The organism is Pseudomonas sp. B21-031, from assembly GCF_024748985.1.
In the GTDB taxonomy this organism is placed as follows: Bacteria; Pseudomonadota; Gammaproteobacteria; order Pseudomonadales; family Pseudomonadaceae; genus Aquipseudomonas; species Aquipseudomonas kermanshahensis.
In genome coordinates, this window is sequence record NZ_CP087181.1 from 5661545 (window position 1) to 5888069 (window position 226525).

At 63.2% G+C, this 226525-nt stretch carries 200 protein-coding genes, 1 other RNA gene and 4 pseudogenes (2 of these 205 cut by a window edge); 88 read left to right on the forward strand and 117 right to left on the reverse strand.

The genetic code is table 11. From position 1 onward, the window contains the following. Both ftsE and ftsY read right to left on the reverse strand, forming a co-directional pair. Positions 1 to 574: the 5' portion of a cell division ATP-binding protein FtsE gene (ftsE, locus tag LOY53_RS25235; protein WP_027592328.1), read on the reverse strand. Its footprint begins 98 nt before the window's first position; the window shows 574 of its 672 coding nt (coding positions 1-574); the start codon lies at positions 572 to 574; the stop codon falls past the left edge of the window. Next, the gene (gene ftsY / locus LOY53_RS25240; protein ID WP_252826136.1) at positions 571 to 2154 is read right to left on the reverse strand and encodes a signal recognition particle-docking protein FtsY; all 1584 of its coding nucleotides are present in this window, start codon (positions 2152 to 2154) and stop codon (positions 571 to 573) included. The genes ftsE and ftsY overlap by 4 nt, the downstream gene beginning before the upstream one ends. A gap of 231 nt (positions 2155 to 2385) precedes the next feature. Here ftsY and LOY53_RS25245 point away from each other — a divergent pair, with 231 nt between their 5' ends. The 6 genes from LOY53_RS25245 (at position 2386) to LOY53_RS25270 (ending at position 9646) form a co-directional block, all read left to right on the forward strand. Continuing rightward, positions 2386 to 3741, forward strand: coding sequence for a pitrilysin family protein (locus tag LOY53_RS25245; protein WP_027592326.1), 1356 nt, complete (start codon positions 2386 to 2388; stop codon positions 3739 to 3741). Further along, on the forward strand, positions 3734 to 5224 hold the full coding sequence (locus LOY53_RS25250; protein ID WP_099455626.1) for a pitrilysin family protein: 1491 nt from the start codon (positions 3734 to 3736) through the stop codon (positions 5222 to 5224). Before LOY53_RS25245 ends, LOY53_RS25250 begins: the two co-directional genes overlap by 8 nt. Beyond that, positions 5224 to 5826: a 16S rRNA (guanine(966)-N(2))-methyltransferase RsmD gene (gene rsmD, locus LOY53_RS25255; protein ID WP_027592324.1), complete on the forward strand. Its 603-nt coding sequence runs from the start codon at positions 5224 to 5226 to the stop codon at positions 5824 to 5826. The genes LOY53_RS25250 and rsmD overlap by 1 nt, the downstream gene beginning before the upstream one ends. 120 nt (positions 5827 to 5946) lie before the next feature. Then, on the forward strand, positions 5947 to 7239 hold the full coding sequence (locus LOY53_RS25260; protein ID WP_258703409.1) for a pitrilysin family protein: 1293 nt from the start codon (positions 5947 to 5949) through the stop codon (positions 7237 to 7239). After that, positions 7232 to 8593 carry a pitrilysin family protein gene (locus LOY53_RS25265; protein ID WP_258703410.1) on the forward strand — a complete coding sequence of 454 codons (1362 nt, stop codon included), beginning with the start codon at positions 7232 to 7234 and terminating at the stop codon, positions 8591 to 8593. The genes LOY53_RS25260 and LOY53_RS25265 overlap by 8 nt, the downstream gene beginning before the upstream one ends. A gap of 60 nt (positions 8594 to 8653) precedes the next feature. Next, complete coding sequence (locus LOY53_RS25270) at positions 8654 to 9646, forward strand: hydrolase (protein ID WP_258703411.1); 993 nt, start codon at positions 8654 to 8656, stop codon at positions 9644 to 9646. Between the two features lie 12 nt (positions 9647 to 9658). Here the strand turns inward: LOY53_RS25270 and LOY53_RS25275 are convergent, their stop codons facing one another. Both LOY53_RS25275 and LOY53_RS25280 read right to left on the reverse strand, forming a co-directional pair. After that, positions 9659 to 10513: a sulfurtransferase gene (locus LOY53_RS25275; RefSeq protein ID WP_258703412.1), complete on the reverse strand. Its 855-nt coding sequence runs from the start codon at positions 10511 to 10513 to the stop codon at positions 9659 to 9661. A gap of 35 nt (positions 10514 to 10548) precedes the next feature. After that, positions 10549 to 11214 (reverse strand): TetR/AcrR family transcriptional regulator, encoded by a 666-nt coding sequence (locus LOY53_RS25280; RefSeq protein WP_027592319.1) that lies wholly within the window; start codon positions 11212 to 11214, stop codon positions 10549 to 10551. A 150-nt stretch (positions 11215 to 11364) separates the two neighbouring features. Between LOY53_RS25280 and LOY53_RS25285 the strand changes: the two genes are divergently transcribed. The 5 genes from LOY53_RS25285 (at position 11365) to LOY53_RS25305 (ending at position 15861) form a co-directional block, all read left to right on the forward strand. Continuing rightward, positions 11365 to 12795, forward strand: coding sequence for a coniferyl aldehyde dehydrogenase (locus LOY53_RS25285; protein ID WP_252826145.1), 1431 nt, complete (start codon positions 11365 to 11367; stop codon positions 12793 to 12795). A gap of 10 nt (positions 12796 to 12805) precedes the next feature. After that, complete coding sequence (locus LOY53_RS25290) at positions 12806 to 13291, forward strand: twin-arginine translocation pathway signal protein (protein WP_252826147.1); 486 nt, start codon at positions 12806 to 12808, stop codon at positions 13289 to 13291. 20 nt (positions 13292 to 13311) lie between these two features. Then, positions 13312 to 14910 (forward strand): GMC family oxidoreductase, encoded by a 1599-nt coding sequence (locus LOY53_RS25295; RefSeq protein WP_252826148.1) that lies wholly within the window; start codon positions 13312 to 13314, stop codon positions 14908 to 14910. Between the two features lie 111 nt (positions 14911 to 15021). Further along, positions 15022 to 15501, forward strand: a complete 480-nt coding sequence (gene coaD / locus LOY53_RS25300; RefSeq protein WP_016489662.1) for a pantetheine-phosphate adenylyltransferase — start codon at positions 15022 to 15024, stop codon at positions 15499 to 15501. A 108-nt stretch (positions 15502 to 15609) separates the two neighbouring features. After that, entirely contained in the window at positions 15610 to 15861 is a 252-nt protein-coding gene (locus tag LOY53_RS25305) for a YfhL family 4Fe-4S dicluster ferredoxin (protein WP_027592315.1), read from the forward strand. A 153-nt stretch (positions 15862 to 16014) separates the two neighbouring features. On the opposite strand, the gene mutM is transcribed toward LOY53_RS25305, so the two are convergent. Beyond that, positions 16015 to 16827: a bifunctional DNA-formamidopyrimidine glycosylase/DNA-(apurinic or apyrimidinic site) lyase gene (mutM, locus tag LOY53_RS25310; protein WP_027592314.1), complete on the reverse strand. Its 813-nt coding sequence runs from the start codon at positions 16825 to 16827 to the stop codon at positions 16015 to 16017. Between the two features lie 3 nt (positions 16828 to 16830). Then, complete coding sequence (locus LOY53_RS25315) at positions 16831 to 17649, reverse strand: HDOD domain-containing protein (protein ID WP_172960437.1); 819 nt, start codon at positions 17647 to 17649, stop codon at positions 16831 to 16833. 191 nt (positions 17650 to 17840) lie between these two features. Here LOY53_RS25315 and LOY53_RS25320 point away from each other — a divergent pair, with 191 nt between their 5' ends. Further along, positions 17841 to 19037 carry a class I SAM-dependent rRNA methyltransferase gene (locus LOY53_RS25320; RefSeq protein ID WP_258703413.1) on the forward strand — a complete coding sequence of 399 codons (1197 nt, stop codon included), beginning with the start codon at positions 17841 to 17843 and terminating at the stop codon, positions 19035 to 19037. Between the two features lie 121 nt (positions 19038 to 19158). Here the strand turns inward: LOY53_RS25320 and mgtE are convergent, their stop codons facing one another. Continuing rightward, entirely contained in the window at positions 19159 to 20214 is a 1056-nt protein-coding gene (gene mgtE / locus LOY53_RS25325) for a magnesium transporter (RefSeq protein ID WP_258703414.1), read from the reverse strand. A 478-nt stretch (positions 20215 to 20692) separates the two neighbouring features. Here mgtE and ilvD point away from each other — a divergent pair, with 478 nt between their 5' ends. Next, entirely contained in the window at positions 20693 to 22534 is a 1842-nt protein-coding gene (gene ilvD / locus LOY53_RS25330; protein ID WP_099455635.1) for a dihydroxy-acid dehydratase, read from the forward strand. Positions 22535 to 22677: 143 nt separating this feature from the next. Here the strand turns inward: ilvD and LOY53_RS25335 are convergent, their stop codons facing one another. Beyond that, complete coding sequence (locus tag LOY53_RS25335) at positions 22678 to 23535, reverse strand: LysR family transcriptional regulator (RefSeq protein WP_252826152.1); 858 nt, start codon at positions 23533 to 23535, stop codon at positions 22678 to 22680. A 135-nt stretch (positions 23536 to 23670) separates the two neighbouring features. Between LOY53_RS25335 and LOY53_RS25340 the strand changes: the two genes are divergently transcribed. After that, positions 23671 to 24339, forward strand: coding sequence for an FMN-dependent NADH-azoreductase (locus tag LOY53_RS25340; RefSeq protein ID WP_252826153.1), 669 nt, complete (start codon positions 23671 to 23673; stop codon positions 24337 to 24339). An 11-nt stretch (positions 24340 to 24350) separates the two neighbouring features. On the opposite strand, the gene LOY53_RS25345 is transcribed toward LOY53_RS25340, so the two are convergent. Then, positions 24351 to 25406: a haloacid dehalogenase-like hydrolase gene (locus LOY53_RS25345; protein ID WP_252826155.1), complete on the reverse strand. Its 1056-nt coding sequence runs from the start codon at positions 25404 to 25406 to the stop codon at positions 24351 to 24353. Positions 25407 to 25647: 241 nt separating this feature from the next. Between LOY53_RS25345 and LOY53_RS25350 the strand changes: the two genes are divergently transcribed. Next, positions 25648 to 27039 (forward strand): L-cystine transporter, encoded by a 1392-nt coding sequence (locus LOY53_RS25350; protein WP_252826157.1) that lies wholly within the window; start codon positions 25648 to 25650, stop codon positions 27037 to 27039. Positions 27040 to 27129: 90 nt separating this feature from the next. Here LOY53_RS25350 and LOY53_RS25355 read toward each other — a convergent pair whose 3' ends face one another. After that, positions 27130 to 27648 (reverse strand): dihydrofolate reductase, encoded by a 519-nt coding sequence (locus LOY53_RS25355; protein WP_027592306.1) that lies wholly within the window; start codon positions 27646 to 27648, stop codon positions 27130 to 27132. A 54-nt stretch (positions 27649 to 27702) separates the two neighbouring features. Here LOY53_RS25355 and LOY53_RS25360 point away from each other — a divergent pair, with 54 nt between their 5' ends. Both LOY53_RS25360 and LOY53_RS25365 read left to right on the forward strand, forming a co-directional pair. Further along, entirely contained in the window at positions 27703 to 29094 is a 1392-nt protein-coding gene (locus LOY53_RS25360; RefSeq protein WP_099455640.1) for a DUF2868 domain-containing protein, read from the forward strand. Beyond that, the gene (locus LOY53_RS25365; protein ID WP_186682847.1) at positions 29087 to 30451 is read left to right on the forward strand and encodes a GTPase/DUF3482 domain-containing protein; all 1365 of its coding nucleotides are present in this window, start codon (positions 29087 to 29089) and stop codon (positions 30449 to 30451) included. Before LOY53_RS25360 ends, LOY53_RS25365 begins: the two co-directional genes overlap by 8 nt. A gap of 278 nt (positions 30452 to 30729) precedes the next feature. On the opposite strand, the gene LOY53_RS25370 is transcribed toward LOY53_RS25365, so the two are convergent. The 5 genes from LOY53_RS25370 to LOY53_RS25390 form a co-directional block, all read right to left on the reverse strand. Then, positions 30730 to 31755 (reverse strand): putative 2-aminoethylphosphonate ABC transporter substrate-binding protein, encoded by a 1026-nt coding sequence (locus LOY53_RS25370; protein WP_258703415.1) that lies wholly within the window; start codon positions 31753 to 31755, stop codon positions 30730 to 30732. A gap of 18 nt (positions 31756 to 31773) precedes the next feature. Next, positions 31774 to 33498 (reverse strand): putative 2-aminoethylphosphonate ABC transporter permease subunit, encoded by a 1725-nt coding sequence (locus LOY53_RS25375; protein WP_258703416.1) that lies wholly within the window; start codon positions 33496 to 33498, stop codon positions 31774 to 31776. Between the two features lies 1 nt (position 33499). Next, positions 33500 to 34558 carry a putative 2-aminoethylphosphonate ABC transporter ATP-binding protein gene (locus LOY53_RS25380; protein WP_258703417.1) on the reverse strand — a complete coding sequence of 353 codons (1059 nt, stop codon included), beginning with the start codon at positions 34556 to 34558 and terminating at the stop codon, positions 33500 to 33502. A 231-nt stretch (positions 34559 to 34789) separates the two neighbouring features. After that, complete coding sequence (locus LOY53_RS25385) at positions 34790 to 35659, reverse strand: LysR family transcriptional regulator (RefSeq protein ID WP_027592300.1); 870 nt, start codon at positions 35657 to 35659, stop codon at positions 34790 to 34792. 9 nt (positions 35660 to 35668) lie between these two features. Then, entirely contained in the window at positions 35669 to 37882 is a 2214-nt protein-coding gene (locus LOY53_RS25390) for a heavy metal translocating P-type ATPase (protein WP_258703418.1), read from the reverse strand. A gap of 83 nt (positions 37883 to 37965) precedes the next feature. Here LOY53_RS25390 and cadR point away from each other — a divergent pair, with 83 nt between their 5' ends. Beyond that, positions 37966 to 38409 carry a cadmium resistance transcriptional regulator CadR gene (cadR, locus tag LOY53_RS25395; protein ID WP_252826162.1) on the forward strand — a complete coding sequence of 148 codons (444 nt, stop codon included), beginning with the start codon at positions 37966 to 37968 and terminating at the stop codon, positions 38407 to 38409. Between the two features lie 198 nt (positions 38410 to 38607). Here the strand turns inward: cadR and LOY53_RS25400 are convergent, their stop codons facing one another. Genes LOY53_RS25400 through LOY53_RS25410 form a run of 3 tightly spaced genes read right to left on the reverse strand, consistent with a single transcriptional unit; the run spans position 38608 to position 41250 of the window. Then, positions 38608 to 39579, reverse strand: coding sequence for a thymidylate synthase (locus LOY53_RS25400; protein WP_099455647.1), 972 nt, complete (start codon positions 39577 to 39579; stop codon positions 38608 to 38610). Between the two features lie 49 nt (positions 39580 to 39628). Then, positions 39629 to 40438, reverse strand: coding sequence for a prolipoprotein diacylglyceryl transferase (gene lgt / locus LOY53_RS25405; protein WP_258703419.1), 810 nt, complete (start codon positions 40436 to 40438; stop codon positions 39629 to 39631). A 29-nt stretch (positions 40439 to 40467) separates the two neighbouring features. Then, complete coding sequence (locus LOY53_RS25410; protein ID WP_252826163.1) at positions 40468 to 41250, reverse strand: sulfite exporter TauE/SafE family protein; 783 nt, start codon at positions 41248 to 41250, stop codon at positions 40468 to 40470. A gap of 130 nt (positions 41251 to 41380) precedes the next feature. Here LOY53_RS25410 and LOY53_RS25415 point away from each other — a divergent pair, with 130 nt between their 5' ends. After that, complete coding sequence (locus LOY53_RS25415) at positions 41381 to 42127, forward strand: NRDE family protein (RefSeq protein ID WP_252826164.1); 747 nt, start codon at positions 41381 to 41383, stop codon at positions 42125 to 42127. Between the two features lie 107 nt (positions 42128 to 42234). Here the strand turns inward: LOY53_RS25415 and ptsP are convergent, their stop codons facing one another. Together ptsP and LOY53_RS25425 are read right to left on the reverse strand one after the other, a co-directional pair. Further along, complete coding sequence (gene ptsP / locus LOY53_RS25420) at positions 42235 to 44514, reverse strand: phosphoenolpyruvate--protein phosphotransferase (RefSeq protein WP_099455649.1); 2280 nt, start codon at positions 44512 to 44514, stop codon at positions 42235 to 42237. A gap of 22 nt (positions 44515 to 44536) precedes the next feature. After that, the gene (locus LOY53_RS25425) at positions 44537 to 45016 is read right to left on the reverse strand and encodes an RNA pyrophosphohydrolase (protein WP_003249017.1); all 480 of its coding nucleotides are present in this window, start codon (positions 45014 to 45016) and stop codon (positions 44537 to 44539) included. Between the two features lie 141 nt (positions 45017 to 45157). Here LOY53_RS25425 and LOY53_RS25430 point away from each other — a divergent pair, with 141 nt between their 5' ends. Then, positions 45158 to 45814 carry an HAD family phosphatase gene (locus LOY53_RS25430; protein WP_252826165.1) on the forward strand — a complete coding sequence of 219 codons (657 nt, stop codon included), beginning with the start codon at positions 45158 to 45160 and terminating at the stop codon, positions 45812 to 45814. A gap of 87 nt (positions 45815 to 45901) precedes the next feature. Here the strand turns inward: LOY53_RS25430 and LOY53_RS25435 are convergent, their stop codons facing one another. Then, the gene (locus LOY53_RS25435) at positions 45902 to 46327 is read right to left on the reverse strand and encodes a DUF2269 family protein (protein ID WP_186704150.1); all 426 of its coding nucleotides are present in this window, start codon (positions 46325 to 46327) and stop codon (positions 45902 to 45904) included. A gap of 38 nt (positions 46328 to 46365) precedes the next feature. Beyond that, positions 46366 to 47880 carry a threonine ammonia-lyase, biosynthetic gene (gene ilvA / locus LOY53_RS25440; protein ID WP_258703420.1) on the reverse strand — a complete coding sequence of 505 codons (1515 nt, stop codon included), beginning with the start codon at positions 47878 to 47880 and terminating at the stop codon, positions 46366 to 46368. Between the two features lie 149 nt (positions 47881 to 48029). Between ilvA and rpiA the strand changes: the two genes are divergently transcribed. Continuing rightward, a complete protein-coding gene (gene rpiA, locus LOY53_RS25445) occupies positions 48030 to 48704 on the forward strand; it encodes a ribose-5-phosphate isomerase RpiA (RefSeq protein WP_027592289.1) in 675 nt (224 codons plus the stop codon). A gap of 155 nt (positions 48705 to 48859) precedes the next feature. Here the strand turns inward: rpiA and LOY53_RS25450 are convergent, their stop codons facing one another. The 4 genes from LOY53_RS25450 to LOY53_RS25465 all read right to left on the reverse strand — a co-directional run bounded on the left by LOY53_RS25450 (position 48860) and on the right by LOY53_RS25465 (position 53023). Then, complete coding sequence (locus LOY53_RS25450) at positions 48860 to 49762, reverse strand: SdiA-regulated domain-containing protein (protein ID WP_252826166.1); 903 nt, start codon at positions 49760 to 49762, stop codon at positions 48860 to 48862. 92 nt (positions 49763 to 49854) lie between these two features. Then, positions 49855 to 50775 carry an SdiA-regulated domain-containing protein gene (locus LOY53_RS25455; protein WP_252826167.1) on the reverse strand — a complete coding sequence of 307 codons (921 nt, stop codon included), beginning with the start codon at positions 50773 to 50775 and terminating at the stop codon, positions 49855 to 49857. Positions 50776 to 50934: 159 nt separating this feature from the next. Next, on the reverse strand, positions 50935 to 51600 hold the full coding sequence (locus LOY53_RS25460; RefSeq protein ID WP_099430720.1) for a fumarylacetoacetate hydrolase family protein: 666 nt from the start codon (positions 51598 to 51600) through the stop codon (positions 50935 to 50937). A 25-nt stretch (positions 51601 to 51625) separates the two neighbouring features. After that, a complete protein-coding gene (locus LOY53_RS25465; RefSeq protein WP_258703421.1) occupies positions 51626 to 53023 on the reverse strand; it encodes an FAD-binding oxidoreductase in 1398 nt (465 codons plus the stop codon). Positions 53024 to 53194: 171 nt separating this feature from the next. Here LOY53_RS25465 and serA point away from each other — a divergent pair, with 171 nt between their 5' ends. Further along, complete coding sequence (gene serA, locus LOY53_RS25470) at positions 53195 to 54424, forward strand: phosphoglycerate dehydrogenase (RefSeq protein WP_027592284.1); 1230 nt, start codon at positions 53195 to 53197, stop codon at positions 54422 to 54424. Positions 54425 to 54480: 56 nt separating this feature from the next. On the opposite strand, the gene LOY53_RS25475 is transcribed toward serA, so the two are convergent. Next, positions 54481 to 54957 carry a DUF4399 domain-containing protein gene (locus LOY53_RS25475; RefSeq protein WP_099455655.1) on the reverse strand — a complete coding sequence of 159 codons (477 nt, stop codon included), beginning with the start codon at positions 54955 to 54957 and terminating at the stop codon, positions 54481 to 54483. Between the two features lie 199 nt (positions 54958 to 55156). Here LOY53_RS25475 and LOY53_RS25480 point away from each other — a divergent pair, with 199 nt between their 5' ends. Then, positions 55157 to 55633: a transporter substrate-binding domain-containing protein gene (locus tag LOY53_RS25480; protein ID WP_252826169.1), complete on the forward strand. Its 477-nt coding sequence runs from the start codon at positions 55157 to 55159 to the stop codon at positions 55631 to 55633. A 99-nt stretch (positions 55634 to 55732) separates the two neighbouring features. Here LOY53_RS25480 and LOY53_RS25485 read toward each other — a convergent pair whose 3' ends face one another. Then, positions 55733 to 56230 carry a DUF523 domain-containing protein gene (locus LOY53_RS25485; protein WP_258703422.1) on the reverse strand — a complete coding sequence of 166 codons (498 nt, stop codon included), beginning with the start codon at positions 56228 to 56230 and terminating at the stop codon, positions 55733 to 55735. Beyond that, positions 56217 to 56849 carry a 2OG-Fe(II) oxygenase gene (locus tag LOY53_RS25490; RefSeq protein ID WP_099455916.1) on the reverse strand — a complete coding sequence of 211 codons (633 nt, stop codon included), beginning with the start codon at positions 56847 to 56849 and terminating at the stop codon, positions 56217 to 56219. Before LOY53_RS25490 ends, LOY53_RS25485 begins: the two co-directional genes overlap by 14 nt. Before the next feature lie 113 nt (positions 56850 to 56962). On the opposite strand from LOY53_RS25490, the gene LOY53_RS25495 reads away from it, so the two are divergent. After that, the gene (locus tag LOY53_RS25495) at positions 56963 to 57715 is read left to right on the forward strand and encodes a DUF2059 domain-containing protein (RefSeq protein ID WP_252826172.1); all 753 of its coding nucleotides are present in this window, start codon (positions 56963 to 56965) and stop codon (positions 57713 to 57715) included. Here the strand turns inward: LOY53_RS25495 and LOY53_RS25500 are convergent, their stop codons facing one another. Further along, positions 57716 to 58642 carry an alpha/beta hydrolase gene (locus LOY53_RS25500; RefSeq protein WP_252826174.1) on the reverse strand — a complete coding sequence of 309 codons (927 nt, stop codon included), beginning with the start codon at positions 58640 to 58642 and terminating at the stop codon, positions 57716 to 57718. Positions 58643 to 58876: 234 nt separating this feature from the next. Between LOY53_RS25500 and LOY53_RS25505 the strand changes: the two genes are divergently transcribed. Beyond that, complete coding sequence (locus tag LOY53_RS25505) at positions 58877 to 59446, forward strand: DUF6436 domain-containing protein (protein ID WP_258703423.1); 570 nt, start codon at positions 58877 to 58879, stop codon at positions 59444 to 59446. On the opposite strand, the gene LOY53_RS25510 is transcribed toward LOY53_RS25505, so the two are convergent. Continuing rightward, positions 59425 to 59991 (reverse strand): sugar O-acetyltransferase, encoded by a 567-nt coding sequence (locus tag LOY53_RS25510; protein ID WP_258703424.1) that lies wholly within the window; start codon positions 59989 to 59991, stop codon positions 59425 to 59427. The two genes, LOY53_RS25505 and LOY53_RS25510, sit on opposite strands and share 22 nt — an antisense overlap. 86 nt (positions 59992 to 60077) lie before the next feature. Between LOY53_RS25510 and LOY53_RS25515 the strand changes: the two genes are divergently transcribed. Further along, positions 60078 to 62441: a penicillin acylase family protein gene (locus tag LOY53_RS25515; protein ID WP_258703425.1), complete on the forward strand. Its 2364-nt coding sequence runs from the start codon at positions 60078 to 60080 to the stop codon at positions 62439 to 62441. 259 nt (positions 62442 to 62700) lie between these two features. Here LOY53_RS25515 and LOY53_RS25520 read toward each other — a convergent pair whose 3' ends face one another. The 14 genes from LOY53_RS25520 to LOY53_RS25585 all read right to left on the reverse strand — a co-directional run bounded on the left by LOY53_RS25520 (position 62701) and on the right by LOY53_RS25585 (position 77616). Continuing rightward, positions 62701 to 63486 carry a MetQ/NlpA family ABC transporter substrate-binding protein gene (locus LOY53_RS25520; protein WP_099430729.1) on the reverse strand — a complete coding sequence of 262 codons (786 nt, stop codon included), beginning with the start codon at positions 63484 to 63486 and terminating at the stop codon, positions 62701 to 62703. 176 nt (positions 63487 to 63662) lie between these two features. Then, entirely contained in the window at positions 63663 to 64493 is an 831-nt protein-coding gene (locus tag LOY53_RS25525) for a sigma 54-interacting transcriptional regulator (RefSeq protein ID WP_085272209.1), read from the reverse strand. A gap of 62 nt (positions 64494 to 64555) precedes the next feature. Beyond that, positions 64556 to 65137 carry an alpha/beta hydrolase gene (locus LOY53_RS25530; protein WP_258703426.1) on the reverse strand — a complete coding sequence of 194 codons (582 nt, stop codon included), beginning with the start codon at positions 65135 to 65137 and terminating at the stop codon, positions 64556 to 64558. 547 nt (positions 65138 to 65684) lie between these two features. Continuing rightward, on the reverse strand, positions 65685 to 66086 hold the full coding sequence (locus tag LOY53_RS25535; protein WP_027592267.1) for a biopolymer transporter ExbD: 402 nt from the start codon (positions 66084 to 66086) through the stop codon (positions 65685 to 65687). A gap of 1 nt (position 66087) precedes the next feature. Next, positions 66088 to 66810: a MotA/TolQ/ExbB proton channel family protein gene (locus tag LOY53_RS25540; RefSeq protein ID WP_099430730.1), complete on the reverse strand. Its 723-nt coding sequence runs from the start codon at positions 66808 to 66810 to the stop codon at positions 66088 to 66090. 40 nt (positions 66811 to 66850) lie between these two features. Continuing rightward, positions 66851 to 67651: an energy transducer TonB gene (locus LOY53_RS25545; protein WP_099430731.1), complete on the reverse strand. Its 801-nt coding sequence runs from the start codon at positions 67649 to 67651 to the stop codon at positions 66851 to 66853. A 370-nt stretch (positions 67652 to 68021) separates the two neighbouring features. Further along, entirely contained in the window at positions 68022 to 69011 is a 990-nt protein-coding gene (locus LOY53_RS25550) for a sulfate/molybdate ABC transporter ATP-binding protein (RefSeq protein WP_027592264.1), read from the reverse strand. A 3-nt stretch (positions 69012 to 69014) separates the two neighbouring features. Beyond that, positions 69015 to 69887, reverse strand: coding sequence for a sulfate ABC transporter permease subunit CysW (gene cysW, locus LOY53_RS25555; RefSeq protein ID WP_027592263.1), 873 nt, complete (start codon positions 69885 to 69887; stop codon positions 69015 to 69017). A 12-nt stretch (positions 69888 to 69899) separates the two neighbouring features. Further along, positions 69900 to 70718 carry a sulfate ABC transporter permease subunit CysT gene (gene cysT, locus LOY53_RS25560; protein WP_012274724.1) on the reverse strand — a complete coding sequence of 273 codons (819 nt, stop codon included), beginning with the start codon at positions 70716 to 70718 and terminating at the stop codon, positions 69900 to 69902. A gap of 198 nt (positions 70719 to 70916) precedes the next feature. Next, a complete protein-coding gene (locus tag LOY53_RS25565; RefSeq protein ID WP_033702118.1) occupies positions 70917 to 71924 on the reverse strand; it encodes a sulfate ABC transporter substrate-binding protein in 1008 nt (335 codons plus the stop codon). Positions 71925 to 71972: 48 nt separating this feature from the next. Continuing rightward, positions 71973 to 72155, reverse strand: a complete 183-nt coding sequence (gene oscA, locus LOY53_RS25570; RefSeq protein ID WP_003258557.1) for a sulfur starvation response protein OscA — start codon at positions 72153 to 72155, stop codon at positions 71973 to 71975. Between the two features lie 258 nt (positions 72156 to 72413). Further along, positions 72414 to 75467 carry an efflux RND transporter permease subunit gene (locus LOY53_RS25575; protein ID WP_252826182.1) on the reverse strand — a complete coding sequence of 1018 codons (3054 nt, stop codon included), beginning with the start codon at positions 75465 to 75467 and terminating at the stop codon, positions 72414 to 72416. Further along, entirely contained in the window at positions 75464 to 76531 is a 1068-nt protein-coding gene (locus tag LOY53_RS25580) for an efflux RND transporter periplasmic adaptor subunit (protein ID WP_085272205.1), read from the reverse strand. Before LOY53_RS25580 ends, LOY53_RS25575 begins: the two co-directional genes overlap by 4 nt. Beyond that, a complete protein-coding gene (locus LOY53_RS25585) occupies positions 76528 to 77616 on the reverse strand; it encodes an efflux RND transporter periplasmic adaptor subunit (RefSeq protein WP_027592259.1) in 1089 nt (362 codons plus the stop codon). Before LOY53_RS25585 ends, LOY53_RS25580 begins: the two co-directional genes overlap by 4 nt. A 312-nt stretch (positions 77617 to 77928) precedes the next feature. Here LOY53_RS25585 and LOY53_RS25590 point away from each other — a divergent pair, with 312 nt between their 5' ends. Then, positions 77929 to 78384, forward strand: a complete 456-nt coding sequence (locus LOY53_RS25590; RefSeq protein WP_258703427.1) for an REP-associated tyrosine transposase — start codon at positions 77929 to 77931, stop codon at positions 78382 to 78384. 103 nt (positions 78385 to 78487) lie between these two features. Here LOY53_RS25590 and LOY53_RS25595 read toward each other — a convergent pair whose 3' ends face one another. The 7 genes from LOY53_RS25595 to LOY53_RS25625 all read right to left on the reverse strand — a co-directional run bounded on the left by LOY53_RS25595 (position 78488) and on the right by LOY53_RS25625 (position 86798). Next, positions 78488 to 79381 (reverse strand): ABC transporter permease subunit, encoded by an 894-nt coding sequence (locus LOY53_RS25595; protein ID WP_252826183.1) that lies wholly within the window; start codon positions 79379 to 79381, stop codon positions 78488 to 78490. Then, positions 79378 to 80298, reverse strand: coding sequence for an ABC transporter permease subunit (locus tag LOY53_RS25600; protein ID WP_027592257.1), 921 nt, complete (start codon positions 80296 to 80298; stop codon positions 79378 to 79380). Before LOY53_RS25600 ends, LOY53_RS25595 begins: the two co-directional genes overlap by 4 nt. Continuing rightward, a complete protein-coding gene (potA, locus tag LOY53_RS25605; RefSeq protein ID WP_027592256.1) occupies positions 80295 to 81437 on the reverse strand; it encodes a polyamine ABC transporter ATP-binding protein in 1143 nt (380 codons plus the stop codon). Before potA ends, LOY53_RS25600 begins: the two co-directional genes overlap by 4 nt. A gap of 71 nt (positions 81438 to 81508) precedes the next feature. Beyond that, a complete protein-coding gene (locus LOY53_RS25610) occupies positions 81509 to 82603 on the reverse strand; it encodes a polyamine ABC transporter substrate-binding protein (RefSeq protein WP_099455669.1) in 1095 nt (364 codons plus the stop codon). A gap of 159 nt (positions 82604 to 82762) precedes the next feature. Continuing rightward, complete coding sequence (locus tag LOY53_RS25615) at positions 82763 to 83860, reverse strand: polyamine ABC transporter substrate-binding protein (RefSeq protein WP_258703428.1); 1098 nt, start codon at positions 83858 to 83860, stop codon at positions 82763 to 82765. Positions 83861 to 84029: 169 nt separating this feature from the next. Further along, entirely contained in the window at positions 84030 to 85391 is a 1362-nt protein-coding gene (locus tag LOY53_RS25620) for an aspartate aminotransferase family protein (RefSeq protein ID WP_258703429.1), read from the reverse strand. 48 nt (positions 85392 to 85439) lie between these two features. Beyond that, positions 85440 to 86798, reverse strand: coding sequence for a glutamine synthetase family protein (locus LOY53_RS25625; RefSeq protein ID WP_027592252.1), 1359 nt, complete (start codon positions 86796 to 86798; stop codon positions 85440 to 85442). A 574-nt stretch (positions 86799 to 87372) separates the two neighbouring features. Here LOY53_RS25625 and LOY53_RS25630 point away from each other — a divergent pair. After that, positions 87373 to 88749, forward strand: coding sequence for a glutamine synthetase family protein (locus tag LOY53_RS25630; RefSeq protein ID WP_027592251.1), 1377 nt, complete (start codon positions 87373 to 87375; stop codon positions 88747 to 88749). A 151-nt stretch (positions 88750 to 88900) separates the two neighbouring features. Here LOY53_RS25630 and argA read toward each other — a convergent pair whose 3' ends face one another. Both argA and argE read right to left on the reverse strand, forming a co-directional pair. Beyond that, positions 88901 to 90199 carry an amino-acid N-acetyltransferase gene (gene argA / locus LOY53_RS25635; RefSeq protein WP_085272200.1) on the reverse strand — a complete coding sequence of 433 codons (1299 nt, stop codon included), beginning with the start codon at positions 90197 to 90199 and terminating at the stop codon, positions 88901 to 88903. A gap of 124 nt (positions 90200 to 90323) precedes the next feature. Continuing rightward, a complete protein-coding gene (gene argE, locus LOY53_RS25640) occupies positions 90324 to 91466 on the reverse strand; it encodes an acetylornithine deacetylase (protein ID WP_238210240.1) in 1143 nt (380 codons plus the stop codon). 114 nt (positions 91467 to 91580) lie between these two features. Between argE and LOY53_RS25645 the strand changes: the two genes are divergently transcribed. After that, positions 91581 to 92957 carry an inorganic triphosphatase gene (locus LOY53_RS25645; RefSeq protein WP_027592248.1) on the forward strand — a complete coding sequence of 459 codons (1377 nt, stop codon included), beginning with the start codon at positions 91581 to 91583 and terminating at the stop codon, positions 92955 to 92957. A gap of 117 nt (positions 92958 to 93074) precedes the next feature. Here the strand turns inward: LOY53_RS25645 and LOY53_RS25650 are convergent, their stop codons facing one another. Further along, entirely contained in the window at positions 93075 to 93545 is a 471-nt protein-coding gene (locus LOY53_RS25650) for an Lrp/AsnC family transcriptional regulator (protein ID WP_252826186.1), read from the reverse strand. 126 nt (positions 93546 to 93671) lie between these two features. Here LOY53_RS25650 and LOY53_RS25655 point away from each other — a divergent pair, with 126 nt between their 5' ends. From LOY53_RS25655 to LOY53_RS25665, 3 genes are all read left to right on the forward strand, one after another. After that, positions 93672 to 93977 carry a hypothetical protein gene (locus LOY53_RS25655; protein WP_027592246.1) on the forward strand — a complete coding sequence of 102 codons (306 nt, stop codon included), beginning with the start codon at positions 93672 to 93674 and terminating at the stop codon, positions 93975 to 93977. 91 nt (positions 93978 to 94068) lie between these two features. Further along, positions 94069 to 95754, forward strand: a complete 1686-nt coding sequence (locus LOY53_RS25660; protein ID WP_258703430.1) for a GspE/PulE family protein — start codon at positions 94069 to 94071, stop codon at positions 95752 to 95754. 89 nt (positions 95755 to 95843) lie between these two features. Continuing rightward, positions 95844 to 96158, forward strand: a complete 315-nt coding sequence (locus LOY53_RS25665) for a DUF2388 domain-containing protein (RefSeq protein ID WP_027592244.1) — start codon at positions 95844 to 95846, stop codon at positions 96156 to 96158. 28 nt (positions 96159 to 96186) lie between these two features. Here the strand turns inward: LOY53_RS25665 and gcvP are convergent, their stop codons facing one another. From gcvP to LOY53_RS25715, 10 genes are all read right to left on the reverse strand, one after another. Further along, positions 96187 to 99060, reverse strand: coding sequence for an aminomethyl-transferring glycine dehydrogenase (gcvP, locus tag LOY53_RS25670; RefSeq protein ID WP_258703431.1), 2874 nt, complete (start codon positions 99058 to 99060; stop codon positions 96187 to 96189). Positions 99061 to 99243: 183 nt separating this feature from the next. Next, a complete protein-coding gene (gene gcvH, locus LOY53_RS25675; RefSeq protein WP_027592242.1) occupies positions 99244 to 99627 on the reverse strand; it encodes a glycine cleavage system protein GcvH in 384 nt (127 codons plus the stop codon). Between the two features lie 51 nt (positions 99628 to 99678). Next, a complete protein-coding gene (gene gcvT, locus LOY53_RS25680) occupies positions 99679 to 100761 on the reverse strand; it encodes a glycine cleavage system aminomethyltransferase GcvT (protein ID WP_099455675.1) in 1083 nt (360 codons plus the stop codon). 129 nt (positions 100762 to 100890) lie between these two features. Further along, positions 100891 to 102507, reverse strand: coding sequence for an iron ABC transporter permease (locus LOY53_RS25685; RefSeq protein ID WP_258703432.1), 1617 nt, complete (start codon positions 102505 to 102507; stop codon positions 100891 to 100893). A 146-nt stretch (positions 102508 to 102653) separates the two neighbouring features. Next, positions 102654 to 103655: an extracellular solute-binding protein gene (locus LOY53_RS25690; RefSeq protein ID WP_099455677.1), complete on the reverse strand. Its 1002-nt coding sequence runs from the start codon at positions 103653 to 103655 to the stop codon at positions 102654 to 102656. A gap of 204 nt (positions 103656 to 103859) precedes the next feature. Then, positions 103860 to 105077 (reverse strand): 2-octaprenyl-3-methyl-6-methoxy-1,4-benzoquinol hydroxylase, encoded by a 1218-nt coding sequence (locus LOY53_RS25695; RefSeq protein ID WP_258704186.1) that lies wholly within the window; start codon positions 105075 to 105077, stop codon positions 103860 to 103862. A 9-nt stretch (positions 105078 to 105086) separates the two neighbouring features. Continuing rightward, positions 105087 to 105569: a DUF4442 domain-containing protein gene (locus LOY53_RS25700; protein ID WP_027592237.1), complete on the reverse strand. Its 483-nt coding sequence runs from the start codon at positions 105567 to 105569 to the stop codon at positions 105087 to 105089. Further along, positions 105566 to 106765, reverse strand: a complete 1200-nt coding sequence (gene ubiH, locus LOY53_RS25705; protein WP_258703433.1) for a 2-octaprenyl-6-methoxyphenyl hydroxylase — start codon at positions 106763 to 106765, stop codon at positions 105566 to 105568. Before ubiH ends, LOY53_RS25700 begins: the two co-directional genes overlap by 4 nt. After that, positions 106762 to 108096, reverse strand: a complete 1335-nt coding sequence (gene pepP, locus LOY53_RS25710; RefSeq protein ID WP_252826192.1) for a Xaa-Pro aminopeptidase — start codon at positions 108094 to 108096, stop codon at positions 106762 to 106764. The genes ubiH and pepP overlap by 4 nt, the downstream gene beginning before the upstream one ends. A gap of 21 nt (positions 108097 to 108117) precedes the next feature. Next, a complete protein-coding gene (locus LOY53_RS25715; protein WP_099430753.1) occupies positions 108118 to 108672 on the reverse strand; it encodes a YecA family protein in 555 nt (184 codons plus the stop codon). A 181-nt stretch (positions 108673 to 108853) separates the two neighbouring features. Between LOY53_RS25715 and LOY53_RS25720 the strand changes: the two genes are divergently transcribed. From LOY53_RS25720 to LOY53_RS25735, 4 genes are all read left to right on the forward strand, one after another. Then, positions 108854 to 109036: a TIGR02449 family protein gene (locus LOY53_RS25720; protein WP_033693939.1), complete on the forward strand. Its 183-nt coding sequence runs from the start codon at positions 108854 to 108856 to the stop codon at positions 109034 to 109036. Further along, positions 109033 to 109353 carry a cell division protein ZapA gene (locus tag LOY53_RS25725; protein ID WP_027592233.1) on the forward strand — a complete coding sequence of 107 codons (321 nt, stop codon included), beginning with the start codon at positions 109033 to 109035 and terminating at the stop codon, positions 109351 to 109353. The genes LOY53_RS25720 and LOY53_RS25725 overlap by 4 nt, the downstream gene beginning before the upstream one ends. 17 nt (positions 109354 to 109370) lie before the next feature. Beyond that, positions 109371 to 109550, forward strand: a non-coding RNA gene (ssrS, locus tag LOY53_RS25730) — 6S RNA. Positions 109551 to 109617: 67 nt separating this feature from the next. Continuing rightward, the gene (locus LOY53_RS25735; RefSeq protein WP_027592232.1) at positions 109618 to 110226 is read left to right on the forward strand and encodes a 5-formyltetrahydrofolate cyclo-ligase; all 609 of its coding nucleotides are present in this window, start codon (positions 109618 to 109620) and stop codon (positions 110224 to 110226) included. Positions 110227 to 110245: 19 nt separating this feature from the next. On the opposite strand, the gene LOY53_RS25740 is transcribed toward LOY53_RS25735, so the two are convergent. After that, positions 110246 to 110398, reverse strand: coding sequence for a hypothetical protein (locus LOY53_RS25740; protein WP_172960392.1), 153 nt, complete (start codon positions 110396 to 110398; stop codon positions 110246 to 110248). 178 nt (positions 110399 to 110576) lie between these two features. Between LOY53_RS25740 and LOY53_RS25745 the strand changes: the two genes are divergently transcribed. From LOY53_RS25745 to LOY53_RS25760, 4 genes and pseudogenes are all read left to right on the forward strand, one after another. Next, positions 110577 to 111026, forward strand: a complete 450-nt coding sequence (locus LOY53_RS25745) for an EVE domain-containing protein (RefSeq protein ID WP_099430754.1) — start codon at positions 110577 to 110579, stop codon at positions 111024 to 111026. Positions 111027 to 111120: 94 nt separating this feature from the next. Beyond that, entirely contained in the window at positions 111121 to 112080 is a 960-nt protein-coding gene (locus LOY53_RS25750) for an HlyD family secretion protein (RefSeq protein ID WP_252826193.1), read from the forward strand. Beyond that, a pseudogene (gene rbbA / locus LOY53_RS25755) lies at positions 112077 to 114796 on the forward strand (ribosome-associated ATPase/putative transporter RbbA). The gene LOY53_RS25750 and the pseudogene rbbA overlap by 4 nt, the downstream one beginning before the upstream one ends. Before the next feature lies 1 nt (position 114797). Further along, the gene (locus LOY53_RS25760; protein WP_027592228.1) at positions 114798 to 115910 is read left to right on the forward strand and encodes an ABC transporter permease; all 1113 of its coding nucleotides are present in this window, start codon (positions 114798 to 114800) and stop codon (positions 115908 to 115910) included. Here LOY53_RS25760 and LOY53_RS25765 read toward each other — a convergent pair whose 3' ends face one another. Further along, the gene (locus LOY53_RS25765; RefSeq protein ID WP_027592226.1) at positions 115911 to 116315 is read right to left on the reverse strand and encodes a flagellar basal body-associated protein FliL; all 405 of its coding nucleotides are present in this window, start codon (positions 116313 to 116315) and stop codon (positions 115911 to 115913) included. It abuts the gene before it with no gap. Positions 116316 to 116472: 157 nt separating this feature from the next. On the opposite strand from LOY53_RS25765, the gene LOY53_RS25770 reads away from it, so the two are divergent. Continuing rightward, entirely contained in the window at positions 116473 to 117450 is a 978-nt protein-coding gene (locus LOY53_RS25770; RefSeq protein ID WP_258703434.1) for an NADPH:quinone oxidoreductase family protein, read from the forward strand. Between the two features lie 141 nt (positions 117451 to 117591). On the opposite strand, the gene LOY53_RS25775 is transcribed toward LOY53_RS25770, so the two are convergent. The 6 genes from LOY53_RS25775 to trxA form a co-directional block, all read right to left on the reverse strand. Further along, complete coding sequence (locus tag LOY53_RS25775) at positions 117592 to 118242, reverse strand: gamma-glutamylcyclotransferase (RefSeq protein WP_252826196.1); 651 nt, start codon at positions 118240 to 118242, stop codon at positions 117592 to 117594. A gap of 246 nt (positions 118243 to 118488) precedes the next feature. After that, entirely contained in the window at positions 118489 to 119457 is a 969-nt protein-coding gene (locus LOY53_RS25780) for a CDP-6-deoxy-delta-3,4-glucoseen reductase (protein WP_027592223.1), read from the reverse strand. Continuing rightward, complete coding sequence (gene ubiD / locus LOY53_RS25785; protein ID WP_033702193.1) at positions 119457 to 120923, reverse strand: 4-hydroxy-3-polyprenylbenzoate decarboxylase; 1467 nt, start codon at positions 120921 to 120923, stop codon at positions 119457 to 119459. Before ubiD ends, LOY53_RS25780 begins: the two co-directional genes overlap by 1 nt. 155 nt (positions 120924 to 121078) lie before the next feature. Further along, positions 121079 to 122436, reverse strand: a protein-coding gene (locus LOY53_RS25790; RefSeq protein WP_408981312.1) for an IS3 family transposase whose coding sequence is annotated in 2 segments (ribosomal slippage) — positions 121079 to 121960 and positions 121963 to 122436 — 1356 coding nt in all. Because the reading frame shifts where the segments join, the coding sequence is not laid out codon by codon here. 261 nt (positions 122437 to 122697) lie between these two features. Next, positions 122698 to 123957: a transcription termination factor Rho gene (gene rho / locus LOY53_RS25795; protein ID WP_003253661.1), complete on the reverse strand. Its 1260-nt coding sequence runs from the start codon at positions 123955 to 123957 to the stop codon at positions 122698 to 122700. 228 nt (positions 123958 to 124185) lie between these two features. Beyond that, complete coding sequence (gene trxA, locus LOY53_RS25800) at positions 124186 to 124515, reverse strand: thioredoxin TrxA (protein WP_009684153.1); 330 nt, start codon at positions 124513 to 124515, stop codon at positions 124186 to 124188. A gap of 244 nt (positions 124516 to 124759) precedes the next feature. On the opposite strand from trxA, the gene ppx reads away from it, so the two are divergent. Next, complete coding sequence (gene ppx, locus LOY53_RS25805) at positions 124760 to 126262, forward strand: exopolyphosphatase (RefSeq protein WP_099455689.1); 1503 nt, start codon at positions 124760 to 124762, stop codon at positions 126260 to 126262. Here ppx and ppk1 read toward each other — a convergent pair. Further along, positions 126249 to 128486 (reverse strand): polyphosphate kinase 1, encoded by a 2238-nt coding sequence (ppk1, locus tag LOY53_RS25810; protein ID WP_252826199.1) that lies wholly within the window; start codon positions 128484 to 128486, stop codon positions 126249 to 126251. The two genes, ppx and ppk1, sit on opposite strands and share 14 nt — an antisense overlap. 216 nt (positions 128487 to 128702) lie before the next feature. Here ppk1 and LOY53_RS25815 point away from each other — a divergent pair, with 216 nt between their 5' ends. Continuing rightward, positions 128703 to 129347 (forward strand): DedA family protein, encoded by a 645-nt coding sequence (locus tag LOY53_RS25815; RefSeq protein ID WP_177323866.1) that lies wholly within the window; start codon positions 128703 to 128705, stop codon positions 129345 to 129347. Between the two features lie 501 nt (positions 129348 to 129848). Here the strand turns inward: LOY53_RS25815 and LOY53_RS25820 are convergent. Continuing rightward, positions 129849 to 130475 (reverse strand): annotated as a pseudogene (locus tag LOY53_RS25820) (sterol desaturase family protein); the annotation flags it as partial. A gap of 112 nt (positions 130476 to 130587) precedes the next feature. Between LOY53_RS25820 and elbB the strand changes: the two are divergent. Beyond that, positions 130588 to 131256, forward strand: coding sequence for an isoprenoid biosynthesis glyoxalase ElbB (elbB, locus tag LOY53_RS25825; RefSeq protein WP_027592215.1), 669 nt, complete (start codon positions 130588 to 130590; stop codon positions 131254 to 131256). Positions 131257 to 131382: 126 nt separating this feature from the next. On the opposite strand, the gene LOY53_RS25830 is transcribed toward elbB, so the two are convergent. After that, positions 131383 to 131838 carry a YaiI/YqxD family protein gene (locus LOY53_RS25830; protein ID WP_027592214.1) on the reverse strand — a complete coding sequence of 152 codons (456 nt, stop codon included), beginning with the start codon at positions 131836 to 131838 and terminating at the stop codon, positions 131383 to 131385. 199 nt (positions 131839 to 132037) lie between these two features. On the opposite strand from LOY53_RS25830, the gene LOY53_RS25835 reads away from it, so the two are divergent. Then, positions 132038 to 134896, forward strand: coding sequence for a class I adenylate cyclase (locus LOY53_RS25835; RefSeq protein ID WP_252826201.1), 2859 nt, complete (start codon positions 132038 to 132040; stop codon positions 134894 to 134896). A gap of 69 nt (positions 134897 to 134965) precedes the next feature. Here LOY53_RS25835 and rnk read toward each other — a convergent pair whose 3' ends face one another. From rnk to cyaY, 3 genes are all read right to left on the reverse strand, one after another. Continuing rightward, the gene (gene rnk / locus LOY53_RS25840) at positions 134966 to 135376 is read right to left on the reverse strand and encodes a nucleoside diphosphate kinase regulator (protein ID WP_027592212.1); all 411 of its coding nucleotides are present in this window, start codon (positions 135374 to 135376) and stop codon (positions 134966 to 134968) included. 132 nt (positions 135377 to 135508) lie between these two features. Further along, positions 135509 to 135721 carry a DUF1289 domain-containing protein gene (locus LOY53_RS25845; protein WP_252826203.1) on the reverse strand — a complete coding sequence of 71 codons (213 nt, stop codon included), beginning with the start codon at positions 135719 to 135721 and terminating at the stop codon, positions 135509 to 135511. 1 nt (position 135722) lies between these two features. Next, the gene (gene cyaY / locus LOY53_RS25850; protein WP_252826205.1) at positions 135723 to 136055 is read right to left on the reverse strand and encodes an iron donor protein CyaY; all 333 of its coding nucleotides are present in this window, start codon (positions 136053 to 136055) and stop codon (positions 135723 to 135725) included. Positions 136056 to 136245: 190 nt separating this feature from the next. Between cyaY and lptM the strand changes: the two genes are divergently transcribed. Genes lptM through LOY53_RS25880 form a run of 6 tightly spaced genes read left to right on the forward strand, consistent with a single transcriptional unit; the run spans position 136246 to position 140856 of the window. After that, positions 136246 to 136449, forward strand: a complete 204-nt coding sequence (lptM, locus tag LOY53_RS25855) for an LPS translocon maturation chaperone LptM (protein ID WP_033693895.1) — start codon at positions 136246 to 136248, stop codon at positions 136447 to 136449. A 9-nt stretch (positions 136450 to 136458) separates the two neighbouring features. Then, the gene (gene lysA, locus LOY53_RS25860) at positions 136459 to 137706 is read left to right on the forward strand and encodes a diaminopimelate decarboxylase (protein WP_252826207.1); all 1248 of its coding nucleotides are present in this window, start codon (positions 136459 to 136461) and stop codon (positions 137704 to 137706) included. A 4-nt stretch (positions 137707 to 137710) separates the two neighbouring features. Beyond that, the gene (gene dapF / locus LOY53_RS25865; protein ID WP_027592208.1) at positions 137711 to 138541 is read left to right on the forward strand and encodes a diaminopimelate epimerase; all 831 of its coding nucleotides are present in this window, start codon (positions 137711 to 137713) and stop codon (positions 138539 to 138541) included. A 13-nt stretch (positions 138542 to 138554) separates the two neighbouring features. Further along, positions 138555 to 139265, forward strand: coding sequence for a DUF484 family protein (locus LOY53_RS25870; RefSeq protein WP_252826209.1), 711 nt, complete (start codon positions 138555 to 138557; stop codon positions 139263 to 139265). Continuing rightward, entirely contained in the window at positions 139265 to 140164 is a 900-nt protein-coding gene (gene xerC, locus LOY53_RS25875; protein ID WP_027592206.1) for a tyrosine recombinase XerC, read from the forward strand. Before LOY53_RS25870 ends, xerC begins: the two co-directional genes overlap by 1 nt. Beyond that, complete coding sequence (locus LOY53_RS25880) at positions 140161 to 140856, forward strand: HAD family hydrolase (RefSeq protein ID WP_085272188.1); 696 nt, start codon at positions 140161 to 140163, stop codon at positions 140854 to 140856. The genes xerC and LOY53_RS25880 overlap by 4 nt, the downstream gene beginning before the upstream one ends. Before the next feature lie 166 nt (positions 140857 to 141022). Here the strand turns inward: LOY53_RS25880 and sutA are convergent, their stop codons facing one another. The 3 genes from sutA to glnK form a co-directional block, all read right to left on the reverse strand. Continuing rightward, on the reverse strand, positions 141023 to 141349 hold the full coding sequence (sutA, locus tag LOY53_RS25885; protein WP_027592204.1) for a transcriptional regulator SutA: 327 nt from the start codon (positions 141347 to 141349) through the stop codon (positions 141023 to 141025). Between the two features lie 431 nt (positions 141350 to 141780). Then, positions 141781 to 143112 (reverse strand): ammonium transporter, encoded by a 1332-nt coding sequence (locus LOY53_RS25890; RefSeq protein WP_027592203.1) that lies wholly within the window; start codon positions 143110 to 143112, stop codon positions 141781 to 141783. A 47-nt stretch (positions 143113 to 143159) separates the two neighbouring features. After that, positions 143160 to 143498 (reverse strand): P-II family nitrogen regulator, encoded by a 339-nt coding sequence (gene glnK / locus LOY53_RS25895; RefSeq protein ID WP_002555808.1) that lies wholly within the window; start codon positions 143496 to 143498, stop codon positions 143160 to 143162. A gap of 385 nt (positions 143499 to 143883) precedes the next feature. Here glnK and LOY53_RS25900 point away from each other — a divergent pair, with 385 nt between their 5' ends. Further along, complete coding sequence (locus tag LOY53_RS25900; protein ID WP_027592202.1) at positions 143884 to 144144, forward strand: accessory factor UbiK family protein; 261 nt, start codon at positions 143884 to 143886, stop codon at positions 144142 to 144144. Positions 144145 to 144147: 3 nt separating this feature from the next. Here the strand turns inward: LOY53_RS25900 and LOY53_RS25905 are convergent, their stop codons facing one another. Continuing rightward, positions 144148 to 146175 carry a DUF4034 domain-containing protein gene (locus LOY53_RS25905; RefSeq protein WP_258703435.1) on the reverse strand — a complete coding sequence of 676 codons (2028 nt, stop codon included), beginning with the start codon at positions 146173 to 146175 and terminating at the stop codon, positions 144148 to 144150. A 256-nt stretch (positions 146176 to 146431) separates the two neighbouring features. Between LOY53_RS25905 and LOY53_RS25910 the strand changes: the two genes are divergently transcribed. Further along, positions 146432 to 147919, forward strand: a complete 1488-nt coding sequence (locus tag LOY53_RS25910) for a YifB family Mg chelatase-like AAA ATPase (RefSeq protein ID WP_027592198.1) — start codon at positions 146432 to 146434, stop codon at positions 147917 to 147919. 36 nt (positions 147920 to 147955) lie between these two features. Here LOY53_RS25910 and LOY53_RS25915 read toward each other — a convergent pair whose 3' ends face one another. From LOY53_RS25915 to LOY53_RS25925, 3 genes are all read right to left on the reverse strand, one after another. After that, complete coding sequence (locus LOY53_RS25915) at positions 147956 to 148384, reverse strand: DoxX family protein (protein WP_258703436.1); 429 nt, start codon at positions 148382 to 148384, stop codon at positions 147956 to 147958. 78 nt (positions 148385 to 148462) lie between these two features. Next, positions 148463 to 148825, reverse strand: coding sequence for a response regulator transcription factor (locus LOY53_RS25920; RefSeq protein WP_258704187.1), 363 nt, complete (start codon positions 148823 to 148825; stop codon positions 148463 to 148465). Positions 148826 to 148854: 29 nt separating this feature from the next. After that, positions 148855 to 149847 carry a response regulator gene (locus tag LOY53_RS25925; RefSeq protein WP_258703437.1) on the reverse strand — a complete coding sequence of 331 codons (993 nt, stop codon included), beginning with the start codon at positions 149845 to 149847 and terminating at the stop codon, positions 148855 to 148857. Positions 149848 to 150092: 245 nt separating this feature from the next. Here LOY53_RS25925 and LOY53_RS25930 point away from each other — a divergent pair, with 245 nt between their 5' ends. Continuing rightward, a complete protein-coding gene (locus LOY53_RS25930; protein WP_258703438.1) occupies positions 150093 to 155195 on the forward strand; it encodes an ATP-binding sensor histidine kinase in 5103 nt (1700 codons plus the stop codon). Positions 155196 to 155355: 160 nt separating this feature from the next. Here the strand turns inward: LOY53_RS25930 and LOY53_RS25935 are convergent, their stop codons facing one another. Together LOY53_RS25935 and LOY53_RS25940 are read right to left on the reverse strand one after the other, a co-directional pair. Then, positions 155356 to 157143, reverse strand: a complete 1788-nt coding sequence (locus LOY53_RS25935; RefSeq protein WP_258703439.1) for a monovalent cation:proton antiporter-2 (CPA2) family protein — start codon at positions 157141 to 157143, stop codon at positions 155356 to 155358. A gap of 145 nt (positions 157144 to 157288) precedes the next feature. Then, positions 157289 to 158263 (reverse strand): GlxA family transcriptional regulator, encoded by a 975-nt coding sequence (locus tag LOY53_RS25940; RefSeq protein WP_252826215.1) that lies wholly within the window; start codon positions 158261 to 158263, stop codon positions 157289 to 157291. 179 nt (positions 158264 to 158442) lie between these two features. On the opposite strand from LOY53_RS25940, the gene LOY53_RS25945 reads away from it, so the two are divergent. Together LOY53_RS25945 and ycaC (LOY53_RS25950) are read left to right on the forward strand one after the other, a co-directional pair. Continuing rightward, positions 158443 to 158823, forward strand: coding sequence for an AraC family transcriptional regulator (locus tag LOY53_RS25945; RefSeq protein ID WP_050580711.1), 381 nt, complete (start codon positions 158443 to 158445; stop codon positions 158821 to 158823). An 82-nt stretch (positions 158824 to 158905) separates the two neighbouring features. Then, complete coding sequence (gene ycaC / locus LOY53_RS25950) at positions 158906 to 159532, forward strand: isochorismate family cysteine hydrolase YcaC (protein WP_004375560.1); 627 nt, start codon at positions 158906 to 158908, stop codon at positions 159530 to 159532. A gap of 76 nt (positions 159533 to 159608) precedes the next feature. Here the strand turns inward: ycaC (LOY53_RS25950) and ycaC (LOY53_RS25955) are convergent, their stop codons facing one another. Further along, positions 159609 to 160238 (reverse strand): isochorismate family cysteine hydrolase YcaC, encoded by a 630-nt coding sequence (ycaC, locus tag LOY53_RS25955; RefSeq protein ID WP_099430781.1) that lies wholly within the window; start codon positions 160236 to 160238, stop codon positions 159609 to 159611. 135 nt (positions 160239 to 160373) lie between these two features. Between ycaC (LOY53_RS25955) and LOY53_RS25960 the strand changes: the two genes are divergently transcribed. The 3 genes from LOY53_RS25960 to LOY53_RS25970 all read left to right on the forward strand — a co-directional run bounded on the left by LOY53_RS25960 (position 160374) and on the right by LOY53_RS25970 (position 164310). Continuing rightward, positions 160374 to 161285 carry a LysR substrate-binding domain-containing protein gene (locus LOY53_RS25960; RefSeq protein ID WP_027592190.1) on the forward strand — a complete coding sequence of 304 codons (912 nt, stop codon included), beginning with the start codon at positions 160374 to 160376 and terminating at the stop codon, positions 161283 to 161285. A 162-nt stretch (positions 161286 to 161447) separates the two neighbouring features. After that, positions 161448 to 162710 carry an OprD family porin gene (locus tag LOY53_RS25965; RefSeq protein WP_252826217.1) on the forward strand — a complete coding sequence of 421 codons (1263 nt, stop codon included), beginning with the start codon at positions 161448 to 161450 and terminating at the stop codon, positions 162708 to 162710. A gap of 1 nt (position 162711) precedes the next feature. Beyond that, on the forward strand, positions 162712 to 164310 hold the full coding sequence (locus tag LOY53_RS25970; RefSeq protein WP_252826218.1) for an MFS transporter: 1599 nt from the start codon (positions 162712 to 162714) through the stop codon (positions 164308 to 164310). A 51-nt stretch (positions 164311 to 164361) separates the two neighbouring features. Here the strand turns inward: LOY53_RS25970 and LOY53_RS25975 are convergent, their stop codons facing one another. The 4 genes from LOY53_RS25975 to ycaC (LOY53_RS25990) all read right to left on the reverse strand — a co-directional run bounded on the left by LOY53_RS25975 (position 164362) and on the right by ycaC (LOY53_RS25990) (position 168780). Further along, the gene (locus tag LOY53_RS25975; RefSeq protein ID WP_027592188.1) at positions 164362 to 166203 is read right to left on the reverse strand and encodes an amidohydrolase; all 1842 of its coding nucleotides are present in this window, start codon (positions 166201 to 166203) and stop codon (positions 164362 to 164364) included. 405 nt (positions 166204 to 166608) lie between these two features. Continuing rightward, on the reverse strand, positions 166609 to 167427 hold the full coding sequence (locus LOY53_RS25980; RefSeq protein WP_252826219.1) for an alpha/beta fold hydrolase: 819 nt from the start codon (positions 167425 to 167427) through the stop codon (positions 166609 to 166611). 39 nt (positions 167428 to 167466) lie between these two features. Continuing rightward, positions 167467 to 168033 carry an antibiotic biosynthesis monooxygenase gene (locus LOY53_RS25985; RefSeq protein WP_027592186.1) on the reverse strand — a complete coding sequence of 189 codons (567 nt, stop codon included), beginning with the start codon at positions 168031 to 168033 and terminating at the stop codon, positions 167467 to 167469. Between the two features lie 117 nt (positions 168034 to 168150). Continuing rightward, positions 168151 to 168780: an isochorismate family cysteine hydrolase YcaC gene (gene ycaC, locus LOY53_RS25990; protein WP_027592185.1), complete on the reverse strand. Its 630-nt coding sequence runs from the start codon at positions 168778 to 168780 to the stop codon at positions 168151 to 168153. Between the two features lie 746 nt (positions 168781 to 169526). Here ycaC (LOY53_RS25990) and LOY53_RS25995 point away from each other — a divergent pair. After that, positions 169527 to 170954, forward strand: a complete 1428-nt coding sequence (locus LOY53_RS25995) for a mechanosensitive ion channel family protein (RefSeq protein WP_099430783.1) — start codon at positions 169527 to 169529, stop codon at positions 170952 to 170954. A 117-nt stretch (positions 170955 to 171071) separates the two neighbouring features. Here LOY53_RS25995 and LOY53_RS26000 read toward each other — a convergent pair whose 3' ends face one another. Both LOY53_RS26000 and LOY53_RS26005 read right to left on the reverse strand, forming a co-directional pair. Beyond that, positions 171072 to 172358, reverse strand: coding sequence for an FAD-binding oxidoreductase (locus LOY53_RS26000; protein WP_027592183.1), 1287 nt, complete (start codon positions 172356 to 172358; stop codon positions 171072 to 171074). Between the two features lie 181 nt (positions 172359 to 172539). Beyond that, positions 172540 to 174030, reverse strand: coding sequence for an aldehyde dehydrogenase family protein (locus LOY53_RS26005; RefSeq protein WP_012274799.1), 1491 nt, complete (start codon positions 174028 to 174030; stop codon positions 172540 to 172542). 135 nt (positions 174031 to 174165) lie between these two features. Between LOY53_RS26005 and LOY53_RS26010 the strand changes: the two genes are divergently transcribed. Further along, a complete protein-coding gene (locus LOY53_RS26010) occupies positions 174166 to 175050 on the forward strand; it encodes a LysR family transcriptional regulator (RefSeq protein ID WP_252826223.1) in 885 nt (294 codons plus the stop codon). 144 nt (positions 175051 to 175194) lie between these two features. Then, positions 175195 to 176589 carry a VOC family protein gene (locus LOY53_RS26015; RefSeq protein ID WP_252826225.1) on the forward strand — a complete coding sequence of 465 codons (1395 nt, stop codon included), beginning with the start codon at positions 175195 to 175197 and terminating at the stop codon, positions 176587 to 176589. 3 nt (positions 176590 to 176592) lie between these two features. On the opposite strand, the gene LOY53_RS26020 is transcribed toward LOY53_RS26015, so the two are convergent. Further along, the gene (locus tag LOY53_RS26020) at positions 176593 to 177546 is read right to left on the reverse strand and encodes a LysR substrate-binding domain-containing protein (RefSeq protein WP_027592180.1); all 954 of its coding nucleotides are present in this window, start codon (positions 177544 to 177546) and stop codon (positions 176593 to 176595) included. Positions 177547 to 177700: 154 nt separating this feature from the next. Here LOY53_RS26020 and LOY53_RS26025 point away from each other — a divergent pair, with 154 nt between their 5' ends. Beyond that, the gene (locus LOY53_RS26025; protein ID WP_252826226.1) at positions 177701 to 179089 is read left to right on the forward strand and encodes a NorM family multidrug efflux MATE transporter; all 1389 of its coding nucleotides are present in this window, start codon (positions 177701 to 177703) and stop codon (positions 179087 to 179089) included. A gap of 31 nt (positions 179090 to 179120) precedes the next feature. On the opposite strand, the gene LOY53_RS26030 is transcribed toward LOY53_RS26025, so the two are convergent. Further along, positions 179121 to 180785 (reverse strand): bifunctional diguanylate cyclase/phosphodiesterase, encoded by a 1665-nt coding sequence (locus tag LOY53_RS26030; protein WP_252826228.1) that lies wholly within the window; start codon positions 180783 to 180785, stop codon positions 179121 to 179123. Between the two features lie 286 nt (positions 180786 to 181071). Here LOY53_RS26030 and rep point away from each other — a divergent pair, with 286 nt between their 5' ends. Together rep and LOY53_RS26040 are read left to right on the forward strand one after the other, a co-directional pair. Next, positions 181072 to 183081, forward strand: a complete 2010-nt coding sequence (gene rep / locus LOY53_RS26035; RefSeq protein WP_252826230.1) for a DNA helicase Rep — start codon at positions 181072 to 181074, stop codon at positions 183079 to 183081. Positions 183082 to 183146: 65 nt separating this feature from the next. Next, positions 183147 to 183719 (forward strand): xanthine phosphoribosyltransferase, encoded by a 573-nt coding sequence (locus tag LOY53_RS26040; RefSeq protein WP_003253535.1) that lies wholly within the window; start codon positions 183147 to 183149, stop codon positions 183717 to 183719. 122 nt (positions 183720 to 183841) lie between these two features. Here LOY53_RS26040 and LOY53_RS26045 read toward each other — a convergent pair whose 3' ends face one another. The 6 genes and pseudogenes from LOY53_RS26045 to dadA form a co-directional block, all read right to left on the reverse strand. Beyond that, entirely contained in the window at positions 183842 to 185698 is a 1857-nt protein-coding gene (locus tag LOY53_RS26045) for an acetyl-CoA hydrolase/transferase C-terminal domain-containing protein (RefSeq protein ID WP_252826232.1), read from the reverse strand. A 694-nt stretch (positions 185699 to 186392) separates the two neighbouring features. Continuing rightward, positions 186393 to 186652 (reverse strand): annotated as a pseudogene (locus tag LOY53_RS26050) (RHS repeat-associated core domain-containing protein); the annotation flags it as partial. A 385-nt stretch (positions 186653 to 187037) separates the two neighbouring features. Further along, positions 187038 to 187442, reverse strand: coding sequence for a cytochrome c5 family protein (locus LOY53_RS26055; protein WP_033693936.1), 405 nt, complete (start codon positions 187440 to 187442; stop codon positions 187038 to 187040). A 154-nt stretch (positions 187443 to 187596) separates the two neighbouring features. After that, positions 187597 to 188145, reverse strand: coding sequence for a cupin domain-containing protein (locus LOY53_RS26060; protein WP_252826234.1), 549 nt, complete (start codon positions 188143 to 188145; stop codon positions 187597 to 187599). Between the two features lie 123 nt (positions 188146 to 188268). After that, the gene (alr, locus tag LOY53_RS26065) at positions 188269 to 189342 is read right to left on the reverse strand and encodes an alanine racemase (protein WP_252826235.1); all 1074 of its coding nucleotides are present in this window, start codon (positions 189340 to 189342) and stop codon (positions 188269 to 188271) included. Positions 189343 to 189491: 149 nt separating this feature from the next. Then, positions 189492 to 190793 carry a D-amino acid dehydrogenase gene (gene dadA, locus LOY53_RS26070; protein ID WP_027592172.1) on the reverse strand — a complete coding sequence of 434 codons (1302 nt, stop codon included), beginning with the start codon at positions 190791 to 190793 and terminating at the stop codon, positions 189492 to 189494. Positions 190794 to 190948: 155 nt separating this feature from the next. On the opposite strand from dadA, the gene dadR reads away from it, so the two are divergent. Continuing rightward, positions 190949 to 191437 carry a transcriptional regulator DadR gene (gene dadR, locus LOY53_RS26075; RefSeq protein WP_003258963.1) on the forward strand — a complete coding sequence of 163 codons (489 nt, stop codon included), beginning with the start codon at positions 190949 to 190951 and terminating at the stop codon, positions 191435 to 191437. A gap of 2 nt (positions 191438 to 191439) precedes the next feature. Here the strand turns inward: dadR and LOY53_RS26080 are convergent, their stop codons facing one another. Next, positions 191440 to 191793 carry a YkgJ family cysteine cluster protein gene (locus tag LOY53_RS26080; protein WP_252826237.1) on the reverse strand — a complete coding sequence of 118 codons (354 nt, stop codon included), beginning with the start codon at positions 191791 to 191793 and terminating at the stop codon, positions 191440 to 191442. A gap of 195 nt (positions 191794 to 191988) precedes the next feature. Between LOY53_RS26080 and LOY53_RS26085 the strand changes: the two genes are divergently transcribed. Next, complete coding sequence (locus LOY53_RS26085; protein WP_258703440.1) at positions 191989 to 193281, forward strand: FAD-binding oxidoreductase; 1293 nt, start codon at positions 191989 to 191991, stop codon at positions 193279 to 193281. Between the two features lie 28 nt (positions 193282 to 193309). Here LOY53_RS26085 and LOY53_RS26090 read toward each other — a convergent pair whose 3' ends face one another. Beyond that, positions 193310 to 193540: a DUF1127 domain-containing protein gene (locus LOY53_RS26090; protein WP_099455714.1), complete on the reverse strand. Its 231-nt coding sequence runs from the start codon at positions 193538 to 193540 to the stop codon at positions 193310 to 193312. Positions 193541 to 193718: 178 nt separating this feature from the next. Between LOY53_RS26090 and LOY53_RS26095 the strand changes: the two genes are divergently transcribed. Continuing rightward, complete coding sequence (locus tag LOY53_RS26095; RefSeq protein WP_258704188.1) at positions 193719 to 195149, forward strand: PLP-dependent aminotransferase family protein; 1431 nt, start codon at positions 193719 to 193721, stop codon at positions 195147 to 195149. 60 nt (positions 195150 to 195209) lie between these two features. Continuing rightward, positions 195210 to 196763: a phospholipase D family protein gene (locus tag LOY53_RS26100; protein WP_099430797.1), complete on the forward strand. Its 1554-nt coding sequence runs from the start codon at positions 195210 to 195212 to the stop codon at positions 196761 to 196763. Between the two features lie 36 nt (positions 196764 to 196799). Here the strand turns inward: LOY53_RS26100 and LOY53_RS26105 are convergent, their stop codons facing one another. Next, positions 196800 to 197939: an MFS transporter gene (locus LOY53_RS26105; protein WP_252826241.1), complete on the reverse strand. Its 1140-nt coding sequence runs from the start codon at positions 197937 to 197939 to the stop codon at positions 196800 to 196802. Positions 197940 to 198078: 139 nt separating this feature from the next. Further along, on the reverse strand, positions 198079 to 199572 hold the full coding sequence (locus LOY53_RS26110) for an aldehyde dehydrogenase (RefSeq protein ID WP_027592165.1): 1494 nt from the start codon (positions 199570 to 199572) through the stop codon (positions 198079 to 198081). A gap of 196 nt (positions 199573 to 199768) precedes the next feature. Here LOY53_RS26110 and LOY53_RS26115 point away from each other — a divergent pair, with 196 nt between their 5' ends. Further along, positions 199769 to 200128, forward strand: coding sequence for a cupin domain-containing protein (locus LOY53_RS26115; protein ID WP_252826243.1), 360 nt, complete (start codon positions 199769 to 199771; stop codon positions 200126 to 200128). Positions 200129 to 200196: 68 nt separating this feature from the next. On the opposite strand, the gene rpmG is transcribed toward LOY53_RS26115, so the two are convergent. Both rpmG and rpmB read right to left on the reverse strand, forming a co-directional pair. Continuing rightward, positions 200197 to 200352, reverse strand: a complete 156-nt coding sequence (rpmG, locus tag LOY53_RS26120; RefSeq protein ID WP_003253507.1) for a 50S ribosomal protein L33 — start codon at positions 200350 to 200352, stop codon at positions 200197 to 200199. 11 nt (positions 200353 to 200363) lie between these two features. Next, positions 200364 to 200600 carry a 50S ribosomal protein L28 gene (gene rpmB, locus LOY53_RS26125; protein ID WP_003253504.1) on the reverse strand — a complete coding sequence of 79 codons (237 nt, stop codon included), beginning with the start codon at positions 200598 to 200600 and terminating at the stop codon, positions 200364 to 200366. A gap of 360 nt (positions 200601 to 200960) precedes the next feature. Here rpmB and LOY53_RS26130 point away from each other — a divergent pair, with 360 nt between their 5' ends. Next, positions 200961 to 202550 carry an ABC transporter substrate-binding protein gene (locus tag LOY53_RS26130; RefSeq protein ID WP_252826244.1) on the forward strand — a complete coding sequence of 530 codons (1590 nt, stop codon included), beginning with the start codon at positions 200961 to 200963 and terminating at the stop codon, positions 202548 to 202550. A 66-nt stretch (positions 202551 to 202616) separates the two neighbouring features. Here the strand turns inward: LOY53_RS26130 and radC are convergent, their stop codons facing one another. Further along, a complete protein-coding gene (gene radC / locus LOY53_RS26135) occupies positions 202617 to 203297 on the reverse strand; it encodes a RadC family protein (RefSeq protein WP_186681492.1) in 681 nt (226 codons plus the stop codon). A gap of 127 nt (positions 203298 to 203424) precedes the next feature. Here radC and coaBC point away from each other — a divergent pair, with 127 nt between their 5' ends. The 4 genes and pseudogenes from coaBC to argB all read left to right on the forward strand — a co-directional run bounded on the left by coaBC (position 203425) and on the right by argB (position 207542). After that, positions 203425 to 204636 carry a bifunctional phosphopantothenoylcysteine decarboxylase/phosphopantothenate--cysteine ligase CoaBC gene (gene coaBC, locus LOY53_RS26140; RefSeq protein ID WP_252826245.1) on the forward strand — a complete coding sequence of 404 codons (1212 nt, stop codon included), beginning with the start codon at positions 203425 to 203427 and terminating at the stop codon, positions 204634 to 204636. Positions 204637 to 204641: 5 nt separating this feature from the next. Next, complete coding sequence (dut, locus tag LOY53_RS26145; RefSeq protein WP_027592160.1) at positions 204642 to 205097, forward strand: dUTP diphosphatase; 456 nt, start codon at positions 204642 to 204644, stop codon at positions 205095 to 205097. Positions 205098 to 205232: 135 nt separating this feature from the next. After that, positions 205233 to 206606, forward strand: a pseudogene (locus LOY53_RS26150) (phosphomannomutase/phosphoglucomutase); the annotation flags it as partial. A 30-nt stretch (positions 206607 to 206636) separates the two neighbouring features. After that, the gene (gene argB, locus LOY53_RS26155; protein WP_027592158.1) at positions 206637 to 207542 is read left to right on the forward strand and encodes an acetylglutamate kinase; all 906 of its coding nucleotides are present in this window, start codon (positions 206637 to 206639) and stop codon (positions 207540 to 207542) included. A 117-nt stretch (positions 207543 to 207659) separates the two neighbouring features. Here argB and pyrE read toward each other — a convergent pair whose 3' ends face one another. Continuing rightward, the gene (gene pyrE / locus LOY53_RS26160) at positions 207660 to 208301 is read right to left on the reverse strand and encodes an orotate phosphoribosyltransferase (RefSeq protein WP_008091580.1); all 642 of its coding nucleotides are present in this window, start codon (positions 208299 to 208301) and stop codon (positions 207660 to 207662) included. An 80-nt stretch (positions 208302 to 208381) separates the two neighbouring features. Between pyrE and LOY53_RS26165 the strand changes: the two genes are divergently transcribed. Continuing rightward, positions 208382 to 209161, forward strand: coding sequence for an exodeoxyribonuclease III (locus LOY53_RS26165; RefSeq protein WP_003253401.1), 780 nt, complete (start codon positions 208382 to 208384; stop codon positions 209159 to 209161). A 139-nt stretch (positions 209162 to 209300) separates the two neighbouring features. On the opposite strand, the gene rph is transcribed toward LOY53_RS26165, so the two are convergent. Next, on the reverse strand, positions 209301 to 210023 hold the full coding sequence (gene rph / locus LOY53_RS26170) for a ribonuclease PH (protein WP_027592157.1): 723 nt from the start codon (positions 210021 to 210023) through the stop codon (positions 209301 to 209303). Positions 210024 to 210248: 225 nt separating this feature from the next. On the opposite strand from rph, the gene LOY53_RS26175 reads away from it, so the two are divergent. Beyond that, positions 210249 to 211112 carry a YicC/YloC family endoribonuclease gene (locus LOY53_RS26175; protein ID WP_258703441.1) on the forward strand — a complete coding sequence of 288 codons (864 nt, stop codon included), beginning with the start codon at positions 210249 to 210251 and terminating at the stop codon, positions 211110 to 211112. 13 nt (positions 211113 to 211125) lie between these two features. Continuing rightward, positions 211126 to 211746, forward strand: coding sequence for a guanylate kinase (gmk, locus tag LOY53_RS26180; RefSeq protein WP_099455722.1), 621 nt, complete (start codon positions 211126 to 211128; stop codon positions 211744 to 211746). A gap of 114 nt (positions 211747 to 211860) precedes the next feature. Here gmk and LOY53_RS26185 read toward each other — a convergent pair whose 3' ends face one another. From LOY53_RS26185 to LOY53_RS26195, 3 genes are all read right to left on the reverse strand, one after another. Continuing rightward, positions 211861 to 213402, reverse strand: coding sequence for an APC family permease (locus LOY53_RS26185; RefSeq protein ID WP_252826246.1), 1542 nt, complete (start codon positions 213400 to 213402; stop codon positions 211861 to 211863). Positions 213403 to 213515: 113 nt separating this feature from the next. Beyond that, a complete protein-coding gene (locus tag LOY53_RS26190) occupies positions 213516 to 214289 on the reverse strand; it encodes a gamma-glutamyl-gamma-aminobutyrate hydrolase family protein (RefSeq protein WP_099430802.1) in 774 nt (257 codons plus the stop codon). Positions 214290 to 214293: 4 nt separating this feature from the next. Next, positions 214294 to 215637, reverse strand: a complete 1344-nt coding sequence (locus tag LOY53_RS26195; RefSeq protein WP_371097094.1) for a glutamine synthetase family protein — start codon at positions 215635 to 215637, stop codon at positions 214294 to 214296. A 244-nt stretch (positions 215638 to 215881) separates the two neighbouring features. On the opposite strand from LOY53_RS26195, the gene LOY53_RS26200 reads away from it, so the two are divergent. The 5 genes from LOY53_RS26200 to LOY53_RS26220 all read left to right on the forward strand — a co-directional run bounded on the left by LOY53_RS26200 (position 215882) and on the right by LOY53_RS26220 (position 220550). Next, positions 215882 to 216754, forward strand: coding sequence for a LysR family transcriptional regulator (locus LOY53_RS26200; protein WP_027592151.1), 873 nt, complete (start codon positions 215882 to 215884; stop codon positions 216752 to 216754). A 179-nt stretch (positions 216755 to 216933) separates the two neighbouring features. Further along, a complete protein-coding gene (gene rpoZ / locus LOY53_RS26205; RefSeq protein WP_012312123.1) occupies positions 216934 to 217197 on the forward strand; it encodes a DNA-directed RNA polymerase subunit omega in 264 nt (87 codons plus the stop codon). Between the two features lie 59 nt (positions 217198 to 217256). Further along, complete coding sequence (gene spoT / locus LOY53_RS26210; RefSeq protein WP_027592150.1) at positions 217257 to 219365, forward strand: bifunctional GTP diphosphokinase/guanosine-3',5'-bis pyrophosphate 3'-pyrophosphohydrolase; 2109 nt, start codon at positions 217257 to 217259, stop codon at positions 219363 to 219365. A gap of 23 nt (positions 219366 to 219388) precedes the next feature. After that, positions 219389 to 219769: a RidA family protein gene (locus LOY53_RS26215; protein ID WP_258703442.1), complete on the forward strand. Its 381-nt coding sequence runs from the start codon at positions 219389 to 219391 to the stop codon at positions 219767 to 219769. A 55-nt stretch (positions 219770 to 219824) separates the two neighbouring features. Then, complete coding sequence (locus tag LOY53_RS26220; protein WP_252826247.1) at positions 219825 to 220550, forward strand: hypothetical protein; 726 nt, start codon at positions 219825 to 219827, stop codon at positions 220548 to 220550. A gap of 91 nt (positions 220551 to 220641) precedes the next feature. On the opposite strand, the gene LOY53_RS26225 is transcribed toward LOY53_RS26220, so the two are convergent. After that, positions 220642 to 221999, reverse strand: a protein-coding gene (locus LOY53_RS26225) for an IS3 family transposase (RefSeq protein WP_408981312.1) whose coding sequence is annotated in 2 segments (ribosomal slippage) — positions 220642 to 221523 and positions 221526 to 221999 — 1356 coding nt in all. Because the reading frame shifts where the segments join, the coding sequence is not laid out codon by codon here. A gap of 119 nt (positions 222000 to 222118) precedes the next feature. Then, entirely contained in the window at positions 222119 to 222976 is an 858-nt protein-coding gene (locus LOY53_RS26230) for an SDR family oxidoreductase (protein ID WP_252826248.1), read from the reverse strand. Between the two features lie 192 nt (positions 222977 to 223168). On the opposite strand from LOY53_RS26230, the gene exbB reads away from it, so the two are divergent. The 5 genes from exbB to recG all read left to right on the forward strand — a co-directional run. Beyond that, positions 223169 to 224140: a tonB-system energizer ExbB gene (exbB, locus tag LOY53_RS26235; protein WP_027592146.1), complete on the forward strand. Its 972-nt coding sequence runs from the start codon at positions 223169 to 223171 to the stop codon at positions 224138 to 224140. A gap of 3 nt (positions 224141 to 224143) precedes the next feature. Further along, on the forward strand, positions 224144 to 224572 hold the full coding sequence (gene exbD, locus LOY53_RS26240; protein WP_027592145.1) for a TonB system transport protein ExbD: 429 nt from the start codon (positions 224144 to 224146) through the stop codon (positions 224570 to 224572). After that, on the forward strand, positions 224569 to 225300 hold the full coding sequence (locus LOY53_RS26245) for an energy transducer TonB (protein ID WP_027592144.1): 732 nt from the start codon (positions 224569 to 224571) through the stop codon (positions 225298 to 225300). The genes exbD and LOY53_RS26245 overlap by 4 nt, the downstream gene beginning before the upstream one ends. A gap of 94 nt (positions 225301 to 225394) precedes the next feature. After that, positions 225395 to 226321 carry a hydrogen peroxide-inducible genes activator gene (locus LOY53_RS26250; protein ID WP_252826249.1) on the forward strand — a complete coding sequence of 309 codons (927 nt, stop codon included), beginning with the start codon at positions 225395 to 225397 and terminating at the stop codon, positions 226319 to 226321. Between the two features lie 3 nt (positions 226322 to 226324). Then, positions 226325 to 226525, forward strand: the start of a protein-coding gene (gene recG / locus LOY53_RS26255) for an ATP-dependent DNA helicase RecG (RefSeq protein WP_027592142.1). 1878 nt of this gene lie beyond the right edge of the window; the window shows 201 of its 2079 coding nt (coding positions 1-201); the start codon lies at positions 226325 to 226327; the stop codon falls past the right edge of the window.

Genomic DNA, 226525 nt, shown 5'->3' on the forward strand with positions numbered 1-226525 from the left:
TCAATACCGTGGTGCCCAGGCGGTTGATGTCTTCGAACACGCCCATGATCTCTGCGGCCAGGCGCGGGTCAAGGTTGCCGGTGGGTTCGTCGGCCAGCAACAGGGCCGGCTGATGGACGATGGCACGTGCGATACCGACCCGTTGTTGCTGCCCTGTGGACAAGTCGGCCGGGAACAGTTCGCCCTTGTCGGCCAGCGAAACACGCTCCAGCGCCGAGTCGACGCGTTTGGTGATCTCGGCCTTGGACAGACCGAGGATCTGCAGCGGCAAGGCGATGTTGTTGAACACCGTGCGATCGAACAGCAACTGGTGGTTCTGGAACACCACACCGATCTGCCGGCGCAGGAACGGGATCTGCGCATTGCTGATCTGGCCCAGGTCCTGCCCTGCCAGCAGCAGCTTGCCGCTGGTCGGGCGCTCCATGGCCAGCAGCAGGCGCAGCAAGGTGCTCTTACCGGCACCCGAGTGCCCGGTGACGAACAGGAATTCGCCCCGGCGCGCCCGGAAACTCAGCTCATGCAAGCCTACATGGCCATTGGGATAGCGCTTGGCAACCTGTTCGAATCGGATCATGGATGCTCTCGCTCGGCGAACAGCGCTTTGACGAACGGCTCAGCTTCGAAGGTGCGCAGGTCGTCGATACCTTCACCCACACCGATGAAACGGATCGGAATGCTGAACTGCTTGGCCAGGGCGAAGATAACGCCGCCTTTGGCGGTGCCGTCCAGCTTGGTCAGGGCCAGGCCGGTCAGCTCGACGCTCTGGTTGAAGTACTTGGCCTGGCTGATGGCGTTCTGGCCGGTGCCGGCGTCGAGTACCAGCAGCACCTCATGAGGCGCTTCGGCGTCGAGTTTGCCGATCACTCGGCGCACCTTCTTCAGCTCTTCCATCAGGTTGTCTTTGGTGTGCAGACGGCCGGCGGTATCAGCGATCAGTACATCGACGCCACGGGCCTTGGCGGCCTGCACGGCGTCGAAGATCACCGAGGCCGAGTCGGCACCGGTGTGCTGGGCGATTACCGGGATCTGGTTGCGCTCACCCCAAACCTGCAACTGCTCGACCGCTGCGGCGCGGAAGGTGTCGCCCGCGGCCAGCATGACCTTCTTGCCTTCCAGCTGCAGCTTCTTGGCCAGCTTGCCAATGGTGGTGGTCTTGCCGGCGCCGTTCACGCCGACCACCAGGATCACGTAGGGCTTGTTCTGCGCCTGGATCTTCAGCGGCTGCTCGACCGGACGCAGCAGCGCGGCCAACTCTTCCTGCAGCGACTTGTACAGCGCATCGGCATCGGCCAGCTGCTTGCGGGCGACCTTCTGGGTCAGGTTCTGGACGATGGCCGAAGTCGCTTCAACGCCAACGTCGGCGGTCAGCAGGCGGGTCTCGATCTCGTCGAGTAAGTCGTCATCGATGACTTTTTTGCCCAGGAACAGGCTGGCCATGCCTTCGCCGATACTGGCGCTGGTCTTGGACAGGCCCTGCTTGAGGCGGGCGAAGAAGCCGGGTTTGGACTGTTCAGTGGCGACCGGCGCGGCAACGGGCTCGGGTTCGACCGGGGCCGGAGCTGGAGCTGCTGGAGCTTCTGGAGCTGGAGCTGGAGCCGCGACCGGGGCGGGCTCGGCAACCACCGGCGCTGGCTGGGGTGCGGCTGCCACCGGCGCGGCGGGCTCGACCGCTGGTCGCTCAGGAATTGCAGGCGGGGCCGTGGGCTCAAGGTCCGGCACCAGGGCCACAGGCTCTTCGGCAACGGGCAATACCAGATTGCTGACAGGCGGCTCAACGGCACGAATTACCGGGGCTTCGGGGGCAGTCACCACCGGTGCTGGGCGCTCGACCTGCGGTGCGCTGGCTTGCGCGTTCGCGGGCATGCTCGCCGCCACAGGGGGCTGGGCAGGCTGAGAAGGCTCAGGATCAGCCAGGGCCGGCACTGGTTGAGGCGGCTCGGGCGCAACAGGGGCTTGTGCGGCCACCGGCTCGGCCGGTGCCACAGCAGGCTGCTCGACGGCAGGCTGCGCCGCTACCGGCGCTTCAGCCTGTGGCTCGGGCGTTTGCGGCTGTTCGGCGACAGGTTGCTGCGGCTTCTTGCGAAACCAGCTGAACAGGCCTTTCTTTTCGCCAGACTCGGCCGGCGCTTTTTTGTCGTCGTTGGAACCAAACATGGAGGACGGCTATCTCAGGGTAGCGATGCGCCAGCAATGACGCATCGGGAATTCTCTATACGCAGAACAGACTATCTTGAAGCCGGCTGGTTCATGCGCAACGTTTTGTCTTAGTGTCCTGTGGGCCAGAACGGCGACAGGCATGGTCGCCAGGCAACCGGATCAGTATCCTAGCACCTCCTGGCCCGCCGACGCTAAACCCTGCGGGCCGCCGAACAGGTTAAACACCGTATGAATGCTCTAGCCCGCCGCGCCGCTGGCCTGTTGCTCGGCACGCTCTGCCTGCCGCTCGCGGCCTTCGCCGCCGATGTGCAACCGACCCACGAATTCATCCTCGACAACGGCCTCAAAGTGGTCGTGCGCGAAGATCACCGCGCGCCGGTGGTGGTCTCGCAGATCTGGTACAAGGTGGGCTCCAGCTACGAGACCCCAGGCCAGACCGGCCTGTCCCACGCGCTTGAACACATGATGTTCAAGGGTAGCGCCAAAGTCGGCCCCGGCGAGGCCTCGCGCATCCTGCGCGACCTGGGTGCGGAAGAGAACGCCTTCACCAGCGACGACTACACGGCCTATTACCAGGTGCTGGCCCGCGACCGCCTGCCGGTGGCCCTTGAGCTGGAGGCCGATCGCCTGGCCAGCCTGCGCCTGCCCGCCGACGAGTTCAGCCGCGAAATAGAGGTGATCAAAGAGGAGCGCCGCCTGCGCACCGACGACCAGCCCAATGCCAAGGCGTTCGAGCTGTTCCGCGCGATGGCCTACCCGGCCAGTGGCTACCACACCCCGACCATTGGCTGGATGGCCGACCTCGATCGCATGAAGGTCGAAGAGCTGCGCCATTGGTACGAATCCTGGTATGCGCCCAACAATGCCACCCTGGTGGTGGTCGGCGATGTCACCGTCGATGAGGTCAAGGGCCTGGCGCAAAAGTACTTCGCCGGCATTCCCAAGCGTGCAGTGCCGCCTGCCAAGCTGCCGCTTGAGCTGGCCGAACCCGGCCAACGCCAGCTGACCTTACACGTGCGCACCCAGTTGCCGAGCCTGATCTACGGCTTCAACGTACCCGGCCTGCCGACCGCCAAGGACCCGCGCACGGTGCATGCCCTGCGCCTGATCTCGGCCCTGCTCGATGGCGGCTACAGCGCACGGATGCCAGCCCGCCTGGAGCGCGGCCAGGAACTGGTGGCCGGTGCGTCGTCCAGCTACAACGCCTTCACCCGGGGCGATAGCCTGTTCCTGATCTCGGCCACGCCGAACGTGCAGAAGCAAAAAACCATGGACGACGTGGAGAAGGGCATCTGGCAATTGCTGGAAGAACTCAAGACCACGCCACCCAGCGCCGAAGAACTCGAACGCGTGCGCGCCCAGGTGATCGCCGGCTTGGTCTACGACCGCGACTCCATCAGCAGCCAGGCCACCACCATCGGCCAGCTGGAGACCGTGGGCCTGTCTTGGAAGCTGATCGACAGCGAGCTGGACGAGCTCAAGCGCGTGACCCCGCAAGACATCCAGAACGCTGCGCGCACCTATTTCACCCGCGAACGCCTGAGCGTTGCCCATGTATTGCCCGAGGAGTCCGCTCATGAGTGATCGCAGCGCACCACGCCGCACCCTGCTGGCCACGGGCATCCGCGCCCTGGCACTGGCGGCGGTATTGACGGCCCCGGCCCTGGCCGACAACGCGGCCAAGGCTGACAGCACCGCGGCCCGCCCGGCCAATACCCTGCAGTCGCTGGCCGAGCTGGACGGCAAGGCCCCCAGCCGACGTCAACTGAACATCCAGCACTGGAACACCGCCGAAGGCGCCCGGGTACTGTTCGTCGAAGCCCGCGAACTGCCGATGTTCGACCTGCGCGTCACCTTCGCCGCCGGTAGCAGCCAGGACGGCGGCACGCCAGGCCTGGCCGCCTTGACCAACGCCATGCTCAACGAGGGCGTGGCCGGCAAGGACGTGACCGCCATTGCCGAAGGCTTCGAGGGCCTGGGCGCAGACTTCGGCAACGGCTCGTACCGCGACATGGCCGTGGCATCGCTGCGCAGCCTGAGCACCAAGGACAAGCGCGAACCGGCGCTCAAACTGTTCGCTGAAGTGGCAGGCAAGCCAACCTTCCCTGAAGACGCCCTCAAGCGCATCAAGAACCAGATGCTGGCCGGCTTCGAATACGACAAGCAGAACCCCGGCAAGCTCGCGGGCAAGGCCCTGTTCGGCAAGCTGTACGGCGACCACCCGTACGCCCACCCGAGCGACGGTAGCGCCGAGAGCATCAACGGCATCACCCTGGCCCAGTTGCGCGCCTTCCACGCCAAGGCCTACTCGGCCGGCAACGCCGTCATCGCCCTGGTCGGCGACCTCAGCCGCGCCGAAGCCGAAGCCATCGCCGCCCAGGTATCCGCCGGCCTGCCGAAAGGCCCGGCGCTGGCCGCACCGGCACAACCCACCGACCCCAAGGCGGGCCTGACCCACATCGACTTCCCGTCCAAGCAGACCCACCTGATGCTGGCCGAGCTGGGTATCGACCGCCAGGACCCGGACTGGCCGGCCCTGTCGCTGGGCAACCAGATCCTCGGCGGTGGCGCGTTCGGCACCCGCCTGATGAGCGAAGTGCGTGAAAAACGCGGGCTCACCTACGGGGTCTACTCGGTGTTCAGCCCGATGCAGGTACGTGGCCCGTTCATGATCAACCTGCAAACCCGCGCCGAACTCAGCGAAGGCACACTCAAGCTGGTCCAGGACATCCTGGCCGACTACCTCAAGAGCGGCCCGACCCAGCAAGAGCTGGACGATGCCAAGCGCGAGCTGGCCGGCAGCTTCCCGCTGTCCAATGCCAGCAACGCCAGTATCGTCGGCCAACTGGGGGCCATTGGCTTCTACAACCTGCCGCTGACCTGGCTGGAGGACTTCATGCAGCAGTCCCAGGCGCTCACCGTAGAGCAGGTCAAGGCCGCCATGAACAAACACCTGTCAGCCGATAAACTGGTGATCGTCACCGCGGGCCCCAAGGTGCCGCAAAAACCGCTGCCAGCCCCCACTGACAAGCCTTCCGAGCAACCGCTCGGCGTACCGGAGCACTAATGCCAAGATCCACCCCTCCCGCCCGCCCTCAACCGGGCCACAGCAAGGGCCAGGGCCACCTGCGCATCATCGCCGGCGAGTGGCGCAGCCGCCGCCTGGCGGTGCCTGAAGGCGACGGCCTGCGGCCAACGCCTGATCGCGTGCGCGAAACCGTGTTCAACTGGCTCGCGCCCTACATCGAAGGCGCCCGCGTACTGGACGCCTTCACCGGCAGCGGCGCGCTGGTGCTGGAAGCCTTGTCGCGCGGCGCCGAAGACGCCGTGGCACTGGACAGCAACCCCGCCGCCATCAGCAACCTCAAGGACAACCTCGAGCTGCTGCGCTGCCCACGCGGGCAAATTCTGCAAACCGACGCGCTGCGCTACCTGCAGAACCCGGCCAAGCAGCAGTTCGACGTGGTGTTCCTCGACCCACCGTTCCACCAGGACCTGCTGGCCAACACCTGCAACCTGCTGGAACAGAACCAGTGGCTGCGGGAACAGGCATGGATCTACACCGAGAGCGAGACCGCACCCTCGGCCTTGCAACTGCCGGGCAACTGGCGCCTGCACCGGGAGAAAAAGACCGGTCAGGTGCATTACGCGCTCTGGCAGCGTGGCTGATCACCTGCCATCAGGCCGGCGTACATTGTCAGCGTAAAGCGTTGGCATATTTAGCTACCGCACAGCAACCGGCCCCCTGGCTGAAGCTGCTCCTTCGTTTCTTGCTGGAGCACTTCAACCATGACCGAACCGCCAAAGCCGACACCGTCGGTACAGTCCTTTGCCCTCGCCAATGGCCTGCGCGTCTACCTGCGCGAAGACCGTCGCGCCCCGCTCGTCAGCGTGCAGCTGTGGTACCACGTAGGCTCCATCGACGAGCCTGACGGCCACAGCGGCCTGTCCCATGCCCTGGAGCATCTGCTGTTCGAGGGCAGCAGCAAGCTGGCCAGCGGGCAATACTCGACGCTGATGACCCGCCTCGGCGGAGACCCGAATGCGTTCACGCTGGAAGACGCCACTGTGTTTCCACTGACCTTGCCCGTCAGCCGGCTGGAGATTGCACTGGAAGCCATGGCCGACACCATGGCCACTGCCACGCTCAGCGATGCGCCCTTTGCCCGCGAACTGGCAGTGGTGATGGCTGAGCGGCGCGTCGATATCGACAACAACCCCTTGGCCCTCGCGATGGAGCAGCACCAGTTGCTGGCCCACGGCAACAGCCGCTATGCAACGCCGGTGATCGGCCACCCCGCCGACCTCCGCGGCATGACGCCCGCGGCGGCGCGTACCTGGTACCAGACCTGGTATCACCCAAACAACGCGACCTTGTCAGTCGTCGGCGATATCGGGCTACAGCCACTGCAGGCACTGGTAGCGCGGCACTTTGCCGTGATCCCCGCCCATCGCCTGCCACCCCGTCAAACGCCCGTCGAGGATGCCGAACTGACGCGCCGCTCTCAAACAGTGCACCTGCAAGGCCTGAGGCCTGGCGTGATCCTCAGTTTCAACCTGCCCAGCCAACGCACCGCCACGTCCAACGCGCAAGCTCATGCATTGCGGCTGCTGCCCGATCTCCTCAGCGAAGGCCACGCCGCCGCGCTCCGCCGCCTGCTGGTGATAGACGAACAGGTGCTGCAAGGCCTGAAGGCCACTTACGAACCGTATCGGCGCGGCGACAGCCTGCTGACGTTCTACGCCTTCTGTAGCGCGCACGTCACGCCCGAGGCTGCGGCCGACAGACTGTTGGCTGAAATCGAACGCTTTCGTCAGCAGCCGCCCAGCACCGAGACGCTGCAACGCGCCAAGGCACGCCTCCTCGCCAGGCAACTGTTTGCCCGGGACGCCATCGCTGAGCAAGCACATGCCATCGGCAGGCAGGCGGCCTGCGGGTTGGACCCCATAACGCTGGATGATGAACGAGCCACCCTCGAAGCCGTGACGGCCGAACAGGTGCACCAGGCCGCCGTCGCCTACCTGACAGCGCCTCGCACAGCGATCACCTACATGCACGACAAGGAGCGCGCCCATGAATGACAGGATATCGCCCCCTCTGACGGCACATGGCATCTACGGCGGCCTACTCTCCGCCCAAGGGCTGGACCTGCAACAGCGCGAGGCCATCCGCACCGAGGTACACACCTGGAGAACCGACGCGGGAACAGGCGTCACGTTCGTCGAAGCCCGCGGCTTGCCTATCGTCGATGTGGTGCTGCGCTTTAACGCCGGCACTGCCTCGGTTGACCCACCCAGCCTGGCGGCCCTGACGCTGTACATGCTCGACGAGGGCAGCCTGCGCTTCAATGCCGCCGAGCATGCGCAACGTATCGAGCGGCTCGGTGCGGTGGTTGAAAAGCAGATACGCCATGATTACGCGACCCTGAGCCTGCGCAGTGTCAGTACCAAAGCACTGCTCGACCCTGCCATCGAGCTGTTCACCAGCTTGGCCACACAACCGGCCTTCCCCGCGCCAGCCCTGGAGAAGGTCAAACGCCAGCTGGTGCTGCATGACGCAGCCCGCGCCAGGCAGCCGGTGCACAGAGCGCGCAGCGAAGCTTATCGCCACCTCTTCAGCGGCCACCCCTACGGCCAGCCACAAGGCAGCACTGCGCAAGCGCTCGACGCAGTCACGCCCGCTGATCTGAGAGCGTTTCACCGACGCGCCTACTCCGCCACCAACCTGGAGATGGTCGTCGTCGGGGATCTGTCACGCATCGAGGCGCAGGCCATGGCACAGCGTATCAGCCAGGCACTGCCCCAAGGTTGGGCTGCCGCTGAGCTGCCAGCTGCGCCACAAACGTCGGGCACCTCAATCAACATCGAGCAGGCCGGGGCAGGCAACGCGGTTCTTTTTGCGCTGCCAATCGACGTACCGGCCAACGACCCTGAGTACCTTGCCCTGAAGTTGGCCTGCGAGGTGCTGAGTGTGGGGTCCGACTCCCGCTTGATGAAAGCGCTGCGCAAACACCGAGGCTTGACCTACGACATCTACAGCCAGCTGGTGCCCAAGCGTGTTGGAGGGCTCTTTGCTATCGAGTGGGAGATTGCCCCGCCCTACGTGAAAAGCTCGCAAGCCCTGGTAGAAGCTTTGCTACACGACTTGGTGCTGCACGGGCCGACCGAGGCCGAACTGCAACTGGCCTGCCAACAGCTGGCAGGCCAGTTGTTGCGTACGGTTGCGCAGAACAAACGCCTGGCCGAGCTGCTGACCGAAACCACCCAGGAACGCCAACCTGCCGATCACCTGAACACGTATAACGAGCGCTTGGCCGAGCTGACTCCAGCGGCGGTCCGCGACGTCATGCAACGCAGGTTCGACCTGACGCGCAGGGTACTTGTCAGTGTTGGCCCGGCTGCCGATCAGCAACCACTGCCGGCCTCCGACCAATAGCGCAGGTACAGCGGCGGCGTTTCATGGCACTCTAGGCAGGCACATCACGAGTTGCCCAGCATGCCCAGTTTCACTGCCACGTTCCGCCCGGCCGTCGGCCTGTCCAACCCCCATCTGCAAACCTTGTGGGGGCCGCTCTGGCGCAAGCTGCCCGAACTGCAACGCGACCGCGAGCGGCTGTGGCTGGCCGATGGCGATTTCATCGACCTCGACTGGCACGGCCCGCACCAACCGGATGCACCGTTGGTGCTGGTCCTGCATGGCCTCACCGGTTCCTCCCACTCGCCCTACGTCAAAGGCTTGCAGCAAGCCCTGCAGGGCCGCGGCTGGGCCAGTGTGGCGGTGAACTGGCGCGGTTGCTCGGGCGAGCCGAACCTGCTGCCGCGCAGCTACCATTCCGGCGCCAGCGAAGACCTGGCAGAAATCGTCGCCCACCTGCGCGCCCAGCGCCCATTGGCGCCGCTTTTCGCGGTGGGTTATTCGTTGGGTGGCAATGTGTTGCTCAAGTACCTGGGCGAAAGCGGGTCGGCCAGCCAGCTGGAAGCGGCGGTCGCGGTGTCGGTGCCGTTTCGCCTAGACCAGTGTGCCGACCGCATCGGCCAAGGCTTTTCGAAGGTTTACCAGGCGCACTTCATGCGCGAGATGTTGGCCTATGTGCAACTGAAGCAGCGGCATTTTCATGAGAAGGGCCAGCATGAGCGGCTGGCGGCGCTGCAACGGCTGGGGCCGCTGACCAACCTGCGTACCTTCTGGGACTTCGACGGCAAGGTCACCGCACCGCTGAACGGGTTCAACGATGCGCACGACTACTACCGGCGCTCATCGAGCCGCTTCTTCCTGGGCGAGAATCGCACCCCAACCCTGATCATCCACGCCAGCGACGACCCGTTCGTCTCTAGCCACAGCTTGCCGCTGGCCAGCGAACTGGCGCCGCAGACGCACTTTGAACTGCACAACCGCGGCGGCCATGTGGGCTTTGTCGAGGGCAGCCTGCGCAACCCGGGGTATTACCTGGAGCGGCGGATTCCGCAGTGGCTGGTAGAGGGCGCTTAGTGGCGGCCCAGGTCAATCCCCGGTAGCCACCCCGTGCGCCGGGTTGTTGATCCATTCGCTCCACGACCCCGCATACAGCCGCCCCAGTGGATAGCCCGCCAATGCCAAGGCAAACAGGTTGTGGCAAGCGGTCACGCCCGAGCCACAGTAGGCCACCAGGTGCTCCGGCGAGCGCCCGGCCAGCTTTTCTGCGAACCGTTGTTTGAGCGCTTCGGCCGGCAGGAAACGCCCGTCCGCCCCGAGGTTGTCGGTGAACGCCGCGCACTGCGCGCCAGGGATGTGCCCGGCGACCGGGTCGATCGGCTCGACTTCACCCCGGAAGCGCGCCAGCGCGCGGGCGTCGATCAGCGTCAGCTCGGCATCGCCCAGGTGCTTGGCCAGGTGCTCGGCATCGATCAGCAGCTTGCTGTCCGCTTCGCCCTTGAAGGTGCCTTCGCGCTTGAGCGGTGGGTCCAGGCTCAGCGGCAGGTGCGCCGCATGCCATGCCTTGAGCCCGCCATCGAGAATCGACACGCCGCTGCGCTTGCCCAGCCAGGCCAGCAACCACCAGGCGCGAGCAGCAAACGCACCCGGGCCGTCGTCGTACAGCACCACCTCGCTGTCATTGTCCAAGCCCCACTCACGCAGACGCTCGACCAGCCGCGCCGCATCGGGCAACGGGTGGCGCCCCGTACGCCCCTTGCTTATCGGGCCGCTGAGGTCGCGCTCCAGGTCAGCGAAGTGGGCCCCGGCAATATGCCCCTCGGCATAGCTGCGTTGGCCATAATCCACATCCTCGAGGGCAAAGCGGCAGTCGAGGATCACCAAATCGGGCGAGCCCAGACGCTCGGCCAAATCTTCCGGGGTGATCAATTGCGCAAGGGGCATGACAATCTCCTGATCGATAGCACTCGAGCCCTGGTTTACAGTTCCAAGGCCTGGTTGAAGGGTACGTGGAATTCCTGGCACAGCGCATCCACAGCGCTGCGGGCATCGGCGGTGACAAAGCCGAGCTCCAGCACCAACACCTGATAGACGCCCCGCTTGAAGGCTTCTTCACCCAGGTGCGCGGAATGCTCGCGCGTGGTGCTGAGAAAGCGCACCCAAGACGTCAGGACGATCCAGGCGTTGATGGTCAGCGACTCGATCTGCGCTGGCGCCATGGCCAGGATCCCGGCGTCGACGAAGCCACGGTAAATCGCTTGGCCCTGACGCAGGCAGCGCTCGGAAAACCGCCGGTAACGGGCGGCCAGCTCGGGGTCGCTGTCCAGCAGGTGCTCCAGGTCGCGGTGCAGGAAGCGGTAGTTCCACATCGCCGCGAGCAGGGCCTTGAGGTAGAAACGTTTATCTTCCACCGTGGCGCAACGCCCTTGAGGCGGGCGCAAGAAGCTGTCCACTAGCTCTTCGTACTGGCTGAACAACAGGGCGATGATCGCCTGCTTGTTGGGGAAGTGGTAATACAGGTTGCCGGGCGAAATTTCCATGTGCGCGGCAATGTGGTTGGTACTGACGCTACGTTCGCCCTGCTGGTTGAACAGCTCCAGGCTGTTCTGCACGATGCGCTCTCGGGTCTTCATGCGCGGGGCCATGCTCAGCTCCCAGTCTGCGGGCCTTGATCAAAGGGCCATCTTAAGGCGTATCCGGTGTGGAATACACCGCTCGACGCCAACGAAAAATTCGCACGATCGTTCGGATTAGAGTATAGGCTCTAGGGATTTCCTGCCCGGATTCGAGCCGATATGACCTCGCCCGTTGACGTGCCTCCTGTGCATTCCGACCTCGACCTGACGGCGAGGTTCGCCGCCCAACGCCTGGCCTTTGCGGTTAACCCCGCCCCCCCGGCAGCCCAGCGCCGGCAATGGCTGAAGAGCCTGCGCGAAGCACTGCTGGCCGAGCAAACGCAGCTGATCGAAGCCATCGATCAAGACTTTGACGGGCGCAGCGCCGATGAAACCTTGCTGGCTGAATTGCTGCCCTCGGTCCAGGGCCTGCGCCACGCCGAAAAGCACCTGCGACGCTGGATGCGCGCCAGCCGGCGCCGCGTCGGCCTGGCCTTCCAGCCCGCCAGCGCGCAGGTGCGCTATCAACCACTGGGTGTAGTCGGCATCATCGTGCCGTGGAACTACCCGCTGTTTTTGGCCATTGGCCCGCTGACCTGTGCCCTGGCCGCCGGCAACCGGGTCATGCTCAAGCTCAGCGAAGCAACGCCCGCCAGCGCCCTGGCTCTCCAGCAGTTGCTGGCGCGCGTGTTCCCCGAAGACCTGGTCAGCGTCGTGCTGGGTGAGGTCGAGGTTGCCCAGGCCTTTGCCCGCCTGCCGTTCGACCACCTGCTGTTCACCGGTGCAACCAGCGTCGGCCGCCAGGTGATGCTGGCCGCGGCGCACAACCTGACCCCAGTCACCCTGGAGCTTGGCGGCAAATCCCCGGCCATCGTCTCGACCAGCGTGCCCCTGGACAGCGCGGCCGAGCGCATCGCCTTCGGCAAAACCCTGAACGCCGGCCAAACCTGCGTAGCCCCCGACTACGTGCTGGTACCGCGCGAGCGGCTGGGGGCCTTCAGTGACGCTTACCAGTCGGCCGTCCACCGCCTGTTCGCGCGTATCGCCGACAACCCCGACTACACCGCCATCATCAACCCGCGGCAGTTGCAGCGCCTGCAGCACCTGCTGGACGACGCCCGCGACCAAGGCGCCCAGGTGCTCGACCTCTACCCAGGCGAGCCGCGCCAGGGCCGACGCCTGCCCCCTCACCTGCTGCTGGACGTGAACGACGAGATGCAGGTGATGCAAGACGAAATCTTCGGCCCGCTGCTGCCGCTGGTGCCCTACGACAGCCTCGACCAGGCATTGGCCTACATCAACCAGCGCCCTCGCCCACTGGCCCTTTACTACTTCGGCTACGACCGCAGCGAACAGGAACACGTGCTGAGTCACAGCCACTCCGGCGGCGTGTGCCTGAACGACACCCTGCTGCATGTGGCTCAGGACGACCTGCCCTTTGGCGGCATCGGGCCTTCCGGCATGGGCCATTACCACGGCCACGAGGGTTTTCTGACCTTCAGCAAGGCCAAGGCCGTTCTGGCCAAACAGCGCCTGAACGCTGCACGCCTGATTTACCCACCGTATGGCAAGGCCTTGCAGCGCCTGGTCTACAAGCTGTTCATCCGCTGAGCCCAAGCCCATGCAGCGTCGCGACTTGCTCCGCTTCAGCCTGGGCGCCAGCGCCTTCCTCGCCACCACCAGCCTGGTCGGCTGCACGGCACAGTCGGCCGCGCCCGGTTACAACAGACTGCGGGATGACGACCTGCCCCTGTTGAGCGCGCTGATCCCGGTGGTACTGGCCGGCACCCAGGCCGTCGAGGCGCTGGTGCTGCACAGCCTCGATCACAAACTGGCGGCGCTGTCGCCAGAAATGCTCAAGCTCACCCGGCAACTGTTCGACGTACTCAGCCTGCCGCTGACCCGTGGCCCGCTGACCGGCGTGTGGGGCGCTTGGCAGCAAGCCAGCAGCGAGCAGATCAACGCGTTTCTGCAACGCTGGCAGGACAGTTCGCTGAACCTGCTGCGCATGGGCCACGCCTCGTTGCTGCAATTGCTGCAGATGGCCTGGTATGAACGGCCGGAAGCCTGGGCCGCCTGCGGCTACCCAGGGCCACCGAAGATCTGACGACCACAAGAGCTTTGCCAATGCCTGTAATCGACCCGTTTCGCCAAGGCCTCGAACGCGGCTGGATCACCCACGACGGCTCGCACCTGGCGCAGGACCTGGCCCTGCAGGCCGATATCGCCGTGATCGGCAGCGGGGCTGGCGGCGCCACCAGCGCGCAGTTGCTCAGCGCCGCAGGGTTCAAGGTGCTGCTAATCGAAGAAGGCCCCCTGAAGACCAGCAGCGACTTCCACCTGCTGGAGAGCGAGGCCTACGCCAGCCTCTACCAGGAAGGCCTCGGCCGCATGAGCAAGGACGGCGCCATCACCATTTTGCAGGGCCGCGCTGTGGGTGGCACCACGCTGGTGAATTGGACCTCGAGCTTTCGCACGCCGCCACAGACCCTGGCCCATTGGGCCCGGGAGCACCAGGTCAATGGCTTGGACAACGAGGCGCTAGGCCCCTGGTTCGAGCGCATCGAACATCAGCTGGGGATCAGCCCTTGGGCCTTGCCACCCAACGCCAACAATGAGGTCCTGCGCCGTGGCTGCGAACAACTCGGCTATCGCTGGGCGGTAATCCCGCGCAACGTGCGGGGTTGCTGGAACCTTGGCTATTGCGGCATGGGCTGCCCGGTCAACGCCAAGCAATCGATGCTGGTGACCACTATTCCAGCCACCCTCGACCAGGGCGGCGAGCTGCTCTATCTTGCGCGTGCCGAGCGCTTCGAGCACAACGGCGAGCGCATTACCCAGTTGCAGTGCACGGCCTTGGATGCCCAAGGGATAAACCCCACCGGCCGGCAGATCAGCGTGCGCGCCCGCCACTACATCCTCGCCGGGGGCGGTATCAACAGCCCAGCCCTGCTGCTGCGCTCCAACGCCCCCGACCCACACGCCCGCCTGGGCAAACGCACCTTCTTGCACTTGGTCAACTTCAGCGCGGCACGGTTCAAGGCGCGCATCGACCCCTATTACGGTGCTCCGCAGTCCATCTACAGCGATCACTTCCAATGGCTGGGCGGCAGCGGCGGCCCGGTCGGCTACAAACTGGAAGTGCCACCGCTGCACCCGGCCCTGGCCAGCACCCTGCTGGGCGGGCATGGCAGCGAAAATGCCCAGCGCATGGCCGAGCTGCCGCATACCCACGTGATGCTGGCGTTGCTGCGCGATGGCTTTCACCCAGAAAGCCAGGGTGGCACGGTCGAGCTGCGTGGCGATGGCTCGCCCGTGCTGGATTACCCAGTCAATGACTACCTGCGCGACGGTTTGCGCCGCGCCTACCGCAGCATGGCGCAGATCCAGTTCGCCGCCGGGGCCGAGCAGGTGTTGCCGGTGCACAGTGATGCCCGCTACGCCAACAACCTTGGCGAAGCCCTGGCGATGATCGACGGCCTGCCACTGGCGCCGTTCCGCACACGCCTGGGCAGCGCCCACGTGATGGGCGGCTGTGCCCTGGGTGAAGACCCGCGACACGCGGTGTGCAACAGCCTGGGCCAGCATCACCAGCTGGAAAACCTGTCGATTCACGACGGCTCACTGTTCCCCACCAGCATCGGCGCCAACCCGCAATTGTCGGTGTACGCCATCAGCGCCAAGCTCACCGAGGACCTGATCGCCCGCCTGGCACACAACGCATGACAACGAATGCACCCACTGTCTATAGTGCCATCAGCCGGCCGCATGACTTGGCCGGGCGCTATCGCTGCGCTACCATCCGACTCCCCAACGCACTCCAGCCAGGATGACGCGATGAACCGAGTGTTGTACCCGGGTACTTTCGACCCCATTACCAAAGGCCATGGCGACTTGGTCGAGCGCGCCTCGCGGCTCTTCGACCACGTGATTATCGCAGTGGCGGCCAGCCCGAAGAAAAACCCCCTGTTCCCGCTGGAACAACGGGTTGCGCTGGCCCGTGAGGTCACCAAGCACCTGCCCAATGTCGAAGTCATCGGCTTCTCTTCCCTGTTGGCGCATTTTGCCAAGGAACAGGGCGCCAACGTCTTCCTGCGTGGCCTGCGCGCGGTCTCCGACTTCGAGTATGAGTTCCAGCTGGCGAACATGAACCGGCAACTGGCACCCGATGTTGAGAGCCTGTTCCTGACGCCTTCGGAGCGTTATTCGTTCATTTCCTCGACGTTGGTCCGGGAAATTGCGGCATTGGGGGGCGATATCAGCAAATTCGTCCACCCCGTAGTGGCTGAGGCGCTGACCGAACGGTTCAAGAAGTAAGCCTGCACGCCTGATCATCGCGCCCGCGTGCACTGCGGGCGCGAATGCGGCACAATTGTGCCCACAGCGTTGAACATGCCCGGGCTGAGAGCCCCGGCCGGAGTCCCCATGTCCCTGATCATCACCGACGATTGCATCAACTGCGACGTCTGCGAACCCGAGTGCCCGAACGAGGCCATCTCCCAAGGCGAAGAGATCTACGTGATCGACCCTAACCTGTGCACTCAGTGCGTGGGTCATTACGACGAGCCCCAGTGCCAGCAGGTCTGCCCGGTCGACTGCATCCCCCTGGATGAAGCGCATCCAGAGACCGAAGAGCAGCTGATGGCCAAGTACCGCCTGATTACTGGCAAGGCCTGATAAGCGCCGACCTCAGGGAATGCACGCTCCTCTGTAGGAGCAGCCTTGCGCTGCGAAGCGGCCGGTGAAAACGCTGCAAAACTTGGCTGCTTGCACCGGCCTCTTCGCAGCGCAAGGCTGCTCCTACAGGGCGCGCTTGCATCCCACAGCGGTTCAGCGCTGGCAGCGTGGGCAGAATACGCTTGCCCGCTGGCCTAGCTTCACCTCGCGCAAGGTCGTGCCACACAGCTTGCACGGCATCCCGCCCCGCCCGTAGACGAACAGTTCCTGCTGGAAGTAGCCCGGCTGCCCGTCCCCACCGATGAAATCACGCAAGGTCGTGCCGCCCTGCTCGATGGCCGCCGCCAGCACGCGTTTGATCTCGATGGCCAACTTCAGGTACCGCGCCCGCGAAATACCGCCCGCCTCGCGACGTGGGTCGATGCCCGCAGCAAACAACGCTTCGGTGGCGTAGATGTTGCCCACCCCCACGACGATGGCGTTATCCATGATGAACGGCTTGACCGCCATCGAGCGCCCACGGGACAGCTGGAACAAACGCTCGCCATCGAACAAGTCGGTCAACGGCTCTGGCCCCAGACGCAGCAGCAGTTCGTGGTTGAGCGGGTCGAGGCTCCAGAGCATGGCGCCGAAACGGCGCGGGTCGGTGTAGCGCAGCATCAGCCCCGACTCCAGCTCGATATCCACGTGCTCGTGCTTGGCCGCCGGTAGGCCCAACTCGACCAGGCGCAAATTGCCCGACATGCCCAAATGGCTGATCAAGGTTCCGACCTCGGCATTGATCAAAAGGTACTTGGCCCGCCGCTCGACGCTGACGATACGCTGCCCCGACAAGCGCACATCCAGGTCTTCAGGGATCGGCCAGCGCAGGCGCCGGTCACGCACCACCACCCGGCTGACCCGCTGGCCTTCCAGATGAGGCGCAATGCCGCGCCGGGTGGTTTCTACTTCGGGTAGTTCCGGCATGTGTCAGTGCCCGCCCAGCTCGCGAATATTCTGTTTGAGGTTTTCGAAGTCGTAGTCCGACAAGCCAATGTAATCGAGCACCAGTGGCCCGACCACTTCCCATTCGTGGTCGACGCTCTGGCTGCCCAGCACCCGGTAGGACGCGCAGATGTGCTCGGCCATCTTCAGCACCGCAAGCAGGTTCTTCAGCTGGCTCTGAGTATTGCGCGAAGACTCGTCGCGGAACACGGCCAAGGCGTTGTGGTGGTTGGCGATGGCCGCCGTGAGGTGCTCGGGCAGGCGCCAGGACTTGGCGGTGAAGTACCCCACCACCGAGTGGTTGGTGTTGAACGCGCGGTTTTCCGTATCGACCACCCGCGTTTCGCCGCTGGCCTTGGCATAGGCCTCTTCCAGCACGTCCATGTAGTTGGGGAAGCGCTTGAGCATCAGCGGCACACCGCAATCATGGAACAGCCCGAGGGTGTAGGCCTCGTCAGCCGTCTGCATGCCGGTACGCTTGGCCAGGGTCAGGCAGGTCATGGCTACATCCTGCGCGGTGTCCCAGAAGCGGTTCAGGGTGACGATGGTCTCATCGCTCATTTCGCCTTTGATCGACTGGGCATTGATCAGGTTGATGATCGAACGGCTGCCCAGCAGGTTTACCGCGCGCTGGATCGAGCCGATCTTGTTGGAGAGACCGAAATGCGGGGAGTTGACCAACTTGAGCAACGCGCCGGACAAGCCCGGGTCCTGTGAAATCAGCTTGGCGATGGTTTCCAGGTCTGGGTCGGGCATGTACTGCTCGAACTGCAGGTCGACCATGATCTGCGGTTGCGGCGGGATGGTGATGCCTTGCAAGGCTTGCTGGATCTGTTCGGCGCTGAGTTCTTGGGACATGCGTACACACTCGTTGAGGACGGCGAATTCTAACACCGGATCGGCTGGCTTTAGCCCTGGCCAGCACTTTGTCGCGCCTGACCCCGAAGCGAAGGCCAACACGGTATACTCCCGCTCTTTTTTCCCGGAGCGACGTCATGTCCCTGCCCAGCCTACGCCTCAAAGCCAATGCCGACCGCCGCCTGCGCGCCGGCCACCTGTGGGTCTACAGCAATGAAGTCGACGTCGCCGCGACCCCGCTGCAAGGTTTCCAGGCCGGCCAGCAAGCGATCCTCGAGGCTGCCAACGGCAAGCCGCTGGGCATCGTGGCGCTGAGCCCGAACAACCTGATCTGCGCGCGCCTGCTGTCGCGCGACATCAAGCTGCCGCTGGACAAGTCGCTGCTGGTACACCGCCTCAACGTCGCCCTGTCGCTGCGTGAGCGCCTGTTCGACAAGCCGTGCTACCGCCTGGTCTATGGCGACTCCGACCTGCTGCCAGGCCTGGTGGTCGACCGTTTCTTCGACATCCTCGTGGTCCAGCTGGCGTCGGCCACCATGGAACTGCACAAGGACGACGTGATCGCCGCCCTGGTGCAAGTGCTCAAGCCAAGTGGCATTCTGTTCAAGAACGATTCCGCCGCGCGTGATGCCGAAGGCCTGCAGCGCTACGTCGAAACCGTCTACGGCGAAGTGCCGGACTGGGTCCCGCTGGAAGAAAACGGCGTCAAGTTCGAAGCACCGGTACGTGAAGGCCAGAAGACCGGCTGGTTCTACGACCACCGCATGAACCGCGCACGCCTGGCGCCCTACGTCAAAGGAAAGCGCGTGCTCGACCTGTTCAGCTACATCGGTGGATGGGGTGTGCAGGCCGGCGCGTTTGGCGCCAGCGAAGTGTTCTGTGTCGATGCGTCGTCTTTTGCCCTGGACGGCGTCGAGCGCAACGCCGCGCTCAACGGCATCAGCGAGAAACTGACCTGCATCGAAGGTGACGTATTTGAAGCGCTGCGCGAGCTGAAGGCCGCCGAAGAACGCTTCGACGTGATCATTGCCGACCCACCCGCGTTCATCAAGCGCAAGAAAGACCTGAAAAACGGCGAAGCGGCCTACCGTCGCCTCAACGAGCAGGCCATGCGCATGCTCAACAAGGACGGCATTCTGGTCAGCGCCTCGTGCTCGATGCACCTGCCTGAGGATGACCTGAACAACATCCTGCTGACCAGCGCCCGCCACCTGGACCGCAACATGCAACTGCTCGAGCGCGGCGGCCAGGGCCCGGACCACCCGGTGCACCCGGCCATTGCCGAAACCCGCTACATCAAGAGCATTACCTGCCGGTTGCTGCCTAACAGCTGATTCACCGCCTTGGGGCCGCTTTGCGGCCCATCGCGGGCAAGCCCGCTCCCACACAGGTACACAACCCCCTGTAGGAGCGGGCTTGCCCGCGATGGGCTGCAAAGCAGCCCCAAAAGGCACCTCAGATATCCAGCACGTACGACGCGATCCCAAAGTACACCAGCACCCCCGCCGCATCGGCAATCGAGGTCACCAGCGGGCCACTGGCCGTCGCCGGGTCGAGCTTCAGCTTGGTGAACATGAACGGCAGGCTCATGCCGATCAGGCTACCCAGCAACACGATCACCAGCATGCTGCTGGCCACGATCAGGGCAATGTCCACCCCACCGCGCAGCGCGCCCAGCGATGCCACCGCCACGGCCATGGTCGCCCCCAGCGCCAGCGCAACCCCGCACTCGCGCCCGAGCATGCGCAGCCAATCACGCATGTACACTTCGCCCGTCGCCAGGCCCCGCACCATCAAGGTCGCTGACTGCGCCCCGGCATTGCCCCCGCTGTCCACCAGCAGCGGCAGGAAGAACACCAGCACGATATGCGCGGCAATGGTTTCCTCGAACGCCGCAATCCCCGCCCCCGAGAACAGGTTGCCGAAGACCAGCAACACCAGCCACAGCACCCGTTTGCGGTACAGCAGGCTGATGGTGGCATCGCGCAGGTTGCCCACGTGGTTCGTAATGGAAGCGCCTTTATGGAAGTCCTCGGTGGCCTCATCGACGACCACATCAAGTGCATCGTCGCAGGTCACCAGGCCCACCAGCCGCCCGGCTTCGTCCAGCACCGGCACGGCCAGCAGGTCGTGCTCGCGGATCAAGCGGGCTACGTCTTCCTGACGGGTCGTGGTACAGACGCAAATGACCTTGTGCACCATGATGTGATCAATCAGCGCCTCAGGCGCCGCCAGGATCAACTCGCGCAAGGACAAGGTCCCGAGCAGGTTGCGCTGCCCGTCGAGCACATAGGACTGGTAGATGGTTTCGGCATCGGCGGCCTCGCGGCGCAGCATGTCGATGGCCTGGCTGGCGCTGAGGCCGGTATCCAGGCACGAGTACTCACTGGTCATCAGGTAACCGGCCGTGCCTTCGGGGTAGCCTTGCGGGTGAAGCAGGTCGTCACGACGGGCCTGAGCGGCCTGGCGCAGGTCGACGGGTGAAACGAGCGTATCGGAGGTGTGTTGCATGAGGTTCTCCAGGCGCCGACGCAGGCACCCGCACACCTCAGCCACACGGGCTCAAGCCTTCGGAAGCCCTGGCGACGACGCGCTCAGTGCCAATTTGCGAGTTCGGTATGAACTGAAACTGGGAAGGTCCATTGAGGGTGTATCTCGTGAAGCCGCACATGCGGCGGGCGGATCATAGTCAGCTTGGGCGGGCAGGTCAGCCCCTGGACCGGCGTTTCGGAAGCGTCCTACAAGCGACCGGTCATGAGGCGAAAGCCACCGCCCAGACACATCGCCATTCCCTCACAGCGCCAGCGGTGTAGAATCGGCCTATTCATCGCCAGTCATCCCCGGCGGGTTTATGAGCTCTGGTCGAGCACGCGGCGATCCCGTGGTGTCTTCGGCCCCATCCGTGCCAGTGGCAACCGGCCTAAGGCGCATAGGACAAGAGAAGCTCACTCCCCTTTTTGTGACCTGATTAAGCCGCCAGGAGTGCTTCATGCCTGATTATCGTTCCAAGACTTCCACCCAAGGCCGCAACATGGCTGGCGCCCGAGCCCTGTGGCGCGCCACCGGGATGAAGGACGAAGATTTCAAGAAACCGATCATCGCCATCGCCAACTCGTTCACCCAGTTCGTCCCGGGCCACGTGCACCTGAAGGACCTGGGTCAGCTGGTTGCCCGTGAGATCGAGCGCGCCGGTGGCGTGGCCAAGGAATTCAACACCATCGCGGTCGACGACGGCATCGCCATGGGCCACGACGGCATGCTGTATTCGCTGCCAAGCCGCGAGATCATCGCCGACGCCGTGGAGTACATGGTCAACGCCCACTGTGCCGACGCCATTGTCTGCATCTCGAACTGCGACAAGATCACCCCCGGCATGCTGATGGCCGCCCTGCGCCTGAACATCCCGGTGATCTTCGTCTCCGGCGGCCCGATGGAAGCCGGCAAGACCAAGCTGGCCAGCCACGGCCTGGACCTGGTCGACGCGATGGTCATCGCGGCTGACTCCACGGCCTCCGACGAGAAGGTTGCCGAATACGAGCGCAGCGCCTGCCCGACCTGCGGTTCGTGCTCTGGCATGTTCACCGCCAACTCGATGAACTGCCTGACCGAAGCCCTGGGCCTGGCCCTGCCGGGCAACGGCTCGACCCTGGCCACCCACTCGGACCGCGAGCAGCTGTTCCTCACTGCCGGCCGCACCATCGTCGAGCTGTGCAAGCGCTACTACGGCGAGAACGACGAGTCGGTGCTGCCGCGCAACATCGCCAACTTCAAGGCGTTCGAAAACGCCATGATGCTCGACATCGCCATGGGCGGTTCGACCAACACCATCCTGCACCTGCTGGCCGCGGCCCAGGAAGGCGAGGTGGCGTTCGACCTGCGGGACATCGACCGCTTGTCGCGCAAAGTGCCGCAGCTGTGCAAGGTGGCGCCGAACATCCAGAAGTACCACATGGAAGACGTCCACCGCGCCGGCGGCATCTTCAGCATCCTCGGTTCGCTGGCCCGTGGCGGCCTGCTGCACACCGACCTGCCGACCGTGCACAGCCGCAGCATGGAAGAAGCCATCGCCAAGTGGGACATCACCCAGACCGATGACGAAGCGGTGCACACCTTCTTCAAAGCCGGCCCGGCAGGCATCCCGACCCAAACCGCCTTCAGCCAGTCGACCCGTTGGGAAACCCTCGATGACGACCGTGAGAACGGCTGCATCCGCAGCTTCGAACATGCCTACTCGCAAGAGGGTGGCCTGGCGGTGCTGTACGGCAACATCGCCCTCGACGGTTGCGTGGTGAAGACCGCCGGTGTCGACGAGTCGATCCATGTGTTCGAAGGCAGCGCGAAGATCTTCGAAAGCCAGGACAGCGCCGTGCGCGGCATCCTCGCCGACGAAGTGAAGGCCGGTGACATCGTCATCATCCGTTACGAAGGCCCGAAGGGCGGCCCGGGCATGCAAGAGATGCTCTACCCGACCTCTTACCTGAAGTCCAAAGGCTTGGGCAAGGCCTGCGCCCTGCTCACCGACGGCCGCTTCTCGGGCGGTACCTCGGGCCTGTCGATCGGCCACGCCTCGCCGGAAGCTGCTGCAGGCGGCGCCATTGGCCTGGTGCGCGACGGCGACAAGGTGTTGATCGACATCCCCAACCGTTCGATCAACCTGCTGGTCAGCGACGAAGAGCTGGCCGAGCGCCGTGTCGAGCAGGACAAAAAAGGCTGGAAGCCCGCCGAAGTGCGTCCGCGTAAAGTGACCACCGCGCTCAAGGCCTACGCCCTGCTGGCGACCAGTGCCGACAAAGGTGCGGTGCGTAACAAGGCGATGCTTGAAGGGCTGTAAGGCTCTGATGAGTGTATTGGGGCTGCTTTGCAGCCCATCGCCGGCAAGCCGGCTCCCACAGGTGCGGCGCTAGCCTTGGAGGCTACACAGTTCGGGTGGGAGCCGGCTTGCCGGCGATGGGCCGCCGAGCGGCCCCAGCGCTTTCAACTATCTTCCCCACGCGAAGCGCAGTGGCGCAACTGCGCCAGCAGCAAGGCTGCCGAGCGCTTTGGCTTCGCCGTCGAGGTCAGCATGAATTGCGCGTGTGGCAGTGCGGGCAGTGTCGTCACTTCCTGCAGGCCTGCGGCCAGTGCGCATGAGCGGGTGACCGGGGTTACCCCAAGGCCGCCGCTTACGGCAGTCATCAGCCCCCCGGCACTGGGGCTCTGGCAAACGATCCGCCATTGTCGCCCTGCACGCGCCAATGCTTTGATGGCCGCCGCTCGGTAGGGGCATTGATCGGAAAACACCGCCAAAGGTACAGGTGAGGTCGCATCATCGGTGCCCAGCGCCAGCGGCCCTTTCGCCCAGACCAACGGCTCGGACCAGAGCACCTCGCCACGCTCATCACCGCCGCAGCGGCTCCCCAGCACAATATCCAGCCCACCCGCGTGCATGAGCGCGAGCAACTCGCCGGTCAAGCCGACCTGCAGGGCAACCTCGGCATCGGGGTGCGCCACGGAAAATCGACGCAGGCAATCAATGATCGGGGCCTTGACCATCTCCTCGCTCAACCCCACGGACACCGTGCCGCAAACCCGTCGGCCGACGCCAAGGCTCGCGCGGGCATCGTCATGCAGTGCCAGGATGGTGCGGGCATAACCTGCCAGCCGCGTGCCTGCCGGGGTCAGGCTGACCGAGCGCGTGGTGCGCTCCAGCAGCTTGTGCCCGGCTTCACTCTCGAGCCGCCGAATGTGCGCGCTAATCGCCGATTGCGTGAGGTGCAACCGCTCGGCAGCACGCGTGAAGCCCCCGCTGTCGGCAACGGCCAGCAAGCTACGCAGAAGGACGCTATCGAACACGGATTTATCACCTAATGAACTTAATGAGGCGAGCATACGTGATTTCTATAATGAATCGTCCTGAATCAGACTCTGCGCTCCCTCTGTGTATGCCTCGCCAGGGGAAATGCCATCGACGCTGACAGGAGTAGCCCCGTGGTCGAACGTGTTCTTTATGTGTGTGCATCGCCGAGAGGCGAACGCTCGGTATCCGCTCAAATTGCCGAAGTGTTCCTGGCCGCGTTGGCCGAGCGCAAAACCGTGGAGGTTGACCGCCTGGACCCTTGGGAATGCGAGCTGCCCGAAGTGGATGGCGACCTGCTGGCGGCCAAGTACGCCGGGCTTGTCGATGCCCCGCTTTCACCCGCGCAAAACGCCGCCTGGGCACAGATCAAAACCCTCGCCAAACGCTTCCACCGGGCAGATACAGTGGTGTTCAGCGTACCGCTGTGGAATTTCGGCATCCCCTACAAACTCAAGCACTTGATCGACGCCATTTCGCACAAGGGCGTGTTGTTCACCTTCGATGAACAGGGGTTGAACGGCATGCTGGGTGGGCGCCGGGCGGTGGCCATCTACACCCGCGGGCTGGGTTATGGCCCCGACTCCCAGACGCCTGACCCGGCGTTCGGCCTGGAAAAACCCTTCCTTGATGCGTGGTTCCGCTTCGTCGGGATCAACCAGGTACACAGCATCGTGGCCGAACAGACGCTTGGCGCCGAGGGCGCCAGCGTCCGCTCAAGCGCCATGGAAGCCGTGGCCATGCTGGCGCAGGACTTCGACCAACAACAAGCCAGGACACTCATTGTCGGCCGAAGCGGCTGACCTGAACCGGGTTACTGGATCTGCTCTGGCGTGACGATCACCCAGTTCTTGTCCGCCGTCACCGGCAGTCCTTCCTTGGCCTGCGCGGCCGCGTGCTTGGCGATCATGCCGTTGAGCTGGTCCATGTACTTGGCCTTGCGGTTTATCCACAGGTGGATGCCCCCTTTCCCCACGTCCACCCCGTGGAACTGCATGTAGCCATCGCTGGTTGGCGTATCGCCGCCCACCAGCACCGGCCGCTTCCACTCGTCGATGTAGGTGAGGATCGCCGCCTGCTTGCCCGCCATCCAGGTTGCCGGGGTCCACAGGTAAGGCGTCAGTTCCAGGCCTTCGTTGGCCTTGGGGTCATAGCTGCCCGCGCTGATCTGCTTGCGCGCCGTGGTCAGCTGGCCATTGCTGCGGTCCTTCAGTAGCAGGCTGACGCCAATCACGTTCTGCGGTTTGACGTTGTAGCCGTACTTGGGATCGGACGCGACCATGCGCACCAGTTCTTCGGACGCGGCAGAAATGACATACACCTCGATGCCGTTTTCCATCAGCTTGTTGAACAGTTCGGCCTGGCCGGCAAAGACCTTGGGCGGCTGCACCTCGATGGCCTTGACCTGGTCACCCTCGAAGTAGGTGCTGGGCACGGGCTTGCCGGAGGCCATCAAGGCGTCGACCTGGGCCTTCAGTTCCTTCAGGGTGAAACCTGAGAACACCTGCGCCACCCAGGGGTAGCAGACCATGTCGTCGATTTCGCACAGGCGGTAGTAGTAACTGAACAGGCTTTCCTTGTGCTCGGCCGTGTCTTTGAAGGGGATCAGCTTCAACGAAGGGTCGAGCTTGTCGCGGCTCAGCAGCCCCTGGTTCTCCATGAACGGCAGCAGCGCCTCTTCGAGGTCGTAGCGGTAGCTGGTGTTGTCCATGTCGAACACCGCGTAGTTACCCTTGTTGGCATTGGCGGCGATCATGCTGTCGAGCTGTTTGGCGGCCTCGGCAGGCCAATGCTTGAGTTCGGTGGCCCAGGTTTGGGCCCCGAACAGCAGGGACAGACCCAGGGCGAGGGCTTTCGGAGCGAACTTCATGTGCGAATCTCCTGAAATGACCGGGAAACGCTAGTCCAACCTACCGGCCCAGCAAGCCCTGACAACGACGTTCAAGCAGCTTGAAACGCCCTGTTCATTGCTATCTGCGACATTCCGTTATTCCATAAACGACTATGTACATTCCATTTGGGTATAAATTCGTTTGTTTTCAGGCTGTTAGCATTTCCGTTCGCAATCGCTCACAGAGGCGATGCCTCTTCTGTTTTTTGTTGGAGCTTCAATGAACCTGCCGCTGTCTCTCAACCTGCTGGCGTTCCTGGCCTTGCTGCTGGGCCTGGCACAAACCCGCCGCACCGATTGGAGCCTGGCCAAGAAGGTCTTGCTGGGCCTGGTGCTGGGCGTGGTGTTCGGCCTGGTGCTGCACACGATCTATGGCGCTGGCCACCCGGTATTGAAAGCCACCATCGCCTGGCTCGACCTGGTCGGCAACGGCTATGTCGGCTTGCTGCAGATGATCGTCATGCCGCTGATCTTCGCCTCGATCCTCAGCGCCGTGGCACGCTTGCACAATGCCTCCTCGCTTGGCCGCATCAGCGTGCTGAGCATCGGCACCCTGCTGCTGACCACTGCCATCGCCGCATTGATCGGCATCGTCTTGACCAACCTGTTCGGCCTGACCGCCGACGGCCTGGTGGCTGGCGTGCAGGAAAGCGCGCGGCTGCAAGCGATCCACAGCGACTACGCGGGCAAGGTCGCCGACCTCAACATCCCGCAACTGCTGCTGTCGTTCATCCCCAGCAACCCGGTAGGCGACCTGGCGCGGGCCAAGCCAACCTCAATCATCAGCGTGGTGATCTTCGCCGTGTTCGTCGGCCTGGCCGCCCTGCAGCTGATCAAGGACGACGCCGAGAAAGGCGCGCGCGCCCTGTCGGCCATCGACACCCTGCAAGCCTGGGTCATGCGCCTGGTGCGCGTGGTGATGAAGCTCACCCCTTATGGTGTGCTGGCCTTGATGACCAAAGTGGTCGCCAGCTCCAACCTGGACGACATCCTCAAGCTGGGCAGCTTCGTCGTCGTTTCGTACATCGGCCTGGGGCTGATGTTCGTGGTGCATGCCGTCATCCTGGCGGCGACCGGCGTCAGCCCGCTGCGTTTCTTCCGCAAGGTGTGGCCAGTGCTGACCTTCGCCTTCACCAGCCGCTCCAGCGCCGCAAGCATCCCGCTGAATATCGAAGCGCAAACCCGTCGCCTGGGTGTGCCGCAGTCCATCGCCAGCTTCAGCGCCTCGTTCGGCACGACGATTGGTCAAAACGGTTGCGCCGGCCTGTACCCGGCCATGCTGGCCGTGATGGTTGCCCCGGCAGTGGGCATCGACACCTTCGACCCGCTGTGGATCGCGACCCTGGTCGCCATCGTCACCCTGAGCTCGGCCGGGGTAGCCGGAGTGGGCGGTGGTGCGACCTTCGCCGCGCTGATCGTGCTGCCGGCCATGGGCTTGCCGGTTGAGCTGGTAGCGCTGCTGATTTCGGTGGAGCCGTTGATCGACATGGGCCGCACGGCACTGAACGTGAATGGCTCGATGACGGCCGGGGTGGTGACCAGCCAGCTGTTGAAAGAAACTGACAAGGACGTGTTAGCAGATGACGAGCATGCAGCGCTGAGTCATAGCTGATACGGCAAGGCCGCCCCTACAGAGAAGACGCGGTCTTTTTGTAGGGGCGGCCTTGCGTCGCGATAGGGGCGCAAAGCGCCCCCAACAATCTCAAACCTTGTCCCAGACATCGAAGTGATACGCCGGCCCAGCCCCTTCAGGCGCCTGCGGTTCACTGCTCACCCGGCGCCACTGCGCCTCGTCGAACGCCGGGAACCACGCATCGCCCTCAGGCGACAACTCGACCCGGGTCAGGTACATGCGGCTCACCAGCCCCTTCTCCAGCGCCTGCCCATACAGCTGCGCCCCGCCAATCAGCATCAGCTCATCGACACCCTGCTCACGCGCCCACTGTTCGGCGCGCACCAGCGCAGCTTCCAGCGAGGCGAACACCTCGGCACCGGCCAGCGCCAGCCCAGGCTGGCGGCTGACCACGATATTCAGCCGCCCCGGCAAAGGCCGGCCCAGCGAGTCCCAGGTCTTGCGCCCCATGATGATCGGCTTGCCCAGGGTCGTGGCCTTGAAGTACTTGAAATCCCCCGGCAGGTGCCAGGGCATGGAATTGTCGATGCCGATCACGCGGTTCTCGGCGAGGGCCGCGATCAGGCTGAGGGGGAGTGTGCTAGTCATGCCAGCGAGGATAGCAAACCCGCCGTGGGTTATGCTTCTGCCCTGACCTGTGCAATGGAAGACCTTGTGACTGGACCGACGCCACTGGACAAACGCTGGCTCACCGAAGCAGTACGCCTGCGCGAGGAACATGCCGGCCCCCTGGAAGACCAGGAAGCCAACCGCCACGCCCGCCAGGCCGGCGGCGACCTGGCGACCCGTATCGAAACGCGCGCGCTGTTCCTGGCCGAACGCGACGGCATGACAGCCGCCCTGCGCCACTGGAAGCAGGGCGCGCGCCTGGCACTGCTGGCCCTGTTGATCATGGCCGCCTTCAGCGGCGCGGGCCTGGCCTTCGCGGCGCTGGGCGATGGCCAACGCCCGGTGAATGTGTTCTGGGCACTGGGCAGCCTGCTGGGGTTGAACCTGTTGATGTTGCTGAGCTGGGCGATCGGCTTCAGCCTGAGCGGCGAACACGGCGCTGGGCTGGGCCGGCTTTGGCTGTGGCTGAGCGAACGCTTTGCCCGCGATGCCAAGGCCGCGCACCTTGCGCCCGCGTTGCTGGTGCTGCTGCAACGCCAGCGCCTGAATCGCTGGCTGCTCGGCGTGCTGGTGCACGGGCTGTGGCTGCTGGCGATGATGACCGCGTTGGCGATGCTCTTGGCGTTGCTGGCCACACGGCGCTATGGCTTTGTCTGGGAAACCACCCTGCTTGCCGCCGAGCCGTTCATCCACATGACCCAGGCGCTCGGCGCCCTGCCTTCGCTGCTGGGCTTTGCCGTGCCGGACGAAGCCATGATCCGCGCCAGCGGCGACACGCTGCCGGCCCTGGACCTGGCCCGCCAGGCCTGGGCCAGCTGGTTGCTCGGTGTGGTGCTGGTCTATGGCCTGCTACCACGCCTGCTTTTGGCCGCACTGTGCCTGTGGCGCTGGCGCCAGGGCCGCGCACGCCTGGCGCTGGACCTCAGCCTGCCAGGCTACGCGGCATTGCGCGACAGCCTTATGCCACGCAGCGAGCGCATCGGTGTGCAGGACGCCGCGCCCGACACCTTGCCCCACTTCGCTGCCGGGCAACTGGAAAGCGGCAGCAGCGGTGCCTTGCTGGTTGGCCTGGAGCTGGATGACCAGCGCCCCTGGCCGCCCGCCCTGCCCAAAAGCGTGACCGATGCCGGTGTGCTGGATAGCCGTGAATCACGCAACCGGCTGCTCGAACAACTCAGCCGCTTCCCCCCGGCGCGCCTGGCTATCGCCTGCGACCCACGCCGTTCGCCCGATCGCGGCAGCCTGGCGTTGCTGGCCGAGCTGGCACGCAACGCTGGCGCCACCCGTATCTGGCTGCTGCAGGCGGCTCCAGGCCAGGCCTTGGATGCCGAGCGCCTGGGCGACTGGCACGAAGCGCTGGACCGCCTCGGCCTGCCCCACGCCGACACCTCGCCCCTGACCTGGTTGGAGCATGGCCATGACTGAGCCGCTTAAACTGGCCGTGGTCGGCCACACCAATGTCGGCAAGACTTCGCTGCTGCGCACCTTGACCCGCGACGTGAGCTTTGGCGAGGTGTCCCATCGCCCCAGCACCACCCGCCATGTGGAAGGCGCGCGCCTGTCGGTGGACGGCGAGCCCCTGCTGGAGCTGTATGACACCCCTGGCCTGGAAGACGCCATTGCCCTGCTCGACTACCTCGAACGGCTGGAGCGCCCGGGTGAGCGCCTGGACGGCCCGGCCCGGCTGGCACGCTTCCTCCAGGGCAGTGAGGCACGCCAACGCTTCGAGCAGGAAGCCAAGGTGCTGCGCCAGTTGCAGGCCAGCAATGCCGGCCTGTACGTGATCGACGCCCGTGAGCCGGTGCTGGCCAAGTACCGCGACGAACTGGAGGTGCTGGCCAGTTGCGGCAAGCCGCTGCTACCCGTGCTCAACTTCGTCGCCAGCAGCCAGCACCGCGAGCCCGAATGGCGTGAAGCCCTTGCCCGGCTTGGCCTTCACGCCTTGGTGCGGTTCGACAGCGTGGCCCCGCCGGAAGACGGCGAGCGCCGCCTGTACGAAAGCCTGGCCCTGCTGCTGGAAGACGCCCGCCCTGCCCTGCAACGGCTGATCGACGACCAGCAGGCGCAACGCCAAGCCCGCCATCAAAGCGGTAAACGCCTGATCGCCGAGCTGCTGCTCGACTGCGCCGCCTGCCGGCGCAGCGTGGTGGCCGAGCCCGCCGCCGAAGCCAAGGCCATCGAAGCGTTGCGCCAGGATGTGCGGCAACGCGAACAGCGCTGTGTCGAAGCGTTGCTCAAGCTGTATGCCTTCCGCCGCGAAGACGCCCATGCCAGTGATTTGCCGTTGCTGGACGGTCGTTGGGGCGATGACCTGTTCAACCCCGAGACCTTGAAGCTGCTGGGCGTACGCCTGGGCAGTGGCGTGGCGGCGGGCGCTGCGGCCGGGGCCGGGGTCGATCTGTTGGTCGGTGGCCTGACCCTGGGCGCGGCGGCCTTGGCGGGTGCGATCGCGGGCGGCGCGCTGCAGACGGCACGCAATTACGGGTCGCGGTTGATGGGCAAGCTCAAAGGGCAGCGTGAGCTGACGGTGGACGATACGGTGTTGCGGCTGTTGGCGTTGCGCCAGCAGCAGTTGATGGTGGCCCTGGATAACCGCGGGCATGCCGCGCAAGACAGCATTCGCTTGGGCGAGCTGGACGAGAAGGCCTGGCGCGAGGGCAAGTTGCCTGAGGCGTTGGTCAAGGCGCGGGCGCATCCGCAGTGGTCGACGCTCAACCCCGGGGCGCGGGTGAATCAGGCGGAGCGGCAGGAGCAGTTGGAGGCGTTGGTGTTGCAGATTTGAGTTTGTGTGGGGGCTGGTAGGTGTTCGCCTTTAGGGGGGCGGCGCCTGGGAGACCGAGCGCCGCCCGCGCGGCGCTTCGCAGCACAAGGCTGCTCCTACATTTTTCGGGCCAATTATTCCTGAGGCGGTCGCGCGCCAATATCACAGGCCTCACTGGCCCGAAACAGATGTAGGAGCAGCCTTGTGCTGCGAAGCGCCGCGCGGGCGGCGCTCGATCTGCCAGGCGCCACACCCCTCAAGGCATGCACCTCTCAACCCCAACCCCTACCCCTACCTCTTCACTGCTGCGCCACCTTCTCCGACTTACCGTCATACCGCTTGCGCCACTCGGCCAGAATCTCGTCACGGTGCTTCGAGGCCCAGGCAAAGTCGTTCTTGATCAACCGCTGCTCATAATCAGCCGGCAACTCGGTCTGCGGCTTGGCGATACCCGGCGCGGCAAGCACCGCGAAGTTCTCCTTGTACAACGCCATCGCCGCAGGGCTGGCCGAAAAGTCTGCCAAACGCTTGGCCGCATCGGCCTTTGGCGTGCCTTTGATCACCGCCGTCGCCTCGATCTCCCAGCCCAGGCCCTCCTTGGGCAGCACGATGTCCAGCGGCGCGCCTTGGCGCTTGAGCTGCACAGCGGGGTATTCGAACGAGATACCGATCGGGAACTCGCCCGCCGCCGCCAGCTTGCACGGCTTGGAGCCGGAGTGAACGTACTGGCCGATGTTCTGGTGCAAGGCGTCCATGTAGGCCCAGCCCTGAGGCTCGCCAAAGGTCTGCAGCCAGGCGCTGACATCCAGGAAGCCCGTGCCGGATGAGGCCGGGTTGGGCATGACGATCTTGCCCTTGTACTCAGGCTTGGTCAGGTCTTGCCAGCTGACTGGCTTGCTCAGGCCCTGCTTCTCGGCCTCGATGGTGTTGAAGCAAATGGTCGCGGCCCAGACGTCCATGCCCACCCAAGCCGGTGGGTTGGCTGCGTCGCGGTAGTTTGCCGAGATTTTGCCAAGGTCCTTGGGCGCATAGGCTTCGAGCATGCCGTGCTGGTCAAGCACGGCCAGGCTGGAGGCCGCCAACCCCCACACCGCATCGGCTTGCGGGCGGTCTTTTTCAGCCAGCAGTTTGGCGGTAATGATGCCCGTGGAGTCGCGTACCCACTTGATCTCGATGTCTGGGTTGGCCTTTTCGAAGGCCTGCTTGTAGGTCTTGAGCTGCTCGGCCTCCAGCGCGGTGTAGACCGTCAGCTGAGTGCCGGCGGCCGAAGCCTGCAGGCTGAACACGGCAGAAACGGTAGCAGCAAGTGCAAGGTGCTTGAACATGGTGGGGTTCCTTACAGGTCAGGCAGTCGCGGCGCGTTGGCGCCAGGCTTGGGAGCGGCGCAACAGGCCGCGTGAGGCTGCGGCCAGCAGCAATGAGGCGCTGGCGCTGGTCAGCAGAATCAGGGTCGACATGGCGGCGGCACCGCCGACGTTGCCTGCATCGTCCATGTTCAGCACGGCAACGGCGGCGAGGATGGTGTCGGGGCTGTAGAGGAAGATCGCCGCCGACACGGTGGTCATCGCCGAGACGAACAGGTAGCGGATGATGTCCAGCAGCGCCGGCAAGCAGATCGGCACGGTGACCCGCAGGAAGTGCCGATACAGCGGCGCCTTGAGCGACAATGCAGCAGCCTCGAACTCGCCGTCGAGCTGGCGCAGTGCGGTGGTGGCGGTCATCTGCGCAGTGGTCAGGTAATGCGCAATGGTGCAGATGACCAACAAGCCCATGCTGCCGTACAGCACATGCAACGGGTTGCCGTTGAGGTTGAAGAAGAACACGTAGCCCAGGCCCAGCACGAGGCCCGGCACCGCCATGGGGATGAAGCTGAGCAGGCGCAGCGACTGGTTGAGCAGGCGTTGGCCCTGGGTCTTTTCCATCAGGTAGGCACCGCAGAAAATCACCACGCTGCCGATCAGCGCCGTGCCCATCGCCATGGTCACGCTATTGCGGTACGCCAGCCAGCCTCCGCCGGCGGTGTCCTCGAACCGGTAGTGCTTGAGCGACAGCGACAGGTTGTAGGGCCAGAAGGTGACCAACGACGAATACACGGCCATGCCGATCACCAGCAACAGCACCGCGCAGACCACCAACACGACCGCCAGGAAGCAGGCATCGCGACGGCGCGAGGGCTTGGGCTCGAACACCTGCGCTCGCCCACTCATGGCCTCGCCCTGGCGGCGGCGCAGCCAGGCATCGACAGCAAAACTCAGCAGTGCCGGCACCAGCAAGACCATGCCAATCAGGGCGCCGCGGCCAAATTGCTGCTGGCCAACGACGGCCTTGTAAGCCTCCAGGGCCAACACCTGATAATCACCCCCCACCACGACCGGCACGCCAAAGTCGGTGATGGTCAGGGTGAACACCAGGCAGAAGGCTGCAAACACCGCCTGGCGCGTGGCGGGCCAGGTAATGCTGGAAAACGCCCGCCACGGCCCGGCGCCCATGCTCGACGCAGCATCGAACAGGCGCGCATCGGCCAGCGACAGGGCCGACAGCAGAATCATCAGTGCATGTGGGAAGGTGTAGATGGCCTCGCCCAGTACGATCCCCCAGAAGCCGTAGATGTTGTCGCTCAGCAGCCCGCGCAGCAGGCCCTGGTTACCAAACAGGTAGACCAGCGCGATCGCCGGCAGCATCGACGGTGCCAGCAGCGGCAGCAACGAGATGCCCCGCCACAGGCCCTTGGCCGGGATCAGCGTGCGTTGCAACGCATAGGCGAACAGGTAAGCCAGTGGGATGACGATGGCCGCGACGGTTAACGCCACCGCCAAGCTATTGCCGAGCAGCCAGTGGAAGTTCTCGCTGGCGAACAGCGCCCGGGCAGCGGCCAGGCCGCCGCCCTGGCCGGCGTCACCGCTGAAGCCACGCCAGAAGATCGCCAGCAGCGGCATCAGCACCGCCAGTACCAGCAGCATCAACAGCAGCCACTTCCCACCGACGACAAACAGCCGGTCACCCAAGGCAACGCCGTGGCGCGACGTGGCCTTGGCCGGGTTCAGCGGCAGGGACATTGGCGCGGCCATCTTAGGCGAACACCTGCAGGCTCTGCGGTGGCAGCGCCACCCAGATGTCCTGCGAGCCCAGCCGCGGCATGGCCTCAGGGGCCAGTTCGGCCAGCAAGGCATGTCCCGGCAAGGCTTTGAACTCGAAGCTCATGCGGCAGCGGTTACCGAGGAAGGTGATCTCGCGGACCTTGGCCGGAAACAGGTTTTCTTCATGCACCGGCGGGTTGACCGTGATCGCCTCGGGGCGGCAGAACAGGCGGCCGCTGCTGGCCCGCGCCGAGCCCGGCGACAAACGCATGCTCATGCCGCCGACCTGGGCCTGGCTGTCACCGCTGCGCTGGAACGGCAGCCAGTTACCCTGGCCAACGAACTCGGCAACGAAGGGCGTGGCTGGCTGGTCGTAGATGGCCTGCGGCGTGGCGTACTGCTCGACCTGGCCGTTGTTCATCACGGCAATGCGGTCGGCCATCAGCATGGCCTCGTCCTGGTTGTGGGTAACCATCAAGGTGGTGATACCCAACTGGCGTTGCAGCTGGCGCAGTTCGGTGCACAGGTGCTCGCGAACCCGCGCGTCCAGCGCCGACATCGGCTCGTCGAGCAACAGCAGCGAAGGCGCCGGCGCCAGCGCACGGGCCAGGGCCACGCGCTGCTGCTGGCCGCCGGAAAGCTGCCCGGGGTACTTTTTTTCGCTACCGGACAAGCCGACCAGCTGGAGCATTTCGGCCACCCGCTGGCGGGTCTGTTCGCGGCCGCTGCCGGTCAGGCCATAGGCGATGTTGGCTTCGACGGTCAGGTTGGGGAACAGCGCGTAGGACTGGAACAGAATGCCGTAGTCGCGGGCCTGGGGTGGCAGCTCCGAAACGTCGCGCTCGCCGATATGCAACTCACCGCGGTCCTGGCGTTCGAGGCCGGCGATGCAGCGCAACAGCGTGGTCTTGCCGCACCCGGACGGGCCGAGCAAGCACACCAGCTCGCCGGCGGCGATGTCCAGGGAGACATCGTTGAGCGCTGTGAAGGCGCCGAAGCGTTTGTGGATGTTGCGCACTTTCATCTGTGCGCCTGGGGTGGCGTTGTTCATGGCAAGGCCTCATCGAAGAGATGGGGCCATGCTAGGAAGGCTGTGCGACGGTTCTGTGGCTTTCAGGCAAAAGCGCGCGATAGTGGTATAGGCAGATTTTGTAGTGCCCCACCTGCCGCCACGGTTCTTGTAGGAGCAGCCTTGTGCTGCGAAGAGGCCCTGATCGGCGATGCAGATGTATGGGGTGCAACGGCCTCTTCGCAGCACAAGGCTGCTCCTACAAGGGATGATTCAGAACTGCGAACCGGCCACTTCCTGCGCAACCCCCAGAAACGCCGCCGGCAAACGCGCCTGGCGCCGCTCCTTCAGGCAATACAGGTACTCATGCATCACCGGTGCATCCTCCAGCGCCAGCACCCGTAATTCGGGGTTATGCGGCACTTCATGGCGGGCAATCACACTGATGCCAATGTTGCGCAGGACCGCTTCGCGAATCGACTCACGGCTACCAATCTCCAGCAACGTGCCGGCCTTCACACCGGCCTCCTGCAGCATCTGCTCGGTCAGCTTGCGTGTGGTCGACCCCGGCTCGCGCATCAACAGGCAATGCCCGGCCACCACGTCGATGGACACCACCTGACGATGCGCCAAGGGATGGTTGCGGTGCACGGCCACCACCAACGGGTCGGTGCCCAAAACCCGGCGCACCAACCGGGCATCCTCCACCAATTGCGACGAAGCGGCGATATCGACCCGGTAGTCCTCGAGCATTTCCAGCACCTGCTGCGAGTTGCCGATCTCCACCGCAACGTCCACCTGGGGCAGACGCTCGCGGAAGACCTTCACCAGATCGAGGATGTAGTAAGGCGCGGTGGCCGCAATGCGCAGGCTGCCCTGGGCCTGGCCACTGTTGCGCAGTTCGAACTCGATGTCGGCCTCCTGCTGCAGCAGCGCCTTGACCCTCGGCAGCAGGCGCACGCCCTCTTCGCTCAACACCAGGCGCCGCCCGCCCCGGTAGAACAGCTCTACTGCGTACTGGCTTTCCAGGTTGCGGATCTGCGTGGTCACGGTGGGTTGGCTGAGCCCGAGCTTCTTCGCCGCCAGGGTGATGCTGCCCAGGCGGGCCACCATGTAGAAGGCTTTGAGCTCGGAACTCAGCATGCACGTCCTCTATTTGCGCAAAAGGCGCAAGCCGTTGAACACCACCAGCAGGCTCACGCCCATGTCGGCGAACACCGCCATCCACATGGTCGCCATGCCGGCAAAGGTGATCGCCAGGAATATCGCCTTGATGCCCAGGGCCAGAACGATGTTCTGCCTGAGAATCGCCGCACTTTGGCGCGACAGCCTGACGAAGGCCGGGATTTTGCGCAAGTCGTCGTCCATCAACGCCACGTCGGCCGTCTCGATGGCCGTGTCGGTGCCCGCGGCCGCCATGGCAAAGCCGATCTCGGCACGGGCAAGGGCCGGTGCGTCGTTGATACCGTCGCCAACCATGCCCACCCGATGGCCTTGGGCATACAGGGCCTCGATGGCCTTCAGCTTGTCGGCCGGCAGCAGGTTGCCTTCGGCACGATCGATGCCGACCTGGGCGGCGATGGCCTCAGCGGTATGGGGATTGTCGCCGGTGAGCATGACGGTCTTGATACCCAGTTCATGCAACTCGGCAATCGCTTGGCGGCTGCACTGCTTGAGCGTGTCGGCCACAGCGAACAGAGCCAGCGGGCCACTGCGGTCGAGCAGCAGGACCACGGTCTTGCCCTGACGCTCCAGCGCATCCAGTTGCGCCTCCAACTCAGGCGAGCACAGGCCCAGTTCCTCGACCAGGCGGTGATTGCCCAGGTGGTAAAGCTCACCTTCGATCACCCCACGCACACCGCGACCGGCCAATGCGGCGAAGTCGTCGACCGCGCTCATAGCCAAACCTTGCGCCTTGCCGAACTGGGCGATGGCACGTGAGACCGGGTGGTCCGAGCGCTCGGCCAAACTGGCAGCCAACGCCTGGGCCCGGCCTTCGAACAGGGGGTCCAACACCTTTACATCCGTTTGCACCGGCTTGCCGTGAGTGAGAGTGCCGGTCTTGTCGAGGGCCAGGAAGTCCAGCTTGCGCCCGCCTTCCAGGTACACCCCACCCTTGATCAGGATGCCCTTGCGCGCCGCTGCAGCCAGGCCACTGACGATGGTCACCGGGGTTGAAATGACCAAGGCGCACGGGCAGGCCACCACCAACAGCACCAAGGCGCGGTAGACCCAGTCGAACCAGGCGCCTGCCAGGAACAGCGGCGGGATAACCGCTACTGCCAAGGCCACGGCGAACACCACAGGTGTGTAGATGCGCGAGAAGCGGTCGACAAAACGCTGCGTCGGCGCCCGGGCACCTTGGGCCTCTTCGACGGCCTTGATGATGCGCGCCAACGTCGATTGCCCGGCGGCGGCAGTGACGCGAAACTCCAGTGCACCGGCCTGGTTGATGGTGCCGGCGAACAGCTTGTCGCCCACGGCTTTTTCCACTGGCAGGCTTTCACCGGTGATCGGCGCCTGATCGACGCTGGATTGGCCACTGGTCACTTCGCCATCCAGGCCGATGCGCTCGCCTGGCCGTACCCGCACCAAGGCACCGATGGCCACCTCGCGCACTTCCACTTCGCGCCACTGGCCATCGGCTTGCAGCACCGTCGCCCTATCAGGGGTGAGCTGCATCAGGCCGCTGATGGCATTGCGAGCGCGGTCCAGGGAGCGCGCTTCGATCAGCTCGGCGACCGTGAACAGCACCATCACCATGGCCGCTTCCGGCCACTGGCCGATCAGCACAGCGCCAGTCACGGCAATGCTCATCAGCGCGTTGATGTTGAGGTTGCGGTTTTTCAGGGCAATCCAGCCCTTCTTGTAGGTGCCCAGGCCGCACCCCAGGATCGCCGCCAAGGCCAGCGCCGCCACCAGCCATTCAGGTGCAAGCCCGGTGAAATGCACGATTTCGGCGGCGATGGCCGCGACACCGGATAACGCCAGCGGCCACCAGCGGGTCTTGCTGGGCGGGGCAGCATTCGCGCCGGCGCCGTCCCCTTCGATGAGGGGCTCGGCCTTCATCCCCAGGCTGTCGATGGCCCGCTCGATCTCGGCGGTACCGGCCAGCGTGTGGCGCACGCCAAGCACGCGGTTGATCAGGTTGAACTCCAACTGCTCGATGCCCGCCAGCTTGCCCAGCTTGTCCTGGATCAGCGTTTGCTCGGTGGGGCAGTCCATGGCCTCGATACGGAAGCGGCTGAGCTGTGCGTCGCCGCTGGCTTTTTCGCTCAACTGCACCAACGCCGGGGCGGCCGCGCTGCCGCAGCAGCTGTGGGCGTGGTGGTCATGCTTGTGGTGGGGGCTGGCAGGCTGGTTCATTGGGTCATCCTTAAAGTGAGCCTGTTGCCAAGTGAACACCCTGTAGCCACTATAGGGTCAAGCCATCCGCTGGAGATTTCGCCATGAAGATTGGAGAACTGGCAAAAGCCACCGATTGCGCCGTGGAGACCATCCGCTACTACGAGCGCGAGCAACTGTTGCCGGAGCCGGCGCGCACCGACGGCAACTACCGGCTCTACACCCAGGCCCACGTCGAGCGGCTGACCTTCATCCGCAACTGCCGGACGCTGGACATGACCCTGGACGAAATCCGCAGCCTGCTACGCCTGCGCGACAGCCCCGAAGGGTCGTGCGGCAGCGTCAATGCGTTGATCGACGAGCATATCGCCCATGTGCAGGCGCGTATCGATGGCTTGGTGGCGTTGCAGGAGCAGCTGGTGGAGCTGCGGCAGAGGTGCAGCGCGCAGGGGAGTGAATGCGCGATCTTGCAGCAACTGGAGGTGAACGGGGCGGTATCGGTGCCGGAAGGTGAGCATTCGCATGTAGGGCGAAGCCACGGACATTGAACTTGGTGGATTGCTGCGCCTACTCCAGCCACAGCAACGCCGAACCCTGTGGGAGCAACTGTCTTGTCGTGCTTGTTTGGCGTCATCGCTGGCAAGCCAGCTCCCACAGGTGCGGCGCTAGACTTGGAGGCTACACAGTTCGGGTGGGAGCCGGCTTGCCGGCGATGGGCTGCAAAGCAGCCCCAGCGATCTTAAGGATCACACCGCCATCGGCGCCGTCATCGGCGCATGATGCTCATACCCTTCCAGGCTGAAATCACTCGGTTCGATCTTCTCCAGCCACTCCGGCTCATACTTGCCGGTGTCGGCAAACGCCGGCACGCGATCGCTGATCACCAGCTTCGGCGCCTCGAGCGGTTCGCGCTTGAGCTGCTCATTGAGCATGTCCAGGTGGTTTTCGTACACATGGGCATCGCCAATGAAATACGTGAACCAGCGCGGGGTGTAGCCGGTCAGACGGCCGAACAGCGACAGCAAAGCCGCGCCCTCGGTGAGGTTGAACGGCGTGCCCAAGCCCAGGTCGTTGGAGCGAATGTACAGGGTCAGGGAAATTTCCCGAGTCTCGGCATTCGGGTGGAACTGGTACAGCAGGTGGCACGGCGGCAGGGCCATTTCATCCAGCTGGGCGCAGTTCCAGCCATGGAACAGAATGCGCCGGCTGCCCGGGTCATTGGCGATGGTGTCCAGGCACTGGCGCACCTGGTCGATGGCCTTGTACAGGATGACAAAGGCCTGGCCGTCTTCCTCGTCCTGGGCAATCTTGCGGAAACCCTGTTTTTCGGCCATCTCAATGGCCGCCGGGTTGCTCAGCGGGATGCGTTTGTAGCCCGGCCATTGGCGCCACTGAACGCCGTAGATCTCGCCCAGGTCGTCATGCCCCTGGCGGAACGGGTTGGCCAGCCATTGGGCGTTTTCGTTGGCGTTCTGGTCCCAGACCTTGCAGCCCAGCTCACGGAATTCACCCGCGTTTTTCACGCCCCGCAGAAAACCGACCATCTCGCCGATGGCCGACTTGAAGGCCAGCTTGCGCGTGGTGATGGCCGGAAAGCCCTTCTGCAGGTCGAAACGCAGCATGGCGCCCGGCAGGCTGATGGTGCGGATGCCGGTGCGGTTTTCCTGAAGGGTGCCGTTTTCGATGACGTCACGGACCAGGTCCAGATACTGTTTCATGGCTTACCTGTAGCAAGAACGGCAGAGGGATCACCCCTGCCGTTGGGAGTCAGATGGCGGGTTTCGCCGTAGGTTTGCGATTATAAGCCCACCAGATCAATCCGAGGCCGGCCAGAATCATCGGGATGCAGAGTATCTGACCCATGGTCAGCCAACCCCAGGCAATGTAGCCCAGCTGGGCATCCGGCACGCGGACGAACTCGACGATGAAGCGGAAGATCCCGTAGAACAACGCGAACATGCCGGATACCGCCATGGTCGGGCGTGGTTTGCGCGAGTACAGCCACAGGATCAGGAACAGCGCCACGCCTTCCAGAGCGAACTGATACAGCTGCGAGGGGTGGCGCGGCAGCTGGGCGGGGTCGCTGAACGGTGGGAACACCATCGCCCACGGCACGTCGGTCGCCTTGCCCCACAGCTCGGCATTGATGAAGTTGCCGATACGCCCGGCACCCAGGCCGATCGGCACCATTGGCGCGACGAAGTCCATCAGCTCGAAGAACGACTTGTTGTTGCGCTTGCCGAACCATACCGCCGCCAGCATCACGCCGATGAAGCCGCCGTGGAACGACATGCCGCCCTTCCACACCTCGAAGATCAGCGTCGGGTTGGCCAGGTAGGCGTGCAGGTCGTAAAACAGCACGTAACCCAGGCGGCCCCCGATGATCACCCCCATCGATAACCAGAACACCAAGTCGGACAGCTTTTCACGGGACCAGGTGGGGTCGAAGCGGTTCAGCCGACGCGAGGCGAGCAGCCAGGCGCCGCCGATGCCGACCAGGTACATCAGGCCGTACCAGTGGATTTTCAGCGGCCCGAGGGCCACGGCCACGGGGTCTATCTGCGGGTAAGGCAGCATGGATATTCCTCTAGTTTCAAATCAGCGAGCTAAATCAAAAAGCTGAGGCCGACGCAGAACAGCAGCGCGGCGAACAGACGCTTGAGCAGGCGTGGCGACAGTTTGTGCGCCAGGCGCGCGCCGAAGCGGGCGAAAAACATGCTGGTCACGGCAATGCCGACCAGCGCGGGCAGGTACACGTAGCCCAGGCTGTGGGCCGGTAAGTGTTCTTCGTGCCAGCCAAGCCACATGAAGCTCAGGGCACTGGCCACGGCAATCGGAAGGCCACAGGCCGAGGACGTTGCCACCGCCTGCTGCATGGGCAGGCTGCGCCAGGTCAGGAACGGCACCGTCAGTGAGCCGCCACCAATACCGAAAATCGCCGACGCCCAGCCTATCACCCCGCCCGCTGCGGTCAGCGCGGGCTTGCCAGGGATGCCACGGCTGGCCTTGGGCTTGAGGTCCAGGGCCATTTGCGCGGCAATGATCAGGGCGAACACACCGATGATCTTCTGTAGCAGCGGGCCCTGGATCAACGAGGCGGTCTTGGCGCCGATACCAGCGCCCATCAGGATGCCCACGGTCATCCAGGCGAAGATCGGCCACTGCACCGCACCCCGGCGATGGTGTTCGAGCACCGCGTTGATCGAGGTGAAGATGATGGTTGCCAACGACGTACCGACAGCCAGGTGGGTCAATACCGAGGGGTCGAAGCCCTGCAAGGTGAAGCTGAACACCAGCACCGGCACGATGATGATGCCACCGCCAACGCCGAACAGCCCGGCCAGCACGCCGGCACATGCACCTAACAGCAGATAGAGTACGAACTCCATTCGTTGCCCCTGAGAAAATCAATCCGGCATGGTAACGGAAGCCGGCCCTGAGGCTCTAGTGAACTTCGTGACAGGATGGATCAGCACCGCCGCAGTGGGTAGAGTGGCAAAAAACACAGAGGCCCAACCGATGTGCCTGATCGTATTCGCCTGGCGGCCGGGGCATGCCCTGCCGCTGATCGTGGCGGCCAACCGCGACGAGTTCTATGCCCGGCCCACGCAGGCCCTGACCGCCTGGGAGGATGCCGCTGGTGTCTACGCCGGGCGTGACCTGGAGGCTGGCGGTACCTGGCTGGGTGTGGGGCCGCAGGGGCGCTTTGCCGCGCTGACCAACATTCGCGACCCTGGGCAGGCCTTGGGCGTGCGCTCGCGTGGGGAGCTGGTGGCGGCGTTTCTGCAGGGTGAGCTTGGCGTGGAAGCCTATCTTGACCAGGTGGCCAGCCGCAGCCGCCAGTATTCGGGGTTCAACTTGCTGGTGGGTGATGGGGCGCACTTAGGGTTTCTGCACGCCCGAGACGCCGCGCCGCGATTGCTGGGACCTGGGGTCTATGGGTTGTCCAATGCCGGGTTGGATACGCCGTGGCCGAAGCTGGTGAAGGCGCGCAGCGGGCTGGAGGGGTTGCTTGAGTCAGCAGACCCGCAGCGCTTGTTGACGTTGCTGGCCGATGCTGAACCGGCAGCCGAAAGCGAGTTGCCGGAAACGGGCGTGGGGTTGGCGACCGAGAAGCTGCTGTCGAGTGTGTTTATTGCCAGCCAGACTTATGGGACGCGGGCGAGTACTGTGCTGATCGTGGATGATCAGGGGAGAAGACGGCTGGTTGAGCGCAGTTTCGGGCCGTTTGGGGGGCATTTGGGAGAAGTTGAGATTATGGCTTGAGGGCCAGGGGGCTGCTTTGCAGCCCTTCGCAGCACAAGGCTGCTCCTACAAAGTGACGCGATCCCCTGTAGGAGCAGCCTTGTGCTGCGAAGAGGCCGGTACAGGTATCAGAGGGTCTTGTTCGCCCCAGGCCCGATCATGCGCGCCAACCCTAGGTTCTTAAGCGCCAATTGCAGCGAGCTGTGGATAACCTGCGGGTTATCATGGCTCATGGCTTCGGCCAGCAGCTCCTTGGCCTTGCTCATGTTGATCTGGCGCAGCATCCACTTCACCTTGGGCAAGTTGGTGGCGTTCATCGACAAACTGTCGAAGCCCATCGCCATCAACAGCACCGCTGCCGCCGGGTCACCGGCCATCTCGCCGCAAATGCTCACCGGCTTGCCCTCCCCATGGGCATCGCGCACCACCGTGTTCAAGGCCTGCAGCACGGCCGGGTGCAGGTAATCGTACAGGTCGGCGACCCGCGGGTTGTTGCGGTCGACCGCCAGCAGGTACTGGGTCAGGTCGTTGGAACCGACCGACAGGAAGTCCACCTGCCGCGCCAGCTCTTTGGTCTGGTACACCGCCGCAGGGATCTCGACCATCACGCCAACCGGCGGCATCGGCACATCGGTGCCTTCGTCACGCACCTCACCCCACGCGCGGTGGATCAGGTGCAGTGCCTCTTCCAGCTCGTGAATGCCAGAAATCATCGGCAGCAGGATGCGCAGGTTGTTCAGGCCTTCGCTGGCCTTGAGCATGGCGCGGGTCTGGACCAGGAAGATTTCTGGGTGGTCGAGGGTAACGCGAATGCCGCGCCAACCCAGGAAGGGGTTTTCTTCCTTGATCGGGAAGTACGACAGCGCCTTGTCCCCGCCGATATCCAGGGTACGCATGGTCACTGGCAGCGGGTGGAAGGCCGCCAGCTGTTCGCGGTAGATCGCCAGCTGCTCTTTCTCGCTGGGGAAGCGCTGGTTGATCATGAACGGCACTTCGGTGCGGTACAGGCCTACCCCTTCGGCGCCACGCTGCTGGGCACGGGCGACGTCGGCCAGCAGGCCGGTGTTGACCCACAGTGGCATGCGGTGGCCATCCGGGGTGACGCAGGGCAGCTCGCGCAGCGCATCCAGGCCTTGCGCCAGCTGGCGCTCCTCCTCGACCACTTCGCTGTACTGCTTGCGCAACACGTCGCTGGGGTTGGTGAACACCTCGCCCTTGTAGCCGTCGACGATCAGCTCGATGCCATCGACCTTGGAATACGGCAGGTCGACCAGGCCCATTACCGTCGGAATACCCATGGCGCGGGCCAGGATAGCGACGTGTGAGTTGCCCGAACCCAATACCGACACCAGGCCGACCAGCTTGCCCTCCGGCACTTCGCCCAGCATCGCTGGCGTCAGTTCTTCGCTGACCAGGATGGTATTGTCGGCGTACACCAGCGATTGCGAGCGAGCCTCCTGCAGGTAGGCGAGCAGCCGGCGGCCAAGGTCCTTGACGTCCGAAGCGCGCTCACGCAGGTAGTCATCGTCCATCAGCTCGAAGCGGTTGACGTGCTCGCCGACCACTTGGCGCAAGGCGCCCTGGGCCCACTGGCCGGTCTTGATGACCTCGGTCACCTCGCCGCCCAGGGCGGCGTCTTCGAGCATCATCAGGTACACGTCGAACAACGCGCGCTCTTCGGGCCGCAACTGGGTGGCCAGCTTGGCCGACAGCTTGCGCATGTCGGCGCGCACGCCTTCAAGGGCGTTCTGGAACAGTTTCAGTTCGGCGTCGATGTCTTCGACAGTCTTGTCCGGCACCACTTCGAGGTCGGCCGGCGGCAGCATCACCACTGCGCGGCCAACGGCGGCGCCTGGCGAGCCCGGCACGCCGACGAAGCGAGCCTCCTGGATACCCTTGCCCTGGCGGCCCAGGCCACGGATCGAGCCGGTCGCCTCGGCGTGGGCGATAACCCCGGCGAGCTGGGCGCTCATGGTGACCAGGAAGGCTTCTTCGCCCTCATCGAACTGGCGACGTTCCTTCTGCTGAATGACCAGCACCCCGACCACCCGACGGTGGTGAATGATCGGTGCACCCAGGAAGGAGGCGAATTTTTCTTCACCGGTTTCGGCGAAATAGCGATAACGCGGGTGATCGGCGGCGTTTTCCAGGTTCAGCGGCTCTTCCCGGGTACCGACCAGGCCGACCAGGCCCTCGTTGGGGGCCATGCTGACCTTGCCGATCGAACGCTTGTTCAGGCCCTCGGTGGCCATCAGCACGAAGCGGTTGGTTTCCGGGTCAAGCAGGTAGACGGAGCAGACCTGGCTGCCCATGGCCTCCTTGACGCGCAAGACAATGATCCCCAACGCCGTCTTGAGATCTTTGGCGGAGTTCACTTCCTGGACGATCTTGCGCAGCGTATTGAGCATGGCTCGGGGTCGAACTCCGTCGTCAGTCGCGCGTCAGAAGACGCGGTGCTAGCTCTTTCAGGGCGCGACGGTAGACCTCGCGCTTGAATGTCACAACCTGGCCCAGCGGGTACCAATAGCTGACCCAGCGCCAGCCGTCGAACTCCGGCTTGCCCGTCAGGTCCATCCGCACCCTTTGTTCGTTGCTTACCAGACGCAGCAGGAACCACTTCTGCTTCTGGCCAATGCACAGCGGCTGGCTGTGCGTACGCACCAGACGCTGGGGTAAACGATAACGCAACCAGCCGCGCGTGCAGGCAAGAATTTCCACATCGTCGCGTTCAAGGCCAACTTCTTCGTTCAGCTCGCGGTACAGGGCATCTTCCGGCGTCTCGTCAGGGTTGATGCCACCCTGGGGAAATTGCCAGGCATCCTGGTTGATCCGTCGAGCCCATAGCACCTGCCCGGCATCATTCGTGAGAATGATCCCGACATTGGGGCGAAAACCATCCGGGTCGATCACGGCAGCAACCTCGCAAACGCATGTCACCGCATTGTTCCACAAAGCCTGCGAGCGCAGCAACGCGCCCGCCAAGCTTATGTGCAGCGAGGTGAAAACTCCGTATTCTGCGGGCCTACCTTGTAGCTGATGCGAGTGAACGCGATGCGCCTGGCTTTATTCGACCTGGACAATACCCTCCTCGGTGGCGACAGCGACCATGCCTGGGGTGACTATCTGTGCGAGCGCGGCATACTCGACCCGGTCGCTTACAAACAACGCAACGATGCCTTCTACCAGCACTACCTGAACGGCACCCTGGACTTGCAGGCCTACCTGGCCTTTTCCATGGAGATTCTGGCGGCAACGCCTATGGCCCAGCTCGACGCGTGGCACCGCGATTTCATGCGGGACTGCATCGAGCCGATCATCCTGCCCAAGGCCCTGGCATTGCTGCAGCAGCACCGCGAGGCGGGCGACAAACTGGTGATCATCACCGCCACCAACCGTTTCGTGACCGCGCCAATCGCCCGCCGTTTGGGCGTGCGTACCCTGCTGGCGACCGAATGCGAGACCGAAGCTGGCCGCTACACCGGGCGTAGTACCGATATAGCGTGTTTCCGTGAAGGGAAAGTGACGAGGTTGCAGCGCTGGATGCTGGAGAACGGCTACGACCTTACGGACAGCTATTTCTACAGCGATTCGATGAATGACCTGCCGTTGCTGCAACAGGTGACGCATGCGGTGGCGGTGGACCCGGATCCGAACCTGCGGGCGGAAGCCGAACAGCGTGGGTGGCCGGTGATTTCGCTGAGGGATTGAGATTTTGGGGCCGCTTCGCGCCCCATCGCAGGCAAGCCAGCTCCTACAGGTGCTGCACAGGTTTCAGGCCTTGTGCACGACCTGCCGTCAGACTGGCTTGGCACCCATCAGGCCGGCAATGGACAGGAAGCAAACCCCGCTGAACACCGCCAACGCCAAGGTAAACCGCAGCCCCACCACCTGCGCCTTGCGCAGCCGGTTCAAGCGCACCAGCAGCCACCACACGGCAAACGCACCCAGCGTATAGATGACGCTGGATGCCAGCACCCAGGTCTGCCCCAGTGGCCAGCCGACCAGGTGCACCAGCCACCAGCCAGTGACCGGCATGCTCACCAGGCACACGCCCATGACCAACCAAACGAACACCAGCGGCCGGCGCAACAATTTGCCGTAGGCCTCGGCATCGCCCAGCCGGCGGGCGCGAACTGTCCAGATCACCAAGCCCAGCGCGCCCAGAAGCAGCAGCGCAGTGGCGGTGATGTGCAAGGCCTTGAGCGTCGTCAGGTGTTCCATGTCTTCATATCCATGCGCGATGAGCCAAGCTTAGTCGCTCAACCCAAAAACAACCGGTAAGCCGGGTTATCGGTCTCGTCCCAGTACGGGTAACCGATCTTGGCCAGCGCCGCTGGCACCAGGTGGCGTTCGTCTTCCGGTACCTGCAAGCCCGCCACCACGCGCCCGTCGGCAGCGCCGTGGTTGCGGTAGTGGAACATCGAGATGTTCCAGCGCCCGCCCAGCTTGTTGAGGAAGTTGAACAACGCACCCGGCCGCTCGGGAAACTCGAAGCGCAGCACGATCTCATCACTGGCGCCGGCCGAATGGCCACCCACCATGTGACGAATGTGCAGCTTGGCCAGTTCGTTGTCGGTCAGGTCGGTAACCGGGAAGCCCTGCTCGGTCAGTTGCTGCACCAGCACCGCACGCGGGTCGTTCTCTGGGTGGGTCTGCACGCCGACGAAGATGTGCGCCTCGTCGGAGGTGTGCTTGCGGTAGTTGAATTCGGTGATCTGGCGCTTGCCGATCGCCTCGCAGAACGCCTTGAAGCTGCCCGGGCGCTCAGGGATGGTAACGGCGATGATGGCTTCGCGTTTTTCGCCCAATTCGGCACGCTCGGCCACATGGCGCAGGCGGTCGAAGTTGACATTGGCGCCTGAATCGATGGCAACCAGGGTCTGGCCGGTCACGCCATACAGCTCGACATACTTCTTGATGCCGGCAACCCCCAGCGCGCCCGCTGGCTCGGTGATCGAGCGGGTATCGTCGTAGATATCCTTGATGGCTGCACAGATCTCGTCAGTACTGACAGTGATCACCTCATCCACATGCAGGCGGCAGATGTCGAAGGTGTGCTGGCCAATCTGCGCCACCGCCACACCGTCGGCGAACAGCCCGACCTGTGGCGACACCACGCGCTCACCCGCGGCCATGGCGGCCTGCAGGCAGTTGGAGTCGTCCGGCTCGACGCCGATGACTTTGATTTCCGGGCGCAGGTACTTCACGTAGGCCGCGATGCCGGCGATCAGGCCGCCGCCGCCGACCGGCACGAAGATCGCGTCGAGCCGGCCCGGATGCTGACGCAGGATCTCCATGGCCACTGTGCCTTGCCCAGCGATGGTGTGCGGGTCGTCGTAGGGGTGGATGTAGACGAAGCCCTTCTCATCGACCAGCTTGAGCGAGTAGGCCAGTGCCTCGGGGAAGGTGTCGCCGTGCAATACCACCTTGCCGCCCCGCGAACGCACGCCTTCGATCTTGATCTCCGGGGTGGTCTTGGGCATCACGATGGTTGCCTTGATCCCCAGCTCACGCGCCGCCAGCGCCAGGCCCTGGGCATGGTTGCCGGCCGAGGCGGTGACCACGCCGCGGGCCAGCTCTTCTGGGGTCAGTTGCGCCAGCTTGTTGTACGCCCCGCGAATCTTGAACGAGAAAACCGGCTGCAGGTCTTCGCGCTTGAGCAAGATCTGGTTGCCGAGGCGTTTGCTCAGCTGCCCGGCGCTCTGCAGCGGCGTTTCGACGGCGACGTCATAGACGCGCGAGGTGAGGATCTTCTTGACGTACTGTTCGAGCATCGGGAAAGCATCACTGGCCGCGGGACAAGGGCTGCGAGTCTACCCCAGCGCTACGTCGGGCGACCACAGCAAAGCCGCGCAAGCCGCTATACTAAGCCCCTTTGAAACCCAGCCCCCTTGAAAACCTCCCCGCCCCTCTCGGAGCCCGCATGACCCAGGACCAACTCAAACAGGCCGTCGCCCAGGCCGCTGTCGACTTCATTCTGCCCAAGCTGGATGAAAAGAGCGTCGTCGGCGTCGGCACCGGTTCGACCGCCAACTTCTTCATCGACGCCCTGGCTCAGCACAAGACCGCCTTCGATGGCGCAGTCGCCAGCTCCGAGGCCACCGCCCAGCGTCTGAAGGGTCATGGCATCCCGGTCTACGAGCTGAACAGCGTCAGCGAGCTGGAGTTCTATGTGGACGGCGCCGACGAGAGCGACGCGCACCTGAACCTGATCAAGGGCGGTGGCGCGGCGCTGACCCGCGAGAAGATCGTCGCGGCCGTGGCCAAGACCTTCATCTGCATCGCCGATGCCAGCAAGCTGGTCCCGGTGCTGGGCGCCTTCCCGCTGCCCGTCGAAGTGATCCCAATGGCCCGCAGCCACGTGGCGCGCCAGCTGGTCAAGCTGGGCGGTGACCCGGTGTACCGCGAGGGTGTGCTGACCGACAACGGTAACGTGATCCTGGACGTGTACAACCTGCAGATCACCAACCCGGTCGAGCTGGAAGCGCAGATCAATGCGATCGTCGGCGTGGTGACCAACGGCCTGTTCGCGGCACGCCCGGCGGACTTGCTGCTGCTCGGGACCGCTGAAGGTGTGAAAACCCTCAAGGCCGAGTAACCCAGGCCAATAGGCGTTGTTCTAGCCCTGCTCGATCCAGGTAGGAGCAGCCTTGTGCTGCGAAGAGGCCGGTGACTACACAGTGAATCTCTGCTGCTGTTGCCGGCCTTTTCGCAGCACAAGGCTGCTCCTACCCGGATCGCGCAAGGCCGCATTTAATCTGCCGGCTGTTTGAACACGTAAAACAGGTTCGGCTCACTGACCAGGTAAATGGTCCCGGCCTCATCCATCGCAATCCCTTCCGCCTGCGGCACCGTCTCCTTCAACCCCTGGTATCCCTTGCGCAGCGACAAGGTACTGAGCGGCTTGCCCTTCACATCCAGTTCCAGCACCAGCCGCGATTCATCCGACAGCGCCAACAAATGGCCGCTGCGCTCGTCGAACTGCAAGCTCGACAGGTCCCGCACAAACAAACGTGAATCACGCTTGCGGTCCTGCACCACATGCACGGCATAAGGCTGCTCGGGGTTGTCATGCGGGAAGCCATGCACCTCGTAGATCAGCATCGGGTCGCGTTCCTTGGCCACGAACAGGCGCTTGCCGGCCGAGTCGTACGCCAGCCCCTCGAACCCCTTGTTGCCGTTCAGGCCAATGCCCAGGGTCAACTGCTCGGCATCGCCGGCATCGAGGAACAGCGTATCGTCGTCCAGGCGCACGCGAATCAGCCGTTGTTGGCGCTCATCGGTGATCACATAGCTGTTGGGGCCCACGTATTCCACCGCCTCCGGGTCGCCAAAGCCGGTCAGCGGCACGCGCCGCAGGATGCGCCCGTCCAGCGACAGCTCGATCAGCTCCGAACGTGCATTGGTCACGGTGAACAGGGTCTTGCGGTCTGGGTCGTAGGTCAGCGCCGAAATGTCATCGTCCAGCCCCTCGACAGGCTGCGCCTCGACCACCACCCGATAACGGTCCAGGCCGATGCCCTGCTCGGCTGGCTGCCACCAGGTTTTCAGGTTGAACCAGCCGCGCTCGAACAGGCGAAACTCCTGCCCGGCCCAGCCGAGCAAGAGGAGGCCAATCAAGGCCGGAATCAGTGACAGGCGGAGATAGCGACGCATTTGGGGACAGACTCGACGTAAGGGTGGCGAATCTAACCATGAACAACTGAATCAAAGCTTAATGCCAGCATCCGACAAATCTGATGTTGCTGTCAGTTTTTCTTGAAACGATAGAAGAGCGCCGGTTCGCTGACCATGTACAGGTTGCCCTGGTCATCCATGGCCACGCCTTCGGCACGCGGGATGGTGTGCTCGAGGCCGTTGAAACCGCCCAGCAAAGTCATGAAGCTGACCTGCTGGCCCTGCTCATCCAGCTCCAGCAGCATATTGGAGTCCGCCGACAGCACCAGCAGGTGCCCGGTGCGCGGATCGACGCCGAGGGCCGACAAGTTACGCAGGTCGAGTTCATCACTGGGCAGCAACTGCTTGTCACCCTTCAGCGGGCTACGGCCATCAGTGCTCCAGGTGTACAGCGTGGGCGGGCGCTCTTCGCCGATCACCAGGCGTTGACGCATCGGGTCCCAGGCCACGGCCTCGAAGCCCTTGTTGCTCTTCACCGACTTGCCCAGGTCGTAGCTCGGGAAGTCGCCATGGTTAAGCGACGTGGTGTGCGCATCCACCTTGACCACAGTCAGGTCGTGCAGCCGTTCGTCGACGATTGCCAGGTGCCCGTCCTCCATCACGGCCAGCCCTTCCGGGTTGTTCCAGCCATTCAATGGAATCTGGCGCAGCACGTTACCGTCCAGGCTGAGCTCGACCAGAAACGGGTTCTTGCCCATGACAGCGAACAGGGTGCGGGTTTGCGGGTTGAAAGCCACGTCCGAGGCTTCGTCATCGTCCATGCCGGGCAGCGGTTTGGCGTCGATATCGGCCTGATAGGCCGGCAGCCAGACGCTCTCGCTTTGCTCGGCGGTGCTTTCAAAGCTCTCCTTGACCCACAGTGCCCCGCGGTCATCCCAGTGCATGGCTACGGATACGCCATAGCCGATCACAGCTGCAACTGCCAGGCCGAACGGCCAGCGCAGGTAAAAGCGACGCTTGGGAGTTGCCGGGGCGCTGGAGCGAGATGGCATACGTGGATCCTGGGAAAATGGGCGTAGGTCCGCGCATTATCCAGATAAGGTGTGAAAAATCGGTAAACCGTGCCGGCCTCTTCGCGGGCAAGCCCGCTCCCACAGGCATTTCACAAGCTTCAAGTCTTATGCAGTCCCTGTGGGAAGCAGGGTTTTACCTCAGAGCACCCGGCTTTCGAAGCGGCTCACACCCGGCAACTCAATCACCAGCTCATCACCCACATTGAACGGCCCTACGCCCGCCGGGGTACCGGTCAAGATCACATCGCCCGCCTGCAACGAGAAATGCGCCGCCATGTACTGGATCATCGGCACGATCGGGTTGAGCATCAACGCGCTGTTGCCGTCCTGCACCACTTGGCCATTAAGGGTCAGGCGCACCGGGATGTCGGTCACATCCTCGAAACTGGCCGCCGAAACGAACGGCGGCAGCACGCAGGCGCCGTCAAAGCTCTTGCACAGCTCCCAGGGCAGGCCCTTTTCCTTGAGCTTGGCCTGCACGTCGCGCAGGGTCAGGTCGAGCGCCGGGGCATAACCGGAGATGGCGTCCAGCACCTCTTCTTCGGTTGGCTTGGTGGACAACGGCTTGCCCAGCAGCACAGCAATCTCGGCCTCGTAATGCACGACGCCACGGTCGGTCGGGATCTTGAAACCACCTTCCAGCGGCACCACGCAACTGCCCGGTTTGATGAACAGCAACGGCTCGCTGGGGATCGGGTTGTCCAGTTCCTTGGCATGCTCGGCATAGTTACGGCCGATGCACACCACTTTGCCCAACGGGAAGTGGATGCGCGTGCCGTCTACGTACTGGTGCTGGTAACTCATGGCCGACTCCTCTGCATACTGCTTATTATTCAGGAGCGAAGATCTTACCCGGATTCATGATGCCGTTAGGGTCGAAGACGGCCTTTATTGCCTTCATGCAGGCGATTTCTTCGGCCGAGCGGCTGTAGCCGAGGTAGTCACGCTTGGTCATGCCCACGCCATGCTCGGCCGAGATCGAGCCGTTGTAGCGCTGGACGATTTCGAACACCCACTTGTTGACCTTGGCGCAGGAGGCAAAGAAGTCATCTTTGCTCATGGCGTCGGGCTTGAGGATGTTCAGGTGCAGGTTGCCATCGCCGATATGGCCGTACCAGACCACCTCGTAGTCCGGGTAATGCTCGCCGACGATGGCATCGATGTCGCGCAAAAACGCCGGCACCTTGGAAACGGTGACAGAAATGTCGTTTTTGTACGGGGTCCAGTGAGAGATGGTTTCGGACAGGTACTCCCGCAGCTTCCACAGGTTTTTCAGCTGGGTTTCGCTCTGGCTCATCACCCCGTCCAGCACCCAGCCCTGCTCGACACAGTGCTCGAAGGTGGCCAAGGCTTCGTTAGCGACCTCTTCGGTGCTGGCCTCGAACTCCAGCAGGGCATAAAACGGGCAATCCGTCTCGAAAGGCGCCGGCACATCGCCACGGCCCATGATCTTGGCCAGGCCCTTGTCGGAAAAGAACTCGAAGGCCGTCAGGTCGAGCTTGGCCTGGAAGGCATGCAGCACCGGCATGATCGAGTCGAAATCCGGCGTGCCCAGCACCATCGCGGTGAGGTTGCGCGGGGCGCGGTCCAGGCGCATGGTCGCTTCGACCACAAAGCCCAGCGTGCCCTCGGCACCAATGAACAGCTGGCGCAGATCGTAGCCGGTGGCGTTCTTGATCAGGTCTTTGTTCAGTTCCAGCAGCTCGCCCTTGCCGGTGACCACTTTCAGCCCGGCAACCCAGTTGCGGGTCATGCCATAGCGAATGACCTTGATACCGCCGGCGTTGGTGCCGATGTTACCGCCAATCTGGCTGGAACCGCTGGAGGCGAAGTCCACCGGGTAATAGAGGCCTTGCTCCTCGGCGTAGGCCTGCAATTGCCGGGTAATCACCCCCGGCTGGCAGACCACCGTGCGGTCGAACGCATTGAAATCGATAATCTGGTTCATGTAATCGAACGCGACCACAACCTCGCCATTGGCCGCCACGGCACCGCCCGACAGCCCGGTACGCCCACCGGACGGCACCAGCGCGACCTGATGGCGGTTGGCCCAGGCAACGATGGCCTGCACCTGCGCGATGCTCTTGGGGAACACGATGGCCGTGGGCGCGGGCGGGTAATGCTTGGTCCAGTCCTTGCCGTAGGCTTCGAGGGAAACGGCGTCAGTCAGGACCTTGCCAGGGTCGACAAGGGTCATCAGTTCATCAATAACAGCGGGGTGGGTCATCGCTGGAACTCTCGACTTATTCATAGTCACCCTGAGCACTCTTCACCTGTCGGGATAAGCTCAGATTGTGTCGCGTATGCTAGCATAGCCCTCCCGCTGTTCATGCTAAGGCCGACGCCGCGCCTAGCATCACCCCTCGCCATTTTTTCTCCGGGATACAGGTTTACGCAGATGAGCAAGACTTCTCTCGACAAGAGCAAGATCAGGTTCCTTCTTCTTGAAGGTGTGCACCAGAACGCGGTCGATACCCTCAAGGCTGCCGGCTACACCAACATCGAATACCTCACTGGTTCGTTGCCGGAAGCCGAGCTGAAGGAAAAGATCGCCGATGCCCACTTCATCGGCATCCGCTCGCGCACTCAACTGACTGAAGAGATCTTCGACTGCGCGAAGAAGCTGGTTGCGGTCGGCTGCTTCTGCATCGGTACCAACCAGGTCGACCTGGAAGCGGCCCGCGAGCGCGGTATCGCCGTGTTCAACGCCCCGTACTCGAACACCCGTTCGGTTGCCGAACTGGTGCTGGCTGAGGCCATCCTGCTGCTGCGCGGCATCCCCGAGAAGAACGCTTCGTGCCACCGTGGTGGCTGGATCAAGAGCGCGGCCAACTCCTTCGAGATCCGTGGCAAGAAGCTGGGCATCGTCGGTTACGGCTCGATCGGCACCCAACTGTCGGTGCTGGCTGAAAACTTGGGCATGCAGGTGTACTTCTTCGACCCGCTGACCAAGCTGCCGTTGGGCAACGCTGTCCAGGTCGCCAGCCTGCACGAACTGCTGGGCCTGGCCGACATCGTCTCGTTGCATGTGCCTGAGCTGCCATCCACCCAGTGGATGATCGGCGAGAAGGAAATCCGTGCGATGAAGAAGGGCTCGATCCTGATCAACGCCGCCCGCGGTACCGTGGTCGAGCTGGATCACCTGGCTGCCGCAATCAAGGACAAGCACCTGATCGGCGCCGCCATCGACGTGTTCCCGGTCGAGCCGCGCTCCAACGACGAAGAGTTCGAAAGCCCGCTGCGCGGCCTGGACAACGTCATCCTGACCCCGCACATCGGTGGTTCCACCGCCGAGGCCCAGGCCAACATCGGCCTGGAAGTTGCCGAGAAGCTGGTCAAGTACAGCGACAACGGTACCTCGGTGTCTTCGGTCAACTTCCCGGAAGTTGCCCTGCCGGCGCACCCAGGCAAACACCGCCTGCTGCACATCCACGAAAACATCCCTGGCGTGCTCAGCGAGATCAACAAGGTCTTCGCCGAGAACGGCATCAACATCTCCGGTCAGTTCCTGCAGACCAACGAGAAAGTGGGTTACGTGGTGATCGACGTTGACGCCGAGTACTCGGACCTGGCGCAAGAGAAACTGCAGCACGTGAAGGGCACTATCCGCTCCCGCGTTCTGTTCTAAGTTTCACGGCGGCATGAAAAAGGGAGGCCCTGGTGGCCTCCCTTTTTCGTGGGTGCTTACTTCACCTCGACGGTGATCTTTTTCGATTCGACGCTCGGCTTGAACGGCACGTGGTACTTGTCGCCCAAGACCAACTGCAAAGTGTGCTTGCCTGGGGTCAGGGTAATGGTCGCCTCGGTTTGTGCCTTGCCGAAGTGCAGCACTTGCGGGCCGGCCGGCAGCGGCGCGTTGTTCTCAGGCATCAGGCTGGTTGGCAGGGGCATGTCAGCCACCGGCTCTTTGTCGACGTCCACCAGCAGGTGGTGATGCCCGCTATGCGGGGTCTGGTCACCCGCAGGCTTGAGCTCCATGCCCTCGATGCCGAACTTGACGGTGAAGGTCTTGTCGACCGTTGCGCCATCGGCGGGGGAAACGATGACGACCTTGGCATCCTTGGGCGGCTCCTGGCTCTTCAGGGCATCCGCGGCACTGGCGAACACCGAGGCCCCCATCAGCAGACCGGCTACGGCAGCACGCGAAAATAGGCTGTTCATTCACTTCTCCTGTGATTCACTTAAAGACCACTGCCGTTAAAACGTGCGGCAGCGGTAGTTCACCATAGCCCACAAAGAGAAATATTTCAGTTAGGGTTAAACCTCGCCAAGGCTTCAAGGTCATAGGCTGCGCTCGACCACGACGAGGAAGAAAGCCGTGGCGAATGAAATTCATCTGCCGAATAAAAAAGGGGCATTCATGCGTTCGACCCTAGGCGTACTGCTTGCAGTACTGATCAGTCCATTGGCCCAAGCCGAGCTGATAGACGAAATCAACGACCGCGGCGAACTGCGCATTGCCGTGCAGTCCGATACACCGCCCTATGTATTCAAGGAAAACGACCACCTCACGGGTTTCGAGATCGAGTTCGGGCAAATCCTGGCCAAGGAACTGGACCTGCGGGCTGAATTCATTGAAACGCCAGCTGAAGAAGTTCTGCCGGGCGTGGAGAGTGGCAAGTACGACATCACCCTGAATGAACAGAACACCAGTAAACAGTTGGACGTGAGCCAACCTTATGGTGAGAAGAAACAGGTCATTCCGTTCCAGAAAGACAACCCAGCGTTCGAGAGCGCGGTGAACAACGCCCTGCAACGGATCAAAGACGATGGGCGCATGGCAGCGTTGGAGCAGAAGTGGTTCAAGGGTACCCAGGAGACGGCTGCAGGCCAGTGAATGACCGGCTCTTTGTAGGAGCAGCCTTGCGCTGCGAAAGGGCCGGCAAGGCAGGAACGGGTGTTGCAGGTGCGGCCTCTTCGCAGCACAAGGCTGCTCCTACAGGTTCGCCAACGCTTGTTGTGCTTCATCCAGCTCCAGCTCGCTGAACACCAGCACCCCTTCCCGGCGCAGCAGCGCCGTGGTCACGCCCTCCCCCGGCACCTTCACGCCGCTGAAGGTGCCATCGTAGGTCAGGCGATTACCACACGAAGGGCTGCCAGACTTGAGCACCGCGACGCGAATCCCGTGCCGGCGCACCAGCGCCAACGCCCGCTGAGCACCGGCCAGAAACGCGTCGCTGACGTCCTCACCCGTCACCGTCAGCACCTGTGCCTGGCCATCGAGCACCGCACTGCCCTGCCCGCCAGGGATCTCCGCAGGCGGTCGCGGTGTGGGCAAGCCACCGGCCACTTCCGGGCACAAGGGCACTACCCGCCCCGCCGCCTGCCAGGCTTGCAACACATCCGGATGGCCACTGGCGCGGCCGTCATAGCGCACCGGCTGGCCCAGCAGGCACGCGCTGACCAGCACCTTGGGCAACTCAGAACAGGTCATTGCCACGGCGCCGGAACCAGCCAGTCAACGACAGGCGCTCACGCCCGGCTGGCAATACCTCATGGGGCACATCGCCCGACAGGAACACCACCAGGCATCCGGCCACGGGCTGCACATCGTGCTCGACACCCTGCGCCAGGAACATGCGCAGCTGGCCACCATCCTGCGGCTGCCAGTCTTCGTTCAAATAGAGCACTGCCGAGACCATGCGCCGGTCATCGTCACGAAAGCGGTCCAGATGGCGGCGATAGAACGCGCCCGGCGGGTACAGGGCGAAATGGCATTCGAAATCTTCAAGGCCCAGGAACAGCCCCTGGTTGATGGCCAGGCGCAGCTGGTCCATGGCCGCCAGGTACTGGTCGCAGGCAGCGGCCTGGCCGGGGTCGATCCACTGAATCTGATCACCGCGGATCGCCTCGCGGATCTCCTGTGAAGCCCCGCGCCCAACCCCTGCCGGGTTGAGCTCGCCTTCGGCGTCACGGCGCCGGCACTCGGCCGCCAGCGCGCGCACCAGGTCGGCAGGCAAAAAGAGCGCCTGCTGGGACCAGCCATGGGTGGCCAGATCGTCAACGACGGCCGCAAGCATCGGGTGTTCAGGGGAGATGTGCATGGCGCGCATCATATCCATTAGCCTTGCACTCGCACAGCGCCACTTGGCCGAGAAGCGCGCTGATATCTCGACAAACCGACGCTGGGCCAAGGACAATGGCAGCCTGCCGACAGGAGTCCTGAATGCGCCGTCTGTTTTCCCTGATTCTGCTGATGATCTGCACCATGCCTGTCTGGGCAGACAGCCTGGATCAACTGTACAAGGCCGCCGGCTGGCCCGACCAGCGCGCCCACTTCAACGATGCCCTGAGCGCCGCCCAGGAACGCTATCGCAACAGCCTGCCGCCTGCCGTCTACCAAGCGCTGGTCAACAACAGCAATCAGCGCTTCCAGGCCCAGGCCGTGGACCGCCGTGCCCAGGCGAAACTGCGCGCAACCCTGAGCAACCCTGCGCCAGCGCTGGCCTTCTTCAAGTCGCCGCTGGGCCGCAAGGTGGTGGCTGCCGAACTGCAGGCCACGCGCAAGGACCAGTTGGCCAAAAACGCCAAAGGCCTGCCGAAGGTCCAGGCCAGTGACGACCGCCTGTTGCTTATCGGCCACTTGGCCCAGGCGTTGCCCGCCCGCGAGGCCGGTGCAGAGGTCAGCCTGGCGATTGCCGGCGTCGCCGCCGACAGCCTCAGTTCGATGATCCCCGGCCTGTTTGGCGGCGGCCAGGCCCAGAGCCTGCTCGATGGCCAGCGCCAACGCCTGATGGGCCAGATCGGCGAAGACCTCAACAATACGCTGCTGTACGTGTACCGCGACTTGTCCGACGCCGAGCTGGAACAATTCGCCAACTTCGCTGAATCGCCTGAGGGCAAGGCGTATTACCAGGCGGCACTGGCTGCCGTGCGCGCCGGCCTGGCGGTCGGCCAGAGTGCTGCCGACCTCAAGTGATCAGCCCAGGCGCTGGTCGATGAAGGTGAAGTAGCGCTGGCGAATGCCGGGCAGTTCATTGGCCAGGTGGTGCCGCGCCTCGGGCAGCATGAGTATTTGCGGCTCAGTGAACTTGGCCTTGAGCACCTCGAGGTTGTAGGGCCAGTCCACCGTGCCGTCCGCCTCACCCTGCACGATCAAGGGCCGCCGTGTGCTGCGTGGCGCGGCTTCTATGCGCTTGACCCAGGCGATCAGTGCGCCAACCCAGGCCGTGGGTAAACGACGCGGTTGCAGGGGGTCGGCTTGCAAAAACGTCAGGAAGGCCGGGTCGTTGGTGTTTTCGCTGAAGCGCCGTTCGATGCCGTTGACGAAATGGCGCAGCACGCAATAGCTGAACTTCGACCAACGCCAGGAGCAGGGCCGCACCAGCGGCGCGAGCAGGATCACCTGCCCATCGGCCGGGCTTTGCTCGCCCCGGTGCAACAGGTGGTCGACCACGATGGCGCCGCCCGTGCTTTGCCCGCACAAATGCCAAGGCCGCGGCAGGTCCAGCCTGCGCGCTTGCTCGAAGAGTGCATCGAGCACCTGCTGATACAGCGAAAAGTCGCTGATGCTGGCCCGCTCACCGCTGGAAAGGCCATGGCCGGGCAGGTCACAGCTGATCACTGCATAACCCTGGCCCAGTGCCCACTCGATCACATGCCGGTAAAGGCCCATGTGGTCGTAATAGCCATGCAGCAGGAACACCGTGGCCACCGGCTGCGGCGGCAGCCAGACTTGCCCGACCAACTCGAACCCGGCCGCCTGGAAGCCACCCAGCCAACTGTGCACGGGCAGATCCAGGCCATAAAAATGCTGGTAATCGCGCCCCTGCGCCGACAACGGCTGGCGATCGGTCAAGGGCGCGAGGCTGGCACGCAGAAGGTCGGGGAGCAAAGCGGCGGGCATCGGGTACATCCAGAGCGAAGCGAGTATTGATCTGTGATATTCAGCTCTAGCTGGCGTCGTGGCAAGCTTGCTCACCCTCGAACAACCAACACCTATCAAATTGTGGGAGCGGCCTTGTGTCGCGAAAGGGCCGCCAAGCGGCCCCCGGTTTCAGCGCTATCGCAGAAATGCCGGGACCGCTGCGCGGTCCTTTCGCGACACAAGGCCGCTCCCAAAAAGGGCCAATGACTGCTCATGAATAGCCGAATCATCAAAACATCGTGCACGGCAATCGCCCTACTGGTTGGCGTTGGCATTCTCTGGCTGGCCTACACCACCTTCCAGTCCCGTTACCTGCGCCCGTTCGACAACCAGGCCACCCTGTTCGACGGCAGCCAACTGCGCCTGCCCGCAGAGCTGGCCGGCCCCGGCCCGATCCGTGTGGTGCACTTCTGGGACCCGGCCTGCCCGTGCAATGTCGGCAACCAGCAGCACCTGGCCGACCTGGTCAGTCACTTCGCAGGCGACGGCGTCAGCTTCCATGTGCTGCAAAAACCCGGCAGCCACGGCCAGTTGCCCACGAACCTCAGCGCTCTCAAGCCCCTCGCCAGCCTGCCCGGCAGCGAGCACCTGCCCGCCTCCCCGGCCGTGGCCATATGGGACCGACAAGGCCACCTCGCCTATTTCGGGCCTTACAGCGAAGGGGCGGTGTGCAACGCCAGCCACAGTTTCATCGAACCGATCCTCAAGGCGTTGATCGATAACCGCCTGGTGACGGCCTCCAACACCTTGGCGGTGGGTTGCTATTGCCCCTGGGCCGGCTGACGCACGCGCGCCGGGTTACCGACCACCACCGCACCCGCTGGCACATCGCGGGTGACCACGCTGCCCGCGCCGACCACCGCGTTGTCGCCCAGGGTCACCCCCGGCAGGATGATCGCCCCGCCACCAATCCACACATTGTTGCCAATCGTCACCGGCCGGCCGCTTTCCTGCCCGGTGCGCCGCAGCTCAGGGTCGAGTGGGTGGTCGGCGGTGTAGATCTGCACTGCCGGGCCAATCTGGCAATCGTCGCCGATGCGCACCGGCAGCACGTCGAGGATCACGCAGTTGAAGTTGATGAAGGTGTTGCGGCCAATGCTGATGTTGTAGCCATAGTCGCAATAGAACGGCGGGCGGATCACCGTGCCTTCGCCGGCCTGGCCGAAGTGCTCGGCGAGCAGGCCGTGACGTGCGTCGTTGAGCAGCTCGAAACTGCTGTTGTAGCGCTGCATCCAGTGCTTGTTGGCAATTTGCTCGGCCTGCAGCTCGGGGCAGCCGGCATGGTAGAGCTGGCCTGCGAGCATTTTCTGTTTTTCGCTGAGGGACATGGAAACTCCTTTCGAGGGCTATGCTCTGTGCGCGAATCCGTCGATGATCGGACCACAGTTTTCGCTCGAATGCACAAGGAGTCTCGATGAAGCGCAGCCTGACCCTGTTGGCCGTGGTAATCGCCGTGGCCGCTGGCGCCGGATACGGGTACGTGCACGGCAAGCTGCCGCAACGCGAGGGCGAAGTGGCGATCGCCGGCCTGCAGGCGCCGGTCAGCGTGCGCTATGACAGCCGCGGCGTTGCGCACCTGCAGGCACAGAACGAACAGGACCTGTACCGCGCCCTCGGCTACGTGCACGCCCAGGACCGGTTGTTCCAGATGGAGATCATGCGCCGCCTGGCGCGCGGTGAGTTGGCCGAAGTGCTGGGCGAAAAACTCGTGCCCACCGACACCCTGTTTCGCAGCTTGCGTATCCGCGACCAAGCGACGCTGATGGTGCAGCGGCAGGACCGCCAATCACCCGCCTGGCAGGCCCTGCAAGCCTACCTGGAGGGCATCAACAGCTGGCAGGCCAGCCACCCCAAGCCGATCGAGTTCGACCTGCTGGGCATCACCCCTCGCCCGTTCACCGCCGAAGACACCCTGAGCATCGCCGGTTACCTGGCCTACAGCTTCGCCGCCGCGTTCCGCACCGAGCCCGCGCTCACCTATATTCGCGACCAGCTCGGCCCGCAGTACCTGAGCATCTTCGACCTCGGCTGGCAACCCGAAGGCGCCCTGGCCGCGCCGTTGGCGGCCGCCGACTGGCGCAGCCTGGAGGCACTTGCCCGGCTCAGCCGCGACGCTCTAAGCGACGCGGGTATCCCGCAATTCGAAGGCAGCAACGCCTGGGCCGTCGCCGGCAACCGCACCCGCAGCGGCAAGCCGCTACTGGCCGGTGACCCACACATCAGCTTCGCGGTACCGGCGGTGTGGTACGAGGCCGAATTGTCGGCCCCTGGGTTCAACCTGTATGGCTACTTCCAGGCACTGAACCCCTTCGCGCTGCTCGGCCACAACCGCGACTTCGGCTGGAGCCTGACGATGTTCCAGAACGATGACGTCGACCTGATCGCCGAACGGACCAACCCCGAAAACACCGACCAGGTGATGATCGACGGTACCTGGCAAACCTTGGAAAAAACCGAGCAAACCCTCGCCGTCAAAGGCGAGGCGCCCGTCACCCTCAGCCTGCGCCGCTCGCCCCACGGCCCGATCGTCAACGAGGTATTGGGCGCTACCGCCGGGACCACGCCAGTGGCCATGTGGTGGGCGTTTCTGGAAACCGAAAACCCGATCCTCGACGGGTTCTACCAGCTCAACCGCGCCGACACCCTGGGCAAGATGCGCGAGGCGGCCGCCAAGGTTCAGGCGCCTGGGCTGAACTTTGTCTGGGCCAATGCCCGTGGTGATATCGGCTGGTGGGCTGCGGCACAACTGCCGATCCGCCCGGCGGGGGTCAACCCGACATTCATCCTCGATGGCGCCAGCCCGCAGGCAGACAAGCTCGGTTTCTACCCCTTCAGCGCCAACCCGCAGCAAGAAAACCCCGCACGCGGCTACATCGTGTCGGCCAACTACCAGCCGCCCTCGGCCGTGCCCGTGCCGGGTTACTACAACCTGCCGGACCGTGGCCGCCAGCTCGACCGCCATCTGGCCAACCCTGACGTGAAGTGGGATACCCAGAACAGCCAGGCCCTGCAGCTGGACACCGCCAGCGACCATGGCCCACGCACCCTTGCACCGCTGCTGGCGACGCTGCGCACAGTGGCCGAGGGGGACGAGGAGAAGGAGCTGGTCGAGCAACTGGCCGCCTGGAGCGGTGACTACCCCCTGGACTCGATCAGCGCCACGCTGTTCAACCAGTTCCTGTATGAACTGGCGTTCGCGGCCCTGCATGACGAACTGGGCGACACCTGGTTCCCGGTGCTGATCAGCACCCGCGCCATCGATGCCGCGTTGCCTCGTTTGGCCGCCGATGCCGAGTCGCCCTGGTGGAGCACGCGGGGAGCAAACGAACGCACCGACCGCACTGCGATCGTGCGCATCGCCTGGCAAAAAAGCGTGAAGCACCTGCGAGACACCCTGGGCAGCGACCCGGCCAGTTGGCAATGGGGCAAAGCCCATACCCTGACCCATAACCATCCGCTTGGCGTGAAGAAGCCGCTGAACCTGCTGTTCAACGTCGGCCCGTTCGCGGCGCCTGGCACGCATGAGGTGCCCAACAACCTGTCGGCGAAAATCGGACCGGCACCTTGGCCGGTGACGTATGGGCCTTCGACACGCAGGCTGATCGACTTTGCCGATGCCGGGCAGGCCTTGACCAGTAACCCGGTCGGGCAAAGCGGGGTGCCGTTTGATAAGCACTATTCGGATCAGGCTGCGGGGTACATCGAAGGGCAGTACCAACGGGCGCAGATGGGGGTGATTCCAGCGCAGAGTACGCTCAGGCTGATTCCTGAAGAGTAGGAGCAGCCTTGCGCTGCGAAGAGGCCGGGGAAAGCACTGTGAATTTCGGTGCTGTCACGGGCCTCTTCGCAGCACAAGGCTGCTCCTACCGGGCGCGGGGTTTGCCCAGAGTGGGCCGCAAAGCGTCCTGGTTGCACGATCAACCCTGCCACGTTGTACGGACTAACGCGGCCGCTCCTACAAAGGATTGCATCACGCGCACCAACAAAAACGCCGACGCAATGGCGTCGGCGTTTTCAGGCGCGGGGCTACGAACGGATCAGAACGCCGGCAGCACGGCACCGCTGTATTTCTTGGCGATGAACGCTTTCACTTCCGGGCTGGTCAGGGCTTTGGCCAGTTTCTGGATAGCGTCGCTGTCCTTGTTGTCCGGGCGGGCAACCAGGAAGTTGACGTACGGCGAGTCGGCGCCTTCGATCACCAGCGCGTCCTTGGCCGGGTTCAGGCCAGCTTCCAAGGCGTAGTTGGTGTTGATCATGTCCAGGTCAACCTGATCCAGCACACGCGGCAGCATGGCCGATTCCAGCTCGCGGAACTTCAGTTTCTTCGGGTTCTCGGCGATGTCTTTCGGGGTGGCCAGGGCGTTTTTCGGGTCTTTCAGGGTAATCAGGCCAGCCTTCTGCAACAGCAGCAGGGCGCGGCCGCTGTTGCTGCCTTCGTTAGGGATAGCAACGGTGGCGCCTTCTTTGAGCTCGCTCAGGTTCTTGACCTTCTTCGAGTAGCCACCGAACGGTTCGACGTGTACACCGACCACGGTTTCCAGGTGGGTGCCCTTGCCTTCGTTGAAGTTTTGCAGGTACGGCAGGGTCTGGAAGTAGTTGGCGTCCAGGCGTTTCTGGTCAACCTGCACGTTCGGCTGCACGTAGTCGGTGAAGACCTTGATCTGCAGGTCCACACCTTCTTTGGCGAGGGTCGGTTTGATCAGCTCGAGGATCTCGGCATGCGGCACCGGGGTGGCGGCAACCACCAGTTTCTCGGCGGCGTTGGCCAGGCCGGCGAACGACAGGGCAGCGGCCAGGGCGGTGGTCAGCAGGGTCTTCTTCATGGTGGTCCTTATTCTGAATCTGGGCCATCGGCGATGGCGAAGTCGTGTGCCCTGCCCCGTGTCGGGTGAGCGTGAAGCGGACAATACCGAGATTTCTTATGCCGCAACAATATCTTTTAATTAGCTGCTTATTCCAAAAACAAACTGCCATCACCGCCTTTGCTTATGAGCGCTGTCTAGCGCGCAGGGTTGGCCAGGTCGAGGTCTTCCGGCTGGATCTCTTCGCTGTCATTGACCAGCAAGGCGAAGTGAATGACGTTCTCCAGCTCGCGGGTGTTGCCGGGCCAGGCATGGGCTTCCAGCACCTGCTGGGCGGCGTCGCTGATCAGCGGCACCGAGCGCTGCAGGCGGGCGGTGTAGATACCCACGAAGTACTCGGCCAGCGGCAGGATATCGCCACGTCGCTCGCGCAACGGCGGCAGCTCCAGCGCCCCCTCACGCAGGTATTGGTACAAGCGCTCATTGAACCTGCCGGCCTTCACCACCCGCGCCAGGTCGATGCTGGTCGCCGCTACCAGGCGCACATCCACAGGCTGGGGCTGCTGCGCGCCGACGCGCGTCACTTCACGGTTTTCCAGCGCGGCCAGCAGCTTGCCCTGAATCTCCAGCGGCAAGTCGGCAATCTCGTCCAAGTACAGCGTGCCGCCGTTGGCCGAGCCGAACCAGCCGGCGCGGCTGCTGGCGGTGCCGCCGTGGGTACCGGCGCTGTAGCCGAACAACTCGGCGTCGGCGTAGGTCGGGCTGATGGCCGCGCAGTTGACCGAGACGAACAGCCCGGCGCGGTCACTGGCGCGGTGAATCTGCCGTGCCAGCAACTCCTTGCCGGTGCCGGTCTCGCCACGAATCAACACCGGCAAGGGCTGCGGCGCCAGGCGTTCGAGGTCTTCGCGCAGCTGTTGCGAGCGCGGGTCGATGAACACCAGGGCCTTGGCACGAATGCTCAGTGGGCTCTTGTCCAACTCGGGAAAGGTCAGCAGCGGCTGGCCAAACGGGTTTTGAAAAGTCATGAAAAACTCCCGCCCCAGGCCTTCGGTGGCCGGGCGTCAGGCAAACGGTAATCAGTAGGCGATCAGGCGCGGCGCAGTGCGCGTTGCTCCACCCGGCTCTGCAAGCGGTACAGGTAGGCGAAGCCTTGTTCCCAACGCTCGTGGCCGGACTTGACGTTGATGTGCCCGGCGTTGGTCAGCAAGCCCGCTTCGGCCCCCCAGGCCTGGGCCAGGTGCAGCGCGCGCGGCACGCTTACCGCCGGGTCGTTGTCGGAGCTGACCACCTGGCTTGGGAACGGCAACGCCTGCATCGGAATCGGCGCGAAGTTGCGCAATGCTGGCGCGCAGGTCGGCCGCTCGACATCCGCCGGCGCCACCAGCAATGCGCCACGTACCTGACGCAGCAACGCCGGGCTGGCCTCGGCGGCCCAGTGAGCGACCGTGACGCAGCCCAGGCTGTGTGCGATGAGAATCACCGGCGAGCGTTCGGCGGCAATCGCCTGCTCCAGCGCCTGCACCCAATCGCGCCGCTGCGGGGTCAGCCAGTCGTGCTGCTCGACCCGGGCGCTGTTGGGCAGGGTGCGCTGCCAGTGACTCTGCCAATGGTTGTCTGGCAATCCTTGCCAGCCCGGCACAATCAGGTAACGAATCGACTCATTGCGCATGGGGACGCCTCCAGTAAGTTTGCGTGCTTGGAGACCAGTATAGGGAGGGAGTTATATTCGTAAAGGAATAAGAAGCTATTTGTTAATAACTTAAATGAATTTGTGCTGGGGGGGCGAAGCGATTGTTGCGAGGATGGGGGATGGCCACAGGGGGCCTGGCTTGGGGGGGCGGTGGGGCGCAGATCGAGCGCCGCCCGCGCGGCGCTTCGCAGCACAAGGCTGCTCCTACATCTGTTTCGGGCCAGTGAGGCCTGTGCCATTTTGCGCGCGACCGCCTTGTTGGTCCGACTCGATATCGTGTCAGCCACCGAAGGGCCGCGCGCCCATGCCTCAGGAATAATTGGCCCGAAACAGATGTAGGAGCAGCCTTGTGCTGCGAAGCGCCGCGCGGGCGGCGCTCGATCTACCAGGCGCTAAACATTCACCGGCGAACACCTTGTAGCCCATCACCTATCCATCAGGCCCAAAAAAAAGGGCCAACCCCTGCCAAGAGATGTGGCCCATAAGCGCTCAAAGAGCGTCACTTGCCTGAAGAGGATTGCCAAAATCAGCGCGCGGTTATCACCGCCAGTTTGCTGATCCCCGCACGTTCAATCGCCGCCATGGCCCGCGCCACTTCGCCGTAGTTCACGCCATCATCGGCCTGCAACTGCACACGGACTTCCGCATCCTTAGCCTTGGCCGCCTTGAGGTTGGTCTCCAGCAGGTCCGGCTGGATCTCGTCCTTGTTGATGAACAACTTGCCAGCCCCGTCGATGCTCACCACCAGCGGGTCTTTCTGCTCCACCGGTGCCACTGCCTCGGTCTTGGGCAGGTTGATGGGGATGGCGTTGGTCAGCAGCGGCGCAGTGACGATGAACACCACCAGCAGCACCAGCATGACGTCCACCAACGGCGTGACGTTGATTTCGCTGAGGACTTCGTCGCTGTCCTGGGTCGAAAAGGCCATATCAGGACGCCTCCTTCACCGGCTGGGTGAAACCGGCCTGGGCTTTGTGCACGGCAGGGTGCACCAGTACCCGGAAGGCACTCTTCTGCGCCAGGCTGTAGAAGTCATGGGCGAAGTCGTCCAGGTCCGCTGCGGTCAGCTTGAGGCGGCGCAGGAAGTAGTTGTAAACCAGCACCGCTGGCACCGCGACAGCGATACCCACCCCCGTGGCCACCAGTGCCGCGCCGATCGGCCCGGCCACGGTCTCAAGGCTGGCGGAACCTGCCGCACTGATGCCCTTGAGCGCTTCCATGATGCCCCACACGGTGCCAAACAAGCCGATGAAGGGCGAGGTACTGCCGATACTGGCGACCACCGCCAGGCCGGTTTCCAGCGAACGGCGCTCGCGGACGATCTGCTGGCGCAGGGCACGTTCGAGGCGGTCCTGGTGGTTGATGGCGTGGCTCAGGTCGTTGGCCTGGGTGGTATCGCCGACGGCAATAGCGGCATAACCGGACTGCGCAACGCGGGCGGCTGGGCCAGGCAGCTCATGGCTGATTTCGGCAGCCGAGTCCAGGCTGGAGGCTGCCCAGAATTGCTGGTGGAAGCGTTTGTCCTGGTTCTTCAGCCGCACAAACTGCACGACCTTGACCAGGGCCAGGCCCCAGGTGACGACAGAGAAACCAACCAGCAGCCAGATGACTGCGCTTTCAACGGATTCGAGGGGGGATGCCAACAGGCTCATGATGATGTCTTCCTATGTTCTGCTGATTCTGTGAAATGCGTTAGCGAAGCTTGAAGTCGATTGGCACGCTGACCCAGCCGGTCTGAGCCACGTCGCCCTGCTTGGCGGGGACGAAGCTCCAGCGCTTGACCGCGGCCAGCGCAGCGGCGTCCAAGGCATCGCGGCCACTGCTCTTCTGGACCTGGATCTGCCCCGGCTTGCCACTGGGCAAGACCTCGACGCGCAACAGCACGGTGCCTTCCCAGCCGCGGCGCTGGGCCATCTGCGGGTACTCCGGCGCCGGGTTTTTGAGGTACGCGGCGTTGGCTGAAGCCGGTGTCACCGGCGCCGGCGCGGGTGGCGCAGGGGCTGGCGGTGCCGGGGCTGCAACAGGTGCCGGTGGCGGTGCCTCGACCGGTTTCGGCTGCGGCTTGGGCGCCTGCTTGACCACAGGTTTAGGGATCGGTTTTGGCTTCGGTTTGGGCTTCGCGGCCAGCTCGTCGACTACCGGTGGCGGCGGCGGTGGCTCGACCACCGGCGGCGCGGGTGCCGGGGGTGGCGGCTCGACCACGGGCGGCGCAGGGGCGGCGAACTCGATGGTCATGGGTGGCACCTGCGGCGGCACCACGGGCAGCTCAGGCGTCGGTGCCTGGCTGACCCAGTAGGCGGCGGCGCCGTGCAGCGCCAGTACCAGCAACGCCAACGCCAGCTTGTCGCGGCGCTTGAGGCCGCTGGCAGGCGTGCGTTGCAGGCGCTGCTGGCCAAGCGGAAGACGAAGCGTGCGTCCGAGCTCGACCAGGTCGCCCGGTGCCGGGCGCCATGGCTGGTCGTAGGCTCTGACGGCCGTCTGGACATTACCCATTGATCAAACTCCTGGGGTCTCGATTCAGGTGTGTGGCTGAATCATCGGGGCCAGAGGCTTATCTCTTAAAGTAATGTTTAAAATTATAGTTAGAACTTAATTGAATATTGTTTTTGAGCTGTCGTGTGAAAGCCACGGATTTCGCGGGCTGTGGGCAGGAGGGCAATTAGCGATGCTTTGTAGGCATGCAAAATATTCGCGTAAGGCATGAGATTGCTGCGAGGGCTGCGCCCTCGATTCGCAGCACAAGGCTGCTCCTACAGGGAATCGCGGTGCAGCATTGTGCTGCGAAGGGGTGCCAAGCAGCCCCAGCAATCCACCCGGCAATAAAAACCCGGGACAGAGCCCGGGTTCCATACGCTGGGGTAGCTTAGATATCCGCCACCTTCTGCCACACCTTCGGCCTGAAGAACAGCGTCTCACCGCGCGCCAGGCCGGTCAGGCTGTCATGGTCCTTGACCACTTCGGCCTCGATCAGCTCGCTCTGCCCTTCCACCTTCAAGGTCACCCGGGTGGTCGCGCCCAGCGGGCGGATATCGCGCACCTCGGCGGCATGGTGGCCTTCGGTTTCATGGCGCGACAGTGACACTTCGTGCGGGCGGAACAGCACGTGGTGGCCTTCGCTCAAGGCCAGGCGGTTGGAGTCGCCGAGGAAGTGGTAGACAAAGTCGTTGGCCGGCTGCTCGTACACTTCACCCGGCGAGCCGATCTGCTCGATCACACCCTTGTTCATCACCACGATGCGGTCTGCGACTTCCATGGCCTCTTCCTGGTCATGGGTGACGAACACCGACGTCAGGTTGATATCTTCGTGCAGGCGCGCCAGCCAGCGGCGCAGCTCTTTACGCACCTTGGCATCCAGGGCACCGAACGGCTCGTCGAGCAACAGCACCTTGGGCTCTACCGCCAAGGCGCGGGCCAGGGCGATACGCTGGCGCTGGCCACCGGAAAGCTGCTCGGGGTAGCGGTCGGAGAGCCAGTCGAGCTGGACCATGTTCAGCAGCTCATGCACCTTTTCGGCAATTTTGCTTTCGCTCGGGCGCTCGCCCTTGGGCTTCATGCGCAGGCCGAAGGCGACGTTGTCGAACACGCTCATGTGGCGGAACAACGCGTAGTGCTGGAACACGAAGCCGACGTTGCGATCACGCACGTCGTGGCCAGACACATCCTCGCCGTGGAACACGATGCTGCCATCATCCGGCGTTTCCAGGCCGGCAATGATGCGCAGCAGGGTGGTCTTGCCGCAGCCGGACGGGCCGAGCAAGGCCACCAGCTCACCGCTGTGGATATCCAGGTTGATGTTGTCCAGGGCCTGGAAGCTGTTGAAGCGCTTGCTGACGTTACGAACTTCGATCGACATGAATTATTCCTCCGCAGCGCTATGGCGCAGGCGGTTAATACGGTTCTCGCTCCACTGCTTGAGCAGCAGGATGAAGAGCGCCAGGATCAGCAACAGGCTGGCCACGCTGAAGGCCGCGACGTGGTTGTACTCGTTGTAGAGGATCTCCACGTGCAGCGGCAAGGTGTTGGTGACGCCGCGGATATGGCCGGACACCACCGACACCGCGCCGAACTCACCCATCGCCCGCGCCGTACACAGCACCACGCCGTAGATCAGGCCCCATTTGATGTTGGGCAGGGTCACATGCCAGAACATCTGCCAGCCATTGGCGCCCAGCAGGCGCGCGGCCTCTTCTTCCTGGGTGCCCTGCTCTTGCATCAGCGGGATCAGTTCACGGGCAACGAATGGCACGGTGACGAAGATCGTCGCCAGGACGATGCCCGGCAGCGCGAACACAATCTGGATGTCATGGTCCTGCAGCCAGGGGCCGAACAGGCCCTGCGCGCCGAACATCAGCACGTAGACCAGGCCCGCGATCACCGGCGAGACCGAGAACGGCAGGTCGATCAGGGTCACCAGCACGCTCTTGCCACGGAAGGTGTACTTGCTCACGCACCACGCCGCGCTGACGCCAAACACCAGGTTCAGCGGCACCGAGATGGCCACGGCAAACAGGGTGAGCTTGAGCGCCGACAAGGCGTCGGGCTCGAAGATCGCCTCGAAGAAAGTGCCGAAACCGTTTTTCAGCGCCTGCGATACCACGATCACCAGCGGCAGCAGCAAGAACAGCGCGAACACCAGCCAGCCAAGGCCGATCAGGATGCGCCGCGAGGTGGCGCTGCCGCGGCGGGCGGCATTGGCGGCGGCGGTAGCGCTCAGGGATGAACTAGACATAGCCGGCCTCCTTCAAGGGGTTTCGATGCGGCGCTGCAGCAGGTTGATCAGCAGCAGCAGGATGAAGGAAACCACCAGCATCAACACGCCGATGGCAGTCGCGCCGGTGTAGTCGTATTGGTCGAGCTTGACCATGATCAGCAGCGGCAGGATCTCGGTCTTCATCGGCATGTTGCCGGCAATGAAGATCACCGAACCATACTCACCCACCCCACGGGCGAAGGCCAGGGCAAAGCCGGTCAGCCAGGCAGGCAGCAGTGCCGGGGCCAGGATGTGGCGGAACACCTGCAGCGGTTTTGCGCCCAGGCAGGCGGCGGCTTCTTCGACTTCACGCGGGATGTCGGCCAACACTGGCTGCACTGTGCGCACCACGAACGGCAGGGTCACGAAGGTCAGCGCCAAGGTGATGCCAAGCGGTGTGTAGGCGATCTTGAAGCCCAGGTCGGTAGCGAACTGGCCAACCCAGCCCGCCGGGGCGTACAGGGCTGTCAAGGCGATACCGGCCACGGCGGTAGGCAGGGCGAACGGCAGGTCGATCATCGCGTCGATGATCTTGCGCCCGGGGAAGGTGTAGCGCACCAGTACCCAGGCCAGCAGCGTACCGATCACACCGTTGATGATGGCGGCGAACAGGGCGGTGCCGAAACTCAGCTTGAGCGCGGCGATGACCCGCGGCGCGCTGATGATGTTCCAGAACTGCTCCCAGGTCAGCTGCGAGGCATGGATGAACATGGCCGCCAGCGGAATCAGCACAATCAGGCTGAGGTACACCAAGGTGTAACCCAGCGTCAGCCCGAAGCCGGGTATGACGGGGGAAATGCGACGTGACATAAATATCCCTGGTTGAACGCACGAAGCCCGGAATTAATCCCGGGCCAGTGCAAGACTCTGAACCCCGGGGCTGCTTTGCTGCCCATCGCAGGCAAGCCAGCTCCCACAGGATTACCACAGGCCTGAGAGCTGCGCGATTCCTGTAGGAGCTGGCTTGCCTGCGATGGGCCGCAATGCGGCCCCGCTTTTCCTCGGCCGTTACTGTGCCTGATAGATCTGGTCGAACACACCGCCATCATTGAAGAATTTGGGTTGTGCAGTCTTCCAGCCACCGAAGTCCTTGTCGATGGTGACCAGGTCCAGTTTCGGGAATTGCTTGCCGAATTCGGCAGCGACCTTCTCGTCACGTGGGCGGTAGAAGTTCTCGGCGGCGATCTTCTGGCCAGCCGGGCTGTACAGGTGCTTGAGGTATTCGGTGGCAATCGCGGTATTGCCCTTCTTCTCGGCGTTCTTGTCGACCACGGCCACCGGTGGCTCGGCCAGGATCGACAGCGACGGCACGACGATTTCGAACTTGTCTGCGCCACCGTCTTCCTTCAGCGCCAGGAAGGCTTCGTTTTCCCAGGCCAGCAGGACGTCGCCCTGGCCGTTGTTGACGAAGGTGATGGTCGAGCCACGGGCGCCGGTATCGAGCACCGGCACGTGCTTGAACAGCTCCTGCACGTAAGCCTTGGCCTTGTCTTCGCTACCGCCGGTCTTCAGGCCATAGGCCCAGGCGGCGAGGAAGTTCCAGCGGGCGCCGCCAGAGGTTTTCGGGTTCGGGGTGATGACCGAGACGTCTTTCTTGATCAGGTCGCCCCAGTCCTTGATACCTTTCGGGTTGCCCTTGCGCACCAGGAACACGATGGTCGAGGTGTACGGGGTGCTGGCGTCCGGCAGGCGGGTCTGCCAGTTGTCCGGCAGGGTCTTGCCGAGCTTGGCGATTTCGTCAATGTCGCCGGCCAGGGCCAGGGTCACCACGTCGGCGCGCAGGCCATCGATTACAGCGCGGCCCTGTTTGCCCGAGCCACCGTGGGATTGCTGGATCTTCACCTTGTCGTCCGGGTGGGACTGCTGCCAGTGCTTGATGAATTCGGCGTTGTACTGTTGGTACAACTCACGGGTCGGGTCATAGGACACGTTCAGCAGTTCGTAGTCCTTGGCGATTGCGGAACCGGCAAAAACAGCACTGGCCAGGGCGGCGAGCGCATAACGGCGGATGGACATGGTGAAGCTCCCGATTGGCATTTTTCTAGTTTTAAAGGTGTGGCGCGATCAGCCGGTCTTGTTGCCGGGCTGTTGCAGGCGGAACTTCTCCTTGCGCTCGATCTGGACGACCTGAGCGTTGTGCACGGTAATCTCCACCGCACCGAAACGCAGATCGCGCAGGGCGCTCTGGATCTCACGCAGAATGGTGGCTTCGTCCTGACCGTCGATGCTACGCAGAGATGCACTCATGCTCGTTCTCCTTGGAGTGAGGGTGCCGGGCAGAGGTTTGAAGGGGATTTGCGCCTGGCTTGAGGGCAATAGTAGTGAGGCGGGGATATTCTTAAAAATACTGTTTAAGAATGTTTATATAACCTTTTTTACAAGCCACACATTTCCCCTGTAGGAGCAGCCTTGTGCTGCGAAGCGGCCGGTACATTCACCCTCAAATACGGATGGCTGTACCGGCCGCTTCGCAGCACAAGGCTGCTCCTACAACGGCAGGTGTTGTCAGGATGATTGTTTTTCTGGCTCGCGGATTTTGTACCAGGCCACATACAGCGCCGGCAAAAACAGCAGCGTCAGCAAGGTGGCCACGATGATCCCGCCAATCATGGCGTAGGCCATCGGCCCCCAGAACACCTCACGGGCAATCGGGATCATGCCCAAGCTGGCCGCGGCCGCCGTCAGCAAGATCGGCCGCCGTCGGTGGTTGGTGGCCTCCACCACCGCATCCCACGGTGACAACCCCTGCGCCTCAAACTCATCGATCTGGGTCACCAGGATCACCGAGTTACGAATGATGATACCGGCCAGGGCCAGAATCCCGAGAATGGCCACAAAGCCCATCGGCGTACCCGTAGGCACCAATGCCAGCACCACCCCGATCAAGCCCAACGGCGCCACGCTGACCACCAGGAACAGCTTCTGCACGCTGTGCAGCTGGATCATCAGGAAGGTCGCCATGAGGAACAGCATCAACGGAATGACCTTGCGGATCGGCCCTTGTGCCTTGGCGCTCTCCTCCACCGTACCGCCGGTCGCCACCTCGAAGCCGACCGGTAGTTTGCTGGCGAACTCATCGATCTTGGGCTTGAGCTGGGCCACCAGGTCGGTGGGCTGGATGTCACCATTGACCGACGCCTTGATGGTAATGGTCGGCTTGCGATCACGCCGCCAGACCAACGGCTGTTCCAGCTCGTAACGCACCGTGGCGAAGGCCAGCAGCGGAATCGAGGTGCCATTAGGGGTGAGGATCTGCAGGTTCTGCAAGGTATCGGGCGAGCCACGCTCGCTGTCTTCGGCGCGGGCGACCACGTTGACCAGGTAGATGTTGTCGTTGACCTGGGTAATCGGCACGCCGGTGACGATGCTGTTCATCACGTTGGCCACGTCTTCGGACGACAGCCCCAGCTGACGCGCTTTGTCTTGGGCAATCTCGATGCGCAGCACTTTACCCGGCTCGTTCCAGTCGTAGATCATCTCGCCGATGTGCTCGTTGGCATCGAGCAAGGTGGCGAGCTCGATGGCGTGCTTGCGCACCTGGTCGATGTCCTGGCCGCTGACCCGGTACTGGATCGGCCGGCCCACCGGCGGGCCCATCTCCAGCGATTGCACGTTGGTGCCGATGCCGACGAACTCTTCGCGCAGCAGTTTCTGCAGGCGATCCATCATGCCCTGGCGCTCTTCGAAGCCTTTGCTGACGATCACCAACTGCGCGTAGTAGGGGTTCTGCAATTGTTGGTCGAGGGGCAGGTAGAAGCGAATCGCGCCCTGGCCAATGTAGGTGCTCCAGCGCACCAGGTCCGGGTCGTCCTTGATCCTGGCCTCCAGCCGGTCGACGACTTTACGGGTCTCTTCGATCGAGGCGTTTTGCGGCAGGTTGAGGTCGACCAGGATTTCGGGCCGGTCGGATGATGGGAAAAACTGGTTCTGCACGAAGCGCTCGCAGAATATCGCCAGCGCGAACAGCAGCACGGTGCCAATGATGGTCAGCCAGCGGTTGCGCATGCACCACAGCAGGCCGCCCTCGAATGCCCGGCCCACGCGCCCGGGTTCGGCCTCGTGGGCTTTGACCTTGCTGCTGAGGATATGCACGCCCAGCACCGGGGCGAAGAACACCGCCACCACCCACGACACGATCAGCGCCACGGCGATCACCGCGAACAGTGTGTAGGTGTACTCACCTGCCGAACTGGCGTTGAGCCCGATCGGCACGAAGCCGGCCACCGTCACCAGGGTACCGGTCAGCATCGGGAATGCCGTCGAGGTGTAGGCAAAGGTCGCGGCCTGCTCTTTGCTCTCGCCCATTTCCAGGCGTGTGACCATCACCTCCACGGTGATCATCGCATCGTCCACCAGCAGGCCCAGGGCGATGATCAAGGCGCCCAGCGAGATCCGTTGCATGGTGATGCCGCTGTACTCCATGAACACGAAGACCATGGCCAGCACCAGCGGGATCGAGCAGGCCACCACCAGCCCGGCACGCACGCCGAGGCTGACGAAGCTCACCGCCAGCACGATCACCACGGCCTCGAAGAGTGCGCTGGTAAAGCCACCCACCGCCTGTTTGACCACCACGGCCTGGTCGGACACGGTGTGCACCCCCACCCCCACCGGCAAGTCGGTGATCACACTGTCCATCTTCTTCTTCAGCGCGGCGCCGAACACCTGGATGTTACCGCCCGCCTTCATGCCGATGGCCAGGCCAAGGGCGGTCTGGCCGTTATAGCGGAACATCGGTGACGGCGGGTCGACGTAGCCGCGCTCGATATCGGCAATGTCGGCGAGGCGGAAGAAGCGGTCATTGATCCTCAGGTTGACCGTTTCCAGGTCCTTTTCAGAGGCGAACTGGCCGGTGGTCCGTACCGAAATACGTTCGGGGCCGGCTTCGATTACCCCTGCCGGGGTCACCGCGTTCTGCGATTGCAGCGCCTGCATGACCTGGCGCTGGTCGATACCCAGGGCCGCCAGTTTGCGGGTGGAGAAGTTCAGGTACAGCACTTCGTCCTGGGTGCCGATTAGCTCGATCTTGCCGATATTGGGCACTTCGCGCACTTCGGCACGGGCCTGCTCCACGTAGTCCCGCAGTTGCCGCAAGGTCAGGCCGTCGGAGGTGAAGGCATAGATCGAACCGAACACATCACCGAATTCGTCGTTGAACGCCGGGCCCTGGATGCCCTCGGGGAACTGGCCGCGGATGTCCTGGATCTTCTTGCGCACCTGGTACCAGATGTCCGGGATGTCCTTGGCCTTGGTGGTGTCGCGCAGGTACACGTAAACCGTTGACTCGCCCGGGCGGGTGTAGCTTTTGGTGTAGTCGAGCGAGTCCAGTTCTTCGAGCTTCTTCTCGATGCGGTCGGTGACTTGGTACAGGGTCTCGTCCTGGGTCGCACCGGGCCAGCGGGTCTGGATGACCATGGTCTTGATGGTGAACGACGGGTCTTCCTCACGGCCCAGGTTGAAGTAGGAAAAAATCCCCATCAGCAAGCCGACGAACATCAGGTACCAGACGAACGATTGATGCTTGAGTGCCCATTCGGACAGGTTGAAGCTTCCTTTCATTGCGCATCCTCGTCGAAGGTGACCTTCTGGCCAGGCTTGAGGCTGTTGACGCCGGCGGTCACCACGCGCTCGCCTGGCTGCACGCCAGAGGCGATGACGATGTGTTCGCGGGTGCGGTCGATCAAGGCGACATCCCGGGTCGCCACGGTTTTCTGCTGCGTGTCGATCACCCACACCTGGGTCTTGCCGTCACGCTCGAGCAAGGCGCTCAGGGGCAGTTCACTGCGCGGCGTGACCGCAGAACTCAGGCTCACGCTGATCGCGGTGCCAAGGTGGAAGGCGGCCGGCGTGCTGGCCAGGGTCAGGCGCGCACGTCGGGTGCGCGTGGTGGCGTCGGCTTGCGGCTCCAGCTCGCGCAACGAGGCCGTGGTGTTGATGCTGGGGTCGAGCTGCGAGGCCACGGTGAAGGTGAGGCCCTTGTCGAGTTGCTCGCCCACGCCGATCGGCAGGTCGATCACGGCTTCCTTGACGTCTGGCCGGGCCAGGGTCACGACAGCCTGGCCCGCCGTTACCGTTTGCCCAGCTTCGGCCTGCCAGGCAGTGATCACTGCCGCGTGGTCCGTGCGCAGGGTGCTGTAATCAAGCTGGTCACGCGCCTGGCTGACCGCAGAGCGTGCCTGCTCCAGCGCCGCACCGGTGGTTTTCAGGTTGGTCTGGGCAATGTCCAGCTGGGCCTGGGCACCGACACCGCGGTCGTACAGCTGCTGCTGACGGCGCGCGTCGGCCTGGGCGTTTATCCACTGCGCCTGGACCTTGGCCAGGTCGCCTTCAGCGGCGCGCAACTGGTTCTGCTGATCGGTGGGGTCGAGGGTAGCCAGTGTGTCTCCAGGCTTCACCTGCGCCCCCACATCAAGCCAACGCCGGGCAATACGCCCGGACACGCGAAAGCCCAAGGTGCTCTCGAAGCGCGCCTGAATGCTGCCGGCAAAGCGCCCGAGTTGCGCTTGCACCTGCGGTTCGACCTTCACCGAAAGCACCGGCCGAACGGGCTCGACCGCTTCTTCCTCAGAGCTGCAAGCAACCAGCAACAGCCCGACCGGGAGCAATAACAGCAAGCGCTTCATGGCGCATCCCCCGCAGCCTTTTCATCGATTTTTTCCACCTGCATGCCGGGGTGCAGCAATTGCCCGCCATTGACCACCACGGTCTCGCCGCCTTTGAGGCCGTTGGCGACCACGACCTTGCCGGTGAGGTAGCGCGCCACTTCAACCTTGCGCAGTTCCACCTTGTCGCCCTCGCCCACCACCCAGACGGCGGGCTCATGCAGGGCCTTGGTCAAAGCCGACCAGGGCAGCTCGATGCTGGAGCGCCCCTGGGTATTGGCAGTGGCCGTCACCGGTGAGCCCAGCTGCATGCCGGGCGGCACGTTGCGCAGGCCGACCTTGACCTGCACCGTGCCACTTTGGGCTGAAACGGTTGGCGTCACTTCGCGAACGAAGCCTTGCGCCTGGACGTTGGGGTCATCGAGCAGCTTCACGATCACCCCCTCATCGCTTGGCGGTGCCACCAGCAACGATTCATACACGTTGAACACTGCATCACGGTCGCCATCGCGGGCGAAGCCGAAGATCGGCATGGTCGCCTGCACCACTTGGCCGACCTCGGCCTGGCGCTCGGTGATCACGCCGGCGGCTTCGGACACCAGCGCGGTGTAGCTCAGCTGTTCATTGGCATTGGCCAACTGCGCCTGGGCGGCCTTGAGCGCGCTCTGGTTGCTACGCAACGCGGCTTCGGCGGAGTCGTACTCGCTCTGGCTGGTATAGCCTTTAGGCAGCAGCTTTTGCTGACGCACGAAAGCCGCGGCCGTCTGCGTCACGCGCGCTTGGGCGGCGAACACCTCGGCCTTGGCCGAGTCGACGTTGTTCTGCAGGTCTTTCGGGTCCAGCCGTGCCAGTACCTGGTTGGCCTTGACGTGATCGCCCACATCGACGCTGCGCGAAATGATCTTGCCGCCCACGCGGAACGACAAGTCGGTTTGCACCCGCGCTTGTACGTCGCCGGTCAGGGTCACCCTGGCAGCGAAATCGGTAGGCTGGACCTGTTGCACACCGACCCGAGGCAGCGTCTCGGGGGTTTCTTCCTTGCTACAGCCGGTGAGCATGTACAGCACACTCAGGCCTGCCAGCACCAGTGGACGCGTCACCCTCATGCAGGCTCCTAGCTTGCGCACAAATGATTTGTGAGATGCGACTGTCAGCGTAGTCCAGGGTTCAGCAAACATCACTGATGGAGATCACTCGAGTATTTTCGGCGCTGGTGCGGGCCTCTTCGCGGGTGAACCCGCTCCCACAGGGACTGTGCAAATGCTGAATCCTGCGTAGCACCTGTGGGAGCGGGTTCACCCGCGAAAGGGCCGGTACAGACAACCACAAGCCCCCTGCCATTTCCCGAAACCATCCAACGCACTTTTGCGGTTTCACATCCACTACCTTGGAGAGGTCACTCTTCAAGGAAGAAACCAATGCCTCGGGCTCAATCACACCTGCTTCGACGTGGTCGCTATTCAGAACTCGGCATGCTGTACCTGCTTACTACTGTTACCCATCAACGCAAGCCGCTGTTCAATGACTTCAAACATGCCCGATTAGTTATTCATCAACTGCGACAATCCGATCATGACCACGCCTGCCGGTCATTGGCCTGGGTACTGATGCCGGACCATCTGCATTGGCTGATCGAGTTGAAAGGCACGACGCTGGGTACATTGATGCGCAGATTCAAATCCAGATCCAGTCTGGTTTTGCATCAGGCGGGGGTTGAGCATGATCCGGTGTGGCAGCCTGGGTATCAGGACCGGGCATTGAGAAGGGAGGAGAGCATGGTGCATGTAGCCCGGTACATTGTTGCCAATCCGTTGAGGGCTGGATTGGTCAGAAGTGTCCGGGGCTATCCACACTGGGATGCAGTATGGCTTTGAATCGGTGCTGGGGTTTCGCGGGTAAACCCGCTCCCACAGGATGTGTGCAGTGTTCTAGAGCTGCACTTGCCTGTAGAAGCGGGCTTGCCCACGAGTAGGTGGGTCAGACCGACGCAGCGGCAGCCGTCGGGCGCTTGACCTGTGGCTGCGACACGTTCGCCGCGGCCCCTTCTTCGATGGCCTGCTGAATCGCCTTGCGACGGCGCTCTTCGGCCTGGCGGCTGAAGTACCAGACCATGAAGGTCACCAGCGACACCGACAGCAGGATCAGGCTGGCCACGGCGTTGATCTCTGGCTTCACGCCCAGGCGCACCGCCGAGAACACTTCCATCGGCAAGGTGGTCGAGCCCGGCCCGGACACGAAGCTGGCCAGCACCAGGTCATCCAGCGACAGGGCAAACGACATCATGCCGCCCGCCGCCAGCGATGGCGCGATCATTGGGATGGTGATCAGGAAGAACACCTTCCACGGCTTGGCACCCAGGTCCATCGCCGCTTCCTCGATCGACAGGTCCAGCTCACGCAAGCGCGCCGACACCACCACCGCCACGTACGCCGCACAGAACGTGGTGTGGGCGATCCAGATAGTGACGATGCCACGCTCTTGCGGCCAGCCGATCATCTGCGCCATGGCCACGAACAGCAGCAACAGCGACAGACCGGTGATCACTTCGGGCATCACCAGCGGCGCGGTGACCAGGCCGCCGAACAGCGTGCGGCCCTTGAAGCGGGTGACCCGGGTCAGCACGAAGGCCGCCAGGGTGCCCAGCGCCACCGCCGCCACCGCCGTGTAGCAGGCGATTTCCAGCGAGCGCATCACCGACCCCATCAGCTGGGTGTTGTCGAGCAGGCCGACATACCACTTGATCGACCAGCCCCCCCACACTGTCACCAGCTTCGAGGCGTTGAACGAGTAGATCACCAGGATCAGCATCGGCAGGTAGATGAACAGCAAGCCGAGCACCAGCATCAGCTTGGAGAAACTGAAGCGCTTCATGCCCTGCCCTCCATTTCTTTGGCCTGGCTGCGGTTGAACAGCAGGATCGGCACGATCAGGATCGCCAGCATCACTACCGCCAGTGCGGACGCTACCGGCCAGTCACGGTTGTTGAAGAACTCTTGCCACAGCACCTTGCCGATCATCAGGGTTTCCGGGCCGCCCAGCAGTTCTGGGATCACGAACTCGCCCACCACCGGGATGAACACCAGCATGCAGCCAGCGATGATGCCGTTTTTCGACAGCGGCACGGTGATCTTCCAGAAGCTGTTGAAGGTGCTCGAACCCAGGTCCGATGCGGCTTCCAACAGGCTCGGGTCGTGCTTCACCAAGTTCGCGTACAGCGGCAGGATCATGAACGGCAGGTACGAATAGACCACGCCGATGTACACCGCCAGGTTGGTGTTGAGAATCTGCAGTGGCTGGTCGATCAGCCCCAGCCACAGCAGGAAGCTGTTAAGCAGCCCGTTGTTGCTGAGGATGCCCATCCAGGCGTAGACGCGGATCAGGATCGCTGTCCAGGTCGGCATCATGATCAGCAGCAGCAGCACGGTCTGCGACTCTTTGCGGGCGTTGGCGATGGCATAGGCCATCGGGTAGCCAATCAGCAGGCACAGCAAGGTGCTGAAGAAAGCCATCTTCAACGAGCCCAGGTAGGCCGAGATGTACAGCTCGTCTTCGGTCAACAGGCCATAGTTGGCCAGGTTGAGCACCAACTGGATCTTGTCTTCGACGTAGCTGTAGATCTCGGTATACGGCGGGATCGCCACGTCGGCTTCGGCAAAGCTGATCTTCAACACGATGAAGAACGGCAGCATGAAGAACAGGAACAGCCAGATGAACGGCACGCCGATCACCAAGTGCCGCCCCTCCGGGGTCAAGCGCTGGAAGGCTCGCTTGAGCTTGCGCAGTTTCATGACCGCAGTACCACGCCGCTGTCGTCTTCCCACCACACGTACACTTCATCGCCCCAGGTCGGACGTGTGCCCTGGCGCTCGGCGTTGGCCACGAACGACTGGACGATCTTGCCGCTCGGCAGCTCGACGTAGAACACCGAGTGGCCGCCCAGGTAGGCGATGTCGTGCACCTTGCCGCGCGACCAGTTGTGCTCGCAGGTCGGTTGCTGGGTAGTGACCAGCATCTTCTCCGGGCGCAGCGCGTAGGTGATGTGCTTGTCTTCGACCGACGTGGTGATGCCGTGGCCGACGTAGATCTTGCGCTCCAGTTCAGGGCTGGCAATGATCGCGTGGCCTTCGGCGTCGTCGACCACTTCACCTTCAAACAGGTTGACGTTGCCGATGAACTCGCACACCAGGCGGCTGGTCGGGGTCTCGTAGATATCCACAGGCGAGCCGATCTGGGCGATCCAGCCCAGGTGCATGATGGCGATGCGCTGGGCCATGGTCATGGCCTCTTCCTGGTCGTGGGTCACCATCACGCAGGTGACGCCCACGCGCTCGATGATTTCCACCAGCTCAAGCTGCATCTGCGAACGCAGTTTCTTGTCCAGGGCGCCCATCGGCTCATCGAGCAACAGCAGTTTCGGGCGTTTGGCCAGCGAGCGCGCCAGGGCCACACGCTGGCGCTGGCCACCCGACAGCTGGTGCGGCTTGCGCTTGGCGTACTGGGTCATGTGCACCAGCTTGAGCATCTCGGCCACACGGGCGTCGATGTCCGCCTTGGGCAGCTTGTCCTGCTGCAGGCCGAAGGCGATGTTCTGCGCCACGGTCATGTGCGGGAACAGTGCGTAGGACTGGAACATCATGTTGATCGGCCGCTCGTAGGGCGGCATCTCGGTGATGTCGACGCCGTCGAGCAAGATCCGCCCTTCGGTGGGGCGCTCGAAGCCTGCCAGCATACGCAGCAAGGTCGATTTGCCGGAACCGGAGCCACCCAGCAGGGCGAAAATCTCACCCTTGCGGATTTCCAGGGACACATCGTCCACCGCTACCGTTTCGTCGAACTTTTTCGTGACCCGGTCGATCTTGACCAGCACCTGCTTGGGTTGCTGGCCACCCTCGAGGGCTTTCTTATAGGCTCCGGAGGCAACTGCCATGAGTGAAACTCCCAACAAGATTTTTGTGCCCGCGCGGCCTGTTCTGCAGGGGCCGCGGCGGGTCTGGATTGTTACTTGCCCGACTTGACCTTGGTCCAGCTACGGGTCATCAAGCGTTGCACCTTGGGCGGCAACTCACTGTTGACGAACATCTTGTCCAGCACTTCCTGCGGTGGGTAAACCGCGGCGTCAGTCCTCACGGCCTGGTCCATCAGGTCGCCAGCCTTGGGGTTCGGGTTGGCGTAACCGACGTAATCACTGACCTGGGCGATAACCTCAGGTTTCAGCAAATAGTTGATGAAGGCATGGGCCTCTTTGACGTTCTTGGCGTCCTTGGGGATCGCCAGCACGTCGAACCAGAGGTTGCCGCCTTCTTTGGGAATCGCATACGCCAGGTTCACGCCTTTCTTGGCTTCTTCGGCGCGGGCCTTGGCCTGGAAGATGTCGCCAGAGAAGCCCGCCGCGACGCAGATGTCGCCGTTGGCAAGGTCGGTGATGTACTTGGACGAGTGGAAGTAGGTGACGTAAGGGCGTACCGCCAGCAGCTTCTGCTCGGCAGCCTGGTAGTCCTTGGGGTTGCTGCTGTTGGGGTCCAGCCCCATGTAGTTGAGCACCGCCGGGAGCATTTCGTCCGCCGAGTCGAGGAAGGCCACACCACACTTGGAGAGCTTCTTCATGTTCTCGGGTTCGAACAGCACAGCCCAGGAATCGATGGTGTCGACGCCCAGCGCAGCCTTGACCTTTTCAACGTTGTAACCAATGCCGTTGGTGCCCCACAGGTAAGGCACGGCGTACTGGTTGCCAGGATCGTTCTTTTCCAGGCGTTTCATCAGCGCCGGATCCAGGTTGGCATAATTGGGCAGCAGGCTTTTGTCGAGCTTCTGGAACGCGCCCGCCTTGATCTGCTTGCCGAGGAAATGGTTGGATGGCACTACCACGTCATAGCCGGTGTTGCCGGCCAGCAGCTTGCCTTCCAGGGTTTCGTTGGAATCGAACACGTCCTGCACGGGCTTGATACCCGTTGCCTTCTCGAAGTCCGCGAGTGTGGTCGGGCCGATATAGTCGGACCAGTTGTAGAAATGCACCGTAGGCGCCGCTTGGACGCTGCATGCCAGCGTCAGGCCCGCTCCAGCCATCAAGGCCTTGCGTAATACAGAAATAGACAAGTGGGTGGTCCTCACAATCAGTGCCTGGGTAGCGGCAATGTGGCCGCACACGCAAAACCGGCGCGCAACTTACCTTCGCAGCTTCGATGCCGCAATCATCAATTGCCTTTCATGGCCTCTGGGCCGGGCAACCCCGACCCAGAGCGCCTCGCATCGGGCTTACTTGCCCGACTTGATCTTGGTCCAGCTGCGGGTGATCACACGCTGCACAGAAGCGTCAGGTGCAGCGATTGCGTACAGCTGCTTCTTCACTTCGGCAGGCGGGTAGATGCTCGGGTCGCTGGTGATGTCTTTGTCCACGAACGCGGTGGCGGCAGCGTTGCCGTTCGGGAAGCGCACGGCGTTGGTGATCTCAGCCATGATTTCCGGCTGCATCAGGAAGTCCATGAACTGGTAGGCAGCGTCTTTATGCTCGGCATCTTTCGGGATGGCGACCATGTCGTAGAAGGTACCGGCACCTTCTTTCGGAATGACGTAGTCCACTTTGACCTTGTCGCCAGCTTCGTGGGCGCGGGCCTTGGACTGCTCCAGGTCACCCGAGTAACCGACGGCCACGCAGATGTTGCCGTTGGCCATGTCGCCGATGTACTTGGAAGAGTGGAAGTAGGTGATCGAAGGACGGATCTTGAGGAACAGGTCCTCGGCGGCCTTCAGGTCTTTCTTCTCGGTGCTGTTGCTTGGCAGGCCCAGGTAGTGCAGCGCGGCCGGGATCATCTCGGTCGGCGCATCCAGGAAGCTCACGCCGCAGCTCTTGAGCTTGGCGATGTTCTCAGGCTTGAACACCACGTCCCACGAATCGATCTTGTCCACGCCCAGCGCGGCCTTGACCTTCTCCGGGTTGTAGCCAATGCCGATAGAGCCCCACATGTACGGGAAGGCGTGCTTGTTGTCCTTGTCGCTGGCATCGCCAACGGCCTTGAGCAGGTCGATGTCGAGGTTCTTCCAGTTCGGCAGCTTGGAACGGTCCAGCTCCTCATACACGCCAGCCTTGATCTGCTTGGCCAGGAAGTTGTTCGAAGGCACGACGATGTCGTAGCCCGACTTGCCTGCCAGCAGCTTGGCTTCCAGGGTTTCGTTGCTGTCGAAGACGTCGTACTTGACCTTGATGCCGGTCTGCTTCTCGAACTTGGCGATGGTGTCCGGAGCGATGTAGTCCGACCAGTTGTAGACGTTCAATACCTTGTCTTCAGCCTGAACAGCGGTCGCCATGGCACCCATCAGGGCGGCGGCCAGCAACGTCTTGCCCATTTTCTTCATGCGTCATGCTCCAGATTTTTTTGATTAGCCATCCGTTCAGCTGCCAGGTCCCGCAGTACACGCGTCGGGCGACTGAAACAGTCGCTAGTCTGGCAAGTTACAAGGCGCTGTTTCAAGGAAAGCAGCCCCTTGTAACCAACTAATGTCACAACGCTAGCCTAGCAGGTGCTCATCTGATCGCTTCGAGGGTCAGGTCGAGGCACTTGCGCGCCTTTTCCACCAGCTCGTCGATCTCTGCATGGCTGATTACCAGCGGTGGCGCGATGATCATGGTGTCACCTACCGCACGCATGATCAGGCCGTTCTCGAAGCAGAAGTTGCGGCAGATCATGCCCACGCCCTTGCCTTCGTAACGGCTGCGGGTAGCTTTGTCCTTGACCAGCTCGATCGCGCCGAGCAGGCCCAGGCCGCGTACCTCGCCCACCAGCGGGTGGTCTTGCAGCTCACGCAAACGCTTTTGCAAATACGGTGCCGCTTCTATACGCGCCTGTTCGACGATTTTTTCGTCGCGCAGAATGCGCAGGTTTTCCAGGCCTACCGCAGCCGCGACCGGGTGCCCTGAATAGGTGAAGCCGTGGTTGAAGTCGCCGCCTTCGCTGATTACCTTGGCCACGGTGTCACGCACGATCACACCACCCATGGGGATGTAACCGGAGGTCAGGCCCTTGGCGATGGTCATCAGGTCTGGCTTGAGGTCGTAATAGTCGGAGCCGAACCACTCGCCGGTACGGCCGAAACCGCAGATCACTTCGTCGGCCACGAACAGGATGTCGTACTTGGCGAGGATCTCCTTGACCTTCGGCCAGTAGGTTTCTGGCGGGATGATCACCCCACCGGCACCCTGGATCGGCTCGGCGATGAAGGCGGCGACGTTGTCTTCGCCGACCTCGAGGATTTTCTTCTCCAGTTGCTCGGCAGCCCACACACCGAATTCGTCCGGGCTCATGTCGCCGCCCTCGCCAAACCAGTACGGCTGCGGGATGTGCACGATGCCCGGAATCGGCAGGCCGCCCTGCTCGTGCATACCGCTCATGCCACCCAGGCACGCACCGGCGAAGGTGGAGCCGTGGTAGCCGTTGATGCGGCCGATGATGGTCTGCTTGTGCGGTTTGCCCTTGAGCGCCCAATAGTGACGGACCATGCGCAGCACAGTGTCGTTGCCTTCGGAGCCGGAGCCGGTGAAGAACACATGGGTCATGCCTTCCGGCGCCACGTCGGTGATGGCTTTGGCCAGTTCCAGCGCAGGCGGGTGGGCGGTCTGGAAGAACAGGTTGTAATACGGCAGCTCGCGCATCTGCTTTTCGGCAGCCTGCACCAGCTCTTCACGGCCGTAACCTACCGCCACGCACCACAGGCCGGCCATGCCGTCGAGGATCTTGTTGCCCTCGCTGTCCCACAAATGCACACCCTGGGCCTTGGTGATGATGCGCGGCCCCTTTTCCTTCAGCTGTTTGTAGTCGCTGAAGGGCGCGAGGTGGTGCTCGCCGCTCAGGTTTTGCCATTCACGGGTTTGCGGGTTTTTGACGCTCATGTGCTTCTCCGTTATCCGACAGCCGCGCTCCTGCGGCACCAGGGTTGATCAGACAGCAAACAGCAGGAACTCACGCTCCCAGGAACTGATGACGCGTTTGAAGTTTTCGTGCTCGGCGCGTTTGGTGGCGACGTAGCCGGTGATGAACTTCTTGCCCAGGTACTGGACCAGCGCACGGCTGATTTCCATGCGTTCCAGGGCGTCTTCGATGGTCAGCGGCAGGCGCAGGTTGCGGCGTTCGTAACCACGGCCCTGCACCGGCGCACTGGCTTCGATGCCTTCGACCATGCCGATGTAGCCGCACAGCAAGCTGGCGGCGATGGCCAGGTAAGGGTTGGCATCGGCGCCCGGCAGGCGGTTTTCGACCCGGCGATTTTGCGGGCCGGCATCCGGTACGCGCAGGCCGACGGTGCGGTTTTCTTCGCCCCACTCGACGTTCACCGGCGCCGAGGTGTCGGGCAGGAAGCGACGGAACGAGTTGACGTTGGGGGCGAACAGCGGCAGCGCTTCGGGGATGAACTTCTGCAGGCCACCAATGTGGTGCAGGAACAGCTCGCTCATGCTGCCGTCTTCGTTGCTGAAGATGTTCTTGCCAGTGACCACATCAACCACGCTCTGGTGCAGGTGCATGGCACTGCCCGGCTCGCCGGTCATGGGCTTGGCCATGAACGTCGCGGCCACGTTGTGCTTGAGCGCGGCCTCGCGCATGGTGCGTTTGAACACCAGGATCTGGTCGGCCAGGTGCAGGGCGTTGCCGTGACGGAAGTTGATTTCCATCTGCGCCGTGCCGTCTTCGTGGATCAGCGTGTCGAGGTCCAGCTGCTGCAGTTCGCACCAGTCATAGACGTCCTCGAACAGCGGGTCGAATTCGTTGGCGGCCTCGATCGAGAACGACTGGCGGCCAGTTTCGGGGCGGCCCGAACGGCCTACCGGAGGCTGCAGCGGAAAGTCCGGGTCTTCGCTGCGCTTGGTCAGGTAGAACTCCATCTCGGGCGCGACGATTGGCTGCCAGCCTTTGTCGGCGTAGAGCTTGAGCACTTTCTTCAAGACGTTGCGCGGCGACAATTCGACCGGGTTGCCCTTCTTGTCGTAGGTGTCGTGGATTACCTGCGCCGTCGGCTCGATGGCCCAGGGCACCAGGAACACGGCGTCTTCGTCGGGGCGGCAGATCATGTCGATGTCGGCCGGGTCGAGCAGTTCGTAATAGATGTCGTCGTCGACGTAGTCACCCGTTACGGTCTGCAGCAGCACGCTCTCGGGCAGGCGCATGCCTTTTTCGGCGATGAACTTGTTGGTCGGCGAAATCTTGCCCCGCGTGATGCCGGTCAGGTCGCTGATCATGCATTCGACTTCAGTGATCTTGTGCTCTTTCAACCAATCGGTGAGCTGGTCGAGGTTGTTACTCATAAATACCTCAGGAGGTAAGGTGGTCCGCGCCTTGATTCTGGATGGAGAAGATTGCTAAAGCAAAAACCCCCACGCAGGAGCACAGTGGATACACTGAAAACAAGCGTGTCCGTAATGAGTTTGAAGGGCAGGAAGGCGAATCGAAGCGTGTGAAGCCGCTACGGGGAATGGTCCGGGTGCGCCAAGCGTCAATTATTGCGGCCAGGGCGGCCACACCGTTGACGGTGCGTGCATGAACGACAGGGGTACCCGATGGCACTGCGCAGGCAGTGCTTTCAGGTCGCGACAAGCGGACCATGTGACCCTCGTATTATTGTGTTCTGGGTTGAATCCGAGCTTAGCCTTGTTCATTTTTTTACACAACACCTCCGTAAAAAATAAAACACGGCACGCTTGAGATAGCCCTTCACGCGGGAAATAGCGGATAATGGTTCGCCCCGATATGCAGCAAATCTGCCGTAGATGTGCCATTTCAGGGCATCATGGGGTTGGCTTGACATCAGTAGGGCTTTTCGATTGACTGGTCTTGCAAGCCCCCCTTGATTGATATTTTTAACAACAAAGGTGTTGCATCATGTCGGTACCCCCGCGTGCCGTTCAGCTTAACGAAGCGAACGCGTTCCTTAAGGAACATCCTGAGGTTCTCTACGTTGACCTTCTGATTGCAGATATGAATGGTGTGGTGCGCGGCAAGCGCATAGAGCGCACCAGCCTCCACAAGGTTTACGAGAAAGGCATCAACCTGCCGGCCTCCCTCTTCGCCCTGGATATCAACGGTTCCACCGTCGAAAGTACCGGCCTTGGCCTGGACATCGGCGACGCCGACCGCATCTGCTATCCCATCCCCGATACGCTGTGCAACGAGCCGTGGCAGAAACGCCCAACCGCACAGCTGCTCATGACCATGCACGAGATCGAAGGCGAGCCGTTCTTCGCCGACCCTCGTGAAGTGTTGCGTCAGGTTGTCAGCAAGTTCGACGACATGGGCCTGACCATCTGCGCCGCGTTCGAGCTGGAGTTCTACCTGATCGACCAGGAGAACGTGAATGGCCGCCCGCAACCGCCGCGCTCGCCGATCTCGGGCAAGCGCCCACAGTCGACCCAGGTGTACCTGATCGACGACCTCGACGAATACGCCGACTGCCTGCAGGACATCCTCGAAGGTGCCAAAGAGCAGGGTATTCCGGCCGACGCCATCGTCAAGGAAAGCGCCCCGGCGCAGTTCGAAGTCAACCTGCACCACGTCCCAGACCCGCTCAAGGCTTGTGACTACGCGGTGCTGCTCAAGCGTTTGATCAAGAACATCGCCTACGACCATGAAATGGACACCACCTTCATGGCCAAGCCCTACCCGGGCCAGGCAGGCAACGGCCTGCACGTTCACATCTCCGTGCTGGACAAAGATGGCAACAACATCTTCACCAGCGAGGATCCCGAGCAGAACGCCGCGCTACGTCACGCTGTCGGCGGTGTGCTCGAGACCCTGCCCGCGTCCATGGCGTTCCTCTGCCCGAACGTCAACTCGTACCGTCGTTTTGGCGCACAGTTCTATGTGCCGAATGCACCGAGCTGGGGCCTGGACAACCGCACCGTCGCGCTGCGCGTGCCGACCGGTTCTGCAGACGCCGTGCGCATCGAGCACCGGGTCGCCGGCGCCGATGCCAACCCGTACTTGATGATGGCGGCCGTGCTGGCCGGCGTGCACCACGGCCTGACCAACAAGATCGAGCCGGGCACGCCGATCGAAGGCAACTCGTACGAGCAGCTGGAGCAGAGCCTGCCGAACAACCTGCGCGATGCCCTGCGCGAGCTGGACGACAGCGAGATCCTCAACAAGTACATCGATCCGAAGTACATCGACATCTTCGTCGCGTGCAAGGAAAGCGAGCTGGAGGAGTTCGAGCACTCGATCTCCGACCTCGAGTACAACTGGTATCTGCATACCGTGTAATTGAAAACGCCGCCCATCAGGGCGGCGTTTTTCTGAGACCGGTGTCGCCTGCTTCGCGGGGCAAGCCCGCTCCCACAAATCCTACGCAAGGCTCAGGCCTAGTGAGATTCCTGTGGGAGCGGGCTTGCCCCGCGCAGAAGCCGGTACAGGCTTACAAGGACTTCTCGAAAATCTTGGAGTTGCGCTGGTAGTTGTACAGCGAAGCCCGCGCCGCCGGCAGCCGCTCCACGCCACTGGGCGCAAAGCCCCGCTCACGGAACCAGTGCGCGGTTCGCGTAGTTAGCACGAACAACGTATTCAGCCCCATCTGCCGCGCACGGCTCTCGATGCGCTCCAGCAACTCATCGCCCCGCCCGCCATGCCGGTACTCCGGGTTCACCGCCAGGCACGCCAGCTCCCCCGCCTCGGAATCGGCAATGGGGTACAGCGCTGCGCACGCGATGATCATGCCCTCGCGCTCGACCACACTGAACTGCTCGATTTCCCGCTCCAGCACCTCGCGCGAACGGCGCACCAGGATGCCCTGCTCTTCCAGCGGGCTGATCAGCTCCAACAGGCCGCCCACATCCTCGATGGTCGCCTCACGCACGACTTCGAACTGCTCCTGCGACACCAGCGTGCCGCCGCCACCGCGGGTGAACAGCTCGGTCAGCAGCGCGCCGTCTTCGGCATAACTGACGATATGGCTACGCGCCACGCCGCCCTTGCAGGCCTCGGCGGCAGCATCCAGCAATTCGCCCTGGTAGTCACTGCCCAGGCGCAGCAAATGTGGCGCAACCTGCTGTGGCCGCAGCTCACGCACCAGCTTGCCCTGCTCATCCAGCAGGCCCGGTTCGGCGCCGAACAACAGCAACTTGTCGGCACCCAGCTCGATGGCCGCGCGGGTGGCCACGTCTTCGCAAGCCAGGTTGAAAATTTCGCCTGTGGGCGAGTAACCCAGCGGCGACAGCAATACGATGGAACGCTCGTCGAGCAGGCGGCTGATGCCTTTGCGATCGACCCGGCGCACTTCGCCGGTGTGGTGGTAGTCCACACCCTCGAGCACACCGATCGGCCGCGCCGTGACCAGGTTGCCGGACGCCACGCGCAGGCGCGAGCCCTGCATCGGCGAGGCGGCGATGTCCATCGACAGGCGTGCTTCGATGGCCAGGCGCAGGGCACCCACGGCATCGATCACGCACTCCAGGGTCGCCGCATCGGTGATGCGCATGCCACGGTGGTAGTGCGGGGTCAGGCCACGGTCGGCCAGGCGGCTCTCGATCTGTGGGCGCGAGCCATGCACCAGCACCAGCCGCACGCCCAGGCTGTGCAGCAGCACCAAGTCGTGGACGATGTTGCCGAAATTAGGGTGGTCCACCCCATCGCCAGGGAGCATGACTACAAACGTGCAGTCGCGATGGGCATTGATGTACGGGGAAGCATGACGCAGCCAGTTGACGTAATCGGGCATGACAGGGCCTGTGGATAAGTGGACGGAGAACGGCGATACAGGGGGCGTTCAAGATCATCGTCGGAACAGGCTTGCGGTCACGCGCGGTCTCCTCTAGGCAGGAACGAATAAGCTCAATGGACGTTTAGTGCAGGCAATAGTGCCGGATCAAGTCACGCAATAGACGCACGGTAGGCTCGATTCGTGACATTTCCAGGTACTCGCCGGGCTGATGGGCACAGGCGATGTCGCCAGGGCCCAGCACGATGGTCTGGCAGCCCAGCTGCTGAAGATAAGGCGCTTCGGTGCCAAACGCTACCGCTTCGGCGCGGTGACCGGTCAGGCGTTCGGCCACCTGCACCAGCTCGGCGTCCGCAGCCTGCTCGAAGGCGGGCACTTCCGGGAACAGCGGGGCATAGTCGATGCGCACCTCGAACCGCTCCGCCACCGGCGCCAGCTTCTGGCGAATCGCTGCCCGCAGTTGCTCGACATCCATCCCCGGCAACGGCCGCAGGTCGAATTCCAGCGCGCATTGGCCGCAGATACGGTTGGGGTTGTCGCCGCCATGGATGCAGCCGAAGTTCATCGTCGGTGTAGGCACCGTGAACTGTGGGTTGCGGTAGGTTTGCTGCCATTCGCCGCGCAACTGCATCAGTTCGCCCATCGCGGCGTGCATGGCTTCCAGGGCGCTGCGCCCGAGGGACGGGTCCGACGAATGGCCGCTGCGCCCGAGGATGTCGATGCGGTCCATGAGGATGCCCTTGTGCATGCGGATCGGCCGCAGGCCCGTGGGCTCGCCGATCACCGCGGCGCGGCCCAGCGGCTGGCCGGCCTCGGCCAGGGCCCGGGCGCCGGACATGGAGCTTTCTTCGTCGCAGGTGGCGAGAATCAGCAGCGGCTGCTTGAAGTCATGCTCCAGCAACGGCACCACCGCCTCGATGACCAGGGCGAAAAAGCCCTTCATGTCGCAGCTGCCCAAGCCAACCCAACGGCCATCGACCTCGGTCAGCTTCAGCGGATCGCTCGACCACAGTTGCTCGTCGTAGGGCACGGTATCACTGTGGCCTGCCAGCACCAGGCCACCCGGGCCGGTGCCACGGCTGGCCAGCAGGTTGAACTTGCCGGGGCTGACCTGCTGGATGTCGCACGTGAAACCCAGGTCACCCAACCAGCCGGCCAGCAGGTCGATGACCTGACGGTTGGACTGATCCAGCGCAGGCTGGGTACAACTGACCGAAGGTGCGGCGATCAAAGCGGCGAACTGGTCTTTCAGCGTCGGCAACGGCATGCCTGTACTCCTCGGAAGCGTTGCCCATCATAGGACCATCTGCCGTCTGGAATAAACCGTTGACGGCCGACTCCTGTAGACTCTCTGCCAACGAGCCCCTCCTTCGAGCCTGCGATGCACAAAGAAACCGAACTCAAGCTCCGCGCCAGCCGCGAGACCCTTGCCGCCCTGCGTGAGCACCCCCTGCTGAAAAAGCGCAACAAGTCCGGTTGGCAGACCCGTGAACTGCTCAACCAGTACTTCGACACCCCGGAGCGCGAGCTTTCCGCCGCCCGTGTCGCCCTGCGCCTGCGCCGCGATGGTGATGCAATCATCCAGACCTTGAAGTGCCGCGGGCAAAGCGTGGCCGGGCTGTCCGAGCGCAACGAGTACGAGTGGCACCTGGACAAGGTCAAGCTCGACCTGAAAAAGCTCGACGGCACCTGCTGGCCCGAGCAGTTGGCTGCGCTCGACAAGAAAACCATCAAGCCGCTGTTCACCACCGACTTCAGCCGTGAATACGCCGAAATCGCCTGGGGCCGTGGCAAGAGCAAGGTCGTGATCGAGGCCGCGCTGGACCAGGGCTTCGTGATCGCCGGCAAGCGCAAGGAAGAAATCTGCGAGTTGGAGCTCGAGCTGCGCGAAGGCGCACCTGAAGCCCTGCTGGAACTGGCCGCCGAGCTCGCCGCCAGCCTGCCGCTGATGCCTTGCGACATCAGCAAGGCCGAGCGTGGCTACCGCCTGCTGGAGCCCGAAAGCTACGAGCTGGGCCTGCCGCAGACCGAGCTGGACGCCGAAATGGCCCTGGACGATGCCTTCGCCGCCCTCGCCTGGCAGTTGCTCGGCAGCAGCCAGCGCCTGGCCGAGCAATATCGCCACAATGGCCACTGGCGCCTGCTGCAGGACTGGGTGCAGTCCCTGGCCGAGCTGCGCGCACTGGTCGCCAGCTTGGGCCAGGCCGCACCGCGCGCCACCACCCGCGAGCTGCGCGCCAGCCTCGACGCGCTGCTGGAAGACTGGCGCCCACTGGTGCAGGCCGGCAACGATGACGAAGACATCCGCCGCGCTGCGCCTGAACAATTTGCCGAAGAACTCGAAGACGTGCGTTGGGGCCAGTTCTCGCTGGAAACCTCGCGCTGGCTGCTGGCCCGTGGCTGGACCGTCGAGCGCAAAGGCCGTGGCGAACGCCAGGGCAAGGCGCAGCTGGCCAGCTGGATGGCGCACCTGCTGGGTGAAGAAGGCCGTTCGCTGAAACTGCCGCTGTACACCCAGCGCCCGGAAGACCTGGCCGAACAGCTGCCGCGCATCGAACAGCTGCTCGCCTGGCTGCACCATGCCCGCCAGGTGCTCGAAGCACCGCAGATGGACCGCCTGTACGGCGACCTGAAAAAGCTGCACGAGCTGGCTGAACTGCCGCTGTCCGAAACGCCCGACGAGCTGCTTGAAGCCCGTATCGAGCAAGCCCGTGCGGTTGATCAGAGCCGCGGCTGGAAGTACCTGCTCAAGGCTTGATCAGCGTCGCTAGCCCTGTAGGAGCAGCCTTGCGCTGCGAAGAGGCCCGTTTGCCACAGATTTTTTCTGGCCAAACCGGCCCCTTCGCAGCGCAAGGCTGCTCCTACAGGCAGTGTCCTATCTCGACAGTGGCAGGCTGGTGGTGGATTTGATCTCCGAAAGCGCCACGATCGAATTGACCTCCTGAATCCCCGGCACATTCGACAGTTTTTCGAAGAAAAACTGCTCATACGCCTCAATGTCCGAGGTAACGATACGCAGCAGGAAGTCCACCGAGCCCATCAACACGTAGCACTCCAGCACCTCCGGGAAACCTCGGATCGCCTCGGTGAATTCGGTGAAATTGGAGCGACCGTGCGCGTTGAGCTTCACCTCTGCAAAAATCTGCGTGTTCAGGCCGATCTTCTTGCGGTCGAGCAACGTCACCTGCCCGCGAATCACCCCCTCCTCCTTCAGCCGCTGGATGCGCCGCCAGCAAGGCGACTGCGAAAGCCCCACACGCTCGGCGATCTGTGCGCTGGACAGCGAAGCGTCCTCCTGCAGCAATTCGAGGATGCGCCGATCATAGGCGTCCAGTTCGCTTTGCATGAATAATTCTCCAAGTCATGATAATGCGAATAGAACAATCTGCCATACCGGCTAATTGATCGAATCATAGCGAAAAAATACCCGCCCCAACGTGCAAGAATTTCTCCCACATTTGCGGAGACCAGCATGAACGCACTGCCACGTACCGACGCCTGGGCCGCCAGCAACGCCCACAGCACCGTGCACTACCGCCTGCAGGCCGAAGCCGAGCCCGACAGCTTGTGCCGGGTGCTCAACCTGTTTGCCCTGCAGTTTCTGACCCCGCACCACGTGCAGGTCAGCCAACAGGATGACTGGCTCGCCATCGAGATCGGCATTGGCGGGCTGAGCTGGCACCGGGCCGAGGTGATTGCGCAAAAATTGCGCAACTTGGTGTGTGTGGGCGACGTAAGCCTGATGAACCTGGCGCGCGTGGAGCTGGCGGTGGTGTGACACCGCAAGATCCAGAAACCCTTTGCCCGCCGTAAGCGCACCCCACCCGGCTAGCCTTCAACAGGACTTCCCTCCTGGCAAGGACGCCGCCATGCATACTCCCGACAACCAAGCCCTCGACCTCAAGCGCCTGCTCCAGGCCTTGCTCAACGACCGGCACCTGGACGCCAGCGACACCCTGTTGGTACTGGAACAGGCCGCGTCACGGCCGACCTGCCACCCCCTGGAGCTCATCGCCGCCCCCGGCCTTGAAGACCGCAAGCACCCCGGCCAGCCTCTGGACCTGGACCGCCTCTGCCAATGGCTGGCTGACAAGATCGGCCAGCCGTTCCTGCGCATCGACCCCATGCAACTCGACATGGCCCAGGTCAGCGGGCTGATCTCCCCCGCTTTCGCCCAGCGCCATGGCATTCTCGTCGTCGCCGCCGACCCTTCCGGCGTCACCGTGGCCAGCGCGCAGCCCTATCAGGATGACTGGCAAGCGGACCTGGCCAGGAGCCTGGGCAGGCCCATCCGCCGCGTGCTGGCCAGCCCGCTGCAGATCCGCCAGTTGGGGCAGTCGTTCTTCCGCCTGGCTCAATCGGTACAGGGCGCGCAGCACCAGCAGTCAGCCAGCCTGGGCGAGCTCGAACACCTGCTGGAGCTGGGCAAACGCCAGGCCGAAGCCAGCGCCGATGATGCTCACATCGTGCACATCGTCGACTGGCTGCTGCAGTACGCCATCGAGCAACGCGCCAGCGATATCCACCTCGAGCCCCGCCGCGAAAAAGGGCAGCTGCGCTACCGCATCGACGGCCTGCTGCACACCGTCTACGCCTTCCCCGCTGGCGTCACCCTGGCGCTGGTCAGCCGCCTCAAACACCTCGGGCGCATGGATGTGGCAGAGAAACGCCGGCCACAGGACGGCCGGTTGCAAAGCCGCCTTGCCGGCGGCGGCGAAGTGGAATTGCGCCTGTCGACCTTGCCGACGCCCTTTGGCGAAAAACTGGTGCTGCGCCTGTTCGACCCGCAACAGCTGCATGAAGACTTCGACCGCCTGGGCCTGGAGGGGCAGCAACTGGAACAATGGCGCGCGCTGCTGGGCCAACGCCAGGGCATCATCTTGGTGACAGGCCCCACGGGTTCAGGCAAGACCAGCACGCTCTACGCCAGCCTCAAGCTGCTGGCCACCCCGCAAGTCAACCTGTGCACCATCGAAGACCCCATCGAGCGGCTGGAGCCGGCCTTCAACCAACTGCAAGTCCAGCCAGCACTGGGCCTGTGCTTCGCCGACGGCGTGCGGGCGATGCTGCGCCAGGACCCGGACATCATCATGATCGGCGAGATCCGCGACCGGGAAACCGCGCTGGTAGCTGTGCAGGCAGCCCTCACCGGGCACCTGGTGCTGTCAACCCTGCACACCAACGATGCCTGCGGCGCGATCACCCGCCTGCAGGAACTGGGCGTGGCTGATTACCTGATCAAGGCAACGCTGATCGGGGTCATGGCGCAGCGCCTGATTCGCACCTTGTGCGGCGATTGCCAGGGTTGTGCCTCGGCCGCCAGCGGCCAGCCTTGCCGCACCTGTCGCGGCACGGGTTTTCAGGGCCGTACCGGCTTGTTCGAGCTGTTGATACCCAGCGAAAGCCTGCGCACGCAGATAGGCCAACACACCGACCTGGCGCAGTTGCGACGCCAGGCGCTGACCGAAGGCTTGGTAGACCTGCGCCGCTGCGGGGAGGCAAAAGTGGCCCGGGGCCTGACCGCTACAGAAGAAGTGCTAAGGGTCTGCTCCTGAGCAAAAAACCCTTGTATTCAAGGAACTTGCACCCCCTCGGCAGGATCAAACCGCGCATCTTCAACCCTCACCCTTCGAGGTGTTTCAACATGCGTCTCAAAACCGCCATCGCGACCGCTGCCTTGCTTTCGCTGCCAATGGGCTCCGCCATGGCCGATACCTTCTGGCGTAACGTGATTTCTTCCGGTGCAACCACGGCGTCGACCTACCTGACGTCGAAGGATCACAAACTGGTAATGGCCGCGCAGGATGACGCCGGCAGCTTCGTGGCCAGTGAAGGCGCAATCCGCGGGCCGTTCCTGGAATCGGCGATGCGCCAGGTGCGCGCTGAAAACCCAGGGATGCAGGCCAGCGACATGGAACTGGCCAATGCCATTCTGGCCAAGAACGCTGTAGCCGAATAAGTTTTTTGGGGGGGCAGCCCCCCAAAAATCAGCGATAAGCCTCCACCGGCACACACGCGCAGAACAAGTTCCTGTCCCCATACACATTGTCGACCCGGTTCACCGCTGGCCAATACTTGTGCTTGCGTACGTGAGCGCTGGGGGCGATGCCTTGCTCCAGGCTGTACGGCCTGTTCCACGGTGCCAACACGTCAGCCAAGGTATGCGGCGCATGCTTGAGCGGGTTGTCTTCGGCTGGCCAGGTGCCTTCCTGCACCTGGGCAATTTCTGCGCGGATCGCCAGCATTGCTTCTACGAAACGGTCCAGCTCGGCTTTCGACTCACTCTCGGTCGGCTCGACCATCAGCGTGCCCGGTACCGGGAATGACATGGTCGGGGCATGGAAGCCGTAGTCCATCAAACGCTTGGCCACGTCTTCCTCGCTGATGCTGGTCTGCGCCTTGAGCGGCCGCAGATCGAGAATGCATTCGTGGGCCACGCGCTGGTTACGCCCGCGGTAAAGCACCGGGAAAGCCCCGCCAAGTTGGCTGGCCAGGTAATTGGCCGAGAGGATCGCCACCTCACTGGCATCGGCCAGTTGCGGGCCCATCATGGCGATATACATCCAGCTGATCGGCAAAATGCTCGCGCTGCCCCAAGGCGCGGCGCTCACCGCGCTGTTGTTCGGGTCCAAACCCGGCACCGGCACCACCGGGTGGCTGGCGACAAAGGGCTTGAGGTGGGCGCGGATACCGATCGGGCCCATGCCGGGGCCGCCGCCCCCGTGGGGGATGCAGAAGGTCTTGTGCAGGTTCATGTGCGACACATCGGCGCCGATGTCGGCTGGGCGCGTCAGGCCGACCTGGGCATTGAGGTTGGCACCGTCCATGTACACCTGGCCACCGTGTTGGTGCACCACGTCGCAGATTTCGCGGATACCCTCTTCATACACCCCGTGGGTCGAGGGGTAGGTGACCATCAGGCACGACAGCCGATCCCCGGCCGCTTGCGCCTTGGCCTTGAGGTCCGTGAGGTCGACGTTGCCGTCGTCGTCGCAATCGACGATCACCACCTCCATGCCGGCCATCTGCGCCGAGGCGGGGTTGGTGCCGTGGGCCGAGGACGGAATCAGGCACAAGGTACGCTGAGGCTGGTGGCGGCTGCGGTGGTAGCGGGTGATGGCCATAAGGCCGGCGTATTCGCCCTGCGCGCCGGAGTTGGGCTGCATGCAGATGGCGTCGAAGCCGGTGATGGCGCATAACCAGCTTTCCAGCTCGTCGATCATCGCCTTGTAGCCCACTGCCTGGGCAGCCGGGGCGAACGGGTGCAGCTGGGCGAAGGCTGGCCAGGTGATGGGGATCATCTCGCTGGTGGCGTTGAGTTTCATGGTGCACGAGCCCAGCGGGATCATTGACTGGTTCAGCGCCAGGTCCTTGTTTTCCAGCTGCTTGAGGTAGCGCAGCATCTCGGTTTCGCTGTGGTGCAGGTTGAAGACCGGGTGCGCGAGGATCGGCGTGCGCCGCACCAGCCCTGCCGGGATGCCTTCTGGCAGCGCCAACTGGTCGAGTGCGGCAATGTCCAGGCCGTGATCGACGCCGAGGAAAATGTCCAACAGGCGCAACACGGTCTGTTCGTTGCAGGTTTCGTCCAGGCTCACGCCCAGGTGCCCGCGCCCGAGGATGCGCAGGTTGATACGCGCGTGCTCGGCACTTTCGATGATCGCCGCCTGCGCGCCGCCCACCTCCAGCGTCAAGGTGTCGAAGAAATGCTGGTTGAGCCGCTTGATGCCCTTGGCCTCCAGGCCGGCCGCCAGAATGAAGGTCAGCCGGTGCACCCGCTGGGCGATGCGCTGCAAGCCTTCTGGGCCATGGTAGACGGCGTAGAAGCCGGCGATGTTGGCCAGCAACACCTGGGCCGTGCAGATGTTGGAGTTGGCCTTCTCGCGGCGGATGTGCTGCTCGCGGGTCTGCAGGGCCATGCGCAGCGCGGTGTTGCCACGGGCATCGCGCGACACACCGATGATGCGCCCCGGCATGGCCCGCTTGAAGTCGTCGCGGCAGGCGAAATAGGCGGCATGAGGGCCGCCGTAGCCCATGGGGACGCCAAAGCGCTGGGTCGAGCCCAACACCACATCGGCGCCCAGCTCGCCGGGTGGCGCCAGCACCACCAGGCTGAGCAGGTCGGCGGCGACGCAGGCCAAGGCATGCTGGCTGTGCAGGTGATCGATCAGCGGGCGCAGGTCGCGTACCTCGCCGTGGGTGTCCGGGTACTGCAGCAAGGCGCCGAATACCGCGTGCTTGGCCAGGTTATCCACAGAATCGACGATCAGTTCGAAGCCAAACCCTTCGGCGCGGGTTTTCAGCACCGAGAGGGTTTGCGGGTGGCAGTGCTCGTCGGCGAAAAAGGCGTTGCTCTTGTTGCGCGCCACGCGTTTGGCCAAAGCCATGGCCTCGGCAGCGGCGGTGGCCTCATCGAGTAGCGAGGCATTGGCCAGGGTGAGGCCGGTGAGGTCGATGACCATCTGCTGGAAATTCAACAACGCTTCCAGCCGGCCTTGGGCGATTTCGGGTTGGTAAGGCGTGTAGGCGGTGTACCAGCCAGGGTTTTCCAGCACGTTACGCAGGATGACGGTCGGCGTGACGGTGCCGTGGTAGCCCATGCCGATGAGGCTGGTCCAGACCTGGTTCTGCTCGGCATAACCGGCGAGCTTGGCCAATGCGGCCTGTTCGTCCAGCGCCGGCGGCAGGTCGAGGGGGCGATTGAGGCGGATCCCCGGCGGGACCGTCTGCTCGATCAGCTCGCCGCGGCTGGCAACACCCAACGCGCTGAGCATGGCCTGCTGCTCCGAGGCATCGGGGCCCAGGTGGCGACGCAGGAAAGGGTTGAGCTCTTGCAGTTGATGCAGGGACGGCGACTGGGACATGACGACGCTCTCTTCCTAGACCAGGCCTCATGGAGACTTATAAGTCTAGGAAGGATTGCCGATTGTGCGGGGAAACTTGCTTGCAGGCCCGGCCTCTTCGCGGGTAAACCCGCTCCTACAGGGGTATCAGCTGCAGTGCAGTACCTGTGGGAGCGGCTTTAGCCGCAAAGAAGGCGACACGTTTTACTCGCCGATAGCAGCCTGATAACCCGCAGCATCCAGCAGCTTGTCCAGCTCAGCCTTGTCGCTTGGCTTGAGCTTGAAGATCCAGGCACCGTAAGGCTCTTCGTTGAGCAGCTCAGGGCTGTCGGCCAGTGCTTCGTTGACCGCGATCACTTCGCCACCGATCGGTGCGTAGATGTCGGAAGCAGCCTTGACCGATTCGACCACGCCAGCCGCGTCGCCTTGGGCGAACACCTTGCCGACTTCCGCCAGTTCGACGAACACGACGTCACCCAGGGCTTCCTGTGCGTGGTCGCTGATGCCAACGGTCACTGTGCCGTCGCTTTCCAGGCGTGCCCACTCGTGGCTTTCGGCAAAACGCAGTTCGGCGGGGATATTGCTCATGTCTTGAATTCCTCGATTGGCTCAGCGGTCGGCCCGCCGGTTAAAAATTATTCAAATCAGGATTTTGCCGTGGCGCACGAAGGTCGGTTTGACCACCCGCACCGGGTACCACTTGCCGCGAATCTCGACCTCGGCGCGGTCGCCGGTAGCCATGGGTAAACGCGCCAGGGCAATAGACTTGCTCAGCGTAGGAGAGAAACTACCACTGGTGATCTCCCCTTCGCCAATGCCGGCAACGCGAACCACCTGATGGGCACGCAAAACGCCGCGTTCTTCCAGCACCAGGCCAACCAGTTTTTCCTTCACACCTTGCTCGATTTCCGCCAGCAGGCCCGCGCGACCGATGAACTCGCGCTCAGCCGGCTCCCAGGCGATGCTCCAGCCCAGGTTGGAGGTGAGTGGGGTGTGGGTTTCGTCGATGTCCTGGCCATACAGGTTCATGCCGGCTTCCAGGCGCAGGGTGTCACGGGCGCCCAGGCCACTGGGGGCGATGCCGGCGCCGACCAGGTCGTTGTAGAAGGTAACGGCCTCGTGGCCTGGCAGGATGATCTCCAGGCCGTCTTCACCGGTATAACCGGTGCGGGCAATGAACCAGTCGCCGTCAGCGATGCCTTCGAACGGGCGCAGCGCGCGAATCAGCGCGGCGCGCGAGGCGCTGAGCAAGGCGGCGACCTTGTCACGCGCCTGCGGGCCTTGGATGGCAAGAATGGCCAGGTCCGGGCGCACCTCGAAATCGACCGAGAACCCGCTTTGCTGGGCCTTGAGCCAAGCCAGCACCTTGGCGCGGGTAGCGGCGTTGGTGACCAGGCGGTAGCCGGCTTCGGTGCGATAGGCGATGAGGTCATCGATGACCCCGCCCTCTTCGTTGAGCAGTGGGCTGTACAGCGCCTTGCCGACACTGTCGAGGCGGGCAACATCGTTGGCCAGCAAATGCTGCAACCAAGCGGTAGCATCACGGCCATTGATGTCGATCACGGTCATATGGGAAACATCGAAGACCCCGCAGTCACTGCGCACCTGATGGTGCTCCTCGACTTGCGAGCCATAGTGCAGGGGCATGTCCCAACCGCCAAAATCGACCGTCTTGGCGCCGAGCGCCAGGTGCAGGTCATACAAAAGCGTGCGCTGTCCCATGGGTTTCTCCTTCCGGGCGTGGCGAAGCGGCGGCGGTCGATGACGTTTGGTCGTCAGCTCTTCTTGTAGGACCCGCCGCGCGAATGCCGCGCATTGTAGCCGCATGGGCGCGGGCTGGCATCCTTACTGTCAGTGACCGGGGCGCCGAGCTGAGCGGCGAATCAGCCCGATGACCGGCAGCAAGCCCACCAGCACCAGGGTCAAGGCAGGCAGCGAGGCCCGCGCCCACTCGCCCTCGCTGGTCATCTCGAACACCCGTACCGCCAAGGTGTCCCAGCCGAACGGGCGCATCAGCAGGGTGGCCGGCATTTCCTTCAACACATCGACGAATACCAGCAGGGCAGCACTCAGGGCACCGGGCACCAGCAACGGCAGATACACCTTGAAAAACAATGCCACGCCGCCGACGCCCAAACTGCGCGAGGCCTCCGGCAATGAGGGCCGGATACGCTCCAGGCTGCTTTCCAGCGGCCCATAGGCCACGGCGATGAAGCGCACCAGGTAGGCCAGCAGCAAGGCCGCGAGGCTGCCCAGCAACAAGGGTTTGCCAGCGCCGCCCAGCCACGTCGAAATCGGCACCACCAGCTGGTTATCGAGGTAACTGAAGGCCAGCATGATCGACACGGCCAGCACCGAGCCTGGCAAGGCATAACCAAGGTTGGCCAGGCCGACCCCGGCGCGAATGCCGCCGGTCGGCGCCTGGCGCCGGGCGAAGGCCAGCAGCAGCGCCACGCTCACCGTGATCAATGCGGCCATGCCACCCAGGTACAAGGTGTGCAGCACCAGGCCGACATAACGCTCGTCCAGGTCATGCCGCCCGCGCTGCCAGCACCACACCAGCAGTTGCAGCAGCGGTATGACGAAGGCACAGGCGAACACCAGCAGGCACCAGCCGCTGGCCAGCAGCGCCTTGGCCCCACGCAGGTGATAGAGCGCCTTGCCGCGCGCGCGCTCATTACCCGTGCGGCTCGCGCCGCGGGCACGGCGCTCGCCGTACAGCACCAGCATCACCGCCAACAGCAGCAGGCTGGCCAACTGGGCCGCGCTGGACAGGCTGAAGAAGCCGTACCAGGTCTTGTAGATGGCGGTGGTGAAGGTGTCGAAATTGAACACGGCCACCGCACCGAAGTCGGCCAGGGTTTCCATCAATGCGAGGGCGATACCGGCACCGATCGCCGGCCGCGCCATAGGCAGTGCGACGCGCCAGAACGCCTGCAGCGGTGACAGCCCCAGTACCCGGGCCGCCTCCATCAGCCCCCTGCCCTGCGCCAGGAAGGCTGTGCGCGCCAGCAGGTAGACATAGGGGTAGAACACCAGCACCAGCACGATGATCACCCCGCCCGTGGAGCGTACGCGCGGCAGGCGCATTGGCCCGAACACGTCGCGCAGGGCGCTTTGCACCGGGCCGGCAAAATCCAGCAGGCCGACGAAAACGAATGCCAGCACGTAGGCGGGGATGGCGAACGGCAGCATCAGCGCCCAGTCCAGCCAGCGCCGGCCAGGGAATTCGCAGAGGCTGGTGAGCCAGGCCAGGCTGACCCCCAATACGGTCACGCCGATGCCTACGCCTACTACCAGGGTCAGGGTGTTGCCGAGCAGGCGGCTCATCTGGGTGTCGAGCAGGTGTGACCAGATCTGCAGGTCGATCGACTGCCATGACAGCAGCAGGACGCTCAGGGGCAACAGCACCAGGGCGGCGACCAGGGCGACCGGGAGGTACCAGCGACGTTGGGGGGTGTGGGGCAAGTTCAGAACTCTCGATTGCGATTGCGACCGCTGCGCGGTCGTTCGCGGGCAAGCCCGCTCCCACAGGGTTTACACACGCTTCAGTGGAAAACCTGTGGGAGCGGGCTTGCCCGCGAAAGGGCCCTTGCAGGCCCCGGAAGGATAACTTAGTTCCAGCCAGCCCGATCCATCAAGCGAATCGCTTCGGCCTGGCGCTTGCCTGCGATTTCGACCGGAATGCTGTCAGCCTTGAAGCTGCCCCAAGCGGCTACCTCGTCCGATGGCTTGACCTTCGGGTTGGCCGGGAACTCCTGGTTGATGTCGGCGAACAGCTTCTGCGCGTCCTCGCCCGTCATCCATTCCACCAGCTTTTTCGCAGCCTCAGGGTGCGGTGCATGCTTGGTCAGGCCGATACCCGACAGGTTGACGTGCACACCGCGGTCACCTTGGTTGGGCCAGAAGATCTTGACCGGCAACGTGGGGTTTTGTTTGTGCAAGCGCCCGTAGTAGTAAGTGTTGACCACGCCCACGTCGCACTGGCCAGCTTCGATGGCCTGGATCACGGCGTTGTCATCGGAGAACACGTCGGTGGACAGGTTATTGACCCAACCTTTGACGATGGCTTCGGTTTTGGCCTCGCCGTGGTTCTCGATCAAGGTGGCGGTCAGCGACTGGTTGTAAACCTTCTTCGCAGTGCGCAGGCACAGACGCCCTTCCCACTGCTTGTCGGCCAGGGCTTCGTAGGTGCTCAACTGCTCCGGTTTGACCCGGTCGGTGGAGTAGATGATGGTGCGCGCGCGCAGGCTCAGGCCGGTCCAGTCATGGGACGAGGCCCGGTATTGCGGCGGGATGTTCTGGTCGATGATGTCCGATTTGATCGGTTGCAGGATGCCCATCTGCTCGGCCTGCCAGAGGTTGCCGGCATCGACGGTCAGCAGCAGGTCGGCCACACCGTTCTCGCCCTCGGCCTTGATGCGTTGCATCAACGGGGCTTCCTTGTCGGTGATGAACTTGACCTTGACCCCGGTCTTGGCGGTGTAGGCGTCGAACACCGGCTTGATCAGCTCATCGATGCGCGAGGAGTACACCACCACTTCTTCCGCTGCCTGGGCAGTGCCGCCGAACAACGTCAGGGCCAGGGCGGCCAGTAGGGGCTTGCGTGGCAACATGAAATGCACTCCTCGGATCGTATGAGAGGCGCAAATGGTAGTGAATCCCATTTTGTCCCTCACCCTCGGAGCCGTTACCGGATGTTGCAGCCCGCGCAAGCGCCTCCTGTAGGAGCAGCCTTGTGCTGCGAAGAAGCCACAACGGTGCTCGTCATACCGGCCCTTTCGCAGCGCAAGGCTGCTCCTACAGAGGCCGTGCTAACGTCAGGGCTTGGCCAATTCTGGCAGGTCTCCGCTCAACCCCAACGCTTGGCGCACGAACAATGCCTTGGCCTCCGGCATCTGCTCCACCAGCTTCAAGCCACTGTTACGCAACCAGCGCAACGGCAGCGGATTGGCCTGGAACAGCCGCTCGAACCCTTCCATGGCGGCCATCAGCCCCAAGTTGTGCGGCATGCGCCGGCGCTCATAGCGGCTCAGCACCTTTACATCCGCCAGCCGTTCGCCGCGCTCGCTGGCATTCACCAGCACCTCGGCCAGCACGGCGGCATCAAGGAACCCCAGGTTGACGCCCTGCCCGGCCAACGGGTGAATGGTGTGCGCGGCATCGCCGATCAACGCCAGGCCCTCAGCCACATAGCGCTTGGCATGGCGCTGACGCAGCGGCACGCACACGCGTGGGTCGGCCTGCAGCACCTCGCCCAGGCGCCCCTCGAAGGCCCGCTCCAGAGCCTTGAGGAAGTCCGGCTCGTCCAGCGCCATCAGTTGCTCGGCATGCTCTGGCGTGGTCGACCACACAATCGAGCACCAGTCCTGCTGGCCCTCACGTGTCAGCGGCAGGAACGCCAGCGGGCCCTCGTCGGTAAAGCGTTGCCAGGCCGTAGCCTGGTGCCCGGCGCTGCAACGTACGCTGGTGACGATGGCGTGGTGCAGGTAATCCCACTCACGGGTTTCGCAGCCGGTCAAGCGGCGTACCGCCGAGTTGGCGCCATCCGCCGCCACCACCAACGGCGCCCGCAGTTGGCGGCCGTCGGCCAGGGTCAGCAGCCACTCGTCACCGGAGCGGCGCAGTTGCTCGAGCCGCGCGTTGGGCAGCAGGCCGATGTCGCTGTCATGCAGACGCTCCAGCAAGCCATCCTGCACCACCCGGTTTTCGACAATGTGGCCGAGCACCTGGGCATGCACGCTGGCCGCCGAGAAGTGGATCTGGCCCGTACCGCTGCCATCCCAGACGTGCATGTCGGTATACGGCGTGGCCCGTCGCCGGGCGATGCCATCCCAGGCGCCTAGGCGCTCCAGAATGCGCTGGCTGGCCGCCGACAATGCACTGACGCGCGGCTCGAACGGCGCTTCGGTATCGAAGGGTTTTACCGACAGCGGGCTGCCGTCGAGCAGGAGAATGTCCAAGCCACTGTGGCGCAATGCCAGGGCCAGGGCGCTGCCGACCATACCGGCACCGACAATCAACAGATCTGCGCGCATTTCCATGCCTTACGCCTGCCTCGCTTGCGGCTTGAGCCGCACGTATAGGGTTTTATCGACCCGCGCCACCAGTTCGCCGGCGCCGTCGCGGATGTCCACCTGCAGCCGCGGCAGGCACTTCTTGCCGGTGGCGGTTTGCTGGCGAATGTCGTCGAGCAGGGCGTCATCGAGGTGGAACTCGGCGTACACGGGGCCTTTGCCCGGCGAGATGAAATCGATGCTCGCCGCCTTGTCCCAGACGATGTACTCGCGCCCCAACTGCTCGATCAGCAGCAGCATGTAGAACGGGTCGACCATCGAATAGAGGCTGCCGCCGAACTGGGTACCGACGTAGTTGCGGTTCCAGCGGGTGAGCTTCATGCGGACCTTGACGCTGCGCATGTCCGGGCTGATGTGCTGCACGCGGATACCGGCGCCCAGATACGGCGGGTAAAGGTTCAGCAACCAGCGCAACATGCGGGCCCGGCGCGCCAGTCTGCGCGGATTGCTCATGCCTGGCCCCGCGGATCGGGGCGCGTACCCAGGCCCATGGCCTGGCGGGCAAACCAGCTTTTTGCCGGCGGCAGCAGGTCGAGCCCGAGCAGGCCAATGTTGCGCCCGGCAGCCAGCAACGGCTGGTTGCTGCCGAACAGGCGGGTGACCTGGTCGGAGAAGCCGATGGTCAGCGCCTGGTCCAGGCGCTGACGCTGATGATAGGACCGCAAGGTGCCAAGGTCACCGGGCTGCTGAGGGCCCGCCAGCAGTGCTTGTGCAAGCACCTGGACGTCACGCAGCGACAGGTTGAAGCCCTGGCCGGCAATGGGGTGCAGGCTGTGCGCAGCGTTGCCCAGCACCACCAGGTGCGGGCGTACCTGTTCTTCGGCCTCGACCAAAGCCAGCGGGTAGAGATGCCTTGCCCCCACTTGGCGCAAAGCCCCAAGACGATAGCCGAAGGCGTCCTGCAGCTCGCGCAGGAAGCTGCGTTCATCAATTTCGGCCAGGCGCTGAGCGTCCATGCCCTGACGGGTCCAGACCAGCGCGCAGCGGTTTTCAGGTAGTGGCAGCAGGGCCATCGGGCCGGTTTCGGTGAACCGCTCGAACGCCTGGCCGCGGTGGGCTTCGCCAGGCGTGATGTTGGCGATCAGGGCGCTTTGCTCATAGGGCGTGCGGCGCACATGAATACCCAGTTGCTCACGCAGGCCTGAGCGGCCGCCATCGGCCAGCACGGCCAAGTCGCATTCCAGGCTGGTGTCGTCATCCAGCTGCAGGCGATAACCGCCTTCGATGGCGTGCATCGCCCTCACTTCGGCGGGGCAACGCCAGCTCACCACCTCAGGGTCCAACCCCTGCCACAGGCACTGCCCGAGCCAGGCGTTTTCCACCACGAAACCCAGCGCTGGCACGCCTTCTTCGTGGGCATCGAGGCGCGTGGCACCGAACCGGCCACGGTCGGATACCTGAATCTGCAAGATAGGCTCGGCGCGCTGGCTGATGGCCTGCCACAGCCCCAACTGCTGGTAGATCTGTTGCGTGCCATACGACAACGCCGACGAACGCGCGTCATAGCTGGGCTGGAAACTGTGGCCGGGTGCGAACGGCTCGATCAGCAGGATCTTCCAGCCCCGCGCCTTGGCCCCGGCTTGCAGGGCCAACGCCAGGCTCGCGCCGACCAGGCCGCCACCGATGATCGCCAAGTGGACCCGGTTCATGCCGCGTCCTTGCGCGCAGCCTGCATCAGCGCCTCGATCTCGGCGACTGTGCGGGGTACACCCGACGTCAGAATTTCACAGCCCTGCCTGGTCACTACCACGTCGTCCTCGATCCTTACGCCGATGCCGCGCCACTTCTTGGCCACCGCCTGGTTGTCGGCGGCGATGTAGATGCCCGGTTCGACGGTCAGCGCCATGCCGGGCTCCAGCACGCGCCACTGGCCGCCCACTTTGTATTCGCCCACATCGTGCACATCCATGCCCAGCCAGTGCCCGGCGCGGTGCATATAGAACGCGCGGTAGGCTTCGCTTTCGATCAGCCCCTGCACATCGCCCTTGAGCAACCCCAGTTCCACCAGGCCCTCGGTGATGACCTGCACGGTCGCCTCGTGGGCGTGGTTCCAGTGCTTGCCGGGGGCGATTTCGGCGAAGGCTGCGGCCTGGGCCTTCAGCACCAGCTCGTAGATGGCCTTCTGCTCGGGCGAAAAACGCCCGCTGACCGGGAACGTACGGGTGATGTCGCTGGCATAGCAGTCGATTTCGCAGCCCGCGTCGATCAACACCAGGTCGCCGTCCTTGAGCGGGGCGTCATTCTGCTGATAGTGCAGGATGCAGCCATTGCGCCCGGCCGCGACGATCGAGCCATAGGCCGGCATTTTCGCGCCGCCTTTGCGGAACTCGTAATCCAGCTCGGCTTCCAGGCTGTACTCATACAGCCCGGCCCGGCAGGCCTGCATGGCACGCACGTGGGCACGGGCGGAAATGTCTGCGGCAACGCGCATCACCTTCACTTCTGCCGCCGATTTATACAGGCGCATGTCGTGCAGCAGATGATCCAGCGCAACGAACTCGTTCGGCGGCTGGGCACCCAGGCGAGCCTTGGAGCGGATCACGTTGATCCAGTCCATCAGCCGGCGATCGAATTCGGGGTTGCTGCCCATGGCGCTGTACACCCGTTCCCGGCCCTCGATCAGGCCGGGCAAAATCTCGTCGATGTCGGTGATCGGGAAGGCATCGTCGGCGCCAAAATCACGCACCGCACCTTCTTGGCCGGCGCGCAGCCCTTCCCATTGCTCGCGCTCAGGGTTGCGCTCGCGGCAGAACAGCACGTACTCGCCATGTTCACGGCCCGGGATCAGCGCAATCACCGCCTCGGGCTCGGGAAAGCCGCTGAGGTACTGGAAATCGCTGTCCTGGCGGTACACGTGCTCGACGTCGCGGTTGCGAATGGCAACGGCGGCGGCGGGCAGGATGGCGATGCTGTTGGGGACCATCTGCGCCATCAGCGCCTTGCGCCGACGGGCATACTCGGCCTTGGGAATGTGGCTCATGGGCAGACTACCCCCGGTTGATCAGTGCAACGATGGCTTGGACGCAGGTGCGGCCGGCTTGGCCAGCTCGGAGAACAGCAGCAGCGGCGCGACGCGCAGGTACTCCATGACTTCCATGTAGTCGCTCTCGCCGTCTTCGGACTCTTCGAGGGCTTCTTGTACCTGGGAGATTGCCACCAGGTCCTGCAGCACGTCTTTGGCTTCGGTGGACAGGTCCTTGCCACCGGCGTTCAGGCCAAAGCCCGTGATGAAGCCTTGGCACCACTGGCCCAGCGCCGCAGCACGGTCAGCCAGCGCGGCATCATCGGTCGGCAGCAGCAGGACGATGGCCATGTCATCGCTGGTGAGCTCGCCCTTGACCATCTCTTGCAAGCCGATCAGGGCATTGCGGACGGTGTCACCGGGTTCGTTTTCCAGCAGTTGGGCGGCGTCGGCCAGCCAGGCGTCGGCATCGAAGCCGGCACCGGCGCAGCTGCGCCCGACCAGCAAGCCGTGCAGCTCGGCAGGAGTGACAGGGTGGCCGTTGCTGGCAAGCAGCATGGCGAAGGCAATGTAGGGCGATTGGGTATTGGGCATGGGCAACTAGGCGCCAGACGGCGCAATGACTAGAATGGAGACCTTGTATCCTAGCACCGGCAGGCGCGCCAAGACCATCGGCACTGGCCGTCGCGGCCCGGGGAGAGGCATCATCGCCAGGTGACTCAACGACGGAGCGATTCGAGTGCAACCCACGCAAGAGAACGACCTGCAAGCGCTGATGAGCCGATTCGAGTTGCTGATCGAACGTGTCGAGCAACTAAAACGGCAAAATGCACTCCTAGTAGCTCAGGAAAAATCCTGGCGCGAAGAGCGCGCCCACCTCATCGAAAAGAACGAGATCGCAAGGCGCAAGGTCGAGTCGATGATTTTACGCCTCAAAGCTCTGGAGCAAGACTCATGAGTTCAAGCAATAGCGTCACCGTGCAGATCCTCGACAAGGAATACTCGATCATCTGCCCGCCGGAAGAGCGCAACAACCTGGTCAGCGCCGCGCGCTACCTGGACGGCAAGATGCGCGAGATCCGCAGCAGCGGCAAGGTGATCGGCGCCGACCGCATCGCGGTCATGGCTGCGTTGAACATTACCCACGAGATGCTGCACCGCCAGGAAGACCGTAGCGCTGCCCCGGTCGCTGGCACCAACCGCGAACAGGTGCGCGACCTGTTGGATCGGGTCGATAAGGCTTTGTCCGACGACACGGATACCAAAATCGGCTGAGATTGGTATACTGGCGCCACTCCCTGGGGGATGCGCCAGTCGGTTATGTCCCTGAGCCGATACGCACAACCACGGGGGTTGCACGCTGGGGCCGGTGTGCATGTCCGCTCGACGGAAAGCCTTAACGCCCCCTGCAATCTCCACCTTGAACTTTCGGGTTCAAGGGCTACACCGATAGCGGTCTTATCGGGGAGCCTTATTTTTTTGTCCGCCCTTGCTGCGGGCAGACCCCTACCAGTCGCGACAACTGGGAACGCCTGTGCCATGACCGACACCGCGCCGCTCACCCGCCCCCAGCTTCGTCGCCTGCTCCGCAATGCACGCCGCGCACTCACGCCTGCCCAGCAGCGCCAAGCCGCCCTTGGCCTATACCGCCAGCTGGCGCAAGACCCGCTGTTCCGCCGCGCCCGGCACATTGCCCTGTACTTGCCCAACGACGGCGAAATCGACCCCTACCTGCTATTGCGCGAAGCCCAGCGACGCGGCAAACGTACTTACCTGCCGGTGCTGCACGCCTGGCCGCGCACACGCATGGTGTTTCAGCGTTTCGAACAGGGTGAAAAACTCAAGCGCAACCGCTTCCGTATTCCAGAGCCACTGACCGACCGCAAACGGCAACGCCCGATCTGGGCCCTGGACCTGATCCTGCTGCCGCTGGTGGGTTTCGATGAAGTGGGTGGCCGCTTGGGCATGGGCGGTGGTTTCTATGACCGCAGCCTGGCCTACCAGGCGCGCCGCAAGACCTGGAAAAAACCTTTGCTATTGGGGCTGGCGCATGAATGCCAGAAGGTCGAGCGGCTGGCACAGGCCAGTTGGGATGTACCATTGCAAGGCACGGTCTCGGACCGCGACTGGTACCTGGCGCCGAACTGAGCGGCGCCAGCGGAGGGTATCAACGTTGTGGCTGGCTGGCGTCGACCGGCATCTGATAGGCGGTGTCCAGCTTGCGCTCCAAGAACCCCTGCGCATAACCAGTGGTGACCACACCCAGGCCAAAAATGAACACCAGGATCCACAGCAGATCCGGCTTTTTGCGTTGATTCATCGAAGATTGCCCCCCAGGCAAACTGTTTCGGCTTGGCGATTTTCTGGGTATCGCCAGAGCATCTCGCTTTAAACGGGGCGCATTTTCCGACAACCTGCGCCGACACGCAAACATTGGCGCCAACCGGCTGTCGGTTTCGTGCAACAGGTTATTTCAAACCTTTTCAGGAGCAGCATGCATGGCCTATTGGCTGATGAAATCCGAGCCCGACGAGCTCTCGATCGAAGCCCTTGGCCGGCTGGGCGAAGCGCGCTGGGACGGCGTGCGTAACTACCAGGCGCGCAACTTTTTGCGGGCCATGAGCGTGGGCGACGAGTTCTTCTTTTACCATTCCAGCTGCCCGCAACCGGGCATTGCTGGCATCGCCCGCATCACTGCGGCGGCCTACCCGGACCCGACCGCACTGGACCCAGAAAGCCACTATTACGACCCCAAGGCCACCGCCGAGAAGAACCCGTGGAGTGCGGTGGACGTGGCCCATGTGAAAACCCTGCCCAAGGTGCTCGACCTTGGCAGGCTCAAACAACAGGCTGCGCTTGCCGAGTTGCCGCTGGTGCAAAAAGGCAGCCGCCTGTCGGTTATGCCGGTTACCCCCGAACAATGGGCGGCCATTGTCGCGCTGAAGTGAAGGTGGGCTAGGATCAAGGGGTTTGACCGATATCAACACGCCATGGATAGCCGCACGCCACGATAGGCTGTGCACTGAGCAGGGATGCTGACTGATGAATCGATATGCCCCCAGGATCTTCGCCACCGCGCTGATCGCCTTACTGGCGGCCGCTGCCGGGCTGGGTTACTGGAAGTCGCTGCATGACCAGTTGCCGGAAGGCCTGAGCATGGGCAACGGCCGCCTCGAGGCGACCGAAGTGCAAATTGCCACCAAGGTCCCCGGGCGTTTGGCCGAGGTGCGGGTCGACGAAGGCGACAAGGTGATTCGTGGCCAGCTGCTGGCCCGTATCGACACCCGCACAATGGAAGCCCAGCGCAACCAGGCCGAGGCCGAAGTGCTGCGCGCCCAGGAAAACTACGCGGCGGCCCAAGCCAGCGTGCAACTGCGCCAGAGTGAGCTGCTGCTCGCCGGCCAGGAACTCAAGCGCGTGCGCGAGATTTTCAAGCGCAACTATGCCAGCCAACAACTGCTCGACCAGCAGCAGGCCCGCTTCGACACCGCGAACGCGGCGGTGGTTGCCGCGCGCGCCCAGCTGGCAGCCGTCAAAGCCGCCATCGGCGCGGCCCAGGCCCAGGTCGCCCAGCTGACCAGCGAGATCGACGACAGCAGCCTGCGCGCGCCCATCGACGGCATCATCCAGCTGCGCCTCGCCGAGCCAGGTGAGGTGTTGGGCGCTGGCGGTCGCGTGCTGATGCTGATCGACCCGAGCGACCAGTACATGAACCTCTACCTTCCAGCCTCCACCAGCGGTCGGCTGACCGTTGGCGATCAGGCACGCATCGTCCTCGACGCGCTGCCCGATCTGGCTTTGCCGGCGAAGGTAGCGTTTGTCGCAGCCAAGGCGCAGTTCACCCCGAAACAGGTCGAAACCCGCGATGAGCGGCAGAAACTGGTGTTTCGCGTAAAACTGCGCCTGAGCGATCCAAGCGCCGTGCCGCAAGCCAAGCCGGGCATGCCGGGCGCTGGCTATGTGCGCACGGCGGACGTGGACTGGCCGGCCAACCTGCAATGAACGCGCCGGCATTGCTGGCCGAGGGCATCAGCCACCGTTATGGCGACCTGATCGCCTTGCAGACGCTGGGTTTCAGCCTGCCCAGCGGCACCCGCTGTGCACTGATCGGGCCTGACGGGGCCGGCAAATCGACCCTGCTCGGGCTGATCGCCGGCGTAAAACGCCTGCAGCAGGGCGAGTTGCAGGTGCTAGGTGGCTCGATCCGCCAACGACGCCACCGCGCTGCGCTGTACCCCAAGGTCGCGTTCATGCCCCAAGGGCTGGGCAACAACCTGTACCCCGAGCTGTCGATCAGCGAGAACATTCGTTTTTTCGCCACGCTGTTTGGCCTGGGCCGGCACGAATGCGAACAACGCATGGCCAACCTGCTGCAGGCCACCGACCTGCATCGCTTCGCCGAGCGCCCGGCCGGCAAGCTGTCGGGCGGCATGAAGCAGAAACTGGGCCTGTGCTGCGCGTTGATCCACGAACCTGACCTGCTGATCCTCGACGAACCCACGACCGGGGTCGACCCCTGTCGCGGCGACGCTTCTGGGAACTGGTCGAGCAGGTACGCGCACAACGCCCGCAATTGACGCTGCTGGTGGCCACTGCCTATATGGAGGAAGCCGAGCAGTTCGAGCACTGCCTGATGCTCGATGGCGGCCGGCTGATTGCCGCGGGCCCCAGCCACACCTTGGCGGGCGTCACGCCCAGCGGCAAACTGGACGATGCCTTTACCCATTTCCAGGGGGCAGGCAGTACGCAACATGCGCCGTTGTCTATCCCGCCACGCTCGGCAAATGATGGCCCAGTCGCCATCGAAGCGCATGACCTGACCCTGCGCTTTGGTGACTTCACCGCGGTCAACAAGGTCAGCTTCGCCATTGGCCGTGGGGAAATTTTCGGTTTTCTCGGTTCCAACGGCTGCGGCAAGACCAGCACCATGAAAGTGCTGACGGGCCTGGTACCCGCCAGCGAGGGCAGCGCCAGCCTGCTTGGCCGCCCGGTGGACGCCAGCGACCTGGCCACGCGCAAGCGGGTTGGTTTCATGTCGCAGAGTTTCTCGCTGTATGGCGAGCTCAGCACCCGCCAGAACCTCACGCTGCATGCGCGCCTGTTCGACCTGCCCAATGCCGACAGCGCGCAGCGCATCAGCGAACTGATCGAACGCTTCGGCCTGCGCGACATCGCCGACCAGCCGTCAGGCGCCCTGCCCCTCGGTCTGCGCCAGCGCCTGTCACTGGCGGTCGCGGTGCTGCACCGCCCTGAAGTGCTGATCCTCGACGAGCCGACTTCCGGCGTCGACCCTGCCGCCCGGGATGACTTCTGGCGACTGCTGGTGGAGTTGTCGCGTGAGCAAGGCGTGACCATTTTCCTTTCCACTCACTTCATGAACGAAGCCCAGCGCTGCGACCGCATTTCGTTCATGCACGCCGGGCGCGTACTGGCCTGTGACACGCCTGATGCCCTGCAACGCCAGTACGCCGGCGAAACCCTGGAAGACGCCTTCGTGCGCTGCCTGGAGCAAGCCCAGAAGGCCGTGCCCCAGGCCCCACAAAACACTGTCCTGGAGCAGCCGGCAGCGACCACACCGCCGTTGCGCCAAGGTTTCAGCCTGCGCCGCCTGCTGGCGGTGGCCAGCCGGGAGGGCAAGGAGCTGCTGCGCGACAAAGTGCGCCTGGCCTTCGCCCTGCTCGGCGCCGTGTTCATGATGGTGATCTTTGGCTATGGCATCTCGCTGGATGTGGAGAACCTCGCCTTCGCTGTTCATGACCAGGACCAAAGCCCGCAAAGCCGGGCCTACCTCGAAGCGTTTCGCGGATCACGGTATTTCGCCGAGCAGGCGCCGATTCGCGATACCCGTGAAATGCACCAACGCCTGCAACGTTCCGAAATCAAACTGGCGCTGGAAATCCCACCCGGCTTTGGCCGCGACCTTTACGCCGGTCGCCAACCGGTGGTGGCTGCCTGGCTCGACGGCGGCATGCCGTTCCGTGCGGAGACCAGCCGCAACTATGTCGAAGCGGTGCACCAGGCGAACCTCGAACAATTTGCCGCAGCCAGCCAGCAACCGGTGCAGCGCCAGGAGCCGGTGCGCCTGGAAACACGCTTCCGCTACAACCAGGACGTGGTCAGCGTGAATGCCATCGGGCCCGGCGTCATGGCGCTGATCCTCGCGTTCATCCCGGCCATGCTCACCGCCCTGGGCATCGTCCGTGAAAAGGAACTTGGCTCCATCACCAACTTCTACGCCACGCCCCTCACCCGCCTGGAGTTTCTGCTCGGCAAACAGCTGCCCTACCTGGCCGTAAGCCTGGTCAACCTGGCGTTGCTGGTGGCGATGAACCGCTGGTTGTTTGCCGTACCGCTCAAGGGCAGCGTGCTAGCCCTGGCCTGCGGCGGCGTCGCCTACTTGCTGGCGACCACCAGCCTGGGCTTGCTGATCTCGGCCTTCACCCGCACCCAGATCGCGGCCATCCTGGGCACCATGATCATCACCAGCCTGCCGACCATCCAGTTCTCCGGCCTGATCGTGCCACGCTCGTCGCTCGATGGCGCCGCGGCAGTGATGGGCCAGCTGTTCCCGGCGGGTTACTTCCTGGACATCGCGGTCGGCACCTTCACCAAAGCGCTGGGCCTGCGCGAGCTGTGGCCGCAGTGCCTGATCCTGCTGAGCTTCTTCGCCGTGTTCACCGGCCTGAGCCTGGCCATGCTGAAGAAGCAGGAGGCCTGACATGTCGCGCCTGAACCACACCCTGCGCCTGGGCCTGAAAGAGCTGACCAGCCTGCGCCATGACAGCGTGCTGCTGCTGTTTTTGCTGTATGCCTTCAGCGTGGCGATCTACATGCCGGCGGCGGGCTCGGTGATCGGCGTGCACAACGCCAGCGTTGCCGTGGTGGACGAAGACCATAGCCAGCTCTCACGCAAGCTCACCGAGTCACTGCAACCACCCGAGTTTCAGCCTGCCGTGCCCCTGCCCCCGGACCGCCTGGACCAGGCCATGGACAGCGGCCAGTACACCTTCGTGATCAATGTGCCGGTGAACTTCCAGAGCGACCTGCTGGCAGGGCGCTCACCCGAGCTGCAGATCAACGTCGACGCCACGGCCATGAGCCAGGCGTTCATGGGCGCCGGCTACATCGGCCGGATCTTCGAGCGAGAGCTGCTCGACTATGCCCAGCGCACCACAACCCAGAGCCCCGTGCTGATCAACCCCAAGGCACTGTTCAACCCCAACCTGGAGGGTGGCTGGTTTCTGGCCGTGATCCAGATCATCAACAACATCACCATCCTGGCGATCATCCTCACCGGCACGGCGCTGTTGCGCGAGCGTGAACACGGCACCCTCGACCACTTGCTGGTGCTGCCGTTGACCGCTTTGGAAATCATGCTGGCGAAAATCGCCAGCAACGCGCTGGTGGTGGTGCTGTGTACCTGGGTATCGCTCATCGTGGTGGTCAAAGGCGCCCTGGGCGTGCCGCTGTCTGGCTCCATGGGGCTGTTCCTGGCCGTGACCGCGCTGTACCTGTTCGCCAGTACCGCGTTGGGCATCTTCCTCGCCACATTGGCGCGCTCGACACCTCAATTCGGCCTGCTGGCGATCCCGGTCATTATCCCGATGCTGTTGCTGTCTGGCGGCAGTACCCCGCTGGACAGCATGCCGCAGTGGCTGCAGTGGGTCATGCAGGGCTCGCCGTCGACGCATTTCGTCAGCCTCGGCACCGCGATCCTGTTCCGCGACGCCGGCGCGGCCGTAGTATGGCCAGACATCCTGGCCCTGGCCGTGATCGGCCTGGTGTTCTTCAGCGTGGCGCTGGCGCGCTTTCGGCGGACGCTGGCGTCCTGATCACTGCACGATCAGGTTGTTGAACAGCAGGTCTTCGACAATCGGCTTGCCCTCTTCCGCTTCCATCACCTGCTGCACCTGCTTCAAGGCTTCCTGGCGCAGTTGCTCCTTGGCGTCGACGTTGCTCATCTTGTCCACGGTCTGCTGGGTGAACAGCGCCACCAGCTGGTTACGGATCAGCGGCTCGTGGTGTTTCACGGCCTTGGCGGCTTCATCACCGGTCACGCGCAGGGCTACGTCGGCCTTGTAGACACGCAGCTTGGGGCTGCCGTCGAGGGCATAGTTACCGACAAAGGGTGGGCTCAGGGTGATGTAGGCGACCTTGGGCGCCCCTTCCTTGGCTTCTTCGGCCACGGCCGCAACTGGCAGCATCAGGGCCAGCACCATCAAGATCCACGCTTTCACGAATTCGCTCCTCAATACAATTGGCGCCAGCTTACCCAGCACACCGCTCAAACCCAAGCCCTGGTTTATGCCGGCCCATCAGGGTAGGCCATGCTCGTTGACCCGGCAGGTGGCCCTCCTACACTTATCGGCCACTACCCGCAAAGGAATAGCCCCGATGAAAGCTGTGTTGTGCAAAACCTTGGGCCCGGCGCGCGACCTGGTACTGGAAGACGTCGCCAGCCCCGTGCCGAAAAAGAACGAGATCCTGCTGGATGTGCAGGCTGCGGGCGTCAACTTCCCCGACACCTTGATCATCGAAGGTAAGTACCAGTTCCAGCCACCGCTACCGTTTTCCCCAGGTGGCGAAGCGGCCGGTGTGGTGGCTGCGGTCGGCGAGAAGGCCGGTGCGTTCAAGGTGGGCGATCGGGTCATGGCCCTCACGGGGTGGGGTGCGTTCGCCGAACAGGTGGCGGTGCCCTTCTACAACGTGATGCCGATCCCCGAGCACATGGACTTCACCACCGCCGCCGCCTTCGGCATGACCTATGGCACCTCGATGCATGCACTCAAGCAGCGCGGCCACCTGCAGCCGGGTGAAACCCTGCTGGTGCTGGGGGCCTCAGGGGGTGTGGGCCTGGCGGCCGTGGAAATAGGCAAGGCCATGGGCGCCCGGGTGATCGCTGCAGCCAGCAGCGCCGAAAAACTGGCCGTGGCCAAGGCTGCCGGCGCTGATGAGCTGATCGACTACAGCCAGGCCAGCCTCAAGGACGAGATCAAGCGCCTGACCGGCGGCCAGGGCGTGGACGTGATCTACGACCCGGTGGGTGGCGAGCTGTTCGACCAGGCGGTAAGGGGCCTGGCCTGGAATGGCCGGCTGCTGGTGGTGGGGTTTGCCAGCGGGACGATCCCACAGCTGGCGGCGAACCTGGTGCTGCTCAAGGGCGCAGCGGTCGTGGGGGTGTTCTGGGGGGCGTTTGCCCAACGTCAGCCGGAGCAGAATGCAGCTAACTTCCGTCAGCTGTTTGCCTGGCAGGGTGAAGGCAAGCTGAAGCCGCTGGTGTCGGAGACTTATCCACTGGGTGAGGCTGGGGCTGCCATTGAGAAGCTGGGGCAGCGGCAGGCTGTGGGTAAGTTGGTGGTGCTGACTAGCTAGCGTCTGGCTGCTTGGTTGCCTGCTCGGGCCTCTTCGCGGGGCAAGCCCGCTCCCACAGATTATCCACTGCCCTCAAGTCGGCTCGGGTGCCTGTGGGAGCGGGCTTGCCCTGCGAAGAGGCCGGTACTGCCAGTCAATAAATCAGACTTCCCGCAGGTTATGGCAGCGCCTGAACCGCGCCTCCAGGTTGCGATCCGGCATCTGGTGGCTGCGCAACGCATTCAACGTCTGCTCCACATACTCGCGCGTGGTGCCATATCGCCCCTTGGCACTGGCGAGGATCTGGCTGAGCAATGTGTCGGGCAAATTCCCCGCATAGCACGGCAAATGGCGCTCCAGCACAAACCCCAAAGCCTGCACCTTGCTGCCATCACCCAACCGGCAGCTGAGCCAATGCGGGCGGTAGGCCGGGTACGGCATCTCGCGTTGCCACAGGGCCATCAGCGAATCATTCAGGTTGCTTTCATCCAGCCGATAGGCAAAACCACTGCATGACCCACCACGGTCCAGGCCAAACACCAGGCCGGGCGTTTCCGGTGTGCCACGGTGCTCGTGCGACCACAGGTAAAGCCCACGGTGATAACCGTGCACCCGCGCGCGCTGCCGCTCTACCGAACTGCACTCCGGTCGCCAGATCAATGAACCATAGGCGAACAGCCACACAGGCCCGCCTTCATGGCGTGACATGGTCAGTTGCATGGAGTTGATCAATTGCTCGCGGGTCAGTTGCTGGCCGAAGTCGAGCGCCGGAGGGTAAGCACTTTTCCAGGACAAACTTTCAATTGCCGACATACGCTGCCGCCATTATTCCCTGTGAACTACAAATGAAGCGAGAATCGCTGTGTGCCGCAGCTTGCGCCCCGCACCTAAGGTGTCTGCATTAACCTTAGGATACAAACGCGCCAACACTCAAGCCTGAAAGCTAAAGTTTCACGCGAACTTCCGACGATTGGAGAGCATTGTTTCGAGCGGGGTGAAAGTTATTAGCCAAGGCGGTAACAATTACCGCCTTATACCCACTCGGTTGAACTTGAGTTATTAGCCACGCGGCGCGTAGGCAAATACATCGGCGCGCATACGGTGAGCATCCATACCGGCCTCGACCAGGGCATCAAGGGTGGCATAGACCATGTTTGGCGAGCCGCTGGCATAGACGTGCACGCCGTTGAGGTCGTGAATGTCTTCGCAAACGGCCTCGTGCAGCATGCCGCAACGGCCTTCCCAGCCACACAGGTCACTGACGACCTTGTGCAGGAACAGGTTGGGCAGGCGCAACCATTCGTCCCAATGCTCGATCTGGTAGAAGTCCTCAGGCCGACGCACACCCCAGTAAAGGTGTACCGGATGCTTGAAGCCCTGGGCGCGACAATGCTCGACCAGGCTGTGCATCTGGCCCATTCCCGTACCGGCGGCGATCAGCACCAGCGGCCCGTCTGGCAACTCGGCCAGGTGCGCATCACCGAAAGGCATTTCGATGCGCGCCAGGCGATCACGCTGCAGTTGCTCGATCAGCTGCAGCGCGCTGGGCTCACGTGCCAGCACGTGCAGTTCCAGCTCACGCCCACCATGGGGCGCAGAGGCCAGGGAGAACGCCGCCTGCTTGCCGCCTTCGCGCTCAATCATCAGGTACTGACCGGCGTGATAACGCGGCGGCTTGCCGGCAGGCGCACGCAGGCGCACGCGCCAGACGTCGCCACCGACCTCGACGCATTCGCTCACGCTACACGCCAGCTTGCGCACTGGCAGCTCGCCCAGGGCGAGCACACCGTCCCAGAGCAACACGCAATCCTCCAGCGGTTCGGCAATACAGGTGAACAGCTCGCCATGGTCGCGTACTTCGCCGTTCTGGCGGACGCTCCCTTCCACCAGCAAGGCGGCGCAAACATGGCAATTGCCATTGCGGCAGCTGTTCGGGCAGTCATAGCCGAGCCGCCGCGCTCCATCCAGGATCCGTTCCCCGGGTTCAAGCGCCAGCACTGCCCCGGACGGCTGCAACGTTACCTGCATCAATCTATTCCCAACTGATCCCACAGCTCATCGATACGGCGGGTGACGGCCTCGTCCTTGACGATGACCCGTCCCCATTCGCGTGTAGTCTCGCCCGGCCACTTGTGGGTGGCGTCCAGGCCCATCTTCGACCCCAACCCGGACACCGGCGACGCGAAGTCCAGGTAGTCGATCGGGGTGTTGTCGATCATCACCGTATCACGCTTGGGGTCCATGCGCGTGGTGATGGCCCAGATCACATCGTTCCAGTCGCGGGCGTTGATGTCATCGTCGGTGACGATAACAAACTTGGTGTACATGAACTGTCGTAGGAACGACCACACACCCAGCATCACGCGCTTGGCGTGGCCTGGGTATTGTTTCTTCATGGTCACCACCGCCATGCGGTACGAGCAACCTTCCGGTGGCAGGTAGAAGTCGACGATTTCCGGGAACTGCTTTTGCAGGATCGGCACGAACACTTCGTTCAGCGCCACGCCGAGAATCGCCGGCTCATCCGGCGGACGGCCCGTGTAGGTGCTGTGGTAGATCGGTTTTTGCCGGTGAGTGATGCGCTCGACCGTGAACACCGGGAAGCTGTCCACTTCGTTGTAATAGCCGGTGTGGTCGCCGTAGGGGCCTTCCGGCGCCATTTCGCCCGGGTGAATCACGCCTTCGAGAATGATCTCGGCGGTGGCCGGTACCTGCAGGTTGCTGCCACGGCACTTGACCAGCTCGGTGCGGTTGCCACGCAGCAGGCCAGCGAAGGCGTATTCGGACAGGGTATCCGGCACCGGCGTCACGGCGCCCAGGATGGTTGCAGGGTCTGCACCCAGCGCCACGGCCACTGGGAACGGCTGGCCGGGGTGCTTCTCGCACCATTCGCGGTAATCCAGCGCGCCGCCACGGTGGCTCAGCCAGCGCATGATGACCTTGTTGCGGCCGATGACCTGCTGGCGGTAGATGCCCAGGTTCTGGCGGTCCTTGTTCGGGCCGCGGGTAACGGTCAGGCCCCAGGTGATCAGCGGGGCCACATCGCCTGGCCAGCAGTGCTGGATCGGCAACTGGCCAAGGTCGACGTCGTCACCTTCGACCACGACTTCCTGGCACACCGCATCTTTGACCACCTTCGGCGCCATCGACACGACTTTCTTGAAGATCGGCAGCTTCGACCAGGCATCCTTCAGGCCTTTCGGCGGCTCTGGTTCTTTGAGGAAGGCCAGCAGCTTGCCAATTTCGCGCAGTTCTTCGACCGACTCGGCGCCCATGCCCATGGCCACCCGCTCGGGCGTGCCGAACAGGTTGCCCAGTACCGGGATGTCGTACCCCGTGGGCTTCTCGAACAGCAACGCCGGGCCTTTGGCACGCAGGGTGCGGTCGCAGACCTCGGTCATTTCCAGGACGGGAGAGATCGGAACCTGGATGCGCTTGAGTTCACCGCGCTGTTCCAGGCCACGGATGAAGTCGCGCAAGTCGCGATACTGCATGCAGGAGCCTCGTGTTGGCCGTATCGGTCGGGGTGCAGAGTGTAGCGCCGTTCGGGTTTTGTTTGGGGGCAAAAATGCAGTGGCGCCGCTTCGCGCCCCGTCGCCGGCAAGCCAGCTCCCACAGGTTTGGACTGCCCCCAGAAAGTTGGACAGTTTCAGCTAGCAGCCTGAGCCCTGTAATCAACGGGGCTCAGGCCGTTCAGCCTTAGCTTGATGCGGTCATGGTTGTAGTAATGAATGTACTCATCCAGACCCGCCTTCAGTTCTTCGACGCTTTCAAATCGCTTCAGGTGGAAGAACTCTGACTTGAGCGTACCAAAGAAGCTTTCCATGGCCGCGTTGTCCAGGCAATTTCCTTTACGCGACATGCTCTGTTTTACGCCGCGCTGATAGAGCTTGTGACGATACTGAGGCTGTTGATAGTGCCAGCCCTGATCCGAGTGCATCACCAGCTTTGGCGTCTCGCCCAGCTTCTTAAGCGCCTTGTCCAGCATGTTTCCAACCAGGCTATAACAGGGCCGGCTGGCCATTTCGTATGCCACGATCTCGGCGTTGTACAAGTCCATGACGGGTGAGAGGTAGAGCTTTTGCTCGGCGACCTTGAACTCGGTTACATCGGTTACCCATTTCTGGTTGGGCCGTTGAGCCACGAAGTTACGCTCTAAAAGATTCATTGCTACTTTGCCCACTACGCCCCGGTAGGAACGGTATTTCTTGGGCCGCACGACCGATCTCAGGTCTAGCTCAGCCATCAACCGCTCAACGACCTTCTTGTTAACCAGGGTCCCGTTGTTTCTGATCACGAGCGCCACGCGTCGATAGCCATACAGCTTTTTGTGCTCGTGATAGACACGCTGTATCTGCTCTTTGAGCTCAGCATGCTTGTCCGGCTTCTGTTGGCTTTTGAGCTGGTAGTAGAAGGTGCTGCGCGCCAGCCTGACCATCCGCAGAAGGTCAGGTAGAGGAAATCTGCGCTTGAGCTTGCAGACGATCAGGACTTTTTCGTCTGTATTCGCTCCTTCTCCTCGCGCATAGCTTTGAGCTCCTTTAGGACAGCGTTCTCCATGCGCAGGTATTCGAGCTCAGCCAGCAGCTGCTCGCGGGGCTTTTGCGCGTCATCGGTATCAGTGGGCTCGACTGGCTTAATTTTCTTTGGCACGTGAGTAGGCTTTCTTGGTTTGGCGGCAGTAGGCGCTGCGGGGCTACCACTGTAGTACCGTCGTTGCCAAATGCCTATCTGCGAAGACTGTCCGAGATCAAAGTGGGCGGCTGTTTGGCGCAAAGAGAGCCGATGTTCATGCATGTACTTCAACACCCGGTGCTTGAACTCTTCGCTGTAACGCCGGCCGTGAGGACGTTGGCCGATGCTGGAGTCGGCTTGGTGGCTGGCCACCCAGCGCCTCAGCAGGCTGAAATCGATGCCAAAGTGGCGAGCCACTTTTCGGAAGCCGTCGCTGCCATCAAGGTAGGCTGCAATCGCCTTGAGCTTGAACTGCTCGGTGTACTTGCCCATAGATCCCCCAAGGGTTGGATTGGTGTCCAACTTCTTGGGGGCAGTCCAGGTTCGGCATACGATTCAAGCACTGCGCATTACCTGTGGGAGCTGGCTTGCCGGCGATGGGCTGCAAAGCAGCCCCAATCAATACTTGGTGAGGAAGCTTAATTACGCACCATTGATTATGCGACACACCTTTGACGGGCGTTGGCGAACGATCTTTTGTGACAAACAGCAAAAAGCCGGGTTTCCCCGGCTTTTTGCGTGATGCAGCGAAGCTTACTTACGCTTCATCGACAAGAAGAACTCGTCGTTGGTCTTGGTCTGCTTGAGCTTGTCGACCAGGAACTCGATGGCGGCGATTTCGTCCATCGGGTGCAGCAGCTTGCGCAGGATCCACATGCGCTGCAGTTCGTCGTCGGCGGTCAGCAGCTCTTCGCGGCGGGTGCCGGAGCGGTTGATGTTGATGGCCGGGAACACACGCTTCTCGGCGATACGACGGTCCAGGGGCAGCTCCATGTTGCCGGTACCCTTGAACTCTTCGTAGATCACTTCGTCCATCTTCGAGCCGGTTTCGACCAGCGCAGTGGCGATGATAGTCAGCGAACCGCCTTCTTCGATGTTACGCGCGGCACCGAAGAAACGCTTCGGCTTCTCCAGGGCGTGGGCGTCGACACCACCGGTGAGGACCTTGCCGGAGCTCGGGATCACGGTGTTGTAGGCACGTGCCAGACGGGTGATGGAGTCGAGCAGGATGACCACGTCTTTCTTGTGCTCGACCAGGCGCTTGGCCTTCTCGATGACCATTTCGGCAACCTGCACGTGGCGGGTTGGCGGCTCGTCGAAGGTCGAGGCGACCACTTCGCCGCGCACGGTGCGCTGCATTTCGGTCACTTCTTCCGGGCGCTCGTCGATCAGCAGGACGATCAGGTGGCACTCGGGGTTGTTACGGGTGATGTTCGCCGCGATGTTCTGCAGCATGATCGTTTTACCCGCTTTCGGCGGGGCGACGATCAAGCCACGCTGGCCTTTGCCGATCGGGGCGCACAGGTCGATGACGCGGCCGGTCAAGTCTTCGGTGGAACCGTTACCGGCTTCCATCTTCAGGCGCTTGTTGGGGAACAGCGGCGTCAGGTTTTCGAACAGGATCTTGTTCTTCGCGTTTTCAGGGCGATCGAAGTTGATCGTGTCGACCTTCAGCAGGGCGAAGTAACGCTCCCCTTCCTTCGGCGGGCGGATCTTGCCGACGATGGTATCGCCGGTACGCAGGTTGAAACGGCGGATCTGGCTAGGCGAGACGTAGATGTCGTCGGGGCCGGCCAGGTAGGACGCATCAGCCGAACGCAGGAAACCGAAACCATCCTGGAGAATCTCCAGCACGCCGTCACCCGAGATCTCTTCGCCGCTTTTCGCGTGCTTCTTCAGCAGGGCGAAAATCACGTCCTGTTTGCGCGAACGGGCCATGTTTTCGATGCCCATCTGTTCGGCCATTTCCAGCAGATCGGTAATCGGCTTTTGCTTGAGTTCAGTCAGGTTCATAAGGGGAGTGACGTAATCATGTATGAAGGGAGGATTAAGCTTCTGGCTTAATGAAGCCGCGCCGCTAGAAGGCGATAGGATCGCGCACAGATTCTAATTAGGAGTGCGTCGGCGACGGCGTGCAGGGGGCACTGGAGAAGCAGTGCGAGGCCGAATGTAACACTTGCTTTTTTCGACGTCTAGTGGGTTGGAAAAGAAAAGCCCCGGTATTTCCGGGGCTTTTTCACATCACAGGTGGGCGTCGAGGAACGCGGCCAGCTGCGATTTGGACAGTGCGCCGACCTTGGTGGCCTCGACGTTGCCGTTCTTGAACAGCATCAGCGTCGGGATGCCACGCACGCCGTGCTTGGCCGGGGTTTCCTGGTTGTCGTCGATGTTCAGCTTGGCGACAGTCAGTTTGCCTTCGTAGGTAGAAGCGATGTCGTCCAGAACCGGAGCGATCATCTTGCAGGGACCGCACCATTCAGCCCAGTAGTCGACCAGCACCGGGCCTTGGGCTTGCAGGACTTCGGCCTCGAAGGTGGCGTCGGTGACGTGTTTGATCAGATCGCTGCTCATGGATATCTCCGGGGTCGTAAGCATAAAAACGTGGCCCATCATAGCCGCAGAGGCTGACTACAGGAAGTCACAGACGATTGAGTGTAACTATAGTTGTGCAAGACGCCGCGAATCGAAACTGTCATATGCGTGTCATAACATCGAATGGCACATTGCCCTGCATCAAGCCTTGGCGTGCCACGCGTTGGCGACAGCCCCGTATCGTGGCACGATTGCCAGGTTAACGACCGAGAACATCCAGATCATGCCGCATACCAACGCGAAGAACCTGTCTCTGATCGCCGCCATCGACCTTGGCTCCAACAGTTTTCACATGGTCGTGGCCAAGGCCCACCACACCGAGATCCGCATTCTCGAACGGCTGGGGGAAAAGGTTCAGCTGGCCGCCGGCATCGACGAAGAGCGCAAGCTCAGCGAAGAAGCCATGGAACGAGGCCTCGACTGCCTCAAGCGCTTCGCCCAACTGATCAACGGGCTGCCCGCAGGTGCGGTGCGCATCGTTGGCACCAACGCCCTGCGCGAAGCGCGCAACCGCAACGAATTCATCCAGCGCGCCGAGGCCATTCTCGGGCATCCGGTGGAAGTGATTTCCGGCCGTGAGGAAGCCCGCCTGATCTACCTCGGCGTCTCCCACACCCTGGCCGACAACCCCGGTAAGCGCCTGGTCGCCGACATCGGCGGCGGCAGTACCGAGTTCATCATCGGCCAGCGGTTCGAGCCACTGCTACGCGAGAGCCTGCAAATGGGCTGCGTCAGCTTCACCCAGCGCTACTTCCGCGACGGCAAGATCACCCCGGCGCGTTATGCGCAGGCCTACACCGCCGCGCGCCTGGAGCTGATGAGCATCGAAAACGCCCTGCACCGCCTGACCTGGGACGAAGCCATCGGGTCGTCCGGCACCATCCGCGCCATCGGCGCAGCCATCAAGGCCAGCGGCCTGGGCAATGGCGAGGTCAACGCCGAAGGGCTGGCGTGGGTCAAACGTAAACTGTTCAAGCTGGGCGAGGTCGACAAGATCGACTTCGAAGGGGTCAAGCCCGACCGCCGCACCATCTTCCCGGCGGGCCTTGCGATTCTCGAGGCCATCTTCGACGCTCTCGAACTGCAACGCATGGACCACTGCGACGGTGCCCTGCGCGAAGGCGTGCTGTTCGACCTGCTCGGCCGCCATCACCACGAAGACGTGCGCGAGCGCACCCTCAACTCATTGATGGAGCGTTACCACGTCGACCAAGGCCAGGCCGCGCGCGTCGAGCGCAAGGCACTGCACGCGTTCGACCAGGTGGCCAAAGCCTGGAAGCTGGAAGAGGGAAATTGGCGCGATCTTCTGGGGTGGGCAGCGAAAGTGCACGAAGTTGGGCTGGATATCGCCCACTATCACTACCACAAGCACGGCGCCTACCTGATCGAGCACTCCGACCTGTCAGGCTTCTCCCGTGAGGATCAGCAGATGATGGCCCTGCTGGTACGCGGCCATCGCCGCAACATTCCCAAGGACAAGTTCGCCGAGTTCGGCGATGAAGGCGTGCAGCTGATTCGCCTGTGCGTGCTGCTGCGCTTCGCCATCCTGTTCCACCACATTCGTGGCACGCAGCAAATGCCGAAGGTACAGCTGCAAGCAGGCGACAACAGCCTCGATGTGGTCTTCCCTGAAGGCTGGCTGGAGCAGAACCAGCTGACCCAGGCCGACTTCGCCAACGAGGCGGAGTGGCTGGCCCGGGTCGGCTTCGTCCTCAGCGTACGTTGAGGACCGGGTTGCTCAGGCGCTCCAGCAGGGTCGCCTGGGCACTGCGCGGGTTCTGGTTGCCGGTCGGGGTGCTGCGCACGTAGCGCCCATCCGACTGCAGCGTCCAGGCATGGGTGTTGTCGGTCAGGTAGCTTTCCAGCTCTTTCTTCACCCGCAGCAACAGCTTCTTGCCTTCGACCGGGAAGCAGGTCTCGACGCGCTTGTCGAGGTTGCGCTCCATCCAGTCGGCACTGGACAGGTAGATCTGCTCCTCGCCGCCATTGAGGAAGTAGAACACCCGGGTGTGCTCGAGGAAGCGGCCGATGATCGAGCGCACGTGAATGTTGTGCGAAACCCCCGGAATACCTGGCCGCAGGCAGCACATACCGCGCACCACCAGGTCGATGCGCACCCCGGACTGGCTGGCCTTGTACAGCGCCTTGATGACCTTGGCATCGGTCAGCGAGTTGAACTTGGCAATGATGTGCGCAGGCTTGCCGTCCAGTGCGAACTGGGTCTCGCGGGCAATCATGTCGAGCATGCCTTTCTTCAGCGTGAAGGGTGCATGCAGCAGCTTTTTCATGCGCAGGGTCTTACCCATGCCGATCAGCTGGCTGAACAGCTTGCCGACGTCTTCGGTGAGGGCGTCGTCAGAGGTCAGCAGGCTGTAGTCGGTGTACAGGCGAGCGTTGCCGGCGTGGTAGTTGCCAGTACCCAGGTGCGCATAGCGGACGATTTCGCCCTGCTCACGCCGCAGGATCAGCATCATCTTGGCGTGGGTCTTGAACCCGACCACCCCGTAAATCACCACCGCACCCGCCGCTTGCAGGCGGCTGGCCATCTGCAGGTTGGACTCTTCGTCGAAACGCGCGCGCAATTCGATCACCGCAGTGACTTCCTTGCCGTTACGGGCAGCGTCCACCAACGCGTCGACGATCTCCGAGTTGGCGCCGGAGCGATACAGGGTCTGGCGCACGGCCAGCACATGCGGGTCCTTGGCGGCCTGGCGCAGCAGGTCGACCACCGGCGTGAACGACTCGAACGGGTGCATCAGCAGCACGTCCTGCTTGCTGATCACGCTGAAGATGTTGTCGGCGTTCTGCAGCAGCTTGGGGATCGCCGGGGTGAACGGCGTGTATTGCAGCTGCGGGTGGCTGTCGAGGCCGGTGATGCTGAACAGGCGGGTCAGGTTGACCGGGCCATTGACCTGGTACAGCTCGCTCTCGCTCAGGCTGAACTGCTTGAGCAGGTAGTCCGACAGGTGTTTCGGGCAGGTATCAGCCACCTCAAGCCGCACGGCATCACCGTAACGGCGCGAGAACAGCTCGCCGCGCAGGGCGCGGGCCAGGTCGTCGACTTCTTCGGAGTCCAGCGCCAGGTCGGCGTTTCGGGTCAGGCGGAACTGGTAGCAGCCCTTGACCTTCATGCCCTGGAACAGGTCGTCGGCATGCGCGTGGATCATCGACGACAGGAACACATAGTTAGCGCCCGGGCCACCGACTTCTTCAGGCACGCGAATGACCCGCGGCAACAGGCGCGGCGCCGGGATGATCGCCAGGCCCGAGTCGCGGCCGAAGGCATCGACGCCTTCAAGCTCGACGATGAAGTTGAGGCTCTTGTTCACCAGCAAGGGGAACGGGTGCGTCGGGTCGAGGCCGATCGGGGTGATGATCGGCGCGATCTCGTCACGGAAGAAGCGCCGTACCCAGGTCTTGAGCTTGGGCGTCCAGTGACGGCGACGGATGAAGCGGATGTGGTGTTTTTCAAGCTCTGGCAGCAGCACGTCGTTGAGGATCGCGTACTGGCGATCCACCTCGGTGTGCACCAGCTCGCTGATGCGCGCCAGCGCCTGGTGCGGCTGCAGGCCGTCGGCTCCGGCCTGTTCGCGGGCGAAGTTGATCTGCTTCTTCAGGCCGGCGACGCGGATCTCGAAGAATTCGTCCAGGTTGCTGGAGAAGATCAGCAGGAATTTCAGACGCTCGAGCAGCGGGTAGCTCTCGTCCAGTGCCTGCTCCAGCACCCGAATGTTGAACTGCAGCTGCGACAGCTCGCGATGAATGTACAGGCTGCTGTCGTCAAGGCCCGGGACGGTGATCGCCGGTGCCGGCGCAGGGGCCGGTGCCGCAGCCTCGACCACAGGCTCCGGCTCTGGCGCCGGCGGCAGGTCTGGCGGGGTCTGCACCATCTCTTCGGGGACTGCCTGGGCGTCCTTGATCGCGACAGGGGTGAGCACTTCATTATTCATCTGGACGTTCCTGGAGGACGTTAACGCCCTATCATCAATTGAGCGGGACGATAAGCGGCCATTATGACGCCTGTGTTACACCCACTGGCAAGCCTGCGACTTGTGGCCGAAGGCATTGTCCTTGTAGGAATTGTTCACGTCGAGACACATTTGGACACTTTCATCCACGCGCGCGAAGGGGTAGGCTGCGCGTTCATTTCGCCAGCACCTCAGAAAATGCTTCAACAATTCCTGCAGGATTTCGGCTACTTCGCCCTTTTTCTAGGCACCTTCTTTGAAGGCGAGACCATCCTGGTGCTTGCGGGTTTCCTCGCGTTCCGCGGTTACATGGACATCAAGCTGGTGTGCCTGGTGGCCTTCTTCGGCAGCTATGCCGGCGACCAGCTGTGGTACTTCATGGGCCGTCGCCATGGGCGCAAGATCCTGGCACGCAAACCGCGCTGGCAGGCCATGGGCGATCGGGCGCTGGACCACATCCGCCGCCACCCCGACATCTGGGTGCTGAGCTTCCGCTTCGTCTATGGGCTGCGCACGGTCATGCCGGTGGCCATTGGCCTGTCGGGCTATCCGCCGCGCCGCTACCTGCTGCTCAACGGCCTCGGTGCCGCCATCTGGGCGCTGGCCCTGGGCGCAGCGGCCTACCACTTCGGCGCCATCCTCGAAGGCTTGCTGGGCAATGTGAAGAAGTACGAGCTATGGGTGCTCGGCGGCCTGTTGTTGCTCGGCGTCCTGCTCTGGCTGCGCCGGCGCTTCCGCACCCTGCGCGCAGAGCGCAAGGCGGCGGCACTGGCTCAGGCCCCAGACGCTGAGCAGGCTGTAAGCCAGGAGCAAGACCCACCCAAGCGGCGTGATCACCGCTAAGCCCAGTGCGCCAGCCAGGTACAGCGCTGGCGCATTCGACAGCAACCGCGCCCGCTCCAGGCGCACGGCCCAGGGCCGGTTCTCCAACAGCGCGCCGAGCACGAACAAGCCCAAGGCCATGACCGACCAGCCCAGTATCAGGGCGGCGGCAGGCACGCGCTCCGCGACCTCCATCAAATAGCTGCCCAAGGCCACATAGACGACGAACTGCGCCGCTACATAGGCCTGCTGCGCCCGCCCCAGGGCAACCTCGAACTTGCGAAACAACGCCAGGTCCGGCTTGGCCTGCGGGTAACGCGCGGCGACATCGGCCGGGCGCCAGCCCGTGGGCATGAACCAGATCCGCCACTTGTCCCACACGCTGCGCGTGCGCCGGGCATCACGCCACAGCTGGGCGAAGAACTGCAGGTTGGCCCACAGCGGGTTCCAGCTGGCCAGTGGCGTGGTCACGCCGAATACCACGGGCTCGGCCGGGTCCTCTTCCTTGAACGTTCCGAACAGGCGGTCCCAGAGAATGAACACGCCGCCGTAATTGCGATCCAAGTAAACAGGATTTTGCGCATGGTGGACGCGATGGTTGGATGGCGTGATGAATATCCACTCAAGCCAACCGAGTTTGGCAATGTGCCGGGTATGCACCCAGAACTGGTACAGAAGGTTCAGCGACGCCACGGTGATGAACACCAGGGGCGGCACGCCGATCAGCGCCAATGGCAGGTAGAAGATCCACGAAAAGATGAAGCCGCTGCTGGTCTGGCGCAGCGCCGTGGTGAGGTTGTACTCCTCGCTCTGGTGGTGTACCGAATGGGCCGCCCACAGCACGTTGCGTTCGTGCCCCAGGCGGTGCAGCCAGTAGTAGCAGAGGTCGTACAGGACGAACGCCAGCACCCACACCCACCACGCTTGCTGGGGCAAGCGCAGCAGCGCCAGATGCTCCCAGGCCAAGGCATAGGTCAGCAGCCCGACCCCTTTGGTCAACAGGCCAGTGCTGGTCGACAAGGCGCCTGTACTCAGGCTGTTGATCGCGTCGGCCAGGGTGTAATTACGCTGGCCACGCACGCGGTCAGCCACCAGCTCGACGGCGATCAATACGAAGAAGAACGGCACGGCCAGCAGTATCAGGTCCATGGTGACGACCTCAGGCGTTATCCACAAAGATTAGGCCGCGACCGCGGGAATCCCTATGGCTACATCTGCCAAACTAGAGGACATTTAGCGCCTCGACACTGGAGTAATAAGCATGACGAAAAAAGTAGCGGTGATACTTTCCGGCTGTGGCGTCTATGACGGCGCCGAAATCCACGAAAGCGTGATCACCCTGCTGCGCCTCGACCAGCGCGGGGCGCAGGTGCAGTGCTTTGCGCCGAACATCGCGCAGATGCATGTGATCAATCACCTGACCGGCGAAGAGATGCCCGAGTCGCGCAACGTGCTGGTGGAATCGGCGCGTATTGCCCGTGGCGAGGTCAAGGACATCCGCGAAGCCAATGCCGAAGACTTCGATGCGCTGATTGTGCCCGGTGGTTTCGGGGCGGCGAAAAACCTCTCCAACTTCGCCGTCGAAGGCACCAACTGCAGCGTCAACCCAGACGTGCTGGCCCTGGCCGAAGCCTTTGCCGATGCCTGCAAGCCGGTTGGGCTGATCTGCATCTCGCCAGCGCTGGCGGCGAAGATCTACGGCCCAGGCGTGGTCTGCACCATCGGCAACGATGCCGGTACGGCTGCTGCGGTAGAGAAGATGGGTGGCAAGCATGAAGAGTGCGATGTGCACGACATCGTTGAAGACACCCAGCGCAAGCTGGTGACGACCCCGGCTTATATGGTTGCGAAGTCGATCAGCGAAGCGGCCGGTGGGATCTACAAGCTGGTGGACCGGGTGCTGGAGCTGACCCACGAGGGCGACCAATAACCCAAGCCTGCGCTGCCTTGGTAGGAGCGGCCTTGTGCTGCGAAGAGGCCGTTGAAGCCTCAAGACATTCAGTGGCCATGCCGGCCCTTTCGCAGCACAAGGCTGCTCCTACAAAAGCCATGCACGTCAGGTGGGCTTGGACAAGCGCGCGATAATCCGGTCCAGCGCATTGGCGAATGCCTGTTTCTCGCGCTCGCCATACGGCGCCTGCCCTCCCCCAACCTGCCCTTGCTCGCGCAAATCGGTGAACAGGTTGCGCGTCGCCAGACGATCGCCCATGTTGCGCTCGTCAAACTCACGCCCGCGCGGGTCCAGCGCCGCCACGCCTTTCTTGACCAGCCGATCGGCCAACGGCACGTCGCTGCAGATCACCAGTTCACCAGGCTCGGCGTTGTCGACCAAATAATCGTCGGCCGCATCCATACCGCTGGGTACCACGATCAGCCGCACACAGGCAAAGGCCGGCTTGCTTTGCGCCTGGCCTGCCACCATCACCACCTCGAGCTTGCGCTTGAGGGCGAACTTGACGATCAAATCCTTTGCCGCCTTGGGGCAAGCGTCGGCATCGATCCATACACGCATCCGTAAACACCTCTAAATCAGCGAGACTACGCTCATGCAGCCCATCATGCCCGAAGCGGGCTGAAAGCTGGAGTCGGCGGGTTTTACCCACACGCAAGGACGCTGGAAAAATGACGCCAACAAATCGATTTAGCGCTTATCCGACTGGTTCACTCAGGCTAAACTCGCCGCAGCCCTATTGGCCTGCCACGAGCGCGCAATGAACCACCCCCAAGAAATCCGCCCAGACCTGGACGAAGGCATCGACCGCAAAGTTCTGGCGACCTTGCGTGCGCGCTTTCTGACGCTCAACCAGGGTCGCCTGCAACGTGCAATGGAGGGGCTGTCGACGCGCCAGCAACAGGTACTGACGCTGTTGCCGCTGCTGTTCCACGTCAACCATCCACTGCTGCCCGGCTATGTCTCGAGCAGTACCCCTGCCGGGGTGGCCGGTTTCGAGCCTGCCGACGACCTGGTCGCCGAAGCGCAACGGCTGGCCCGCTCGTTCGCCTACAAGGCTCGCCAGGGGCAGGCAGCGCGCCCGATCCATGGCGTGTTCCTGATGGGCAGCCTGGGCTCGCTGGCCCAGGCCGAACAAAGCGACATGGACTTGTGGGTCTGCCATGCGCCAGGCCTGGGTGATGACCTGCTGAACGAACTGCGCCGTAAGTGCCAACTGCTGGAAACCTGGGCCGCCAGCCTGGGCGCCGAGGCACACTTCTTCCTCATCGACCCGCAAGGCTTTGCGCAAGGCGAGCGGGACGGCCAGCTTGGTTCCGACGACTGCGGCACTACCCAGCATTACCTGCTGCTCGACGAGTTCTACCGCACCGCCATCTGGCTGGCCGGGCGTACGCCGTTGTGGTGGCTGGTGCCGGCCTACGAAGAGCACAACTACAGTGCCTATACCCAGACCTTGCTCAGCAAGCGCTTCATCCGCAGCCAGGACGTGCTCGACCTCGGCAACCTGGCGCATATCCCCCCCGGCGAGTTCGTGGGTGCAGGGCTGTGGCAACTGTTCAAAGGCATCGACTCGCCCTACAAATCGCTGCTCAAACTACTGCTGACCGAAGCCTACGCCAGCGAGCACCCCGCCGTACGCTGCCTGAGCCTGGACTACAAGCATGCGGTGTTCGCCAACCAGCTCGACCTCGACGAGCTGGACCCTTACGTGATGGTCTATCGGCGCATCGAGCGCTATCTGCGGCAACGCGGCGAAACTGCGCGCCTTGAGCTGGTCAGGCGCAGCCTGTACCTGAAGGTCAACAAGAAACTCAGCGGCCAAGTGCGCGCCAACGGTTGGCAACGCCAATTGCTGCAGCGCCTGGCGGACGAATGGGGTTGGGACGAGCGCCAACTGGCCCTGCTCGACAGCCGCAGCCAATGGAAAGTTGGCCAGGTCGCGGTCGAACGCCGCGAGCTGGTGGCTGAGCTGAACCACAGCTACCGCTTCCTCAGCCAGTTCGCCCAGACCCGCAACGCCAGCAGCCGCGCCGACCAGCGTGACCTCAATGTGCTGGGGCGGCGCCTGTACGCCGCCTTCGAGCGCCGCGCCGGCAAGACCGAGGTAATCAACCCGGGGATCGCCCCGGACCTGGCAGAAGGCACCCTCACTCTGGTCCAGGCCCCCAACCGCAAAGAGCCAGGCAGCCACCACTGGGAGCTTTACACCGGTAACCTGAGCACGCACGAGGTCACGCATTTCAGCCCGATCAAACGCTGCCGCGAGCTGCTCGAACTGCTGACCTGGGCCCATCGCAATGGCGTCATCGACAGCAGTACACGCTTCGCCGTGCACCCTGGCGCCAGTGACCTGCGCGAGCTCGAGCTGTTCAACCTGCTGGGCAGCTTGCAGCAGACCCTCGACCTGCCGCTGCCGACCGTCAGCGAAGTCCGCCTGCTGCAACCCAGTGTGGCCGACGAAATCCTGTTGCTGATCAACGTCGGCATCGACCCGCTGCGCCAGCACCGCGACCTGAACATCCTGATGACCACCGAGCGCACCGACTCACTGAGCTACGCCGGCGTGCGCGAAAACCTGGTGCTGACGCTGGACCAGGTCACCCTCAACAGCTGGAATGAAGTGCTGGTGCAGCGCTACGACGGCGAGCACGCGTTGCTGCGCTGCCTGCGCGACTACCTCAACAGCCTCGGCCAGCGCGGCCACCGCCCCCGGCTACGGGTACGCTGCTTCTGCCACAACCGCGCCCAGGCCATCGAGCAGCGGGTCGAGGAGGTGTTCGCCACGGTGCAACAGTTGCTCGACCAGGGGGCGAACTACCGCTACCTGCTGCAGGTGGCTCAGCACACCCATGTGCTGGAGTTGCTGCCCGGCCAGGTAAGCCTGGCGACCCTGGCCACCCATGAGGCGCTGCTGGACTACCTGAGCGAAGAACGCAGCCGCTACAGCCCGCTGCACCTGGACGCCAATGCCCTGCAGGACCACGACCTGGCACTGGTGCTGGAGCAGGGGCGGCCCGCGTGCATTCAAGTGTTCTATCGCCTGCAAGGCGCCTGGGCCGATCTGTATGTGCTGGATGAGTACAACGCGCTGTGGCAACAGCGCCTGCCATTGCAGGATGAAGCCCATCTGCTGCTGCCACTGCAACGCTTCCTGCGTTCGGTGCTGATGCGCCGCGATACTCAACTGCCGCTGGACGCCCTGCGCCCCGCTTCGCTGGATATCCACTATGGGCAGTTACTGCCCTCAGGCCCGGGCAAGGCGCGCAGCATCGAGCCACGGCTGGTGCCTGTCGAGGGCAGCGGCCAGCCGTACTACGAGGTTCAGGCGATTATCCAGGGGGGTGCCGCGGGCGCCGTGACGGTCACCTTGTACTGTGACCAGCAGGAGTTTTCCGAGCTGGACCATGGCGATCAGCTGTACGCCGTGGTCGCCCGGCAGATCATCGGGCAACGCCGCAGCGCCGGTCATTACCGCTGCTACATTACCGACCTGGATTTGTCCGAGCTGCTGGGTGATGAGCTGGGCGCGACCGTTTTGTACCTGCGTTACAAGCGGGAGCTGGAACAGGCGCTGAATGAGGGGTTAGAGCAGTTGCAAGCGGCGGTCGGGGGGTGAACCAGCGGGGCCGTATGGGAGCGGGCTTGCCCGCTGCCACAGGAGACTTGGCGCAGCGGCCCTAAAGGCTCACAGGTCGAAATCACCCGCCGCTTCTGGCTGGTACTCGACTTCCAGCAGCTTCAGCTTGAGGGTTTTGCCGCCCGGCGCCGGCCAGTCGATCTGCTCACCGACCGAAAGGCCCAGCAAGGCACAACCAATCGGCGCCAGGATCGACACCTTGCCTTCCGGCCCAGCATCTTTCGGGTACACCAGGGTCAAGTGGTAGTCCTTGCCGCTGGCCTCTTCACGGCAGTGCACGCGCGAGTTCATGGTCACCACCCCGGCCGGGACGTCCTCGTGACCGACCACCTGCTCGGCGCGGTCAAGCTCGTCCTGCAGGGCGAGCACACCCGGCGTACTTTCGTCGAGGCTGTCGATCAGACGCTCGAGACGTTGTACGTCCAATCGGGTGAGGATGAGGGAAGGCTTGGTGCTCATGATCCAGTCAGACTCCTTTGAACAGGCAATTTTCGTCGGGCAAATAAAGCAAAACCCCGCCCAAGGGCGGGGTTTATGATGACTTTGGCGTCACCGACGCAGAACCTGACACTACCACAGCCGGGCAAATACTCAAGCCCGTGCGCGCAAGGCCTCGGCTTCGCGGCAGATCTGCCGGCGCCGCTCGTCGTCTGCAGAGCGCCATTCGCGGATGTGCTCCACAGGGCGCTGGCAGCCGGTGCAGACACGCTGTTCATCCAGGCGGCAGACGCTGATGCACGGCGATTTCACGGCCGTGCTGACATTGCTGTAGAGCGGCTTGGGCGGCCGCGGCTGCTCACTCATCTCAGATCTCGTCGAAGTCCAGCTTCTCGCCGGCCCGCTCCCAGACGATGCGCTCCAGCATCTCGCCGAGCAGCTCTTCGCTCTTCTCGCAGATCCACTGCTTGCTCTCTTCGTCATAGTCGAAGTGGAAGCCACCCGACTTGTCCGCCAGCCACAACTGGCGCAGGGGCTCCTGGCGGCTGAAGATCAACTGGCTGCCGTTGTCGAACTTGATGGTCAGGACACCGGCGGAGTTCTCCATGTCCAGGTCCATGCCGCTCTCGTCGAACAGGTCTTCCAGGGCCTGTTGGGTCGCGTCGACCAGATCATGGAAACGCGCTTCGCTCAAACTCATTGCAGGAACCTCGAAATTGGCTGCGTTACAGGCAAGCCGGGCAAGATACGGGCGCTTGCCGCCGAATGCAAAGATTAGCCATTGCAGGCGGCAAGAATAGCCCGCCCGGCGGACCGGCTCTTGCATAGGCAATCCGTCGGTCGCTCGGTATACTCGGGCGCAATACTGCATATTTCAAAGGATTTCACCCATGAAGCGCCTGATTTCCTCGCTCGCGGCGCTGGTCGCGGTTGCCTGCCTCGTTTCGGCCTGCGGTCAGAAGGGCCCCCTGTACCTGCCGGAAGACGGCAAGGACGGCAAGGGCAGCCAGAAGTCGCATCAGCACAAGCACGCTCCGGCGGTACAGCCGCAAGAAGAGCAGCCTATCCAGCCCGAGCAAACGCCAGAGCAGTAAGGAAATCAGATGAACGCTTTCAATTACCGCGACGGTGAACTGTTCGCGGAAGGTGTAGCCCTGTCGGCCATCGCCGAACGTTTCGGCACCCCGACCTACGTGTACTCGCGCGCCCACATCGAAGCCCAGTACCGCAGCTATACCGACGCGCTGCAAGGCGTCGAACACCTGGTGTGTTTCGCAGTCAAGGCCAACTCCAACCTCGGTGTGCTGAACGTGCTGGCCCGTATGGGCGCAGGCTTCGACATCGTTTCCGGCGGTGAGCTGGAGCGTGTACTGGCCGCTGGCGGCCGTGCTGATCGTGTGGTGTTCTCCGGTGTCGGCAAAACCCGCGAAGACATGCGCCGCGCGCTGGAAGTGGGCGTGCACTGCTTCAACGTCGAATCCACCGACGAGCTTGAGCGCCTGCAAGTGGTGGCCGCCGAGATGGGCAAGGTTGCCCCGGTCTCGCTGCGGGTCAACCCGGACGTCGACGCCGGCACCCACCCGTACATCTCCACCGGCCTCAAAGAAAACAAATTCGGCATCGCCATCGCCGACGCCGAAGCCATCTACGTGCGTGCCGCCCAACTGCCGAACCTGGACGTGGTCGGTGTCGACTGCCACATCGGTTCGCAGTTGACCACCGTCGAGCCGTTCCTCGATGCCCTCGACCGCCTGCTGGACTTGGTCGACCGCCTGGCCGACTGCGGCATCCACCTGCGCCACCTCGACCTGGGTGGCGGCGTTGGCGTGCGCTACCGCGATGAAGAGCCGCCGTTGCTGGCCGACTACATCAAGGCCATCCGCGCGCGCGTCGGCGACCGCGACCTGGCCCTGGTCTTCGAGCCGGGCCGCTACATCGTGGCCAACGCCGGTGTTCTGCTGACCCGCGTCGAGTACCTCAAGCACACCGAACACAAAGACTTCGCCATCATCGATGCGGCGATGAACGACCTGATCCGCCCGGCCCTGTACCAGGCCTGGATGGGCGTCAGCGCGGTCACCCCACGCGAAGGCCAAGGCCGCGCCTACGACCTGGTCGGGCCGATCTGCGAAACCGGCGACTTCATTGCCAAGGAGCGCGAGCTGAACCTGGCCGAAGGCGATCTGCTGGCTGTGCAGTCTGCCGGCGCCTATGGTTTTGTCATGAGCTCGAACTACAACACCCGTGGCCGTTGCGCCGAAATCCTGGTCGACGGTGACCAGGCGTTCGAAGTACGCCGCCGCGAAACCGTCGCCGAACTGTATGCTGGCGAAAGCCTGCTGCCGGAGTGAGCCCATGCTGCTGCGTTTCACCAAGATGCATGGGCTGGGCAATGACTTCATGGTCCTCGACCTGGTCAGCCAGCACGCACACATCCAGCCCAAGCATGCCAAGCAATGGGGCGACCGCCACACCGGCATCGGCTTCGACCAGCTGCTGATCGTCGAGGCACCGAACAATCCAGAAGTGGACTTCCGCTACCGGATCTTCAATGCCGACGGCTCCGAAGTCGAACAGTGCGGCAACGGTGCGCGCTGCTTTGCCCGCTTCGTGCTGGACAAGCGCCTGACCGCGAAAAAGCGCATCCGCGTCGAAACCAAGAGCGGCATCATCGAGCTGGACGTGCAGAACGACGGCCAGGTGAGTGTCGACATGGGCCCGCCGCGCCTGGTGCCGGCCGAAATCCCCTTCGTCGCCGACGAGCAGGCACTGAGTTACCCACTGGAAGTCGACGGCGAGGTTCACGCCATTGCCGCTGTGTCCATGGGCAACCCACATGCCGTGCTGCGCGTCGATGACGTGCATACCGCGCCTGTGCATGCCCTGGGCCCGAAGATCGAAAACCATCCGCGCTTCCCGCAGCGGGTCAACGCTGGCTTCATCCAGGTCATCGACCGTCACCGTGCCAACCTGCGGGTCTGGGAACGCGGTGCCGGCGAGACCCAGGCCTGCGGCACCGGCGCTTGCGCCGCGGCCGTGGCGGCTATCAGCCAAGGCTGGATGGACTCACCGGTGACCCTCGACTTGCCGGGTGGCCGCCTGCACATCGAATGGGCCGGCCCCGGCAAGCCCGTGTTGATGACCGGCCCGGCCGTACGCGTCTACGAAGGACAGGTTCGTCTCTAAGCGAGTAACCGCCATGACCGATCAGCCCAAGGTTGTACCCCAGCAGTCCACCGAGCTCGATGCCGAGGCGGTGGTCGCGTACTTGCGCGCCCACCCGACCTTCTTCGCCGAGCACGACGAGCTGCTGGTCGAGCAGCGCATCCCCCACCAGCGTGGCGACAGCGTGTCGCTGGTGGAGCGCCAGCTCAAGCTGCTGCGCGACCGCAACATCGAGATGCGCCATCGCCTGTCGCAACTGATGGACGTGGCGCGAGACAACGACCGGCTGTTCGACAAGACCCGCCGGCTGATCCTCGACCTGCTCGATGCCGGCAGCCTGGAAGAAGTGGTGATGGCGGTCGAAGACAGCCTACGCCAGGAGTTTCAGGTGCCCTTCGTCAGCCTGATCCTGTTCGGCGATAACGTCGCGCCAGTGGGCCGCTGGGTCAGCAACGCCGAGGCGCACCAAGCCATCGGCGGCCTGCTGGGGGGCGGCAAGACGGTCAGCGGCAACCTGCGCGACCATGAGCTGGCGTTTCTGTTCGGTGAAGATCAGCGCCCCGAAGTCGGCTCCAGCGCCGTTGCCGCCCTCGAATACCAAGGGCTGCACGGCGTGCTGGCGATTGGCAGCCGCGACCCGCAACACTACAAGAGCAGCGTCGGCACCCTGTTCCTCGGCTACATTGCCGAGGTGCTGGGCCGTGTCGTGCCGCGCGTTACCCAGACCCTGCGTCCGGTGCGCTGATGGAACGCCAGCTGGAGGCTTATTGCGCCCACCTGCGCAATGAGCGCCAGGTGTCCGAGCACACCCTGCTGGCCTACCGCCGTGACCTCGACAAGGTCATTGCCTACTGCAACGATCAGGGCATCGCCGGCTGGCAAGCACTGCAAATCCAGCAGCTACGCCAGTTGATCGCCCGCCAGCACCACCAAGGCCAATCCTCGCGCAGCCTGGCGCGTCTGCTATCGGCCGTGCGCGGCTTGTACCGATACCTGAACCGTGAAGGGCTGTGCCAGCACGACCCGGCCAGCGGCCTGTCTGCGCCCAAGGGCGAGCGCCGCCTGCCCAAGACGCTGGATACCGACCGCGCCCTGCAACTGCTCGATGGCGGCGTCGACGACGACTTCATTGCCCGGCGTGACCAGGCCATCCTCGAACTGTTCTATTCGTCAGGCCTGCGCCTGTCCGAACTGGCTGGCCTCGACCTCGAATACCTCGACCTTGCCGGCGGGCTGGTGCAGGTGCTGGGCAAGGGTGGTAAGGCGCGCGTACTGCCTGTCGGCCGTAAAGCCCGCGAGGCCCTGCAGGCGTGGTTGCGCCTGCGCGGCATCGGCGGCCCACGCGACAGCGCCGTGTTCATCACGCGCCAGGGCAATCGCCTGAGCCCACGGGCCATCCAGATGCGGGTCAAGGTCGCCGGCGAGCGCGAGCTGGGCCAGCACCTGCACCCGCACATGCTTCGCCATTCTTTCGCCAGCCATCTGCTGGAATCGTCCCAGGACCTGCGTGCGGTGCAAGAGATGCTCGGCCATGCCGACATCAGCACCACGCAGATCTACACCCACCTGGACTTCCAGCACTTGGCCGCGGTGTACGACAGCGCCCACCCCCGGGCCAAACGCAGCAAAGGCACAGACTCATGAGCATCAAGCTGATCACCTTCGACCTCGATGACACCCTGTGGGACACCGCGCCGGTGATTGCCAGCGCTGAAGTCGTCCTGCGCGACTGGCTCGAAGCCAACGCGCCGATCCTCGGCGGCGTACCGGTCGAACACCTGTTCGCCATTCGCGAGCGCCTGGTGCAGGCCGAGCCCGGCCTCAAGCACCGTATCAGCGCCCTGCGCCGGCGGGTGCTGTTCCATGCCCTGGAAGAAGTCGGCTACAGCGAGAAGCACGCGCAGGCGCTGGCCAACGAAGGCTTTGAAGTGTTCCTACATGCACGCCACCAGGTGGAAATCTTCCCTGAGGTGCAGCCGGTGCTGGAAATCCTGCGCCACCAGTACACCCTGGGGGTGGTCACCAACGGCAACGCCGATGTCAGCCGCCTGGGCTTGGCGGACTACTTCCGCTTTGCCCTGTGCGCCGAAGACCTGGGCATTGGTAAACCGGATCCGGCACCATTCCTTGAGGCGCTGAAACGTGGCGAGGTCGAGGCCAGCGCGGCGGTGCATGTGGGTGACCACCCCGGCGATGACATCGCCGGCGCCCAACGGGCCGGGCTGCGGGCCGTGTGGTTCAACCCACAAGGCAAGGCCTGGGCCGGTGAGCGGGCACCCGATGCCGAGATCCAGCGGCTTTCGCAACTGCCTGAGGTAATGGCGCGCTGGCGCTGACAGGGACCGCTTCGCGGCCCATCGCCGGCAAGCCAGCTCCCACAGGTATGCGCTGCGCCTAAGGTAGCTTTATCCTGTGGGAGCTGGCTTGCCGGCGATAGGGCTCCTAAACCCAACAGGCACAAAAAAGCCCGCAGCGACGGCGGGCTTTTTTGTGGGCGACCACTCAGATAGGGCGGCTGCCGTATTTGTTGTCCGGCTTCTTGGGCGGGTCGGCGACCACGTTGGCCTCCACTTCCTGCACCTTACCACCGCGCGAAAGGAACTCTTCCATCGCTTTGGCCAGGGCATCGCGCTCCTTCTGCTTGGCTTCCATGCTCGGCATCTCGTCTACCGAGACAGCGGCCTTGGACTTGCCTTTGGCAGTGGGCGCAGGGCTATCGTCTTCGCCAGCGTCTTCCGCAACGTCGTCAGCCGCTGCTTCGAGACCCTCATCAGCCTCATCATCGTCGCCTACTTCGAGGTCGTCGTTTTCCAGATCATCGTCGCTCATGTTCTACCTCATGACTTGCGAAAAGCAGGTTGGTTATAGACCAGTGCAGCCGTAGACCGGCAGCCACCAGTGAAAATTCAACTGGCCGTGGGTTGGCCACTGCCTTGGGCATCCACCTCCTGATGGGAGGGTCGTACCCTGCAGGCCCTGCTCCTGGCAGGACCTGACGAAATCCTTGAGCCACCTGCTGGCCACGCGCTAATGGCAAGCCTAGCAAAGGCTGGGGAAGCGTGCGGACTGCATGTCAAACACCCTTCGGCGCGCATTCTAGCGCGCCCGTGGAAAAAGCAAAGCTCCATAAACGCTCGGCATCTTGTAAGTTTTCTGCCTACGTCGCGAACGTGACAGATAAACCGTTTGCCGTGCAGGAAATGGCAAAAATCAGGCGAAAAAATGCCCGGCGAACCGGGCAAGTTTTTACTGCGTCGCAGTTACAGGTTGTAGCCGCGTTCGTTGTGCTGAGCCAGGTCGAGGCCGACCGACTCTTCTTCTTCGTTGACCCGCAGGCCCATCACCAGGTCCAGCACCTTGAGGATCACGTAAGTGACGATGGCGGTGTAAACCACGGTGAAAATCACGCCTTTGGCCTGAATCCAGACCTGCATGCCGATATCGGTGACCGTGCCGAAGCCGCCCAGGGCCGGTGCGGCGAACACACCGGTAAGGATGGCGCCGACGATACCGCCGATACCGTGTACGCCGAAGGCATCCAGCGAATCGTCATAGCCCAGCTTGCGCTTCAAGCTAGTGGCGCAGAAGTAGCAGATCACACCCGAAGCCAGGCCGATCACCAGGGCGCCCATCGGGCCCACGGTGCCTGCGGCAGGCGTGATTGCGACCAGGCCGGCGACCACACCCGAGGCGATGCCCAGGGCACTCGGCTTGCCGTGGCCAAGCCACTCGGCAAACATCCAGCCCAAGGCCGCGGCGGCGGTGGCAATCTGGGTCACCAGCATGGCCATGCCGGCCGTGCCGTTGGCGGCGGCGGCAGAACCTGCGTTGAAGCCGAACCAGCCGATCCACAGCATCGCTGCGCCCATCAGGGTGTAGCCCAGGTTGTGCGGGGCCATCGGCGTGGTCGGGTAGCCTTTGCGCTTGCCCAGCACCAGGCAGCACACCAGGCCAGCGATACCTGCGTTGATGTGCACCACGGTGCCGCCCGCGAAGTCCAGCACGCCCCAGTCCCACATCAGTGCGCCATCACCGCTCCACACCATGTGCGCGATCGGTGCGTACACCAAGGTGAACCAGATGCCCATGAACACCAGCATCGCGGAGAACTTCATGCGCTCGGCGAAGGCACCGACGATCAGCGCCGGGGTGATGATGGCGAAGGTCATCTGGAAGGTGATGAATACCGCCTCAGGGAACAACGCGGTGGCCGAAGTCAGGCTGTCGGGCGTGACGCCGCTGAGAAACGCCTTGGAGAAGCCACCGACGAAGGAATTGAAGTTGAGCACGCCCTTTTCCATACCGCTGGTATCGAAGGCCATGCTGTAGCCGTAGACGACCCAGAGAATGCTCATCAAACCGGTGATCGCGAAGCACTGCATCATCACCGAAAGCACGTTCTTGGAACGCACCATGCCGCCATAGAACAGGGCCAGGCCCGGGATGGTCATGAACAGCACCAGCGCCGTAGCGGTCAACATCCAGGCGGTGTCGCCGGAGTTCAGCGCTGGGGCAGCTTCCTCTGCCAGGGCGAGCCCGGGCATTACGAGGGACAATAGGGCTCCTAGCCCTGCGATCTTACGCAGAGTCATGTTGTTTTCTCCTGGGGCGTTGGGTTTGGTGAGGCTTTTTTTGTTACTTAGATCGCGTCGGTATCGGTTTCGCCGGTACGGATGCGGATCGCCTGCTCCAGATTCACCACGAAGATCTTGCCGTCACCGATCTTGCCGGTGTTGGCTGCCTTGGTGATGGCTTCGATTACCCGATCAAGGTCCTTGTCGTCGATGGCGACGTCGATCTTCACCTTGGGCAGGAAGTCGACCACGTATTCAGCACCGCGATACAACTCGGTGTGGCCCTTCTGCCGACCGAAGCCTTTGACTTCAGTGACGGTGATGCCCTGCACGCCGATTTCCGACAGTGACTCGCGCACGTCGTCCAGCTTGAACGGCTTGATGATGGCTGTGACTAGCTTCATGAAACTCTCTCCCGATTTGGTGGACTTGCCCCAGGAAAACAAACCCGTCTCAAGTCTAAGCGCAGCGGTTGGCTTTGTAACGCGTCGTCGGCATCCGGCTCCGCGTGCGCACTGCCTGGTCACAAGGAACTGCATCAGTGCATGGCTCCTACAGGTCATTGCAGAAACCTTGCCAGTTCCACTAAAACGCCAGAAAACAGCGAGTTGCACGAAATAGTCGGGATTGGCCAGTCGCCAGCATCGAAAAGATGCACGATTTCGGTGCGCCCCGCCTTGGCCCACTGCGCGAAAAATGTGCAGTGCACACTGCTTGCTCACGGGTCAAACCGCGTTTTGCTGCGTGTTACACTGCGGGCCATTTTTCAGTTTCAGTGGACAGCCGAACATGCTCGCGCCCAAAGCCCTTCTCGATGCCCTGAGCGACCAGGCCTCGCGCCTGTTCAGCAGCGATACCGCCCAGCCTCGCGCCGAACTGGAAAGCCAGTTCAAGGTGCTGATGCAGGGTGCCTTCAGCAAGCTGGACCTGGTCAGCCGCGACGAATTCGACAGCCAGATGGTCGTACTGGCCCGTACCCGCGCCCGCTTGGAGGCCCTGGAGAAGCAGGTCGCCGAGCTGGAAGCGCGGATGGCGCCGACCAGCGAATAAGGTTCAGGCGGAGGCCTGCAATCGATCCTCGCGCGGATTATCTGGTTTCGGCGGTAACTCGCTGGCGTGCAGCGTGCCGCGGAACAGCGTCGCACTGCACAGAGTGAACAGCGTCTTCACCCGGTTGTGCGAGTTGAGTATCTCGGCCTGGATATGCTCGATGTCGTTATCAGCCGGCTGCAATGCGACCGCACGGTTGATCCACTCGATGGCGGCGAAGCGGCTTTGCTTGCGCGTACCCTGCCCTTGCATCCAGGCCAGCCCTAGTTCGGCACTGGCGCGAGCGGCAATACTGGCGTCCGGGTGTTCGACCAGCGCCTGCAAGTAGTCGACGGCTTCGGCCTGTTCCTGCGGTTCGCCAAACTGACGCAGCAGAATACCCAGCTGCAGACGCGCACTGGCAGCGATCTGCAGGTCACCCAACGCATCGTGCAGCAACCGCCTGACGGCAAGCATGGCACTGCGCTCATTCAAGGCTTCTGCGCTTTGCATGCGACGGCAGGCCAAGGTGTATTTGGCCTGCTTGCAACCGGTCTCTACCGCGCGCAACAACCAATAGTCGGCAGCGCTCGCGTCCAGGTACTGCACGGGGGTGTTGGGCAGCGCGCCTCGGTGCAGGTCATGAAGGCTAAGGGCAGCCTCTGGCAGGCTGAGCTCGGCACAGCGCTCATAAAGGTAGAACGCCGCCTCGTGCTGGTTGGCAGCCCAAAGCAGGCGTGGCACCTCAAGCACGTCCACACCCGGCCCTTGGCGGCCACATTGGCGCTTTACCGCAGCCAATGACCAAACACGCGCCTGCTCGTTCGAACACTGAAAACCCCACAGCCCAAACGCGTGCCCAACCGACCGCAGCGCACAGGCGGCGGGGTGCGAGTGGCTCGCACAGAGCTGCTCGATAGCAATGCGAAAAGCCTGCTGCTCATCCTTCACGGCGTGGAACAGCATGATGCAGACAAAACTACGGAAGGGCTGGCCGATGCCCGGGACGAACCCAAGGTCAGGGTAAAGATTCACACTGGCGGTAAAATCGCGCAGGGCGCCAACGTAATCCTGCTGAGCACAACCACGCAAAGCACCACGCCAGGCCAGCAAGGTGGCGCGCTCCCTGGGCCTCAGTGCTCGCAGCGACCAGGCCTTGAAGACCTGCAGCCACACAGCGATCGACTGCGACTGCCCGGCATGCGGCAGTTCGAGCTGGTCCTCGATAGCCAGCCAGCGCAGTGCATTGCGTTGTTCCTCGCGCCAACGCTCACACAGCGGCCCACTGGCCAGGGCGTCGATCGCGGCGTCACTGCCTCCCCAGCAGGGCAACAGGTAGGTTGCATAAGCCTGAATCGCTTCGAAACAGCCGGGGAATGCGCCAAGTGCTTGATGCAGCCAATAGTGCTGGGCGTTTTCTCGCCCCTGCTCGGCCCGTTTGCCCAGGCACGCCGGTAAGGCCTGTGGCAGTTCGGCCAGGGGTAGCAGGCCGTATTTCACCAGCAGCGGCGCTGCAGCCTCTTGCACCTCCACGTCGGCCTCAGTGCAGGGGCTGAAGCGCACCGGCTGGCCGTCGAACAGGCCCAGCAACCAGCCTGGCTCAGCGAAATGCGCGCTGATCTTGAGCATGCCGATCGCCGCTGCCACAGGCTGGCTCGATCGCCCCATGGCACGCAGCAGGTGCGCCGCGCCAATCTCGCAAACCTGCTCCGCCGCCAGCCGACGCTCGGCGCTGATGGGCTGGGTGTTGGCAGACTCGCGGATATGGCAGGCCCGGCTGAAACAATGAAAACCCATCACTACCTGAGGGTGATAGGCCTTGGGGCAGGCATCGATCCAGGCCTTGAGGATCTGCGTCAGGGCCTTGTCGCCCTGGCTGTCCCAATCGACCAGCATGTGCCCTTCGACGGCCTCCAGGTAGGCCGGAAACTCGCCGGGCGGCGACTGCCGCCAGCGCACTTCGAGGATGTCGAAGAAGCGGTTGAGTTCAACGAAAGCACTGGCCTGCACCAGTTCACGGATTGCCTGGCGAGTGCGAGTGAGCGTTTGCACGGGGCAATACCTCAAGTCCATTTGTAGGAAGTTGTGTTGCCATCCCATGGCAATCACAGTAGCCCTTCAACACTAAGCCATACCCTGAATCTGCGCAAAAATAATTGGATCCATTTGTGTCGGATTCTAAGAAAACCCAGGGGAAATACCTGACCTGAAAAACCAGGACGCACACTTATTGCGCTGATCATGGCTGTCGCCGCTAAGCTTGCCCAAGCCGCAGGAAGCGGCCCCATTCCGCGACAATGGAGCGTCCATGTCACTTGCCCTCGTCCACAGCCGCGCCCAGGTTGGCGTGCAGGCACCGGCGGTCAGCGTCGAAACCCACCTGGCCAATGGGCTTCCCCACCTGACCCTGGTCGGCCTGCCCGAAACCACGGTCAAGGAAAGCAAAGACCGGGTCCGCAGTGCCATCGTCAATTCCAGCCTGGATTACCCAGCCAGGCGCATCACGCAAAACCTGGCGCCTGCCGACCTGCCTAAGGATGGCGGGCGTTATGACCTGGCCATTGCTTTGGGCATCCTCGCCGCGAGTGGGCAGGTGCCGGTGGCCACCCTCTGCGACATCGAATGCCTTGGCGAACTGGCGCTGTCCGGCCAGTTGCGCCCCGTGCAGGGCGTGCTACCGGCGGCGCTGGCGGCACGGGAAGCCGGCCGGGCGTTGGTGGTACCGCGGGAGAACGCCGAGGAAGCAAGCCTGGCAGGCGGGCTGGTGGTGTATGCCGTCGGGCACCTGCTGGAGCTGGTCGCCCACCTGAACGGCCAAGTGCCCTTGCCGCCGTATGCCGCCAATGGCCTGGTCTTGAACAGCCGGCCCTACCCCGACCTCAGCGAGGTACAGGGCCAAATCGCGGCCAAGCGCGCCTTGCTGCTGGCGGCCGCCGGGGCCCATAACCTGCTGTTTACCGGCCCGCCTGGCACCGGCAAGACCTTGCTTGCCAGCCGCCTGCCAGGGCTGTTGCCGCCACTGGACGAGCGCGAAGCGCTGGAGGTGGCAGCCATTCAGTCAGTCAGCGGCCATGCGCCGTTAAACAGCTGGCCGCAACGCCCGTTCCGCCACCCACACCACTCAGCCTCGGGCCCTGCGCTGGTAGGCGGTAGCAGTCGGCCGCAACCCGGCGAGATCACCTTGGCTCACCATGGTGTGCTGTTTCTCGATGAACTGCCCGAATTTGAGCGGCGTGTGCTGGAGGTATTGCGCGAGCCGCTCGAGTCCGGCGAGATCGTGATTGCAAGAGCTCGGGACAAGGTACGCTTCCCTGCGCGGTTCCAGTTGGTGGCCGCGATGAACCCCTGCCCTTGTGGCTATCTGGGCGACCCTACCGGCCGCTGCCGCTGCAGCACCGAGCAGATCCAGCGCTATCGCAACAAACTGTCGGGCCCACTGCTGGACCGCATCGACCTGCACCTGACCGTGGCGCGTGAAACCACCACCCTCAACAACCAACCCAGCGGCGAGACCAGCGCCGCTGTCGCCGAACGGGTGGCCGAAGCACGTGAGCTGCAGCAACGCCGGCAAGGGTGCGCAAATGCCTTTCTCGACCTCAACGGCTTGCGCCGCCATTGCCCGCTGGAGGCGGCGGACCAAGCCTGGCTGGAGACCGCCTGTGAGCGGTTGACCCTGTCGTTGCGCGCGGCCCATCGGCTGCTGAAAGTGGCACGCACGCTGGCGGATCTGGAAGGTGTGGCGTCGATTACCAGGGCGCACCTGGCCGAGGCGCTGCAGTATCGGCCTGGGAGTTGATTGGGCGAAGCCCTTTTTGCGGCCGCACTGCCGCCCCTATCCGGCGATGTTCTTTTGCTGAAGCCCAGCAATCGAGAACGCTCCCGGCCCGGTCAGCGCCAGCCCGCCATACAGCACCACCAATAACCAGGCGAATTGGCCCTGCTCCAGCGTCCAATCAGGGTGCACCACCACCAGGGCCACCAACAACACCACCAGCACTGGCAAGCAAGCCAGCCGCGCCGCGACACCCAAAATCAGCAACACCGGGCAGAACACCTCGGCAAACACGGCCAAGCCCAACGTCAACGGCGCACCCAGGCCAAAAGGGTCCTCGATGCGCTGCAGTTCACCGTTCCAGTCCAATAGCTTGGGTAACCCATGGATCAGCAACAACAGCAAGGCAGCCGCAACGCGCATGAACAGCAAGCCGGCTGCGGTGAAGATGGGGGATGAAGCGTCATGCAAGACATTCGGGCGCGGCATCTGGGTGTGTCTCAAGGATAGGTCGACTGCGAACTTTCGCCGATCCATGCCAGGATTGATTGCGCAGATGTGCTTTCTCTAATCCGCTCTTGCGCCAGCCAACGCCGCCTCTACCGCCGCCAGCAACGCCTCTTCAGAAAACGGCTTGCCCAGGCACGCCACCGCCCCATGGCGCTGCGCAGCCTTCAGCGCCAGGTCATCCCAATGCGCCGACATGCAGACGACCGGCAGCCGCCAGCCCATGCGCGCCAGTTCACGCAGCACGTCCAGCCCGGAAAGCCCAGGCATCTTCAAGTCCAGCAACGCACACCCGGCCTCACGCGCCAACGTCGAGGCCAAAAACTCTTCGCCCGAACCGAACAGTAACGCGCCGAAGCCTGTCGCTCGCAGCAGGTTGGCCAGGCTTTTGCGCACAGACGCATCATCGTCGACGATGCACACCCACGCCCTGTCGCGTTCAACCTCGGGCTTCATGCGGCGCCCTGGCCCTCGGCACGGGCCTCGAGCACGTTGTGCATGGCGACCAGTTCGACCAGCGAGCGGGACTGCATCTTGTTCATGATGTTCTTCTTGTGCACCTTGGTCGTCACCTCGCTGGTGCCAATCGCTTTGGCAATCTGTTTGTGCGACAACCCGCCGACCACCAGCGCGAACACCTGCCGCTCACGCTGGGTCAGCCGCGCGTACTTTTCCCTGACTTGCCGTGTATGCCGCCACGCGCGCCCAGCCGTCAGCGCACGGGCACGCAGAGCTGTCAGCAGGGTCAGCAATTGCGCCTCATCAAAGGGCTTGGTCAGGAACTCCACAGCACCCGCACGCATCGCCTGCACGGTCATGGGAATAGTGCCGTGGCCGGTCATGAACACGATCGGCCAGGGCAGGTCGAGCTGGCGCACCATCGCCTGCAGCTCCAAACCGCTGGCCTCAGGCAGGTTCATGTCCAGCAACAGGCAGGCATACGGCGTGTCGGCATGCGCTTCAAGCAGCGCCTCAGCCGAGGCGTACAGGCGATGCACAATGTCGTGCGAGCGAAAGAGTCGCCCCAAGGCTTTGAGCACCGATGGGTCGTCATCCACCACCAGCACGGGCACCGCTGCGCAATCAGCCGCGGGCTCAGCCGTATCGAGGTCGAAGGCTAGCGAAGCGTTGCTCGTGGGTCTCGCCGGCAGGTCGAGGGCCACTTCAGCCACCAGCCGATAGCCGCGGCGTGGCACGGTCTGGATCAGGCCGCGGTCACCGAAGGCCTTGCGCAACAAGGAGATCTGCACCTGCAGGTTGTTGTCTTCGACCACCGTGCCGGCCCACACCTGGCTGAACAGCTCGTCCTTGCCAACCACGCGGCCTTTGGCGCGGATCAGCGTTGCCAGCACCTCGAAAGCGCGCCCGCCCAGCACGATCGGCTTGCCGTCGAGAAACGCTTCTCGTCGCTCCAGCGACACCTGGGCATTGCCAAATCGGATCATGGTCTTCTCGAGTCTCACGGGTCCGGGCGGTTGCGCAGCCCCGTGCAATCTAGGCCAGCGCCCGCATTCATACAATTATCCCGAGGGATAGGTTGGCCTTGGGACTATACAAGCGCCCGCCACGGCCAAGGGGACGATAACGGTCAAGATGGTTCCCGTTCCTGCCAAGCCGTCTGGCCCGCGCATGCGCGGGGGGATCGCTGCGTATACTCGCGCCCTTGGATGTGGTTAGCAGGGGGTGCTTGATGCTCGATGAACGCCTCGCTTACAGGCCCATCGATTATGACCAGTCGATCGACGAGGGCTGGTTGAATCGGTGCGACATCACTCGTCTGGGGCAGGAAGGCGAGCTGACCTACTTCCGCCTGTGCGACCCCGGCACGGGGCAGGCCTGGATCGCGGTGCGCGCCCCGATCGAGTCCCCTGCTGCCTGCCAGCGCCTGGAGCACGATTATCGCCTGCGCCTCGACCCGAAGTGGGCCGTGATGCCCTCGGCCTACGTGCGTTCGGCTGAAGGGCCGCTGCTGGTGTATCCGGGCGGCCGCTCGGTCGCCGACCTCATCGCCCAAGGCCCGGCAGCGCTTCCCGGCTTCCTCGACATCGCCGTCAAAGCCGCATCAGCATTGGCGCTGGCACACGATGCCAACGTACTGCACGGCGCCTTGCAACCCGCGCATATCTGCGTGCAGCACGCGCAGCGGGTGAGGCTCGGCGGGTTTCGCGCGGATGCGCACTCGCTCATCAGCGAGCAAGGCGCACCCATTGGCAACTGGTCCTACCTGGCGCCGGAACAGATCTGCCCCCTCGGCTCCAGCAGCGACCAACGCAGCGATATCTATGCGCTGGGCGCCATCCTGTACCAGCTTTTGCTGGGCGAGTTGCCGCTCGCCGGGCGCGACACACTGCACTGGCGCCAGCTGCATGCCGGCGTGCAGCCACGGGCGGCCATCGAGGTCGACAACCGGGTGCCGCAGCCACTCAGCCGCATCCTCGCCAAGGCCCTGGCCAAAGAGCCCGATGCCCGCTACCAGACCGCCCGTGCGCTGGCGGTGGACCTTGCTCACTGCCAGCGGCAGTGGCTGGCGGCCCAGGCCATCGAAGATTTCGAGCCTGGCAGCGCTGACCCCCTTTCGCCCAACCACGAACGCCTCTATGGCCGCACAGCCGAGCAGAAGGTGATCACCCTGCTGCTCAAGGCATTGCGCCGCGACAGCGCGCCCCAGGCGCTGTTCATCAAAGGCGCTACCGGCATGGGCAAGTCCAGCCTGGTACAGGCAACACTCAAGGGCGGCGCCGAGGGTTATTGGGCCAGCGGCAAGTGCAACAGCCTGGAACGGGCGGTGCCCTATGGCCCCTGGATCGAGATTCTCGGTTCGCTGACCACCCAGTTGCTGGCCAAGAACCGCGATGACCTTGACGCGTTACGCCGTGAAATTCTGCGGCGCATCAAAGGGCGCGGCCGTTTGCTGGGCAAGCTGGCCCCGGACTTGAAGCTGGTGATCGGCCCCATGGCCGAGTTCCCGGAAAAGCCCACACGGCTCGCCTTGCAGAAAGAGCTGCGAGCGATCGTCGAATTCCTGCAGGTGTTCAGCCGCCCCGGGCGACCATTGGCGCTGTTTCTCGATGACATGCAGTGGGCCGACGACGCCACGCTGCACCTGCTTGATGAACTGCTGGAGCAAGCACCCAGCAACCTGCTGTTGATCTTCGCCCGGCGCAGCGATGCACCACCCGGCAGCAAGCCCTTGGTTACCCCCGCGTCCATCCGCAGCACCACCCTAGACCTACGCCCCCTCACCATCGGCGCCGTGATGGAGATGATCAGCGAACGCTACCACGCCGCGCCTGACGCTGCCTTGCAGCTCGCCGAGCTGGTGCACGCGAAGACCGCTGGCAACCCGTTCTTCATCCACCAGATCCTCGGGGCGATGGTCGAGGACCAGTTGTTCACCTTCGACACCCAGACCATGCGCTGGTCGTGGTCGCTGCCAGCAGTAGCGCAACACCGCTATGCCGACAACGTCGCCGACCTGATGGTCCATCGCCTGACACGCCTGCCTGAAGCCCAGCGAACTGTGCTGCGCTTTGCCAGCGCCGCGGGGGGTCGATGCGACGAACGCCTGCTGCGCAGCATGCTGCCACTGCCCGCCGAGCAACTGGCCGAACAGCTCAAGGCCTTGATTGGCGCGGGCTTCCTGCTAGCTGGGCACAAGGCGCTGGTGTTCTCGCACGATCGCGTACTGGACGCCGCCTACGCACTCACCCCATCGCGCGAGCGGCCGGCGCTGCACGCGCATATTGCCCAAACCATGCGGGCGGCCTGGCAAACGGCTCAACACGACGCGGTGTTCGAAATCGCCAATCAGGTGCAGTTGGCCAGCCCGCATGCATTTGCGGCCAGCGACTGCGAAGGGTTTCTGGTGCTGCTGCAGGAGGCCGCGTTGCGGGCGTGCGACAATGCCGCCTATGAGCAGGCCGCCGGCTACCTGCAAGCAGCCGACGAACTGCTGCGCCTCGGCACCACGCCCGGCAGCCAGGCAAGCCATGCCTTTACCATCGCCTGCCTGGCCGCAGAGTGCGACATGCAACTGTCACGCATGCCACAGGCCGACGTTCGCATCCTCGAATGCCACCAGCGTGCGCTATCGGCGCTCGACAAGGCCCGGGTATGCAAGCTTGAAGCACGCCTGCATACCTTACGTTCGGACTACCCAGCCGCCATCACCTGCGCCATCGGCGGCCTTGAGCTGTTGGGCATCACGCTTGCCCAGGGCATCCACCCCGAGCAAGTCGAGGCAGCCTATGGCCGTGTCCACGCCCTGATCGAGAACAAGGGCCGCCATTGCCTGGAATCGTTGCCCAGGGCCGACTCGGAAGACGCGGCGGTGGCAATCGCGCTGCTGGCGACCCTGTCATCATCGTTCTTCGTCAAGGACGACCTCTGCTTCCTGCACCTGGCCAAGATCATGGAGCTGTCATTGCTCCACGGCGTCGCACCTGGCAGTACCTATGGCCTGGCCTGGTTTGGCGTGATGGCAGCCGAGCGCTTTGCCGCCTACCATGACGGCCATGCTTACTGCCTGGCGGCGCTCAAACTGATCGAACGGCACGGTTTCGAGGCCGACTTGACCAGCGCCCTGCTCGCCCTCGACCAGGTCAGCGCCTGGACGGCGCCGATGGAGTTTGCCCGGCGCACGGCACTGGAAGCGGTCGAATCGCCGCGCCTGAGCGGCGACCTGGCGATGGCCTGCTATGCCCGCAATCACCTGGTTTCCGACTCACTGTTCATGGGCCAACCCTTGCAGGAAGTCAGCGGCGAAGTGGAGCAAGGGTTGGTCACCGTTCGCGGCTACGGCTACAGCGATGTCGAACACATCCTCTTGGCCCAGCAGGCATTCGTCGCTGTCATGACCGGCAGCAGTGGCAGGATCGGCCTTGCGTCGCGCTCGGGGTGCGAAGCGCCTGCCGAAGCCCGCGTGCACAGCATAAAATCCTGCACCACGCTGTTCTTCAAGCACCTCTACGCCGGCATGTCGGCCTTCTACCTGGGCGATATCAAACAGGCCGTACGCCAACTCGCCAGCGCCGGCAGCCATGCCTGGGCCGCCCCTGCACACATCAACCTGGCCGACTACCACCTGTTCCGCGGCCTCACCCTGGGCAGCCCGGAAGCCCCGGGCAGCGCGATGGGTAAATTGGCTGCGCTGCACGAATTGCGCGAGCGCTTTGCTGCGTGGGCGAGCTTCAACCCGGTCACCTTCCGCAACAAGCTCCTGCTGATCGAGGGCGTGATCGCCAAGCTCAGCGGCGATGGCCTGGCCGCCATCCGCTGTTTCGACCAGGCCCAGATCGCCGCCACGGCCGCCGGTTTCATCCATGAGCAGGCCCTGGCCCACGAGCAACTGGCTGAGGTGTGCATCCCCAGTGGCTTGATCTCTGGCGCCAACCTGCACCTGCGCATTGCCCGTGACTGCTTCCACATCTGGGGTGCCACGGGCAAGGTGCGCCAGCTCGAAACCCTGCACCCGTTCTTGCGCACCCAGCCCGTGCAGGAAACCTACCGCTCTGCCAGCCAGGCCAGGCTCGACCTGGAAGTCGGCCTGGAAGCCGCGCGCGCGCTGTCCGAAGAGGTGCTGCTAGAGGGCCTGATCGAAACCTTGATGGGCCACCTGACCCAGCATTCCGGCGCCGATCACGGTGCCCTGCTGATCGTCAGCGGCGCCGAGTTCCAGATGGCCGCGCTGGCCTACATCGACGATGCCGGTCTGCACGTGCGCATGGACAATTGCCAGAAGTTCCTGACCCAGGCGCCGCTGTCGATCATCAATGCCACCCTGCGCACCAAGAAACCCATGGTGCTGAACGACGCCCTCAGCGACTGCCCAGAAGCGTTTCGCCAGGAGCTGCACGCACGCAACGCCCGCTCGGTGCTGTGCCTGCCGCTGCTGCTGCAGGGGGTGCTGATCGGCCTGGTCTACCTGGAAAACCGCCTGGTGCCGAACCTGTTCGGCAGCCAGCGCCTGGCCATGCTGGAGATTCTCGCTTCGCAGGCTGCGGTATCGCTGCAAACCGCCAAGTTCTATACGCGCCTGGCCGAAGACAACCAGAGCCGCGCGCAGATGGAGGCCGAGCTGCGCCGCTCACGTGCAGAGCTTGCCCGCAGCGCGCACCTGCAGGTGATGAACGAGTTGTCCGCCTCCATCGCCCACGAGATCAGCCAGCCCCTGCTTGGCATCGCCGCCAATGCGGCCGCCAGCTTGCGCTGGCTCAAGCGCGGCCAGCCCGACCTTGAAGAAGCCATTGCCGGCCTGGAAGATATCCGCAACGACAGTGAACGGGCAGCCAACATCGTCCGCGCACTGCGGTCGCTGGCCAAACAGTCGCCGATGCAACTCAAGCCGGTGAAGCTCGATGCACTGATTCTGGAAGTGGTGCGCCTGACATCCTCGGATGCCTTGAAAGGCGGCGTGAAGGTGCAAACCCGGTTGCAGGCCGCAACGAGCCTCATGGCCGACCCAGTGCAGTTGCAGCAGCTGATCTACAACCTGATCACCAATGCCCTGGAAGCGCTGGCGGGGTTCCGCGACGATGGCCTGTTGCGCATCACGTCTGCCGTGGTCGAGGCGGGGGTGGAGATTTGCGTGGACGACAATGGGCCAGGGATTGCGCCAGAGGAGCTGGAGCGGGTGTTTGGTGCGTTCTACACCACCAAGAGTGGCGGACTGGGGATGGGGCTGGCGATCTGCAGCTCGGTAATTCAGGCCCATGGTGGGCAGTTGCAGGCTCAGGTTTCGGAGCTGGGCGGGTGCCGGATCAGGTTGACGGTGCCGGTTCGGGCGGCTGATTGACCTGTTTTAGCCTGCGCCGGCCTCTTCGCGGGCAAGCCCGCTCCCACAGGGCCGTGTGCTTGCCCGCGAAGGGCTGCCCTGCAGCCCCAGTCTATGATGGAAAAACTCTGGGAAACATCCCATGTAGATAGCGGACGGTGACACCGCGCAAAATCAAAACTCAATCCGCATCCGAATCAAACAACCGCTCCAGCTCCACCCGCGCTTCCTTCGCCGTCTGCATCACCTTGGCCCGGTCATCGCGCACCTGCCCCTGGGCCTCCAGCACTTCTTCGTCATGCTGGGTGAACCGCGCAATACGGTCCGCCGCTTGTTCGTCACTCAACCCCAACCCCACCAGCGCGCGGCGGGTCAGCTCCAGGCTTGAGTAGAACGTCTCGCGAATGGGCTCGGCACCCACGTCCACCAGCTTGTGCACATGCTGGCGGTTTCGTGCCCGGGCCAACACTTTCAGGTGCGGGTACAGGCGCTTGACCCGCTCCGCCGTGCGGGTGGTGACTTCTGGGTCGTCGGTGGTGATCACAAAATACTCCGCCTCGCCCACCTTGGCCGCATGCAGCACTTCGGGGCGCAGAGGGTCGCCGTAGAACACTGGGGCCTGCTCGAACATGCGGGTCATCTCGATGGCGTCCACCGAGGTTTCCAGGGCGATGAAGGGGATCTTCTGGGCACGCAGGATGCGCGAGACGATCTGCCCCATGCGGCCCATGCCAACGATCACCACGCGCGGTGCATCGGTCTGGATCTGTTTGTACTGTTCGGGCACTTCACGCTGCGGTTGCGGGCGCTTGAGGGCACGAGCGCAGCCGAGCATCAACAGGGGCGTGATGGCCATCGACAAGGTGATGGTCATCATCAGCAGGTCGTAGGTCTGGGTGTCGAACAAGCCTTGGTCCTTGCCCAGCTTGAACACAACGAAGGCGAACTCGCCACCCGCCGCCAGCACCATGCCCAGGCGCAGGGCGCTGGCGCTGTTGAGGCCGCCGGCCAGCCGGCCGACCACTATCAGCAAGGTCAGCTTGACCGCGATCAGCAGCAGGGTCAGGCCCAGCAGCACCAGCGGCATTTCCAGCAGCAGGCTGAGGTTGGCGCCCATGCCGACACTGATGAAGAACAGCCCCAGCAACAGCCCTTTGAACGGTTCGATCTGCGATTCCAGCTCGTGCCGGTACTCCGAGTCGGCTAACAATAGGCCGGCCAGGAATGCACCCAAGGCCATGGAGATACCAGCCTCTTCCATCAGCCAGGCGGTGCCGATCACCACCAGCAGTGCGGTGGCGGTTGAAACCTCTGGCAGGCCGGTGCGCGCGACGATGCGGAACACCGGGCGCAGTAAGTAGCGGCCGCCCACGATGACCACGGCGATGCTGGCGAACACCTTCAGTGCATGTTCAAGGCTGTCACCGTGGCCGGTATCCGGGCCGCTGGCGGCTAGCAGCGGGACCAGGGCAATCAGCGGAATGGCAGCGATGTCTTGGAACAGCAGGATGGCAAACGCCAGGCGACCGTGCGGCGCGTTGAGCTGCTTGCTTTCGGCCAGGCTCTGCAGGCCCAGGGCGGTGGATGACAGCGCCAGGCCCAGACCCAGCACCAAGGCGGCGGCCAGCGACTGGGCGAAGCCGAACAGGGCGATGGCGCCAATCACCGCGCCGGTCAGCAGTACCTGCGCAGCGCCCACGCCGAACACCGACTTGCGCATCAGCCACAAACGCTTGGGCGACAGTTCCAGGCCGATGATGAACAGCAGCAGCACCACGCCGAGTTCCGAGATGTGCGCGACGCTTTCGGTATCGCGGATCAGCCCCAGTGCCTGCGGGCCGATGGCCACGCCGGCCAGCAGGTAGCCGATCACGGCGCCCAGCTTCAGGCGCTTGGCCAGGGGAACAGCAAGGACCGCGGCGAGCAGGAAGATCACCGCGGTTTGCAGAAGGCTGCCTTCGTGTGGCATTGGCTCGTACTCCATGAGCTGCCGGGGCAGCGTTGAACAATGTGGCCGGCAATTCTGGGCAATGTGCGGGCGTCAGACAATCCGGGCTGAAGGAGAAACATTGTCCCGCCTATCAAGACAATCAGCTGATCGCACGCGTTTCGGCTCAGCTCTCGCCAAACTGCGCCCGGTACTGTGCCGGCGTCATGCCGATGCGCTCGCAGAACACCTTGCGCATATGCCGATCACTGCCAAACCCACAGCGTGCCGCCACCACCTTCAACGGCAGGTCGCTGCCTTCGAGCAGTTTGCGCGCCTGGTCGATGCGCGCATTTTGCAGGTACTGCAACGGCGTGATGCCGACCTCGCGCTGGAATGTACGGGCAAAGTTGCGGCTGCTCATGGCCACTAGATCGGCCATTTTCTGCACGGTAAAGGCCTGGTCGATATGGTCGACGATATAGGCCTGTACCCGCGCGGTTGGCGAATCATCACGCGGCACGGCCGCCAGCAACGGCCCATACGGGGTTTGCCCGCCCTGACGATGGCGAGCGACCAGCAGCACCTTGGCCACTTCTAGGGCCAGGGCCTTGCCGTGGTCTTCTGCGACCACGGCCAGCGCCAGGTCGATACCGGCGGTGATGCCGCCCGAGGTGATCAGGCAGCGGTCAATCACGTAGATCTGTTCGGTCTCGACTTTCGCCTCAGGGAAGGCCCGCGCCAGCCGTTCGACATAGTTCCAGTGGGTGGTGCAGCGATAGCCGCCGAGCAGGCCGGCCCGGCCCAGCAAGAACACGCCGGTGCAGATGGCGCCAAATCGCTTGGCCCCGCGCACGGCCTGTGGCAGCCAGTGCTCAAGACCCGGCAGGGCGACGTCATAGGCCCCTGGGCCGCCGGGTACCAGCAACAGGTCGACGGCTTCGGGCAGCTCTTCCAGGCGCAGGTCGGCCATCACCCTCAGCCCGCATGAACCGCGCACCGTACCCTGGCCTTCGGCCAAGGTGATCAGCCGGTACTGCCGCTCAGCGGGCAAAAACCGGTTGGCGATGGCAAAGGCGTCCATGGGGCCGGTGACATCCAGCAACAGCACATCATTGAACAGCACCATCGCCACGGTGCGGTGGGCGGGATTTTCCTGCATGCCTCTTTCGCCTTGAATGCGGGCCGCCGGTCGCGGCCTGAAACTGAATACGCGCGCATCTTAAGGTATTGGTATAGCGGCCAGGGCCAGCACTGCACAATTAAGAACTCTTCAGGTTTGGCTCAGGACTTTGTCATGACCCGGGGGCGAGACTTTCCTCATTGAACAGGAGAGTCGCCATGAGCCCTCTGACGATCCGCAGCACCTCACCGGCCCCAGGCGCGCTGACCCCTGCGCGGCTGCGCCAGGCCAAGGAACTGATGCTGCACAGCCCTTTGTCGATCATCGAGATCGCTGGTGTGTGCAACCTGACCCGCAGCCATTTCTCGCGCGCGTTCAAGGTCAACACCGGTTTGTCGCCCCAGGCCTGGCGCCTGCTGGCGCGCATGGAGAAGGCCAAGCGCCTGCTGGCCACCGAGGCGCCGATCACCCATGTCAGCCTCGAATGTGGTTTCTGCGACCAGTCCCATTTCACCCGGGCATTCAGCCGCCTGGTCGGCCAGCCGCCCAAAGCGTGGCGGTTGACCACGCAAGGTGCCGCATCCGGCCCGCATTCTTAAGCGCCTTCTATCCATTGGTATACCACCTTCGGGTAGTACACCTGAGTTTCACACCCTAAGCCCAATGCAAGGAGTTACCCTCATGAGCCAACCGGATTACAAGCGCCTGAACAAAGACGACGCGGTGGTGCTGCTGGTCGACCACCAGACCGGCCTGATCTCCCTGGTGCAGGACTTCTCGCCCAACGAGTTCAAGAACAACGTACTGGCCCTGGGCGACCTGGCCAAGTTCTTCGGCCTGCCGACCATCCTCACCACCAGCTTTGAACAAGGCCCGAACGGCCCGCTGGTGCCCGAGCTGAAAGAGATGTTCCCAGACGCGCCGTACATTGCCCGCCCAGGCCAGATCAACGCCTGGGACAACGAAGACTTCGTCAAGGCGATCAAGGCGACAGGCCGCAAGCAGCTGATCATCGCCGGCGTGGTCACTGACGTGTGCGTGGCCTTCCCGACCTTGTCGGCGCTGGCTGAAGGCTTCGAAGTGTTCGTGGTGACCGACGCTTCCGGCACCTTCAACGAAACCGTGCAGCAAGCCGCGTGGGTACGCATGACCCAAGCAGGCGCACAAATGATGAACTGGTTCTCGGTGGCCTGTGAGCTGCACCGCGACTGGCGCAACGACATCGAAGGGTTGGGCAATCTGCTGTCGCAGCGGATTCCCAATTACCGCAACCTGATGAACAGCTATGCGGCGTTGAGCGCCCGCTGATCCAAGCCTGCACAGCGACAAAAAAGCCGGCGCCCTCACAAGGGCGCCGGCCTTTTCGTTTGCCACTAGCAGGTGATTACTTACCCGCCGTCAGCGCGTTGTAGCTGGTCATCAAATTCCGATAATCCGGAATGTGGTTGGAGCACAGTGCCGCCAACCCCTCGACGTCATTGCGCCAGTCGCGGTGCAGCTCACAAGCCACGCCGAACCAGGTCATCAGCTGCGCACCGGCACGGCTCATGCGGTCATGGGCGGCATCGCGGGTCATTGCATTGAAGGTGCCCGAAGCGTCGGTTACCACGAACACCTCAAACTCTTCTTCCAAGGCTGCCAGCGCCGGGAACGCCACACAGACTTCGGTCACTACACCGGCGATGATCAGCTGCTTCTTGCCAGTGGCCTTCACTGCCTTGACGAAGTCTTCGTTGTCCCAGGCGTTGATCTGGCCTGGGCGGGCAATGTACGGGGCCTCTGGGAACAGCGCTTTCAGCTCGGGCACCAGCGGGCCGTTCGGGCCTTGCTCGAAACTGGTGGTGAGGATGGTTGGCAGGTTGAAGAACTTGGCCAGGTCCGCCAGGGCCAGTACGTTGTTCTTGAATTTGTCCGGCTCGATGTCACGGACCAGGGACAACAGGCCAGCCTGGTGGTCGACCAGCAGCACAGCGGCGTCATCTTTGTTCAGGCGGTTGTAGGTGAATTTGCTCATGGTCCGTGCTCCTAAAAGGTTTCGATGTTTTCAGTAAGTGGGGTGTTTCGCGTTGATGGGGACAGATTAAATTCATCACCTTTGCTGCGGTAGACTGCGAAAATTGCCTTTAGCGTTCTACCTGGAGAACGATCATTGGAAGACCTCAACTCCCTCTACTACTTCACCCAAGTCGTCGAGCACGGCGGCTTCGCCCCGGCCGGGCGGGCGCTGGACATGCCCAAGTCAAAACTCAGCCGGCGCATTGCCGACCTTGAGGACCGCCTGGGCGTGCGCCTGCTGCACCGCACCAGCCGGCACTGCTCGTTGACCGAAATCGGCCAGGCCTACTACAACCGCTGCCTGGCCATGCGCGTGGAGGCCGAGGGCGCGGCGGAGATCATCGAGCGTAACCGCAGCGAGCCTCGCGGCCTGGTGCGTATCAGCTGCCCGACCACCCTGCTCAACTCCTGGGTCGGGCCAATGCTGACCCGCTACATGCTCAAGTACCCGCAGGTGGAGCTGTTCATCGAAAGCACCAACCGCCGCGTCGACCTGCTGCACGAAGGCTTCGATGTCGCGCTGCGCGTGCGCTTTCCGCCACTGGAAAACACCGACATGGTGATGAAGGTGCTGAGCAACAGCACCCAGTGCCTGGTGGGGCATCCGCAGTACCTGGCGCAACTGCCCGAAGGCTTCGACCCGCAGCTGCTTGGCACGCTGCCCAGCGTGCATTGGGGCAGCGCCCAGCGTGAGTACCAGTGGGAGCTGTTCCAGGGCGAGGACATGAGCCGCAGCATCGTGATCCCGCACACGCCGCGCATGGTCACCGACGACCTGTTCGCGCTGCGGCATTTTGTAGTGGCCGGGGTTGGCATCGCGCACTTGCCACGTGTCGCCGTGCGCGAAGACTTGGCCGAGGGTCGGCTGGTGGAGTTGCTGCCGGAGTGGCACCCGCGGTGCGGCATCGTGCATGCGATCTTCCCGTCACGGCGCGGGTTGTTGCCGTCGGTGCGGTCGCTGATCGATCACCTGGCCGAGGAGTTCGCGATCAGCGACATGGCCTGAGTCAGTTGCTGTCCGTACCGGCCTCTTCGCGAGGCACCAGCGCCCTGGAGACCACACGGTCCCTGTGGGAGCGGGCTTGCCCCGCGAAGAGGCCAGCACACCCTTACAAGACCGTGGCCTACGCTTGCCTCACAGTCTCGGATCATCCACCCCGGAGCCCTCATGATCCGCGCCAATCACGGACCAGGCCGCGCCCTGCTCGCCACGCTCGCCCTCTGCCCCGCACTCAGCCAGGCAGATGAACCCGGCTGGTCGCTGCTCAGCCGTAACTACTTCCTGCACAGCGACTTCCGCTCACCTTCCGGCAGCGGCCAAAACTACCGTCAGGAATGGGCCCAAGGCTTCATCGGTGAAATCCGTTCGGGGTTCACCGAAGGCACGGTGGGTGTTGGCATCGACGCGCATGGCTTTCTCGGCCTCAAGCTAGACGGTGGCCGCGGCCATGCCGGTACCGGCTTGCTGCCGCGTGACAGCGATGGCCGTGCCGAGTCCGACTATTCCAGCGCCGGCGCAGCCCTCAAGCTACGCCTGGGCAATACCCTGCTGCGCTACGGCGAGATGACTGTCGAGACACCGGTGTTCGACACCGGCGACAAACGCCTGCACCCCGAATACGCCACGGGCTGGTTGCTGGAGAACACCGACCTGCCCGACTGGCGCCTGCAGGCGGGCCGATTCACTGCGTTCAACAACCAGGACAACAGCTCGACCCACGATGATTTCGCCGGCTACGGCGCCACCACCCACGGCCGCGCTATCAGCCTGGCCGGCGCCACGTTCGCCCCCGATGGCCCGTTCGGCGGTGCGCTGTACACCAGCCAGTTGCAAGACACCTGGCGCCAGGCCTACCTCAATCTCAACCTGGCCGAGGGCAATTGGCGCCTGGACGGCAACCTCTACAAAACCCGTGATACCGGCAACGCCAGCGCTGGCGCCATCGACACCACCGCCTACAGCCTGGCGGGCAAGTACCGCTTCGGTGCCCAGGCACTGACCCTGGCCTACCAGAAGGTCGAGGGCGACACCCCCTTCGACTTCGTCGGCGGCGACTCCATCTACCTGGCCAACTCGATCAAGTACGCCGACTTCAACGGCCCCGGCGAGCGTTCGTGGCAACTGCGTTACGACCTCGACTTCGCCACCCTCGGCATGCCCGGCCTGAGCCTGATGGGCCGCTACGTCAGCGGCCGCGGTATTGATGGCACGCATGCACCGGCAGGTGGCGCCTACACCGCCCAACAGGGCCAGGGCGGGCGTCACTGGGAGCGCGATGTCGACCTCAAGTACGTGGTGCAGTCCGGCGCCGCCAAAGACCTCAGCCTGGCGCTTTCCCACGTCAGCCACCGCGCCAACCAAGCCCAGGCGGGCGACGATATTGACCGCCTCTACTTGATCATCGAATACCCACTCAAAGGCGGCTTCTGAAATGAGCACCTCCCCCTCAGGCGCTTGGAGCCCCTTGCGCAACACCACCTTCCGCATGCTGTGGATCGCCACCATCGCCTCCAACATCGGCACCTGGATGCACGAGGTGGGTGCCGGCTGGTTGATGACCACGCTGTCGGCCAGCCCGCTGCACGTGGCACTGATCCAGGTGGCGGGTTCGCTGCCGATGTTCTTCCTCGCCCTGCCCGCCGGCGCGGCGGCGGATATCGTCGACAAACGCCGCTACCTGTTACTGGTGCAACTGTGGATGTCAGCCGTTGCCGTGGTGCTGGCGGCCTTGACCCTGCTCGGCATGATGAATGTCACCTTGCTGCTGGTACTGACGCTGGCCTTAGGCATCGGCACAGCGCTGATGATGCCGGCCTGGAGTGCGCTGACACCGGAGCTGGTGGGCAAGGAAGACCTGGCCAACGCCGTGGCCATTTCCAGTGTGGGCATCAATGTCTCGCGGGCAATCGGCCCGGCCTTGGCAGGCGTGGTGGTAAGCCTGGTGGGGCCGTGGCTGACCTTTGCCCTGAATGCCGTATCGTTCGCCGGGGTGATTGTGGTGTTGCTGCTGTGGAAGCGCGACGTGAAGGAACCGCTGCTGCCGGCCGAACGTTTTATCGGCGCCATGCGCACCGGGTTGCGCTTTGCGCGTAGTGCCAAACCGCTGCAAGCAGTCTTGGTGCGGGCGCTGGCGTTCTTTCTCTGCGCCAGCGCTGGCACCTCGTTGCTGCCCTTGATCGTACGCGGCGAGATGCACGGCACAGCATCCGATTTCGGCCTGTTGCTGGCGGCGATCGGCATCGGCGCAGTGGCCGGCGCGACCTTGTTGCCGCGCCTGCGCGAGCGGATCAGCCGTGATCGCCTGGTGATGCTTGCCAGCCTGCTGTACGCGCTGTTCCTGCTAGCCCTGGCCCTGGTGCGCAACTTCTATGTGCTGCTGCCGGCGATGCTGCTCAGCGGCGCAGCGTGGATCGCTGTACTGTCCAACCTGCAAGTTGCGGCGCAAACCTCGGTACCCGCCTGGGTGCGGGCGCGGGCGCTGTCGGTGTATATCCTGATCTTCTTCGGCGCGATGGCGTGTGGCGGCCTGCTGTGGGGCACGCTGGCCAGCCATGCATCGATCACCCTGAGCCTGCTGCTGGCGGCCGGTGGCCTGGGGCTTGGGACCCTGCTGACCTGCAAGGTGACCCTGCCCGAAACTGAGGCCGAGGAATTGACCCCATCGCTGCATTGGCCAGCGCCGTTGCTGGACGATGACCTGGATCAGGACAGCGGGCCGGTGATGGTCACAGTCGAGTACCACATCGAACCGGCCAAGGCCGAGGCGTTCCAGCTGGCGGCGCGCGAACTGGAAGCCATGCGCAAGCGCAATGGCGCGTTGTCGTGGGGGTTGATGCGCGACAGTGCCGACCCACACCTGTGGCTGGAGTTCTTCTTCGAGGAGTCGTGGTTGGAGCACCTGCGCCACCACCATCGGGTGACCCGAGGCGAGCTGAAGATCGAAGCGCGGGTGCGGATGCTGCAGACAGAGGGTGTGCCGGTGCAGATTCGGCACCTATTGGCTGGGCAGTCGCACAAGCCACAGCATTGACGCCGGCACAAACAAAGAAGGGGCCCTGATGGGCCCCTTCTTCACATCAGCTTAGAACGCAAAGCACGAACAACCCAACGCCCCCCAGAACCCTTGGAAGTCGTTCACCGGCACGCTGGAATGCCGCGCCTTCTCGTGGCTGTGTGCATGCACCCCACACGGCCCGCTGCACTGGTGCACCGCCGCTGCCAGCGATGGCGTACCCACACGCCAGTGCCCCGGCACCTTGGCCACCGGCGACCATTCCGGCAGTACCGGTACCTGCGGTGGGCCGAGCCTGTCGAACTCGCCGGCCGCGTACACGACCTTGCCGTCAACGATGGTCAGCACCGACTCGATGCCCTTGATCGCTTCTTCCTCGACACTGAAGAAGTCCAGCGACAACGCCGCCAGGTCCGCCAACTGGCCAACCTTGATCTGGCCCTTCTTGCCCTGCTCGCTGGAGAACCAGGCGCTGCCCTGAGTGAACAATTGCAGCGCGGTGTCACGGCTCAGGCCCTCGGGGTACAGCTCCATGCCGCCGACGGTCTTGCCGCTGACCAGCCAGTACAGCGAAGTCCACGGGTTGTAGCTGGAGACGCGGGTCGCGTCGGTACCAGCCCCAACCGGCACGCCCATGTCGAGCATGCGCTTGATCGGCGGGGTCTGTTCGGCAGCCTTGGCGCCGTAGCGGTCGACGAAGTACTCACCCTGGAAGGCCATGCGGTCCTGGATGGCGATACCGCCGCCCAAGGCGCGCACGCGCTCGATGTTCTGCGGGGTGATGGTCTCGGCGTGGTCGAAGAACCACGGCAGGCCATTGAACGGGATGTCGCGGTTGACCTTCTCGAACACATCCAGCATGCGCGTGATGGATTCGTTGTAGGTGGCGTGCAGGCGGAACGGCCAGCGCTGCTCGACCAGGTGGCGCACCACCGGTTCCAGCTCTTCTTCCATGGTTTGCGGCAGGTCTGGGCGCGGCTCGAGGAAGTCCTCGAAGTCGGCTGCGGAGAACACCAGCATCTCACCGGCGCCGTTATGGCGCAGGAAGTCGGTGCCGCTGTGCAGCTTGACGCTAGAGGTCCACTTCTTGAAGTCGTCGAGTTCTTCCTTGGGCTTCTGGGTGAACAGGTTGTAGGCGATGCGCACGGTCAGCTGGTTGTTGTCTGCCAGCTCCTGGATCACTGAGTAGTCGTCCGGGAAGTTCTGGTAGCCGCCCCCGGCGTCGATGGCACTGGTCAGGCCCAGGCGATTGAGTTCGCGCATGAACTGGCGCGTCGAGTTGACCTGGTACTCCAGCGGCAGCTTCGGCCCTTTGGCCAGGGTGGCGTAGAGGATCATCGCGTTAGGGCGGGCGATGAGCATGCCGGTCGGCTCGCCGAACTTATTGCGCTGGATCTCGCCACCCGGCGGGTTCGGCGTGTCCTTGGTGTAACCCACGGCTTTGAGCGCGGCGCGGTTGAGCAGCGCGCGGTCGTACAGGTGCAGCAGGAACACTGGGGTATCGGGCGCGGCCTGGTTGATTTCTTCCAGGGTCGGCATGCGTTTTTCAGCGAACTGGAACTCGTTCCAGCCACCGACCACACGCACCCACTGCGGGGTCGGGGTACGGGCGGCCTGGTCCTTGAGCATGCGCAGGGCATCGGCTACCGAAGGTACGCCTTCCCAGCGCAGCTCCAAGTTGTAGTTCAGGCCACCGCGGATCAGGTGCAGGTGGGAGTCGTTCAGGCCCGGGATGACCGTGCGCTGCTTGAGGTCGATGATCTGCGTGGTGGCGCTTTTGTGGGCCATGGCTTCGGCGTCGCTGCCGACGGCGATGAAGCGGCCGTCCTTGATGGCAACGGCGGTGGCGGTGGGCTTCTCACGGTCGACGGTGTGCAGTTTGCCATTGAACAGAATGAGGTCGGCGGTCATGGAGCCTCCTTGAGTGGATGCATGGGCGGAACCGGCGGAGCCGGCGAAGGGCAATGCGGACCAGAGCGCGCCGGCGGCACCGAGCACGGTGCTGGTGGCGAGGAACTGGCGACGGCTCTTGTCGTTAGGGTCCTGGGACATGGTCTTCTCCGTCTGGGTGCGGCAGCGGCAAGCGCAACTGCGGAGCATGCCGGTTCAAGCCTGGTCAGGGATTGCATGGATGTGCGGTGGGTTGAAGAAGGTTAGCCCTGTTCACGTTTTGTGCTGCCAGGGCCGGCCTCTTCGCGGCGGTCCGGCGCCCCGGCAAGCCCACTCCCACAGGGGCATCACATGCCCCAAAAGCTGTGTTGAACCTGTGGGAGCGGGTATACCGGGGCGCCGGACCGCCGCGAATGCCTCACACCGTCATCGCTGGAGGAACGCCAACAAGTCTTCATTCAGCTGCTGCGCATGCGTCACGGCAAACCCATGCGGCGCACCTTCATACACCTTCAGCTCGGCCCCACGAATCAATTCGGCGGCTTGCTTGCCCGTGGTCTCGAACGGCACGATCTGGTCCGCATCACCGTGGATCACCAAGGTCGGCACCTCAATCTTGGCCATGTCCGGGCGGAAGTCGGTCTCGGAAAACGCGGTGACGCAATCCAGCGTGCCCTTGATCGAGGCCAGCAGCGCGATGTTCAGGGTCTGCGTCAGCACCCCTTGGGACACCTGCTGCCCTTGGTTCAAGCCATAAAACGGCGTGGAAAAATCGGCGATGAACTGCGCCCGGTCGGCACGCAGGCCCGCCTGAATACCCTCGAACACCGCAGCCTCGACCCCCTCAGGGTTGTCATCCCGCTGGCCAAACACCGGCGTCACCGCCCCCAGCAACACAAGCCCGGCCACCCGCTCGTTACCATGGCGTGCGATGTAGCGGCTGACATCGCCACCGCCCATGGAGAAGCCCACCAAGGTCACTTCACGCAGGTCGAGGTGTTCGATCAGTTGGGCGATGTCATCGGCAAACGTGTCGTAGTCATAGCCATTCCACGGCTGGCTCGACCGGCCGAAACCACGGCGATCGAAGGCGATGGCGCGGTAGCCACGGCTGGCCAGGAATTCCATCTGCGAATCCCACATGTCGGCGTCCAACGGCCAACCGTGGCTGAACAGCACGGGCTTGCCGCTGCCCCAGTCCTTGAAATAGAGCGAAGTGCCATCGCGGGTTACGAGTGTGCTCATATCGGTATCTCCTTGAAAGTCTATGGGGAAGGGGCTGAATCAGCCACGCAGCCAGTTGGCGCAGCGGCGGGTTACCCACGGCATGATGTAGAACACCACGGGCAGGATGACAAACAGGTTGACGATCAGGTTGCCGGTGATCGCGCCGCCCAAGTGCGGAAAGCGCGCGAACAACGGCGCCAGCAGTTGCGGTATGACCATGGTCATCGGGCAGATCACCAGGTAGGTCAGCAACGCCTGCTTCCAGCGCGGCGGTTGTGCCGCCGTGGTGCTCGGTGGGGTGAACCAGAACTCTGGGTCTTCGTGGACCTGGGTGTTGTCGCCCTCCTCCAGCAGCGGCAGCACCTGGCTGACCAGCGTCTGGCGCTCGGTGGAGTTGACCCAGGCCTGCAGCAGGCTGGCATCGCTGAAGCGCACCACGGTGGTGAAGTGGCGGCCGCCGTCTTCGGGGCGGATCACGTTGACGTCGAGGTGGCCGGGTTGGCGGCGCGCGGCACTGACTGTGTGCTTGAGCCAGTCCTCGTAGCCGGCCAGCGCCTCGGCGCGAACCTTGTGCTGGATGACCAGGGTGACCACGTTGCGGTTGTCTTGGAGTGCGGTGTTCATCGACATTCCTTGGGATGAGCTGGCCCGCACTCACTGTGCAACAGCGAACGGGCGGAGGATTGAATGGGTGTGCTGCCCTTGCCGGGCACCGACGCTCGGTGCCCGGTGCGCGGCGGGTTACTTGCCGGCGTTGAAGGCGTTGTAGCTGGTCATCAGGTTGCGGTAGTCCGGGATGTGGTTGGAGCACAGCGCCGCCAGGCCTTCGACGTCATTGCGCCAGTCGCGGTGCAGCTCACAGGCCACGCCGAACCAGGTCATCAGCTGCGCACCGGCCTGGCTCATGCGGTCATGGGCGGCATCGCGGGTCATCGCGTTGAAAGTGCCAGACGCATCGGTCACCACGAACACCTCGAACTCTTCTTCCAGGGCTGCCAAGGCCGGGAAGGCGACACAGACCTCGGTCACTACACCGGCGATGATCAGCTGCTTCTTGCCAGTGGCCTTCACTGCCTTGACGAAGTCTTCGTTGTCCCAGGCGTTGATCTGGCCTGGACGGGCGATGTAAGGGGCGTCTGGGAACAGCGCTTTCAATTCAGGCACCAGTGGGCCGTTGGGGCCTTGCTCGAAGCTGGTGGTGAGGATGGTTGGCAGGTTGAAGAACTTGGCCAGGTCGGCCAGGGCCAGCACGTTGTTCTTGAACGCGTCTGGCTCGATGTCGCGGACCAGGGACAGCAGGCCAGCCTGGTGGTCGACCAGCAGCACAGCGGCGTCGTCTTTGTTCAGGCGGTTGTATTTGAATTGGGCCATGGTCGTTGCTCCTAAGGGTTTTGATGTTCAGTAAGTTGGGTGTTTCGCGTTGATGGGAGAAGATTAAAACCATCACCTTTGGAGCGGTAGATAGTGGTTTTTGGCTTTAGCGTTCTGTTTTGTGAACGATGGATTGGCAGGCCTGTAAACCGGCAAGCCGGCTTCATGGACGCTGGGCTTGTTGAAGACCACAAGCCAATTCCTACGCCATTGCTTCGTCTGAGGAAAATCCAGGGGTATATGAAGCCAAGCGGCAGATGCTAGCGATCGTTACGCTCGAGAGCGGAAAAATACTGTGGAATTTCATGCAGTGCGACGCGAAAGCACTCAACAAGCACCGCCATGGCGAACTGCTGTACAAGCGCTATGAGTTTCTGCCGGGCAAAGAAAAGGGCCACTGTCACCAGTAGCCCTGAATAGACGCTTGATATTCATATACACACCCTCAAGCCGGGGTGTGGAGGTCTCACCCTGCGCTGATGATTCAGCCATCGACGGGGTTCCTACGCCAGTTACTGCCGCTGAATGGCAACTGGTTTCGCGCTCGGGTAAAACGCTATCACAGTCTTTGAGCAAGTCAACAGCTTTGCGGCAATGCGGGATGTAGTTGGAGCACAGCGCCGCGAACCCTTCGACCACAGGGCAACGGCCTTGACCGTCAGATACAACTTACCCGTCCCCCATTGCCTGCCTGCCCAACCTGCTCTATTACTACGCACAGCCCTCCCCTCACCCCCGAGACCACCATGCTGGCGTTCATCCAGTCGTCCCCGTTGTTGCTCGGCACTTCACTGATCCTGCTCGACCTGATTCTCTGGCAACTGATCCCCCTCCAACGCCGGGCCTGGCGTATCGGCTCGCGGCTGGTGATTTTCCTGCTGTTCAGCTGGGTGCTGCTGGCCGCGGGCATGAGCCCTTTGCAGCCGCCGCCATGGCCTGACGATGTGTCGCGCAACCTGATGGCGACAGTGCTGACGATCGGCTGGTGGCTGTTTGGTGCGCGCACGGTAACCGTGGTGTTCGGGCTGTTGCTGGTGGCGCGTGGCAGCCATGGCGGGCGGTTGCTGCAGGATGTGCTGGGGGCGCTGATCTTTTTGGCGGCGGTGGTGGCTGCGGCGGGCTATGTGATGCAACTGCCGGTGAAGGGGCTGCTGGCCACCTCTGGGGTGATGGCCATCGTCATCGGCCTGGCGTTGCAAAGCACCTTGGCCGACGTGTTCAGCGGCATCGTGCTGAACACCACGCGGCCGTATCAGATCGGCGATGCCATCTCCATTGACGGCACCGAAGGCAAGGTGCTGGACATCGACTGGCGTGCCACGCGGCTGCTGACCAGTGCCGGCAGCCTGGCGGTGATCCCCAATTCGGTGGCGGCCAAAGCCAAACTGCTCAACCACAGCCGCCCGCCTGACGTGCATGGGGTGTCGATCAGTGTGGTGGTGCCGGCCAAGGTGCGCCCCAAGCGGGTGTTCGATGCGCTGGAAAAGGCCCTGCAGGGCACGCGCGCGATACTCGCCACGCCCAAGCCCAAGGTCACGGTGAAGGCTTCGACCCTGGAGTCGGTGGAGTACGAAGCCAGTGGCTTCATTGCCGACATGGGCGGCAAGACCGACGCGCGCAATCAGCTGTTCGACCTGGCCCATCGGCACCTGGAGGCCAGTGGCGTGATGTGGAACGTCGACCTGGCCCTGCCGCCGCGCAGCCGCCAGCGCGAGGTGCTGGATGAGGTGCGGGTGTTCCGCTCGCTGAGCGATGAAGAGCGCGATGCGTTGAGCCAGCGCATGACGGCCGTGGAATACCTGGCGGACCAAGTGATCCTGGGTGTGGGCGAGCGCTCGGATCACCTGTTGGTGATTGGCAGCGGCGTGGTTTCAGCGTCGATTCGCGATGGCGACAAGCTGCTGGAGGCCGGGCGCATGGGGCCGGGGGAAGTGCTGGGGATCGAGGGCATCATCGACGAAGACGATGGCTTTGCCGAGTTCCGCACGCTGACCAGTTGCGTGCTTTACCGCATCGACAAGGAACAGGTGAAGAGCTGCCTGGTGCAGCGGGGCGAGGTGCAAACGGCGTTGAGCAAGCTGCAGCGGTTCAGGCGGCAGAGCCGGGAGTCGTTGTTGCTGCAGAAACCGACCCTGATCAAGAAAGGTGGCTTTCTCAGTTGGTTGCACAAGTAATATTTTTCACTGTGCTGGCCTCTTCGCGGGGCAAACCCGCTCCCACAGATACATCGCAAAGGTTGAATACACCGGTGTACTTGTGGGAGCGGGCTTGCCCCGCGAAGAGGCCAGTGGCTACAACACCACCCTCAAGCACTGCCCCGCGTGGTACAGCGAGAACCCGGACTCGTAGAACGCCGTGCGCAGAGACGGAGCGCTCACCCCGGTCATCGGCGAGAACGGAATCGGCAGGCTGTCCGCTTCGTCCTTGAGCAAGAACTCGGCAAACGCTCGCCCGATCACGGTCCCGGTGGTGTTGCCACGGCCGTTGTAACCGGTCACCGCCACCAGCCCCGGCGCCGGCTCGAACAGGCGCATCAGGTGGTCGGGGGTAAAGTCGATGCAGCCGGTCCAGTGCATCTCCCACTCGACCTTGCCCAGCTCAGGGTAGTAATGGCTCTGGATACGGTCAGCCCAGCTGCGCACGAACCAGGCCGGCTTGTTGTCGACCCGGCCCAGGCTGCCGAGCAGCAGGCGGCCCTGGTCGTCGCGGCGGATGCTGCTGAGCACGGTGCGGGTGTCCCAGGAGCCCTGGCCATGCGGCAGCACCTTGTCAGCGGCAGCGCCGTGCAGCGGCTTGGACGCGACCTGGTAGTAGTAACCGCGGAAGAACTGCTTCTGCAGGTTGCTCCAGTCGCCTTCGGTGTAGGCACCGGTGGAAATCACCACCTTGTCGGCGCGCACCGAGCCACGTGCCGTTTTTACGCGCCAGCCATCACCCTCGCGCTCCAGGCCCTCGACCGAGGACTGCTGGAACACCTTGCCACCCAGGCGCGAAACCGCAGCGGCCAGGCCTTGGGTGTAACCCATGGGGTTGATAGTGCCGGCGCGGCGGTCGAGCAACGCGGCGGAAATCTTGTCGGTACCGCAGTATTCCTGGCACTGGGCGCCGGTCAGCAGTTCGACGTCAGCGCCGCGGCGGCTCCATTGTTCATGGCGGGCTTCGAGGTCGGCAATGCCGGTGGCGTTGTGCGCCATGTGCAGCGTGCCTTTGTGCTGGGCTTGGCAATCGATGCCCAGGCGCTCGATCATGGCGAATACCTCGCCCGGTGCTTCGCCAAGCACCTTGTTCAAGCGGCTGCCCTGCTTCTGGCCGAGGGTCGCCTCGACGTCGTCGGGGCGGATCCAGGTGCCAGCATTGACCAGGCCGACGTTACGTCCGGAGCCACCGTGGCCGATCTTCCAGGCTTCCAGCAAGATCACCGACTTGCCCTGTTCGAGCAGGTGGATCGCTGCGGACAGGCCGGTGATGCCGCCACCGATGACACAGACATCGGCCTTGTGCTCACCGGCCAGGGCCTGGGCGGCGACGGTCGGTTTGCTGACGAATTCCCACAAGCATTGTTGACGCAGTTCGGACATGGCCGGCTCCAGCAGTGTTGTTCTTATTGCGGGTGCATCTGGTTTTGTTGGGGCCGCTTTGCGGCCCATTCGCGGGACAAGCCCGCTCCCACAGGGACCACACAGGCCTGAAAGGCAGCGGGGATCCTGTGGGAGCGGGCTTGCCCCGCGAACCGGGGGCTAAGCCCCCGGCCATGCAGCATCAGTCGAACACGATACCCTGCGCCAGCGGCAGCTCGCGCGAGTAGTTGACCGTGTTGGTCTGACGACGCATGTAGCCTTTCCAGGCATCCGAACCGGATTCACGACCACCGCCGGTTTCTTTCTCGCCACCAAACGCACCGCCGATCTCGGCGCCGCTGGTACCGATGTTGACGTTGGCGATGCCGCAGTCGCTGCCCGAAGCACTCTGGAAGCGCTCGGCTTCACGGATGTCGGTGGTGAAGATGCACGAGGACAGGCCTTGTGGCACTTCGTTGTTCAGGCGCAGGGCCTCTTCGAAATCATCGTAGGCCAGCACATAGAGGATCGGCGCGAAGGTCTCGTGGCGAACCACGTCGCTCTGGGCCGGCATCTCGGCGATGGCTGGGGACACGTAGTAGGCGTTCGGGTACTGGTCAGCCAGCTGACGCTCGCCGCCAAACACCTGGCCACCTTCGTCGCGGGCCTTGGCCAGCGCGCCCTGCATGGCGTCGAACGACAGTTTGTCGATCAGCGGGCCCACCAGGTTGTCTTTGCGTGGGTCACCGATACGTACTTTGCCGTAGGCGGCTTTGACGCGGGCAACCACTTCGTCCTTGATCGAGCGGTGCACGATCAGGCGGCGCAGGGTGGTGCAGCGCTGGCCCGCAGTACCCACGGCGGAGAACAGGATGCCGCGCACAGCCAGGTCCAGGTCCGCGCTCGGGGCCAGGATCATGGCGTTGTTGCCGCCCAGTTCGAGGATGCTGCGGCCGAAGCGAGCAGCAACACGTGGGCCGACTTCACGGCCCATGCGGGTGCTGCCCGTGGCGCTGACCAGCGGCACACGTGGGTCATCGACCATCGCTTCGCCCGCTTCACGGCCACCGATGACCAGTTGCGCCAGGCCAGCCGGTGCATCGCCAAAGGCTTTCAGGGCTTTTTCGAACAGCGCCTGGCAGGCCAGGGCGGTCAGTGGGGTCTTTTCCGACGGCTTCCACACCACCGAGTTACCGGCCACCAGGGCCAGCGCGGTGTTCCAGGCCCAGACGGCAACCGGGAAGTTGAAGGCGCTGATCACGCCAACCACGCCCAGCGGGTGCCAGGTTTCACGCATGTGGTGGCCAGGGCGCTCGGAGGCGATGGTCAGGCCGTACAGCTGACGCGACAGGCCGACGGCGAAGTCGCAGATGTCGATCATTTCCTGGACTTCGCCCAGGCCTTCCTGGGTGATCTTGCCAGCTTCGATCGAAACCAGTTCGCCGAGGTCGGCCTTGTGTTCACGCAGCACTTCACCGAACAGGCGGACCAGCTCGCCACGGCGTGGGGCCGGCACGGTGCGCCAGGCGTCGAAGGCGCTTTGCGCCTGATCGATGCGGGCGATGGTCTCGGCCTTGCCGAGCAGTTTCACCGAGGCGATCTGGCTGCCGTCGATCGGCGTGTGAACAGGGTAGTCGCCCTGGGTGTAAGCCTCGGCGGCAACGCCAAGGCGCTCGAGCAATCCAGCAACCATTTGTGCATCTCCTACATCGGTGATGGGGTGGAAAAATGATGTGGATCAGTATTAATCCGATCACACCAGTGCAACAAACGACCTTTATTCCGCATATCATTCCGTCAGGTAATGATTTGAGCCGCAGAGACCGCTATGTCCAAACGCCTGGTGCCCTCCATGACCGCCCTGCAGTGCTTTGAAGCTGCAGCCCGTCATTTAAGTTTCACCCGTGCCGCCGAAGAGCTGCACCTGACCCAGAGCGCGGTCAGCAAGCAAGTGGCGCAACTCGAAGACATGCTGCGCCACCACCTGTTCCTGCGCATTCGCCGCCGCCTGCAGCTGACGCCAGCGGGCAGCCTGTACCTGGCCGAGGTCAACAAGATCCTCACCCAGGTGGACATGTCGAGCCGCTACGTACTGACCTATGGCGAGCAGACCGAGATATTGAAGGTAGCCACTCAACCGAGTTTTGGCGTGCGCTGGCTAATCCCCCACCTCAAAGGCTTTGGCAAGCGCCACACCAATATCCACCTGGACATCCGTAACGAGATGGAGCCATTCGCTTTGCTGCAAGGCTCGGCGGATGTGGTGTTCTTCTATGGGCAAGGCACCTGGCCGGGGGCAACCTGCGTGGAGCTGTTCCGCGAAGAGGTGGTGCCGGTGTGCGCGCCGGAGCTGTTGGCCGGGCGGGCGCTGGCCGATGCCGGTGAGTTGGCCGAGCTGGTGCTGCTGCAAAGCACATCGCGGCCAGAGGCGTGGCATGAGTGGTTTCTGGAGCTGGGGCTGCAGAGTGTGAGCGCCTACCATGGGCCGCGGTTCGATACGTTCTATATGGCCTTGAGCGCGGCGCAGGCGGGGTGTGGGGTGGCGCTGGTGCCGCGGTATCTGGTGGCCAAGGAGCTGAATGACGGGAGCTTGGTCATTGCCTGGAATCATGCGATGAAAAGTACCGGGGCGCATTACCTGGCGTATGCCGAGCATGCGGCCGAGGTGCCGAAGGTGCGGGCGCTGGTGGAGTGGATTCGCGAGCAGTTGTAGGTTTGAGATTGCTGGGGGCCGCTTGGCGGCCTAACAGCCCAAGGTCGATCAAAAAAGGAATGACACTCGCACTTTTTTTCGCTTGTGAGCTATGTGCATTCCCAGCTTTCATGTAAGCGTCCGAACCCAACCAGGAAGCTAGCGATGCCCGCCCACGATTTCGTCAGCCCAGACAGCATCCGCGCGCAGTTCTCTGCCGCCATGTCGCTCATGTACAAACAGGAAGTGCCGCTGTATGGCACGCTGCTGGAGCTGGTGAGCGAAATCAACCAGCAGGTGATGACCCAGCAACCAAAGGTGGCCGAAGCGCTGCGCTGGACCGGCGAAATCGAGCGCCTGGACCAAGAACGCCACGGCGCCATCCGCGTCGGCACCGCCGAAGAACTGGCCACCATCGCCAAACTGTTCGCGGTGATGGGCATGGAGCCCGTCGGCTATTACGACCTCAGCTCTGCAGGCGTACCCGTGCACTCCACCGCCTTCCGCGCCGTGCACGAGCAGTCCCTGCATGTCAGCCCGTTCCGGGTATTTACCTCGCTGCTGCGCCTGGAACTGATCGACAACCCGCAACTGCGCGAATTGGCACAGGGCATCCTGGCCAAACGCAAGATTTTCACCCCGCGTGTACTCGAGCTGATTGCCCAGTGCGAGCGTGACGGCGGCCTCAGCGCAGCCGACGCCGAGGCGTTCGTGCAGGAAGCGCTGCACACCTTCCGCTGGCACCATGACGCCACGGTAACCGCCGAGCAGTACCAGCAACTGCACGACCAGCACCGTCTGATAGCCGATGTGGTGGCCTTCAAGGGCCCGCACATCAACCACCTGACCCCGCGCACCCTGGACATCGACGCGATCCAAGTCGGCATGCCAGCCAAGGGCATTCCACCAAAGGCCGTGGTCGAAGGCCCGCCCACCCGCCGCCACCCAATCCTGCTGCGCCAGACCAGCTTCAAGGCGCTGCAGGAAAAAGTCGCCTTCAGCGGCCAGCAAGGCAGCGAGGGCAGCCACACCGCGCGTTTCGGCGAGATCGAACAACGCGGTGCCGCACTGACGCCGAAGGGTCGCCAGCTGTACGACAAACTGCTCGATGCTACCCGCGCCGCCTTGGGCGGTGTGCCAGCCGAAGCCAATGCCGAGCGTTACAGAACGCTGTTGAGCCAGACCTTCGCCGAGTTCCCCGACGACCTGGCGCAGATGCGTGAACAAGGCCTGGCCTACTTCCGTTACTTCGCCACCGAAAAAGGCTTGGCTGCTCGTGATCACAGCGACCGCCCGACCACCCTGCAAGGGCTGATCGAAGCGGGGCATGTGCACTTCGAGGCGCTGGTGTACGAAGACTTCCTGCCGGTAAGTGCAGCGGGGATCTTCCAGTCCAACCTGGGCGACGATGCGCAGGCAGAATACGGCAGCAACGCTAACCGTGAGGCGTTCGAAGCTGCATTGGGGCTGAAGGTGCAGGATGAGCTGGCGTTGTATGCGCAGAGCGAGCGCCGCTCGTTACAGGCGTGTGCACAGGCGCTGAACCTGGGGTCGATGTAAGCCTTAGGGTCGCATTGGGTCGCGCTGCGGCCCAAGCGTCGGCAGGACCTGCACATCCGGCAGGTCCATCGCCGCCACCTCAGCGTGCAAGAATTCGCTCAAGCGCCGCAACCGCTCGCCCCCCGGCCGGGTGCGCGGCCACACCAGGTAGTAATCCATGCCGCTGGGCACCGCCGTTGGCCAGGGCAAGCTCAAACGCCCCTGCGCCACATCCTCGGCCACCATCAGCAAATCCCCCATCGATATGCCATAACCACGCGCCGCTGCGATCATGCCCAACTCCAGGGTATCGAACACCTGGCCGCCCTTGAGCGACACCTTGTCGCTAAGCCCCATGCGCTCCAGCCATTCGCGCCAATCACGCTTGTCCACGGTCGGGTGCAGCAGTTCGATGCAGGCCAGCCGACGCTCGTCCCACGGCCCATCATCGAGCAGGTCCGGCGCACCCACCGGGATCAGCAGTTCGGGAAACAACCGGCGCACTTCCCAATGCGCCGGGAACACGCCATCGCTGAGCAACACCGCGCAATCGAAAGGCTCCTGGTTGAAATCGACATGGTCGACGTCCATCCAGGCGCTGGTCAGTTGCACTTCGTTACCGGGCTGCAGGTGACGAAAACGGCTCAGGCGGGCCAACAACCAGCGCATGGTCAGGGTAGAGGGCGCTTTCATGCGCAGGATGTCATCTTCGCCGCGCAAGGTGTCGCAAGCCCGCTCCAGCGCGGCGAAGCCTTCGCGCACGCCGGGCAGCAACACCCTGGCCGCTTCGGTCAGCTGCAAGCTGCGGCCGCTGCGCACGAACAGGCGGCAGGCGAAGTGTTGTTCAAGGGTGCGGATATGGCGGCTGACCGCACTCTGGGTAATCGAAAGTTCTTCGCCGGCACGGGTGAAGGAGCTCAGTCGCGCAGCGGCTTCGAATGCGCGCAAGGCATACAACGGTGGGAGCTGACGAGACATTAGGCACCTGCCATGCGGGCTGGGGAACGGTTCGCTGACAACATAAACACATGAGTCAAACTCATGCCAATGATCGTTTTTATCCTTTTGTGCAAAGCTGACCAAAGCCTCAGAATCGCCCTTCGCTCACGGGATCAGGAAAAGGACCACACGCATGCATGTAGCGCCTACCACCGAACTCAAGGCTTTGCTGCGCCTGGCTGGGCCGCTGATCGCCTCGCAGTTGGCGCACATGCTGATGGTGCTGACCGACACCCTGATGATGGCCCGCATCAGCCCGCAAGCCTTGGCGGGCGGCGGCTTGGGTGCTGCGAGCTACTCGTTCGTGTCGATTTTTTGCCTGGGCGTGATCGCCGCGGTCGGCACGCTGGTGGCCATCCGCAAGGGTGCCAACGACATCGAGGGCGTCACACGCCTGGCACAAAGCGGCCTGTGGCTGGCCTGGGGCCTGGCGCTGGTCGCGGCGCTGGTGCTGTGGAACCTGGAGCCGGTGTTGCTGATGTTCGGCCAACAGCCGGAGAACGTCGCCTCGGCCGCCGAATTCCTCACCCTGTTGCCGCTGGCCCTGCCCAGCTACCTGACCTTCATGGCCCTGCGCGGCTTCACCAGCGCACTTGGCCGCTCGACGCCGGTGATGGTCATCAGCGTGATAGGCACGGTGCTCAACTACCTGCTCAACGTTGCGCTGATCGAAGGCATGTTCGGCCTGCCCAAGCTGGGCCTGATGGGCATCGGCCTGGTCACTGCCGTGGTGTCGCTGGGCATGGCGATTGCCTTGGCCTTATACATCCGCTGGCATTCAGCCTATGCCGCCTACCCGCTGCGCCAGGGCCTGTCACGCCCTTCCCTGCCGGCCCTGCGCGAGCTGTGGCGGCTGGGCCTGCCGATTGGCGGCACGTACATGGTGGAGGTGGGCCTGTTCGCCTTTGCCGCGCTGTGCATGGGCGTGCTCGGCAGCACGGAGCTGGCGGCGCATCAGATCGCGCTGCAGATCGTTTCCACGGCGTTCATGGTGCCCACCGGGCTGTCTTATGCCGTGACCATGCGCGTGGGCTTGTACTACGGCGGCGGCAACCTGCTCGCGGCACGCAGCGCAGGCCGGGTGGGGATCGGTTTTGGCGGGATGATCATGTTCGCCTTCGCCGCGCTGTTCTGGCTGTTGCCGGATGCCCTGGTGGGGTTGTTCATCGACCGCAACGACCCCGCGTTCGCGGCCATCTACCAACTGGCCGTGCAGCTGGTGATGGTCGCGGCCTGGTTCGAGCTGTTCGACGGCATGCAGACCATCGCCATGGGCTCGATCCGTGGGCTGAAGGATGCCAAGACCACCTTCCTGATCGGGCTGTGCTGCTATTGGCTTGTGGGCGCCCCCAGCGCTTGGCTGTTCGCCTTCAACCTGGGAGGCGGCGCGATCGGGATCTGGTGGGGGCTGGCGTTGGGGCTGGCCTGTGCGGCAGTGGCGCTGACCCTTGGCTTTGAATGGCGGATGAAACGGCTGTTGAGAAAGGCGGGTTTGCCTGACAGGTCTGCACTGCCCGTGTGATCGCCGGGGCTGCTTTGCAGCCCTAGCCGCATTACAGACTAACCAGATGCGGCGTTCCACAGTCCTGCAGAAACGCCATCAACTCCGCCACCGGCAGCGGCTTACTGACCAGAAACCCCTGCACCTGGTCACAGCCGAACTCGCGCAACAACGCCATCTGCGCTTCGCTTTCGACACCTTCGGCAACCACTTCGAGGTTGAGGTTATGCGCCAGGTTGATCATGGCGTGCACCAGCTTGCGGTTCTCCTCGCGCATTTCCATCTCCGCGACAAAGCTGCGGTCAACCTTGAGCAAGGCGATCGGCAGGCTGTTCAAGTGCACGAACGATGAGAAGCCAGTGCCGAAGTCGTCCAGGGAAAAACGCACGCCCAAGCGCCCAAGGGCATCCATGGTCTGGCGTACCCGTTCGTTGCGGCGCATGACCGCCGTCTCGGTCAGCTCGAACTCCAGCCAGCGGGCATCGACGCCGTGCTCGATGATCAACCGGCTCAGGGTGGTCAGCAGCTGGCTGTCCTGAAACTGCCTGAAGCTCAGGTTCACCGCCATGTGCAGCGGCGGCAGGCCATGCTCGCACAGCGCCTGCATGTCACGCAGCGCGCGCGATATCACCCAGTAGCCAAGCGGCACGATCAGCCCGCTCTGCTCGGCCAGCGGCACGAACTCGCTGGGCGGCAACAGGCCGCGCTCGGCATGGCGCCAGCGCACCAGCGCCTCAAGGCCAACGATGCGCCCATCGGCCAGGTTCAGCCGTGGCTGGTAATGCAGCTCCAGCTCGTCACGGCGCAGGGCCCGGCGCAGCTCGCTTTCCAGGTCGGCGAGGCTGCGGGCATTGCGGTTGATGCGTTCATTGAAGACATGAAAGGTACAGCCCTGGCTACCCTTGGCCTGGCGCATGGCGATGTGCGCATGCCACATCAGCGGGTCGGCGCCGCCCTGCGCCCGGGCGTGAGCCAGGCCCAGGCTGCAGCCGAGCAGCAGGCTTTCGCCGTCGATCCAGTAGGGCTCGGCCAAGGCTTCGATGATGCGTTCGGCCATCCACTCGGCGCGGTTCGGGTCGCGGCGGGTATCGATCAGCAGGGCGAATTCGTCGCTGCCCAGCCGGGCCAGCTGGTCGCCGGCCTCCAGTTGCAGCTTGAGCCGTGCCACCACCTGCAGGATCAGCCGATCGCCGCTTTGATGGCCAAGCGCGTCGTTGACGTGGCGGAAGTTGTCCAGGTCGAGGTGGCCGAGGGCCAAGCCACGGCCATCCCCCTCTGCCAGGCGCGTCGTTAGCAAGGCCTGGAAACCCTGGCGGTTGGCAATACCGGTCAGCGGGTCCTGCTCGGCCAGGCGTTGCAAAGTGGCAACCAGCACGCCGCGCTCGCGAACGTGGCGCAACGAGCGGCGCAAGGCATCGGCATTGAGGTGGTCACGCACCAGCCAGTCGCTGACCCCGGTGGGCGCCACTTCAGGCTCGTGATCAAGCAGCACGATAGTGGGCAGCTCGCAGCGGCCGGGGGCTGGCTGCAAGGCCGGGGTGGCCAGGATCACGGCTTGGCGGTCGTGGCTGAACAGGCTGTCGACCGACTCCCAATCAGGTGCGGTCAACAACACCGCGCTGCCGCTCAGTGCCTGCACGCACTCGCGCAACAGCACGGCCCATTCCGGCTCATCAGCCAACAGCAGCAAACGCAACGGTTCGACAGGCGTGGACAAGCGGGCTCCTTAGGGCATGGGCGGGTGCAACGGCAGAGGCCAAGTATGCCACTGCATGAATGAAAATGATTTACGCTTTTATATATGTAGGCAACGACACATTTCGTCGTGCATCGTGCGCGAAACCAGGCCAACCGGCAAATACGATTTTTTCGGTGAATAGCATGAGCCTGACTAATACTTATGCGCAGATAAAAGTCTGACTCAGACGTCAGACGGTCGCGCCATTACCGGCCCATGCCTGTTAGAATGCGCGGCTATTTTCTGGCGACCCCCGGTTTCTAGCATGTCCCGACTCAATCCCCGGCAACAGGAAGCCCGAGACTACGTCGGCGGCCCTCTTTTGGTGCTCGCCGGTGCAGGTTCCGGCAAGACCAGCGTCATCACGCGCAAGATTGCCCACCTCATCCAGAACTGCGGTATCCGTGCCCAGTACATCGTGGCGATGACCTTCACCAACAAGGCCGCACGCGAGATGAAGGAGCGGGTCGCCACCTTGCTGCGCCCGGGGGAAGGCCGCGGCCTGACGGTGTGCACCTTCCACAACCTGGGTTTGAACATCATCCGCAAGGAGCACGAAAAGCTGGGCTACAAGCCAGGCTTTTCGATCTTCGACGAGTCCGACATCAAGGCGTTGCTGTCGGACATCATGCAGAAAGAGTATTCCGGCGACGACGGCATCGACGAGATCAAGAACATGATCGGTGCCTGGAAGAACGACCTGATCCTTCCGCCAGAGGCCTTGGAAAAGGCTCGAAACCCACGCGAGCAGACCGCCGCCATCGTCTACACCCACTACCAGCGCACGCTCAAGGCGTTCAACGCGGTGGACTTCGACGACCTGATCCTGCAGCCGGTCAAGCTGTTTCAGGAACACCCCGAAGTGCTGGCGCGCTGGCAGAACCGCGTGCGCTACCTGCTGGTGGACGAATACCAGGACACCAACGCCAGCCAGTACCTACTGGTAAAAATGCTGATCGGCATGCGCAACCAGTTCACCGTGGTCGGCGACGATGACCAGTCGATCTACGCCTGGCGTGGCGCGCGGCCCGAGAACCTGATGCTGCTCAAGGAGGACTACCCCTCCCTGAAGATCGTCATGCTCGAGCAGAACTACCGCTCCACCAGCCGCATCCTGCGCTGCGCCAACGTGCTGATCGCCAACAACCCACACGCGTTCGAGAAGCAGCTGTGGAGCGAGATGGGCGTGGGCGACGAGATCCGCGTGATCCGCTGCAAGAACGAGGAAGCCGAGGCCGAACGCGTGGCCATGGAAATCCTCACCCTGCACCTGCGCACCAACCGCCCGTACAGCGACTTCGCCATCCTTTACCGCGGCAACTACCAGGCCAAGCTGATCGAACTGAAGCTGCAGCACCACCAAGTGCCGTACCGCCTTTCGGGTGGCAACAGCTTCTTCGGCCGCCAGGAGGTCAAGGACCTCATGGCCTACCTGCGCCTGCTGGTAAACCCGGACGACGACAACGCCTACCTGCGCGTGATCAACGTGCCGCGCCGGGAAATCGGCTCCACGACCCTGGAAAAGCTCGGCAACTACTCGACCGAACGGGGTATCTCGATGTACGCCGCCAGCGAAGAGCTGGGCCTGGGCGAGCACCTGGATGCCCGTTACACCGAGCGCCTGCAACGCTTCAAGCACTGGCTGGACGGGGTGCGCCACAAGGTGGCGCTGGATGACCCGATCGCCGCGCTGCACGAGATGATCCGCGACATCGACTACGAGAACTGGATCCGCCAGCAAACCGCCAGCGACAAGGCGGCGGAGTTCCGCATCAGCAACGTCTGGTTCCTGGTCGAAGCGCTGAAAAACACCCTCGAGAAGGACGAAGAGGGTGACATGACCATCGAGGACGCCATCGGCAAGCTGGTGCTGCGCGACATGCTCGAGCGCCAGCAGGAAGAGGAAGAAAACGCCGAAGGTGTGCAGATGATGACCCTGCATGCCTCCAAGGGCCTGGAATTCCCTTACGTGTTCATCATGGGCATGGAAGAAGAGATCCTTCCGCACCGCTCCAGCATCGAAGCCGACACCATCGAAGAAGAACGCCGCCTGGCCTACGTGGGCATTACCCGCGCGCGCCAGACCCTGGCCTTCACCTTTGCGGCCAAGCGCAAGCAGTACGGCGAGATCATCGACTGCACCCCGAGCCGGTTCCTCGACGAACTGCCGCCGGACGATTTGGCCTGGGAAGGCCTGGACGATGCGCCCGTCGAAGTGAAAGCCGCGCGTGGCAACAACGCACTGGCCGATATTCGGGCAATGCTCAAACGCTGATCAACCCTTACTCTTTAACCGTTGCCGCTGTTGCGGCCACCTTTGCTACATCGAGGAAAACCACAGTGGAAGCACTGCATCAGAAGATTCGCGAAGAAGGCATCGTGCTTTCCGATCAGGTTCTTAAAGTCGACGCGTTTCTCAACCACCAGATCGACCCTGCGCTGATGCAGTTGATCGGTGACGAGTTCGCCCGCCTGTTCGCCGACGCCGGCGTGACCAAGATCGTCACCATCGAAGCCTCGGGCATCGCCCCGGCGGTGATGACTGGCCTGAAGCTGGGCGTGCCGGTGATCTTTGCGCGCAAGCACCAGTCGCTGACCCTGACCGAGAACCTGCTGACTGCCTCGGTGTACTCCTTCACCAAGCAGACTGAGAACACCGTGGCCATCTCGCCACGCCACCTCAACAGCAGCGACCGCGTGCTGGTGATTGACGACTTCCTGGCCAACGGCAAGGCGTCGCAGGCACTGATCTCGATCATCAAGCAGGCCGGCGCCACCGTGGCCGGCCTGGGTATCGTCATCGAGAAGTCGTTCCAGGGCGGCCGTGCCGAGCTGGACAGCCAGGGTTACCGCGTTGAGTCGCTGGCCCGGGTGAAATCGCTGGAAGGCGGTGTGGTCAGCTTCATCGAGTAAGCCTGTACCGGCCCCATCGCCGGCAAGCCGGCTCCCACAGGTACTGCACAAGGCGCGGCCTCGTGAAGTTCCTGTGGGAGCTAGCTTGCCGGCGATGGGCTGCAAAGCAGCCCCGGCTATCTTCAGGGCGCCGCCAACCCTGCCAGCAAAAGCCGCTGATACAACTCTTCCTTCAATCCCTGCGGAGCGTCCAGCCCCATCCGCTCCAGGTGCCCCTCATAGCCCTCAGGCCCCGGCGCATCCAACGCGGCCTTGCCCAGCTCCAACGCCTCGCTCAGCTTGAACTTGCTCTTCAACCAGTTCAGCGCCCGCAGCAAGTCCCGCTCCTCTGCCGTGAAATCAGTCCCCAGCGGATACTCCGGAAACAACCCTGCATGCCGTACCCGGATGGCCTCGAGCCGCTCCGGCGTATTGTCAGTAAAACGTGCATCCAGCTCGAAACCCTTGGCCAGCTTGCCAGCCTTCTTGGCCTGCTCCATCAACTCGCCCTGGAAGCGTGAGTCACTGACCGCCAGCAACCGCGCAATCACTTCACTGTCAGTCTGCCCACGCAAATCGGCGATGCCGTACTCGGTTACCACGATGTCACGCAAATGCCGGGGAATGGTGCAGTGGCCGTACTGCCAGAGCAGGTTGGACGTCACCTGCCCCCCGGCCTCGCGCCAACTGCGCAGCAGCAAAATCGAGCGCCCACCCTCCAGCGCATGGCCTTGCGCGACGAAGTTGTACTGCCCGCCCACGCCGCTGAGCACACGGCCATCCTCCAGCTGGTCGGCAACCCCCGCGCCGAGCAAGGTCATGGTGAACACGGTGTTGATGAAGCGGGCATCCCGACGTTGGCGGCGTTTCAGTTCCTCTTGGCCATACAGCTCGTTGATGTAGCTGATCCGCGTCATGGCAAAGCGTGCGCGTTGCTCCAGCGGCATTTCGCGCAAGCGTTGGTAGAACGCCCGCGGGCCAAGGAAAAACCCGCCATGCACCAGCACGCCCTGCTCGTCCGCCGGGCGCCGCACCACGCCTGCCTCGGCCAGCGCCAGCAGGCCATTGACGAACATCTCGCTGCAACCGTAGAGGCCTTGGGCGAAGGCATCCAGCCCCCCTTCGCGCTCGATCAGGGCCTGCCACGGGCCGACATCCAGTTCATCCATCAAGGCCCGGTAGCCGGCGTTGTCGCCCTGCCTGGCCAGCAACGCGGCGGCCACGGCATCACCCATGGCGCCAATGCCGATCTGCAACGTGCCGCCATCGCGCACCAGCGTGCTGGCGTGCAGGCCAATGCAATGGTCCTGGGTGTTGACCGGCATGTTTGGCGTAGAGAACAGCCGACGTTGCTCCACCTCGTCAATCAGCAGGTCGAAGGCATCGATGCTCAGCTCCGCGTCACCTGGCATGTAGGGCAGTTCGGCATGAACCTGCCCGAGCATGAGAATGGTCTCGCCGGCCGCGCGGCGTTTGGCGATCATCGGCAGCAGGTCGAGGGTGATGTCGGGGTTGCAGGCCAGGCTCAGGTGCACCGGCTTTTCTGGCGTGGCAGCCACCAGCTGGGCAATCAGGTTCAGGCCCTTGGCATTGATGTCGCGGGCGGCATGGCTGTAGTTGCTGCTGATGTAGTCCTGCTGGGCAGTCTCGCTGTGCAGCAGGCTGCCGGGCTGCATGAAGAACTGCTCGACGCGGATATTCGGGGGCAGTTGGTCGTTGCGCAGGTCGGCGAGGTAAGTGAGTTCTTCGTAGTCGGCAAAGACGCGTTCGACGAAGGGCTCAAGAAAGCGCCGCTGCAGGCCGTCGCCCAGTGGCGGGCGGCCGAGGCTGAGGGCGGTGTAGATCGTCAGGCGACGTTCGGGCAGGTCGCGCACCCGGGCGTACAGGGCGTTGACGAAGGCGTTGGGTTTGCCAAGGCCCAGTGGCAGGCCCATGTGGATATGGGCCGGCAGGCGTGCCAATACCTGCTCGACAGCCTGATCGATGGCGCAGAGGTGCATCTTGGCCTCCTGAGAAATCCATGGGTTCAGGAATTGGACATGAGCTCAAGCGAGTTGGTTGCCCGGGGAGCCCTAACAGTGGTAACAGCATCCCAACTGCATGGCCTTGTTGGAGCGACTACATATTGGAGGAAGACCATAACCGCCAATTGTCGTCTGGCGGTGACGTCATATATTCTTCGAATGTATTGCTGAGCACCATCGGGAACTTTACCTCGCGCCTCACAATGACATTTTTAAAGGCGACTTCCTTAATCACCATTTCTTCCCTGTTGGGCAATGTATAATCTTTCCCATAAACCCAATCTTTAAAATTTCTTGCGTAGACACCATATATCCTGCCCGTCGCGCCAGCGTAAGGACTAGCAACCTTGGCATAGGGCGTAATATAAAAACCACGTCCATACCACATCACCGTCCCATGGCGTGAATTAAGCCCTGCTGTCAGCGTTTTCTCAGCATTGGGGCGACTGCTGCCGTGAAGCCCAATTAACTGATAACCCTCTGGAATGTTAGCGCTCTCATTGACCGTTATTTTGTTGACGGTGGAGGAAAAATTTTCCTCGATTTTGGTATGAACAATAGTTTCACTTCTATAGTTATCCCCATACATTTTTAATTGTACGGGCCCATTTGCTTTTCTCGGAAATAGACTTTCTGACATCCTCAAGGCTAATCTTCTTATCGGATTAGTTCCTTGTGGATCTTGACGATTTACAGGGTCGCCCAAACAATAGGCATACGAATTCACCCCCCCGCCGCAAATGGGCTCATGCTGTCCGGGCTGATGAAACGCATTAATGCCGGGTTCAATGCTCGACGACCATTGCCCAATAGATAACAGCCTGTAACCGGATCCACTCGGTCACCATTAAAACCGAGCACTGACTGGAAAATCGAAAGATGGCCGTAAGGCGAATAGCCCTGATTCCCGCGGGCACTGCCGGGGATTGCCATTTTCGGTTGTGTTCGGCTGGCTGCATTCTGCTGCAGACAGTTATTATCCGCTATTTCAAAATCCATTGTTAACTACCTACCATCGCAGCCAGAAGCTTGAGTATTTTCCACAAACCTAAAAAACAAAACTGATAGAAATGCTAGTTATGCATGAGGCCGATGCTGAATTATTGACGGTTACTGAGTCTTCCATGGATTCAGGAATTGGCTTGATTGACTGTGCCGGCCCTTTCTCGGCTAAGGCCGGTCCCACAGGGATTTCAAAGTCTTTGAGCCCAGTGCTGTACCTGTGGGAGCGGGTTTACCCGCGAAAGGGCCGGCACAGCCAGCACAAAAACAAAGCCCGCCATCAACGGCGGGCCTCGTGCAATTCAGCTGTTACTCACAACCCCGACATCTTCTTGATCGCCCCTTTCAGGTCATCATCCGAGCAATCCGCGCAAGTGCCTTTAGGCGGCATGGCGTTGATGCCGGTAATGGCCTTGGCCAGGATGCCATCCAGGCCGCCCTGGTGGTCGGCGCGTTCTTTCCACGCTGCGGTATCGCCGATTTTCGGCGCGCCGAGCAAGCCGGTGCCATGGCAGGCATTGCAATGCTTGGCGATGATATCGTCCGGCGTCTTGGCACCGCCGCCGCCTGCCGCCGCAGCCACTTCCATGCCCTTGCACTCCTGGCCTTGGACGCACACCTGGCCAACCGGCTCAAGGCGCTTGGCGATGTCGTCGTTGGTCGCAGCGGTTGCGCTCATTGCCCAGAGGGCGAATACGGCTGCTGGTACGGCCAGCATCTTCTTGATTTGGTTCACGCGTACACCCTCATGGTGGCTAATCACGCTCGCGGCCACGGGTCGGCGAGCGTTGAAAAGTATAGCGGGAACCCAGAGACCGTGAAACGACCCTACACAGGAAAGGGGTATTGCCGAATCAATGCACTGCGCTGGATCAAAAGTTTGAAGGCGTCGCCGCGCTGATCAGCCGGGCAGGCTCGTCGAAAGGGTTGCGAAAGCGGTGCGGGCGGGTGCTTTCGAAGTAGTAGCTGTCGCCTTCTTCGAGGATGAACACCTCGTTGCCGACCACCAGTTCAAGCCGGCCTTCGAGCAGGATGCCGGTCTCTTCGCCATCGTGGGTGAGCATTTCGGCGCCGGTGTCGGCACCCGGTGGGTAAACCTCGGTAAGAAACGCGATGGCCCGGTTGGGGTGCGACTTGCCCACCAGTTTCATGGTCACCGCGCCGTCCGAGATATCGATCAGCTCATCGGCCTTGTAAACGATCTGGGTCGGGCTCTCGACAGCCAGTTCGACCGAAAAGAATTCGACCATCGACATCGGAATGCCGCTCAACACCTTGCGCAGCGAACTGATCGAAGGGCTGACGCTGTTTTTCTCGATCATCGAGATGGTGCTGTTGGTTACGCCCGCGCGCTTGGCGAGTTCACGTTGTGACAGGCCCTTGAGCTTGCGGATGGCTTGCAGTCGTTCGCCGACGTCCAAAGCTGGAGCCTCCTGAAACGGGTAGAAATGGGGGTGGATGTGAACGATATCATGGCAATGCCGTTCAGTATTTACAACACACCACCCCTCAAGCTGTCCGCTTCAGCGTCTCATTCGTCGCACTTACTCACCGCAGTAGTCTTTCGGCACCCGCTTCAGGTTGCAGAAGATCTGGTAAGGAATGGTGCCGGCCTGCGCAGCCACTTCGCTGGCCAGTACCTGCTTACCCCACAGCTCCACCGGGCTGCCGACGTTAGCCTCTGGCACATCGGTCAGGTCGATGCAGAGCATGTCCATCGAGACCCGGCCAATCAGCTGGGCGCGCTTGCCAGCGACCATCACCGGGGTGCCATTGGGGGCTTGGCGCGGGTAGCCATCGGCGTAGCCGATGGCGACCACGCCGACACGGGTCGGCCGCAGGCTGGTGAACTTGGCGCCGTAGCCTACCGGCTCGCCGGCGGGCAGTTCGCGCACGCTGATGACGCGCGATTGCAAGGTCATCACAGGTTGCAGGCGTTGAGCCTCGGCCTGGGCGACTTCGAAGGGGGTGGCGCCATACAGCATGAGGCCTGGGCGTACCCAGTCGCCGCCAGCCTGTGGCCACGCCAACACCCCGGGCGAGTTGCGCAGGCTGCACTCGGCGGCCAGGCCCTGACGCGCAGCCTCGAACACCGCGATCTGCTCGGCGGTGGCGTCGGCGTCTAGTTCATCGGCACGGGCAAAGTGGCTCATCAGTACGATGCGCGCCACCTTGCCGCTGGCCAGCAAGCGCTGATACGCCTCGTGGTAATCCTTGGGGTGCAGGCCGACACGGTGCATGCCGCTGTCGAGCTTCAGCCAGATCGTCAGTGGCGTGTGCACCGGGGTCTTTTCGATCGCTTCAAGTTGCCACAGCGAATGCACCACGCACCACAGGTCGTGCTCGGCGATCAGCGCCAGCTCGCTGGCCTCGAAAAAGCCTTCGAGCAGCAAAACGGGGGCTTTGATGCCTGCGGCGCGCAGCTCCAGGGCTTCTTCGATGCAGGCCACGGCAAAGCCGTCGGCTTCGGCTTCCAGCGCCAGGGCGCAACGCACCGCGCCATGGCCGTAGGCATCGGCCTTGATCACGGCAAGGGCTTTGGCGCCGGTCAGTTCACGGGCGAGGCGGTAGTTGTGGCGCAGGGCCTGGAGGTCGATCAGAGCGCGGGCGGGACGCATGGCGGCATGCCTTATGGTGGTTCAGGTTAAAAACAGTGTTCGATTCTTCGCGGGTAAACCCGCTCCCACAGGCACCGCACAAACTGCACGTTCATGCGATCCCTGTGGGAGCGGCTTTAGCCGCGAAGAGGCCGGAACAGGCACTCACATCACTGGTGAACGGGCGCGGTCTGCCCGTGCTTGGCCACTTCCCGGCTGTTGCCATAGCGGGAAATATCCAGCCCTTCGGCACTGATCTGCGGCTTTTTGCGTGCAATCAGGTCTGCCAGCAGGCGACCGGAGCCGCACGCCATGGTCCAGCCCAAGGTGCCGTGGCCTGTGTTGAGGAACAGGTTACGGAACGCTGTGGCACCCACGATCGGCGTACCGTCCGGCGTGGCCGGGCGCAGGCCGGTCCAGAAACTGGCTTGGCTCAGGTCACCGCCGCGAGGATAAAGGTCGTTGACGATCATCTCCAGCGTTTCGCGCCGACGCGGGTTGAGCGACAGGTCAAAACCGGCGATCTCAGCCATGCCGCCAACGCGGATGCGGTTGTCGAAACGGGTGATGGCAACCTTGTAGGTCTCGTCGAGGATGGTCGACGTCGGCGCCATCTCGGCGTTGGTGATCGGCACGGTCAGCGAGTAACCCTTGAGCGGGTAGACCGGCGCCTTGATGCCCAGCGGTTTGAGCATCTGCGGCGAGTAGCTGCCCAGGGCCAGCACGTAACGGTCGGCGGTTTCCAGCTTGCCATCGATCCATACACCGTTGATGCGGTCACCGGCAAAGTCCAGGCGCTGGATGTCCTGGCCGAAGCGGAACTCCACACCCAGCTTCTGCGCCATGTCGGCGAGCTTGGTGGTGAACAGCTGGCAGTCGCCGGTCTGGTCGTTGGGCAGGCGCAGTGCACCGGCGAGGATGTCTTTTACCCCAGCCAGGGCCGGTTCGACGCGGGCAATGCCATCGCGGTCGAGCAATTCATACGGCACTCCAGACTGTTCGAGCACGGCGATGTCTTTGGCTGCAGCATCGACCTGAGCCTGGGTGCGGAACAACTGGGTGGTGCCCAAGGTGCGGCTTTCGTAGGCGATGCCGGTTTCGGCGCGCAGCTCGTCGAGGCAGTCGCGGCTGTACTCGGACAGGCGCACCATGCGCTCCTTGTTCACCGCATAGCGGCTGGCGGTGCAGTTGCGCAGCATCTGTGCCATCCACAGGTACTGGTCGACATCGCCGGTGAGCTTGATGGCCAGTGGCGCATGGCGCTCGAGCAGCCACTTGATGGCTTTGAGCGGCACACCCGGGGCAGCCCAGGGCGAGGCATAGCCGGGCGAGATCTGGCCTGCGTTGGCGAAGCTGGTTTCCATGGCCGCCGCCGGCTGGCGGTCGACCACCGTCACTTCAAAACCTTGCCGGGCCAGATAATAGGCACTGGCGGTTCCGATTACACCGCTACCAAGTACCAGAACTCGCATTGTTGATCCCTCGCACGCGGCGCACCGCAGTCTTTTGTTGAAATGGCATGGATGCGCGCAGTATAAAAATTACAGACCAGTGCAATTCACTATATAAAAGCCTATATTTGGCGAGAATTCTCGGCAATATTGCCTTTCACGGAGGGGCATCCCCTATGAGAACCCAGCACCAGAGCAAGCGTGAACTGGACAAGATCGACCGCAACATACTGCGGATCCTGCAGAATGACGGCCGTATTTCCTTCACCGAACTGGGCGAGAAAGTTGGGCTTTCCACCACCCCGTGCACCGAGCGCGTCCGCCGCCTGGAGCGTGAGGGCATCATCATGGGCTACAACGCCCGGCTCAACCCGCAGCACCTGAAGGGCAGCTTGCTGGTGTTCGTCGAAATCAGCCTGGACTACAAGTCTGGCGACACCTTCGAGGAGTTCCGCCGCGCCGTGCTCAAGCTGCCCCATGTACTGGAGTGCCACCTGGTCTCGGGCGATTTCGACTACCTGGTAAAAGCGCGTATTTCGGAAATGGCCTCATACCGCAAGCTGCTGGGCGACATCCTGCTGAAGCTGCCGCACGTGCGCGAGTCGAAGAGCTACATCGTGATGGAGGAAGTGAAAGAGAGCCTCTGCCTGCCGATTCCGGACTGAGGCTAGACCAGCACTTGGCGGGTGGTGGCGATGAACTGGTGAACAAGGTGCTCGGCCTCAGGCTCGATCATCTGTTCCGGGCCACGCCCGCGCGGGCAGGCCATGCGCGGGGTGGTACCGAACAGGCGGCAGATCATCGGCCGCTCTTCATACACCGTGCAGCCGTTGGGGCCCAGGTGCACACAGTCCAGGTGCTCCAGCGCAGCGGCCTGCTCCGCCTCGGTCTTGCGCGGCAGGCGGGCCATTTCTTCGGCTGACGTGGTGACCGGGCCGCAGCAGTCGTGGCAGCCGGGCTCGCACTCGAATGAGGGGATGAGCTCGCGCAGGAAGTGGATCTTGTGGCGGTTGCAGGACATGGCGGGTACACAATGAGGGTCGAGGTCGAATTATAGGGCCAATCGCCGGCAAGCCGGCTCCCACCAGTACACCGCTTATCTCAGGGGCAGTGCAGCCCCGGTGGGAGCCGGCTTGCCGGCGATTGGGCCAGTTGCCCCACCACAAAACCCCAGCTTATCCTCCCCCCTTCTGTTTTCCTGCCCAGGACCTGCCCCATGATCCACAGCGCGCAGCACGCCGCCTCCTATTACGCCGCCAGCAGCGCGCCCCACCCCGACCACGCTTTCCTGCAAGGCGAGCACAGCGCCGACGTGTGCATCGTCGGCGGCGGCTATTCAGGCCTGAACACCGCCATCGAACTGGCCGAGCGCGGCCTCTCGGTGATCCTGCTGGAAGCCCGCAAGCTCGGCTGGGGCGCCAGCGGGCGCAACGGCGGGCAACTCATCCGCGGGGTCGGCCATGGGCTGGACCAGTTCCTTCCGGTGATCGGCGAAGAAGGCGTGCGCAGCATGAAGCTGATGGGCCTGGAGGCCGTGAAGATCGTCCGCGACCGGGTCGAGCGCCACGCCATCGCCTGCGACCTGACCTGGGGCTACTGCGACCTGGCCAATAAACCTGCTGAGCTGCTGGGCTTTGCCGAGGATGCTGAAGAACTGCGCAGCTTGGGCTACGAGCACGAGCTGCGCCTGGTCGGCAAAGACGATATCCACAGTGTGGTCGGCGCCGAGTGCTATGTCGGCGGCCTGATCGACATGGGCTCTGGCCACCTGCACCCGCTCAACCTGGCCCTTGGCGAGGCGGCCGTAGCCAGCCGCCTTGGCGTGCGCCTGTATGAGCAGTCGGAAGTCACCCGCATCGAGTATGGCCCTGAGGTCAAGGTGCACACCGCTCAGGGCCGGGTCCGCGCCAAGACCCTCGTGCTGTGCTGCAATGCCTACCACAACGACCTCAACCGCGAGCTGGGCGGCAGGGTACTGCCCGCCGGCAGCTACATCATTGCCACCGAGCCACTGGGCGAGGAACGCGCGCGCGCACTGCTGCCACAGAACATGGCCGTGTGCGACCAGCGTGTAGCGCTGGACTACTATCGCCTGTCTGCGGACCACCGGCTGCTGTTCGGCGGTGCCTGCCACTATTCTGGCCGCGACCCGCAAGACATCGCCGCCTACATGCGGCCGAAAATGCTCAAGGTTTTCCCGCACCTGGCCGATGTGCGCATTGAGTTCCAATGGGGCGGCATGATCGGCATCGGCGCCAACCGCCTGCCGCAGATCGGCCGTTTGGCCAGCCAGCCGAATGTTTATTACGCCCAGGCGTACTCTGGCCATGGGCTCAACGCTACCCACCTGGCCGCACGCCTGCTGGGCGAGGCCATCAGCGGCCAGCAGAGCGGGCGCTTCGACCTGTTCGCCAAGGTGCCGCACATCACCTTCCCGGGCGGCAAGCACCTGCGCTCGCCGCTGTTGGCACTGGGGATGCTCTGGCACCGGCTGAAAGAGCTGGTCTGAATGCTGCCGTGCCTACAAATTGAGCCGTTTATGCCTTCCAGAAGGGTTTGCGCCCTTCTGTACGGGCCTGCTCCCAGCTCAGCCCGACATCGCGCAACTCATCGTCTGTCAGCTGCAGCAGCGCCCTGCGGGTATGCCAGCGATGCGCCATCAGCCCCCAACGGCTCAGGCCCGCCGGCGTATTGAAGACCTTAGCCCGCTGCCCGGCTTCCATCTCCTTGGCCATCAGTTGCAAGCGCACATCGCTCATGCCACCCATCACTGCGTTCTCCCACTCAGTTGATACCGTGTAGAAAGCATGCGCGTTGGCAATAGTGACAATACAGATCCACTCGCGGCTTATTATTCCCATACAGAATTGGCGATTCGACGCGTGAATGCTGTATTTTCAGCGCAACTGTACTGGTCGCTATCCGCAGGCGACGCTGGAGTATGCCGTGACGCTCTACCTCAACCTCGCCGAGCAGCTCGGCGCCCGTATCGAGCAAGGCCTGTATCGCCCCGGCCAGCGCCTGCCTTCGGTGCGCGCCCTCAGCGTGGAACACGGCGTCAGCCTGAGCACCGTGCAGCAGGCCTACCGCATGCTCGAAGACAGCGGCATGGTCTCGCCGCGGCCCAAGTCGGGCTACTTTGTCAGCGAACACCGCCACCTCCCTGCCCTGCCCGCCGTCAGCCGCCCGGCCCAGCGCCCTGTGGATATTTCCCAGTGGGAACAGGTGCTGGAGCTGGTCCGCAGCACCCCGCGCCAGGACGTCATGCAACTGGGCCGCGGCATGCCCGACGTCAACAGCCCGACCCTCAAGCCGCTGTTGCGCAGCCTCGCCCAACTGAGCCGGCGCCAGGACATGCCTGGTCTGTACTACGACAACATCCATGGCAACCTGGCCCTGCGCGAGCAGATCGCCCGCTTGATGCTGGACTCCGGCTGCCGCCTGGGCCCGGCCGACCTGGTGGTGACCACCGGCTGCCATGAGGCACTGTCCTGCAGCATTCGCGCGGTATGCGAGCCGGGCGATATCGTCGCGGTCGACTCGCCCAGCTTCCATGGCGCCATGCAAACCCTCAAGGGCCTGGGCATGAAAGCACTGGAGATCCCCACCGACCCGGTCACCGGCATCAGCCTCGAAGCACTGGAGCTGGCCCTTGAGCAGTGGCCGATCAAGCTCATCCAGATCACCCCGAGCTGCAACAACCCGCTCGGCTACATCATGCCCGAGGCGCGCAAGAAGGCGTTGCTGAGCCTGGCCCAGCGCTATGACGTGGCCATTCTGGAAGACGATGTGTACGGCGACCTGGCCTACACCTACCCGCGCCCGCGCACCCTCAAGTCGTTCGATGACGACGGCCGCGTGTTGCTGTGCAGCTCGTTCTCCAAGACCTTGGCCCCCGGCCTGCGCATCGGCTGGGTCGCGCCGGGGCGTTACCTGGAGCGGGTGCTGCACATGAAGTACATCAGCACCGGCAGCACCGCCAGCCAACCACAACTGGCCATTGCCGACTTCATCAAGGCCGGCCATTACCAGCCCCACGTGCGCCGCATGCGCAGCCAATACCAACGCAGCCGCGACGTGATGAGCGACTGGGTCACCCGTTACTTCCCGCCGGGCACCCGGGTCAGCCGGCCCCAGGGGGGCTTCATGCTGTGGGTCGAACTGCCCGAACATTTCGACACGCTGCGGCTGAACCGCGCTTTACTGGAGCAGGGGGTGCAGGTCGCCGTGGGCAGCATTTTCTCGGCCTCGGGCAAGTTCCGTCACTGCCTGCGCATGAATTTCGCCGCCCAACCTACGCCGGCAATCGAGGCCGCCGTGCGCAACGTGGGTGAAACCGCCCTTCGTCTACTGGATCAGGACGACGCCTGCGCGTAACTTTGCGCCGCCCTCCACGGTCCAACCCCTTAAGCCTTTGCTGTACAGGACGCGCTTACCTTGAGATTGCAGCAAGCTCTGCCGCTTCTGCTGACGCTACTGCTCGGCCTTGCAGGCTGTGCCAGCGTCGGCGCCCCTCGCGAAGTCAGCCAGGCGCTGCCGGCCAACGATTCCGCCTTCGGCCGCTCGGTGCTGCGCCAGGCGGCACCTTATGAGGGGCGCTCGGGCTTTCGCCTGTTGCCCAACAGCAACGAGGCGTTTCGCGCGCGCGCCGAGCTGATCCGCAACGCCCAGGCCAGCATCGACCTGCAGTACTACATCGTCCACGACGGCCTCAGCACCCGCGCGCTGGTGCATGAGCTGCTGCGTGCCGCCGACCGTGGCGTACGCGTGCGCATCCTGCTGGACGACACCACCAGCGATGGCCTGGACACCATCATGGGCACCCTCGATGCCCACCCGAACATCCAGATCCGCGTCTTCAACCCGCTGCACCTGGGGCGCAGCACCGGCGCCACGCGGGCCGTAGGCCGCCTGTTCAACCTGTCGCGCCAGCACCGGCGCATGCACAACAAGCTGTTCCTGGTGGACAACAGCATGGCCATCGTCGGCGGGCGCAACCTGGGTGACGAGTACTTCGATGCCGAGCCCAACCTCAACTTCACCGACATCGACCTGCTGGGCGTAGGCCCGGTGGCCGAACAACTTGGCCACAGTTTCGACCAGTACTGGAACAGCGCCCTGAGCCGGCCGATCGGGGATTTTCTCTGGCGCCTGCCGGATGCCGATGACCTGCGCGCCAGCCGGCACCGCCTGGAAGTTTCCTTGGCCGAGGCGCGGACGCGGCGCAAGGCCTTGTATGACCGGTTGATGGCGTACCAGTCGCAGCCGCGCCTGGATATCTGGCGCAACGAGCTGATCTGGGCCCACAGCCAAGTGCTGTGGGATGCGCCGAGCAAGGTGCTAGCCGATGACGAGCCCGACCCGCACCTGTTGCTGAGCCAGCAGTTGGCGCCGGACCTGGCCAACGTGCACAAGGAGCTGATCCTGGTATCGGCGTACTTCGTGCCGGGCGAGCCGGGGTTGCTGTACCTGACCGGCCGTGCCGATGCCGGGGCGTCGGTCAGGCTGCTGACCAATTCGCTGGAAGCCACCGATGTGCCGGCGGTGCATGGCGGGTATGCGCCTTACCGCCGTGCGCTGCTCGAACATGGCGTGCAACTGTTCGAGCTGCGCCGCCAGCCGGGCGACCCCAGCGCCGGGCGCCTGAGCTTCCGTGGCAGCTCCGACTCGAGCCTGCACAGCAAGGCGATCGTCTTCGACCGGCGCAAGACGTTCATCGGCTCGTTCAATTTCGACCCGCGCTCGGTGCTGTGGAATACCGAGGTGGGGGTGCTGGTGGACAGCCCGGAGCTGGCCGAATACACCCGCGAGCTGGCCGTGCAGGGCATGGCGCCCGCGCTGAGTTATCAGGTGAGGCTGGCCAATGACAAGCTGGTCTGGGTGACCGAGGACAATGGCCAGCTGCACACGCTGACAGCAGAGCCCGGCGGGCTCTGGCGGCGCTTCAATGCCTGGATCAGCAAGGCGGTTGGCCTGGAGAAGATGCTGTAGTTCCAATGGCGGGGGGCGCAAAGCTTCCAAAGAACATCAGGCAGGCGCAGGTTCGAAGGCACCGCGCCGACGGGTCAACACCACCAGCCCAGCGGCCCCAATAGCCATCAACAACGGCAACGCATGCCCGCTGATCCACTGGCTACCCGCCCCGGCCAACAGCGGCCCGAGCAGGCAACCGATGCCCCACAGCTGCGCCACATGGGCATTGGCACGTACCAACGCATCATCCCGATAACGCTCGCCGATCAGCACCAGCGACAGGGTGAACAACCCCCCAGCACTGGCCCCGAACAGCACCCACAGCGGCCAGATCACCGGCGTGTGCAGCAGCAACGGAATCGCCAGGCTCGAACACATCAAGGTCACTGCACAACCGGTGAACAGGGTGCGCCGCGACATGTGGTCGGCCAGCGCGCCGATGGGCAACTGCAGCACTGCATCGCCCACCACCACCGTGCTCACCATGAACAAGGCAACCTCGGTGGTGAACCCTTGCTGCAGGCTGTAGACCGGCAGCAAGGTCAGGATCATCGCTTCGAACGAGGCAAACAGGGCGATTGCCCAAGCGATCACCGGCAGGCGGCGGCAGAAGGCAACCAGGTCCCGGAAGGTGACGCTGTAGGCTTCAGTGGTCGGCGCCCCGCCGCGGCCCAGTAGCAGCAGCGGTGCCAGCAACAGCAAACCGGTCGCGGCCCAGAACCCAAAGTCGTCGTCCGAACCGAGAAAGCCCAGCACCAGCGGCCCGGCCAGTTGGCTCAAGGCATAGCTGCTGCCATACAGCGCCACCAGGCGGCCACGCCATTGCTCGACCACCAACTGGTTGATCCAGCTTTCGCCGAGGATGAACACCACAGTCAGGGACATGCCGATCAGCAGGCGCAGGGCTAACCACAGCGGGTAGCTGGGCAGCACCGCAACCAGTCCGATCGACAGCGCGCCGCCCCAGAGGCACAGGCGCATGGCCGCAGGCACACCGACCCAACCGGCCAGGCGGCTGGCCAGGCTGGCACCCAGCAGTACGCCCAGAGCGGGCATCGCTGCCATTACGCCGATGGCGAAGCTGCCGTAGCCCCAGGCCTCCAGGCGCAGGGAGACCAGCGGCATGCTCACGCCGAGCGCAAGGCCGACACTGAGTACGGATGCCAGTACGGCGAAGTAGGTGCCCCAGCGCATGTGCTCCCCCTGTTGGATTTTCTTGGGCCCATTCGCGGGACAAGCCCGCTCCCACAGGTACTCCGCGATTCTGAAATCAGCGGTGAACCTGTGGGAGCGGGCTTGTCCCGCGAATGGGCCGCATCGCGGCCCCAGCGATTTACAGCTTGATCCAGGTCGCTTTCAGCTCGGTGTATTTCTCCAGCGCATGCAGCGACTTGTCACGGCCGTTGCCCGACTGCTTGAAGCCACCGAACGGCGCGGTCATGTCGCCGCCGTCGTACTGGTTGACCCAGACGCTGCCAGCGCGCACGGCACGGGCGGTCTTGTGGGCCTTGGAAATGTCCGAAGTCCAGATACCAGCCGCCAGGCCGTACGGCGTGTCGTTGGCAATGGCGATGGCTTCTTCGGCCGTGTCGAAGGTGATCACCGACAACACGGGGCCAAAGATTTCTTCCTGGGCGATCTTCATGGCATTGGTCACGCCGTCGAAGATGGTCGGCTCGACATAAGTGCCGCCGGTCTCTTCGAGGATGCGCTTGCCACCGGCCAGCAGTTTGGCGCCATCCTTGTGGCCAGCGTCAATGTACGACAGCACAGTGTTCATCTGCTGGGTATCGACCAGCGCGCCAACGGTGGTCTGCGGGTCCAGTGGGTTGCCCGGTTTCCAGCCTTTGAGGGCCTCGACCACCAGGGGCAGGAACGTGTCCTTGATCGAACGCTCGACCAGCAGGCGCGAACCCGCGGTGCAGACTTCGCCCTGGTTGAAGGCGATGGCGCTGGCAGCGGCTTCGGCAGCGGCTTGCAGGTCAGGTGCGTCAGCGAAGACGATGTTCGGGCTCTTGCCGCCGGCTTCCAGCCAGATGCGCTTCATGTTCGATTCGCCGGCGTAGATCATCAGTTGCTTGGCGATCTTGGTGGAGCCGGTGAACACCAGGGTGTCGACGTCCATGTGCAGGGCCAGGGCCTTGCCGACAGTGTGGCCGTAGCCTGGCAACACGTTCAGCACACCGGCTGGGATGCCGGCTTCGATGGCCAGCTGGGCGATGCGGATGGCGGTCAGTGGCGATTTTTCGGACGGTTTGAGCACCACCGAGTTACCGGTGGCCAGGGCCGGGCCGAGCTTCCAGCAAGCCATCAGCAGCGGGAAGTTCCACGGCACGATGGCGCCGACGACGCCCACCGGCTCACGGGTTACCAGGCCGAGTTGGTCATGCGGCGTCGGTGCGACTTCGTCGTAGACCTTGTCGATGGCTTCGGCATTCCAGTGCAGGGCTTGTGCCGCGCCAGGGACGTCGATGGTCGAGGAGTCGCCGATCGGCTTGCCCATGTCCAGGGTTTCGAGCAGTGCCAGCTCTTCGACGTTCTTGCGCAGCAAGTCGGCGAAGCGGATCAGCTTGGCCTTGCGCTTGGCCGGGGCCAGGCGCGACCAAACGCCGGAATCGAAGGTGGCACGGGCGTTCTCGACAGCACGGTTGGCGTCAGCCAGGTCGCAGCTGGCGACCTTGGCCAGGAAGCGTCCGTCGACCGGGCTCAGGCACTCGAAGGTCTCACCGGATGCGGCGTCGGTGTATTCGCCGTTGATGAAGGCACGGCCTTCGATCTTCAGTTGCTGGGCACGTTGTTCCCAGTCCGCACGAGTCAGGGTGGTCATACGAAACTCCTCCTCTTGTTTAGGTGCAACGCCGCACTGAGGACTCACTGGCGTTGTCAGAATTCTGGCCGGGCGACGCGCGCGCACGGGCAAACGACACCCTAAACCAGCCTGTGTAAACTATCAATATATTTGACACGAAAGGCCTAAAAGCCTACTGATGTTCATTTTATTAAACAACAACAGGAGCCGCACCATGAGTATCGCCAGCATCATCGACTTCGCCCAGGTTCTGACCGAGGCTGAACGCTACCGCCCGGCGGCAGAGAAAATCCTCAAGGGCGAGCCCGACCAGGCCGTCTATAACCACTACTCCAGCCCGTGCGGCCAATTTGCGGCGGGTGTCTGGGAAGGTGATGTCGGGCAGTGGACCGTGAACTATACCGAGCACGAGTATTGCGAGATCGTGCAGGGCGTTTCGGTGCTGCGCGATCAGGATGGCGGCGCCAAGACCCTGCGCGCCGGTGATCGGTTCGTCATCCCGGCCGGCTTCAAAGGCACCTGGGAGGTGCTGGAGCCTTGCCGCAAGATCTACGTGATGTTCGAGCAGAAATAAGGGTCCTGGCAGGCAAAAAAAAACCCGCGTCCTTTCGGATGCGGGTTTTTTTTAAGGTTACCGATCAATTACTTGATCTTGGCTTCCTTGTACACCACGTGCTTGCGAACAACCGGATCATATTTCTTGATCTCGATTTTGTCCGGAGTGGTGCGCTTGTTCTTGTCGGTGGTGTAGAAGTGGCCGGTACCGGCACTCGAAACCAGACGGATCAATTCACGCATGATGTTCTCCCTTAAACCTTGGCGCCAGCTTTACGGATGTCAACCAGAACGGCGTCGATGCCGCGCTTGTCGATGATACGCATGCCCTTGGCGGAAACGCGCAGACGCACGAAACGCTTCTCGGACTCAACCCAGAAACGGTGGTGCTGCAGGTTCGGCAGGAAACGACGACGGGTTTTGTTGTTTGCGTGGGAAATGTTGTTCCCGGTTACTGGACCCTTACCAGTAACTTGACAGACTCTCGACATGACTCAGCCCTCTAAAACCACATGCCCAACCCGGCATGGGTTGGCCGCTTAATCTCTCAGTCTTTGGCGCCAGGCGCCGTGATTCTGGAGGTCTTATCGACCGGATCCGCTGATGCGACAGGCCGAGCCCCTAGAAAAGAGCGCTGCTTTATACCAGAAAGACTGCATTGCAACAACAGATGATGAGCATCTAGCTGAGGCAAATCGTGCGCGAGCAGCATAGCGACTAGCGCGGCGCACTGTCGACCACTCGTCGCCAGCCGACAGAAAAAGAGGGTGGTCATTTGCTGATGCGCACACTAGGGTAGGACGTTTCCAGACTGCACTGGCAGATGGGCCACTGACAGCCAAGGAGTCACGATGCGTGCCGCCGCCTTTTCCTTATTGTTTACCTCCCTGTTTGCCGCCGGCATCGCCCAGGCAGCCCCGCTGAGTGTCTGCAGCGAAGCCAGCCCCGAAGGCTTCGACGTGGTCCAGTACAACTCGCTGACCACCACCAATGCCTCGGCCGACGTGCTGATGAACCGGTTGGTGGAGTTCGACGCCGGCCAAGGCAAGGTTGTCCCCAGCCTGGCGGCGAGCTGGACGGTGTCGGCAGACGGCCTGATCTACGACTTCAAGCTGCGCGATGACGTGAAGTTTCACACCACCGCCTACTTCAAACCGACCCGCGAGCTGAACGCCGACGACGTGCTGTTCAGCTTCCAGCGCATGCTCTACCCGGCCCACGCCTGGCACAAGACTGCACCGGGCGGTTACCCGCATGCGCAATCGCTGCAACTGGGCAGCCTGATCAAGTCGATTGATGCCCCCGAGCCGCACACTGTGCGCTTCACCCTGACCCACCCGGATGCGACGTTCCTGGCCACCTTGAGCATGGGCTTTGCTTCGATCTATTCCGCTGAGTATGCCGACAAGCTGCTCAAGGCGGGCACGCCGGACAAGCTCAACAGCCAGCCGATCGGCACCGGGCCGTTCGTCTTCCAGCGTTTCCAGAAGGACGCCGTGGTGCGCTACCGCGCCAACCCCGACTACTTCGCCGGCAAGCCTGCGGTCGACCCGCTGATCTTCGCCATCACCACCGATGCCAACGTGCGCTTGCAAAAACTCAAGCGCAACGAGTGCCAGGTGGCCCTGTCGCCCAAGCCGCTGGACATCGCTGAAGCCGGCAAGGATGGCAACCTCAAGGTAGCCAGCACGCCGGCCTTCATGACCGCCTTCGTCGCCATCAACAGCGAACACCCGCCCCTGGACAAGCCAGAGGTGCGCCAGGCCATCAACCTGGCCTTCGACAAACAGGCCTACCTCAAGGCAGTGTTCGAAGGCACCGCGACGGCCGCCAACGGCCCCTACCCGCCCAACACCTGGAGTTACGCCAAGGACCTGCCTGGCTACCCCTTGGACCTGAAAAAGGCCAAGGCCTTGCTGACCAAGGCTGGCCTGCCCGAGGGTTTCAGCACCACGATCTGGACCCGCCCTTCGGGCAGCCTGCTCAACCCCAACCCCAGCCTTGGCGCGCAGATGCTGCAGGCCGACCTGGGCAAGATCGGCATCAAGGCCGAGATCCGCGTGATCGAGTGGGGCGAGCTGATCCGCCGCGCCAAGGCCGGCGAGCATGACTTGCTGTTCATGGGCTGGGCAGGTGACAACGGCGACCCGGACAACTTCCTCAGCCCGCAGTTTTCCTGTGCGGCGGTGAAGTCGGGAACCAACTTTGCACGGTTCTGCGACAGCCGCCTCGACCAGCTGATCAACGCGGGGCGCACCACCAATGACCAGAGCGTACGCAGCCGGCTGTACCAGCAGGCGCAAACGCTGATCCAGCAGCAGGCGCTGTGGGTGCCGCTGGCGCACCCGACTGCGGCGACCCTGCTGCGCCAGGGGGTCGAGGGGTACCAGGTGAGCCCGTTTGGGCGGTTGGATTTCAGCAAGGTTTCGGTGACCCGTTGATTGTGTAGGCGCCTGTACCGGCCTCTTCGCGGGCTTGCCCGCGAAGAGGCCGGCACATGTACACCGCTAAGCAACGATCCACCCCTCCTCCACCATCGACAACGGCTCGCCATCCCCCACGATGATGTGGTCGAGCACCCGCACATCAATCAGGCCTAACGCGCGCTTTAGCGCCAAGGTCATGTGCACATCATCCTGGCTGGGCTCGCTGTTGCCCGACGGGTGGTTATGGCACAGGATCAAGGCCGCTGCGTTGTGCAGCAACGCTCGGCGCACCACTTCCCGCGGGTAGATACTGGCCCGGTCGATCGTCCCCCTGAACAGGATCTCGAACGCCAGCGGCCGGTGCTTGGTATCCAGAAACAGGCAGCCAAACACCTCACTGGCCTCATGGCGCAGCATGGCCTTGAGGTAGCGCCGCACCGCCTCCGGGCTCTCCAGCGCCGGCGTACGCTCGATCGTCTCATCCAGGTAGCGCCGGCCAATCTCCAGAAGTGCCTGCAACTGGGCGTACTTCACGGGCCCAAGACCTGGCTCGCGCAAAATAGCTTGGCGATCAGCCTCCAGAAATGGCCTCAGGCCCCCAAAGCGAACCAGTAACCCCCGCGCTAGCTCCAGCACGTTACGCCCGGCAACGCCCGAGCCCAGCAGCACCGCTACCAGCTCGGCGTCCGACAGCACCGCAGCCCCCCGCAACAACAACTTCTCCCTCGGCCGTTCTTCAGCCGGCCATTCCCTGATACTCATCCCCACTCCTTGGTCCTGCTGCGGCACGTTTGGGCCCTGTGTTAATCTATTTCGCCTCGTACATGCGACGTTCTGCCGCAGGCAGTTCTTGTCGCCGCCCGCTTTCACTGGAAAAAGGCAAAAGCCTATGCAGCGGCTGTATCACAAGCGCATCGTCCTCGGCGTCGGTGGCGGCATTGCCGCCTACAAAAGCGCCGAACTGATCCGCCGACTCCTGGAGCACGGCGCGCAGGTGCGCGTCGTCATGACCCGTGGCGGTGCAGAGTTCATCACCCCGCTGACCCTGCAGGCGCTGTCCGGCCACCCGGTGCACATGGACCTGCTCGACCCCGCCGCCGAAGCGGCCATGGGCCATATCGAGCTGGCCAAGTGGGCCGACCTGGTCCTCATCGCCCCCGCCACGGCCGACCTCATGGCGCGCATGGCCCAAGGCATGGCCGACGACCTGCTGACCACCCTGATCCTGGCCACCGACGCCACCGTTGCCGTCGCCCCGGCCATGAACCAGGCGATGTGGCGTGACCCGGCCACCCAGGCCAACCTCGACCTGCTCAAAAGCCGCGGCATCCAGGTGTTCGGCCCAGCTTCCGGCAGCCAAGCCTGTGGCGACGTAGGCCTTGGCCGTATGCTCGAAGCCACCGACCTGGCCTGGTGCGCCGCCGAAAGCTTCAAGCGCCAGACGCTGACCGGCAAACACGTGCTGATCACTGCCGGCCCAACCCAGGAAAACATCGACCCGGTCCGCTACATCACCAATCATAGCTCTGGGAAGATGGGCTTCGCCCTGGCCGAAGCGGCCGCCGAAGCCGGTGCTCGGGTGACCCTCGTTACCGGCCCGGTGCACCTGCCGACCCCCGACCGGGTCAACCGCATCGACGTGGTCAGCGCGCGGGACATGCTCGCGGCCTGTGAAGCGGGCATGCCCTGCGACCTGTTCATTGCCTCGGCAGCGGTCGCGGACTACCGGCCAGAGGTGGTTGCCACGCAAAAACTCAAGAAAGATCCTACGACCGGCGACGGCATGCTGCTGCAGATGGTGCGTAATCCCGATATCCTTGCGACCATCGCTGGCCGTGGCGACCGCCCGTTCAGCGTCGGCTTCGCCGCCGAGACCGAACACCTGCTCGATTACGCCACACGCAAGCTCAAGGACAAGAACCTCGACCTGATCGTCGCCAATGATGTGGCCAACCCCAGCATCGGCTTCAACAGCGAAGAGAACGCCTTGACCGTGATCGACCGCCAGCAGCACCAGACCCTCTTTGCGCAGACCAGCAAGGGCAAGATCGCCCGGCAGCTGGTCGCCTTCATCGCCGAACGGCTCAACCAGGTTCAATAAGTTACATGCACGCTCTTCAAGCCAAGATCCTCGACCCACGCCTGGGCACCGAATTCCCCCTGCCGCAGTACGCCACCCCAGGCTCTGCCGGCCTGGACCTGCGCGCCCTGCTCAAGGAGGACACTGTCCTCGAGCCCGGCCAGACACTGCTGATCCCCACCGGCCTGTCGATCTACATCGGCGACCCGGGCCTGGCAGCCATGATCCTGCCGCGCTCGGGCCTGGGCCATAAGCACGGCATCGTGCTGGGCAACCTGGTTGGCCTGATCGACTCGGACTACCAGGGCGAGCTGATGGTGTCGTGCTGGAACCGCGGCAACACCCCGTTCACCATCGCCATTGGCGAGCGTATCGCCCAGTTGGTGCTGGTGCCGGTGGTGCAGGCGCATTTCGACATCGTCGAAGCCTTCGACGAAAGCCAGCGTGGCACTGGCGGCTTCGGCCACTCCGGCAGCCACTGAGCCGACAGCTGACCGTTCAGGCCAAGGATGGCGAACTCTCTGGCGAAACCACCGTCCAAGCGTTCAGTTTGCGCCTGCCCAGACAGCCTTTGACTAATGGAGCTTCCAGAGATGAACGAAATGGCCCACCTGGTCCCCGCACTGCCGGACAGCATTTTCCGCGCTTATGACATTCGCGGCGTGGTCGGCAAGACCCTCCATGCCGAAACCGCCTACTGGATCGGCCGCGCCATCGGCGCGCAGACCCTCGCCCAGGGCGAGCCCAAGATTTCCGTTGGCCGCGATGGCCGCTTGTCCGGCCCAATGCTGGTGGAACAGCTGATCAAAGGCCTGGCTGACGCCGGCTGCCAGGTCAGCGATGTCGGCCTGGTGCCGACCCCGGCGCTGTACTACGCCGCCAACGTGCTGGCCGGCACATCGGGCGTGATGCTCACCGGCAGCCACAACCCGTCGGACTACAACGGCTTCAAGATCGTCATCGCAGGCGACACCCTGGCCAACGAACAGATCCAGGCCTTGCAGACCCGCCTGAAAACCAACGACCTGAGCCGTGGCGAAGGCAGCGTGGAAAAGGTCGAAATCCTCGAGCGCTATTACCAGCAAATCGTCGGCGACGTGAAGCTGGCGAAAAAGCTCAAGGTGGTGGTGGACTGCGGCAACGGCGCTGCCGGCGTCATCGCCCCGCAGCTGATCGAAGCACTGGGCTGCGACGTTATCCCGTTGTTCTGCGAGGTGGACGGTCACTTCCCTAACCACCACCCGGACCCAGGCAAGCCAGAAAACCTTGCGGACCTGATCGCCAAGGTCAAGGAAACCGGGGCCGACATCGGCCTGGCGTTCGACGGTGACGGCGACCGCGTAGGCGTGGTGACCAACACCGGCACCATCGTCTACCCCGACCGCCTGCTGATGCTGTTTGCCCAAGACGTGCTGTCGCGCAACCCGGGCGCCGAGATCATTTTCGACGTCAAATGCACCCGTCGCCTGACCCCGCTGATCGAACAGCATGGCGGCCGCGCGCTGATGTGGAAGACCGGCCACTCGCTGATCAAGAAGAAGATGAAGCAGACCGGTTCGTTGCTGGCCGGCGAGATGAGCGGGCACATCTTCATCAAGGAACGCTGGTACGGTTTCGATGACGGCATCTACAGTGCCGCACGCCTGCTGGAGATCCTCAGCAAGGCCGGGCAAGACGCCGAAAGCCTGTTCGCAGCGTTCCCGAACGATATTTCCACGCCGGAGATCAATATTGATGTGACCGACGAGGGTAAATTCAGCATCATTGATGCACTGCAACGCGACGCCGACTGGGGCGCGGCCAACCTGACCACCATCGACGGTGTGCGGGTCGACTACGCCCACGGCTGGGGCCTGGTACGCGCCTCCAACACCACCCCGGTGCTGGTGCTGCGCTTCGAGGCCGACAACGACGCCGAATTGCAACGTATCAAGGATGTTTTCCGCGCCCAGTTGCTGCGGGTTGCCCCTGAGCTGCAACTGCCGTTCTGACCGACTATCTGTTCCTTACAGGAGCCCTGCATGACCCTCGATCGCGATGCCGCTTCCCATGTAGCCGAAGTTTTGTCCGAAGCACTGCCTTACATCCGCCGCTTTGTCGGCAAGACACTGGTGATCAAGTACGGCGGCAACGCGATGGAGAGCGAGGAGCTCAAAACCGGCTTCGCCCGTGACATCGTGCTGATGAAGGCTGTGGGCATCAACCCGGTGGTGGTCCACGGTGGTGGCCCACAGATCGGTGACCTGCTCAAGCGCCTGTCGATCGAAAGCCACTTCATCGACGGCATGCGCGTGACCGACTCGGCCACCATGGACGTGGTCGAGATGGTATTGGGCGGCCAGGTCAACAAGGACATCGTCAACCTGATCAACCGCCACGGCGGCAGCGCCATCGGCCTGACCGGCAAGGACGCGGAGCTGATCCGCGCCAAGAAGCTGACCGTCAGCCGCCAGACGCCAGAGATGACCACCCCGGAAATCATCGACATCGGCCATGTCGGCGAAGTCGTGAGCGTGAACACCGACTTGCTGAACATGCTGGTCAAGGGTGACTTCATCCCGGTGATCGCGCCGATCGGCGTGGGCGCCAACGGTGAGTCGTACAACATCAACGCCGACCTGGTGGCGGGCAAGGTAGCCGAGGCGCTGAAAGCCGAGAAGCTGATGCTGCTGACCAACATCGCCGGCCTGATGGACAAGCAGGGCCAGGTGCTGACCGGCCTGACCACTGAGCAAGTCAACGAACTGATCGCCGACGGCACCATCTACGGCGGCATGCTGCCGAAGATCAAGTGCGCGCTGGATGCGGTGCAGGGCGGCGTGAACAGCTCGCACATCATCGACGGCCGCGTGCCGAATGCGGTGCTGCTGGAGATCTTCACCGACAGCGGCGTGGGTACGCTGATCACCAACCGCAAGCCGCGCTGAGTGACTCGTTAGCCTGTCCAGACCTCTTGGCGGGTTTACCCGCGAAGAGGCCAGGACAGGCGACACAAAAAAGGCGACCTTCATCCAAAGGTCGCCTTTTTTATTACCCAGCCGGAATCAGATCCCGTACTGCGCCCGATACGCTTCAACAGCAGGCAGATGCTGCTTGAGCTGCGGATCATCGGCCAGGAACTCCAGCACCTGGGTCAGCGAAACGATGCTGACCACCGGAATACCGAAGTCACGCTCCACTTCCTGGATCGCCGACAGCTCGCCATTGCCGCGCTCTTCGCGGTTCAGCGCGATCAGCACGCCAGCGGCCTTGGCCTGCTGGGCATTGATGATCTGCATGACTTCACGGATGGCCGTGCCGGCCGTGATCACGTCGTCGATGATCAGTACGTCACCGGCCAAAGGCGCGCCAACCAGGCTGCCGCCTTCGCCGTGATCCTTGGCTTCTTTGCGGTTGAAGCACCATGGCACGTCGAGCTGATGCTGATCGGCCAGGGCCACGGCGGTGGTCGCCGCCAGGGGGATACCCTTGTAGGCTGGGCCAAACAGCACGTCGAACGGGATCTTGCTGTCGACGATGGCCGCCGCGTAGCAACGGCCCAACTGCGCCAGTGCAGAACCTGTGTTGAACAGGCCGGCATTGAAGAAGTACGGGCTGGTACGCCCCGATTTCAGGGTGAATTCGCCGAAGCGCAGAACGCCGCGGTCGATGGCAAAACGAATGAAGTCGCGCTGATACGGCTGCATGGAAAGTCCCGGACACCACGGATTTAGCTAAATGAGTTGAGCTCGGGTATCATACACGCACGAGATTTTTGGGGCCATTTATGCGGATCATCAGTGTGAACGTAAATGGCATTCAGGCTGCGGCCGAGCGTGGTTTGCTCAGCTGGCTGCAAGCCCAGAATGCCGACGTCATCTGCCTTCAGGATACCCGCGCCTCGGCCTTTGAACTCGACGACCCAGCTTTCCAGCTCGATGGCTATTTCCTTTATGCCTGCGACGCGGAGGTGCCCGCCCAAGGTGGCGTAGCCCTTTACTCGCGCATGCAGCCCAAGGCAGTCATCACCGGCCTGGGCTTCGAGACAGCCGACCGTTACGGGCGTTACCTGCAAGCAGATTTCGACAAAGTCAGTATTGCCAGCCTGCTGCTGCCTTCGGGCATGAACGGCGACGAAGACTTGAACCAGAAATTCAAGTTGATGGACGACTTCGCCAAGTACCTGGACAAACAGCGGCGCAAGCGTCGCGAGTACATCTATTGCGGCTCGTTCTACGTGGCGCAGCAGAAGCTCGACATCAAAAACTGGCGCGACAGCCAGCAATCGCCTGGCTTCCTGGCACCGGAGCGTGCCTGGATGGACGCGATCACGGGCGAGATGGGCTACGTGGATGCCCTGCGTGAAGTCAGCCGTGAAGGCGACCAGTACAGCTGGTGGCCGGACAACGAACAGGCCGAGATGCTCAACCTGGGCTACCGGTTCGACTACCAGATCCTCACCCCAGGCCTGCGCCGCTTCGTGCGTAACGCCCGCCTGCCGCGTCAGCCGCGCTTCTCGCAGCATGCGCCGCTGATTGTGGACTATGACTGGACGTTGACCATCTAGAAAACCATTGGGGCCGCTTCGCGCCCCATCGCCGGCAAGCCGGCTCCCACGGGCATAGCGCATGACTTGAAGTTTGCGCAGTCGCGGTGGGAGCTGGCTTGCCGGCGATGGGCCGCGAAGCGGCCCCAATTGCTATGAGTCAGTCGGCCAGTGCGGCCTGCTGCAGCTCGAAGATCTCGTTCATGCCCTTCTGCGCCACGGCGAGCATGGCGTTCAGGTCTTCAGGCTGGAACGGCGCGCCCTCGGCAGTGCCCTGTACCTCGATGAAACCACCGGCGCTGGTCATGACCACGTTCAGGTCGGTCTCGGCGGCGGAGTCTTCCAGGTAGTCCAGGTCCAGCACGGCCTCGCCTTGGTACATGCCCACGGAAACCGCGGCGATCATGTGCTTGAGCGGGTTGCCAGCCTTGAGGCCGCCACGCTTCTTGATCACGGCCAGCGCATCGCACAGGGCGACCATGGCGCCAGTGATCGACGCGGTGCGGGTGCCACCGTCGGCCTGGATCACGTCGCAGTCGATGTACAGGGTGATGTCACCGAGCTTGCTCATGTCCAGCGCGGCGCGCAGCGAGCGGCCGATCAGGCGCTGGATTTCCAGGGTGCGGCCGCCCTGCTTGCCACGGCTGGCTTCGCGCTGGTTACGCTCGCCGGTGGAGCGCGGCAGCATGCCGTATTCGGCTGTCAGCCAGCCTTGGCCCTGGCCTTTGAGGAAGCGGGGCACACCATTCTCCACGCTGACCGTGCAGATGACCTTGGTGTCACCGAACTCGACCAGTACCGACCCTTCGGCGTGCTTGGTGTAGTTGCGGGTGATGCGGATCGAGCGGAGCTGATCGGCGGCGCGACCACTTGGACGTTTCATCTGGGATACCTGTACTGGGACTTGAATCTGCCGAGCATTATAGAGCCGGCAGCTGCGGGAGGACACGCCTATTGTCGCGCCCCTGACAGCCTGTCGCCTTTTCCCACTGCGCATTTCGCCCTCTGTAACATGGCTGGATTGGGCGCCGAGGCCCCACTGCGCTACAATCCTGCGCCTTGCAGCCGAGAGGCTTCCCTGTTCATTCATCTACGCGAGGTACTCCCCATGGTGCACAGCATGACCGCTTTTGCTCGTGTCGAGCGCGCCGGCAGCCAAGGCACCCTGGTCTGGGAGCTGCGCTCGGTCAACCACCGCTACCTGGAGCCGCACCTGCGCCTGCCCGAGGCCCTACGCGACCTCGAAGGCGCGGTACGTGAAGGCCTGCGCCAGGGGCTGTCGCGCGGCAAGGTGGAATGCACCTTGCGCCTCAACGAAGACAGCACCGGCAAGCCACTGAAAGTGGACCGTGAGCGCGCCGCGCAGCTGGTCGCCGCCGCCGAAGAGGTGGCTGGCTTGATCAAGCAGCCGGCCCCGCTGAACCCCCTGGAAGTGCTGTCGTGGCCGGGCGTGCTGGTCGCCGACGCCAGCGACCCGCAAGCGCTGATCGCCGAGGCCGTGGCGCTGTTCGACGACGCGCTGGCCGAGCTCAAGGCCGGGCGCCTGCGTGAAGGCCAGGAGCTGGCTCGGCTGATCAACGAACGCCTGGACAACATGACCACCGAGGTCACCACCCTGCGCGCCCTGGTGCCGCAGATGCTGGCGGCCCAGCGGCAGAAAATTCTCGACCGCTTCGGCGACATGCAGGCTGAGCTCGACCCGCAGCGCCTGGAGCAGGAGATGGTGCTGCTGGCGCAAAAAAGCGACGTCGCCGAAGAGCTCGACCGCCTCGCCACCCACGTCACCGAAGTGCGCCGCGTGCTCAAGTCGGGCGGCGCGGCCGGCCGGCGCCTGGACTTCCTGATGCAGGAACTCAATCGCGAAGCCAATACCCTCGGCTCCAAGGCATTCGACCCGCGTAGCACGCAAGCGGCGGTCAACCTGAAGGTATTGATCGAACAGATGCGTGAACAAGTACAGAACATCGAGTAAGGCCACCCCGACCATGAATCACAGCAGCGGCACCCTCTACATCGTTTCGGCCCCTTCGGGTGCCGGCAAGACCAGCTTGGTAACGGCCCTGACCCAGGACGACACGCAAATCCGCGTCTCGGTCTCGCACACCACCCGCGCCATGCGCCCAGGTGAGCAGCACGGGGTGAACTACCACTTCGTCGTGCACGAAGAATTCAAGGCGCTGATCGAGCAAGGCGACTTCCTCGAGCATGCCGAAGTGTTCGGCAACTTCTACGGCACCTCGCGCAGCGCACTGCAGCAGACCCTCGACCAGGGCTTCGACCTGATCCTGGAAATCGACTGGCAAGGTGCCCAGCAGGTGCGCAAGCTGATGCCCGAGGCACTCTCGGTGTTCATCCTGCCACCCAGCCAGGAAGCGCTGCGTCAGCGCCTGGACGGGCGTGGGCAGGACAGTGAGGAGATCATCGCCGGGCGCATGAAAGAAGCGGTCAGCGAGATGGTGCACTACGACGAGTACGATTACCTGATCATCAATGATGACTTCGGCGTTGCGCTGGAGGAATTGAAGGCGGTGTTCCGCTCGAATCGCCTGCAGTTGAAGAAGCAACAGCAGCGCCACGGTGGGCTGCTGAAAGAACTGCTCTCCTGAGAGACCGCGCGGGGCTGCTTTGCAGCCCATTCGCAGCACAAGGCTGCTCCTACAAAGGCAAGGATGTAGGAGCAGCCTTGTGCTGCGAATGGGGCGCAAAGCGCCCCCTCTGCATTACTCCGCCAGCGGCAGGGTCGCCTGCTGACGCAGGGTCGCCCCCAGGAAGTACGCCGGCGCCCGCATCCGCGACAGCAGCATCAGCCCGATGCCGAGCACCGAAATGATCGCGGCAATCACGAACACCAGCCCCAGCCCACCCACATGCGAGCCGCTGCCGAAGTCTGGCGAGGCGCTGTCGATCGCGGTACGCGCGAAGATCACCGACAAGATGACCCCACCGACCAGCGGGCACAGGCCGCGCATGATGAAGTGGCGCACGCTGTCGAACAGGCTGTCGCGGAAGTACCAGACACAGGCAAACGCAGTCAGCGAATAGTAGAAGCAGATCATCATGCCCAGCGCGGTGATGGTGTCGGCCAACACGTTCTCGCTCAGGGTACGCATGGTCACGTAGAACAGGCCGGCGGCCAGGCCAGCGCAGATGGTGGCGTAGCGCGGGGTTTGCGAACGCGGGCAAACGCTGGCGAATTTAGGCGGTACCGCACCGTAGTAACCCATGGCCAGCAGGGTGCGCGCCGGTGCCACGAAGGTCGACTGCAGCGACGCTGCGGTGCTGGCCAGCACGGCGATGGACATCAGGATCGCCAGCGGCCCCATGACCGGGCCGGCCAGGTGGGCAAAGACGTTCTCCTGGATGCGCGGGTTGTTCAGGCCCAGGCCCGTTTCGCTGATACCGGCAAACTGCAGGGTGGCAATGGCGGTGAACAGGTACAGGCCGAGGATCAACATCACGGTCCAGGTGGCGGCCTTGCCCGGCACCTCTTCGCTGCCCACCGACTCTTCGCTGACGGTCAGGCAGGTGTCCCAGCCCCAGAAGATGAAGATCGACAGTGAAAGCCCCGCGGCAAAGGCCGAGAACGACTCGACACCGAACGGGTTGAACCAGGCGAAATCGAATTCCAGCGGTGGCGGCGCAGTGGTGCCACCGAAGGCGGCGAAGGCAAAGCCGATCAGCACCAGCAACTGCAGGGCCACCAGGCCGTACTGCACCGTCATGGTGGTGGCTATGCCGCGACAGCAGATCCACACCGCCAGGGCGATGAACACGCAACAGGTACTGATGTTGATCAGCAGGTTATCCGCCAAGGCCGCCAGGCCATGGTTGCCGGTGATCTGCCCCAGGAACAGGTAGAAGAAGTCGACCGCCACGCCTGCCAGGTTCGACAGCACGATGGTGGTGGCGACCACCAGCCCCCAGCCCCCGATCCAGCCGATCATCGGGCCAAAGGCGCGCGCCGACCAGGTGAACGAGGTGCCGCTGTCCGGCTCTGCCGAGTTCAGCTCGCGATAGCCGAGGGCGACCAGCAGCATCGGCAGGAAGCCGACGATGAATACCGCAGGCAGGTGGGCACCGACCTCTCGCACGGTTGGGCCAAGTGCGCCGGTCAGGGTATAGACCGGGGCGATGGTGGAAATGCCCAGCACCACGCTGGCCAACAAGCCCAGGCGGCCTTTGGCCAAGCCCTTGCTGCGCTGGGTGTTGCCCGCGTCGGCCGCCACATCGGGTGGGCGGCCGGCTTCTGTGTAATCGCTCATGAGTATGTGCCGTAAATTTTGGAATTGTTTTCGCGGGCCTTGCGTACAAGGCCCGCTTTCACTCATTGAAAGCTTGCAACAGGGGGTGCGTCATCCGAGACTTTCGGGTGACGTCAGAATGCCTTCTGGCGCGTACCCTCCCGTGCAGCATGGGCAATACAGGCCTCGCGGAACGCCTGGAAAAGGCGCCGGGAGACCGGGTTTTCGGCAAAACGCCATTCGGGGTGCCACTGCACGCCAAGCACGAAGCCCGGCGCATCTGGCATCGACACCGCTTCGATCAGGCCATCCGGGGCCCGCGCCTCGACGCGCAGCCCAGGGGCCAGGCGGTCGATGCCCTGGCTGTGCAACGAGTTGACCTCGAATTGCGCAGCCAGGCCCAGGCGCTCGAACAACCCGCCAGGCGCGATGCCAACGGGGTGACGAGGGCCGTATTGCACCTCCAGGGGTGCGTCCTCAGGTTCGCGGTGGTCAAGGTAGCCAGGCAGCTCCTGCACACGCTGGTGCAAGGTGCCGCCAAGGGCCACATTCAATTCCTGGAACCCACGGCAAATGCAGAACACCGGCACACCGGCGGCAATCGCCGCCTGCAGCAGCGGCAGGGTCAGGCGATCGCGCGCGCGATCATGCCGGGTACCCTCCGTGCTGGGGGCGCCATTGTAATGATGCGGTTCGATATTTGAAGGCGAGCCGGTAAAAAGAATGCCGTCGAGCTGGGCCAGCAGCGCGGGGGTATCACTGCCCCCGTCGCGCGCCGGCAAAATCAGCGGCAGCCCGGCAAAGCCGGCCGCCTCGACATACTTGTCGCCCACCGTGTGCGACGAGTTCTTCCCCACCTGCTGGCGGCAGGCGCTGATACCGATCAAGGGGACCGCATTTGCGCTCATGGGCTTACACCGTGTGCAGGTACCAGTTGTACTCGAGGTCGGAGATCGACACTTCAAACTCGGCCAACTCGCTTTCCTTGCAGGCGACGAAGATATCGATGTAATCCGGGCTGATGTATTGATTGAGCACTTCGCTGTCATCCAGCGCGCGCAGGGCATCGCGCAGGTTGTTCGGCAGGCTCTGTTCCAGTTGTTCGTACGAGTTGCCTTCAATCGGCTCACCCGGCTCGACCTTGCTGGTCAGGCCGTGGTGAATACCGGCGAGAATGGCCGCGAGCATCAGGTACGGGTTGGCGTCAGCGCCGGCCACACGGTGCTCGATGCGCACGTTTTCGCTGCTGTCGGTCGGCACGCGAACCGCGACGGTGCGGTTGTCCAGGCCCCAGCTCGGCGCGTTGGGCACATAGAACTGCGCGCCGAAACGGCGGTACGAGTTGATGTTCGGGCAAAGGAAGGCCATCGACGCCGGCATGGTCTCCAGCACGCCACCGATGGCGTGGCGCAGCGCGTCGCTTTCCAGCGGGTCACTGCTGGCAAAGATGTTCTTGCCGGTTTTCTTGTCCAGCAGCGAAATGTGCACGTGCAGCCCGTTGCCCGCCTGGCCCGGGTAGGGCTTGGCCATGAAGGTGGTGTCCATCTCATGGTCGTAGGCCACGTTCTTGATCAGGCGCTTGAGCAGGATGGCGTAGTCGCAGGCCTTCAGCGGGTCGGCAACGTGGTGCAGGTTGACCTCGAACTGCGCCGGGGCGCTTTCCTTGACGATGGCATCGGCCGGCAGGCCTTGCTCCTTGGCCGCTTCGAGCATGTCTTGCAGGCAGTCGGCGTATTCGTCGAGGTCGTCGATCAGGTACACCTGGGTCGACTGTGGGCGCTTGCCCGAAATAGGCGAGCGCGGCGGTTGCGGGCGGCCGTTGAGGTTGTCCTGGTCGATCAGGTAGAACTCAAGCTCGAACGCCGCGCAGATATCCAGGCCCAGGTCGTCGAACTTGCTCACCACCTGGCGCAGCACTTCGCGCGGGTCGGCGAAGAAAGGCTGGCCTTCGATCTCGTGCATGGTCATCAGCAGCTGAGCGGTCGGACGTTTCTGCCACGGCTCGTTGCACAGCGTGCCGGGGATCGGGTAGCAGATGCGGTCGGCATCGCCGATGTCCAGGCCCAGGCCGGTGCTTTCAACGGTCGAACCGTTGATGTCGAGGGCAAACAGTGACGCCGGCAGGTTGATGCCTTTTTCGTACACCTTGTGCAGGCTGGCCCGCTCGATGCGCTTGCCGCGTACCACGCCATTCATGTCGGAGATCAGCAGATCGACATACTGCGTATCCGGATGGGCCTGGAGGAAGTCTTTCATCTCGCTGGAAGAACTGGCGCACGGGGTGACCGACGTCATGGTGTACATCCTTTGATTTGCTGCGGCGATGTGGGGATACGGCTGGCGCCTCACGGGCGACGATGGTTGCAGCTGTTGTTTTTTTCACTTTCCCATCGTGGGGATTGGTTGCCCGACCGGGCGCATTGATTCCCAGGGGCGGTTCCACTATAAAATGGCCTCAACGCAACAGACATTGGCATTTCGGCAAGCAGAGCGTGCATCAATGCAATATCAGATTACCCACGCCGACCTCTCCCTGGTCCTGGCCCTGGAACGTGGCCGCTCGTTGGCCAAGGCTGCCGAACTGCTCAAGGTGGACGTCTCGACGGTGTTCCGCTCGATCCGTCGCCTCGAGTCGGCACTGGGCACCGCGCTGTTCGTCAAAAGCCGTAAAGGCTACCTGCCCACCGACACCGCCCAGGCTCTGGCCGAGCAGGCCGAGCGCGCCGAACAGGCCCTGGAGGCCGCGCGCATCGCCATGACCAGCGGCGAACAGGTGGTCAGCGGCACGGTACGGCTGACCTGCACCGAGGCGGTAATGCACAGCCTGCTGCTGCCGGCATTGGCCGACTTCATGCCCAATTACCCGGCATTGTCGCTGGAAATGGGCACCTCCAACACCTTCGCCAACCTCAGCCGGCGCGATGCCGACATCGCCCTGCGCCTGACCAATACGCCGCCCGAACACCTGGTAGGCCGTTGCCTGGGCTCGACCTCCTACGTGATCTGCGGCCAGCCGCAGTGGCGCGAACGGCTGACCGAGTCGGCCAGCAGCGTGCCGTGGATTGCCCCGGACGACTCGATGCAGGACCACCCGACCGTGGTCTGGCGCAACCAGCAATACCCTGGGTTGAGCCCACGCTACCAATGCAGCGGCATGTCGACCATTGCGCAACTGGTCAGCACCGGGCTGGGCGTGGCGGCGCTGCCCGACTACATGGTGCATGCCTTGCCTGGCGTCGATGCGCTGAGCGGCCCACTGCCCGGTTGCGACACCCAACTGTGGCTGCTGACCCGGCCCGATTGCCGGGCGCTGCGCTCGGTGCAGACATTATTCGAGGAATTGACCCCGCGGTTGCGCGACGCGATGTTGTGAGATACAAGAGGAGGGTGTCTGTTGCGGCCCTTTCGCGGCTAAACCCGCCCCCACAGGGGCTGGCCTGATCCGCGCGTGGCAAAACAGCGCTTCCCTATTGGCTGGTGAATTTTTATACTATCGAGTCCGCCTGCCCATATTGGGCTGCACGCCCACCGCAATTGCTACTGAGGAAGACCATGGCCCGCGTAACTGTTGAAGACTGCCTGGAACACGTGGATAACCGCTTTGAGCTGGTCATGCTCTCGACCAAGCGCGCCCGTCAGCTGGCGACCGGCGGCAAAGAGCCACGCGTCGCGTGGGAAAACGACAAGCCGACCGTTGTTGCCCTGCGTGAAATCGCCGAAGGCATCGTCACCAACGAGTTCATCGCTGCTGAAGAGATCGTCACCGAGGATCCGGTCTTCGCCGCGTTCGAGGACGAGTCCAACGAGGCTGTCTGATTGATGCCAGGTCGACGTCGCGCGGCACAAGGCCCTCTTCCTCTGCAAGAGGTGAACCCATGCCGGGTATAGAAGCCTTAGCCGAACGGCTGTCGACCTACCTGGGCCCCGAACAGGTCAACCTGGTTCGGCGCGCCTATTTCTATGCCGAGCAGGCCCACGATGGGCAGCGCCGCCGCAGCGGCGAGCCCTACGTGACCCACCCGCTGGCCGTGGCCAGCATCCTCGCCGACATGCACATGGACCATCAGAGCCTGATGGCGGCCATGCTGCACGATGTGATCGAAGACACCGGCATCGCCAAGGAAGCCCTCTGCCAGCAATTTGGCGAGACGGTTGCCGAACTGGTCGATGGGGTCAGCAAGCTGACCCAGATGAACTTCGAGACCAAGGCCGAGGCGCAGGCCGAGAACTTCCAGAAAATGGCCATGGCCATGGCCCGCGATATCCGCGTGATCCTGGTCAAGCTGGCCGACCGCCTGCACAACATGCGCACGCTGGAAGTGCTGTCCGGTGAAAAACGCCGGCGCATTGCCAAGGAAACCCTCGAAATCTACGCCCCCATCGCCAATCGGCTGGGCATGCACACCGTGCGCGTCGAATTCGAAGACCTTGGCTTCAAGGCCATGCACCCAATGCGTTCGTCGCTGATTCACCGGGCGGTCAAGAGCGCCCGCGGCAACCGCAAAGAGATCGTCGCTAAAATCGAACAATCGCTGGCCAACTGCCTGGCTGCCGACGGCATTCAGGGCGAGGTCAGCGGCCGGCAGAAACACCTCTATGGCATCTACAAGAAGATGCGCGGCAAGCGCCGCGCCTTCAACGAGATCATGGACGTGTATGCCTTCCGCATCATCGTCGACAAGGTCGACACCTGCTACCGCGTGCTCGGCGCCGTGCACAACCTGTACAAGCCGCTGCCCGGTCGCTTCAAGGACTACATCGCGATCCCCAAGGCCAACGGCTACCAGTCGTTGCACACCACGCTGTTCGGCATGCACGGCGTGCCCATCGAAATCCAGATCCGCACCCGCGAGATGGAAGAGATGGCCAACAACGGCATCGCCGCCCACTGGCTGTACAAGTCCAACGACGACGAGCAGCCAAAAGGCAGCCACGCGCGGGCCCGCCAGTGGGTCAAGGGCATCCTCGAACTGCAGCAGCGCGCGGGCAACTCGCTGGAATTCATCGAGAGCGTGAAGATCGACCTGTTCCCGGACGAGGTCTATGTCTTTACGCCCAAGGGCCGGATCATGGAGCTGCCGAAAGGCTCCACGGCCGTCGACTTCGCCTATGCGGTGCACACCGACGTGGGCAATAGTTGCATCGCCTGCCGCATCAACCGCCGCCTGGCGCCGCTGTCGGAGCCGCTGCAAAGCGGTTCGACGGTAGAGATCGTCAGCGCGCCAGGCGCCCGGCCGAACCCGGCCTGGCTCAACTTCGTGGTCACCGGCAAGGCACGCACGCACATCCGCCACGCCCTCAAGCAACAGCGCCGTTCCGAGTCCATCAGCCTCGGCGAGCGCCTGCTGAACAAGGTGCTGACCGGCTTCGACAGCAGCCTCGAAAAGATCCCGCAGGAGCGCATTCAGGCGATTCTCGCCGAGTACCGCCTGGAGCTTATCGAAGACCTGCTCGAAGACATCGGCCTGGGCAACCGTATGGCCTATGTGGTGGCGCGGCGCCTGTTGTCGGCCGAAGGCGAACAGCTGCCGACGCCGGAAGGCCCGCTGGCCATTCGCGGCACCGAAGGCCTGGTGCTCAGCTACGCCAAATGCTGCACGCCGATCCCCGGTGACCCGATCGTCGGCCACCTGTCGGCGGGCAAAGGCATGGTCGTGCACCTGGAGAACTGCCGTAACATCAGTGAAATTCGCCACAACCCAGAGAAGTGCGTGCAGCTCTCCTGGGCCAAGGACATCGCTGGCGAATTCAATGTCGAGCTGCGTGTCGAGCTGGAACACCAGCGCGGCCTGATCGCGCTACTGGCCAGCAGCGTGAATGCCGCCGACGGCAACATCGAGAAGATCAGCATGGACGAACGCGACGGCCGTATCAGCGTGGTCCAACTGGTGGTCAGCGTGCACGACCGCGTGCACCTGGCACGAGTGATCAAGAAGCTGCGTACCTTGACCGGTGTGGTCCGCATCACCCGCATGCGTACGTAGTCCGCCAACCGCAAGGAGTCATCATGAGCAAGTCCGTCATCAACAGCGACAAGGCCCCTGCCGCCATCGGTACCTACTCCCAGGCAATCAAGGCTGGCAACACCGTGTACATGTCGGGCCAGATCCCACTGGACCCCAAGACCATGGAACTGGTCGAAGGCTTCGAGGCCCAGACCGTGCAGGTCTTCGAGAACCTCAAGGCTGTGGCTGAAGCCGCGGGTGGCTCGTTCAAGGACATCGTCAAGCTGAACATCTTCCTCACCGACCTGAGCCACTTCGCCACGGTCAACGAAGTGATGGGCCGTTACTTCGAACAGCCTTACCCAGCCCGCGCCGCCATTGGCGTTGCCGCGCTGCCAAAAGGCTCCCAGGTCGAGATGGACGCGATCCTGGTCATCGAGTGATGCCCCTGGTGACGGGCGCCCTGCCCGTCACCTTCTCTCCCCAAGGTTACCCACCATGCGTCAAGCACTGCCCCTCGCGCTGGCAGCCCTGCTTCTGAGCGGTTGCGCCAGCCATAAACCCGAAGACTTCAACGGCACCTGGATCAACCAGGACGCCATCAAAGCCGCCGTCAAAAGTGGCAGCCTGCGTCAGGCACTGAACGAACACGGCCCTGTATTCGAGTGGAAACTCGACGTGGCTCACCAGCAGGCCAGCTTCAGCAATGGCTTCGAGGCTGCCGACGGCCAGTTGAGCGCCAACGAGAAGCAATGGCTGGCCAATTTCCAGGACGGCCAGACCGAACAGCTGGCACTGGATGGTGACGAGCTGAAAACCACCGCGCAGTCCGGTACCGAACAAACCTTCGTACGCGTCAAGCAACCCGGCAATGCACCGCTGGGTGGCAGCTTCGAGAAGGCGCTGTATCAGGCCTACCTGGGCGGTGAATGGAAAATCATCGACGGCCAGGGCAAAGGCTCCGCCGTTCGCTTCAGCGACACCGGCAACGTCAGTGGCCTGCCTGGCCCGGACCGTTTTGCCCTGTGCCTGGCCGGCGATTGCGCGACCATGGGCGGCAGCAACGACAGCCTGTGGCTGGAGCGCAAACAGCGCGGCGCGCCGTTTATCATCAAGCGTGATGGCGACACGCTGGAGATTTTCCAGGCCGTTAACCGCGCGAAGCCGGATGAAATGCCGGTATTGGCGGCCGGTGCTCGGCAATGGGTGCTGGAGAAGGACTGAGGCCTGCCAGGATCTCTACCCGTCACGCCGGCCCTTTCGCGGGTAAACCCGCTCCCACAGGTATGGACTGCCCCCAGAAAGTTGGACAGTTTCAGCTAGCAGCCTGAGCCCTGTAATCAACGGGGCTCAGGCCGTTCAGCCTTAGCTTGATGCGGTCATGGTTGTAGTAATGAATGTACTCATCCAGACCCGCCTTCAGTTCTTCGACGCTTTCAAATCGCTTCAGGTGGAAGAACTCTGACTTGAGCGTACCAAAGAAGCTTTCCATGGCCGCGTTGTCCAGGCAATTTCCTTTACGCGACATGCTCTGTTTTACGCCGCGCTGATAGAGCTTGTGACGATACTGAGGCTGTTGATAGTGCCAGCCCTGATCCGAGTGCATCACCAGCTTTGGCGTCTCGCCCAGCTTCTTAAGCGCCTTGTCCAGCATGTTTCCAACCAGGCTATAACAGGGCCGGCTGGCCATTTCGTATGCCACGATCTCGGCGTTGTACAAGTCCATGACGGGTGAGAGGTAGAGCTTTTGCTCGGCGACCTTGAACTCGGTTACATCGGTTACCCATTTCTGGTTGGGCCGTTGAGCCACGAAGTTACGCTCTAAAAGATTCATTGCTACTTTGCCCACTACGCCCCGGTAGGAACGGTATTTCTTGGGCCGCACGACCGATCTCAGGTCTAGCTCAGCCATCAACCGCTCAACGACCTTCTTGTTAACCAGGGTCCCGTTGTTTCTGATCACGAGCGCCACGCGTCGATAGCCATACAGCTTTTTGTGCTCGTGATAGACACGCTGTATCTGCTCTTTGAGCTCAGCATGCTTGTCCGGCTTCTGTTGGCTTTTGAGCTGGTAGTAGAAGGTGCTGCGCGCCAGCCTGACCATCCGCAGAAGGTCAGGTAGAGGAAATCTGCGCTTGAGCTTGCAGACGATCAGGACTTTTTCGTCTGTATTCGCTCCTTCTCCTCGCGCATAGCTTTGAGCTCCTTTAGGACAGCGTTCTCCATGCGCAGGTATTCGAGCTCAGCCAGCAGCTGCTCGCGGGGCTTTTGCGCGTCATCGGTATCAGTGGGCTCGACTGGCTTAATTTTCTTTGGCACGTGAGTAGGCTTTCTTGGTTTGGCGGCAGTAGGCGCTGCGGGGCTACCACTGTAGTACCGTCGTTGCCAAATGCCTATCTGCGAAGACTGTCCGAGATCAAAGTGGGCGGCTGTTTGGCGCAAAGAGAGCCGATGTTCATGCATGTACTTCAACACCCGGTGCTTGAACTCTTCGCTGTAACGCCGGCCGTGAGGACGTTGGCCGATGCTGGAGTCGGCTTGGTGGCTGGCCACCCAGCGCCTCAGCAGGCTGAAATCGATGCCAAAGTGGCGAGCCACTTTTCGGAAGCCGTCGCTGCCATCAAGGTAGGCTGCAATCGCCTTGAGCTTGAACTGCTCGGTGTACTTGCCCATAGATCCCCCAAGGGTTGGATTGGTGTCCAACTTCTTGGGGGCAGTCCAGGTACCCCGCTGACATCAGAATCAGCGCTCACCCTGTGGGAGCGGGTTTACCCGCGAAGAGGCCGGTAGACTCACTCTTTAGCCTGCAGAATCGCCGCATACCCTTCTTTGTAACTTGGGTACTCTGGCACCCAGCCCAAGGCCCGCACACGGGCATTGCTGCAGCGCTTGCTGCCCGTACGCCGCACCCGCTGCTCATCCGACCACTCGGTAACGCCCAGGTACCCACGCAACCAGCCCACCACATCGGCCAGCGGCGCCGGGTCGTCATCGACACCTATATAGCAGTCGTCCAGCGCCACGCCGTCGGCATCGGCCTGCAGCAGGTAAGCCAGCAAACTTGCGGCATCTTCGGCATGAATACGGTTGCCATACAGCGGTGGCTCTTCAGCCACACGGTAGCCCTGACGCACCTGGCTCAGTAGCCATTCACGGCCCGGCCCGTAGATGCCGGTCAAGCGCACCACGCTTGCCGGGATACCACTGGCCAGCGCCAAGCGCTCGGCGTCGAGCATGATCCGGCCAGAATACCCTTCAGGCTCGGTGGCCGCCGTCTCGTCGACCCACTCGCCGTCTTTTTGCGCAAACACGCTGCTGCTGGACACAAACAGCAAGCGACGCGGGTGCTGACCACGTTCGGCAAGCCAGCCCAGCACATGGCGCAACCCGTCGACATAGGCCGACTGATACCCCGCCTCGTCGTGCTGGCTGGCCGCCACGCAATACACCAGGTAGTCCGGCGCTTGCTGTGGCCACGCCAGCGGGATGGTGGGTTCGGCCAGGTCGGCGGCCACCGGCACAACACCTGCGGGCAAGTGCTCGACCGCGCGGCGCAGGCCACTCACCTGCCAGCCACGGGCCAGCAATTGCTGGGCCAGACGGCCGCCCACATCACCACAACCTACGACCATTACTGAAAGGTCTGACATCTCAAAACTCCCTAGACCAGTTGATCAGACCCGCCACGCTACACGATGAGTGGCTAGACCTTAGGTGAAAAAAGCAACAAGATTACTTTTGTTAACAAGAATTACTTGCAATAATGGCGCCCCTATCTGTTCTCGGCCTATCTCGAGGCCTTGGAGAACGTTCACTCTTTTTCTTCATCAGGTCCGGCCAGCATGACACGTACTCAACCCTCCGCTTCGCCAACCCCGTCGCGCGCCTGGCGTGCCATCGCCGCGCTGATGTTCAGCCTGGTACTGGCCCCAGTGGCCATGGCCGATGAGCCAACTGCCAACGCCAGCACCCCGGCTGCCGCTGCCGCCCCGGCTAACACCGCCGCTGCCCCTGCCGCAGACGGCTCGGCACCTGTCGCCAACGCCCCGGCCGATGCGCCAGCCGCCGCAGACCCAAGCGTCGAAGCACTGGTCGAAGATACTACCCTGGGCATGGCGCACGACCTGTCCCCGTGGGGTATGTACAAGAACGCCGACATCGTGGTGAAGATCGTCATGATCGGCCTGGCCATCGCCTCGATCATCACCTGGACCATCTGGATTGCCAAAGGCTTCGAGCTGATGGGCGCCAAGCGTCGTCTGCGCGGCGAGATCGCCCAGCTGAAGAAATCCGCCAGCCTCAAGGAAGCCAGCGACGTCTCGAACAAGGAAGGCACCTTGGCGCACACCTTGGTCCACGATGCGCTTGAAGAGATGCGCCTGTCGACCAACGCACGTGAAAAAGAGGGCATCAAAGAGCGCGTCGCCTTCCGCCTCGAGCGCTTGGTAGCCGCCAGCGGCCGCAACATGAGCAGCGGCACCGGCGTGCTCGCCACCATTGGTTCGACCGCACCCTTCGTCGGCCTGTTCGGCACCGTGTGGGGCATCATGAACAGCTTCATCGGCATCGCCAAGACCCAAACCACCAACCTGGCAGTGGTTGCCCCAGGCATCGCCGAAGCCCTGCTGGCAACCGCCTTGGGCCTGGTTGCGGCAATCCCGGCGGTGGTCATCTACAACGTCTTCGCCCGCTCCATTGCCGGCTACAAGGCTCAGGTGTCTGACGCTTCTGCCCAGGTGCTGCTGCTGGTCAGCCGTGACCTGGACCACCAAGGCAGCGAGCGCGCCGCCCCGCACATGGTGAAAGTGGGGTAAGCCATGGGCCTGCATCTCAACGAAGGTGGCGACGACCTCGCCGAAAACCACGAAATCAACGTTACGCCGTTTATCGACGTGATGCTGGTACTGCTGATCATCTTCATGGTGGCGGCGCCCCTGGCCACGGTCGACATCAAAGTCGACCTGCCGGCCTCGACCGCCAAGCCAGCGCCGAGGCCCGAAAAACCGGTGTTCGTCAGCGTCAAGGCCGACCAGAAGCTGTATGTCGGCGACGATCAGGTATCTGCGCCCGACCAGCTTGGCCCGATGCTCGATGCCAAGACCAAGGGCGACAAGGAAACCACCATCTTCTTCCAGGCCGACAAGGGCGTGGATTACGGTGACCTGATGGAAGTGATGAACAACATGCGCGCGGCCGGCTATTTGAAAGTCGGTCTGGTAGGTCTCGAGACGGCAGCCAAGAAATGACGAAGACGCGGCACAATCTGGCGCGTTACAGCGGCAGCCTGGCACTTGTGCTGGGTGTCCATGCCGTCGCTGTGCTGCTCACGCTCAATTGGTCGGTGCCTCAGGCCATCGAGCTGCCGCCGGCAGCCATGATGGTCGAGCTGGCACCTTTGCCGGAGCCTGCGCCACCTCCTCCTCCAAAAGCCGTCCCCCAGCCGCCGGCACCGGTCGAAGAACTGCCGTTGCCCAAGCTGGTGGAAGCCCCTAAACCCAAGATCGCCATCGCCAAGCCGCCCAAGCCGAAGGCCAAGCCCCAGCCGCCCAAGCCTGAGAAAAAGCCTGAGCCGCCGAAGGAAGCGCCGCCGACCGAAAGCGTGGTAGACGCACCGCCAAGCAACACGCCGCCGCAGAAGTCCGCGGCACCGGCACCGAGCATTGCGTCCAATAGCAACGCCCTGCCTACCTGGCAGAGTGACCTGCTGCGCCACTTGGCCAAGTACAAGCGTTACCCGGAAGACGCGCGTCGTCGCGGCCTGCAGGGCATCAACCGCCTGCGTTTCGTGGTCGATGCCGAAGGCAAGGTGGTGTCGTACGCCATGGCCGGGGGTTCGGGCAGCGCGGCGCTGGACCGGGCGACCCTGGAAATGATCCGTCGTGCCGGCACGGTACCCAAGCCGCCACCTGAGTTGTTGAACAACGGCACGATCGAAGTCGTGGCGCCGTTCGTCTACTCGCTGGACCGCCGCTGAGACTTTTGTTTCTGTCACAAATCGGCAAGTCTGATAACGTGCGTCTATCGATTGCAGCCGCTATGCTGGGCTCGCAACTTCATGGACGCACGTTATGACCCTCACAGAATTACGCTACATCGTCACACTCGCCCAGGAACAACATTTCGGCCACGCGGCCGAACGTTGCCACGTGAGCCAACCGACCCTGTCGGTCGGTGTGAAGAAGCTCGAGGACGAGCTTGGCGTGCTTATTTTCGAGCGCAGCAAGAGCGCGGTGCGCCTGACCCCGGTCGGCGAAAGCATCGTCGCCCAGGCACAGAAGGTACTGGAACAGGCTCAAGGCATCCGCGAGCTGGCCCAGGCCGGCAAGAACCAGCTGACGGCCCCGCTCAAGGTCGGTGCCATCTATACCGTCGGCCCTTATCTGTTCCCGCACCTGATCCCGCAGCTGCACCGTGTGGCGCCGCAGATGCCGCTGTACATCGAAGAGAACTTCACCCACGTACTGCGCGAAAAGCTGCGCAACGGCGAACTCGACGCAGTGATCATCGCCCTGCCGTTCAACGAAGCCGACGTGCTGACCCTGCCGCTGTACGATGAGCCATTCTGCGCCTTGATGCCTGCCGACCACCCGTGGACGGCGAAAAAGACCATCGACACCGCCATGCTCAACGACAAGAGCCTGCTGCTGCTCGGTGAAGGCCATTGCTTCCGCGACCAGGTCCTGGAAGCCTGCCCGACACTGAACAAAGGCGGCGAAGGCGCCCGGCACACCACGGTGGAATCCAGCTCCCTGGAAACCATTCGGCACATGGTTGCCTCGGGCCTTGGCGTCTCGATCCTGCCGCTGTCGGCGGTGCATAGCCACCATTACGCGCCAGGCATCATCGAAGTGCGCCCGCTGACTGCGCCAGCACCGTTCCGCACCGTGGCCATCGCCTGGCGTGCCAGCTTCCCGCGGCCCAAGGCCATCGAGATCCTCGCTGACTCGATCCGCCTTTGCTCGGTCGCCAAACCCCCTGTGGAACAGCCGGCCTGAGTCATGAGTGAGCTGTCGAAGGTCCCGGTCACGGTGCTCAAAGGGGTGGGCGATGCCATGGCGGAAAAACTCGCCAAGGTTGGCCTGGAGAACCTGCAGGACATACTGTTCCACCTACCCCTGCGCTACCAGGACCGCACCCGTGTGGTGCCCATTGGCGAGCTGCGCCCGGGGCAGGATGCTGTGATCGAAGGTGTAGTAAGC

What these genes read in the sequence shown, in the direction of transcription:
- LOY53_RS26000 (WP_027592183.1), bottom strand. Translation starts at nt 172,358, where the DNA reads ATGTCCGAACTGCGTCAACAATGCTTGTGGGAATTCGTCAGCAAACCG.
- LOY53_RS25590 (WP_258703427.1), top strand. Translation starts at nt 77,929, where the DNA reads ATGCCTCGGGCTCAATCACACCTGCTTCGACGTGGTCGCTATTCAGAA.
- LOY53_RS25490 (WP_099455916.1), bottom strand. Translation starts at nt 56,849, where the DNA reads ATGCGCGCCATGCACATCTCCCCTGAACACCCGATGCTTGCGGCCGTC.
- LOY53_RS25475 (WP_099455655.1), bottom strand. Translation starts at nt 54,957, where the DNA reads ATGAACAGCCTATTTTCGCGTGCTGCCGTAGCCGGTCTGCTGATGGGG.
- rpmB (WP_003253504.1), bottom strand. Translation starts at nt 200,600, where the DNA reads ATGTCGAGAGTCTGTCAAGTTACTGGTAAGGGTCCAGTAACCGGGAAC.
- rnk (WP_027592212.1), bottom strand. Translation starts at nt 135,376, where the DNA reads ATGAGCACCAAGCCTTCCCTCATCCTCACCCGATTGGACGTACAACGT.
- glnK (WP_002555808.1), bottom strand. Translation starts at nt 143,498, where the DNA reads ATGAAGCTAGTCACAGCCATCATCAAGCCGTTCAAGCTGGACGACGTG.
- LOY53_RS25630 (WP_027592251.1), top strand. Translation starts at nt 87,373, where the DNA reads ATGTCGGTACCCCCGCGTGCCGTTCAGCTTAACGAAGCGAACGCGTTC.
- LOY53_RS25500 (WP_252826174.1), bottom strand. Translation starts at nt 58,642, where the DNA reads ATGCCCGCCGCTTTGCTCCCCGACCTTCTGCGTGCCAGCCTCGCGCCC.
- coaD (WP_016489662.1), top strand. Translation starts at nt 15,022, where the DNA reads ATGAACCGAGTGTTGTACCCGGGTACTTTCGACCCCATTACCAAAGGC.
- LOY53_RS26055 (WP_033693936.1), bottom strand. Translation starts at nt 187,442, where the DNA reads ATGCTGGCCGTACCAGCAGCCGTATTCGCCCTCTGGGCAATGAGCGCA.
- rep (WP_252826230.1), top strand. Translation starts at nt 181,072, where the DNA reads ATGTCCCGACTCAATCCCCGGCAACAGGAAGCCCGAGACTACGTCGGC.
- LOY53_RS25510 (WP_258703424.1), bottom strand. Translation starts at nt 59,991, where the DNA reads ATGTCCCTCAGCGAAAAACAGAAAATGCTCGCAGGCCAGCTCTACCAT.
- LOY53_RS25690 (WP_099455677.1), bottom strand. Translation starts at nt 103,655, where the DNA reads ATGTTGCCACGCAAGCCCCTACTGGCCGCCCTGGCCCTGACGTTGTTC.
- LOY53_RS25505 (WP_258703423.1), top strand. Translation starts at nt 58,877, where the DNA reads ATGAATAGCCGAATCATCAAAACATCGTGCACGGCAATCGCCCTACTG.
- argA (WP_085272200.1), bottom strand. Translation starts at nt 90,199, where the DNA reads ATGCCCGATTACGTCAACTGGCTGCGTCATGCTTCCCCGTACATCAAT.
- LOY53_RS26010 (WP_252826223.1), top strand. Translation starts at nt 174,166, where the DNA reads ATGTCCAAACGCCTGGTGCCCTCCATGACCGCCCTGCAGTGCTTTGAA.
- LOY53_RS25665 (WP_027592244.1), top strand. Translation starts at nt 95,844, where the DNA reads ATGCGTCTCAAAACCGCCATCGCGACCGCTGCCTTGCTTTCGCTGCCA.
- mgtE (WP_258703414.1), bottom strand. Translation starts at nt 20,214, where the DNA reads ATGCAACACACCTCCGATACGCTCGTTTCACCCGTCGACCTGCGCCAG.
- dapF (WP_027592208.1), top strand. Translation starts at nt 137,711, where the DNA reads ATGCTGCTGCGTTTCACCAAGATGCATGGGCTGGGCAATGACTTCATG.
- LOY53_RS25725 (WP_027592233.1), top strand. Translation starts at nt 109,033, where the DNA reads ATGAGTTCAAGCAATAGCGTCACCGTGCAGATCCTCGACAAGGAATAC.
- LOY53_RS25250 (WP_099455626.1), top strand. Translation starts at nt 3,734, where the DNA reads ATGAGTGATCGCAGCGCACCACGCCGCACCCTGCTGGCCACGGGCATC.
- LOY53_RS25270 (WP_258703411.1), top strand. Translation starts at nt 8,654, where the DNA reads ATGCCCAGTTTCACTGCCACGTTCCGCCCGGCCGTCGGCCTGTCCAAC.
- LOY53_RS25740 (WP_172960392.1), bottom strand. Translation starts at nt 110,398, where the DNA reads ATGAATCAACGCAAAAAGCCGGATCTGCTGTGGATCCTGGTGTTCATT.
- LOY53_RS25585 (WP_027592259.1), bottom strand. Translation starts at nt 77,616, where the DNA reads ATGAGGGTGACGCGTCCACTGGTGCTGGCAGGCCTGAGTGTGCTGTAC.
- LOY53_RS25410 (WP_252826163.1), bottom strand. Translation starts at nt 41,250, where the DNA reads ATGGAGTTCGTACTCTATCTGCTGTTAGGTGCATGTGCCGGCGTGCTG.
- LOY53_RS25280 (WP_027592319.1), bottom strand. Translation starts at nt 11,214, where the DNA reads ATGGCCCCGCGCATGAAGACCCGAGAGCGCATCGTGCAGAACAGCCTG.
- LOY53_RS25525 (WP_085272209.1), bottom strand. Translation starts at nt 64,493, where the DNA reads ATGACTTTTCAAAACCCGTTTGGCCAGCCGCTGCTGACCTTTCCCGAG.
- LOY53_RS25720 (WP_033693939.1), top strand. Translation starts at nt 108,854, where the DNA reads ATGAGCCGATTCGAGTTGCTGATCGAACGTGTCGAGCAACTAAAACGG.
- LOY53_RS25305 (WP_027592315.1), top strand. Translation starts at nt 15,610, where the DNA reads ATGTCCCTGATCATCACCGACGATTGCATCAACTGCGACGTCTGCGAA.
- LOY53_RS25360 (WP_099455640.1), top strand. Translation starts at nt 27,703, where the DNA reads ATGGAAGACCTTGTGACTGGACCGACGCCACTGGACAAACGCTGGCTC.
- LOY53_RS25365 (WP_186682847.1), top strand. Translation starts at nt 29,087, where the DNA reads ATGACTGAGCCGCTTAAACTGGCCGTGGTCGGCCACACCAATGTCGGC.
- LOY53_RS25780 (WP_027592223.1), bottom strand. Translation starts at nt 119,457, where the DNA reads ATGCAGGTAACGTTGCAGCCGTCCGGGGCAGTGCTGGCGCTTGAACCC.
- LOY53_RS26175 (WP_258703441.1), top strand. Translation starts at nt 210,249, where the DNA reads ATGGTGCACAGCATGACCGCTTTTGCTCGTGTCGAGCGCGCCGGCAGC.
- LOY53_RS25465 (WP_258703421.1), bottom strand. Translation starts at nt 53,023, where the DNA reads ATGACCCACCCCGCTGTTATTGATGAACTGATGACCCTTGTCGACCCT.
- ubiH (WP_258703433.1), bottom strand. Translation starts at nt 106,765, where the DNA reads ATGAACCGGGTCCACTTGGCGATCATCGGTGGCGGCCTGGTCGGCGCG.
- lysA (WP_252826207.1), top strand. Translation starts at nt 136,459, where the DNA reads ATGAACGCTTTCAATTACCGCGACGGTGAACTGTTCGCGGAAGGTGTA.
- coaBC (WP_252826245.1), top strand. Translation starts at nt 203,425, where the DNA reads ATGCAGCGGCTGTATCACAAGCGCATCGTCCTCGGCGTCGGTGGCGGC.
- LOY53_RS25545 (WP_099430731.1), bottom strand. Translation starts at nt 67,651, where the DNA reads ATGGGTAATGTCCAGACGGCCGTCAGAGCCTACGACCAGCCATGGCGC.
- LOY53_RS25645 (WP_027592248.1), top strand. Translation starts at nt 91,581, where the DNA reads ATGCACAAAGAAACCGAACTCAAGCTCCGCGCCAGCCGCGAGACCCTT.
- LOY53_RS25480 (WP_252826169.1), top strand. Translation starts at nt 55,157, where the DNA reads ATGCGTTCGACCCTAGGCGTACTGCTTGCAGTACTGATCAGTCCATTG.
- oscA (WP_003258557.1), bottom strand. Translation starts at nt 72,155, where the DNA reads ATGAGTGCATCTCTGCGTAGCATCGACGGTCAGGACGAAGCCACCATT.
- ppx (WP_099455689.1), top strand. Translation starts at nt 124,760, where the DNA reads ATGCCGCATACCAACGCGAAGAACCTGTCTCTGATCGCCGCCATCGAC.
- LOY53_RS25620 (WP_258703429.1), bottom strand. Translation starts at nt 85,391, where the DNA reads ATGAGCGTCAAAAACCCGCAAACCCGTGAATGGCAAAACCTGAGCGGC.
- LOY53_RS25450 (WP_252826166.1), bottom strand. Translation starts at nt 49,762, where the DNA reads ATGCGTCGCTATCTCCGCCTGTCACTGATTCCGGCCTTGATTGGCCTC.
- LOY53_RS26015 (WP_252826225.1), top strand. Translation starts at nt 175,195, where the DNA reads ATGCCCGCCCACGATTTCGTCAGCCCAGACAGCATCCGCGCGCAGTTC.
- xerC (WP_027592206.1), top strand. Translation starts at nt 139,265, where the DNA reads ATGGAACGCCAGCTGGAGGCTTATTGCGCCCACCTGCGCAATGAGCGC.
- LOY53_RS25715 (WP_099430753.1), bottom strand. Translation starts at nt 108,672, where the DNA reads ATGCCCAATACCCAATCGCCCTACATTGCCTTCGCCATGCTGCTTGCC.
- radC (WP_186681492.1), bottom strand. Translation starts at nt 203,297, where the DNA reads ATGAGTATCAGGGAATGGCCGGCTGAAGAACGGCCGAGGGAGAAGTTG.
- LOY53_RS25965 (WP_252826217.1), top strand. Translation starts at nt 161,448, where the DNA reads ATGATCCGCGCCAATCACGGACCAGGCCGCGCCCTGCTCGCCACGCTC.
- LOY53_RS25265 (WP_258703410.1), top strand. Translation starts at nt 7,232, where the DNA reads ATGAATGACAGGATATCGCCCCCTCTGACGGCACATGGCATCTACGGC.
- rsmD (WP_027592324.1), top strand. Translation starts at nt 5,224, where the DNA reads ATGCCAAGATCCACCCCTCCCGCCCGCCCTCAACCGGGCCACAGCAAG.
- LOY53_RS26230 (WP_252826248.1), bottom strand. Translation starts at nt 222,976, where the DNA reads ATGTCAGACCTTTCAGTAATGGTCGTAGGTTGTGGTGATGTGGGCGGC.
- LOY53_RS25515 (WP_258703425.1), top strand. Translation starts at nt 60,078, where the DNA reads ATGAAGCGCAGCCTGACCCTGTTGGCCGTGGTAATCGCCGTGGCCGCT.
- ycaC (WP_004375560.1), top strand. Translation starts at nt 158,906, where the DNA reads ATGAGCCAACCGGATTACAAGCGCCTGAACAAAGACGACGCGGTGGTG.
- LOY53_RS25290 (WP_252826147.1), top strand. Translation starts at nt 12,806, where the DNA reads ATGCAGCGTCGCGACTTGCTCCGCTTCAGCCTGGGCGCCAGCGCCTTC.
- mutM (WP_027592314.1), bottom strand. Translation starts at nt 16,827, where the DNA reads ATGCCGGAACTACCCGAAGTAGAAACCACCCGGCGCGGCATTGCGCCT.
- pepP (WP_252826192.1), bottom strand. Translation starts at nt 108,096, where the DNA reads ATGAGCCACATTCCCAAGGCCGAGTATGCCCGTCGGCGCAAGGCGCTG.
- LOY53_RS25890 (WP_027592203.1), bottom strand. Translation starts at nt 143,112, where the DNA reads ATGACTCTGCGTAAGATCGCAGGGCTAGGAGCCCTATTGTCCCTCGTA.
- LOY53_RS25520 (WP_099430729.1), bottom strand. Translation starts at nt 63,486, where the DNA reads ATGAAGAAGACCCTGCTGACCACCGCCCTGGCCGCTGCCCTGTCGTTC.
- LOY53_RS25580 (WP_085272205.1), bottom strand. Translation starts at nt 76,531, where the DNA reads ATGAAGCGCTTGCTGTTATTGCTCCCGGTCGGGCTGTTGCTGGTTGCT.
- LOY53_RS25275 (WP_258703412.1), bottom strand. Translation starts at nt 10,513, where the DNA reads ATGCCCCTTGCGCAATTGATCACCCCGGAAGATTTGGCCGAGCGTCTG.
- LOY53_RS25775 (WP_252826196.1), bottom strand. Translation starts at nt 118,242, where the DNA reads ATGTCGGCAATTGAAAGTTTGTCCTGGAAAAGTGCTTACCCTCCGGCG.
- LOY53_RS25870 (WP_252826209.1), top strand. Translation starts at nt 138,555, where the DNA reads ATGACCGATCAGCCCAAGGTTGTACCCCAGCAGTCCACCGAGCTCGAT.
- LOY53_RS25880 (WP_085272188.1), top strand. Translation starts at nt 140,161, where the DNA reads ATGAGCATCAAGCTGATCACCTTCGACCTCGATGACACCCTGTGGGAC.
- LOY53_RS25355 (WP_027592306.1), bottom strand. Translation starts at nt 27,648, where the DNA reads ATGACTAGCACACTCCCCCTCAGCCTGATCGCGGCCCTCGCCGAGAAC.
- LOY53_RS25975 (WP_027592188.1), bottom strand. Translation starts at nt 166,203, where the DNA reads ATGACCGCCGACCTCATTCTGTTCAATGGCAAACTGCACACCGTCGAC.
- ilvD (WP_099455635.1), top strand. Translation starts at nt 20,693, where the DNA reads ATGCCTGATTATCGTTCCAAGACTTCCACCCAAGGCCGCAACATGGCT.
- LOY53_RS26215 (WP_258703442.1), top strand. Translation starts at nt 219,389, where the DNA reads ATGAGCAAGTCCGTCATCAACAGCGACAAGGCCCCTGCCGCCATCGGT.
- LOY53_RS26115 (WP_252826243.1), top strand. Translation starts at nt 199,769, where the DNA reads ATGAGTATCGCCAGCATCATCGACTTCGCCCAGGTTCTGACCGAGGCT.
- LOY53_RS25600 (WP_027592257.1), bottom strand. Translation starts at nt 80,298, where the DNA reads ATGAAACTGCGCAAGCTCAAGCGAGCCTTCCAGCGCTTGACCCCGGAG.
- potA (WP_027592256.1), bottom strand. Translation starts at nt 81,437, where the DNA reads ATGGCAGTTGCCTCCGGAGCCTATAAGAAAGCCCTCGAGGGTGGCCAG.
- LOY53_RS26045 (WP_252826232.1), bottom strand. Translation starts at nt 185,698, where the DNA reads ATGCACCTCTGCGCCATCGATCAGGCTGTCGAGCAGGTATTGGCACGC.
- LOY53_RS25615 (WP_258703428.1), bottom strand. Translation starts at nt 83,860, where the DNA reads ATGAAGAAAATGGGCAAGACGTTGCTGGCCGCCGCCCTGATGGGTGCC.
- LOY53_RS25260 (WP_258703409.1), top strand. Translation starts at nt 5,947, where the DNA reads ATGACCGAACCGCCAAAGCCGACACCGTCGGTACAGTCCTTTGCCCTC.
- LOY53_RS25915 (WP_258703436.1), bottom strand. Translation starts at nt 148,384, where the DNA reads ATGCCGCGCCCGAATGTCTTGCATGACGCTTCATCCCCCATCTTCACC.
- LOY53_RS25595 (WP_252826183.1), bottom strand. Translation starts at nt 79,381, where the DNA reads ATGAAGCGCTTCAGTTTCTCCAAGCTGATGCTGGTGCTCGGCTTGCTG.
- cysW (WP_027592263.1), bottom strand. Translation starts at nt 69,887, where the DNA reads ATGTCTAGTTCATCCCTGAGCGCTACCGCCGCCGCCAATGCCGCCCGC.
- gcvT (WP_099455675.1), bottom strand. Translation starts at nt 100,761, where the DNA reads ATGGGACAGCGCACGCTTTTGTATGACCTGCACCTGGCGCTCGGCGCC.
- LOY53_RS26110 (WP_027592165.1), bottom strand. Translation starts at nt 199,572, where the DNA reads ATGACCACCCTGACTCGTGCGGACTGGGAACAACGTGCCCAGCAACTG.
- lgt (WP_258703419.1), bottom strand. Translation starts at nt 40,438, where the DNA reads ATGCTGCCTTACCCGCAGATAGACCCCGTGGCCGTGGCCCTCGGGCCG.
- rho (WP_003253661.1), bottom strand. Translation starts at nt 123,957, where the DNA reads ATGAACCTGACTGAACTCAAGCAAAAGCCGATTACCGATCTGCTGGAA.
- LOY53_RS25625 (WP_027592252.1), bottom strand. Translation starts at nt 86,798, where the DNA reads ATGAGTAACAACCTCGACCAGCTCACCGATTGGTTGAAAGAGCACAAG.
- rpmG (WP_003253507.1), bottom strand. Translation starts at nt 200,352, where the DNA reads ATGCGTGAATTGATCCGTCTGGTTTCGAGTGCCGGTACCGGCCACTTC.
- LOY53_RS25320 (WP_258703413.1), top strand. Translation starts at nt 17,841, where the DNA reads ATGTCCCTGCCCAGCCTACGCCTCAAAGCCAATGCCGACCGCCGCCTG.
- LOY53_RS25285 (WP_252826145.1), top strand. Translation starts at nt 11,365, where the DNA reads ATGACCTCGCCCGTTGACGTGCCTCCTGTGCATTCCGACCTCGACCTG.
- argE (WP_238210240.1), bottom strand. Translation starts at nt 91,466, where the DNA reads ATGCCGTTGCCGACGCTGAAAGACCAGTTCGCCGCTTTGATCGCCGCA.
- LOY53_RS26085 (WP_258703440.1), top strand. Translation starts at nt 191,989, where the DNA reads ATGATCCACAGCGCGCAGCACGCCGCCTCCTATTACGCCGCCAGCAGC.
- alr (WP_252826235.1), bottom strand. Translation starts at nt 189,342, where the DNA reads ATGCGTCCCGCCCGCGCTCTGATCGACCTCCAGGCCCTGCGCCACAAC.
- LOY53_RS25655 (WP_027592246.1), top strand. Translation starts at nt 93,672, where the DNA reads ATGAACGCACTGCCACGTACCGACGCCTGGGCCGCCAGCAACGCCCAC.
- LOY53_RS25940 (WP_252826215.1), bottom strand. Translation starts at nt 158,263, where the DNA reads ATGCAGGAAAATCCCGCCCACCGCACCGTGGCGATGGTGCTGTTCAAT.
- exbD (WP_027592145.1), top strand. Translation starts at nt 224,144, where the DNA reads ATGGGCCTGCATCTCAACGAAGGTGGCGACGACCTCGCCGAAAACCAC.
- LOY53_RS25370 (WP_258703415.1), bottom strand. Translation starts at nt 31,755, where the DNA reads ATGTTCAAGCACCTTGCACTTGCTGCTACCGTTTCTGCCGTGTTCAGC.
- ycaC (WP_027592185.1), bottom strand. Translation starts at nt 168,780, where the DNA reads ATGGCCCAATTCAAATACAACCGCCTGAACAAAGACGACGCCGCTGTG.
- LOY53_RS25485 (WP_258703422.1), bottom strand. Translation starts at nt 56,230, where the DNA reads ATGACCTGTTCTGAGTTGCCCAAGGTGCTGGTCAGCGCGTGCCTGCTG.
- LOY53_RS25695 (WP_258704186.1), bottom strand. Translation starts at nt 105,077, where the DNA reads ATGCGCGCAGATCTGTTGATTGTCGGTGCCGGTATGGTCGGCAGCGCC.
- LOY53_RS25430 (WP_252826165.1), top strand. Translation starts at nt 45,158, where the DNA reads ATGCGCCTGGCTTTATTCGACCTGGACAATACCCTCCTCGGTGGCGAC.
- LOY53_RS25540 (WP_099430730.1), bottom strand. Translation starts at nt 66,810, where the DNA reads ATGAGCCTGTTGGCATCCCCCCTCGAATCCGTTGAAAGCGCAGTCATC.
- LOY53_RS25565 (WP_033702118.1), bottom strand. Translation starts at nt 71,924, where the DNA reads ATGTCCATCCGCCGTTATGCGCTCGCCGCCCTGGCCAGTGCTGTTTTT.
- LOY53_RS25910 (WP_027592198.1), top strand. Translation starts at nt 146,432, where the DNA reads ATGTCACTTGCCCTCGTCCACAGCCGCGCCCAGGTTGGCGTGCAGGCA.
- LOY53_RS25245 (WP_027592326.1), top strand. Translation starts at nt 2,386, where the DNA reads ATGAATGCTCTAGCCCGCCGCGCCGCTGGCCTGTTGCTCGGCACGCTC.
- LOY53_RS25815 (WP_177323866.1), top strand. Translation starts at nt 128,703, where the DNA reads ATGCTTCAACAATTCCTGCAGGATTTCGGCTACTTCGCCCTTTTTCTA.
- LOY53_RS25380 (WP_258703417.1), bottom strand. Translation starts at nt 34,558, where the DNA reads ATGAACAACGCCACCCCAGGCGCACAGATGAAAGTGCGCAACATCCAC.
- LOY53_RS25970 (WP_252826218.1), top strand. Translation starts at nt 162,712, where the DNA reads ATGAGCACCTCCCCCTCAGGCGCTTGGAGCCCCTTGCGCAACACCACC.
- LOY53_RS25390 (WP_258703418.1), bottom strand. Translation starts at nt 37,882, where the DNA reads ATGAACCAGCCTGCCAGCCCCCACCACAAGCATGACCACCACGCCCAC.
- LOY53_RS26200 (WP_027592151.1), top strand. Translation starts at nt 215,882, where the DNA reads ATGCAATATCAGATTACCCACGCCGACCTCTCCCTGGTCCTGGCCCTG.
- exbB (WP_027592146.1), top strand. Translation starts at nt 223,169, where the DNA reads ATGACACGTACTCAACCCTCCGCTTCGCCAACCCCGTCGCGCGCCTGG.
- LOY53_RS25700 (WP_027592237.1), bottom strand. Translation starts at nt 105,569, where the DNA reads ATGAGCAATCCGCGCAGACTGGCGCGCCGGGCCCGCATGTTGCGCTGG.
- ptsP (WP_099455649.1), bottom strand. Translation starts at nt 44,514, where the DNA reads ATGCTCAATACGCTGCGCAAGATCGTCCAGGAAGTGAACTCCGCCAAA.
- LOY53_RS25995 (WP_099430783.1), top strand. Translation starts at nt 169,527, where the DNA reads ATGCTGGCGTTCATCCAGTCGTCCCCGTTGTTGCTCGGCACTTCACTG.
- LOY53_RS25660 (WP_258703430.1), top strand. Translation starts at nt 94,069, where the DNA reads ATGCATACTCCCGACAACCAAGCCCTCGACCTCAAGCGCCTGCTCCAG.
- LOY53_RS25295 (WP_252826148.1), top strand. Translation starts at nt 13,312, where the DNA reads ATGCCTGTAATCGACCCGTTTCGCCAAGGCCTCGAACGCGGCTGGATC.
- LOY53_RS25760 (WP_027592228.1), top strand. Translation starts at nt 114,798, where the DNA reads ATGTCGCGCCTGAACCACACCCTGCGCCTGGGCCTGAAAGAGCTGACC.
- LOY53_RS25945 (WP_050580711.1), top strand. Translation starts at nt 158,443, where the DNA reads ATGAGCCCTCTGACGATCCGCAGCACCTCACCGGCCCCAGGCGCGCTG.
- gmk (WP_099455722.1), top strand. Translation starts at nt 211,126, where the DNA reads ATGAATCACAGCAGCGGCACCCTCTACATCGTTTCGGCCCCTTCGGGT.
- dadA (WP_027592172.1), bottom strand. Translation starts at nt 190,793, where the DNA reads ATGCGAGTTCTGGTACTTGGTAGCGGTGTAATCGGAACCGCCAGTGCC.
- LOY53_RS25845 (WP_252826203.1), bottom strand. Translation starts at nt 135,721, where the DNA reads ATGAGTGAGCAGCCGCGGCCGCCCAAGCCGCTCTACAGCAATGTCAGC.
- ftsY (WP_252826136.1), bottom strand. Translation starts at nt 2,154, where the DNA reads ATGTTTGGTTCCAACGACGACAAAAAAGCGCCGGCCGAGTCTGGCGAA.
- LOY53_RS26025 (WP_252826226.1), top strand. Translation starts at nt 177,701, where the DNA reads ATGCATGTAGCGCCTACCACCGAACTCAAGGCTTTGCTGCGCCTGGCT.
- LOY53_RS25435 (WP_186704150.1), bottom strand. Translation starts at nt 46,327, where the DNA reads ATGGAACACCTGACGACGCTCAAGGCCTTGCACATCACCGCCACTGCG.
- LOY53_RS25495 (WP_252826172.1), top strand. Translation starts at nt 56,963, where the DNA reads ATGCGCCGTCTGTTTTCCCTGATTCTGCTGATGATCTGCACCATGCCT.
- LOY53_RS25415 (WP_252826164.1), top strand. Translation starts at nt 41,381, where the DNA reads ATGTGCCTGATCGTATTCGCCTGGCGGCCGGGGCATGCCCTGCCGCTG.
- LOY53_RS25835 (WP_252826201.1), top strand. Translation starts at nt 132,038, where the DNA reads ATGAACCACCCCCAAGAAATCCGCCCAGACCTGGACGAAGGCATCGAC.
- LOY53_RS25650 (WP_252826186.1), bottom strand. Translation starts at nt 93,545, where the DNA reads ATGCAAAGCGAACTGGACGCCTATGATCGGCGCATCCTCGAATTGCTG.
- ilvA (WP_258703420.1), bottom strand. Translation starts at nt 47,880, where the DNA reads ATGCTCGAACAGTACGTCAAGAAGATCCTCACCTCGCGCGTCTATGAC.
- LOY53_RS26190 (WP_099430802.1), bottom strand. Translation starts at nt 214,289, where the DNA reads ATGAGCGCAAATGCGGTCCCCTTGATCGGTATCAGCGCCTGCCGCCAG.
- sutA (WP_027592204.1), bottom strand. Translation starts at nt 141,349, where the DNA reads ATGAGCGACGATGATCTGGAAAACGACGACCTCGAAGTAGGCGACGAT.
- LOY53_RS25935 (WP_258703439.1), bottom strand. Translation starts at nt 157,143, where the DNA reads ATGCCACACGAAGGCAGCCTTCTGCAAACCGCGGTGATCTTCCTGCTC.
- LOY53_RS26185 (WP_252826246.1), bottom strand. Translation starts at nt 213,402, where the DNA reads ATGAGCGATTACACAGAAGCCGGCCGCCCACCCGATGTGGCGGCCGAC.
- LOY53_RS25400 (WP_099455647.1), bottom strand. Translation starts at nt 39,579, where the DNA reads ATGAAACAGTATCTGGACCTGGTCCGTGACGTCATCGAAAACGGCACC.
- LOY53_RS25460 (WP_099430720.1), bottom strand. Translation starts at nt 51,600, where the DNA reads ATGAGTTACCAGCACCAGTACGTAGACGGCACGCGCATCCACTTCCCG.
- LOY53_RS25535 (WP_027592267.1), bottom strand. Translation starts at nt 66,086, where the DNA reads ATGGCCTTTTCGACCCAGGACAGCGACGAAGTCCTCAGCGAAATCAAC.
- LOY53_RS25925 (WP_258703437.1), bottom strand. Translation starts at nt 149,847, where the DNA reads ATGATCCGATTTGGCAATGCCCAGGTGTCGCTGGAGCGACGAGAAGCG.
- LOY53_RS26245 (WP_027592144.1), top strand. Translation starts at nt 224,569, where the DNA reads ATGACGAAGACGCGGCACAATCTGGCGCGTTACAGCGGCAGCCTGGCA.
- LOY53_RS25735 (WP_027592232.1), top strand. Translation starts at nt 109,618, where the DNA reads ATGACCGACACCGCGCCGCTCACCCGCCCCCAGCTTCGTCGCCTGCTC.
- LOY53_RS26105 (WP_252826241.1), bottom strand. Translation starts at nt 197,939, where the DNA reads ATGCGCTGGGGCACCTACTTCGCCGTACTGGCATCCGTACTCAGTGTC.
- gcvP (WP_258703431.1), bottom strand. Translation starts at nt 99,060, where the DNA reads ATGTCCCAGTCGCCGTCCCTGCATCAACTGCAAGAGCTCAACCCTTTC.
- LOY53_RS25455 (WP_252826167.1), bottom strand. Translation starts at nt 50,775, where the DNA reads ATGCCATCTCGCTCCAGCGCCCCGGCAACTCCCAAGCGTCGCTTTTAC.
- dadR (WP_003258963.1), top strand. Translation starts at nt 190,949, where the DNA reads ATGAGAACCCAGCACCAGAGCAAGCGTGAACTGGACAAGATCGACCGC.
- LOY53_RS26220 (WP_252826247.1), top strand. Translation starts at nt 219,825, where the DNA reads ATGCGTCAAGCACTGCCCCTCGCGCTGGCAGCCCTGCTTCTGAGCGGT.
- LOY53_RS25980 (WP_252826219.1), bottom strand. Translation starts at nt 167,427, where the DNA reads ATGAGCACACTCGTAACCCGCGATGGCACTTCGCTCTATTTCAAGGAC.
- LOY53_RS25345 (WP_252826155.1), bottom strand. Translation starts at nt 25,406, where the DNA reads ATGAAGTTCGCTCCGAAAGCCCTCGCCCTGGGTCTGTCCCTGCTGTTC.
- LOY53_RS25385 (WP_027592300.1), bottom strand. Translation starts at nt 35,659, where the DNA reads ATGCTGAGTTCCGAGCTCAAAGCCTTCTACATGGTGGCCCGCCTGGGC.
- LOY53_RS26195 (WP_371097094.1), bottom strand. Translation starts at nt 215,637, where the DNA reads ATGAAAGACTTCCTCCAGGCCCATCCGGATACGCAGTATGTCGATCTG.
- LOY53_RS25985 (WP_027592186.1), bottom strand. Translation starts at nt 168,033, where the DNA reads ATGAACACCGCACTCCAAGACAACCGCAACGTGGTCACCCTGGTCATC.
- ppk1 (WP_252826199.1), bottom strand. Translation starts at nt 128,486, where the DNA reads ATGAATAATGAAGTGCTCACCCCTGTCGCGATCAAGGACGCCCAGGCA.
- spoT (WP_027592150.1), top strand. Translation starts at nt 217,257, where the DNA reads ATGCCGGGTATAGAAGCCTTAGCCGAACGGCTGTCGACCTACCTGGGC.
- elbB (WP_027592215.1), top strand. Translation starts at nt 130,588, where the DNA reads ATGACGAAAAAAGTAGCGGTGATACTTTCCGGCTGTGGCGTCTATGAC.
- trxA (WP_009684153.1), bottom strand. Translation starts at nt 124,515, where the DNA reads ATGAGCAGCGATCTGATCAAACACGTCACCGACGCCACCTTCGAGGCC.
- argB (WP_027592158.1), top strand. Translation starts at nt 206,637, where the DNA reads ATGACCCTCGATCGCGATGCCGCTTCCCATGTAGCCGAAGTTTTGTCC.
- cysT (WP_012274724.1), bottom strand. Translation starts at nt 70,718, where the DNA reads ATGTCACGTCGCATTTCCCCCGTCATACCCGGCTTCGGGCTGACGCTG.
- LOY53_RS25745 (WP_099430754.1), top strand. Translation starts at nt 110,577, where the DNA reads ATGGCCTATTGGCTGATGAAATCCGAGCCCGACGAGCTCTCGATCGAA.
- ycaC (WP_099430781.1), bottom strand. Translation starts at nt 160,238, where the DNA reads ATGAGCAAATTCACCTACAACCGCCTGAACAAAGATGACGCCGCTGTG.
- LOY53_RS26090 (WP_099455714.1), bottom strand. Translation starts at nt 193,540, where the DNA reads ATGGGTGGCATGAGCGATGTGCGCTTGCAACTGATGGCCAAGGAGATG.
- rph (WP_027592157.1), bottom strand. Translation starts at nt 210,023, where the DNA reads ATGAAACGTCCAAGTGGTCGCGCCGCCGATCAGCTCCGCTCGATCCGC.
- pyrE (WP_008091580.1), bottom strand. Translation starts at nt 208,301, where the DNA reads ATGCAGCCGTATCAGCGCGACTTCATTCGTTTTGCCATCGACCGCGGC.
- LOY53_RS25830 (WP_027592214.1), bottom strand. Translation starts at nt 131,838, where the DNA reads ATGCGTGTATGGATCGATGCCGACGCTTGCCCCAAGGCGGCAAAGGAT.
- LOY53_RS26250 (WP_252826249.1), top strand. Translation starts at nt 225,395, where the DNA reads ATGACCCTCACAGAATTACGCTACATCGTCACACTCGCCCAGGAACAA.
- rpoZ (WP_012312123.1), top strand. Translation starts at nt 216,934, where the DNA reads ATGGCCCGCGTAACTGTTGAAGACTGCCTGGAACACGTGGATAACCGC.
- LOY53_RS25900 (WP_027592202.1), top strand. Translation starts at nt 143,884, where the DNA reads ATGCTCGCGCCCAAAGCCCTTCTCGATGCCCTGAGCGACCAGGCCTCG.
- cadR (WP_252826162.1), top strand. Translation starts at nt 37,966, where the DNA reads ATGAAGATTGGAGAACTGGCAAAAGCCACCGATTGCGCCGTGGAGACC.
- LOY53_RS25350 (WP_252826157.1), top strand. Translation starts at nt 25,648, where the DNA reads ATGAACCTGCCGCTGTCTCTCAACCTGCTGGCGTTCCTGGCCTTGCTG.
- LOY53_RS25530 (WP_258703426.1), bottom strand. Translation starts at nt 65,137, where the DNA reads ATGCGCAATGAGTCGATTCGTTACCTGATTGTGCCGGGCTGGCAAGGA.
- serA (WP_027592284.1), top strand. Translation starts at nt 53,195, where the DNA reads ATGAGCAAGACTTCTCTCGACAAGAGCAAGATCAGGTTCCTTCTTCTT.
- LOY53_RS26080 (WP_252826237.1), bottom strand. Translation starts at nt 191,793, where the DNA reads ATGTCCTGCAACCGCCACAAGATCCACTTCCTGCGCGAGCTCATCCCC.
- dut (WP_027592160.1), top strand. Translation starts at nt 204,642, where the DNA reads ATGCACGCTCTTCAAGCCAAGATCCTCGACCCACGCCTGGGCACCGAA.
- LOY53_RS26020 (WP_027592180.1), bottom strand. Translation starts at nt 177,546, where the DNA reads ATGTCTCGTCAGCTCCCACCGTTGTATGCCTTGCGCGCATTCGAAGCC.
- lptM (WP_033693895.1), top strand. Translation starts at nt 136,246, where the DNA reads ATGAAGCGCCTGATTTCCTCGCTCGCGGCGCTGGTCGCGGTTGCCTGC.
- LOY53_RS25770 (WP_258703434.1), top strand. Translation starts at nt 116,473, where the DNA reads ATGAAAGCTGTGTTGTGCAAAACCTTGGGCCCGGCGCGCGACCTGGTA.
- LOY53_RS25575 (WP_252826182.1), bottom strand. Translation starts at nt 75,467, where the DNA reads ATGAAAGGAAGCTTCAACCTGTCCGAATGGGCACTCAAGCATCAATCG.
- LOY53_RS25930 (WP_258703438.1), top strand. Translation starts at nt 150,093, where the DNA reads ATGCTCGATGAACGCCTCGCTTACAGGCCCATCGATTATGACCAGTCG.
- ubiD (WP_033702193.1), bottom strand. Translation starts at nt 120,923, where the DNA reads ATGCAGTATCGCGACTTGCGCGACTTCATCCGTGGCCTGGAACAGCGC.
- LOY53_RS26130 (WP_252826244.1), top strand. Translation starts at nt 200,961, where the DNA reads ATGCGTGCCGCCGCCTTTTCCTTATTGTTTACCTCCCTGTTTGCCGCC.
- LOY53_RS25550 (WP_027592264.1), bottom strand. Translation starts at nt 69,011, where the DNA reads ATGTCGATCGAAGTTCGTAACGTCAGCAAGCGCTTCAACAGCTTCCAG.
- LOY53_RS25375 (WP_258703416.1), bottom strand. Translation starts at nt 33,498, where the DNA reads ATGGCCGCGCCAATGTCCCTGCCGCTGAACCCGGCCAAGGCCACGTCG.
- cyaY (WP_252826205.1), bottom strand. Translation starts at nt 136,055, where the DNA reads ATGAGTTTGAGCGAAGCGCGTTTCCATGATCTGGTCGACGCGACCCAA.
- LOY53_RS26005 (WP_012274799.1), bottom strand. Translation starts at nt 174,030, where the DNA reads ATGGTTGCTGGATTGCTCGAGCGCCTTGGCGTTGCCGCCGAGGCTTAC.
- LOY53_RS25750 (WP_252826193.1), top strand. Translation starts at nt 111,121, where the DNA reads ATGAATCGATATGCCCCCAGGATCTTCGCCACCGCGCTGATCGCCTTA.
- rpiA (WP_027592289.1), top strand. Translation starts at nt 48,030, where the DNA reads ATGACCCAGGACCAACTCAAACAGGCCGTCGCCCAGGCCGCTGTCGAC.
- LOY53_RS26165 (WP_003253401.1), top strand. Translation starts at nt 208,382, where the DNA reads ATGCGGATCATCAGTGTGAACGTAAATGGCATTCAGGCTGCGGCCGAG.
- gcvH (WP_027592242.1), bottom strand. Translation starts at nt 99,627, where the DNA reads ATGAGCAATATCCCCGCCGAACTGCGTTTTGCCGAAAGCCACGAGTGG.